This is a genomic window from Streptomyces sp. NPDC007088 (genome assembly GCF_042869355.1).
Taxonomy (GTDB): domain Bacteria; phylum Actinomycetota; class Actinomycetes; order Streptomycetales; family Streptomycetaceae; genus Streptomyces.
This window is the reverse complement of the sequence record NZ_JBIAFO010000005.1, coordinates 94,646-320,614: the sequence shown is the minus strand read 5'-3', so window position 1 is coordinate 320,614 and position 225,969 is coordinate 94,646. Positions and strand designations below refer to the sequence as shown.

206 protein-coding genes and 7 tRNA genes (1 of these 213 running past the window's edge) are annotated in these 225,969 nt (G+C 72.7%); 53 read left to right on the top strand and 160 right to left on the bottom strand.

The window, feature by feature from the left end; all coding sequences use genetic code 11:
• Positions 1–360, bottom strand: the beginning of a protein-coding gene (gene fmt / locus ACFYMP_RS11115) for a methionyl-tRNA formyltransferase (protein WP_388854071.1). It extends 570 nt beyond the left edge of the window; only the first 360 of its 930 coding nucleotides appear in the window; its start codon is at positions 358–360; the stop codon falls past the left edge of the window.
• A 431-nt stretch (positions 361–791) separates the two neighbouring features.
• Between fmt and ACFYMP_RS11110 the strand changes: the two genes are divergently transcribed.
• The gene (locus ACFYMP_RS11110) at positions 792–1,355 is read left to right on the top strand and encodes a hypothetical protein (RefSeq protein ID WP_388854069.1); all 564 of its coding nucleotides are present in this window, start codon (positions 792–794) and stop codon (positions 1,353–1,355) included.
• 152 nt (positions 1,356–1,507) lie between these two features.
• Here ACFYMP_RS11110 and ACFYMP_RS11105 read toward each other — a convergent pair whose 3' ends face one another.
• The 15 genes from ACFYMP_RS11105 to pyrR form a co-directional block, all read right to left on the bottom strand.
• A complete protein-coding gene (locus ACFYMP_RS11105) occupies positions 1,508–3,697 on the bottom strand; it encodes a primosomal protein N' (protein ID WP_388854066.1) in 2,190 nt (729 codons plus the stop codon).
• Between the two features lie 48 nt (positions 3,698–3,745).
• Positions 3,746–4,129 carry a VOC family protein gene (locus ACFYMP_RS11100; protein ID WP_388854063.1) on the bottom strand — a complete coding sequence of 128 codons (384 nt, stop codon included), beginning with the start codon at positions 4,127–4,129 and terminating at the stop codon, positions 3,746–3,748.
• A gap of 109 nt (positions 4,130–4,238) precedes the next feature.
• Complete coding sequence (metK, locus tag ACFYMP_RS11095; protein ID WP_388854060.1) at positions 4,239–5,462, bottom strand: methionine adenosyltransferase; 1,224 nt, start codon at positions 5,460–5,462, stop codon at positions 4,239–4,241.
• A 275-nt stretch (positions 5,463–5,737) separates the two neighbouring features.
• The gene (gene coaBC / locus ACFYMP_RS11090; protein ID WP_388854057.1) at positions 5,738–6,949 is read right to left on the bottom strand and encodes a bifunctional phosphopantothenoylcysteine decarboxylase/phosphopantothenate--cysteine ligase CoaBC; all 1,212 of its coding nucleotides are present in this window, start codon (positions 6,947–6,949) and stop codon (positions 5,738–5,740) included.
• A gap of 173 nt (positions 6,950–7,122) precedes the next feature.
• Positions 7,123–7,395, bottom strand: a complete 273-nt coding sequence (gene rpoZ / locus ACFYMP_RS11085) for a DNA-directed RNA polymerase subunit omega (protein WP_030610454.1) — start codon at positions 7,393–7,395, stop codon at positions 7,123–7,125.
• Between the two features lie 29 nt (positions 7,396–7,424).
• The gene (gene gmk, locus ACFYMP_RS11080; RefSeq protein WP_388854053.1) at positions 7,425–8,018 is read right to left on the bottom strand and encodes a guanylate kinase; all 594 of its coding nucleotides are present in this window, start codon (positions 8,016–8,018) and stop codon (positions 7,425–7,427) included.
• A 61-nt stretch (positions 8,019–8,079) separates the two neighbouring features.
• A complete protein-coding gene (locus ACFYMP_RS11075) occupies positions 8,080–8,403 on the bottom strand; it encodes an integration host factor (RefSeq protein ID WP_119288626.1) in 324 nt (107 codons plus the stop codon).
• Between the two features lie 347 nt (positions 8,404–8,750).
• Positions 8,751–9,617, bottom strand: coding sequence for an orotidine-5'-phosphate decarboxylase (pyrF, locus tag ACFYMP_RS11070; protein ID WP_388854050.1), 867 nt, complete (start codon positions 9,615–9,617; stop codon positions 8,751–8,753).
• Complete coding sequence (locus ACFYMP_RS11065; RefSeq protein ID WP_388854047.1) at positions 9,614–10,723, bottom strand: quinone-dependent dihydroorotate dehydrogenase; 1,110 nt, start codon at positions 10,721–10,723, stop codon at positions 9,614–9,616. The genes pyrF and ACFYMP_RS11065 overlap by 4 nt, the downstream gene beginning before the upstream one ends.
• 129 nt (positions 10,724–10,852) lie before the next feature.
• The gene (gene carB, locus ACFYMP_RS11060) at positions 10,853–14,167 is read right to left on the bottom strand and encodes a carbamoyl-phosphate synthase large subunit (protein ID WP_388854044.1); all 3,315 of its coding nucleotides are present in this window, start codon (positions 14,165–14,167) and stop codon (positions 10,853–10,855) included.
• Complete coding sequence (gene carA / locus ACFYMP_RS11055) at positions 14,160–15,305, bottom strand: glutamine-hydrolyzing carbamoyl-phosphate synthase small subunit (RefSeq protein WP_388854041.1); 1,146 nt, start codon at positions 15,303–15,305, stop codon at positions 14,160–14,162. Before carA ends, carB begins: the two co-directional genes overlap by 8 nt.
• On the bottom strand, positions 15,302–15,889 hold the full coding sequence (locus ACFYMP_RS11050) for a hypothetical protein (protein ID WP_388854038.1): 588 nt from the start codon (positions 15,887–15,889) through the stop codon (positions 15,302–15,304). Before ACFYMP_RS11050 ends, carA begins: the two co-directional genes overlap by 4 nt.
• Positions 15,886–17,172, bottom strand: coding sequence for a dihydroorotase (locus ACFYMP_RS11045; RefSeq protein WP_388854035.1), 1,287 nt, complete (start codon positions 17,170–17,172; stop codon positions 15,886–15,888). Before ACFYMP_RS11045 ends, ACFYMP_RS11050 begins: the two co-directional genes overlap by 4 nt.
• A 5-nt stretch (positions 17,173–17,177) precedes the next feature.
• Positions 17,178–18,188, bottom strand: coding sequence for an aspartate carbamoyltransferase catalytic subunit (locus ACFYMP_RS11040; protein WP_388854032.1), 1,011 nt, complete (start codon positions 18,186–18,188; stop codon positions 17,178–17,180).
• Positions 18,189–18,316: 128 nt separating this feature from the next.
• Positions 18,317–18,931 (bottom strand): bifunctional pyr operon transcriptional regulator/uracil phosphoribosyltransferase PyrR, encoded by a 615-nt coding sequence (pyrR, locus tag ACFYMP_RS11035; RefSeq protein WP_388854029.1) that lies wholly within the window; start codon positions 18,929–18,931, stop codon positions 18,317–18,319.
• 222 nt (positions 18,932–19,153) lie between these two features.
• On the opposite strand from pyrR, the gene bldD reads away from it, so the two are divergent.
• On the top strand, positions 19,154–19,654 hold the full coding sequence (gene bldD, locus ACFYMP_RS11030; protein ID WP_046907471.1) for a transcriptional regulator BldD: 501 nt from the start codon (positions 19,154–19,156) through the stop codon (positions 19,652–19,654).
• A gap of 125 nt (positions 19,655–19,779) precedes the next feature.
• On the opposite strand, the gene ACFYMP_RS11025 is transcribed toward bldD, so the two are convergent.
• The 15 genes from ACFYMP_RS11025 to rpsD form a co-directional block, all read right to left on the bottom strand.
• Positions 19,780–21,285: a pyridoxal phosphate-dependent decarboxylase family protein gene (locus ACFYMP_RS11025; RefSeq protein ID WP_388854025.1), complete on the bottom strand. Its 1,506-nt coding sequence runs from the start codon at positions 21,283–21,285 to the stop codon at positions 19,780–19,782.
• Positions 21,286–21,425: 140 nt separating this feature from the next.
• Positions 21,426–21,860, bottom strand: coding sequence for a transcription antitermination factor NusB (gene nusB / locus ACFYMP_RS11020; RefSeq protein ID WP_388854022.1), 435 nt, complete (start codon positions 21,858–21,860; stop codon positions 21,426–21,428).
• A 2-nt stretch (positions 21,861–21,862) separates the two neighbouring features.
• Positions 21,863–22,429 (bottom strand): elongation factor P, encoded by a 567-nt coding sequence (gene efp / locus ACFYMP_RS11015; RefSeq protein ID WP_363148040.1) that lies wholly within the window; start codon positions 22,427–22,429, stop codon positions 21,863–21,865.
• A gap of 89 nt (positions 22,430–22,518) precedes the next feature.
• A complete protein-coding gene (locus tag ACFYMP_RS11010) occupies positions 22,519–23,634 on the bottom strand; it encodes a M24 family metallopeptidase (protein ID WP_388854018.1) in 1,116 nt (371 codons plus the stop codon).
• Between the two features lie 113 nt (positions 23,635–23,747).
• On the bottom strand, positions 23,748–24,611 hold the full coding sequence (locus ACFYMP_RS11005) for an AAA family ATPase (protein WP_388854015.1): 864 nt from the start codon (positions 24,609–24,611) through the stop codon (positions 23,748–23,750).
• 166 nt (positions 24,612–24,777) lie between these two features.
• Positions 24,778–25,905: a 3-dehydroquinate synthase gene (aroB, locus tag ACFYMP_RS11000; RefSeq protein ID WP_388854012.1), complete on the bottom strand. Its 1,128-nt coding sequence runs from the start codon at positions 25,903–25,905 to the stop codon at positions 24,778–24,780.
• Positions 25,902–26,417 (bottom strand): shikimate kinase, encoded by a 516-nt coding sequence (locus ACFYMP_RS10995; protein ID WP_388854009.1) that lies wholly within the window; start codon positions 26,415–26,417, stop codon positions 25,902–25,904. The genes aroB and ACFYMP_RS10995 overlap by 4 nt, the downstream gene beginning before the upstream one ends.
• Positions 26,414–27,598 (bottom strand): chorismate synthase, encoded by a 1,185-nt coding sequence (gene aroC / locus ACFYMP_RS10990; RefSeq protein WP_388854006.1) that lies wholly within the window; start codon positions 27,596–27,598, stop codon positions 26,414–26,416. Before aroC ends, ACFYMP_RS10995 begins: the two co-directional genes overlap by 4 nt.
• Before the next feature lie 185 nt (positions 27,599–27,783).
• A complete protein-coding gene (locus tag ACFYMP_RS10985; protein ID WP_388854003.1) occupies positions 27,784–28,611 on the bottom strand; it encodes a shikimate dehydrogenase in 828 nt (275 codons plus the stop codon).
• Positions 28,612–28,693: 82 nt separating this feature from the next.
• Positions 28,694–30,532, bottom strand: coding sequence for an endolytic transglycosylase MltG (mltG, locus tag ACFYMP_RS10980; protein ID WP_388854000.1), 1,839 nt, complete (start codon positions 30,530–30,532; stop codon positions 28,694–28,696).
• A 127-nt stretch (positions 30,533–30,659) separates the two neighbouring features.
• Positions 30,660–31,124, bottom strand: coding sequence for a Holliday junction resolvase RuvX (gene ruvX / locus ACFYMP_RS10975; protein ID WP_388853997.1), 465 nt, complete (start codon positions 31,122–31,124; stop codon positions 30,660–30,662).
• A gap of 5 nt (positions 31,125–31,129) precedes the next feature.
• The gene (gene alaS / locus ACFYMP_RS10970) at positions 31,130–33,799 is read right to left on the bottom strand and encodes an alanine--tRNA ligase (protein ID WP_388853994.1); all 2,670 of its coding nucleotides are present in this window, start codon (positions 33,797–33,799) and stop codon (positions 31,130–31,132) included.
• Positions 33,799–34,146 (bottom strand): DUF6167 family protein, encoded by a 348-nt coding sequence (locus ACFYMP_RS10965; RefSeq protein WP_388853991.1) that lies wholly within the window; start codon positions 34,144–34,146, stop codon positions 33,799–33,801. The genes alaS and ACFYMP_RS10965 overlap by 1 nt, the downstream gene beginning before the upstream one ends.
• Positions 34,147–34,190: 44 nt before the next feature.
• Positions 34,191–34,625: a DUF948 domain-containing protein gene (locus ACFYMP_RS10960; RefSeq protein WP_388853988.1), complete on the bottom strand. Its 435-nt coding sequence runs from the start codon at positions 34,623–34,625 to the stop codon at positions 34,191–34,193.
• 243 nt (positions 34,626–34,868) lie between these two features.
• Positions 34,869–35,483 (bottom strand): 30S ribosomal protein S4, encoded by a 615-nt coding sequence (rpsD, locus tag ACFYMP_RS10955; protein ID WP_363148051.1) that lies wholly within the window; start codon positions 35,481–35,483, stop codon positions 34,869–34,871.
• Positions 35,484–35,713: 230 nt separating this feature from the next.
• Here rpsD and ACFYMP_RS10950 point away from each other — a divergent pair, with 230 nt between their 5' ends.
• Positions 35,714–36,442 (top strand): DUF2470 domain-containing protein, encoded by a 729-nt coding sequence (locus tag ACFYMP_RS10950; RefSeq protein ID WP_388853984.1) that lies wholly within the window; start codon positions 35,714–35,716, stop codon positions 36,440–36,442.
• Between the two features lie 132 nt (positions 36,443–36,574).
• Here ACFYMP_RS10950 and ACFYMP_RS10945 read toward each other — a convergent pair whose 3' ends face one another.
• The 4 genes from ACFYMP_RS10945 to ACFYMP_RS10930 form a co-directional block, all read right to left on the bottom strand.
• The gene (locus ACFYMP_RS10945; protein ID WP_388853981.1) at positions 36,575–37,930 is read right to left on the bottom strand and encodes a replication-associated recombination protein A; all 1,356 of its coding nucleotides are present in this window, start codon (positions 37,928–37,930) and stop codon (positions 36,575–36,577) included.
• Positions 37,931–37,998: 68 nt separating this feature from the next.
• Positions 37,999–38,655 carry a vitamin K epoxide reductase family protein gene (locus ACFYMP_RS10940; protein WP_388853978.1) on the bottom strand — a complete coding sequence of 219 codons (657 nt, stop codon included), beginning with the start codon at positions 38,653–38,655 and terminating at the stop codon, positions 37,999–38,001.
• Positions 38,656–38,931: 276 nt separating this feature from the next.
• A complete protein-coding gene (gene hisS, locus ACFYMP_RS10935; RefSeq protein WP_388853975.1) occupies positions 38,932–40,194 on the bottom strand; it encodes a histidine--tRNA ligase in 1,263 nt (420 codons plus the stop codon).
• Positions 40,195–40,205: 11 nt separating this feature from the next.
• Complete coding sequence (locus tag ACFYMP_RS10930; RefSeq protein ID WP_388853972.1) at positions 40,206–40,919, bottom strand: MBL fold metallo-hydrolase; 714 nt, start codon at positions 40,917–40,919, stop codon at positions 40,206–40,208.
• Positions 40,920–41,095: 176 nt separating this feature from the next.
• On the opposite strand from ACFYMP_RS10930, the gene ACFYMP_RS10925 reads away from it, so the two are divergent.
• Both ACFYMP_RS10925 and ACFYMP_RS10920 read left to right on the top strand, forming a co-directional pair.
• On the top strand, positions 41,096–41,944 hold the full coding sequence (locus ACFYMP_RS10925; protein ID WP_388853970.1) for a peptidylprolyl isomerase: 849 nt from the start codon (positions 41,096–41,098) through the stop codon (positions 41,942–41,944).
• A 132-nt stretch (positions 41,945–42,076) separates the two neighbouring features.
• On the top strand, positions 42,077–43,306 hold the full coding sequence (locus tag ACFYMP_RS10920) for a DUF349 domain-containing protein (protein ID WP_388853967.1): 1,230 nt from the start codon (positions 42,077–42,079) through the stop codon (positions 43,304–43,306).
• 108 nt (positions 43,307–43,414) lie between these two features.
• Here ACFYMP_RS10920 and ACFYMP_RS10915 read toward each other — a convergent pair whose 3' ends face one another.
• The 15 genes from ACFYMP_RS10915 to pgsA form a co-directional block, all read right to left on the bottom strand.
• Entirely contained in the window at positions 43,415–45,934 is a 2,520-nt protein-coding gene (locus tag ACFYMP_RS10915) for a RelA/SpoT family protein (protein WP_388853964.1), read from the bottom strand.
• Between the two features lie 404 nt (positions 45,935–46,338).
• On the bottom strand, positions 46,339–46,878 hold the full coding sequence (locus ACFYMP_RS10910) for an adenine phosphoribosyltransferase (protein ID WP_388853961.1): 540 nt from the start codon (positions 46,876–46,878) through the stop codon (positions 46,339–46,341).
• Positions 46,875–48,008 carry a protein translocase subunit SecF gene (secF, locus tag ACFYMP_RS10905; RefSeq protein ID WP_388853958.1) on the bottom strand — a complete coding sequence of 378 codons (1,134 nt, stop codon included), beginning with the start codon at positions 48,006–48,008 and terminating at the stop codon, positions 46,875–46,877. The genes ACFYMP_RS10910 and secF overlap by 4 nt, the downstream gene beginning before the upstream one ends.
• A 1-nt stretch (position 48,009) precedes the next feature.
• The gene (secD, locus tag ACFYMP_RS10900) at positions 48,010–49,821 is read right to left on the bottom strand and encodes a protein translocase subunit SecD (RefSeq protein ID WP_388853955.1); all 1,812 of its coding nucleotides are present in this window, start codon (positions 49,819–49,821) and stop codon (positions 48,010–48,012) included.
• Positions 49,822–49,968: 147 nt separating this feature from the next.
• On the bottom strand, positions 49,969–50,442 hold the full coding sequence (gene yajC / locus ACFYMP_RS10895) for a preprotein translocase subunit YajC (RefSeq protein ID WP_388853952.1): 474 nt from the start codon (positions 50,440–50,442) through the stop codon (positions 49,969–49,971).
• A gap of 165 nt (positions 50,443–50,607) precedes the next feature.
• Positions 50,608–51,693 carry a Holliday junction branch migration DNA helicase RuvB gene (ruvB, locus tag ACFYMP_RS10890; RefSeq protein WP_388853949.1) on the bottom strand — a complete coding sequence of 362 codons (1,086 nt, stop codon included), beginning with the start codon at positions 51,691–51,693 and terminating at the stop codon, positions 50,608–50,610.
• 42 nt (positions 51,694–51,735) lie between these two features.
• Positions 51,736–52,353, bottom strand: coding sequence for a Holliday junction branch migration protein RuvA (gene ruvA / locus ACFYMP_RS10885; RefSeq protein WP_388853946.1), 618 nt, complete (start codon positions 52,351–52,353; stop codon positions 51,736–51,738).
• Positions 52,350–52,904: a crossover junction endodeoxyribonuclease RuvC gene (gene ruvC / locus ACFYMP_RS10880; RefSeq protein WP_388853943.1), complete on the bottom strand. Its 555-nt coding sequence runs from the start codon at positions 52,902–52,904 to the stop codon at positions 52,350–52,352. Before ruvC ends, ruvA begins: the two co-directional genes overlap by 4 nt.
• Positions 52,905–53,023: 119 nt before the next feature.
• Positions 53,024–53,785 carry a YebC/PmpR family DNA-binding transcriptional regulator gene (locus tag ACFYMP_RS10875; protein WP_388853940.1) on the bottom strand — a complete coding sequence of 254 codons (762 nt, stop codon included), beginning with the start codon at positions 53,783–53,785 and terminating at the stop codon, positions 53,024–53,026.
• Between the two features lie 48 nt (positions 53,786–53,833).
• Complete coding sequence (gene pdxT / locus ACFYMP_RS10870; protein WP_388853937.1) at positions 53,834–54,442, bottom strand: pyridoxal 5'-phosphate synthase glutaminase subunit PdxT; 609 nt, start codon at positions 54,440–54,442, stop codon at positions 53,834–53,836.
• Positions 54,432–55,325, bottom strand: a complete 894-nt coding sequence (gene pdxS / locus ACFYMP_RS10865) for a pyridoxal 5'-phosphate synthase lyase subunit PdxS (RefSeq protein WP_388853933.1) — start codon at positions 55,323–55,325, stop codon at positions 54,432–54,434. The genes pdxT and pdxS overlap by 11 nt, the downstream gene beginning before the upstream one ends.
• Positions 55,326–55,435: 110 nt before the next feature.
• Positions 55,436–55,978, bottom strand: coding sequence for a hypothetical protein (locus ACFYMP_RS10860; protein WP_388853930.1), 543 nt, complete (start codon positions 55,976–55,978; stop codon positions 55,436–55,438).
• A gap of 178 nt (positions 55,979–56,156) precedes the next feature.
• Positions 56,157–57,317 (bottom strand): glycosyltransferase family 4 protein, encoded by a 1,161-nt coding sequence (locus ACFYMP_RS10855; RefSeq protein ID WP_388853927.1) that lies wholly within the window; start codon positions 57,315–57,317, stop codon positions 56,157–56,159.
• Positions 57,314–58,231 (bottom strand): phosphatidylinositol mannoside acyltransferase, encoded by a 918-nt coding sequence (locus tag ACFYMP_RS10850; RefSeq protein ID WP_388854306.1) that lies wholly within the window; start codon positions 58,229–58,231, stop codon positions 57,314–57,316. Before ACFYMP_RS10850 ends, ACFYMP_RS10855 begins: the two co-directional genes overlap by 4 nt.
• Before the next feature lie 5 nt (positions 58,232–58,236).
• Positions 58,237–58,908 carry a phosphatidylinositol phosphate synthase gene (pgsA, locus tag ACFYMP_RS10845; protein WP_388853924.1) on the bottom strand — a complete coding sequence of 224 codons (672 nt, stop codon included), beginning with the start codon at positions 58,906–58,908 and terminating at the stop codon, positions 58,237–58,239.
• A 485-nt stretch (positions 58,909–59,393) separates the two neighbouring features.
• On the opposite strand from pgsA, the gene ACFYMP_RS10840 reads away from it, so the two are divergent.
• On the top strand, positions 59,394–61,046 hold the full coding sequence (locus ACFYMP_RS10840; RefSeq protein ID WP_388853921.1) for a hypothetical protein: 1,653 nt from the start codon (positions 59,394–59,396) through the stop codon (positions 61,044–61,046).
• Positions 61,047–61,130: 84 nt separating this feature from the next.
• Here the strand turns inward: ACFYMP_RS10840 and ACFYMP_RS10835 are convergent, their stop codons facing one another.
• Positions 61,131–61,694 (bottom strand): HIT family protein, encoded by a 564-nt coding sequence (locus ACFYMP_RS10835; protein ID WP_388853918.1) that lies wholly within the window; start codon positions 61,692–61,694, stop codon positions 61,131–61,133.
• 67 nt (positions 61,695–61,761) lie between these two features.
• Here ACFYMP_RS10835 and ACFYMP_RS10830 point away from each other — a divergent pair, with 67 nt between their 5' ends.
• Positions 61,762–62,457: a potassium channel family protein gene (locus ACFYMP_RS10830; RefSeq protein WP_388853915.1), complete on the top strand. Its 696-nt coding sequence runs from the start codon at positions 61,762–61,764 to the stop codon at positions 62,455–62,457.
• A gap of 48 nt (positions 62,458–62,505) precedes the next feature.
• Here ACFYMP_RS10830 and thrS read toward each other — a convergent pair whose 3' ends face one another.
• On the bottom strand, positions 62,506–64,482 hold the full coding sequence (gene thrS, locus ACFYMP_RS10825; RefSeq protein WP_388853912.1) for a threonine--tRNA ligase: 1,977 nt from the start codon (positions 64,480–64,482) through the stop codon (positions 62,506–62,508).
• A 319-nt stretch (positions 64,483–64,801) separates the two neighbouring features.
• Between thrS and ACFYMP_RS10820 the strand changes: the two genes are divergently transcribed.
• A complete protein-coding gene (locus tag ACFYMP_RS10820) occupies positions 64,802–65,533 on the top strand; it encodes an exonuclease domain-containing protein (protein WP_388854303.1) in 732 nt (243 codons plus the stop codon).
• 68 nt (positions 65,534–65,601) lie between these two features.
• Here the strand turns inward: ACFYMP_RS10820 and ACFYMP_RS10815 are convergent.
• From ACFYMP_RS10815 to ACFYMP_RS10800, 4 genes are all read right to left on the bottom strand, one after another.
• Positions 65,602–65,673 (bottom strand) — tRNA-Val (locus ACFYMP_RS10815).
• Positions 65,674–65,712: 39 nt separating this feature from the next.
• Positions 65,713–66,183: an SRPBCC family protein gene (locus ACFYMP_RS10810; protein ID WP_388853909.1), complete on the bottom strand. Its 471-nt coding sequence runs from the start codon at positions 66,181–66,183 to the stop codon at positions 65,713–65,715.
• A 77-nt stretch (positions 66,184–66,260) separates the two neighbouring features.
• Positions 66,261–66,332, bottom strand: a tRNA-Val gene (locus tag ACFYMP_RS10805).
• 63 nt (positions 66,333–66,395) lie between these two features.
• Positions 66,396–66,854, bottom strand: a complete 459-nt coding sequence (locus ACFYMP_RS10800) for a TIGR02611 family protein (protein WP_388854300.1) — start codon at positions 66,852–66,854, stop codon at positions 66,396–66,398.
• A 343-nt stretch (positions 66,855–67,197) separates the two neighbouring features.
• On the opposite strand from ACFYMP_RS10800, the gene ACFYMP_RS10795 reads away from it, so the two are divergent.
• Positions 67,198–67,611, top strand: coding sequence for an SsgA family sporulation/cell division regulator (locus ACFYMP_RS10795; RefSeq protein WP_003959770.1), 414 nt, complete (start codon positions 67,198–67,200; stop codon positions 67,609–67,611).
• Positions 67,612–67,840: 229 nt separating this feature from the next.
• Complete coding sequence (locus ACFYMP_RS10790) at positions 67,841–68,401, top strand: CGNR zinc finger domain-containing protein (protein ID WP_388853906.1); 561 nt, start codon at positions 67,841–67,843, stop codon at positions 68,399–68,401.
• Positions 68,402–68,519: 118 nt separating this feature from the next.
• Here the strand turns inward: ACFYMP_RS10790 and ACFYMP_RS10785 are convergent, their stop codons facing one another.
• Positions 68,520–68,936, bottom strand: coding sequence for a hypothetical protein (locus tag ACFYMP_RS10785; RefSeq protein WP_388854324.1), 417 nt, complete (start codon positions 68,934–68,936; stop codon positions 68,520–68,522).
• A 265-nt stretch (positions 68,937–69,201) separates the two neighbouring features.
• Positions 69,202–69,660 carry a hypothetical protein gene (locus ACFYMP_RS10780; RefSeq protein ID WP_388853903.1) on the bottom strand — a complete coding sequence of 153 codons (459 nt, stop codon included), beginning with the start codon at positions 69,658–69,660 and terminating at the stop codon, positions 69,202–69,204.
• Positions 69,661–69,881: 221 nt separating this feature from the next.
• On the opposite strand from ACFYMP_RS10780, the gene ACFYMP_RS10775 reads away from it, so the two are divergent.
• Positions 69,882–70,415 carry a DsbA family protein gene (locus tag ACFYMP_RS10775; RefSeq protein ID WP_388853900.1) on the top strand — a complete coding sequence of 178 codons (534 nt, stop codon included), beginning with the start codon at positions 69,882–69,884 and terminating at the stop codon, positions 70,413–70,415.
• A gap of 17 nt (positions 70,416–70,432) precedes the next feature.
• Here the strand turns inward: ACFYMP_RS10775 and ACFYMP_RS10770 are convergent, their stop codons facing one another.
• The 3 genes from ACFYMP_RS10770 to ACFYMP_RS10760 are packed head-to-tail and all read right to left on the bottom strand — an operon-like array spanning position 70,433 to position 73,191.
• The gene (locus tag ACFYMP_RS10770; RefSeq protein ID WP_388853897.1) at positions 70,433–71,257 is read right to left on the bottom strand and encodes a GNAT family N-acetyltransferase; all 825 of its coding nucleotides are present in this window, start codon (positions 71,255–71,257) and stop codon (positions 70,433–70,435) included.
• A 45-nt stretch (positions 71,258–71,302) separates the two neighbouring features.
• Entirely contained in the window at positions 71,303–72,136 is an 834-nt protein-coding gene (locus ACFYMP_RS10765) for an aminotransferase class IV (RefSeq protein ID WP_388853894.1), read from the bottom strand.
• The gene (locus ACFYMP_RS10760; RefSeq protein WP_388853891.1) at positions 72,133–73,191 is read right to left on the bottom strand and encodes a chorismate-binding protein; all 1,059 of its coding nucleotides are present in this window, start codon (positions 73,189–73,191) and stop codon (positions 72,133–72,135) included. The genes ACFYMP_RS10765 and ACFYMP_RS10760 overlap by 4 nt, the downstream gene beginning before the upstream one ends.
• A gap of 145 nt (positions 73,192–73,336) precedes the next feature.
• Between ACFYMP_RS10760 and ACFYMP_RS10755 the strand changes: the two genes are divergently transcribed.
• The 5 genes from ACFYMP_RS10755 to ACFYMP_RS10735 all read left to right on the top strand — a co-directional run bounded on the left by ACFYMP_RS10755 (position 73,337) and on the right by ACFYMP_RS10735 (position 73,813).
• Positions 73,337–73,409, top strand: a tRNA-Gly gene (locus ACFYMP_RS10755).
• Between the two features lie 38 nt (positions 73,410–73,447).
• A tRNA-Cys gene (locus tag ACFYMP_RS10750) sits at positions 73,448–73,521 on the top strand.
• A gap of 1 nt (position 73,522) precedes the next feature.
• Positions 73,523–73,594 (top strand) — tRNA-Val (locus ACFYMP_RS10745).
• A gap of 44 nt (positions 73,595–73,638) precedes the next feature.
• Positions 73,639–73,710: transfer RNA gene (locus tag ACFYMP_RS10740), tRNA-Val, on the top strand.
• 31 nt (positions 73,711–73,741) lie between these two features.
• Positions 73,742–73,813 (top strand) — tRNA-Val (locus tag ACFYMP_RS10735).
• Positions 73,814–73,873: 60 nt separating this feature from the next.
• On the opposite strand, the gene ACFYMP_RS10730 is transcribed toward ACFYMP_RS10735, so the two are convergent.
• From ACFYMP_RS10730 to ACFYMP_RS10720, 3 genes are all read right to left on the bottom strand, one after another.
• Positions 73,874–74,149, bottom strand: coding sequence for a zf-TFIIB domain-containing protein (locus ACFYMP_RS10730; protein ID WP_388853888.1), 276 nt, complete (start codon positions 74,147–74,149; stop codon positions 73,874–73,876).
• Positions 74,150–74,258: 109 nt separating this feature from the next.
• Positions 74,259–75,275 (bottom strand): phosphotransferase, encoded by a 1,017-nt coding sequence (locus ACFYMP_RS10725; RefSeq protein WP_388854297.1) that lies wholly within the window; start codon positions 75,273–75,275, stop codon positions 74,259–74,261.
• A 684-nt stretch (positions 75,276–75,959) separates the two neighbouring features.
• Positions 75,960–76,145: a hypothetical protein gene (locus ACFYMP_RS10720; RefSeq protein ID WP_388853885.1), complete on the bottom strand. Its 186-nt coding sequence runs from the start codon at positions 76,143–76,145 to the stop codon at positions 75,960–75,962.
• Positions 76,146–76,648: 503 nt separating this feature from the next.
• On the opposite strand from ACFYMP_RS10720, the gene ACFYMP_RS10715 reads away from it, so the two are divergent.
• Positions 76,649–78,001, top strand: a complete 1,353-nt coding sequence (locus ACFYMP_RS10715; protein WP_388854294.1) for a protein kinase — start codon at positions 76,649–76,651, stop codon at positions 77,999–78,001.
• Positions 78,002–78,013: 12 nt separating this feature from the next.
• On the opposite strand, the gene ACFYMP_RS10710 is transcribed toward ACFYMP_RS10715, so the two are convergent.
• The 12 genes from ACFYMP_RS10710 to ACFYMP_RS10655 form a co-directional block, all read right to left on the bottom strand.
• Positions 78,014–78,826, bottom strand: coding sequence for a TrmH family RNA methyltransferase (locus tag ACFYMP_RS10710; RefSeq protein WP_388853882.1), 813 nt, complete (start codon positions 78,824–78,826; stop codon positions 78,014–78,016).
• Positions 78,827–78,869: 43 nt separating this feature from the next.
• Positions 78,870–80,108, bottom strand: coding sequence for a uroporphyrinogen-III C-methyltransferase (cobA, locus tag ACFYMP_RS10705; protein WP_388853879.1), 1,239 nt, complete (start codon positions 80,106–80,108; stop codon positions 78,870–78,872).
• Positions 80,109–80,311: 203 nt separating this feature from the next.
• Positions 80,312–80,929, bottom strand: a complete 618-nt coding sequence (locus tag ACFYMP_RS10700; RefSeq protein WP_388853876.1) for a dihydrofolate reductase family protein — start codon at positions 80,927–80,929, stop codon at positions 80,312–80,314.
• Between the two features lie 99 nt (positions 80,930–81,028).
• On the bottom strand, positions 81,029–81,307 hold the full coding sequence (locus ACFYMP_RS10695; protein WP_388853874.1) for a helix-turn-helix domain-containing protein: 279 nt from the start codon (positions 81,305–81,307) through the stop codon (positions 81,029–81,031).
• Positions 81,307–81,936: a hypothetical protein gene (locus ACFYMP_RS10690; RefSeq protein ID WP_388853871.1), complete on the bottom strand. Its 630-nt coding sequence runs from the start codon at positions 81,934–81,936 to the stop codon at positions 81,307–81,309. Before ACFYMP_RS10690 ends, ACFYMP_RS10695 begins: the two co-directional genes overlap by 1 nt.
• Before the next feature lie 158 nt (positions 81,937–82,094).
• Positions 82,095–85,673, bottom strand: coding sequence for a nicotinate-nucleotide--dimethylbenzimidazole phosphoribosyltransferase (cobT, locus tag ACFYMP_RS10685; RefSeq protein ID WP_388853868.1), 3,579 nt, complete (start codon positions 85,671–85,673; stop codon positions 82,095–82,097).
• Positions 85,674–86,039: 366 nt separating this feature from the next.
• Complete coding sequence (gene cbiE, locus ACFYMP_RS10680; protein ID WP_388853866.1) at positions 86,040–87,275, bottom strand: precorrin-6y C5,15-methyltransferase (decarboxylating) subunit CbiE; 1,236 nt, start codon at positions 87,273–87,275, stop codon at positions 86,040–86,042.
• A gap of 146 nt (positions 87,276–87,421) precedes the next feature.
• The gene (locus ACFYMP_RS10675) at positions 87,422–88,060 is read right to left on the bottom strand and encodes a GNAT family N-acetyltransferase (RefSeq protein ID WP_388853863.1); all 639 of its coding nucleotides are present in this window, start codon (positions 88,058–88,060) and stop codon (positions 87,422–87,424) included.
• Positions 88,061–88,274: 214 nt separating this feature from the next.
• Entirely contained in the window at positions 88,275–89,117 is an 843-nt protein-coding gene (locus ACFYMP_RS10670; protein ID WP_388853860.1) for a MetQ/NlpA family ABC transporter substrate-binding protein, read from the bottom strand.
• A 153-nt stretch (positions 89,118–89,270) separates the two neighbouring features.
• Positions 89,271–90,065, bottom strand: a complete 795-nt coding sequence (locus tag ACFYMP_RS10665; RefSeq protein ID WP_388853857.1) for a methionine ABC transporter permease — start codon at positions 90,063–90,065, stop codon at positions 89,271–89,273.
• Positions 90,062–91,114 carry a methionine ABC transporter ATP-binding protein gene (locus ACFYMP_RS10660; RefSeq protein WP_388853854.1) on the bottom strand — a complete coding sequence of 351 codons (1,053 nt, stop codon included), beginning with the start codon at positions 91,112–91,114 and terminating at the stop codon, positions 90,062–90,064. The genes ACFYMP_RS10665 and ACFYMP_RS10660 overlap by 4 nt, the downstream gene beginning before the upstream one ends.
• Before the next feature lie 382 nt (positions 91,115–91,496).
• Entirely contained in the window at positions 91,497–92,168 is a 672-nt protein-coding gene (locus ACFYMP_RS10655) for an HAD-IA family hydrolase (RefSeq protein ID WP_388853851.1), read from the bottom strand.
• A 120-nt stretch (positions 92,169–92,288) separates the two neighbouring features.
• Here ACFYMP_RS10655 and ACFYMP_RS10650 point away from each other — a divergent pair, with 120 nt between their 5' ends.
• Together ACFYMP_RS10650 and ACFYMP_RS10645 are read left to right on the top strand one after the other, a co-directional pair.
• Complete coding sequence (locus ACFYMP_RS10650; protein WP_388853848.1) at positions 92,289–92,648, top strand: hypothetical protein; 360 nt, start codon at positions 92,289–92,291, stop codon at positions 92,646–92,648.
• 1 nt (position 92,649) lies between these two features.
• Entirely contained in the window at positions 92,650–93,141 is a 492-nt protein-coding gene (locus ACFYMP_RS10645) for a hypothetical protein (RefSeq protein WP_388854291.1), read from the top strand.
• A 171-nt stretch (positions 93,142–93,312) separates the two neighbouring features.
• On the opposite strand, the gene ACFYMP_RS10640 is transcribed toward ACFYMP_RS10645, so the two are convergent.
• The 3 genes from ACFYMP_RS10640 to ACFYMP_RS10630 all read right to left on the bottom strand — a co-directional run bounded on the left by ACFYMP_RS10640 (position 93,313) and on the right by ACFYMP_RS10630 (position 95,740).
• Entirely contained in the window at positions 93,313–93,813 is a 501-nt protein-coding gene (locus ACFYMP_RS10640) for a GNAT family N-acetyltransferase (protein WP_388853845.1), read from the bottom strand.
• Positions 93,814–93,830: 17 nt separating this feature from the next.
• Positions 93,831–94,430 carry an RNA polymerase sigma factor gene (locus tag ACFYMP_RS10635; protein ID WP_388853842.1) on the bottom strand — a complete coding sequence of 200 codons (600 nt, stop codon included), beginning with the start codon at positions 94,428–94,430 and terminating at the stop codon, positions 93,831–93,833.
• A 116-nt stretch (positions 94,431–94,546) separates the two neighbouring features.
• Entirely contained in the window at positions 94,547–95,740 is a 1,194-nt protein-coding gene (locus tag ACFYMP_RS10630) for a glycerophosphodiester phosphodiesterase (RefSeq protein ID WP_388853839.1), read from the bottom strand.
• 328 nt (positions 95,741–96,068) lie between these two features.
• Here ACFYMP_RS10630 and ACFYMP_RS10625 point away from each other — a divergent pair, with 328 nt between their 5' ends.
• Positions 96,069–96,740 (top strand): lysophospholipid acyltransferase family protein, encoded by a 672-nt coding sequence (locus ACFYMP_RS10625; RefSeq protein WP_388853836.1) that lies wholly within the window; start codon positions 96,069–96,071, stop codon positions 96,738–96,740.
• A 336-nt stretch (positions 96,741–97,076) separates the two neighbouring features.
• Here ACFYMP_RS10625 and ACFYMP_RS10620 read toward each other — a convergent pair whose 3' ends face one another.
• Both ACFYMP_RS10620 and ACFYMP_RS10615 read right to left on the bottom strand, forming a co-directional pair.
• The gene (locus ACFYMP_RS10620; protein ID WP_388853833.1) at positions 97,077–98,654 is read right to left on the bottom strand and encodes an MFS transporter; all 1,578 of its coding nucleotides are present in this window, start codon (positions 98,652–98,654) and stop codon (positions 97,077–97,079) included.
• Positions 98,651–99,199 (bottom strand): TetR/AcrR family transcriptional regulator, encoded by a 549-nt coding sequence (locus ACFYMP_RS10615; protein ID WP_388853830.1) that lies wholly within the window; start codon positions 99,197–99,199, stop codon positions 98,651–98,653. Before ACFYMP_RS10615 ends, ACFYMP_RS10620 begins: the two co-directional genes overlap by 4 nt.
• Positions 99,200–99,340: 141 nt before the next feature.
• On the opposite strand from ACFYMP_RS10615, the gene ACFYMP_RS10610 reads away from it, so the two are divergent.
• Positions 99,341–99,877 (top strand): HAD domain-containing protein, encoded by a 537-nt coding sequence (locus ACFYMP_RS10610; RefSeq protein ID WP_388853827.1) that lies wholly within the window; start codon positions 99,341–99,343, stop codon positions 99,875–99,877.
• Between the two features lie 4 nt (positions 99,878–99,881).
• Here ACFYMP_RS10610 and ACFYMP_RS10605 read toward each other — a convergent pair whose 3' ends face one another.
• From ACFYMP_RS10605 to ACFYMP_RS10595, 3 genes are all read right to left on the bottom strand, one after another.
• On the bottom strand, positions 99,882–100,853 hold the full coding sequence (locus ACFYMP_RS10605; protein ID WP_388853824.1) for an aldo/keto reductase: 972 nt from the start codon (positions 100,851–100,853) through the stop codon (positions 99,882–99,884).
• Positions 100,854–101,001: 148 nt separating this feature from the next.
• On the bottom strand, positions 101,002–102,438 hold the full coding sequence (gene argH, locus ACFYMP_RS10600; protein ID WP_388853821.1) for an argininosuccinate lyase: 1,437 nt from the start codon (positions 102,436–102,438) through the stop codon (positions 101,002–101,004).
• 162 nt (positions 102,439–102,600) lie between these two features.
• Entirely contained in the window at positions 102,601–102,999 is a 399-nt protein-coding gene (locus ACFYMP_RS10595) for a DUF488 domain-containing protein (RefSeq protein WP_388853818.1), read from the bottom strand.
• Between the two features lie 176 nt (positions 103,000–103,175).
• Here ACFYMP_RS10595 and ACFYMP_RS10590 point away from each other — a divergent pair, with 176 nt between their 5' ends.
• From ACFYMP_RS10590 to ACFYMP_RS10565, 6 genes are all read left to right on the top strand, one after another.
• Complete coding sequence (locus ACFYMP_RS10590; RefSeq protein WP_388853815.1) at positions 103,176–103,763, top strand: pyridoxamine 5'-phosphate oxidase family protein; 588 nt, start codon at positions 103,176–103,178, stop codon at positions 103,761–103,763.
• Positions 103,764–103,778: 15 nt separating this feature from the next.
• Complete coding sequence (locus ACFYMP_RS10585) at positions 103,779–104,483, top strand: L,D-transpeptidase (RefSeq protein WP_388854288.1); 705 nt, start codon at positions 103,779–103,781, stop codon at positions 104,481–104,483.
• Between the two features lie 61 nt (positions 104,484–104,544).
• Positions 104,545–109,536, top strand: coding sequence for a caspase family protein (locus tag ACFYMP_RS10580; protein WP_388853812.1), 4,992 nt, complete (start codon positions 104,545–104,547; stop codon positions 109,534–109,536).
• Positions 109,529–109,915 carry a hypothetical protein gene (locus ACFYMP_RS10575; protein ID WP_388853809.1) on the top strand — a complete coding sequence of 129 codons (387 nt, stop codon included), beginning with the start codon at positions 109,529–109,531 and terminating at the stop codon, positions 109,913–109,915. The genes ACFYMP_RS10580 and ACFYMP_RS10575 overlap by 8 nt, the downstream gene beginning before the upstream one ends.
• Positions 109,912–110,517 (top strand): hypothetical protein, encoded by a 606-nt coding sequence (locus ACFYMP_RS10570; protein WP_388853806.1) that lies wholly within the window; start codon positions 109,912–109,914, stop codon positions 110,515–110,517. Before ACFYMP_RS10575 ends, ACFYMP_RS10570 begins: the two co-directional genes overlap by 4 nt.
• A gap of 263 nt (positions 110,518–110,780) precedes the next feature.
• Complete coding sequence (locus ACFYMP_RS10565) at positions 110,781–111,827, top strand: bile acid:sodium symporter family protein (protein WP_388853803.1); 1,047 nt, start codon at positions 110,781–110,783, stop codon at positions 111,825–111,827.
• 31 nt (positions 111,828–111,858) lie between these two features.
• On the opposite strand, the gene ACFYMP_RS10560 is transcribed toward ACFYMP_RS10565, so the two are convergent.
• The gene (locus ACFYMP_RS10560) at positions 111,859–112,305 is read right to left on the bottom strand and encodes a DUF1772 domain-containing protein (protein ID WP_388853800.1); all 447 of its coding nucleotides are present in this window, start codon (positions 112,303–112,305) and stop codon (positions 111,859–111,861) included.
• Between the two features lie 94 nt (positions 112,306–112,399).
• Between ACFYMP_RS10560 and ACFYMP_RS10555 the strand changes: the two genes are divergently transcribed.
• From ACFYMP_RS10555 to ACFYMP_RS10540, 4 genes are all read left to right on the top strand, one after another.
• Positions 112,400–113,014, top strand: coding sequence for a TetR/AcrR family transcriptional regulator (locus ACFYMP_RS10555; protein ID WP_388853797.1), 615 nt, complete (start codon positions 112,400–112,402; stop codon positions 113,012–113,014).
• 90 nt (positions 113,015–113,104) lie between these two features.
• Entirely contained in the window at positions 113,105–113,701 is a 597-nt protein-coding gene (locus ACFYMP_RS10550; protein WP_388853794.1) for a GNAT family N-acetyltransferase, read from the top strand.
• 122 nt (positions 113,702–113,823) lie between these two features.
• Complete coding sequence (locus ACFYMP_RS10545) at positions 113,824–113,916, top strand: putative leader peptide (RefSeq protein WP_388853791.1); 93 nt, start codon at positions 113,824–113,826, stop codon at positions 113,914–113,916.
• A 297-nt stretch (positions 113,917–114,213) separates the two neighbouring features.
• Positions 114,214–115,017 (top strand): formylglycine-generating enzyme family protein, encoded by an 804-nt coding sequence (locus ACFYMP_RS10540; RefSeq protein WP_388854285.1) that lies wholly within the window; start codon positions 114,214–114,216, stop codon positions 115,015–115,017.
• 115 nt (positions 115,018–115,132) lie between these two features.
• Here the strand turns inward: ACFYMP_RS10540 and ACFYMP_RS10535 are convergent, their stop codons facing one another.
• The 12 genes from ACFYMP_RS10535 to argC form a co-directional block, all read right to left on the bottom strand.
• On the bottom strand, positions 115,133–116,611 hold the full coding sequence (locus ACFYMP_RS10535; protein ID WP_388853788.1) for a sulfatase-like hydrolase/transferase: 1,479 nt from the start codon (positions 116,609–116,611) through the stop codon (positions 115,133–115,135).
• 67 nt (positions 116,612–116,678) lie between these two features.
• Complete coding sequence (locus tag ACFYMP_RS10530; RefSeq protein WP_388853785.1) at positions 116,679–117,692, bottom strand: aliphatic sulfonate ABC transporter substrate-binding protein; 1,014 nt, start codon at positions 117,690–117,692, stop codon at positions 116,679–116,681.
• 106 nt (positions 117,693–117,798) lie between these two features.
• A complete protein-coding gene (locus ACFYMP_RS10525) occupies positions 117,799–118,578 on the bottom strand; it encodes an ABC transporter ATP-binding protein (protein ID WP_388853782.1) in 780 nt (259 codons plus the stop codon).
• Positions 118,575–119,441 (bottom strand): ABC transporter permease, encoded by an 867-nt coding sequence (locus ACFYMP_RS10520; RefSeq protein WP_388853779.1) that lies wholly within the window; start codon positions 119,439–119,441, stop codon positions 118,575–118,577. Before ACFYMP_RS10520 ends, ACFYMP_RS10525 begins: the two co-directional genes overlap by 4 nt.
• Positions 119,438–120,748 (bottom strand): ROK family protein, encoded by a 1,311-nt coding sequence (locus ACFYMP_RS10515; protein ID WP_388853776.1) that lies wholly within the window; start codon positions 120,746–120,748, stop codon positions 119,438–119,440. The genes ACFYMP_RS10520 and ACFYMP_RS10515 overlap by 4 nt, the downstream gene beginning before the upstream one ends.
• A 98-nt stretch (positions 120,749–120,846) precedes the next feature.
• A complete protein-coding gene (locus ACFYMP_RS10510) occupies positions 120,847–121,659 on the bottom strand; it encodes a restriction endonuclease (RefSeq protein WP_388853773.1) in 813 nt (270 codons plus the stop codon).
• A gap of 148 nt (positions 121,660–121,807) precedes the next feature.
• Entirely contained in the window at positions 121,808–122,347 is a 540-nt protein-coding gene (locus ACFYMP_RS10505; RefSeq protein WP_388853770.1) for an arginine repressor, read from the bottom strand.
• 22 nt (positions 122,348–122,369) lie between these two features.
• Positions 122,370–123,572, bottom strand: a complete 1,203-nt coding sequence (locus ACFYMP_RS10500) for an acetylornithine transaminase (protein ID WP_388854282.1) — start codon at positions 123,570–123,572, stop codon at positions 122,370–122,372.
• 41 nt (positions 123,573–123,613) lie between these two features.
• A complete protein-coding gene (gene argB, locus ACFYMP_RS10495; protein ID WP_388853767.1) occupies positions 123,614–124,597 on the bottom strand; it encodes an acetylglutamate kinase in 984 nt (327 codons plus the stop codon).
• On the bottom strand, positions 124,594–125,745 hold the full coding sequence (argJ, locus tag ACFYMP_RS10490) for a bifunctional glutamate N-acetyltransferase/amino-acid acetyltransferase ArgJ (protein WP_388853764.1): 1,152 nt from the start codon (positions 125,743–125,745) through the stop codon (positions 124,594–124,596). The genes argB and argJ overlap by 4 nt, the downstream gene beginning before the upstream one ends.
• Positions 125,742–125,867: a hypothetical protein gene (locus tag ACFYMP_RS10485; protein ID WP_388853761.1), complete on the bottom strand. Its 126-nt coding sequence runs from the start codon at positions 125,865–125,867 to the stop codon at positions 125,742–125,744. The genes argJ and ACFYMP_RS10485 overlap by 4 nt, the downstream gene beginning before the upstream one ends.
• Complete coding sequence (argC, locus tag ACFYMP_RS10480; RefSeq protein WP_388853758.1) at positions 125,864–126,892, bottom strand: N-acetyl-gamma-glutamyl-phosphate reductase; 1,029 nt, start codon at positions 126,890–126,892, stop codon at positions 125,864–125,866. Before argC ends, ACFYMP_RS10485 begins: the two co-directional genes overlap by 4 nt.
• A gap of 154 nt (positions 126,893–127,046) precedes the next feature.
• Between argC and ACFYMP_RS10475 the strand changes: the two genes are divergently transcribed.
• On the top strand, positions 127,047–127,586 hold the full coding sequence (locus tag ACFYMP_RS10475; protein ID WP_388853755.1) for a hypothetical protein: 540 nt from the start codon (positions 127,047–127,049) through the stop codon (positions 127,584–127,586).
• A gap of 140 nt (positions 127,587–127,726) precedes the next feature.
• On the opposite strand, the gene ACFYMP_RS10470 is transcribed toward ACFYMP_RS10475, so the two are convergent.
• Positions 127,727–128,221: a hypothetical protein gene (locus ACFYMP_RS10470; RefSeq protein WP_388853752.1), complete on the bottom strand. Its 495-nt coding sequence runs from the start codon at positions 128,219–128,221 to the stop codon at positions 127,727–127,729.
• Between the two features lie 181 nt (positions 128,222–128,402).
• Here ACFYMP_RS10470 and ACFYMP_RS10465 point away from each other — a divergent pair, with 181 nt between their 5' ends.
• The gene (locus ACFYMP_RS10465; RefSeq protein ID WP_388853749.1) at positions 128,403–129,494 is read left to right on the top strand and encodes a PP2C family protein-serine/threonine phosphatase; all 1,092 of its coding nucleotides are present in this window, start codon (positions 128,403–128,405) and stop codon (positions 129,492–129,494) included.
• 75 nt (positions 129,495–129,569) lie between these two features.
• Here the strand turns inward: ACFYMP_RS10465 and ACFYMP_RS10460 are convergent, their stop codons facing one another.
• Together ACFYMP_RS10460 and ACFYMP_RS10455 are read right to left on the bottom strand one after the other, a co-directional pair.
• The gene (locus ACFYMP_RS10460) at positions 129,570–130,310 is read right to left on the bottom strand and encodes an SDR family NAD(P)-dependent oxidoreductase (RefSeq protein ID WP_388853745.1); all 741 of its coding nucleotides are present in this window, start codon (positions 130,308–130,310) and stop codon (positions 129,570–129,572) included.
• 79 nt (positions 130,311–130,389) lie between these two features.
• Positions 130,390–131,487, bottom strand: a complete 1,098-nt coding sequence (locus tag ACFYMP_RS10455; RefSeq protein WP_388853742.1) for a hypothetical protein — start codon at positions 131,485–131,487, stop codon at positions 130,390–130,392.
• A 400-nt stretch (positions 131,488–131,887) separates the two neighbouring features.
• Between ACFYMP_RS10455 and ACFYMP_RS10450 the strand changes: the two genes are divergently transcribed.
• Positions 131,888–132,586 carry a TetR/AcrR family transcriptional regulator gene (locus tag ACFYMP_RS10450; protein ID WP_388853739.1) on the top strand — a complete coding sequence of 233 codons (699 nt, stop codon included), beginning with the start codon at positions 131,888–131,890 and terminating at the stop codon, positions 132,584–132,586.
• Between the two features lie 168 nt (positions 132,587–132,754).
• Here ACFYMP_RS10450 and ACFYMP_RS10445 read toward each other — a convergent pair whose 3' ends face one another.
• Complete coding sequence (locus ACFYMP_RS10445; protein WP_388853736.1) at positions 132,755–133,270, bottom strand: Lrp/AsnC family transcriptional regulator; 516 nt, start codon at positions 133,268–133,270, stop codon at positions 132,755–132,757.
• Between the two features lie 73 nt (positions 133,271–133,343).
• Between ACFYMP_RS10445 and ACFYMP_RS10440 the strand changes: the two genes are divergently transcribed.
• Positions 133,344–133,877 (top strand): DUF2000 domain-containing protein, encoded by a 534-nt coding sequence (locus ACFYMP_RS10440; RefSeq protein ID WP_388853733.1) that lies wholly within the window; start codon positions 133,344–133,346, stop codon positions 133,875–133,877.
• Positions 133,878–133,928: 51 nt separating this feature from the next.
• Positions 133,929–134,417, top strand: a complete 489-nt coding sequence (locus tag ACFYMP_RS10435; protein ID WP_388853730.1) for a DUF6314 family protein — start codon at positions 133,929–133,931, stop codon at positions 134,415–134,417.
• 275 nt (positions 134,418–134,692) lie between these two features.
• Here the strand turns inward: ACFYMP_RS10435 and ACFYMP_RS10430 are convergent, their stop codons facing one another.
• A complete protein-coding gene (locus tag ACFYMP_RS10430) occupies positions 134,693–136,570 on the bottom strand; it encodes an ABC transporter ATP-binding protein (protein WP_388854279.1) in 1,878 nt (625 codons plus the stop codon).
• Positions 136,571–136,947: 377 nt separating this feature from the next.
• The gene (locus ACFYMP_RS10425; RefSeq protein WP_388853727.1) at positions 136,948–137,415 is read right to left on the bottom strand and encodes a GNAT family N-acetyltransferase; all 468 of its coding nucleotides are present in this window, start codon (positions 137,413–137,415) and stop codon (positions 136,948–136,950) included.
• Positions 137,416–138,047: 632 nt separating this feature from the next.
• Between ACFYMP_RS10425 and ACFYMP_RS10420 the strand changes: the two genes are divergently transcribed.
• Positions 138,048–138,920, top strand: coding sequence for a 3-hydroxybutyryl-CoA dehydrogenase (locus ACFYMP_RS10420; protein ID WP_388853724.1), 873 nt, complete (start codon positions 138,048–138,050; stop codon positions 138,918–138,920).
• Between the two features lie 119 nt (positions 138,921–139,039).
• Here the strand turns inward: ACFYMP_RS10420 and ACFYMP_RS10415 are convergent, their stop codons facing one another.
• The 11 genes from ACFYMP_RS10415 to infC all read right to left on the bottom strand — a co-directional run bounded on the left by ACFYMP_RS10415 (position 139,040) and on the right by infC (position 151,060).
• Positions 139,040–139,264, bottom strand: coding sequence for a DUF6480 family protein (locus ACFYMP_RS10415; protein WP_388853721.1), 225 nt, complete (start codon positions 139,262–139,264; stop codon positions 139,040–139,042).
• A 223-nt stretch (positions 139,265–139,487) separates the two neighbouring features.
• Entirely contained in the window at positions 139,488–140,384 is an 897-nt protein-coding gene (locus ACFYMP_RS10410; protein WP_388853718.1) for a DUF2382 domain-containing protein, read from the bottom strand.
• 645 nt (positions 140,385–141,029) lie between these two features.
• The gene (locus ACFYMP_RS10405) at positions 141,030–141,560 is read right to left on the bottom strand and encodes an NUDIX hydrolase (RefSeq protein ID WP_388853715.1); all 531 of its coding nucleotides are present in this window, start codon (positions 141,558–141,560) and stop codon (positions 141,030–141,032) included.
• A gap of 153 nt (positions 141,561–141,713) precedes the next feature.
• Positions 141,714–143,051: a tetratricopeptide repeat protein gene (locus ACFYMP_RS10400; protein ID WP_388853713.1), complete on the bottom strand. Its 1,338-nt coding sequence runs from the start codon at positions 143,049–143,051 to the stop codon at positions 141,714–141,716.
• A 345-nt stretch (positions 143,052–143,396) separates the two neighbouring features.
• Positions 143,397–145,979 (bottom strand): phenylalanine--tRNA ligase subunit beta, encoded by a 2,583-nt coding sequence (pheT, locus tag ACFYMP_RS10395; protein ID WP_388853710.1) that lies wholly within the window; start codon positions 145,977–145,979, stop codon positions 143,397–143,399.
• A complete protein-coding gene (gene pheS / locus ACFYMP_RS10390) occupies positions 145,979–147,106 on the bottom strand; it encodes a phenylalanine--tRNA ligase subunit alpha (protein ID WP_388853707.1) in 1,128 nt (375 codons plus the stop codon). The genes pheT and pheS overlap by 1 nt, the downstream gene beginning before the upstream one ends.
• Positions 147,107–147,237: 131 nt before the next feature.
• Complete coding sequence (locus tag ACFYMP_RS10385; protein ID WP_388853704.1) at positions 147,238–148,470, bottom strand: ATP-binding protein; 1,233 nt, start codon at positions 148,468–148,470, stop codon at positions 147,238–147,240.
• Between the two features lie 143 nt (positions 148,471–148,613).
• Positions 148,614–149,420: a TrmH family RNA methyltransferase gene (locus tag ACFYMP_RS10380; protein ID WP_388853701.1), complete on the bottom strand. Its 807-nt coding sequence runs from the start codon at positions 149,418–149,420 to the stop codon at positions 148,614–148,616.
• Positions 149,421–149,583: 163 nt separating this feature from the next.
• Positions 149,584–149,967 carry a 50S ribosomal protein L20 gene (rplT, locus tag ACFYMP_RS10375; RefSeq protein ID WP_363148179.1) on the bottom strand — a complete coding sequence of 128 codons (384 nt, stop codon included), beginning with the start codon at positions 149,965–149,967 and terminating at the stop codon, positions 149,584–149,586.
• Between the two features lie 102 nt (positions 149,968–150,069).
• Positions 150,070–150,264 carry a 50S ribosomal protein L35 gene (gene rpmI, locus ACFYMP_RS10370; RefSeq protein WP_019065473.1) on the bottom strand — a complete coding sequence of 65 codons (195 nt, stop codon included), beginning with the start codon at positions 150,262–150,264 and terminating at the stop codon, positions 150,070–150,072.
• Between the two features lie 109 nt (positions 150,265–150,373).
• Positions 150,374–151,060, bottom strand: coding sequence for a translation initiation factor IF-3 (gene infC / locus ACFYMP_RS10365; RefSeq protein ID WP_388854276.1), 687 nt, complete (start codon positions 151,058–151,060; stop codon positions 150,374–150,376).
• Between the two features lie 439 nt (positions 151,061–151,499).
• Here infC and ACFYMP_RS10360 point away from each other — a divergent pair, with 439 nt between their 5' ends.
• Positions 151,500–151,862, top strand: a complete 363-nt coding sequence (locus ACFYMP_RS10360) for a DUF1844 domain-containing protein (RefSeq protein ID WP_363148180.1) — start codon at positions 151,500–151,502, stop codon at positions 151,860–151,862.
• Positions 151,863–151,944: 82 nt separating this feature from the next.
• On the opposite strand, the gene ACFYMP_RS10355 is transcribed toward ACFYMP_RS10360, so the two are convergent.
• The 3 genes from ACFYMP_RS10355 to ACFYMP_RS10345 all read right to left on the bottom strand — a co-directional run bounded on the left by ACFYMP_RS10355 (position 151,945) and on the right by ACFYMP_RS10345 (position 154,919).
• Positions 151,945–152,682: an SseB family protein gene (locus tag ACFYMP_RS10355; protein ID WP_388853697.1), complete on the bottom strand. Its 738-nt coding sequence runs from the start codon at positions 152,680–152,682 to the stop codon at positions 151,945–151,947.
• Positions 152,683–152,775: 93 nt separating this feature from the next.
• Complete coding sequence (gene mycP, locus ACFYMP_RS10350) at positions 152,776–153,969, bottom strand: type VII secretion-associated serine protease mycosin (RefSeq protein ID WP_388853694.1); 1,194 nt, start codon at positions 153,967–153,969, stop codon at positions 152,776–152,778.
• Complete coding sequence (locus ACFYMP_RS10345) at positions 153,966–154,919, bottom strand: hypothetical protein (protein ID WP_388853691.1); 954 nt, start codon at positions 154,917–154,919, stop codon at positions 153,966–153,968. The genes mycP and ACFYMP_RS10345 overlap by 4 nt, the downstream gene beginning before the upstream one ends.
• A gap of 533 nt (positions 154,920–155,452) precedes the next feature.
• Here ACFYMP_RS10345 and ACFYMP_RS10340 point away from each other — a divergent pair.
• Positions 155,453–156,655, top strand: coding sequence for an amino acid deaminase/aldolase (locus ACFYMP_RS10340; protein WP_388853688.1), 1,203 nt, complete (start codon positions 155,453–155,455; stop codon positions 156,653–156,655).
• Between the two features lie 39 nt (positions 156,656–156,694).
• Here the strand turns inward: ACFYMP_RS10340 and ACFYMP_RS10335 are convergent, their stop codons facing one another.
• From ACFYMP_RS10335 to ACFYMP_RS10315, 5 genes are all read right to left on the bottom strand, one after another.
• Positions 156,695–157,621, bottom strand: coding sequence for a DUF2510 domain-containing protein (locus tag ACFYMP_RS10335; protein ID WP_388853685.1), 927 nt, complete (start codon positions 157,619–157,621; stop codon positions 156,695–156,697).
• Between the two features lie 9 nt (positions 157,622–157,630).
• A complete protein-coding gene (locus tag ACFYMP_RS10330; RefSeq protein ID WP_388853682.1) occupies positions 157,631–158,947 on the bottom strand; it encodes a haloacid dehalogenase-like hydrolase in 1,317 nt (438 codons plus the stop codon).
• Between the two features lie 107 nt (positions 158,948–159,054).
• Positions 159,055–159,867 carry a 3-oxoacyl-ACP reductase gene (locus ACFYMP_RS10325; protein WP_388853679.1) on the bottom strand — a complete coding sequence of 271 codons (813 nt, stop codon included), beginning with the start codon at positions 159,865–159,867 and terminating at the stop codon, positions 159,055–159,057.
• Between the two features lie 6 nt (positions 159,868–159,873).
• The gene (locus ACFYMP_RS10320) at positions 159,874–161,256 is read right to left on the bottom strand and encodes an aldehyde dehydrogenase family protein (RefSeq protein WP_388854273.1); all 1,383 of its coding nucleotides are present in this window, start codon (positions 161,254–161,256) and stop codon (positions 159,874–159,876) included.
• Positions 161,257–161,350: 94 nt separating this feature from the next.
• Complete coding sequence (locus ACFYMP_RS10315; RefSeq protein ID WP_388853676.1) at positions 161,351–162,715, bottom strand: glutamine synthetase family protein; 1,365 nt, start codon at positions 162,713–162,715, stop codon at positions 161,351–161,353.
• Positions 162,716–162,890: 175 nt separating this feature from the next.
• Between ACFYMP_RS10315 and ACFYMP_RS10310 the strand changes: the two genes are divergently transcribed.
• Complete coding sequence (locus ACFYMP_RS10310; protein WP_388853673.1) at positions 162,891–163,682, top strand: FadR/GntR family transcriptional regulator; 792 nt, start codon at positions 162,891–162,893, stop codon at positions 163,680–163,682.
• Between the two features lie 276 nt (positions 163,683–163,958).
• Positions 163,959–164,693, top strand: coding sequence for a gamma-glutamyl-gamma-aminobutyrate hydrolase family protein (locus ACFYMP_RS10305; protein WP_388853670.1), 735 nt, complete (start codon positions 163,959–163,961; stop codon positions 164,691–164,693).
• A gap of 246 nt (positions 164,694–164,939) precedes the next feature.
• On the opposite strand, the gene ACFYMP_RS10300 is transcribed toward ACFYMP_RS10305, so the two are convergent.
• From ACFYMP_RS10300 to ACFYMP_RS10285, 4 genes are all read right to left on the bottom strand, one after another.
• Positions 164,940–165,494 carry a hypothetical protein gene (locus ACFYMP_RS10300; RefSeq protein WP_388853667.1) on the bottom strand — a complete coding sequence of 185 codons (555 nt, stop codon included), beginning with the start codon at positions 165,492–165,494 and terminating at the stop codon, positions 164,940–164,942.
• The gene (locus tag ACFYMP_RS10295) at positions 165,451–167,523 is read right to left on the bottom strand and encodes a hypothetical protein (RefSeq protein ID WP_388853664.1); all 2,073 of its coding nucleotides are present in this window, start codon (positions 167,521–167,523) and stop codon (positions 165,451–165,453) included. Before ACFYMP_RS10295 ends, ACFYMP_RS10300 begins: the two co-directional genes overlap by 44 nt.
• Positions 167,524–168,053: 530 nt before the next feature.
• Positions 168,054–168,839: an SDR family oxidoreductase gene (locus tag ACFYMP_RS10290; RefSeq protein WP_388853661.1), complete on the bottom strand. Its 786-nt coding sequence runs from the start codon at positions 168,837–168,839 to the stop codon at positions 168,054–168,056.
• 150 nt (positions 168,840–168,989) lie between these two features.
• Entirely contained in the window at positions 168,990–170,003 is a 1,014-nt protein-coding gene (locus ACFYMP_RS10285; RefSeq protein WP_388853658.1) for a LysR family transcriptional regulator, read from the bottom strand.
• Positions 170,004–170,074: 71 nt separating this feature from the next.
• On the opposite strand from ACFYMP_RS10285, the gene ACFYMP_RS10280 reads away from it, so the two are divergent.
• Positions 170,075–171,232 (top strand): C4-dicarboxylate ABC transporter, encoded by a 1,158-nt coding sequence (locus ACFYMP_RS10280; protein WP_388853655.1) that lies wholly within the window; start codon positions 170,075–170,077, stop codon positions 171,230–171,232.
• On the opposite strand, the gene ACFYMP_RS10275 is transcribed toward ACFYMP_RS10280, so the two are convergent.
• From ACFYMP_RS10275 to ACFYMP_RS10260, 4 genes are all read right to left on the bottom strand, one after another.
• Entirely contained in the window at positions 171,150–171,899 is a 750-nt protein-coding gene (locus tag ACFYMP_RS10275) for a helical backbone metal receptor (RefSeq protein WP_388853652.1), read from the bottom strand. The genes ACFYMP_RS10280 and ACFYMP_RS10275 overlap by 83 nt on opposite strands.
• The gene (locus ACFYMP_RS10270) at positions 171,896–172,462 is read right to left on the bottom strand and encodes a helix-turn-helix domain-containing protein (protein WP_388853649.1); all 567 of its coding nucleotides are present in this window, start codon (positions 172,460–172,462) and stop codon (positions 171,896–171,898) included. The genes ACFYMP_RS10275 and ACFYMP_RS10270 overlap by 4 nt, the downstream gene beginning before the upstream one ends.
• A gap of 278 nt (positions 172,463–172,740) precedes the next feature.
• Positions 172,741–176,184 (bottom strand): ABC transporter permease/substrate binding protein, encoded by a 3,444-nt coding sequence (locus tag ACFYMP_RS10265; RefSeq protein WP_388853646.1) that lies wholly within the window; start codon positions 176,182–176,184, stop codon positions 172,741–172,743.
• Positions 176,177–177,328 (bottom strand): glycine betaine/L-proline ABC transporter ATP-binding protein, encoded by a 1,152-nt coding sequence (locus ACFYMP_RS10260; protein ID WP_388853643.1) that lies wholly within the window; start codon positions 177,326–177,328, stop codon positions 176,177–176,179. Before ACFYMP_RS10260 ends, ACFYMP_RS10265 begins: the two co-directional genes overlap by 8 nt.
• Positions 177,329–177,681: 353 nt before the next feature.
• Between ACFYMP_RS10260 and ACFYMP_RS10255 the strand changes: the two genes are divergently transcribed.
• The 3 genes from ACFYMP_RS10255 to ACFYMP_RS10245 all read left to right on the top strand — a co-directional run bounded on the left by ACFYMP_RS10255 (position 177,682) and on the right by ACFYMP_RS10245 (position 180,612).
• Positions 177,682–178,590 (top strand): 5'-3' exonuclease H3TH domain-containing protein, encoded by a 909-nt coding sequence (locus ACFYMP_RS10255; protein ID WP_388854270.1) that lies wholly within the window; start codon positions 177,682–177,684, stop codon positions 178,588–178,590.
• A 54-nt stretch (positions 178,591–178,644) separates the two neighbouring features.
• Positions 178,645–179,493 carry a siderophore-interacting protein gene (locus tag ACFYMP_RS10250; RefSeq protein WP_388853640.1) on the top strand — a complete coding sequence of 283 codons (849 nt, stop codon included), beginning with the start codon at positions 178,645–178,647 and terminating at the stop codon, positions 179,491–179,493.
• 63 nt (positions 179,494–179,556) lie between these two features.
• Positions 179,557–180,612, top strand: a complete 1,056-nt coding sequence (locus tag ACFYMP_RS10245) for a pseudouridine synthase (protein ID WP_388853637.1) — start codon at positions 179,557–179,559, stop codon at positions 180,610–180,612.
• A 6-nt stretch (positions 180,613–180,618) separates the two neighbouring features.
• Here ACFYMP_RS10245 and ACFYMP_RS10240 read toward each other — a convergent pair whose 3' ends face one another.
• The 17 genes from ACFYMP_RS10240 to ACFYMP_RS10160 form a co-directional block, all read right to left on the bottom strand.
• The gene (locus tag ACFYMP_RS10240; protein WP_388853633.1) at positions 180,619–182,289 is read right to left on the bottom strand and encodes a cytochrome P450; all 1,671 of its coding nucleotides are present in this window, start codon (positions 182,287–182,289) and stop codon (positions 180,619–180,621) included.
• A gap of 55 nt (positions 182,290–182,344) precedes the next feature.
• Complete coding sequence (locus tag ACFYMP_RS10235) at positions 182,345–182,965, bottom strand: ATP/GTP-binding protein (RefSeq protein WP_388853630.1); 621 nt, start codon at positions 182,963–182,965, stop codon at positions 182,345–182,347.
• Positions 182,946–183,353, bottom strand: a complete 408-nt coding sequence (locus ACFYMP_RS10230; protein ID WP_388853627.1) for a DUF742 domain-containing protein — start codon at positions 183,351–183,353, stop codon at positions 182,946–182,948. The genes ACFYMP_RS10235 and ACFYMP_RS10230 overlap by 20 nt, the downstream gene beginning before the upstream one ends.
• Positions 183,350–183,730: a roadblock/LC7 domain-containing protein gene (locus ACFYMP_RS10225; protein WP_388854267.1), complete on the bottom strand. Its 381-nt coding sequence runs from the start codon at positions 183,728–183,730 to the stop codon at positions 183,350–183,352. Before ACFYMP_RS10225 ends, ACFYMP_RS10230 begins: the two co-directional genes overlap by 4 nt.
• Positions 183,731–183,750: 20 nt before the next feature.
• Positions 183,751–185,316 carry an ATP-binding protein gene (locus tag ACFYMP_RS10220; RefSeq protein ID WP_388853624.1) on the bottom strand — a complete coding sequence of 522 codons (1,566 nt, stop codon included), beginning with the start codon at positions 185,314–185,316 and terminating at the stop codon, positions 183,751–183,753.
• Between the two features lie 536 nt (positions 185,317–185,852).
• A complete protein-coding gene (locus ACFYMP_RS10215) occupies positions 185,853–188,663 on the bottom strand; it encodes a DEAD/DEAH box helicase (RefSeq protein WP_388853621.1) in 2,811 nt (936 codons plus the stop codon).
• A 76-nt stretch (positions 188,664–188,739) separates the two neighbouring features.
• On the bottom strand, positions 188,740–189,630 hold the full coding sequence (locus ACFYMP_RS10210) for a diacylglycerol kinase (RefSeq protein ID WP_388853618.1): 891 nt from the start codon (positions 189,628–189,630) through the stop codon (positions 188,740–188,742).
• Positions 189,631–189,659: 29 nt separating this feature from the next.
• A complete protein-coding gene (gene tatC, locus ACFYMP_RS10205; RefSeq protein WP_388853615.1) occupies positions 189,660–190,613 on the bottom strand; it encodes a twin-arginine translocase subunit TatC in 954 nt (317 codons plus the stop codon).
• Positions 190,614–190,661: 48 nt separating this feature from the next.
• Complete coding sequence (gene tatA / locus ACFYMP_RS10200) at positions 190,662–190,943, bottom strand: Sec-independent protein translocase subunit TatA (protein WP_388853612.1); 282 nt, start codon at positions 190,941–190,943, stop codon at positions 190,662–190,664.
• A 207-nt stretch (positions 190,944–191,150) separates the two neighbouring features.
• Positions 191,151–191,375: a hypothetical protein gene (locus ACFYMP_RS10195; RefSeq protein ID WP_388854264.1), complete on the bottom strand. Its 225-nt coding sequence runs from the start codon at positions 191,373–191,375 to the stop codon at positions 191,151–191,153.
• Between the two features lie 71 nt (positions 191,376–191,446).
• The gene (locus ACFYMP_RS10190) at positions 191,447–191,659 is read right to left on the bottom strand and encodes a hypothetical protein (RefSeq protein ID WP_388854261.1); all 213 of its coding nucleotides are present in this window, start codon (positions 191,657–191,659) and stop codon (positions 191,447–191,449) included.
• A gap of 136 nt (positions 191,660–191,795) precedes the next feature.
• Positions 191,796–192,752, bottom strand: a complete 957-nt coding sequence (locus ACFYMP_RS10185; RefSeq protein ID WP_388853608.1) for a helix-turn-helix transcriptional regulator — start codon at positions 192,750–192,752, stop codon at positions 191,796–191,798.
• Between the two features lie 15 nt (positions 192,753–192,767).
• Entirely contained in the window at positions 192,768–193,721 is a 954-nt protein-coding gene (locus ACFYMP_RS10180; protein WP_388853605.1) for a helix-turn-helix transcriptional regulator, read from the bottom strand.
• A 147-nt stretch (positions 193,722–193,868) separates the two neighbouring features.
• A complete protein-coding gene (locus ACFYMP_RS10175) occupies positions 193,869–194,240 on the bottom strand; it encodes an FKBP-type peptidyl-prolyl cis-trans isomerase (RefSeq protein WP_388854258.1) in 372 nt (123 codons plus the stop codon).
• Positions 194,241–194,313: 73 nt separating this feature from the next.
• Complete coding sequence (locus ACFYMP_RS10170) at positions 194,314–195,333, bottom strand: FKBP-type peptidyl-prolyl cis-trans isomerase (protein ID WP_388853602.1); 1,020 nt, start codon at positions 195,331–195,333, stop codon at positions 194,314–194,316.
• A 278-nt stretch (positions 195,334–195,611) separates the two neighbouring features.
• The gene (gene pafA / locus ACFYMP_RS10165) at positions 195,612–196,973 is read right to left on the bottom strand and encodes a Pup--protein ligase (protein WP_388853599.1); all 1,362 of its coding nucleotides are present in this window, start codon (positions 196,971–196,973) and stop codon (positions 195,612–195,614) included.
• A 158-nt stretch (positions 196,974–197,131) separates the two neighbouring features.
• Positions 197,132–198,370, bottom strand: a complete 1,239-nt coding sequence (locus ACFYMP_RS10160; RefSeq protein ID WP_388854255.1) for an MFS transporter — start codon at positions 198,368–198,370, stop codon at positions 197,132–197,134.
• Between the two features lie 134 nt (positions 198,371–198,504).
• Here ACFYMP_RS10160 and ACFYMP_RS10155 point away from each other — a divergent pair, with 134 nt between their 5' ends.
• Positions 198,505–199,530, top strand: a complete 1,026-nt coding sequence (locus tag ACFYMP_RS10155; RefSeq protein WP_388853596.1) for a LacI family DNA-binding transcriptional regulator — start codon at positions 198,505–198,507, stop codon at positions 199,528–199,530.
• Between the two features lie 78 nt (positions 199,531–199,608).
• Here the strand turns inward: ACFYMP_RS10155 and prcA are convergent, their stop codons facing one another.
• From prcA to arc, 6 genes are all read right to left on the bottom strand, one after another.
• Entirely contained in the window at positions 199,609–200,385 is a 777-nt protein-coding gene (gene prcA, locus ACFYMP_RS10150; RefSeq protein ID WP_388853593.1) for a proteasome subunit alpha, read from the bottom strand.
• 44 nt (positions 200,386–200,429) lie between these two features.
• Positions 200,430–201,275 (bottom strand): proteasome subunit beta, encoded by an 846-nt coding sequence (prcB, locus tag ACFYMP_RS10145; protein ID WP_388853590.1) that lies wholly within the window; start codon positions 201,273–201,275, stop codon positions 200,430–200,432.
• Complete coding sequence (locus tag ACFYMP_RS10140; RefSeq protein WP_388853587.1) at positions 201,227–201,814, bottom strand: endonuclease domain-containing protein; 588 nt, start codon at positions 201,812–201,814, stop codon at positions 201,227–201,229. The genes prcB and ACFYMP_RS10140 overlap by 49 nt, the downstream gene beginning before the upstream one ends.
• Before the next feature lie 7 nt (positions 201,815–201,821).
• On the bottom strand, positions 201,822–202,040 hold the full coding sequence (locus ACFYMP_RS10135; RefSeq protein ID WP_388853584.1) for a ubiquitin-like protein Pup: 219 nt from the start codon (positions 202,038–202,040) through the stop codon (positions 201,822–201,824).
• 132 nt (positions 202,041–202,172) lie between these two features.
• Entirely contained in the window at positions 202,173–203,684 is a 1,512-nt protein-coding gene (dop, locus tag ACFYMP_RS10130; RefSeq protein ID WP_388853581.1) for a depupylase/deamidase Dop, read from the bottom strand.
• A 235-nt stretch (positions 203,685–203,919) separates the two neighbouring features.
• Positions 203,920–205,686 (bottom strand): proteasome ATPase, encoded by a 1,767-nt coding sequence (gene arc / locus ACFYMP_RS10125; RefSeq protein WP_388853578.1) that lies wholly within the window; start codon positions 205,684–205,686, stop codon positions 203,920–203,922.
• 274 nt (positions 205,687–205,960) lie between these two features.
• On the opposite strand from arc, the gene ACFYMP_RS10120 reads away from it, so the two are divergent.
• Entirely contained in the window at positions 205,961–206,281 is a 321-nt protein-coding gene (locus ACFYMP_RS10120) for a ferredoxin (protein WP_388853576.1), read from the top strand.
• Between the two features lie 109 nt (positions 206,282–206,390).
• Here ACFYMP_RS10120 and ACFYMP_RS10115 read toward each other — a convergent pair whose 3' ends face one another.
• The 3 genes from ACFYMP_RS10115 to ACFYMP_RS10105 form a co-directional block, all read right to left on the bottom strand.
• On the bottom strand, positions 206,391–207,005 hold the full coding sequence (locus ACFYMP_RS10115) for a hypothetical protein (RefSeq protein ID WP_388853574.1): 615 nt from the start codon (positions 207,003–207,005) through the stop codon (positions 206,391–206,393).
• 196 nt (positions 207,006–207,201) lie between these two features.
• Positions 207,202–208,113, bottom strand: a complete 912-nt coding sequence (locus ACFYMP_RS10110) for a tRNA (adenine-N1)-methyltransferase (RefSeq protein WP_388853571.1) — start codon at positions 208,111–208,113, stop codon at positions 207,202–207,204.
• A 74-nt stretch (positions 208,114–208,187) separates the two neighbouring features.
• Positions 208,188–209,462: a site-2 protease family protein gene (locus ACFYMP_RS10105; protein ID WP_388853569.1), complete on the bottom strand. Its 1,275-nt coding sequence runs from the start codon at positions 209,460–209,462 to the stop codon at positions 208,188–208,190.
• Between the two features lie 145 nt (positions 209,463–209,607).
• Here ACFYMP_RS10105 and ACFYMP_RS10100 point away from each other — a divergent pair, with 145 nt between their 5' ends.
• Positions 209,608–210,600 carry a RecB family exonuclease gene (locus ACFYMP_RS10100; protein ID WP_388853565.1) on the top strand — a complete coding sequence of 331 codons (993 nt, stop codon included), beginning with the start codon at positions 209,608–209,610 and terminating at the stop codon, positions 210,598–210,600.
• Between the two features lie 80 nt (positions 210,601–210,680).
• A complete protein-coding gene (locus ACFYMP_RS10095; protein ID WP_388853562.1) occupies positions 210,681–211,352 on the top strand; it encodes a response regulator in 672 nt (223 codons plus the stop codon).
• A 90-nt stretch (positions 211,353–211,442) separates the two neighbouring features.
• On the opposite strand, the gene ACFYMP_RS10090 is transcribed toward ACFYMP_RS10095, so the two are convergent.
• From ACFYMP_RS10090 to metH, 4 genes are all read right to left on the bottom strand, one after another.
• Complete coding sequence (locus ACFYMP_RS10090) at positions 211,443–213,047, bottom strand: ABC transporter substrate-binding protein (protein ID WP_388853559.1); 1,605 nt, start codon at positions 213,045–213,047, stop codon at positions 211,443–211,445.
• A 428-nt stretch (positions 213,048–213,475) separates the two neighbouring features.
• Entirely contained in the window at positions 213,476–215,080 is a 1,605-nt protein-coding gene (locus ACFYMP_RS10085) for an ABC transporter substrate-binding protein (protein ID WP_388853556.1), read from the bottom strand.
• Between the two features lie 537 nt (positions 215,081–215,617).
• On the bottom strand, positions 215,618–216,316 hold the full coding sequence (locus tag ACFYMP_RS10080) for an HAD family hydrolase (protein WP_388853553.1): 699 nt from the start codon (positions 216,314–216,316) through the stop codon (positions 215,618–215,620).
• 243 nt (positions 216,317–216,559) lie between these two features.
• Entirely contained in the window at positions 216,560–220,072 is a 3,513-nt protein-coding gene (gene metH, locus ACFYMP_RS10075; protein WP_388853550.1) for a methionine synthase, read from the bottom strand.
• Between the two features lie 480 nt (positions 220,073–220,552).
• On the opposite strand from metH, the gene ACFYMP_RS10070 reads away from it, so the two are divergent.
• From ACFYMP_RS10070 to ACFYMP_RS10055, 4 genes are all read left to right on the top strand, one after another.
• Complete coding sequence (locus ACFYMP_RS10070) at positions 220,553–221,317, top strand: IclR family transcriptional regulator (protein ID WP_388853547.1); 765 nt, start codon at positions 220,553–220,555, stop codon at positions 221,315–221,317.
• A gap of 476 nt (positions 221,318–221,793) precedes the next feature.
• Positions 221,794–222,600, top strand: a complete 807-nt coding sequence (locus tag ACFYMP_RS10065; RefSeq protein ID WP_388853544.1) for an MIP/aquaporin family protein — start codon at positions 221,794–221,796, stop codon at positions 222,598–222,600.
• 82 nt (positions 222,601–222,682) lie between these two features.
• Entirely contained in the window at positions 222,683–224,227 is a 1,545-nt protein-coding gene (gene glpK, locus ACFYMP_RS10060; protein WP_388853541.1) for a glycerol kinase GlpK, read from the top strand.
• A gap of 34 nt (positions 224,228–224,261) precedes the next feature.
• Entirely contained in the window at positions 224,262–225,875 is a 1,614-nt protein-coding gene (locus ACFYMP_RS10055) for an FAD-dependent oxidoreductase (protein WP_388853538.1), read from the top strand.
• The last annotated feature ends 94 nt before the right edge of the window (positions 225,876–225,969 follow it).

The following is a 225,969-nucleotide window of genomic DNA, read 5'->3' as shown; positions in this document are numbered from 1 at the left end:
GGGGGCCGCGCCGCGCCAGGCGGGCAGCAGCGAGAAGTGCAGGTTGACCCAGCCGTGCGCCGGGATGTCCAGGGCGACGCGCGGGAGCAGCGCGCCGTAGGCGACGACGGGGCAGCAGTCGGGCGCGATCTCGCGCAGCCGGGCCAGGAAGCCCTCCTCGCGGGGTTTCGCGGGCTTCAGCACCTCGATCCCCGCCTCCTCGGCCCGCTCGGCCACGGGGCTCGCGACGAGCCTGCGCCCCCGGCCGGCCGGGGCGTCGGGGCGCGTGACGACGGCGGCCACCTCGTGCCGTCCGGAGGCGAGCAGGGCGTCCAGTGCGGGAACGGCTACCTCGGGGGTACCGGCGAAGACGAGCTTCATAAGGGGCGTTCGGCCTCTCGGGCGGGGGAAGGCGGGCCGTTCATTCTAGGCTCCGCCGGGCCGTCGGCGGGGGCCGGCCGCCCGCAGAGGGCCGGCCGGGCGCGGGCTGTGCGGCAGGTCTGCCGCAGGTCTGTCTCAGGGGGGCGTACGCGCCCTTGTGCGCCCTGCGCGTGGGCGCTCACGCCCCTCCCCCGTGACTACTCAAGGGGCGGCGCGTTGTCAAAGCAGCGTTGACCGAGGGCGGGCAGCAGCACCCACCCGCCACGGCGGCGTTCCGTTCCACCACCCCGTCCCTTCAGCCGACCTCCACCCCCTCCCACCCGGGGCGACTCGCACCCGGGCCCCGCTTCCACTCCTCGTCTCGTCCTTCGCCCCGTCCTTCATCTCGTCACCCACCCATCCTCATCTTCGCCGGTTCGAGAGGCTTGTTCATGGCCGACCACGCAACCCACGACGCCCAGGCTCGGGCCAGCCTGCATCTGCTGGTGCGGGACATCGAGCGGGTGCGTCGGCAGGTGGACGCACTGCGTACCCTGACCGCCCAGCTGGGCAACGTCTACCGCCCCCGCCGTTCCGGGCCTTCCACCGGATTCGTGGTGTACGGGCGTGCCCCCGCACCCACCGTCCGGCTCGCCCAGGAGCTCCGGGAGAGCGTAGAGACGCTCGTCACCGCCGCCGTGGACTTCGACCGCTCCCTCGGTTTCTCGTGGGACGCGGTGGGCTCCGCCCTCGGTGTCACCAAGCAGGCGGTGCACCGCCGTTACGGGGCTCGCCGGGCCACCGCGCAGGCGGCGGCCGAGGCCGAGCGCTCGGGCGATCCGCAGGCCGGCAGGGTTCTGCCGGCCGCGGCCCCGCTCTCCTCGCTCCCGCCGGGGGCCGGGGCACTGCCCACGGTGCCCGCCGCTCGGGCCATGCCGGCGCAGCCGACGGCCACGGGCACGGCCCTGCGCGAGGACTCCCGGCAGGGCGCCCTGCCGGGCCCCCGCCAGGGCTGACGGCCCGTCGCGCGGCACGCTTTCCGCACCGCCCGCAGCGCTTCTGAGCTTCCGCAGTCGAGCAGCGCGCACGAGCGCCTCCCTTCCGGTACGCGACAGTGCCGGCCGGGGGGCGCTCGTGCGTGAGGGGCGGGCCCCGCCGGGCGTACGCCTCAGCCGATGTCCGGCGGATCGATGCGCACCACGACCGGTTCGGCCGCCTTGCTCCGGGCCATGCGGGCGGCCTGAGCCGTCTTCAGCACCCGGGCCAGCTCGGCGCCGCCGCCGCGCTCGACCCGGATCAGGGCGCGCTGCCACTGCTCCCCGGGCGGCGGCCCCCCGGGGCGGCGCGGCCGGCCCGTACCGGTCACCGGCAGCGGTACCGGTCCCAGCACCTCGGCGCCCGCCGGGAGCGTGGTCCCTTCGAGGAAGTCGGCGACGGCGGCTGCGGGCCCGGAGACGGCCGCCATCCGGGAGACCGGGGGGAAGCCGAGATCGGCCCGCTCCCCCAGTTCGCGTACGGCGTGGCCCACCGGGTCCCAGCGCACCAGCGCCTGCACGGGGCGCAGGGTCGGCTCCGCGACCACCACGACGGTGCCGCCCGCCTCCTGCCCGCGCACCAGCGCGGCCGCGTCCAGCCAGCGGCGCAAAGCCTCCTCCTCGGCCCGCAGGTCGGGGCGGCCGAGCATCGCCCAGCCGTCGAGCAGGAGAGCCGCCGCGTACCCGCCCTCGGCGACCGGCTCGGCGCCCGGCGTGGAGACGACGAGCGCCGGTGAGCCCGGGACCGTGTCCAGGACCTGCTCGCGGCCCGAGGTGCGGACCGGGACGGCGGGGAAGGCCCGGCCCAGCTCCTCGGCGGTGCGCCGGGCCCCGACGATCTGGGCGCGCAGCCGGGTACCGCCGCAGGTCGCGCACGCCCAGTCGGCCTCGGTGCGCCCGCACCAGCCGCAGCGCAGCCGCTGCGCGTCGGGCGCCTCCAGCGGCCCGGCGCAGTGCCGGCAGCGGGCCGGGGCGCGGCACTGGGCGCACGCGAGCCGGGGCGCGTATCCCCGGCGCGGGACCTGGACGAGGACGGGACCGTGTGCGAGCCCCTCCCGGACGGCCTGCCAGGCGAGGCTCGGCAGCCGGGCGGCGCGGGCCGCCTCGTCCCTGGCCAGGTCGTGGTCGCCGACGGTGCGTACGAGCGGGGCGGCGGCCCTCGTCGTCTCGCGGCCGGCCGCGAGGGGGTGCGCCCAGCCGCTCTGCACGAGCTGGGCGGCCTCCACGGTGCAGCCGACCGCGCCCAGCAGGAACGCGCAGCGGCGCGCGGCTCCGGCCGGCGCCGAACGGCTCTCCAGGGTGGCGCGCAGCATCAGCACCTCGCGCGCGTGCGGCTGCGGGGCGTGGTCCTCGCTGTGGCTGCTGTCCCCGTCCTCCCAGATCACGACGAGGCCGAGGTCCCGGACGGGGGCGAACATCGCGGCGCGGGTGCCGACGACGGCGCGCACCGAGCCCCGGTGCACGGCGAGCCATTCGCGGTAGCGCTTCTCGGGCCCGGCGTCGGCGGTGAGCACCGCGTGCCGTCCGGGGCCGAGCACCTCGGTGAGCGCCGCGTCGACGCGCCCGGTGGTCCGTCCGTCGGGAACGACGACGAGGGCTCCGCGTCCGGAGGCGAGGGTCGCGGCCACCGCCCGCGCGATCTCCTCGGCCCACCGCGGACCGGGCAGGGCGGTCCACACGGCGCGCGGTGACTGCCCGCGGGCGAGGGCGTCGAGGAACGCGGGCCCCTGCGGGTAGCGCTCCCAGCTCCCGGGGGCGGGGGCGGGCGGGGGCGGCAGCGGCTCGGGCGAGGGCCGGGCCTCCGCGCGCCCGTTGCGTGGCGGCACGGCGAGTTGCAGTACGTCGGCGAGACTGCCCGCGTACCGGTCGGCGACGGCGCGGGCCAGGGCGAGCAGGTCCGGGGAGAGCACCGCCTCGGTGGACACCACCTGGGCGAGCGCGGCGAGCGGGCCCGTGTACTCGGAGGCGGCGACCCGCTCCACGAGGAACCCGTCGATGAGGCCGCCGCCCTCGCGGCGTCCGTCGCGCACCTGATGCCGGCCGGCCCCGAACCGCACCCGCACCCGCACTCCGGGCTGCGCTCGGGCGTCGAGCTCCTCGGGCACGGCGTAGTCGAAGTACCGGTCGAGGTGGAGCACCCCCTTGTTCACGAGGACCCGCGCCACGGGCAGGGACTCGGCGAGCGGCGCACCGCGCCAGGTGCGTGGTTTCGCCTTCGGCGCCCTGGCCTTGCGCACGCTCTCCCGGATGAGGGCCAACTGCTGTGGCCCGCCACCCCGCTCGCCCGGCTCCCCGCCCGTGTCCTCGCTGCTCACACCCCACATCTACCAGACGGCTCGGACAGCGCGCCCGGCCGTGGGGCCGCCTTCGGATCAGGTGGACGAGGCGGCGTGGTCGTACGCACCGCGCAGAACGCAGAACTCGTTGCCCTCCGGGTCCGCGAGGACGGCCCAGCCGGTGCCGTCGCGCTCCCGCCGGTCGGCGACGAGGGTGGCGCCCAGCCCCAGCAGTCGCCCGACCTCCTCCTCGCGGGAGGTCTCCGGGCGCAGACACAGGTGGACCCGGTTCTTGACGATCTTCGCCTCGGGCACCTGATTGAAGTGCAGCACGGGCCCCTCGGGCAGCAGCACCTGCGTCTCCCGGTCCCCCGGCCCGCTCTCCGGATGCAGGGGCGCCCCGGTCGCCGCACTCCAGAACCGCGCCAGTCCATAGGCGTCCGCACAGTCGACCGCGATGTTCCGCACCACCGAAACCATGTGCCCCACCCTGCATGACCCCCCTCTGCCGCGCCACCGCCTTGGTGCCGACAACGCCCCGGGCCCGCCCCTCCCGAAGGAGGGGCGGGCCCGGGGAGCGGGGCCGGGCCTACAGGCCGGCGGCCTTGCGCAGGGCGTCGACGCGGTCGGTCCTCTCCCAGGTGAAGTCCGGCAGCGCGCGGCCGAAGTGGCCGTACGCGGCGGTCTGGGAGTAGATCGGGCGCAGCAGGTCGAGGTCGCGGATGATCGCGGCCGGACGGAGGTCGAAGACCTCGGCGATGGCCTGCTCGATCTTCTCGACGTCGGTCTTGGCGGTGCCGAAGGTCTCGACGAAGAGGCCCACCGGCTCGGCCTTGCCGATCGCGTAGGCGACCTGGACCTCGCAGCGCGAGGCGAGACCGGCGGCCACCACGTTCTTCGCGACCCAGCGCATCGCGTACGCGGCGGACCGGTCGACCTTGGAGGGGTCCTTGCCGGAGAAGGCGCCCCCGCCGTGGCGGGCCATACCGCCGTAGGTGTCGATGATGATCTTGCGGCCGGTCAGGCCGGCGTCGCCCATCGGGCCGCCGATCTCGAAGCGGCCGGTCGGGTTGACGAGCAGGCGGTAGCCCTCGGTCTCCAGCTTGATGCCGTCGTCGAGCAGCGCCTTGAGCTCCGGCTCCACGACGAACTCGCGGATGTCGGGGGCCAGCAGCGAGTCGAGGTCGATGTCGCTCGCGTGCTGCGAGGAGACGACGACGGTGTCGAGGCGGACGGCCTTGTCCCCGTCGTACTCGATGGTGACCTGCGTCTTGCCGTCGGGGCGCAGGTAGGGGATGGTGCCGTTCTTGCGGACCTCGGACAGCCGCCGGGACAGGCGGTGCGCGAGGTGGATGGGGAGCGGCATCAGCTCGGGCGTCTCGTCGCAGGCGTAGCCGAACATCAGGCCCTGGTCGCCGGCGCCCTGCTTGTCGAGTTCGTCCCCGTCGTCGCCGCGGGAGGCACCCTCGACGCGCTTCTCGTACGCGGAGTCGACGCCCTGCGCGATGTCGGGCGACTGCGAGCCGATCGAGACGGAGACGCCGCAGGAGGCGCCGTCGAAGCCCTTCTTCGAGGAGTCGTAGCCGATGTCGAGGATCTTCTCGCGCACGAGCTGCGCGATCGGCGCGTACGCCTTGGTGGTCACCTCGCCGGCCACGTGGACCAGGCCGGTGGTGATCAGAGTCTCGACGGCGACGCGCGAGGTGGGGTCCTCGCGCAGCAGCGCGTCGAGAATGGTGTCGCTGATCTGGTCAGCGATCTTGTCGGGGTGACCCTCGGTCACAGACTCCGAAGTGAACAGACGGCGGGACACATCGCTCCCTGGGGTTGCAGCGGCTGCTGGCTGATCATGGGCGAACCTTGCCGGGAGCTGCACCCGGCGCGGGTTCCCCGCCAGTTTATCGGTCACTCTGTGCCGTCGACCCAGGTGTCTCGCCCCTTGGGAGCCCTGTGATCAGCGGCACTGCATTCTCGGACAGGGTCCGAAGCGGCGCCAGAGGCCGCGCCGGATATCCGAACGGTTTTGCGTGACCGCAACACGGCGCGGTTCACGGACCGTTCGGGACCGCTCCGGTACGGCGGCGCCGGTTACGGCAGACGGGCGACGACCAGATCCCAGACCGTGTCGGCGAGCGTCTCCTTGGGCCCGTACGGCACCGGGGTCTCGCTGCCGTCGGCGCCGAGCACCACGGCCTCGCTCTCCTCGGCGCCGAAGGTCTTCGTCTCCCCGACCTCGTTGACGACGAGCAGGTCGCAGCCCTTGCGCCGGAGCTTGTCGCGGCCGTGCGCGAGGACCTCGTCGGTCTCGGCGGCGAATCCCACGATCAGCTGACCGGGGCGCGGCCGAGTGGCGGAGATCTCGGCGAGGATGTCGGGGTTGCGGACCAGGGCCAGCGGCTGCGGCTCCTGGTCCTCCTTCTTCTTGATCTTCCCGGTGGCGTACTGGGCGGGCCGGAAGTCGGCGACCGCCGCCGCCATCACCACGGCGTCCGCGTCCTCGGCCGCGCGCAGGACGGCTGCGCGCAGTTCGGCGGTCGTGCCGACGGACACCAGATCGACGCCGGCCGGGCTCGGCAGCGTCGTGTTGGCGGCGATCAGGGTGACCTCGGCGCCCCGGGCGGCCGCCGTGCGGGCGAGGGCGTAGCCCTGTTTCCCGGAGGAGCGGTTGCCGAGGAAGCGCACCGGGTCGAGCGGTTCCCGCGTGCCCCCCGCGCTGATCACGAGCCGCCGCCCCTTGAGATCGGCCGCCTTCTCGCCCCGGGCACCGCGCGCGAGCACCTGGCGGCAGTACGCGAAGATCTCGTCCGGGTCGGGGAAGCGGCCCTTTCCGGTGTCGGCGCCGGTGAGGCGGCCCACGCTCGGCTCGATGACCAGGGCGCCGCGGCGGCGCAGGGTCGCCACGTTCTCCTGGGTGGCCGGGTGCTCCCACATCTCGGTGTGCATGGCGGGGGCGAACACGACCGGGCAGCGGGCGGTCAGCAGGGTGTTGGTGAGCAGGTCGTCGGCGAGGCCGTGCGCGGCCTTGGCCAGCAGGTCGGTGGTCGCCGGTGCGACGACGACGAGGTCGGCCCGCTGCCCGAGGCGGACGTGCGGTACCTCGTGGACGTCCTCCCAGACCTCGGTGGAGACGGGGTGGCCGGAGAGGGCCGACCAAGTGGCGGCGCCCACGAAGTGCAGGGCGGCCTCGGTGGGGACGACCCGGACCTCGTGGCCGGACTCGGTCAGCCGGCGCAGCAGTTCGCACGCCTTGTAGGCGGCGATGCCGCCGCTGACCCCCAGCACTACCTTCGGCTTGTCCACCACTGGCTCCCGGCTCGGGCCGCGGGCGGCGGGCCCGCTCGCGGCGATCTCTGGTGTCCATCACACACCACGGACCCGGCAGCGGTGCTGCCGGGTCCGTGGGGGAGAACGATGACGCCGTGCCGACGGCCGTACCGCCGGTGACTGACTGCGCGGACTGCCCACGCGGGGCCTTACTGCGCGGGGCCCTCGACGGCCTCGGAGGTCAGCAGACCCGCGTTGATCTCGCGCAGCGCGATCGAGAGCGGCTTCTCGTGGACGTGGGTGTCCACAAGCGGCCCGACGTACTCGAGGAGGCCCTCGCCGAGCTGCGAGTAGTACGCGTTGATCTGGCGCGCACGCTTGGCCGCGTAGATGACAAGGCTGTACTTCGAGTCGGTGGCTTCGAGCAGCTCGTCGATCGGCGGGTTGATGATGCCCTCGGGCGTGGTGATGGAAGAGGACACGCTCTACCTTCCGAAAGGGGGAAAAGAAATCATGAGACTGATGTCAAGGCTAGCAGCTCGCGGGCCACGTCCTCGACGGCGGTGTTGACCAGGGTCACGTCGAACTCGGACTCGGCCGCGAGTTCGGTCTTCGCCGCCTCCAGCCGCCGCTCGATGACCTCGGGCGGTTCGGTGCCGCGGCCGGTGAGCCGGCGCACCAGTTCCTCCCAGCTCGGCGGGGCGAGGAAGACCAGCCGGGCCTCCGGCATGGACTCGCGCACCAGCCGGGCCCCCTGGAGGTCGATCTCCAGCAGCACGGGTTCGCCGTTCTCCAGCCGCTCGGCGACGGCGTGGCGGGGGGTGCCGTAGCGGTTGCCCGCGAACTCGGCCCACTCCAGCAGCTCGCCGTTGGCGATCAGTTTGTCGAACTCCTCGTCGGAGACGAAGAAGTACTGCACTCCGTGCCGCTCACCGGGGCGGGGCCTGCGGGTCGTCGCCGACACGGAGAGCCAGACCTCGGGGTGTTCCTTGCGCATATGAGCGACGACCGTGCTCTTGCCGACCCCGGAGGGGCCGGAGAGCACGGTCAGCCGCGGACGTACGACCGGGGGTACGGGGGACGTCCCCCGGGATGAAGCAGCCATGTGGAGATTATCCAGCCTCCGCGGGGTGCCGGGGAACCTGATCCCCCGGCACCGCGCGGTGTCAGGCCGCGGTACTGCCGAACTCGCGCTCCAGCGACGCGATCTGGTTGGAGCCGAGCCCCCGCACACGGCGGCTCTCGGAGATGCCGAGGCGCTCCATGATCTGCTTGGCGCGGACCTTGCCGACGCCGGGCAGCGACTCCAGCAGGGCGGAGACCTTCATCTTGCCGATGACGTCGTTCTCCTGACCCTGCTTGATGACCTCGTGGAGGGAGGCACCTGAGTGCTTGAGTCGATTCTTGACCTCGGCCCGCTCCCGGCGAGCCGCGGCGGCCTTTTCGAGCGCGGCTGCGCGCTGTTCAGGGGTAAGGGGCGGAAGAGCCACGCCTACGTCACCTCGGATGTCGAACTTGTCGGATACGGACCGGTGAGGAAGCTGGGTGCCCCACCACCAGGCGAGCGGCGAACCAGATACCGCGCTCGTCCGCTCTCGTCGGAGACTAGCGGCCCGGAGGGCTCCAGTCAGCGAGAACAGCGGAAAAGTCCTGGTCAGCACTTGTTGACAGGGGCATTTAGGACAAAACAGTCGGGTTTTCGCTCAGAACTGCTGTACGAAGGTGCGTACGACACCCGGTACCCCCCTTCTGCCCTTGCCCGCCTCGGCGTTCCCCGGGTGCCCCCTGCCACGGCCCGTACACCCTCGGTGTCCGAGACGTCCGGGAAGTCCGCCCGTTACCGGGGAGCCCGGTCGACAACCGCGCGGATCTCCTCGGTCAGCCCGGCGGCGGCGGCGCGCAGAGCGTCCACGGAGGGGCCGTGGCGCAGGACACCCCGGCTGACGCTCGGCACCACCTGATGCACCGAGGGGCCGAAGACGCCGGGCAGGTCCGCGGGGCTCGCGCCCTGGGCGCCGATGCCTGGGGCGAGCAGGGGCCCGTTGATCGCGAGGTCGGCGCCCGCCTGTCCCAGGGTCGCGCCGACGACGGCACCGACCGAGCCGAGCGGCCGGGCGCCCGCGTTCTCGGCCGCCATGTGGTCGAGCATGACCTGGGCGAGGCTGCGGCCGTCGGCGGCGGTGGCGCGCTGGACCTCGGCGCCCTCCGGGTTGGAGGTGAGGGCGAGGACGAAGACACCGGCCCCGGACGCGGCCGCCGCGTCCAGGGCGGGGCGCAACGAGCCGAAGCCGAGGTAGGGGGAGACGGTCACCGCGTCGCTGAACAGCGGGGAGTCCTGGTCCAGGTAGGTCGCGGCGTACGCGGCCATGGTCGAGCCGATGTCGCCGCGTTTGGCGTCCATCAGGACGAGGGCGCCGGCCGCGCGTGCCTCTTCGACGGCCTTCTCCAGGACCGCGACGCCGCGCGAGCCGAAGCGCTCGAAGAACGCGGACTGGGGCTTGAGGACGGCGACGCGGTCGGCGAGCGCCTCCACGCAGGTGCGCGTGAAGGTCTCCAGGCCCCTGACGTCGTCGTTCAGCCCCCAGGAGTGCAGGAGGGCGGCGTGCGGGTCGATCCCGGCGCACAGGGGCCCCCGGGTGTCCATGGCGCGGCGCAGGCGGGTGCCGAAGGGCTCGGGGCCGCCCGCGGTCGTCGGCTCGCTCATGCGTGGGCCTTCCTGGTGTCGGCGCCGGTCGCCTCGGCGAGGCTCGCGTAGGGGCTGGTGGCCAGCCGGGCGGCGAGGCCCTTGTGGAGGCCGCGGGCCCAGAAGGGGCCCTGGTAGATGAAGGCGCTGTAGCCCTGGACGAGGGTGGCCCCGGCCAGGATGCGCTGCCACGCGTCCTCGGCGTCCTCGATCCCGCCGACGCCGACGAGGGTGATGCGGTCGCCGACGCGGGCGTACAGGCGGCGCAGCACTTCGAGGGAGCGTTCCTTGAGGGGAGCGCCGGACAGTCCGCCGGTCTCCTGGACGAGAGCCGGGCCGGAGCGCAGGCCGAGCCCCTGGCGGGCCACGGTCGTGTTGGTCGCGATGATCCCGTCGAGCCCGAGGTCCACGGCGAGGTCGGCGACGGCGTCCACGTCCTCGTCGAGGAGGTCGGGGGCGATCTTGACCAGGAGCGGCACGTGGCGGCCGGGCACCGTGCGGTCGGCGGCCTCACGGACGGCGGTCAGCAGGGGGCGCAGCGCCTCGGTGGCCTGGAGGGCGCGCAGGCCGGGGGTGTTGGGCGAGGAGACGTTGACGACGAGGTAGTCGGCGTGGGCGGCCAGCCGTTCGGTGGAGGTCACGTAGTCGGCGACGGCCTCGGACTCCGGGACCACCTTGGTCTTGCCGATGTTGACGCCGACGACCGTGCGGAAGACCGGCCTGCGGGCGGCGAGGCGGGCGGCGACGGCCGCGGAGCCCTCGTTGTTGAAGCCCATGCGGTTGATCAGGGCGCGGTCCGCGACGAGGCGGAACAGCCGCTTCTTCGGGTTGCCCGGCTGCGGCCGCGCCGTGACCGTGCCGATCTCCACGTGGTCGAAGCCGAGCATGGCCATGCCGTCGATCCCGACGGCGTTCTTGTCGAAGCCCGCGGCGAGGCCGAAGGGGCTGTGCATCCGCAGCCCGAGGGCCTCGGTGCGCAGCGTCTTGTCGCGCGGGGCGAGGACGGCGGCGAGGAAGGTGCGCAGAACGGGAACGCGGGCGGCGAGGCGGATCCAGCGGAAGGCGAGGTGGTGGGCCTGCTCGGGGTCCAGGCGCCGGAAGAGGAGGCGGAACAGGAGTGCGTACACGGGGGTCGTCCGTACGGTCCGGGGGCCGGGCGGGCCCGGGGGCGGGAGGTCACGGGGCGGGCGGGTCCGCCCCGGAGGTGGTGGGCTCATGGAGAGGGGGACACCGTTTCCGGTGTCCCCCTCGTCGGATCAGGCGTCCTGTCGGGCGGCTGTCAGCCGCTGCGCGTGTTCTTGCAGCGAACAGACCCCGGTCTCGCCCCGGTTCAGGGCGTCGATGCCCTGGACGGCGGCGGCCAGTGCCTGGACCGTGGTCAGGCAGGGCACGGCGCGGGCGACGGCGGCGGTGCGGATCTCGTAGCCGTCGAGCCGGCCGCCGGTGCCGTACGGGGTGTTGACGATGAGGTCGACCTCGCCGTCGTGGATGAGCTGGACGATGGTCTTCTCGCCGTTCGGCCCCTCCCCCTCGTACAGCTTGCGGACGGGGGTGGCGTTGATGCCGTTGCGCTTGAGGACCTCGGCGGTCCCGGAGGTCGCGAGCAGTTCGAAGCCGTGGGCGACGAGTTCGCGGGCGGGGAAGATCATCGAGCGCTTGTCGCGGTTGGCGACGGAGATGAACGCGCGGCCCTTGGTAGGCAGCGGCCCGTAGGCCCCGGCCTGGGACTTGGCGTAGGCGGTGCCGAACTGGGCGTCGATGCCCATGACCTCACCGGTCGAACGCATCTCCGGGCCGAGCACCGTGTCGACGCCGCGCCCCGAGGTGTCCCGGAACCGGGACCAGGGCATGACGGCCTCCTTGACGGAGATCGGCGCGTCCATCGGGAGGGTGCCGCCGTCGCCGGTACGCGGCAGCAGGCCCTCGGCGCGCAGTTCGGCGACGGTGGCCCCGAGCGAGATGCGGGCGGCGGCCTTCGCGAGCGGGACCGCGGTGGCCTTCGAGGTGAAGGGCACGGTGCGCGAGGCGCGGGGGTTGGCCTCCAGGACGTAGAGGATGTCGCCGGACAGCGCGAACTGGATGTTGATGAGCCCGCGGACGCCGACCCCCTTGGCGATGGCCTCGGTGGAGGCGCGCAGCCGCTTGATGTCGTGGCCGCCGAGGGTGATGGGCGGCAGGGCGCAGGCCGAGTCGCCCGAGTGGATGCCGGCCTCCTCGATGTGCTCCATGACGCCGCCGAGGTACAGCTCCTCGCCGTCGTAGAGCGCGTCCACGTCGATCTCGATGGTGTCGTCGAGGAAGCGGTCGACCAGGACGGGCCTGCTCGGGCTGATCTCGGTGGACTCCTCGATGTAGGAGGACAGGCGGGTCTCGTCGTAGACGATCTCCATGCCGCGTCCGCCCAGGACGTACGAGGGGCGTACGAGGACGGGGTAGCCGATCTCGTCGGCGATGGCCTTGGCCTCGGTGAAGGTCGTGGCGGTGCCGTGCTTGGGCGCGGGCAGCCCGGCCTCGGCGAGGACCCGGCCGAAGGCGCCGCGGTCCTCGGCGGCGTCGATGGCCTCGGGCGGGGTGCCGACGATCGGTACGCCGTTGTCCTTGAGCGCCTGGGCCAGGCCCAGCGGGGTCTGGCCGCCGAGCTGGACGATGACGCCCGCGACCGGTCCGGCCTGCCGCTCGGCGTGCACGATCTCCAGGACGTCCTCCAGGGTGAGCGGCTCGAAGTAGAGCCGGTCGGAGGTGTCGTAGTCGGTGGAGACGGTCTCGGGGTTGCAGTTGACCATGACGGTCTCGTAGCCCGCGTCGCTGAGCGCGAAGGAGGCGTGGACGCACGAGTAGTCGAACTCGATGCCCTGGCCGATGCGGTTGGGCCCGGAGCCGAGGATGATCACGGCGGGCTTCTCGCGCGGGGCGACCTCGCTCTCCTCGTCGTAGGAGGAGTAGAAGTACGGGGTCTTCGCGGCGAACTCGGCGGCGCAGGTGTCGACCGTCTTGTAGACCGGGCGCACCCCGAGGGCGTGCCGCACCTCGCGCACGACGTCCTCGCGCAGTCCGCGGACGCCGCCGATCTGCTGGTCCGAGAAGCCGTGCCGCTTGGCCTCGGCGAGCAGCGCGGGGGTCAGCTCGGGGGCGGCGGCGAGTTCGTCGGCGATCTCCTTGAGGAGGAAGAGCTGGTCGACGAACCAGGGGTCGATCTTGGTGGACTCGAAGACCTCGTCGGGGGTGGCCCCGGCGCGGATCGCGGCCATGACCGTGTTGATCCGGCCGTCGGTGGGCCGCGCCGCGAGGCGCAGCAGCTCGGCTTTGTCACCGGTGGGCCCGGCGAAGTCGAACTGGCTGCCCTTCTTCTCCAGGGAGCGCAGCGCCTTCTGGAAGGCCTCGGTGAAGTTGCGGCCGATCGCCATGGCCTCGCCGACCGACTTCATCGTGGTGGTGAGGGTGGAGTCGGCGGAGGGGAACTTCTCGAAGGCGAAGCGCGGGGCCTTGACGACGACGTAGTCGAGGGTCGGCTCGAAGGAGGCCGGGGTCTTCTCGGTGATGTCGTTGGGGATCTCGTCCAGGGTGTAGCCCACGGCGAGCTTCGCGGCGATCTTGGCGATCGGGAAGCCGGTGGCCTTGGAGGCGAGGGCGGAGGAGCGGGAGACGCGCGGGTTCATCTCGATGACGATGATCCGGCCGTCCTCGGGGTTGACCGCGAACTGGATGTTGCAGCCGCCGGTGTCGACGCCGACCTCGCGGATCACGGCGATGCCGATGTCGCGCAGCCGCTGGTACTCGCGGTCGGTGAGGGTCATCGCGGGGGCGACGGTGATGGAGTCGCCGGTGTGCACGCCCATCGGGTCGAAGTTCTCGATGGAGCACACGACCACGACGTTGTCGTTGCGGTCGCGCATCAGCTCCAGCTCGTACTCCTTCCAGCCGAGGATGGACTCCTCCAGGAGCACCTCGGTGGTCGGGGAGAGCGTGAGGCCCTGTCCGGCGATGCGGCGCAGCTCCTCCTCGTCGTGGGCGAAGCCGGAGCCGGCGCCGCCCATGGTGAAGGAGGGGCGTACGACGACGGGGTAGCCGCCGAGCGTGTCGACGCCCGCGACGACCTCGTCCATCGTGTGGCAGATGACGGAGCGGGCGGACTCGCCGTGGCCGATCTTCTGCCGGACGGCCTCCACGACGTGCTTGAACAGGTCGCGGTCCTCGCCCTTGTTGATCGCCTCGACGTTGGCGCCGATCAGCTCGACGCCGTACTTGTCGAGGGTGCCCGCGTCGTGCAGGGAGATCGCGGTGTTGAGCGCGGTCTGGCCGCCGAGGGTGGGCAGCAGCGCGTCGGGGCGCTCCTTGGCGATGATCTTCTCGACGAACTCGGGGGTGATCGGCTCGACGTAGGTGGCGTCGGCGATCTCCGGGTCGGTCATGATCGTCGCGGGGTTGGAGTTCACGAGGATCACCCGCAGGCCCTCGGCCCGCAGGACGCGGCACGCCTGGGTGCCGGAGTAGTCGAACTCCGCGGCCTGGCCGATGACGATCGGGCCGGAGCCGATGACCAGGACGGACTGGATATCGGTGCGCTTAGGCACGCTGGCCCTCCATCAGGGAAACGAAGCGGTCGAACAGGTACGCGGCGTCGTGCGGGCCCGCGGCCGCCTCGGGGTGGTACTGGACGCTGAAGGCCGGCCGGTCCAGGAGCCGCAGCCCCTCGACCACCTGATCGTTGAGGCACACGTGGGAGACCTCGGCGCGGCCGTAGGGGGTGTCGGAGACGGCGTCGAGGGGCGCGTCGACGGCGAAGCCGTGGTTGTGCGCGGTGACCTCGACCTTGCCGGTGGAGCGGTCCTGGACGGGCTGGTTGATGCCCCGGTGGCCGTACTTGAGCTTGTACGTGCCGAAGCCGAGGGCGCGGCCCAGGATCTGGTTGCCGAAGCAGATGCCGAACAGCGGGGTGGAGCGCTCCAGGACGGCGCGCATCAGCGCGACCGGGTGCTCGGCGGTGGCGGGGTCGCCGGGGCCGTTGGAGAAGAACACGCCGTCGGGCCGGACCGCGTAGACGTCCTCGACGCTCGCGGTGGCGGGCAGGACGTGCACCTCGATGCCGCGTTCGGCCATGCGGTGCGGGGTCATGCCCTTGATGCCGAGGTCCACGGCGGCGACGGTGAAACGCTTCTCCCCGAGGGCGGGTACGACGTACGCCTGCTCGGTGGCGACCTCGGCGGAGAGGTCGGCGCCCTTCATCCCGGGGGCCTCGCGGACCTTGGCGAGCAGGCCCGCCTCGTCGGCGAGAAAGGCGCCGGAGAAGATCCCGACCCGCATCGCCCCGCGCTCACGCAGGTGGCGGGTGAGGGCGCGGGTGTCGACCCCGGAGATGCCGACGACGCCCTGGGCTTCGAGTTCCTCGTCGAGGGAGCGCCGCGCGCGCCAGTTGGAGACGCGGCGCGCGGGGTCGCGCACGACGTAGCCGGAGACCCAGATCCGCCGGGACTCGGCGTCCTCGTCGTTGACTCCGGTGTTGCCGATGTGCGGGGCCGTCATGACGACGACCTGCTGGTGGTAGGAGGGGTCGGTCAGCGTCTCCTGGTAGCCGGTCATCCCGGTGGAGAAGACGGCCTCGCCGAAGGTCTCCCCCACGGCTCCGTAGGCACGGCCCCGGAAGATCCTGCCGTCCTCCAGGACGAGTACGGCATCGGGCGTCTGGTGGCGCCCCTGAGTGGAGGTCGTCATCGTGCGGCGCCTTCCGTCGTGGTGGTCGGGTGGTTCTGGTGGTCGGGGCCGCTCACGGCGTTGAGCGCGGCGACCCACTCGGGGTGCTCGGCGCTGCGGTCGGAGCGGAACCCGGAGTCGATGAGCCGGTCGCCCAGGGCCCAGGTGACGACGAGCAGTCCGCCTTCGGCGAGGACCTTGCCCGCGATGCCCTTGTCGAGGCGGGCCTCGCGCAGCGCGGCGGTGGGCACGAAGAAGTCCCGCGCCCCGGGCCGCTCGACGAGGAGCCCGGCGGGGGTCAGGCTCAGCTCGGCGCGGCTGCGGGTGCCCAGACCGTGCGCGACGATCCGGTCGAGCCACTGCCCGGCGGTCGTGGAGCCGTGGTAGCGGCCGCTCAGCGTGCGGCTCGGCTCACCGGGCTCGGCCGGGGGTCCGGGCGGGGCGGGCAGGTCGGACTGGAGGGTGCCGCGCCACTTCCAGCCCTGGCGCATGAGCCAGTACACCAGGGTGATCACGAGCAGCAGGCCGACGACCCAGCCGATCCGTCCCGACCAGTCCGTCACGTCCGCGGACTTCTGCTCCGCGGCCAGTTCGAAGAGTGTCACGCCAGTTTCCCGTCCACGACCGTCGCCCGGCCCCGCAGGAAGGTGTGGGTGACGCGTCCCGGCAGTTCCCGGCCCCGGTAGGGGCTGTTGCGGCTGCGGGAGGCGAACCCTGCGGGGTCCACGCTTCCACGGTAGTCGGGATCGACCAGGGTCAGGTTCGCGGGCTCACCGGCGGCGACCGGCCGGCCGTGGCCCGCCAGGCGGCCGATGTGCGCCGGGCGCGCGGACATCCGGTCGGCGACCTGGGCCCAGTCGAGCAGCCCGGTGTCCACCATCGTGTGCTGGACGACGGACAGCGCGGTCTCCAGGCCGACCATGCCCATGGCGGCGGCGGCCCACTCGCAGTCCTTGTCCTCGTGCGGGTGCGGGGCGTGGTCGGTGGCGACGCAGTCGATCGTGCCGTCGGCGAGCGCCGCGCGCAGCGCCAGGACGTCGGCCTCGGTGCGCAGCGGGGGGTTGACCTTGTAGACCGGGTCCCAGGTGCGGACGAGTTCGTCGGTGAGCAGGAGGTGGTGGGGGGTGACCTCGGCGGTGACGTCCCAGCCCTTGGACTTGGCCCAGCGCACGATCTCGACGGAGCCGGCCGTGGAGAGGTGGCAGATGTGCACGCGGGAGCCGACGTGCGCGGCCAGCAGCACGTCCCGGGCGATGACCGACTCCTCGGCGACGGCGGGCCAGCCGCCGAGCCCGAGGTCGGCGGAGACGGTGCCCTCGTTCATCTGGGCGCCCGCGGTGAGCCTGGGCTCCTGCGCGTGCTGGGCGACGACTCCGCCGAAGGCCTTCACGTACTCCAGGGCGCGGCGCATGATCACGGCGTCGTCCACGCACTTGCCGTCGTCGGAGAAGACCTTCACGGAGGCGGCCGAGTCGTGCATCGCGCCGAGTTCGGCGAGCTGCTTGCCCTCCAGGCCGACGGTGACGGCGCCGACGGGCTGCACGTCGCAGTATCCGGACTCGCGGCCCAGGCGCCACACCTGCTCGACCACGCCGGCGGTGTCGGCGACCGGGAAGGTGTTGGCCATGGCGTGCACGGCGGTGTAGCCGCCGGCGGCGGCGGCGCGGGTCCCGGTGAGGACGGTCTCGGAGTCCTCGCGGCCGGGCTCGCGCAGGTGGGTGTGGAGGTCCACGAGTCCGGGCAGCAGGACCCGGCCCGCGGCCTCGACGACGGTGGCGCCCTCGGCGCTCAGGCCGGTGCCGACCGCCTCGATGGTCTCTCCGTCGATCAGGACGTCCTGCGGCTCGCCGCCCAGGACCCGGGCACCTCGGATCAGGGTCTTGCTCATGTCGTTCACTTCTCCTCGGCGGGGGCGGCGGGTACGGGGCTGGCGGGCGCGGGGCGCTCGTGGGTGGGGGCCGGTTCCTGGCCGCCGAGCAGCAGGTACAGCACGGCCATCCGGACGGACACGCCGTTGGCGACCTGCTCGACCACGGTGCAGCGCGGGGAGTCGGCGACCTCGGCGGTGATCTCCATGCCGCGGACCATCGGCCCGGGGTGCATCACGATGGCCTCGCCCGGCATCCGCGCCATGCGGGCCGCGTCCAGCCCGTAGCGCCGGGAGTACTCGCGCTCGGTCGGGAAGAAGGCCGCGTTCATGCGCTCGCGCTGGACGCGCAGCATCATCACCGCGTCGGAGGCGGGCAGCACCGCGTCGAGGTCGTAGGAGACCTCGCAGGGCCAGTTCCCGGCGCCGACCGGCAGCAGGGTGGGCGGGGCGACGAGGGTGACGTGCGCGCCGAGGGTGTGCAGCAGGTCGACGTTGGAGCGCGCGACCCGGCTGTGCAGGATGTCGCCGACGATCGTGATCCGCTTGCCGGCCAGGTCCTGGCCGAGTCCGGCGTCCCTGCCGATGAGGCGGCGGCGCATCGTGAAGGCGTCCAGAAGCGCCTGTGTGGGGTGCTGGTGGGTGCCGTCGCCCGCGTTGATCACGGCGGCGTCGATCCAGTCGGAGGTCGCCAGCCGGTAGGGCGCCCCGGAGGCCCCGTGCCGGATGACGACGGCGTCGACGCCCATCGCCTCCAGGGTCTGCGCGGTGTCCTTGAGGGACTCGCCCTTGGAGACGCTGGAGCCTTTGGCGCTGAAGTTGATGACGTCGGCGGACAGGCGCTTCTCGGCCGCCTCGAAGGAGATCCGGGTCCGGGTCGAGTCCTCGAAGAAGAGGTTGACCACGGTGCGGCCCCGCAGGGTCGGCAGTTTCTTGATGGGCCGGTCGGCCACCCGCGCCATTTCCTCGGCGGTGTCGAGGATCAGTACGGCGTCTTGGCGGGAGAGGTCGGCGGCCGAGATGAGGTGTCGCATCATCTGGGACTCCAGGAGGGTACGGCTGGGGGCGGTGGGGCGCGTCGCGGCGGGGGCGCGGGCGGCGCGAGGGGAGGCGTGCGGGCACACGGGCTCACCCGTACGGACCAGAGGGGCCGGACGGGTGTGCGTCAGAGGGCGCCGGGGACCTGCCCGGTCTCGGGGCGGGCGGGGACGCCCAGCAGCACGGCGTCCCTGCCGTCCTCCTCGGCGAGCTGGACGCGGACCGTCTCGCGCAGCGAGGTCGGCAGGTTCTTGCCCACGTAGTCGGCGCGGATCGGCAGCTCCCGGTGGCCCCGGTCGACGAGGACGGCGAGCTGGACGGCGCGCGGGCGGCCGATGTCGCCGAGGGCGTCGAGGGCGGCGCGGATGGTGCGTCCGGAGAACAGGACGTCGTCCACGAGGACGACGAGGCGGCCGTCGATCCCGTCGGCGGGGATCTCGGTGCGGCCGAGGGCGCGGGCGGGCTTCATCCGCAGGTCGTCGCGGTACATCGTGATGTCCAGCGATCCGGCGGGGATGGCGCGGCCCGTGACGTCCTCCAGCTTCGCGGCGAGGCGCCGGGCGAGGTGGACACCCCGGGTGGGGATGCCGAGCAGCACCACGTCGTCGGCGCCCTTGGCGCGTTCGACGATCTCGTGGGCGATGCGGGTGAGCGCCCGCGCGATGTCGGGGCCTTCGAGCACGGGGCGGGCCTCGGCCGGTCCGGCGCTCGGGGAGTCGGGGGTGGGTGAAGAGCTGTCCATCGGAAACGGACCTCCTTCTCCGCCTCACGGGACGGTTCTTAAAGGACGTCGGAATTGCGCCACCCACGCTACCAGGAGGAAGAATGAACCCGGACCACCCCCTCCTCCGGGAGACCGGTCCACCTGTTCCGCTTGACGCAGCCAAGTCACGCTGCGTAACCTCACAGTGAGTGACCAGCCTCGCGGCTGGGCCGCACCATGTCACAGTGTCCGGGGAGCTATATGTCCAGCGAATACGCCAAACAGCTCGGGGCCAAGCTCCGGGCCATCCGCACCCAGCAGGGCCTCTCCCTCCACGGAGTCGAGGAGAAGTCGCAGGGCCGGTGGAAGGCGGTCGTGGTCGGTTCGTACGAGCGCGGAGACCGTGCCGTCACCGTGCAGCGCCTTGCCGAGCTGGCCGATTTCTACGGGGTTCCGGTCCAGGAGCTGCTGCCCGGCACGACGCCCGGGGGCGCCGCCGAGCCGCCGCCGAAGCTCGTTCTCGACCTGGAGCGCCTCGCGCACGTCCCGGCCGAGAAGGCGGGCCCGCTCCAGCGTTACGCGGCCACCATCCAGTCCCAGCGCGGGGACTACAACGGCAAGGTGCTGTCGATCCGCCAGGACGACCTGCGCACCCTCGCCGTGATCTACGACCAGTCCCCCTCGGTCCTGACCGAGCAGCTCATCAGCTGGGGCGTCCTCGACGCGGACGCCCGCCGCGCGGTGGCTCACGAGGACAACTGAGCGACCCCCACCGGGCCCCGCGGCCCGTAGGGGAAACGTCCCGCCCGGTGGGGCGGACGGCCGGTGGGCCGTCCGCCCCACCGGGCGGTGCCGTCTCCGCGCCCCTTCAGGCGGCTTGCGGCCCCTCAGACGGCCCGGTACCGCCGTCCGATCACCTCGGGCAGCAGCCGCTCCGCGAGCCGGGGCGGCAGGGCCTGGAGTACCGCGAGCACGGGCGCCATGCGCTCGGGCAGCGCCCCGTCGGGGCCCACCCCGGCGAGTCCGAGGGCCTGCTCCACCTCCTGCGGGCCGAGCCGCTCCGGGTCGAGGGCCCCGGCGGCCGCGACCAGCGCGGGGTCGACGCGCACCGGTCCGTGGGCGCGGGCCCGCACCACCGCGCGCGCGAGGTCGTCCAGCAGCGCGCGCACGGTGCCGGCTCCCGCCGCGGCCGCGGTGACCGTCAGATGCAGGTTGGCGGGGGAACCCGCGGCGGCCGGCTGGGGCTGGAGGTACCAGCCCGCGGCGCGCATCTCGTCGGCCACCACGAAGGGGTCCACGTCCTCGTCCTCGGCCGCCACGGCGATCAGCGAGGCGGCCGGCCCGCCCAGGACGCGCAGCCCGTCGATCTCCTCGATGCCCGCGCACAGGGCGCGGTGGGCGTGGTGCACCCGCAGGGCGAGTTCCGTGTACCCCTCAGTGCCGACGCGTTCCAGCACCGCCCAGGCCGCCGCGAGCGGGCCCGCCGACTTGGTGCCCTGGAGGGTCGCGTTGACCACCGGGTAGCCGGGCCAGGAGGCGTGCGCGAACCAGCCGTGGCGGCGCAGCCCGGCGTCCCGGAACAGCAGCACCGAGGCGCCCTTCGGGGTGTAGCCGTACTTGTGGAGGTCGACGGACAGGGAGGTGACCCCGGGCACCGACAGGTCGAAGGCGGGCAGCCCGGCGCCCTCCCCGGTCCGCCGCAGGTGCCCGAGGTACCAGCCGCCGATGCACGCGTCGACATGGCAGAGCACGCCCGCTTCCGCCGCCGCCGCGGCGATCTCCGCGACCGGGTCGAGCACCCCGTGGGCGTACGAGGGCGCCGAGGCCACCACGAGGGCGGTGCGCGGGCCGAGCGCGGCGCGGACGGCCGCCGGGTCCGGGGTGAAGCTCACGGGGTCCACGGGGACGCTCACGACGTCGAGGCCGAAGAGGTGCGCGGCCTTGTGGAAGGCCGCGTGGGCGGTGACCGGCAGGACGAGCTGGGGGCGCGTCACCCCCCGGACGACGCGGGCGTGTTCGCGTGCCGTGAGGACGGCCAGGAGGCAGGACTCGGTACCGCCGCTCGTGAAGGTGCCGGCCGTCGTGGCGTCCCCGCCCAGCAGCCGGGCGGCGCGGCCCACGATGTCGTTCTCCAGCACCACGACGCTCGGGAAGACGGTCATGTCCAGGCCGTTGACCCCGGCGTAGGCGGCGTGCGCGGCGGCGGCCAGCTCGTCGAGTCCGGCAAGCCCCGGATCGTAGACGTAGGCCATCGTCCGGCCGCCCTTGACGGGCAGGTCGCCGGCGCGCAGCGCGCGCAGCCGGGCGAGTATCCGGTCTTCTCCGGTGTCCGCCTCCCCGTCCTGCGGCTCCTGCGGCCCGGACGCCGGGGGCGGCTGTGTGCTGCGGATCATTGGGCGCGCTCCTTCGCTCTCGTCGCTCGGCTTCACATGGTGGACCGGGCGGGAGCCGACGGGAACGGGCCCGCGGAGACAGAACGGGCCCGCCGCACCCGTGGGGGTGCGGCGGGCCCGTTCACAGGCCGGTGCGCGGGTCAGTCGTCCTCGCGGCGCAGCCCCGGCTTGAGGTCCTTGAAACGGCCCAGCAGGCCGTTCACGAAGGCCGGGGACTCGTCGGTGGAGAACTCCTTGGCGAGTTCCACCGCCTCGTCCAGGACGACGGCGTCGGGGGTGCCGTCCACCCAGACCAGTTCGTGGGCCCCGAGCCGCAGGATGTTGCGGTCGACGACCGGCATGCGGTCCAGCGACCAGTCGACGGCGTACTGCGAGATCAGCTCGTCGATGCGGCGCGCGTGCCGCGCGTACCCCTCGACCAGCTCCATCGTGTACTCGCTGACCGGAGGCTGTCGGGTGTCGGAGCGGGAGTGCCGGACCCAGTCGGCGAGGACCGTGAGCACGTCGGCTCCGCGCTGGTCGGCCTCGAAGAGGATCTGGAAAGCTCGTTTCCGGGCCGTGTTGCGGGCAGCCACGGTTAGCTGTTCACCCGGCCGAGGTAGTCGCCGGTGCGGGTGTCGACCTTGATCTTCTCGCCGGTCGTGATGAACAGCGGGACGGCGATCGAGTAACCGGTCTCCAGCTCGGCGGGCTTGGTGCCACCGGTGGAGCGGTCGCCCTGGACACCGGGCTCGGTGTTGGCGATGACCAGCTCGACGGCGGCGGGCAGCTCGACGTAGAGGGGGTTGCCCTCGTACATCGCGACGACGGCCTCGAAGCCCTCAAGCAGGTAGTTGGCGGCGTCGCCGACGACCTTCGGGTCGATGTGCACCTGATCGTAGGTGTCCATGTCCATGAAGACGAAGTACTCGCCGTCCTTGTACGAGTACTGCATCCCGCGCTTGTCGACGTTGGCCGTCTCGACCTTGACGCCGGCGTTGAAGGTCTTGTCGACGACCTTGCCGGAGAGCACGTTCTTGAGCTTGGTGCGCACGAAGGCGGGGCCCTTGCCGGGCTTGACGTGCTGGAACTCGACGACGGACCAGAGCTGGCCGTTGTCGAGCTTCAGCACCAGGCCGTTCTTGAGGTCGTTCGTGGAAGCCACGGTTGCGGAATCTCCTGGACGATGGGGCCTCTCCCCCCGGCCGAGGCCCGGGGAAGAGCTGGTGGACGACCGAGGAGAAGGCAGGCGCGCTAGAGCGCGAGCAGTTCCTTGGTCGTGATGGTGAGTAGCTCGGGCCCGCCGTCCGCCTCGGGGCGGACAACGAGTGTGTCATCGATCCGGACCCCGCCCCGGCCCGGGAGGTGGACCCCCGGTTCGACGGTGACCGGCACACAAGCGTCCAGTTTACCCATGGCCGCCGGGGCGATCTGCGGGTCCTCGTCGTTTTCGAGCCCCACCCCGTGCCCGGTGGACGCGGGAAGGCCCTCCGCGTAGCCGGCGGACTCCAGCACCTGGCGCACCGCGCGGTCCACGTCGCGGCAGGCCCTGCCCGGGGTCAGGGCCTCGCGGCCGGCCCGCTGAGCGGCGAACACGAGGTCGTACAGCTCGATCTGCCACTCCTCGGGGGCGGTGCCGATGACGAACGTCCGGCCGATCTCGCTGCGGTAGCCCCGGTAGCCGGCGCCCAGGCACACGGAGAGGAAGTCGCCCTCCTCGACGCGGCGGTCGGTGGGCCGGTGTCGGCCGAGGCCGGCGTTCGGGCCGGTGGCGACCGAGGTGGGGAAGGCGGGCCCGTCCGCGCCGTGGTCGATGAGCCGGCGCTCCAGCTCCAGCGCGAGATGCCGTTCGGTGCGGCCCACGAGGATGGATTCGAGCAGTTCGCCCAGGGCCTGGTCGGCGATCTCGGCGGCGATCCGCAGGGCGCCGATCTCCTCCTCGTCCTTGACCAGCCGCAGCTGCTCCACGGCCCGGCCCAGGTCGGTCAGCCGCAGTCGCGGCGCGGTCTCGGCGAGGGCGCGGTGGCGGGCCACCGTCAGGTCGTGCTCCTCGACGGCGAGCGCCTCGGCCCCGCTCGCGGCGGCCATCTCGGCGGCGGCCACGGCCGGGTCTGCGGTGGGACAGGCCATGACGTGCACCCGCAGGGCCTCGTCGGGCCGGCCCTCGGAGGCGAGGCCGGTGGGCAGCCGGGGGCTGAGCAGGATGTCCTCGCCACCGCGTTCGGCGGCCAGCAGCAGGACGGCGTCCTGCGGGGCCGCTCCGCTCAGATACCGGACGTTGGCCGGGCGGGAGACGACGGCGGCCGCTTGGCCGCCGCCCGTGTAGCGCTCCCTGAGCCGGTCCCTGCGTGCCGCGTACGCCTCTGCCATGGGGCGAGCCTAAGTTCGGCTCGCGGTGGCGGCCGGTTCTGCGCGTCCGACCGGGTGCGGGCGCCGCGAGAGGGGTGCGCGGGCCCGCGCGAGGGGCTGCCCGCGCGGGACGCTCACCACGGGGGCGGGCTGGCTATCGCGCGGGCCAGCACCTCGTCGAGGCACTGGGCGGTCGCGGCGACGTCGAGCTGGGAGTTGTCGATGATGGGCAGCCCCGATCCGTACCATCCGGCCATCCGGCCGTGGATGCGGGCGACCTCCTCGTCGCCGAGGCGCCGGTTGCCGCTGCGGGCCGCGTTGCGCTCCAGCACGATCTCCAGCCCCGGGAGCAGGACCACGGGCAGCAGCCCCGGCCCCACGTGCCGTTTCCAGCCGCCGAGCCCGACCACGGGGCGGTCCGGGAAGACGGCGTCGTCCAGGATGCAGGAGATGCCGTTGGCCAGGAAGTTGCGCGCGGCGAAGCCGCAGGTGCGCCGGGCCAGCCGGTACTGCGCCTCGGAGTGGTCGTTCCAGCCGCTCTGCGGGTCGGCGAAACCCGAGTGCACCCACTCGCGTACGTCGTCGAGGCTGATGTGCGCGGTGGGCACGGGGCGGCGCGCGGCCCAGTACTTGGCGACGGTCGTCTTCCCCGCCCCGGCGGGCCCGATGAGCAGGACCGCGAGGGTCGTGCTCCCGGTACCGGCGAGCGGCCCGTGCGGCGGGGGCGGCACGGCGACGGGTGTCCCGGCCGGGAGCGGCACGTGGCCGGTGGCCTCGGACGGGAAGGCGGCGGCCTGCGCGGGCGGGGCGGCCGGCGGGGGCGGTCCCTGCGGGGGGCGCGGCGGCTGCGGTACGGCGCCGGGCGGGGGGCCCTGGCCGGCGCGCAGCGGCAGGGTCGGCGGGCCTGAGCCCGCGGGGGCCGACGGGCCCGGCGCGAAGGGGTGGGAGGGCGGCGGCCAGGGCCCCGGTGCCGACGCCGATCCCGCTGACTGCTGCATCCCGTGCCACTCCGTCTCGTACCGGCTCGTACAGGCGTTGGACGCGAGGGGGTGAAGGAGCGGTTCCCCCGGGCGTCCAGCGAACGGTACCGTCCCCGGCCGTCGTTGTGTGAACGGCCGGGGAGCCGGTGACGTGCCCGCCCGCTCGGGCGGCGGGCCGGGGTGTTCAGGCGCGGTCGCCGTGTCCGGGGCCGTCCGAGACCTCTCCGTACGCGGCGAGCAGGACGGCCGGGTCGGGGCCCTCCAGCACGGACGGCTTGGCGAGCCCGTCCAGGACGATGAAGCGCAGCAGGTTGCCCCGGGACTTCTTGTCGAGCTTCATGTTCTCCAGGAGCCTGGGCCACTGGTCGCCGCGGTAGGTGAGCGGCAGTCCGACCGACTCCAGGACGGCGCGGTGCCGGTCGGCGGTCGCGTCGTCGAGGCGGCCGGCGAGCCGGCCGAGTTCGGCGGCGAAGACCATGCCGACGGAGACGGCGGCGCCGTGCCGCCACGTGTAGCGCTCGTTCTTCTCGATCGCGTGGGCCAGGGTGTGCCCGTAGTTGAGGATCTCGCGCCGGCCCGCCTCCTTGAGGTCGCCGGAGACGACCTCCGCCTTGACGCGGACGGACCGCTCGATCAGTTCGGCCGTGTGCGCTCCCGCCGGGGTGCGGGCGGCGACCGGGTCCTGCTCGATCAGGTCGAGGATGACCGGGTCGGCGATGAAACCGGCCTTGATGATCTCGGCGAGCCCGCTGACGAAGTCGTTGACCGGCAGCGAGTCCAGGGCGGCGAGGTCGCACAGCACCCCGGCGGGCGGGTGGAAGGCACCGACGAGGTTCTTGCCCTCGGCGGTGTTGATCCCGGTCTTGCCGCCGACGGCCGCGTCCACCATGCCGAGCACGGTCGTGGGCACCGCGACCCAGCGCACCCCGCGCAGCCAGCTCGCCGCGACGAAGCCCGCGAGGTCGGTGGTGGCGCCGCCGCCGACGCCGACGACGACGTCCGTGCGGGTGAAGCCGGACTGGCCGAGCGCGGTCCAGCAGTAGGCGGCGACCTCGGCGGTCTTGGCCTCCTCGGCGTTGGGCACCTGGATCGCGATGGCCTCGTAGCCCTGGTCGGCGAGGTCGGCACGGAGGGCCTCGCCGGTCTCGGCGAGCGCCTCCGGGTGGATGACGGCGACGCGCTGGGCCTTCTCGCCGATCAGGCCGGGCAGTTCGCCCAGGAGCTGACGGCCGACCAGCACCTCGTAGGGCTCGGTGCCCGGGGTGCCGCCCACCTGGATACGGGTGGGTGCCCCGACGGTGTTCTCGCTCACGCTTTCTTCAGCTCCAGTGCGTCCAGGACCGCCGCGGCGACCTCTTCGGGGGTGCGGCCGTCGGTGGCGACGACCACCCGGGCGACCTCGGTGTACAGGTGACGGCGGGCGTCCATCAGCTCGCGCCACTGGCGGCGGGGGTTGACCGCGAGCAGCGGGCGGGCCGTGGCGAGCCCGGTGCGGCGCACGGCCTCCTCGATGTCCATCGAGAGGTAGACGACGGGCAGTTCCCGCAGCAGGGCCCGGGTCGTGGCGTCGAGGACGGCGCCGCCGCCCAGCGCGAGGACCCCGTCGTGTCCGGCGACGGCGGCGCGTACGGCCTCCCGCTCCAGGGCGCGGAAGTGCTCCTCCCCCTCGTCCACGAAGATGTCGGAGATCTCGCGGCCCTGGGCGGCGACGATGTCGGCGTCGGTGTCCCGGTAGGTGGTGCCCAGCCGTTCGGCGAGCAGTTCGCCCACCGTGGACTTGCCGACGCCCATCGGGCCGACCAGGACGAGCAGCGGCCCGGTCACCGGATCTGGAGGTGGTCGAGGTACGAGCGGACGTTGCGCCGGGTCTCGGGCACCGAGTCGCCGCCGAACTTCTCGGCCACGGCGTCGGCGAGGACGAGGGCGACCATCGCCTCGGCGACGATCCCGGCGGCCGGTACGGCGCACACGTCGGAGCGCTGGTGGTGGGCCTTGGTGGCCTCGCCGGTCGCGACGTCGACGGTGGCCAGGGCCTTCGGGACGGTCGCGATCGGCTTCATCGCGGCGCGCACCCGGAGCAGTTCGCCGGTGGACAGACCGCCCTCGGTGCCGCCGGAGCGGCCGGTGGAGCGCCGGATGCCGTCCTCGGTGCCGACGATCTCGTCGTGCGCCTGGGAGCCGGGGACCCGGGCGAGGCCGAAGCCGTCGCCGACCTCGACGCCCTTGATGGCCTGGATGCCCATGAGGGCGGCGGCGAGGCGGGCGTCGAGCCTGCGGTCCCAGTGGACGTGCGAGCCCAGGCCGACAGGCACGTCGTAGGCCAGGACCTCGACGACGCCTCCGAGGGTGTCGCCGTCCTTGTGGGCCTGGTCGATCTCGGCGACCATCGCCTCGCTCGCGGCGGCGTCGAGGCAGCGCACCGGGTCGGCGTCGAGCCGTTCGACGTCGGAGGGGGTCGGCAGCACCCCGTAGGGCGCCTTCGCGGTGGCCAGCTCGACGACGTGGCTGACGACCTCGATCCCGGCCGTCTCCCTCAGGTACGAGCGGGCCACGGCGCCGAGGGCGACGCGGGCGGCGGTCTCGCGCGCGGAGGCGCGCTCCAGGATCGGGCGGGCCTCGTCGAAGCCGTACTTCTGCATCCCGGCGAGGTCGGCGTGGCCGGGGCGCGGCCGGGTGAGCGGTGCGTTGCGGGCGGACTCGGCCAGGAGGGCCGGGTCGACCGGGTCCGCGGCCATGACCTGTTCCCACTTGGGCCACTCGGTGTTGCCGACCATGACGGCGACCGGGGAGCCGAGGGTGAGTCCGTGGCGCACGCCGCCGAGGAAGGTGACCTCGTCGCGCTCGAACTTCATCCGGGCACCGCGTCCGTAGCCGAGGCGGCGCCGGGCGAGGTGGTCGGCCACCATGTCGGTGGTGATGGGCACGCCGGCGGGAAGTCCCTCCAGCGTCGCCACGAGTGCGGGTCCGTGCGACTCCCCCGCGGTCAGCCAACGCAGCCTGCTCAACGGTGCTCCTCCTCCTGCTCGCGCCTGGAACTGCGACGGCGCGGCCGGTGCGCGGCCCGGCCCCGCCGCCCCCGATCCTCCCACGAGGGTGCGGGGGAATCGGCACGGGTCCATCTGCCGGGACGGGCGCGGGTGGCCACCGGGGTGCGTCACGGGCCGCTTGCGCCGCCCGGCGGCCCGCGCCCTCAGCGCGCCGCGAGGGCCTTCTCGCCCGCCGCGCGCATCGCCGCGAGCGGGGCCTGGTGGTGTCCGGTCATCTGCTCGACCTGGAGCACCGCCTGGTGGACCAGGAGGTCGAGCCCCCCGACGACGGCTCCGCCGCGCGCGGACCAGCGCGCGGCGAGCGGGGTGGGCCACGGCTCGTAGAGCACGTCGAAGAGCGTCCCGGCCGCGGCGGGGACCTCCGCGGCGAGCGCGTCGGTACTGCCCGCGGGGGTGGTGGCCACGACGAGCGGGGCCCGCAGGGCCTCGGCGGCCTGCTCCCAGCTCTCGGTGCGCACGGGAACGCCGAGGCGCTCCCCCCAGCCGCGCATCTCGGCGGCGCGGGCGGCGCTGCGCACGTACACGACGACCTCTCCGGAGCAGATGTGGGAGAGCGCGGCGAGAGCGGAGGAGGCGGTGGCGCCGGCCCCGAGGATCGCGGCGGACTCGACGCTCGTGACGCCGCGTTCGGCGAGCGCGGCGATCATCCCGGGGATGTCGGTGTTGTCCCCGGTACGCCGGCCGTCCGGCCCGAACACGACGGTGTTGACGGCCTCGACGGAGGCGGCGGCGTCGCTGACGGAGTCGAGCAGCGGCAGCACGGCACGTTTGAGCGGCATGGTGAGGGAGAGCCCCGCCCACTGCGGTCCGAGTCCGTCGAGGAAGCCGGGCAGGGCCGCCTCGTCCGTCTCGAAGCGCTCGTACGTCCATCCGGTCAGGCCCAGCGCCTCGTAGGCCGCCCGGTGCAGGACCGGGGAGAGCGAGTGCGCGATGGGGGAACCGAGGACGGCGGCCTTGTGTTCGCCGGTCACTCCCACTCCCTGTCTGTCGCGGTGCGGTCCCCGGCCCGTCCGGGGAAAACGGCCCGGCCGGGACGTCCGGCCTTGCGTCGCATTACTGGTTCTGCAGCTTTCCGACCTCGTCGGCGATTTTCTCGTGTTCCTTGTACGTCTTGGTGAATGTCGTCTTGTCGCCGATCGCCGCGAAATAGTACCAACCGTCCTTGGACGGTTTCATCGCGCCGGAAAGGGCGTCCGCTCCGGGATTTCCGATCGGGCCCGGCGGAAGTCCCTTGTAGAAGTACGTGTTGTACGGATGATCCGTTTTCCGCAGTTGCGCCTGCGTCATGTCGAGTTTGCTCTGGTTCATCGCGTAGTTGTACGTGGAGTCGAACTCCAGCATCCCGTTGGTCTCGGTGTTCCCGGGTTTCAGGCGGTTGTAGACGACCTCCGCCATCTTCTCGAAGTCGGAGTGGTTCAGGCCCTCCGCGTTCACCAGGCTGGCCACGGTGACGAGCTGGAGCGGGCTCTTCAGGTCGAGTTTCTTCGACTGGCCCACGATGTCGAGCCGCTCGTACTGCTTGTCCGCCTGGGCGACCATGCGCTTGAGCACGTCCTGCGGCTTCTGGCCCTTGGACACGGAGTAGGCCGAGGGGAAGAGGAAGCCTTCCAGCGGGTCCTTGATGTCCTTGTCGGAATTGGCCCACTTCGGCAGGCCGAGGCTCTTCCAGTCGTCCTTGGCGGTCCTGGCCGTCGTGCCCTTCGCGAGGCCGAGCCGGTCGTCGATCTGCGCGTACACCCAGGAGTTGCGGTAGCCCTCGGGCACGATCAGGGTGTTGCGGCTCTTCGGGCTGAGCATGAGGTCGACCGCGCTCTTGGCCGACATGCCCTTGCGCAGGGTGTAGAACCCGGGCTGGACCGTCTTGCCCTGGGGGACGCTGCCCTGCGCCTCGGTGAACGCGTCGACGCTCTTGACGACGCCCTTCTCCTTGAGGCGGTTGCCCATGACGATGCCGGTCGCGCCGTCCGGGATCTCGACCACGACGGTGCCGCTGCCCTCGCCCGCGTAGTCGGGGGCCGGGCCGAAGCGGTCCTGGTAGAGGTGGTAGCCGTAGTAGGCGGCGCCGCCGCCCCCGCCGACCAGGACCACCGCGACGACCAGGCAGGCGCAGCCGCTGCGGCGCTTCTTGGGCTTGCCGCCGCCGCGCCGGCCGTGCCGGTCCGCCGCCCCGCCCCCGTCCTCGTCGTTCTCGTCGTCGCGCTCGCGTTCCCGGCCGCCGCGGGCGCGGCCCGCGTCCCCGTCGCTCGCGAAGAAGGGGTGTTCGGGTTCGCCCCGCTCGGGGTCCCAGTCGCCGTCAGCCGGCTCCGCCGGGGCGGCGGGCGGCTGCGGCTCCTGGTACCCGTGCGCGGGGCCGGTGGCCGGGTAACCCTGGCCGTAGGGGTCGCCCTGGCCGTCCTGGCCGTAGGGGTCGCCCTGGCCGTACCCGTCCTGCCCCGCGCCGTACTGACCGCTCTGCTCACCGCCGTAGGGCGTCTGCGGCCGGCCGGTGTCCCAGCCGTTGCCGTACTGCTGGGGGGCCGGGGGCTGCTGCTGGCCGCCGTACTGCTGAGGGGCCTGCTGCCCGCCGTACTGCTGGGGCTGCTGCGGCTGCTGGTACGAGGGGTACTGCGGGCCCGCCTCCCCCGGGTAGCCCTGCCGGCCGTGCCCGGGGTCGTGTCCGCCGCCCTGCCCGGAGGGGTCGGCGCCGTACGCCTGCTGCTGCCCCTGGGGGTAACCGTGCTGGTCGTAGACCACCGGGTTGCCCCAGGCGTCGTACTGCTGCTGGGGGTAGGGCTGCTGCTGGTCCTGCTGTCCGCGGTACGGGTCCTCGCCCTGCACCCATCCCTGGTCCCCGTAAAGGGGGTCCTCGGGGTGCCACGGTCCGGGGCCCTGGCCCCGCCCATACTCAGTCATCAGTCCCCTAGCGCCGCGGGACGGAACGCTGTGTCCTGTTGGGTTCGCACAGCCATGGCTCCGTCTCTCTGCTGTGCGGCGGCTGTTCGAATGCCACCGCATCGCGCGGAACGTTACCGTACCGCGATCAGGGGGCCACTTGGACGCCCTCCCCAGGGGCCTGACCGGTCCGCCGCTCGGATTCCAGAGCGGATTGGAGAATGATCACAGCGGCGGCCTGATCAATGACCGACCTGCCCTTTTTCGATTTCACCCCGGAGGCCCGCAGACCCTGACTCGCCGTCACGGTGGTCATTCTCTCGTCCACCAGCCTCACCGGAACGGGCGCGACCAGCAGGGCCAGTTCCCGGGTGAAAGCGCGGACCTTCGCGGCGGCCGGCCCCTCTCCCCCGTTGAGGGAGCGGGGCAGGCCCACCACGATCTCGATCGGCTCGTACTCCTCGGCCAGCGCCCCGAGCCGGCGCTGGGCGGCCGGGACGTCACGTCCCGGCACGGTCTCGACCGGGGTCGCGAGGACCCCGTCGGGGTCGCAGGAGGCGACCCCGATCCGGGCGTCCCCGACGTCGATCGCGAGGCGGCGTCCTCTGCGCACGGGCGTCAGGCCGTCTCGGCGACGAGGCGCTCGACGGCGGCCACCGCCTCGGGCACGGCCTGCGGGTTCTGGCCACCGCCCTGGGCGACGTCCGGCTTGCCGCCACCGCCGCCCCCGAGGGTCTTGGCGGCCGCGCGCACCAGATCACCGGCCTTGAGACCCCGCTGACGGGCGGCCTCGTTGGTGGCGATGACGGTGAGCGGCCGGCCGCCCGCCACGGTGAACAGGGCGACGACGACGGGCCGGTCCCCGGGGATGCGGCCCCGCACGTCCAGGACGAGGCGGCGCAGGTCGTCGGCGCCGGTGCCGTCCGGGACCTGGCCGGTCACCAGGGCGGTGCCGTGCACGTCACGGGCGTTCTCGGCGAGACCGGCGGCGGCCTGGAGCACCTTCTCCGCGCGGAACTTGTCGATCTCCTTCTCGGCGTCCTTGAGCTTGCCGAGCATGCCCGCGATCTTCTCGGGCAGTTCCTCGGGCCGGCCCTTGACCAGCTCCTGGAGCTGGGCGACCACCGTGTGCTCCCGGGCCAGGAAGTTGTACGCGTCGACGCCGACCAGGGCCTCGATGCGGCGTACCCCGGAACCGATGGAGGACTCGCCGAGCAGCTTCACGAGGCCGAGCTGGGCGGTGTTGTGCACGTGGGTGCCGCCGCACAGCTCCTTGGAGAAGTCCCCGATGGTGACGACCCGGACCCGCTCCCCGTACTTCTCGCCGAACTCGGCGATGGCGCCCTGCTTCCTCGCCTCGTCCAGGGACATGACCTCGGCCTGGACGTCCATCTCGCGGGCCAGGACCTCGTTGATCTTCTGCTCGACGTCGCTCATGACGGTCGTGGGCACGGCGGCCGGCGAACCGAAGTCGAAGCGGAAGCGGCCCGGCTGGTTCTCGGAACCGGCCTGGGCGGCCGTCGGGCCGAGCGCGTCGCGCAGGGCCTGGTGGGTGAGGTGGGTGGCGGAGTGGGCGCGGGCGATGGCGCGGCGGCGCACCTGATCGATCGAGGCCCAGACCGGGGAGTCCACGGTGACCTCGCCGACCTGGACGCGGCCCTTGTGGACGTGCACCCCGGGGACCGGCTTCTGCACGTCGTGGACCTCGATGACGGCGCCGGAGTCGAGCCGGATGCGCCCGGTGTCGCCGATCTGGCCGCCGCCCTCGGCGTAGAAGGGGGTGCGGTCGAGGACGACCTCCACCTCGTCGCCCTCGGTGGCGGCGGGCGAGGGCACCCCGTCGACGAGCAGGCCCACGATGCGGGCCTCGCCCTCCAGGTGCTGGTAGCCGGTGAAGTCGGTGGCCCCGGCGGCGTCGGCGATCTCCCGGTAGGCGTGCAGGTCGGCGTGGCCGGTCTTCTTGGCGCGGGCGTCGGCCTTGGCGCGCTCGCGCTGCTCCTTCATGAGGCGCCGGAAGCCGTCCTCGTCCACCGCGAGGCCCTGTTCCCCGGCCATCTCCAGCGTGAGGTCGATCGGGAAGCCCCACGTGTCGTGCAGCAGGAACGCCTTGTCGCCGGAGAGCGTGGAGCCGCCAGACCGCTTGGTCTCCGTGACGGCGGTGTCGAGGATGTTGGTGCCGGCCCGCAGCGTCTTGAGGAAGGCGGCCTCCTCGGCGAGCGCGACCGTCTCGATCCGCTTGCGGTCGGTGATCAGCTCGGGGTACTGCTCCCCCATCGTGTCGATGACGACGTCGAGCAGCTCCTTGACGACCGGACCCTCGGCGCCGAGCAGACGCATGTTGCGCACGGCGCGGCGCATGATGCGGCGCAGCACGTAGCCGCGGCCCTCGTTGCCGGGGCTGACGCCGTCGCCGATCAGCATGACGGAGGTGCGCATGTGGTCCGAGACCACGCGCAGCGACACGTCCGAGCTGTGGCCCGACCCGTACCGGACGCCGGTCAGCTCGGTGGCCTTGTCGATCACGACGCGCGAGGTGTCGATCTCGTACATGTTCTGGACGCCCTGGAGGATCATCGCGAGGCGTTCGAGGCCGAGGCCGGTGTCGATGTTCTGGCTGGGCAGGTCGCCGAGGATCTCGAAGTCGTCCTTGCCGAAGCCGGCGCCCCGCTCGAACTGCATGAAGACCAGATTCCAGATCTCCACGTAGCGCTCGTCGTTGACGGCCGGGCCGCCCTCGACGCCGAACTCCGGGCCCCGGTCGTAGTTGATCTCGGAGCAGGGGCCGCAGGGGCCGGGGACGCCCATGGACCAGAAGTTGTCGGCCTTGCCCAGGCGCTGGATGCGCTCGGCGGGCACGCCGATCTTCTCGCGCCAGATCTGCTCGGCCTCGTCGTCGTCCAGGTAGACGGTGATCCACAGCCGCTCGGGCTCCAGGCCGAAGCCGCCGTCCTCGACGGAGGAGGTCAGCAGCTCCCAGGCATAGGTGATCGCCTGTTCCTTGAAGTAGTCCCCGAAGGAGAAGTTGCCGCACATCTGGAAGAAGGTGCCGTGCCGGGTGGTCTTGCCGACCTCTTCGATGTCCGGGGTGCGCACGCACTTCTGCACGCTCGTGGCGCGCGGGGCGGGCGGCTTGACCTCACCGAGGAAGTAGGGCTTGAAGGGGACCATGCCCGCGGGGACGAGCAGCAGCGTGGGGTCGTCCGCGATCAGCGACGCCGACGGCACGACCTTGTGCCCGCGCTCCTCGAAGAAGCGCAGCCAGCGGCGGCGGATTTCAGCCGACTCCATCAGTGGTCCTCATTCCGGTTGTTCGGGTGCTTCAGGTGGTCTTCGGCGGCGGTGTACACCGTGGTGGTGCCGCGCTCCAGGGCTGCGAGCCGCCGCTGGGTGGGGAGTTCGGGGGGCGCGGGCTGGTTGCGGCCGAGCGCCGCGTCGAGTTCGGCCTCGCGTTCGGACATGGACTCGCGGACGTCGAGCGCGAACTCCCTGAGCCGGTGGCCCGTCTCGACGGCCTTGTTCGCTGCCTGTGCCGCGAGGCTCTCCGGGCTCAGCGCGCGGATCTTGGCGTTCACCTTGGTGGTGGCCCAGACCCCCGCGGCTGCTCCTGCGGTGAACCAGAACGTACGACGGAACATGGCGGACTCAGTCCTTCCGGGTGTCGTGCATCGCGTACGGGCCGTCAGCCGCGCTTGCGGCGGGAGCGGCGCGCCCCGGGGACGGCGCGGCCCACGATCACCGTACGGCGGGTGGGCGCGGGTGCCTCGGGGGCGGCCTTGCGGCTCAGTGCCTGCCGTACGCCGTAGCCAAAGGCGGCGACCTTGACGAGCGGTCCGCCGAAGGTGGAGGCGACGGTGGTGGAGAGCGCGGAGGCGTTGGAGGTGACTTCCTGGACGTCGGAGGCGATCGCGTCGACGCGGTCCAGCTGGGTCTGCGCGGAGCGCACCGTCGCGGAGGCGTCCGCGAGCAGCGGGACCGCCTGTTCCGTCACTTCGGCGACCATGGCGGTCGTGGCCTTGAGCGTCTGTGCCAGCCTCACCAGGGCGACGGAGAGGAAGGAGACGAGAATCGCCCAGAACACGGCCACCAGGATGCCGGCCACCTCTCCACCGGACACTGTGCACCGCTCCTTGTGCTTCGGGTTTCTGGCCGGCTCGCGCCGGCCGGGTCGTACGGCGCCCGCGCCGGGCCGCTGGGGCGCCGCGGGCGACGGAGGTCGTGCCCCGAGCCTATCGCGGCCCCGGGGTGGGCCCGTACCGCATTTCGCCCGTGGGCACCACCGGGGAAAAACACCCGGCCCCCACGTCACGAGGACGGTGGGGGCCGGGTGGGAGTGTGCGGCGCGCGGATCAGCGGGTGATCAGCGGGCGTAGTACTCGACGACCAGCTGCTCGTCGCAGATGACCGGGATTTCCTTGCGGTTCGGGTCGCGGTCCAGGCGGAAGGCCAGGGCCTTCAGGTTCACCTGGAGGTAGCGCGGGGTCTCGCCGTCGGTGTCGTAACCACCCTCGCGCGCCACCTGGAAGGGGTGCTTGGAGCGGCTGCGCTCGCGGACCATCACGACGTCGTCGGGACGGACGCGGAAGGAGGGCTTGTCGACCTTCTGGCCGTTGACCTCGATGTGGCCGTGGACGACCATCTGGCGGGCCTGGTAGATGGTGCGGGCGATGCCCGAACGCAGGACCAGGGCGTCGAGGCGACGCTCCAGCTCGATGACCAGGGCCTCACCGGTCTTGCCCTCGGCCTTGCGGGCGCGGTCGTAGGCGCGGGCCATCTGGCGCTCGCTGATGTCGTACTGGGCGCGCAGACGCTGCTTCTCCAGCAGACGGACCTTGTAGTCGCTGTTCTGCTTGCGGCCACGGCCGTGCTCACCCGGCGGGTAGGGACGGGCCTCGAAGTACTTGACAGCCTTGGGCGTCAGCGCGATACCGAGCGCACGCGACTTCTTGACCTTGGGACGCGACTGGTTAGGCACGTTCTCCAGACCTCCGAAATAGGTTAGGTTAGGCTCACCTTACTCAAGGAGATCGCATGTCTCGCCCTGGGAACACCACGCGCATCACGAACAGCCGCGGCGCACAGAACGGCGACGCATCGACGGAGGTCCGATCAGCTCATGGTCAGCCGCGTCCCCGCCATGAAACTCATGACGTCCACGAGGGTTCCGGAGAACCTCAGGAGGAGTGGGGGCCAGAAACCGCCCGGATGCCGTCAGCAGCCGAACGCACACGAACTCTCGTACAGAGTACATGCTCGGCGGTGCTGCTCGTCCCGGGCCTGGAGTCGGCCCTTCCGCACCAGTTGACGCCCGAGGTGCGGGAGGTCGGCGACGACGGGGAGGTCCTGCTCGTCTTCCCCGCGGACTCCCCCGTGGTCCGGGCGGCCTCGCGCGCGCAGGACGACGAGCTGGCGGTGGTCCTGGAGCTGACCGACGTCGCGCCGGTCTCGGTGCCCCACCGTATCCGGGGCCGGGCCTGGGTCTCGGGCTGGCTGACCCGGCTGCCCGAGGAGGCGCCCGAGGCCCGCGCGATCACCGGCCCGCCCGGGATCGCCGGCCCCCCGGCCTGGGCGACGCTGCGCCTGGAGACCGGCGAGATCCACGTGGACGACCTGTGGGGCGCCGAGGCGGTCGACGCCGAGGACTTCGCCGCGGCCGCGCCCGATCCGCTCGTCGCCTACGAGGCCGAACTGCTCCAGCACCTGCACGCGGCGCACGCCCCGCAGGTGCGGCGGTTGCGCGAACTGATCGGGGAGCGTGCCCAGGGGGCCGGCTGCCCGGCGGCCGTCCCGGTGGCCCTGGACCGCTTCGGCCTGCGGGTCCGCTTCACCGGGGTGCGGTGCTTCGACGCGCGCTTCGACTTCCCCGAGCCGGTCGCGGACGTGCACGGGCTGCGGCGGGCGATGCACGCGCTCTTCGAGGCCGCGGGGAACTGAGACCCGCTCGCGCCGGTGCGTCCCGCTCGTGCGTTTCGCTCGGTGGGTCCTGCTCGGTGGGTCCTGCTCCGTGCGGGTCGAGGGCCTCGGGGAGAGGCCGGGGGGCCCGTCGGTACGGGCCGGGGCCGGGGATCAGTCCTGCGCGCCGCGCAGCCGCTCGCGCACCTTCTCCACCACGTCCGCGTACCGCGCCTCGGCGCCGTAGCGGGTCGGCTCGTAGTAGCGGCGGTCCTTGACCGCGTCCGGCGCGTACTGCTGGGCGGCGATCGCGCCGGGGACGTCGTGGGGATACACGTACCCCTGGGCGTGGCCGAGTTTCGCGGCCCCCTTGTAGTGACCGTCCCGCAGGTGCGGCGGCACGGTGCCGGCGAGACCCTTGCGCACGTCCTCCAGCGCCGCCCCGATCGCCAGGGTGGCGGCGTTGGACTTGGGGGCGAGGGCGAGGGCGATGGTCGCGTGGCTCAGGGTCAGCGCCGCCTCGGGGAAACCGATCATGGCGACGGCCTGGGCGGCGGCCACGGCGGTGGGCAGGGCGGTGGGATCGGCCAGGCCGATGTCCTCGCTCGCCGAGATCATCAGTCGCCGGGCGATGAACCGGGGGTCCTCCCCCGCCTCGATCATCCGGGCCAGGTAGTGCAGGGCGGCGTCCACGTCCGAGCCCCTGATGGACTTGATCAGGGCGCTCGCCACGTCGTAGTGCTGGTCGCCGTCCCGGTCGTACTTCAGGGCGGCCTTGTTGACCGTCTCCTCCAGGGTCTGGAGGGTCAGCTCGCCCTCCTTCTTGGCGAGGGCCGCCCCCGCGCCCGCCTCCAGGGCGGTCAGGGCGCGGCGCGCGTCTCCGCCGGCGACCCGCAGCAGGTGCTCCTCGGCCTCCGCGGGGAGGGTGAGCGCACCCTTCAGGCCGCGCTCCTCGGTGAGCGCGCGGTGCAGGAGCCCGCGCAGGTCCGCGTCGGTGAGCGGCTCCAGGGTCAGCAGGAGCGAGCGGGACAGCAGCGGCGAGATCACCGAGAAGTACGGGTTCTCCGTGGTCGCCGCGATGAGGGTGACCCAGCGGTTCTCCACGGCGGGCAGCAGCGAGTCCTGCTGCGCCTTGCTGAAGCGGTGGATCTCGTCGAGGAAGAGGACGGTCTCCTTGCCGAAGCCACCGGTGGCGCGACGGGCGCCCTCGATGACGGAGCGCACCTCCTTGACCCCGGCGGTGATCGCCGAGAGCTCCACGAAGCGCGCGTTGGTCGCCTTGCTCACGACGTGGGCGAGCGTGGTCTTCCCGGTGCCGGGCGGCCCCCACAGGATGACGGAGGAAGAACCCGCGGGCCCCGGGCCGCCCTCGCCGACGAGCCGGCGCAGCGGGGAGCCCGGTCTGAGCAGGTGCTGCTGGCCCACCACCTCGTCGAGGGTGCGGGGGCGCATCCGGACGGCCAGCGGGCTGCTGCTCGGGTCCTTCTCCTGGCGCTCTTCTGCTGCGGCGGTGAACAAGTCGGGTTCCACGTCTCGCAGCCTATGTCACGTCACTGACAGCGCCCCGGGGCCGGGGCGCTGAGCTGCGGGGACGGGGCTCAGCTGGTCCAGAAGTCCCACCACCGGGTCAGGATCAGCATGCCGATCACCCCGATGTGCAGGACGGGCAGGACCCAGGGGAACTCGCCCACGAAACCGCGCACGGCGGCCGGGGCGGGCAGGAAGCCGTTGCGGACGTTGTGCGCCGTGACGTACCAGAACATGATGATCGTCGCGACCCAGGCCAGGGAGCACCACAGGCACAGGGCGTTGATGTTGTAGAGCGACTGGTACTGCAGCCAGGTGCAGAAGCCGACACCGAAGAGCGTGCCGAAGTTGAAGGTGAGCCAGTACCAGCGCGGCATCCGGGCCCCGGCGAGCAGGGTCATGCCCACGCAGACGACCACGGCGTAGGCGGCGAGGCCCAGCATCGGGTTGGGGAAGCCGAAGGCGGCGGCCTGCTCGCTCTTCATGACGCTGCCGCAGGACACGACCGGGTTGAGACTGCATCCCGGGCTGAAGTTGGGGTCCTCCAGCAGCTTGAACTTGTCGAGCGTGATGACCCAGGCCGCGAGCAGCCCCGCGGCTCCCGTCAGGACGAGCATGATCGCGAAGGCCCGCGAGGCGCCGAGACGGGACACCGGCGCGCCCCCGGCCCGGTCGTCGTCCGCGTACTCGCTGGAGACGTCGTCGTTCACCACAGTCGTATCGCTCATCACGCCGTTCCGTCACAGAGGGGGTCCGGGGGTTTCGGGGCCCCTGACATTGTGCCCCAGGCACCTGTGTCCGCCAGGGGGCCGCAAGGCCCTTCCGGACCGCCAAAGGCCGCGGGACCGGCCCGGACACCGGGCGGGGCGCCCGGTGCGCGCCATCGGAAACCGCCCGGAGGTGTGAGAAGACCCCCGCGGGGTTGACGGCCGGTGGGGCTCCCTCTCCCCCACCGGCCGCCGTCGGAGCGCCCCGTCCGCCGCCCGCGCGGGGCGGCGGCCGGCTCAGCCCAGCAGGCGGCGGATCTCGGCGACCACCTCGGTCAGCGCGAGGGCGCTCTGCTCCCCGGACTCCAGGTCCTTGAGCTGGACCTGGCCCTCGGCGAGGTCGCGCTCCCCGGCGATCAGCGCGAGCCGGGCGCCGGAGCGGTTGGCGCTCTTCATGGCGCCCTTCAGACCGCGCCCGCCGAAGGCGAAGTCGGTGGCGATCCCGGAACGGCGCAGTTCGCCCGCCATCTGGAACAGCACCTTGCGGGCCTGCTCACCGAGCGGCACGGCGTAGACGCTCGTGGTGGCCGGCAGGTCCAGGGTGACGGACTCGGCCTCCAGGGCGAGCACGGTGCGGTCGACGCCGAGCGCCCAGCCGACGGAGGGCAGCGCGGGACCGCCGATCATCTCGGACAGCCCGTCGTAGCGCCCGCCGCCGCCGACCGCGGACTGCGAGCCGAGGCCGTCGTGGACGAACTCGAAGGTCGTGCGGGTGTAGTAGTCGAGTCCGCGCACGAGCTTCGGGTCGTCCTCGAAGGCGACGCCCTCGGCGGTCAGCAGTTCCCGGACCTCCTCGTGGTAGGCCCGGCACGCCTCGCACAGGTAGTCGCGCAGCAGGGGCGCCCCGACCAGCTGCTTCTGGACGTCCTCGCGCTTGTCGTCGAGCACCCGCAGCGGGTTGATCTCGATGCGGCGCCGCGTCTCCTCGTCGAGGTCGAGTCCGCGCAGGAAGTCCTGGAGGGCGGCGCGGTAGACCGGGCGGCAGGTCCGGTCACCGAGCGAGTTGAGCAGGATGCGGTGCTGGCGCAGGCCGAGCGAGCGGTAGGCCTGGTCGGCGAGGATGATCAACTCGGCGTCGAGCAGCGGGTCCTCGGCCCCGATCGCCTCGGCCCCGACCTGCGAGAAGTGACGGTAGCGGCCCTTCTGGGGGCGCTCGTAGCGGTACTGCGAGCCGGAGTACCAGACCTTGACGGGCAGGTTGCCGCCCTTGTGCAGGTTGGACTCCAGGACGGCGCGCAGCACGGAGGCGGTGCTCTCCGGGCGCAGCGCGAGCTGGTCGCCGCCCTTGGTGGTGAAGACGTACATCTCCTTGCTGACGATGTCGGTGGACTCGCCGACCCCGCGCGCGAAGAGCTGGACGTCCTCGAAGCCGGGCGTCTCGATGTAGCCGTATCCCGCGTCGCGCAGGGGCGCGGCGATCGCCTCGCGGACGGCGAGGAAACGCGCGGAGTCCGGCGGGAGGAGGTCGTAGGTGCCCTTGGGGGCCTTGAAGGTGCTCACGTCTGTGGGTGTCACATTCCTCGTCGGGCGGCGGCGTCGGGGGCCGCTGCCGTGCCGGTGGCCACCTGCCGCAGATACGGGTTGGTGGCGCGCTCCCGGCCGATGGTCGTCTGGGGGCCGTGGCCGGACAGCACCACGGTCGAGTCGTCGAGCGGCAGGCACACACGGGCCAGCGAGTCGAGGATCTCGGCGTGGTCGCCGCCGGGCAGGTCGGTGCGTCCGACGGAGCCGGCGAACAGCAGGTCGCCCGAGAACAGGACGGACGGAAGGTCCGCGCCCTCGGGGGTCCTGAAGGTCACCGACCCCTTGGTATGGCCGGGCGCGTGCGCGACGGAGAAGTCGAGCCCGGCCAGCCGCAGCCGCGCGCCGTCGGTCAGCTCCTCGACCTCGGCGGGCTCCCCGACGGTCAGCTCGCCCATGAGCGGCATGCCGATGGAGCGGCCGAGGGCCTTCTCCGGGTCGCTCATCATGAAGCGGTCCGCCGGGTGGATCCAGGCGGGCACGTCGTGGGCGCCGCACACGGGGACGACGGAGGCCACGTGGTCGATGTGGCCGTGGGTGAGGACGACGGCGACGGGCTTGAGCCGATGCTCCGCGAGCGTCTCCTCGACACCGGGGGCCGCCTGGTGGCCCGGGTCGATGATGACGCATTCCTCACCGGCGGCCGGGGCGACCACGTAGCAGTTGGTCCCCCAGGCTCCGGCGGCGAAACCGGCAATGAGCACGATCGTCCTTTGTGTCTGGTCTGTCCTGCGGCGGCGGGTGCCGCTTCGGGCCGGGAAGGCGCACGGCGGCACCCAGGAGCCTACCGGCGGTGCCGATTCCACAGCGAACCCATATACGGTACGGGGCACACAACAGGCCCCGTCCACGACGGACAACGGACACGAGGAGACACCCGGTGGTCAGCAACGATCAGCGCCGGCGCCAGCTCGCCCGGGAGAAGTTCCTGCGACAGCAGGAGCGTCGGGAGGCGGCTCGCCGCCGGTCCCGCCGGCGCAACGCGGTCATCGCGTCCGCCGTCGTCGTGGTGCTCGCGGCGGGCGGCGGGGCCTGGGCGGGCGGGGCGTTCAGCAAGGACGACGGCGACAGCAAGGCCAAGAACGACGCGGCCGCGGCGCCCACGCCCTCGGCGAGCCCCAGCAAGGCCGCGGACCCGTGCGCGAAGCCGGCGCCCGGCAAGGTCAGGAACCTGTCGTTCAAGAAGGAGCCGGCGATGAGCGTCGACACCTCCGCCGACTACACGATGAACCTCGCCACGACCTGCGGCGACATCCCGCTGGACCTGTCGGCGAAGAAAGCCCCGCACACGGTGAACTCCTTCAAGTTCCTCGCGGACAAGGGCTACTTCGACCACACGAAGTGCCACCGGCTGACCACCGCGGGCATCTACGTCCTGCAGTGCGGCTCCCAGACGGGCAACGGCGCCGGCGGGCCGGGCTACACCCTCCCGGACGAGAACCTGAAGGACAAGAGCCTCAAGGGCAAGGTGTACCCGGCGGGTACGGTCGCGATGGCCAACCAGTACAACGCGCAGGACAAGTCCGGTCGTAACACGGGAGGCAGCCAGTTCTTCCTCGTCTACCAGGACAGCCCGCTGCCGCCCGACTACACGCCGTTCGGCACCATCTCGAAGGCCGGCGCCAAGGTCCTCAAGAAGATCGCGAACGCCGGGGAGAGCAGTGGCCAGGGTGACGGGGCGCCGAACGCGACCGTGGTGATCAACAAGGCGACCGTGACGAAATCCTGACCCGGGGGCGGTCAAGTTCGCTTGCCGGGGATGCGGACAGCCGCCCCGCAGGTCGCCTATGTTGGCCGTGACGAAACTGTGGACGATGCCGGGGCCCCAGGGGGGCGCGCGGCATCATGTGGAGGAGGCGCTGTGAGCAGCGACCCGTGGGGCCGTGTCGACGAGACCGGGACCGTGTACGTGCGTACCGCCGAGGGCGAGCGGGAGGTCGGTTCCTGGCAGGCCGGATCCCCCGCCGAGGCCCTCGCGTACTTCGAGCGCAAGTACGAGGGACTGGTCGTCGAGATCGGGCTGTTGGAGCGCCGGGTGCGGACGACGGACCTGTCCGCGAAGGACGCGCAGACCGCCATCGACCACCTGCGCGGGCAGGTGCGCGAGGCACACGCGGTGGGCGACCTCGCGGCGCTCGACCAGCGGCTGGACAAGCTGGTCGAGACGGTGCAGTCGCGGCGGGAGGAGCGCAAGGCCGAGCGCGCGAAGCAGACCGACGAGGCCAAGAAGGCCAAGGAGGAGCTGGTCGCCGAGGCCGAGCAGCTGGCCGAGAGCGAGCAGTGGCGCTCGGCCGGTGAGCGGCTGCGCGCGCTCGTGGACATCTGGAAGGGGCTGCCCCGGCTCGACCGCAAGTCGGACGACGAACTGTGGCACCGCTTCTCGCATGCCCGTTCGGCGTTCTCGAAGCGGCGCAAGGCGCACTTCGCGGCGCTGGACGCGCAGCGCGAGGAGGCCAGGAAGACGAAGGAACGGCTGGTCACCGAGGCCGAGTCGTTGTCCACGTCCACGGACTGGGCGCCGACGGCGGCCCGTTACCGGGATCTGATGACGCAGTGGAAGGCCGCGGGCCGCGCTCAGCGCGAGTTCGAGGACGACCTGTGGAATCGCTTCCGGGGCGCCCAGGACGTGTTCTTCGCGGCGCGCTCCGAGCTGTTCGCGGAGCGCGACGCCGAACAGGGCGAGAACCTGAAGCTGAAGGAGGCGCTGGCCGAGGAGGCCGAGCGGCTGCTTCCGGTGAAGGACCTCAAGGCCGCCCGCGCGGCCTTCCGCGCGCTCAACGAGCGCTGGGAGGCCGTCGGCCACGTCCCGCGGGACGCGCGGCCGAGGGTCGAGGGCCGTATGCAGGCCGTCGAGCGGGCGATCCAGACGGCCGAGGAGGCCGAGTGGCGGCGCACCAACCCGGAGGCCCGCGCCCGCGCCGCCGGGCTGACCGGCCAGCTCCAGGCGGCCGTCGACAAGCTGCACGGCCAGATCGACGCGGCCCGCGCGGCGGGCAACGAGGCGAAGGCCGCGAAGCTCGGACGTGAGCTGGAGGGCCGCCAGGCCCTGCTCGACCAGGCGCTCAAGGGCCTGGAGGAGTTCGGGGGCTGAACGACGGCCCGGTGACACGGAGCGGGGCCCCGTCCTGGGCGGACGGGGCCCCGCTCCCTTTGCCGCGTGCGGCTGGCCCCGTTTCCCGGGGCCGCGGGTCCGGACCGGTCAGGGCCTGCGCGCCGAGGTCACCCGGTACACGTCGTAGACGCCCTCCACCCCGCGTACGGCCTTCAGGACGTGCCCCAGGTGTTTGGGGTCGCCCATCTCGAAGGTGAACCGGGAGGTCGCCACCCGGTCGCGGGAGGTCTGGACGGCCGCCGACAGGATGTTGACGTGCTGGTCCGAGAGGACCCGGGTGACGTCGGACAGGAGCCGGGAGCGGTCGAGCGCCTCGACCTGGATGGCGACCAGGAAGACCGAGGACTGCGTGGGCGCCCACTCGACGTCGAGCATCCGTTCGGGCTGCTTGGACAGCGAGTCCACGTTGACGCAGTCCTTGCGGTGCACCGAGACACCGTTGCCTCGGGTCACGAAACCGATGATGGGGTCGCCCGGGACCGGGGTGCAGCAGCGGGCGAGCTTGACCCACACGTCCTCGACACCCTTGACGATGACGCCGGGGTCCGACTTCGCGCGGCGTTTGCGGCGGCTGCGCGAGGGCGGGCTGGACTCGGCGATGTCCTCGCTCGCGGCCTCCTCGCCGCCCAGGGCCTGGACGAGTTTCTGCACGACGCCCTGCGCGGGCACATGGTTCTCGCCGATCGCCGCGTAGAGCGAGGAGATGTCGGGGTAGCGCATCTCGTGGGCGAGGGTCACGAGGGAGTCACCGGTGAGGATGCGGTGGATGGGCAGGTTCTGCTTGCGCATCGCCCGGACGATGGCGTCCTTGCCCTGCTCGATCGCCTCCTCGCGGCGCTCCTTGGAGAAGTGCGCGCGGATCTTGTTGCGGGCGCGCGGCGACTTGACGAAGCCGAGCCAGTCCCGGGAGGGCCCGGCCCCGGCCGCCTTCGAGGTGAAGACCTCGACCAGATCGCCGTTGTCCAGGGTCGACTCCAGCGGGACCAGCCGCCCGTTGACCCGTGCCCCGATCGTGCGGTGCCCGACCTCGGTGTGCACGGCGTACGCGAAGTCGACCGGGGTGGCCCCGGCCGGAAGCGCTATGACGTCGCCCTTCGGCGTGAAGACGAAGACCTCGTTGCGCGACAGGTCGAAGCGCAGCGACTCCAGGAACTCCCCGGGGTCCTCGGTCTCCTTCTGCCAGTCGAGCAGCTGCCGCAGCCACGCCATGTCGTTGATGGCGTCGTCCTTGCCGGCCCGCTTGGGTACGTCGGTGCGCACCTTCGAGGCCCCGGCGACGGCCTCCTGCTTGTACTTCCAGTGCGCTGCGATCCCGTACTCGGCGCGGCGGTGCATGTCGAAGGTGCGGATCTGGAGTTCGACGGGCTTGCCGTTGGGGCCGATCACCGTGGTGTGCAGCGACTGGTACATGTTGAACTTGGGCATCGCGATGTAGTCCTTGAACCGGCCGGGGACCGGGTTCCATCGCGCGTGGACCGTGCCGAGGGCCGCGTAGCAGTCGCGGACCGTGTCGACCAGGACCCGGATGCCCACCAGATCGTAGATCTCCGCGAAGTCCCGGCCGCGGACGATCATCTTCTGGTAGACGCTGTAGTAGTGCTTGGGCCGTCCGGTGACGGTGGCCTTGATGCGGGCGGCGCGCAGGTCGGACTGGACCTCGTCGGTCACTATCGCCAGGTACTCGTCGCGCTTGGGGGCGCGCTCGGCGACCAGGCGGACGATCTCGTCGTACATCTTGGGGTAGAGGATCGCGAAGGCGAGGTCCTCCAGCTCCCACTTGATGGTGTTCATGCCCAGCCGGTGTGCGAGCGGGGCGTAGATCTCCAGGGTCTCGCGGGCCTTCTTCTCCTGCTTCTCGCGCTTGAGGTAGCGCATCGTGCGCATGTTGTGCAGCCGGTCGGCGAGCTTGATGACGAGGACACGCGGGTCCTTGGCCATCGCGACGACCATCTTGCGCACGGTCTCGGCCTGGGCGGCCTCGCCGAACTTGACCTTGTCGAGCTTGGTGACGCCGTCCACGAGGAGGGCGACGGTGTCGCCGAAGTCCTGGCGGAGCGTGTCGAGCCCGTACTCGGTGTCCTCGACGGTGTCGTGCAGGAGCCCGGCCATGAGCGTCGCCGGGTCCATGCCCAGTTCGGCGAGGATCGTGGTGACGGCGAGCGGGTGCGTGATGTACGGGTCGCCGCTCTTGCGCTTCTGGCCCCGGTGCCAGCGCTCGGCGACCTGATACGCCTGCTCGATCTGGCGCAGCACCGAGGTCTCGATCTTGGGGTCGTTGCCCCGGACGGTACGCAGGAGCGGTTCGAGCACCGGGTTGTACGGGTTGGTGCGCTGCACGCCGAGCCGCGCCAGACGGGCCCGTACGCGGTTGGAGGAGCCGCTGCGGCCGTTCTGGGGGGCGGTGGGACGCGGCTGCGCGCTCGTGCGCTCGGGAGCCGGGCGGGGGCGCTCCGCGGGGGTGCCGGGACGTGCGCCGGCCCGGCCGCCGTTGCTCGCCGGGGCCCCGGGCTGCCCGGCGGCCGGGGGCGTGGCGGAAGGCGCCTGCGTCGGCTTGGCCTGCGACCCCTGGTCGCCCGCGGCGGTGAGTGGCTGGGCCTCGTCTGGCAAGAGCGCTCCTCCTGTAGGCCCCCCTCCCGCCGGACGGCGGGACGGCGAGGACCGTGTGGCCCCCCGGGTGTCGAACCGGAGGAAGCCCATGGTAGCGAGATCGAGCCACGCCTTCGCCTGCGGGAGGCGGGCACGGCTCACCGGGGTCCCGGTTCGCTTTACCTGACTGCGGGAACTGAACCCCCACAGCCCGTCTTGTCCGTTTTGCTCATTTCGCAGACTTCCCGGGAACGTCCGGAGCGCCCCGGGATATTTCCGCCTGGCCCTCGCCGGGGGGCGGGGACTGGCCGAAACGCGTTGCTGCTCCGGTCCCCGCACGCAGGAGGGCCGACCCCGGGCGGGGCCGGCCCTCCTGCGCTGTACGGCCGCTGTCGCGGGGTCGTTCCCGACCCGGCGGGGGCGGCTCAGACCTGGATGAGCGCCTCCAGCGGCGCGCCGTCCAGCACGCCGGACAGCCGCGCCCGGCCGCCGAGGAAGCCCAGCTCCATCAGGACCGAGACGCCGACTACCTGGGCACCGGCCCGGCGGATCAGCTCGACGGATGCCTCGGCGGTGCCTCCGGTCGCCAGGACGTCGTCGATGACCATGACGCGGTCCTCGGCGCTCAGGTCCTCTGCGTGCACCTCTATCTCGGCGGTGCCGTACTCCAGCTCGTACCCCTGGCTGAGGGTCGCTCCGGGGAGTTTGCCGGCCTTGCGCACGGGGACGAAGCCGAGACCCGCGCGCACGGCGGCGGGGGCGCCGAGGATGAACCCCCGCGCCTCCAGCCCGACCACCTTCGTGGCCTTGTGCACCAGGCACAGGTCCGCGAGGGACTGGGTGAGCGCCGCGAAGGCCGTCGGGTCCGCCAGGAGCGGGGTGATGTCCTTGAACACCACTCCGGGCTCCGGGTAGTCCGGTACGTCCCTGATACGGCTGAGCAGCAGCTCCTTGATGTCGGTCATCGGCGCTTTCCGGTCGTACGTCCGCCCCGGCCGGAGCGGCCGCGGGCGGGGGGCTCACCGTTGCGGACGGCGGAGGTCGCTCCGGCGGCCGCGGCGGCGGTCTGCGGGGTCTCGTCGTCCGGTCCGGGCGTCGCGGAGGCCGGCAGGGGCTCGCCCTGGGCGGCCGCGGCGGCGCGCTTAGCGAGCACCCGCTTCTTGAGGGCCTTCATCTGCGGGTCGCGCTCCTTGAGGTCGGCGACCAGGGGCGTGGCGATGAAGATCGAGGAGTAGGCGCCGGCCGCGAGGCCCACGAACAGCGACAGCGAGATGTCGTTGAGCATGCCGGCGCCGAGGAAGCCGCCCCCGATGAACAGCAGTCCGGCGACCGGGAGGAGCGCGACCACCGTGGTGTTGATGGAGCGCACCAGGGTGCCGTTGATGCTCTGGTTGGCGACTTCGCTGTAGGTGTTGCGGGTCTGCTTCGTGATGCCCTTCGACTGCTCCTTGAGGCTGTCGAACACCACGACGGTGTCGTACAGCGAGTAGCCGAGGATGGTGAGCAGACCGATCACGGTGCCCGGGGTGACCTCGAAGCCGACGAGGGCGTAGATCCCGACCGTGATGGTGATGTCGTGGATCAGCGCGACGAAGGCCGCGATGGCCATGCGCCACTCGAAGGCGATGGCCAGGTAGATCACCACGAGGACCAGGAAGATCCCGAGGCCCAGCCACGCCTTGTTGGCGATCTGCTCGCCCCAGCTCGGGCCGACCAGATCCGCGTTGATGTCGTCGGCCTTGACGTCGAGGTCCTTGGCCAGCTGTTCCTTGATCGGGTCCGAGGCGTCGGTGTCGATCCCGCTGATCTGGATGCGCATGCCGCCGTTGCCCAGCTCCTGCACGATCGCGTCGTGCCCGGAGGACTGCTCGGCGGACTCCTCGGCGCGGGCGGCGGAGACGCTCGTCTTCGGGGTCGTGAAGACGGCCCCGCCCTCGAACTCGATCCCCATGTGCAGACCGCGTACCCCGAGGCCCACGATCGCGGTGATCGTGATCAGGATCGAGATGCCGTACCAGATCTTGCGCTTGCCGATGAAGTCGTAGCCGACCTCACCGCGGTAGAGCCGGGCGCCGAAATTGCCGAGTCGCGACATCTCACGCCTCCTTCGGGTCGACGGGGGCGGAGACACGGCTTGCGCGGGAGCGCCGCAGCGGCGGCTTGGCACCGAGCCGCTTCGGGTCGAGACCGGACCACTTGTGGCCGCCGCCGAAGAACTTGCCGCGGGCCAGGATCGTCATGAGCGGCTTGGTGAACAGGAAGACGACGACCACGTCGAGCAGGGTCGTCAGCCCCAGCGTGAACGCGAAGCCCTGCACCTTGCCGACGGTGACCAGGAACAGCACGGCGGCGGCGAGGAAGGACACGAAGTCGGAGACCAGGATGGTGCGCCGCGCTCGCGGCCAGCCCCGTTCCACGGCGGGACGCAGCGTGCGCCCCTCGCGGACCTCGTCCCGGATGCGTTCGAAGAACACGATGAAGGAGTCCGCGGTGATACCGATGGCCACGATGGCCCCGCAGACGGCCGGCAGGTTCAGCGCGAACCCGATACCCGGGCCCAGGAGCGTCATGATCGTGTACGTCAGGACGCCGGAGGCGACGAGGCTCGCGATGGCGATGAGCGACAGGCCCCGGTAGTACACGACGAGGTAGAGGATGACGAGCGCGAGACCGACACCGCCGGCGATGAGGCCCGCCTTGAGCTGCTCGCCGCCGAGCGCGGCCGTCACGGTGGTGACGGTGTCCTCGTGGAAGGTCAGCGGCAGGGCGCCGTAGGACAGCACGTTCGCCAGTTCCTTGGAGGACTCCTGGGTGAAGCTGCCGTAGATCTCGGCGCTGGAGTTGAGCGTGGTGTTGACGCTCGGGGCGGAGACCACGTCACCGTCGAGGACGATGGCGAACTGGTTCATCGGCGGCTGCTGCTTGGACAGCTTGCCGGTGATCGCGGCGAACTTGTTGGAGCCCGTCTTGTTGAACTCCATCTGCACGATCCAGGAGCCCCGGTTGGGGTCGAGGACGGCCTTGGCGCTCTTGACGTTCTTCCCCTCGACCTCGGCCGGGCCCAGGAGGTACTTGGCCCACTGGCCGCCCTCCTTGCCGCAGGCCACGGTGGGGTCCGAGGACTTGACGCCCTTGGTGGCCTTGACCCGCTGGGACTGGTTGGTGCAGTCCAGGGCGGAGAACTGCCCCATCAGCTTCTCGGTGGCGGGGTCGCTGCTGGGCGCGGGGGTGGCGGCCGGACTGGAGGGGTCGGCCTTCCCGCTCGCCGGGGCGCTGGGCGTGGGCGTCGCGTCGGCCTTGAGGGCCTGGGGCAGCGCGCGGCCCTGTGGGGAGTTGCTCGGCTCGGCGCCGCCGGAGGCGGTGGAACCCGCGGAGGACGAGGTGCCCGGGGAGGCGCTGGAGCCGCCCGCCTTGTCACCGGAACCGGCGCTGGGGGCGGGGCTCTTGCTGCCCGAGCCGCTGGCCGAGGGGTCCGCCGAGGGGTCCGCGGCGGGGGCGCCACCCGCGACCTGGAGCACCGGACGGAAGTAGAGCTGCGCGGTCGTGCCGACCTGTTCGCGCGCCTGCTTCTGGTTGGTGCCCTTGGGGATGTTGACCACGATGTGGTCGCTGCCCTCGGTCTGGACCTCGGCCTCGGACACGCCGAGACCGTTGACACGGCGGTTGATGATGTCGACCGCGGTGTTCATGTTGGTCGGGTTGACCGCGTTCTTCTGACCGGGCTCGTTCTGCGCCTTGAGCGTGATGCTCGTACCGCCGGCGAGGTCGATGCCGAGCCGGGGCGTCGTGTGCCCGGAGAGGAACATCCCGCCCGTGAGCGCCACCATGGCGACCAGGATCAGAGCGAGGGAGCGGCCCGGCTTGCTCTGGCCACCGCTACGCCCTCTGCCCTTATTGGGTGCTGCCACCTTCTCGTTTCTCCCTGTCCAACCGCTCAGCACGGTGAGAACCGGCGAGCGGCCCTTAAGTGAATTGGGGAATCCGCGTACAACGGCATGCCCCGGGGCCGCGACCGCCCGCCCCTGAGGAGCGGCTGCCACGGACCTCGGTTCTGCTTACTTGGCTTCGGGGTCGCCTTCGGCCTTCTTCGGCGCGGCGTCCTCGGTCTCGGGCGCGACGGCCTCGGCGGGGGCGACGTCCTTCTTGCCGAGGTCGATGCGCTCGGCGCCGTCCTCGGTGTGGTCGGCGGACTCGTCGGCCTCGGTCAGGGAGGAGGCGTCGTCGGGGACCACGGCGTCGAAGTCGGTGTTGCCGTTGATGATGCGGTCGTACTCCTCGTCGCCGAGGACGGCTCCGATGGCGTTCTTCGCGTACTTGGCGTGGACGCCAGGAGCCACCTCAAGGAGGACCGTGTCCTCGTTGACCTCCTTGACGGTGGCGTACATGCCCCCGATCGTGCGGACGCCGGAACCGGGCTGCATCTCGTTGCGCATGCTCACCGCGGCCTGCTGCTTCCGCTTCGCGGAGCGGGTCATCAGGAACATGGCCCCGATAAGCACGATGAAGGGGAGGAGGGTCACGATACTCACGGTACGGAGTCCTTCGCACGACCGCGCGGATGCTGGCGGCCTGTTGGGATTGGGGGTGGGCGCCGACCGCAAGGGACGGCATCGGCGGAGTCTAGGCGAGTCCCCGCCGAGGGAACAACGCTCAGCATCGCACCGCAGTTCCTGGCGTGGCCATAACCGTGACGGTCACGTCCGGAACAAGCTGGGTTGTCCTGGGGCTCCCGGACCGCCCTGGGGCGGGGTGAGCCCGAGGTGGGCCCAGGCTGCCGGGGTGGCCACCCGGCCACGCGGAGTGCGTGCCAGGAGTCCCTCTCGGACGAGGAACGGCTCGGCCACTTCCTCAACAGTCTCACGTTCCTCCCCCACGGCGACAGACAGAGTGGAAAGACCCACAGGCCCGCCGCCGAACAGTTTGAGGAGCGCTTCGAGGACCGCGCGGTCGAGGCGGTCGAGTCCGCGCTCGTCCACCTCGTACACCCCGAGGGCCGCGGAGGCGATCTCCTCGGTGATCACCCCGTCCGCCTTGACCTGCGCGTAGTCGCGTACGCGGCGCAGCAGGCGGTTGGCGATGCGGGGGGTGCCGCGGGAGCGTCCGGCGATCTCGGCGGCGCCCCTCTCCTCGATGTCGAGGTCGAGCAGGCGGGCCGAGCGCTGGATCACCCGTTCCAGTTCGGTGGGGGCGTAGAACTCCATGTGCGCGGTGAAGCCGAAGCGGTCGCGCAGTGGGGGCGGCAGCAGTCCGGCCCTGGTCGTGGCGCCGACCAGGGTGAAGGGCGGCAGTTCCAGCGGGATGGCGGTCGCCCCGGGGCCCTTGCCGACGATGACGTCGACGCGGAAGTCCTCCATCGCCATGTACAGCATCTCCTCGGCGGGCCGGGACATCCGGTGGATCTCGTCGAGGAAGAGGACCTCGCCCTCCTGGAGCGAGGAGAGGATCGCGGCGAGGTCTCCGGCGTGCTGGATCGCGGGGCCGGAGGTGATCCTGATGGGGGCGCCCATCTCCGCCGCGATGATCATGGAGAGGGTCGTCTTGCCGAGGCCCGGGGCTCCGGAGAGCAGGACGTGGTCGGCGGTGGCGCCCCGGGCGCGGGCCGCCTTCAGCACGAGGTCGAGCTGTTCACGGACCTTGTGCTGGCCGATGAACTCGTCGAGGTCCTTGGGGCGCAGCGCCGCCTCGACGGCGGTGTCCTCCCCGTCGGCCACGGAGTCGACGAGCCGGGGGTCGGCGGCGCCGGGGGGCGCGCTGTCCACTGCCTCGTCGTCCCAGTTCACGGTGGTGGCCTCTGTTCTCTCGCGGGTGGGTGGGGGTGCGTGTCAGCGGGTCTTGTTGAGGGTCTGGAGGGCGGCCTTCAGGAGCGTGCCGACCTGCGGACTCGTGCCCTGCGCCTCGGCCTGCGGCGTGACGGCGACCACGGCCTCCTCGGCCTCGCGCGGCTGGTAGCCGAGTCCGACGAGGGCGTTGTGCAGCTGTTCGGTCCAGGGCGCCGGGCCGCTCGCGGCGCGCTGGGCGCCGAGCCGCCCGGTGCCCAGCGGTTCGCCGAGCCTGTCCTTCAGTTCGAGGAGCAGTTTCTGGGCGCCCTTCTTGCCGATGCCGGGGACGGCGGTCAGCGCCTTCTCGTCGCCGGTGGAGACGGCGAGGCGCAGGGCGTCCGGGGAGTGCACGGCGAGCATGGCCTGGGCGAGGCGGGGGCCGACGCCGCTCGCGGTCTGGAGCAGTTCGAAGGTCTGCCGTTCGTCGTCGTCGGCGAATCCGTACAGCGTCAGCGAGTCCTCGCGCACGACGAGCGAGGTGGACAGCCGGGCGTCCTGCCCGATCCGCAGCCCGGCGAGGGTGTTCGGGGTGCACTGGAGCGCCATCCCGATCCCGCCGACCTCGACGACCGCGCTGCCGGGGCCGAGGGCGGCGACGGGGCCGCTGACGAAGGCGATCATCGGGGGACCTTTCGTACGGTTGCCGTGCGGGCGGACGCCGTGCGGGCCCGCTCGTGGGCCTGCTGGAGGCGGTTGGTGGCGGGGGCCCGCCAGATGTGACAGATCGCGAGGGCCAGGGCGTCGGCGGCGTCGGCCGGTTTCGGCGCCTCGGAGAGCCGCAGCAGCCTGGTCACCATCGCGCCGACCTGGGCCTTGTCGGCGCGGCCGCTGCCGGTGACGGCGGCCTTGACCTCGCTGGGGGTGTGCAGGGCGACGGGCAGGCCGCGCCGGGCGGCGCACAGGGTGGCGACGGCGCTGGCCTGGGCGGTGCCCATGACGGTGCGCACGTTGTGCTGGCTGAAGACGCGTTCGACGGCGACGCATTCGGGCCGGTGCTCGTCGAGCCACGCCTCGATGCCGCGCTCGATCGCGACGAGCCGGTCGCCGAGTTCGGCGTCGGCCGGGGTGCGCACGACGCCGACACCGATCAGGGTCAGCGGCCGGCCGGGCACCCCTTCCACCACGCCGATCCCGCACCGGGTCAGACCGGGGTCGACCCCCAGTACGCGCATGCGCCCCACCCCCGTCCCTCGCGTTCGCTCACGTGTTTGTGCAGGCTACCGGCTGCCACCGACAACGGACGGCGGGCCGGGGGACGTGTCCCGTCCCCCGGCCCGCCGTGGGTGGCCGCTCAGGCGTCGACCGCGTCGAGCTTCTCCATGACCTCGTCGGAGACGTCGAAGTTGGCGAAGACGTTCTGCACGTCGTCGCTGTCCTCCAGCGCGTCGATCAGACGGAAGATCTTGCGGGCGCCGTCCTCGTCCAGCTCCACCTGCATGGTCGGGACGAAGTTGGCGTCGGCGGAGTCGTAGTCGATACCGGCCTCCTGGAGCGCGGTGCGCACCGCGACCAGATCGGTGGCCTCGCTCAGCACCTCGAAGGTGTCACCGAGGTCGTTGACCTCCTCGGCGCCGGCGTCGAGGACCGCGCCGAGCACGTCGTCCTCGCCCAGCTCACCCTTGGGGACGATGACGACACCCTTGCGGTTGAACAGGTACGACACGGAGCCGGGGTCGGCCATCGAACCGCCGTTGCGGGTCATCGCGACCCGTACGTCCGAGGCGGCGCGGTTGCGGTTGTCGGTGAGGCACTCGATCAGCACCGCGACGCCGTTGGGGCCGTACCCCTCGTACATGATCGTCTCGTAGTCGGCGCCGCCGGCCTCAAGACCGGCGCCGCGCTTGAGCGCGGAGTCGATGTTCTTGTTGGGGACCGACTGCTTCTTCGCCTTCTGGATGGCGTCGAACAGGGTCGGGTTCCCCTCGACGTCGGCGCCGCCCATCCGCGCCGCGACCTCGATGTTCTTGATCAGCTTCGCGAAGAGCTTGCCGCGCTTGGCGTCGATCACGGCCTTCTTGTGCTTCGTCGTCGCCCATTTAGAGTGGCCGGACATCTGCCTGTCTCCTTCGCGTTACCCATCTCCGTACGAACGCAAGAGATCCTACCGGGAGGAGCCGCCGGGCCTCTCCCGCACCATCTCGGTGAACAGGGCGTGGACCCGGTGGTCGCCGGTCAGCTCGGGGTGGAAGGACGTCGCGAGGGCGGAGCCCTGCCGTACGGCGACGACGTGCCCGTCGTAGGTCGCCAGGACCTCGGCCCCGGCGCCCACGGACTCCACCCAGGGGGCGCGGATGAAGACCCCGTCCACGGGGGCGCCGGGCACCCCCGTCATGGCGAAGGACGCCTCGAAGGACTCGTTCTGCCGGCCGAAGGCGTTGCGGCGCACGATCATGTCGATGCCGCCGAAGGTCTCCTGCCCCGAGCGGGGGTCGAGGATCTTGTCGGCCAGCATGATCATCCCGGCGCAGCTCCCGTAGACCGGCAGTCCGTCGGCGACGGCCTCGCGCAGCGGCTCCAGCAGGCCGAAGAGCCGGGCCAGCTTGAAGATCGTGGTGGACTCGCCGCCGGGCAGGACGAGTCCGTCCACGGCCGCGAGTTCCCCGACGCGCCGCACCGGGACGGCCCGCGCCCCGGCCGCGCCGAGCGCGGCCAGGTGCTCGCGGACGTCGCCCTGGAGGGCGAGGACGCCGACGGTGGGTTCACCAGCCACGGCTTGCGTACCGCTCGGACTCGGGGAGGGTGTCGCAGTTGATGCCGACCATGGCCTCACCGAGGTTGCGGGAGGCGTCGGCGACCACCTTGGGGTCGTCGTAGAAGGTCGTCGCCTTGACGATGGCGGCGGCCCGCTTCGCCGGGTCACCGGACTTGAAGATGCCGGAGCCGACGAAGACGCCCTCGGCGCCGAGCTGCCGCATCAGGGCCGCGTCAGCCGGGGTGGCGACGCCACCGGCCGAGAAGAGCACGACGGGCAGCTTGCCCAGTTCGGCGACCTCCTTGACCAGCTCGTAGGGGGCGCGCAGCTCCTTCGCGGCGGCGTACAGCTCGTTGTTGTCGCAGCCGCGCAGCTTGGCGATCTCGCCCTTGATCTGCCGCAGGTGGCGCACCGCCTCGACGACGTTGCCGGTGCCGGCCTCGCCCTTGGAGCGGATCATCGCGGCGCCCTCGGCGATGCGGCGCAGCGCCTCCCCCAGGTTGGTCGCGCCGCAGACGAACGGCGTGGTGAAGGCGAACTTGTCGGAGTGGTTGACCTCGTCGGCCGGGGTGAGGACCTCGGACTCGTCGATGTAGTCCACGCCGAGGGCCTGGAGCACCTGGGCCTCGACGAAGTGGCCGATGCGGGACTTGGCCATGACCGGGATGGAGACGGCCTCGATGATGCCCTCGATCATGTCCGGGTCGGACATGCGCGCGACCCCGCCGTCCTTGCGGATGTCGGCCGGCACCCGCTCCAGGGCCATGACGGCGACGGCCCCCGCGTCCTCGGCGATCTTGGCCTGCTCGGGGGTCACGACGTCCATGATCACGCCGCCCTTGAGCTGTTCGGCCATTCCGCGCTTCACACGGGCGGTACCGGTCGTGGGGTTACTGGACACAGAGGACCTCGCAAAGGTGAGCAATCGGCTTGCTCCCCGAGCAAACGCCGCCGCGGGGTCCACAACAAGGGCCAATGTGCGGGCAGTGGCTCTTTTCGGTCCCGGGGTTCTCAGGCGTGCACGCGGTCGGCGAGGGCCCCGGGGGGCTCGTCGTCCATCTCGAAGGCCAGGGGGAACGGCGCGTGTCCGGCGAGCCGGAACCAGCGGACCGAACGGTGCCTGCGCAGGGAACGGGCCGCGCGCACGGCGTCGTTGTGGAACCGCCTGGCCATGGGGACCCGGCGCACCGCCTCGATCAGTTCGTCGGCGGCGGCGTCCCCGCCGGGGGCCTCGCGGACGGCGGCGACCTGCTCCGGCTCGCCGAACACGGCCCGCAACGCCTGGCTCAGCTCGCTCTCCACGACCTCCCGATGCTCCTCCTCCGCCTGCCGGGCCGCGTGCGCGGCCTCGTACAGCACGATGGAGGCGGCCGGGTCGAGCAGCCCGGACGTCGCCAGTTCCTGCGCCACCGAGACGCGGCGCAGCAGTTGCGCGTCCAGCGCGGCGCGCGCGGCGTCGATCCGCGCGTGCAGGCGGTCGAGACGGCCGGCCGTCCAGCTCAGGTACAGCCCGATCGCGACGAGGGCGACGACGATCCACACGAGTGTTGTCACGGGCCCGAGCCTAGTGTCCTGCGGACGGGCTCACGGGGGTGGTGCGCCTGCGGCCGCACCTTTGTCCTCAAGCGCCGGACGGGCTGGTTGGGTCGCCCACCGGGTTCACTCACCGAGCCCGTCCGGCGATTGAGGACTGAAGGAGGACCGCCGGGCCGGCCCCGGGTCCCGCCGGAGGCTATTCGCGGGCCAGGCCGAAGCGCTGACGCAGCCCCGGTCTCTCGTCGGTCGCCACCGAGGCCGCGCCGTCGGCCACCGTCTCGTACACCGCCAGGATGTCCGCGCCCACCGTCGACCAGTCGAAGCGGCGTACGTGTTCGCGGCCCCGGGCCCGCAGCGCGTCACGGCGGGCGGGGTCCTCCAGGAGGCGCAGGGCGGAGCGCGCGAGCGCCCCCGCGTCCTCGTTGGCGAAGAGTTCGCCGGCCGCGCCCTGGTCGAGGACCTGGGCGAAGGCGTCGAGGTCGCTGGCGAGGACGGCCGCCCCCGCGGACATCGCCTCGACGAGGATGATGCCGAAGCTCTCCCCGCCGGTGTTCGGCGCGACGTACAGGTCGACGCTGCGCAGCAGCCTGGCCTTGTCCTCGTCGCTGACCATGCCGAGGAACTCGACGCGGTCGCGCAGGGCCTCGGGGAGGGACTCCACGGCCTCCTCCTCGTCCCCGCGTCCGGCGACCAGCAGGCGGGTGCGCGGGCGGGCGGCCAGGATCTCCGGGAGGGCCCTCATGAGGACCGGCAGTCCCTTGCGGGGCTCGTCGATGCGCCCTATGAAGCCGATCGTGTCGCCCTGCCACTCGGCCTTGGGCTCGGCGTTCGCGAAGAAGGAGACGTCGACCCCGTTGGGGATGACGACGGCGTCGCCGCCGAGGTGTTCGACGAGCGTGCGCCGCGCGTACTCGCTGACCGCGATACGGGCGCTGATCTTCTCCAGGGCCGCCTGCAGGATGGGGTAGGCCGCGATCATCGCCCGGGAGCGCGGGTTGGAGGTGTGGAAGGTCGCGACGATCGGTCCGCGCGCCGCCCAGCAGGTCAGCAGCCCCAGCGAGGGCGAGGACGGCTCGTGGATGTGGATGACGTCGAAGTGTCCCTGCTGGAGCCAGCGGCGTACTCGCGCGGCGGACAGGAACCCGAAGTTGAGCCGGGCCACCGAGCCGTTGTACGGCACCGGGACGGCGCGACCGGCCGAGACGACGTACGGCGGCAGCGGGGTGTCCTCGTCGGCCGGGGCGAGGACGGACACCTCGTGGCCGAGGCGGATCAGGTGCTCGGCGAGGTCACGGATGTGGAACTGGACGCCGCCCGGTACGTCCCAGGAGTACGGGCAGACGATGCCGATCCTCATGGCGACTCCTGGCGCGGCGAAGCCCCGTCGAGATCGGCGAGCCAGAACTTCTGGAGCATGTGCCAGTCCTCCGGGTGGGCGGCCACCCCGGAGGCGAAGGCGTCGGCGAGCGCCTGGGTCATGAGCGCGGTCTTCTCTGCCCTGCTCCCGGCTGCGGGGACCGCGACCTCGGGGTGGACCCGGCCCCGCATGACCGGCGTGCGGTCGTACCACAGGGTGACCGGCAGGAGGGCCGCCCCGGTGTGCTGGGCGAGCATCGCGGGCCCGGCGGGCATACGGGTGGCCTCGCCGAAGAAGTCGACCTGGACGCCGGAGGCGGACAGGTCGCGGTCGGCGACCAGGCACACCATGCCGCCCGCGCGCAGCCGGCGGGCGAGCGTCCCGAAGGCGGCGCCCCCGGTGTGCGGGAGCACCTCCATACCGAGGCCCTCGCGGTAGGCGACGAACCGGTCGTAGAGCGACTCGGGCTTGAGGCGTTCGGCGACCGTCGTGAAGGGGATGCCGAGTTCGGTGGTGACCCAGGCGCCGGCGAGGTCCCAGTTGGCGAGGTGCGGGAGGGCGAGTATCACGCCGCGCCCCGCGTCCATGGCCTTCTCCAGGTTCTCCAGGCCCTCGGGGGTGAATCCGGCGCGTACCCGCTTCTCGCTCCAGGCCGGGAGCCGGAAGGACTCCATCCAGTACCGCAGGTAGGAGCGCATCCCGGCGCGGGAGAGTTCGGCGAGCCGCTGCTCCCCGGCGCCCGGGACCACCCGTTTGAGGTTGGCCTCCAGCCGCAGTACGCCCTTGCCGCGCCGTTTCCAGGTCTGGTCGGCGATGGTACGGCCGAGCGCCCTCGCGGCCGGTTCGGGCAGCGTCTTGACGGTGCTCCAGCCCAGTCCGTAGAGCCGGTCGGTCAGTTCGTCCCTGCTCGGCAGACCGGTCACGAGGTGGCCTCACTCCCCCGCGCGGACGCCTGGGCCGCCGCGTCGGCCTCGGCCGACTCCCGGCGCACGGTGACGACGCGCTGCACGATGGTGACGAGGGAACCGGCCGCGACGACCCACAGGGCGATCGGCAGCAGGATCTGGATGCCCGGCACGCCGAAGTTGTGGAAGCCCGCGAGTCCGGCGAGCACGAGGGTGATCACGAGCCGCTCGGCGCGCTCGACGAGCCCGTTGACGGCGACCGGCAGCCCGATCGCCTCGCCCCGGGCCTTGGTGTAGGACACGACCTGTCCGCTCGCCAGGCAGAAGACGGCGACGGCGGCCAGCAGGTTGTTGTCGCCCTCGCCCGCGTACCAGAGCGTGAAGCCGCCGAAGATCGCCGCGTCCGCGACCCGGTCGAGCGTCGAGTCGAGGAAGGCTCCCCAGCGGCTGGAGATGCCCGCCTGGCGGGCCATGTTGCCGTCCACGAGGTCCGAGAACACGAACAGCGTGATGACGATCGTGCCCCAGAAGAACTCGCCGCGCGGGAAGAACACGAGGGCGCCGGCGACGACTCCCGCCGTCCCGGTCAGGGTGACCGCGTCGGGGCTCACCCCCCGCCGGAGCAGAAACGCGGCGAACGGCGTGAGGACACGCGTGAAGAACGCACGCGCGTACTTGTTCAGCATGGCCTTCCCAGAGGTTTCGGGTGCCTTGCGGCCCCTACGGCCACCGGCTGGCCCATCGTAGTCACGCGCGCCGCCGCCCGGATGCCGGGCACCCGGGCCCGGCCGTCCCCGCGCCCCGCGGCCGGGCGCCCGTGCCACCCGGCCGCGGGGCGGCGGTCGGCGTGTCACGTACCGGGGGGCGCGTCCCCGGCCGCGGACCCGGGCCGCCGTGGCGGGCGGCCCGGATGCTTCGGGCACCTCGGACGAACGACACGTTTCGGCCGTTCCCGGACGGCCCCCGTCGGTGCCCTGAGGGCCGCGAGGCCCGGGAACAAGCGGACGGGCTCCTTCCGTGCCGCTGTCCGCCCCGTGTGCGCGCGGCCGGTCTTGCCTCGGCCCGGTGACGGAAGGAGCCCGGCCCGATACGCTGATGAACTGATCAACAGGTGTGCGGGACGCGGGAGTCGGGAACGTCAGCGGAAGCGGACGCCGGTGATGGGGGCAGGATGAGCAGTAGCTTCGACTTCAGTCCGGGGGCGCAGGTGCCGCTCTCGGGGACCGCCGGGCAGACGGCGGCGACCCAGGCCCTCGCCTCCGCCGCGTACCGCGACGGCCCGGTCGACGAGATCCTCAAGGCCAACAGCGAGTGGCACGAGTGCAAGGTGTCCGCGCCGAGGATCAAGATGCTGCGCCCCGACCTCGGCGAGGCCTTCTCGCACGCCGTCCAGACGCGCATGCTGGGCGCCGGCCGCAGCCCGCTGATCCAGTCCTTCGGCACCGAACCGCAGGTCGTCGTCGAGCACTGTCTCGCCGCGAACCGTATCCGCCGCGAGCGCGACAAGCGGCTGACCCTCGTCATGCTCGTGTTCGGCGTGGTGTTCCTGCCCGGACTGCTGCTGTGGCTGGCGGGGTTCGCGATCCGGCGCAGTGTCGCGGAGAGTTCCAACCGGCGCGCCTCGCTGCTCGTGATGCCGCTGATGCTCGCGCTCGGCGTGCTGGCCCTGCTGTTCCTGCTCAAGCTGCCCTTCGGCGGTTTCTGGGCCTGGTACCTACGGGCCTGTGTGGTGGCCCCGGCCGTCGGCTGGTACTTCGCCAAGCAGGTGTGCGAGCGCACCGCCCGTGACCTGCGCACCCGCTGGGAGAGCCTGCTCTCGGGCGGCGGCCTCGGCGCGAAGATCCCGGAGGCGGTGCCCACCCACCCGAACGAGACGGCGGCCGAGCGGCTGCGCCAGAGCCTGGCCCGGCTGACCGCCGAGCAGCGCTCCAACTCGGTCTTCTACGCCGGCCCCAAGGGGATTCTCGGCATGGGGACGCGGTGGGGCAGCTGGCAGCTCGCGGAGGAACTGGTGTCGCGCGACCCCGCGGCGGAGATCCACCCCTTCCGCAGTTACGACGTGATCCGGGGCATCCACGACCAGCTCAAGCTGCTGGCCCGGGGCCCGCTGCACACGGGTGGTTTCCCCGAGCCCAGCGTCCGGCACTGGATCGTGACGCCGATCGGCGAGAACGCGGGAGCGGTGGCGCGGCCCGAGGGCACCGATGTGGACGCCTTCCAGATCCGTGACCACGAGGTCCAGCGGATCTGCAACGAGCAGCAGTTCGGCGCGGGCGACCGGCATTACCTGGGCGCCCAGTTCGTGCTCTGGGACGGCCAGTTGGTCATCACCATGCTCATCACGGTGACCGTGCTGCACGAGACGCTGCGCATCGAGGTCACCGGCCACGCGCTGGGCCCGGTGCACTCGCTGTTCATGACGAAGCCCGCACCGAAGACGGTCACCAAGCCGAAGTCCGTGCGCTTCTGGGAGACCAAGACGAGCACGCTGCCGCTGGTCGACGCGGGCGAGGTGGTGCGCATAGCGGCACGCGCGCCGCTCAGCTGGTACCCGCCGGTCCTGGAACACCTCGGCGGCAAGCTCTCGCTGCCCGAGCCCTTCGGCCTGCGGCACGCCTGGGCGGCGAAGCCGTGGCGCCACCGCTTCATGGCGGACGACGCGCTGCGCGCCGCCACCCCGGTGCTGCGGGTCGTGCACGCGGCCGCGATCAAGGTGCTGGACGAGCACGGCGTGGACACGAGCAACTTCGGCAGCCGCGCCGGTTCCCTGAGCGGGGCCGTACAGGACCCCTCCCCCCGCAAGGCCGACCTCTACGACGCCTGAGCCACGGCGCGGGAGGAGTGAACCCAGCAGCCGGCCGCCCACGGGGCGGCCGGCTGCGGCGCGCCGACGGGACGAGGGGAGGCCCTACCGCTCGTCCGGCCAGGCCGCCGCGATCATCGCGCGGGTCTCGCCGAGCAGTTGCGGCAGCACCTGGGTCTGGCCGATCACCGGCATGAAGTTGGTGTCCCCGCCCCAGCGCGGTACGACGTGCTGGTGCAGGTGGGCGGCGATCCCCGCGCCGGCCACCGTGCCCTGGTTCATGCCGATGTTGAAGCCGTGCGCCCCGGAGGCGGTGCGCAGGGCGGCCATGGCCTGCTTGGTCAGCGCGGCGAGTTCGGCGGTCTCCGGACCGGTCAGCTCGGTGTAGTCGGCCACGTGCCGGTAGGGGACGACCATGAGGTGCCCGCCGTTGTACGGGTACAGGTTGAGAACCCCGTAGACGTGCTCGCCGCGGCGCACGACGAGACCGGCCTCGTCGGTCGCGGAGGGGATCGCGCAGAACGGGCAGCCGTCACCGGCCTCCGGGCCGGTCGGCTTGTTCTCCCCCTGGATGTAGGCCATCCGGTGGGGCGTCCACAGACGCTGGAACGCGTCCGGCGTCCCCACTCCGATCTGCTGTTCCGGCTCACTCGTCATGGGATGCAGCATATGGCTTCGCTGTTCGGGAGCGTGTCGTCGGTCCCCTCCGGCCGGGCCCCTGGTCCAAGCTGGGCCGGTGCACGAGGAGAACAGACCGCGCAGCGGACCCCACCGCGAGGCCCCGCTCAGCCTCGCCGCGCTCGTCTTCCTCGTCGCGTACTCGGTCCGGGTCCTGGTGCGGGATCTCCCGGACTGGGGGCTCGACCTGTGCCTGGCCGCGATCGCCCTGGCCTGGGCGATCGCGGCCCTGGACTACGCGGTGCGCTGGCGAGGGTCCGGGGACGGCCGCCGCTTTCCGCGCCGCCACCCGCTGACCGCCCTGATCGTGGTGCTGCCGCTGCTGCGCCCGCTGGCCTTCGTACCGGTCTACGAGGCGGTGCAACGCCGCCGCGGCGGGCCCAGCCTCTCGGTCCCGGCCCGGGTCATCACGTACACCGGGATCGCCGTCCTGGTGCTGGGTTACACCTGCGCGCTCACGGTGTACGCCCTGGAACGCGACGCCCCGGGGGCCTCGATCCGCTCCTTCGGGCAGGCGGTGTGGTGGGCCTGCGCGACGCTCGCCACGGTCGGCTACGGCGACGCCGTCCCCGTCACCGGCTGGGGCCGCACCGTCGCGGTCTGCCTGATGGCCTGCGGAATCGCGCTGCTGGGCGCGGTGACCGGGGCCTTCTCGACGTGGCTGCTCGGGGTGTTCGGGGCGCGGGACCCGAGGGCGGCGAGGCGCGACGAGGACGCCGTGGCGCGGGACGCGGACCGGCCCCCGCGGGACTGAGCCCGCGGGGGCCGGCCAATGTACGTCGCCCGGACGTCGCCGGGCCCGTCAGACCTGGGCGCGCCGCTCCACGACGTCGAGCAGCTTGGCGATCGCCTCTTCCCTGGCCACGCCGTTCTCCTGGGAGCCGTCGCGGTAGCGGAAGGAGACGGTGCCCGCGTTCATGTCCTCGTCACCGACGATGATCATGAAGGGGACCTTCTGCTTCTGCTGGTTGCGGATCTTCTTCTGCATCCGGTCCGAGGAGGCGTCCACGTCGACGCGCAGGCCCTTCCCGCGGGCCTGCGCGGCGAACTCCTGGAGGTAGGGGACGTGCGCGTCGCCGACCGGGATGCCGACGGCCTGCACGGGGGCGAGCCAGGGCGGCATGGCGCCCGCGTAGTGCTCCAGCAGGACGGCGAAGAAGCGCTCGATCGAACCGAACAGCGCGCGGTGGATCATGACCGGCCGCTGCTTGGAGCCGTCGGCCGCGGTGTACTCCAGGTCGAAGCGCTCGGGCAGGTTGAAGTCGAGCTGCACGGTGGACATCTGCCAGGTGCGGCCGATCGCGTCGCGGGCCTGCACGGAGATCTTCGGCCCGTAGAACGCGGCCCCGCCCGGGTCGGGGACGAGGGGCAGGCCCTGCTTCTCGGCGACCTGCTGGAGCGTCGCGGTCGCCTCCTCCCACGCCTCGTCGGTGCCGACGAACTTCTCCGGGTCCTTGGTGGACAGCTCCAGATAGAAGTCGTCGAGGCCGTAGTCGCGCAGCAGGTTCAGCACGAAGGTGAGCGTCCGGTCGAGTTCCTCGGCCATCTGCTCGCGGGTGCAGTAGATGTGCGCGTCGTCCTGCGTGAAGCCGCGCGAGCGGGTCAGGCCGTGCACGACCCCGGACTTCTCGTAGCGGTAGACCGTGCCGAACTCGAACAGCCGCAGCGGCAGCTCACGGTAGGAACGGCCCCGGGCGTCGAAGACGAGGTTGTGCATGGGGCAGTTCATCGGCTTGAGGTAGTAGTCCACCCCGTCGTCGAGCTGCATGGGGGGGTACATGCCGTCGGCGTACCAGTCCAGGTGCCCGCTCTTCTGGAAGAGGGCGCCCTTGGTGGCGTGCGGGGTGTAGACGAACTCGTACCCCTCCTCCTCGTGCCGGCGGCGCGAGTAGTCCTCCATGGCGCGGCGGATGATGCCGCCCTTGGGGTGGAAGACGGCGAGGCCGGGGCCGACCTCCTCCGGGAAGGAGAAGAGGTCGAGTTCGTTGCCGAGCTTGCGGTGGTCGCGCTTCTCGGCCTCGGCGAGGAATTCCAGGTGGGCCTTCAGCTCGTCCTTGGAGGGCCAGGCGGTCCCGTAGATGCGCTGGAGCATCGGGTTCTTCTCGCTGCCGCGCCAGTAGGCGGCGGCGTTGCGCATGAGCTTGAACGCGGGGATGTTCCTGGTCGTGGGCAGGTGCGGGCCCCGGCAGAGGTCCTTCCAGCACAGCTCGCCGCTCTTGGGGTCGAGGTTGTCGTAGATGGTCAGCTCGCCGCCGCCCACCTCGACGTTCGAACCGTCCTCACTGGAGGCGCCGCCCTTGAGGCCGATCAGCTCCAGCTTGTAGGGCTCCCCGGCCAGCTCCGCGCGGGCCTCCTCGTCGCTGACGACCCGGCGCGAGAAACGCTGACCGCGCTTCTGGATCTCCTGCATCTTCTTCTCGACGGCCTTGAGGTCCTCGGGCGTGAACGGCTTCTCGACGTCGAAGTCGTAGTAGAAGCCGTCCTTGACCGGCGGGCCGATGCCGAGCTTGGCCTCGGGGAACAGCTCCTGCACGGCCTGGGCCATGACGTGCGCGGTGGAGTGGCGCAGGATGCCGAGACCGTCCTCGGAGGAGATCTCCACGGGCTCGACCCGCTCGCCGTCCTGGACGGCGTACGCGAGGTCCTTCAGCTCGCCATCCACGCGGGCGGCGATCACGGTGCGCTCGCCCGGGAAGAGCTCGGCGGCCGTAGTGCCCGTCGTCACCACGCGCTCGTCCCGCTCGGAATCGCGTTGGATGATCACACGGACGTCTGACACCGGTCTCTCCTGACTGGGATGGGGCACGCGCCTACAGCACGGCACGTGTACCCGAATGCTACCGAGCCCGGGGGGCCCGGCGCGAAAGGGCCGTCCCGCCCCCTCGCCGGGAGCGCCGCGGCGCCCTTCACCGGGCCTGCTCGCGTCGCGGGCACGGCCGCACCACGGCGCGGGGACCGGTCCGCCACGCGACCGTCACGCGCACCGCCCGCTCACCGCCCGGACGCGCGCTCCCCGCGTACCGGCACCGGCTCGCGGGTATCACCTGCTCGACGGAGTTCACGCCATCTGCCCTGCGTGGGCGAGGAGTTGGATGGACATGACGTGCTGGTACGAGGGGCCGCTCGCCGCTTTCGGCATCGAGACGACCGGGCTGGACGCGGAGCGTGACCGGATCGTCTCGGCCGCCGTCGTCGTGCAGGACTTCCCCGGCGCGCGGCCCCGCACCGACCGGTGGCTGGTGTCCCCGGGAGTTCCGCTGTCGGCGGCGGCCACGGCCGTGCACGGGCTGACCGACGCGTACGTGCAGCGCAACGGGCGCTGGCCGGCCCCGGCGGTGGACGAGATGGCGCGCGGTCTGCGGGAGCAGGCGCTCACGGCGCGCCCCCTGGTGGTCCTGGACGCACCGTTCGCGCTGACCCTGCTGGACCGCGAGCTGCGCAGGCACCGGGCGAGCCGGCTCTCCGAGCGGCTCGCGGGGAAGCCGCTGTGGGTGCTGGACCCGAAGGTCCTGGACGGCCATCTCGACCGCTACCGCAAGGGGACCAGGGGGGTGGCCGACCTGTGCGCGCTCTACGGGGTGGAGCGGGGGCAGCCCCACGACCCGGCGTCCGAGGCGCTCGCGGCGCTGGAGGTGGTGCGTGCGGTGGGCCGGCGCTTCTCCGCCCGGCTGGAGCGGCTGTCGCCGATGGAGCTGCACTCCTTGCAAGGGGCGTGGCACGCGGGCCAGACGCGCGGCCAGCCCTGGTTCGGGCGCACGGCGCCGGACCGGCCGGAGGGTCCTTCGTGGCCCCTGCGTCCGGGGCTGCGCGTGGTGACCGAGGACGCCTAGGAAGCGGGGGCGGGGGCCGGGGAGAACAAAGAAGCCGGTCCGTCAACTCGACGGACCGGCTTTCCCGGTGGGCGATACTGGGTTCGAACCAGTGACCTCTTCGGTGTGAACGAAGCGCTCTCCCACTGAGCTAATCGCCCGGGAACGCACTGAACCATACAGGGCTCGGCGCCCTTCGTTCAAACCGCCTTTTCGGTGGTCGGCCGTTCGGCGAGGGCCCGGCACAGACCCCGCTCCCCGGAGCGCATCATCAGCCGGTGGTTGAGCCGGAACAGGGGGCGCCCCGGCAGCACGAGGCGGCGCAGCAGGGGGCTGCGCACCTCGACCTCCTGGAGGTAGTCGGCGCGGGTGCCGCCTCCCCGGGCGCTCAGCGTCCAGCGCAGGAACCCTTTGAGATCACCGGTCACCTCGGCGGACAGGAGTCCGGCTCCGGCGTCGCGCTCGCGTTCGCGCAGGGTGATCCGGAGGTCGTACGGCAGGAAGGCGCGCACCCGGGCGCTGCCGCCGAGGCCGTCGGGGCTCCGGTGGGCCTCCCTGACCTGGGGCCACCAGCGCGGGTACTCCTCGGCGCGGGCGAGGAACCCGTACACGGCGGCGGGCGGCGCGGGCAGGTCCCAGCGGGCACGGAAGCGGTAGTGGTGGAGGTTCATGCCGGAAGCCTTCCGCGCACGGGCCCGGACACACCTGCGGCCCGGAGGCTTGAAGCCTCCGGGCCGCGGGTCCGGGGTGGGCGATACTGGGTTCGAACCAGTGACCTCTTCGGTGTGAACGAAGCGCTCTCCCACTGAGCTAATCGCCCGGACGCAGGAAGAACATTACCGCATGTCAGCGGGTGCTCCGTCCGCCCCGCGCGGGGCCGCGCTCACCGGTCGATGTTCCAGGGCAGCTCCAGGCCGAACTTCACGACGTAGACCAGGATCACGGCCGCGACGATCACCAGACCGGTCACGGTCAGGATGATGTTGCGGCGGCGCACCGCGGGGTCGAGCGCGCGCCTGGCGGCCTCGGTGACCTTGCGTTTGGTCCACCGCAGGACGAGCTGCGCCCAGACGAACTCGGTGGCCCAGATGGCCATGCCGCCGAAGATCACGACCCAGCCCGGTCCGGGCAGGACGAGCATCAGGGCCCCCGCGACGACCACGGCGAGACCGATCACGAAGACGCCGACCTGCCAGCTGAGGTGGAGGGTGCGGCGCCGCTGGACGAATTGCGGGGCGCGGGAGCCGAGCGCGGGTTCCCCGCCCTTTCCGGATTCCGCCGCGTTTCCGCCCTCCGTCCGGGATCTCCTCGCGGATTCAGTCCCGGCCTCACCGGTCGCCACCGATTCCCGTCCGCCCGCCGCCCCGGCGGATTCTCCGGCCGGGGCCGGGTGGCTCGCGGCGGGCCCTTTTCCTTCGAGGCCACCGACCGTGCCGGCACGCTCGCCGCGCGCGACCGAGGGCCGCGCGGACTGCTCGTCACTCCCCGTATTCATGGGTCCGGACTTTACCCGAACCGTCTCCGTGACCGGAATGGCGGTATCGGGATAATTCCGACCCTCCGTACGAGCTACCCAAACCAGACGAAATCCCTCAGAGGGGTTTACAACGGCACCGTAGGTGGCATGTCGATTTCGCCGACGTGCGAATCCCCGAGCGCACACTGAGCGAAAGGCCCTGGCGCTTATGAACACCACGGTCAGCTGCGAGCTGCACCTGCGCCTCGTTGTGTCGAGCGAGTCGTCCCTGCCCGTCCCGGCGGGGCTGCGGTATGACACGGCCGATCCCTACGCCGTGCACGCCACCTTCCACACCGGAGCCGAGGAGACCGTCGAGTGGGTCTTCGCCCGTGATCTCCTCGCCGAGGGCCTGCACCGGCCCACGGGCACCGGCGACGTCCGCGTCTGGCCGTCCCGCAGCCACGGTCAGGGCGTCGTCTGCATCGCGCTCAGCTCTCCGGAGGGAGAAGCCCTGCTGGAGGCCCCCGCGAGGGCCCTGGAGTCCTTCCTCAAGCGCACCGACGCCGCCGTGCCGCCCGGCACGGAGCATCGTCACTTCGATCTCGACACGGAGCTTTCGCACATCCTGGCGGAGAGCTGAACGCAGCTGAGACCAGGAGGCGAGAGCGCCGCCCGCACCGCCCGACTCGGGGCGGCGGTGCGGGTCCCGACCAGTGGGTGAGGCGACGCGCCCGCCCGGCCGGCACGCACCACGTGCCGGCCGGGCGGGCGTGTTCGCGTTCCCGTCGCCCCCGGCCTCGGCCGGGGAGGCACTAGCATCTGCCGTCAACCGGCGGGCAGCGGCCCGCCTCGGGGGCAGGGAGTGCAAGGTGCTGATCACCCACGACACCCGGTGCGCGCTGGAGGCGGCGGTGGATCTGGTGAACACCGCCCCGAACGGCGAGCGGCCGGACCGGCTCTCCGGACTCGGGGAGCTGGAGGAGTTCGTCCGCTCCCACGACATCAGCGACACGGGCCTGCTGGGGGCCGCGGACCTCCGGGCCACGCGGGAGGTCCGCGACCGGTTCGCCAAGGTCTTCTCGGCTCCGGACACGCCCACCGCCGTGCGGATCATCAATGAACTCGTGGCGCAGGCCGGGACCACACCACGGCTGACCGACCACGACGGCTACGAATGGCACGTGCACTACTTCGCCCCGGGCGCCTCGATCGCGGACCACCTGTCGGCCGACTGCGGAATGGCTCTCGCCTTCCTCGTGGTCGCCGACGAGCGGGAACGACTGCGGCGCTGTGAGGCACCGGACTGCGGACGGGCTTTCGTCGACCTCTCGCGCAACCGCTCGCGCCGCTACTGCGACAGCCGCACCTGCGGGAACCGCCTCCATGTCGCGGCGTACCGGGCCCGCCGCAAGGAGGCGGCCACGGGGTGAGCGCGTCGTTGCCGAGCGTCACGGAACGCTCTTCTCAGGAGCGCGCAGGACCACTCAGGACCACACAGCCGCGACGGCGGATCCCGGGCCCGCTCACAGGCGCCCGGCCGCGTGGCCCTCAGGCGATGAAGAGGTCGTGCACCGCGCCCATCAGCAACAGCAGCCCCACCACGGTCAGGAAGATCATGAGAGGCGGCTGGGACAGCGCGAACAGGCACCCCTTCTCCTGTCCGGTGAGCGATACCCCGTGCCCGGTCTCGGGTGGGGTCGCCGGGACGAGGGGCGCCGCGGCGGACGGCTCCGCGACCCGGGCGGCCGGCCCCGGGGCGGCAACTTCCCGCTCGGGGGCGCGGGGAGGCCGGATCTCGACGGTCTCCGGGCACGGCGTGGCCCCGCGGCTCGGCCGGGCGGCGAGGCCGCCGACGGGGACACACGGGGGCCGGGGGGCGACCGGCTGCGGGCGGGGCGGGGGAACGGTGGGGCCGACGGCTGCCGCCCCGGGGGCGTGGGCCTCGGTCAGGGATGTCTCGGGCATGACGCAGCGATCATGACGCACCGGAAGGGCGCCGGGTGATCAAAACAGCCCCGCGCGGGCGTCATTCACCGTTCCACGACGCGAGTTCGATTTCACTCGGCGTGACCGGGGCGGGCGAGCTGCCCGGATACCCGCCGCCGTTCGAACAGACGGGTCTCACATGGCGGGACGATCACCCAGAGGTCCGCCCGCCCCCTTCTGCGAAGAGGCCCGCCCGTCGCGCACAGGCCCCGCCCGACAGGGTGCGGGCCGTCGGGGCCGCCGCTCAGATGCCGTGCTTCTTGAGGATGGCCTCGATGTCGCTGAAGTCGTCCTCCGGCGCCTTCGGCCGACCGCTACCGGCCCTGGGCGGGGCGGCCGTGGGCCGCGTGGGCGAGGAACCGCCGAGGGACGGGGCCGAGGCGGCCGGTTCGACCGCCCCCTGCCGGGCCGCGCGGGCCGCCGCCCTGCGTTCCTTGCGGGTGCCGCCCCGCCGCCGCTCCACGGACCGGGTGGCCAGGAACAGCAGCCAGGCCGCGCCGAGCACCCCGAAGCCCGCCCAGGCCACCGGGCTGAAGGCGGTGTCGGCGGCCCACTGCACGGCGCCCGTCATCACGAGGCCCAGCGGGACGAGGGAGTAGGCCGCGACGCGCGCGGCGGACAGGAAACGCTTGCGGTACGCCGTGACCGCGGCGATCCCCAGACCGGCCGCCGCCACGGCGGAACAGATCGTCTCGGCTATCATCCGGGCCCTCCAGGCGTCGGTGTACGGCGGCGGTCCACGTGGGCGCGCCCGCCGCCCCCTGTGTGCGTCTCTTGTCGCGTCCGTCTCCATCGTGCACCGCCCGAAGGGGGCAGGCCATGGTGCCAGCCCCACCTTCGTCGGATCTCCGGGTCTTTTCCGGGTCGCTCCTCCTGCTCAGGTCCCGGTTGGGCGGGTGGCGGGCCTGCTGGAAGACTGGACGGATGAGCGATCCGAAGCCCGTGGCGGACTCTGCCGCCCCCTCCCCCGTCGTACTGGACGTCTGGTGCGAACTCCAGTGTCCCGACTGCCGCAGCGCGCTCGACGACCTGCGCGCGCTGCGTGAGCGCTACGGCGACCGGCTGGAGATCCGGCTGCGCCACTTCCCGCTGGACAAGCACAAGTACGCGTACGCCGGTGCCCAGGCCGCCGAGGAGGCGGCGGCCCAGGGGAAGGGCTGGCCCTACGTCGAGTGGGTGCTGTCCCGGGTCGGGCAGTTCTCGAAGCGCGGGGAGCCCTTCCTGATCGAGGCGGCGCGGGAGCTGGGCCTCGACGCCGAGGAGTTCGACACGGCCCTGGTGGACGGGCGGCACCTGCTGGTGGTCGACGCCGACCAGGCCGAGGGCCGGGCGATCGGTGTGACCGGCACCCCGACGTACGAGATCGGCGGCGAACGGCTCGACGGCGGCAAGTCCCAGGAGGGGTTGCGTGAACGCGTCGAGGCCCTCGCCGACGGGCTGCTCGCCGAGCGGGGCTGAGACGCCTCCGCGGCCCCTCAGCGGAGGTCCTTGGTGAAGCGCCGGGTCTCCTGGCGGTAGCCGAGGGACTCGTAGAGCCGCAGCGCCGGGGTGTTGGCGCACACCACGTTCAGTTCCACGGCCCGGTGTCCCTCGCTCAGCCCGTCGATCTCGGCGAGCCGCATGAGGGACCTGCCGTGGCCCCGGCCCCGGTGCTCCGGCAGCGTCTCGACGTCCATGACGTAGACGTCCGTCTCACGGTCGGCGAGCCAGAGGGTGCCGACGACGGTGCCCTCGTGCTCCAGCACCCACAGGCGGTGTCCCCGGGTGCGCGGCCCGTCGGTGAAGGCGTGGGCGTGGTCGTGTTCGCAGACGGCACGCGCCCGCTCCGGGGAGAGCCCCCGCTCGGTCCAGGAGCGCGTGTACGTCTCCTTCTCGTGCGCGAGCCAGGGGCCGAACTCGGCCTCGGTCATGCGCCGGGCGGTGGTGCCCGGCGGCAGGGCGGGCCGCGTCGCGGGCAGGCACTTGCGCAGCCGGCGACTGGTCTCGGTGTAGCCGAGCGCCTCCGCCAGCCGCAGCCCGGCCGCCGAGTCCGCGGGCACGGTCACCTCGACGCGGCGGCACCGCCAGTCGCGGAATATCTCCTCGGCGGCGAGCAGCGCCACGGTCCCCCGGCCCCGGGAACGGTCCTGCTCGTCGATGCGCAGGCCGACCACCTCCCCCACCTCGGAGCCGAGACGGGGGTCGGTGCGCAGCGCCAGTTGGCCGACCGGGCGGCTGTTCACGCAGATCCGGTACGCGCGCGAGAGGGCGCCGTCGGCGGAGTGCTGAAGCGGCTCGGTGGGCCGCAGGGTCGTGGTCATCACCGACGTTCTACCCAGGCGGCCCCGCGTGCACCAGGGCTTTTCTCAGACCGGGTCGGGGTCGGCGGCCGAGCGCTCGGCGAAGACCCGCATGGCCTTGGCGGTCACCGGGCCCAGACCGGGGGCCAGTTCGCGCGCGTCGACGCGGTGGACGGCCTGGACGTCGCGCGTCGTCGAGGTAAGGAAGATCTCCTCGGCCCGCTGAAGGACGTCCAGGGGCAGGTCGCTCTCCTGGGCGCCGGTCCAGTCGACGGTCAGGGCCCGGGTGATGCCCGCGAGGCAGCCGGAGGCGAGCGGCGGGGTGTACGTCTGCCCGTCGAGCACGACGAACACGTTGGAGCCGGTGCCCTCGCACAACTGGCCCACGGTGTTGGCGAACAGGGCCTCGGAGGCGCCGTCCTCCCGGGCCCGAGCCAGGGCCAGCACGTTCTCCCCGTACGAGGTGGTCTTGAGGCCGCTCAGCGCCCCGCGCTCGTTGCGCACCCACGGCACGGTCACGACGGCGGTGGTGTCCGGGCGGGGCGCGATGGCGCCGACGGCGACGATCAGCGTGGGCGGCTGGTCGCCCCGGTCCGAACTGAGCGGCGAGACGCCCCCGGTGTAGGTGATGCGCAGCCGGCCGAGCGCGACGGGCTGCTCCGCGAGGACGGCGGCGCAGGCGCGGCGCACCTCGTCGAGGTCGGGCTCGGGCAGCCCGAGGCCCCGGGCCGACCGGGCCAGCCGGTCGAGGTGCCGGGTGAGCGCGAAGGGCGCCCCTTCGACGGCCTTCACGGTCTCGAACACCCCGTCGCCCACGGTGATCCCGTGGTCGAGGGCGGAGACCCGCGCCTCCCCGGCCTCGCGCAGCCGGCCGTTCACCCAGATCGTCGTCGCGCTCATAGGACGCTTCCCTCGCTTTCCTCGTACGTACCCGATGCCACGGCCAGCAGCCGGGCGGCTTTCAGTTCGGTCTCGCGCCACTCGCGCTCGGGGTCCGATCCCCAGGTGATGCCCGCCCCGGTGCCGAACTTCAGGACCGGCCCGGCCGCGTGGCCCCGCTCGATCCAGAACGTGCGGATGGCGACGGCGAGTTCGCCCGTCCCGCGGTCGGCGTCGATCCAGCCGGCGCCCCCGCAGTACGGGCCGCGCGGCGTGGGCTCCAGGTCCGCGAGCAGGCGCAGGGCGCTGGACTTGGGGGCGCCGGTGACGGAGCCGGGCGGGAAGGTGGCGGCGAGCAGTTCGGGCCAGCCCGCGCCCTCGGCGAGTTCGCCGCGCACGGTGGAGACGAGGTGGACCAGCCCGGGATGCCGTTCGACGGCGCACAGGGCCGGCACGCTCACACTGCCGCTCGCGCAGATTCGTCCGAGGTCGTTGCGGACCAGATCGACGATCATCACGTTCTCCGCGTGGTCCTTCTCCAGGAGGTCGGCCTCGGTGCGGCCGGTGCCCTTGATGGGCCCCGAGGTGAGGACGCGGCCCTCCCTGCGCAGGAAGAGTTCGGGCGAGGCGGTGGCGATCTCCACCCCGTGCGCCGGCAGGCGGATCACCCCCGCGTACGGGGCGGGGTTGCCGCGTGCGAGCAGGGCGGCGAGCGCTTCGGGGTCGGCCGCCTCCGGATCGGGCAGCGGTGCGCTCAGGACCCGGCAGAGATTGGCCTGGTACACCTCACCGCGCGCTATCGCCGCGCGTATCCGGCGCACCCCCTCGACGTACGCCGCGCGCCCGAGCGAGGAGGTCCACGTTCCGGCGGCGGGGCCGCGCCAGGCGTGCGGGCGGGGCGCGGGTACCGGGTCGGGGCGGACGTCGCCGAAGCGGGCGCAGGTGAGCCGGCCCTCGAAGTCGGCGGCCACGGCCCAGAAGCCCCTGCTCTCCAGCGCCGCGGGGTCGGAGGTCACGTCCCGCAGGTCGGTCGCGAGCAGGCCGCCGAAGCGGGCCAGAGGAGGGAGGTGGTGCACGTCGGCGAGTGTAGGCGCGGCACGCGGCCTCACGCCCGGCCGGCGGTGTCCGCGCACGCTGCGCAAACGCGTTTTTGTGCTGGCCCGGGAATCCGCTAGAGTTCACCACGTCGCCGGGACGCGAAAACGCCCCGGACACCGACAAGCGGACGTAGCTCAGTTGGTAGAGCGCAACCTTGCCAAGGTTGAGGTCGCCAGTTCGAACCTGGTCGTCCGCTCGGCAGTGAGGGGATCTTCCCGAACCCCTCACGATCGGGGTGGAGTGGCCGAGAGGCGAGGCAACGGCCTGCAAAGCCGTCTACACGGGTTCAAATCCCGTCTCCACCTCCATGGACGATTAGCTCAGCGGGAGAGCGCTTCCCTGACACGGAAGAGGTCACTGGTTCAATCCCAGTATCGTCCACTGAAGCCCCTGACCGGGCCTGGTTCCGGTCCGACGGTTTCCCCGCGCGATTAGCTCAGCGGGAGAGCGCTTCCCTGACACGGAAGAGGTCACTGGTTCAATCCCAGTATCGCGCACGCAGTGTTCACGGCCCCCGGCCGTGACCCCGGACGATTAGCTCAGCGGGAGAGCGCTTCCCTGACACGGAAGAGGTCACTGGTTCAATCCCAGTATCGTCCACCGCGCACAGAGCCCCCGGCCCTCGGCCGGGGGCTCTGTCGTGCCCCCGGCCGCCGGTTCTCAGGAGGAGAACAGCATGCGGCCGAAGCCGCGGTTGCGGTGCCCGTGGTGGCCGCCGCCGTGGTGGCCGTGGGCCGGGGCGCCCCAGGCGGGGGCCGGGGCGGCGGGGTACGCCTGCGGAGGGGGTGCCGGCTGGGACCACTGGGACTCCAGGCGGGTCAGCGACTCCAGCTCGCCGTAGTCGAGGAATATCCCCCGGCAGCCGCTGCACTGCTCGATCTGGACTCCGCTGCGGTTGTACGTGTGCATGGGCGCACCGCACTTGGGACACTGCATCGTGGGCTCAACTCCTCGCCACTCGGGACGGCTTCGCCGGTATCCCTGACCGGCCGCCGTCGCTCACACCCCAAGGGACGCGGACGCGCCCCGTGGAGTTCCCCGCACCCTACTGCGGGTCGGGCGGGCCGTTTCCGGCCGGGAGGGCCGCGATCCGTGAGCAGGCGTCGACGACGGCCACCTCTGCCTCGTCCAGGGCCCGGCCTGCCTCGGCGGCCTTGGCGAGGGCGAGGGCGGCGGTCTGCACGGTGAGGGCGCGGGCCGGGACGTCGAGCGCCGTCCACGGGTCGTCCGTCGCGGGTACGGCGGGGCCGCCGGCCGCGCGGTAGGCACCCAGGAACCGGGCCCAGTCCTCGGGGGCGAGCAGACCGCAGCCGTGCCAGGCGGCCGGACGGGCGAGGTCCCACGCGGGGTCGCCGAGGCCGAGGTCGTCGATGTCGATGAGCAGCCAGTGGCCGTCCGGAGCGGGATGGCGCACGAGTTGACCGAGGTGCAGGTCCCCGTGGCACAGCGCGAGGGGCGCCACGGGCTCCTCGGCGCGGGCCCAGGGCGGCAGGGTCGCCCAGGCCCGCAGGACCGCGGCGGCGCCCCGGGCGGGGGCGGCGGCGCGCATGCGGGCGACGGCGCGGGCCGCTTTGAGCGGACCGCGCGTCGCCGGGAGCGGGCCGGGCAGGACGGCGGGCGGCACGGTGTGCAGGCGGGCGAGCAGGACCGCGGCCTGCTCCCAGGGCGCGTCCTCGGGGGTGTGCGGGTCGACGGGGGTGCCGTGCGGCCAGCAGCTGACGGGCCGTCCCCCGGCGGTGGTCCCGGCCGGTTCGACGGGGGGGAGCAGGATGCCGGCGAGGGCGGGGTGGGCGGCCACGGCCAGCCGGGCGCGCAGCGCCTCGGGGTCGCAGTCGGGGGCGTGGGCCTTGGCGACGGCGCGGCCGTGGCGGACCACGGTGCCGTCGGGGCGGTCCGCGAGCACGGGTTCGGCGACGGCGGGCGAGCGGGGAATCTCGGCGCCGCCGGCCGCGACGGTCCGTTCACACGGACAGGTGCCGCCGATCCGGTGTGCGGCGCCCCTGGCGTGCCGGCGCAGGACGGTGAGCAGGCCCGGGTCGCCCGAGGGCGCGGGACGGGGCATGAGCCCGGCGGGGGGCGAGGCGGGGGCGTGCGGCCGGCTGTGCGCGGCCGGGCCGGCCCGGCGTGCTTCCGCGGTGTCCCCGGACCGGTCCGGGTGCCCTTCGGTACGCCGGCTGGGCAGCCGGTCTCCCGGCCACGGATCGGCGGGCGGGGGTTCGGCCGGCGGAGTGGCGGGGGAACGGGGCTCCGGGGAGCGGGGGGCGGGTGAGGCGTCCGCCCGGGGCTCGTCGGGCAGGGGCTGCGCCGGCCGGGGTTCGGTCATCGCGCCACCGCCGTGACGGGGGGCGCGGGGCGGGGCGGTCTGTCGTCCACCCTGGGGAGGAGACCGGGAGGGGCGTACGGCGTCCGCAGTAGGGCGCGCGGGAGGCTGTGGGGCCCCGCCGGCGCAGGGACGCCCCCGCGCGCGGGCCCGGACCGGGCGGCCGGGGGCGCGGTGGTGGCCCGGGGATCGGGAGCGGGCGTCGGCGAGGTCGGGATCGGGGCGGCCCTACGGGCCCGGAACTGCTGTTTCCTGGTCGCACGCACGTCGGTGAGCCTAACCGCAGGCCGCGGTCCGGGCAGGGTAATGCCCGCGCAGCTCCCCAGCTGCGCGGGCATTGGTGCCGTCCGCCGCACCCCCGTCCCCACGGGGTTTCCTGGCCTCGATGTCCCCGCCCGGACCGCTCTTCCGGGCCCGGGGCGCCGTTCAGCGCCCCAGCATCACGCCTACGGACGACGCTTGTGTGACCACTGCCTCCCAGCCGCCGAAGACGACTACGAGGAGGGCCGCCAGGGGAAGGACCATGGCAGTGGCCACCAGGGGGTGGCGGGTGCCGGCCCGGGGCGTGTGCCCCGGGCGGCCCTCCCGGTTGCCCGGTACCGTCGCGGCCATGGTTCCTCTCCTGTCAGTGGGAGGAGCGACGGGTGCGTGACCTCGGGGGACGAGTGCTCCCGCCGCTCTGCATTTCAATCTAGGGGCGGCGGGGAACGGGCACGTCATGCCGTCGTACCGATTGGGCCGCCTACGTCAGGAGGACCGTCCGCCCGCCTCCTACTCCCCTGGGTGGAGAGCCCCCTGAGACATCCCTGAAGGGGGTGACTTCGATCACGTGGGGCGAGGTCGCCTCGCGGTCCGTGGGCCGGGCCGGGCGGCGGGGTGGCGGGACCCGGGGCGAGGGGGTGGAGGCTGGGGGCGGGCCGGGGCCAATCCCTGCCGCCCGGTGCGGGATTGGCCCGCGCCCGGCCGGTGCGCAGGGTGACGGGACATCACGCGAACGGTCTTTCAAGTAGGGCGCGGGGCAACGACAATCGTTCGGTCCGGGAGGGCGCGGCCTCAGCGCACACCCGGCCGGGGAAACGTAAGCTGTGGCTCGTCAGCAGGACCGGGCAGCGGGGATGGACATGACGATGATGCGGCTCCGGCGCGAGGACCCGCGTGTCGTCGGCTCGTTCAGGCTTCACCGGCGGCTCGGCGCGGGTGGTATGGGTGTCGTCTATCTGGGCTCCGACCGGCGAGGTCAGCGGGTGGCGCTCAAGGTGATCCGGCCCGATCTGGCGGAGGATCAGGAGTTCCGCTCGCGTTTCGCCCGTGAGGTCTCGGCGGCCCGGCGCATTCGCGGAGGGTGTACGGCGCGGCTGGTGGCCGCCGACCTGGAGGCCGAGCGGCCCTGGTTCGCGACCCAGTACGTGCCGGGCCCCTCGCTGCACGACAAGGTCGCCGAGGACGGGCCGCTGGCCGCCTCGGACGTCGCCGCCGTCGGCGCGGCGCTCTCGGAGGGCCTGGTGGCGGTGCACGAGGCGGGGGTCGTCCACCGTGACCTCAAGCCGTCGAACATCCTGCTCTCGCCGAAGGGCCCGCGCATCATCGACTTCGGGATCGCCTGGGCGACGGGGGCGAGCACGCTCACCCACGTCGGTACGGCGGTGGGCTCCCCCGGTTTCCTCGCGCCCGAGCAGGTGCGGGGGGCCGCGGTGACCCCGTCGACGGACGTGTTCGCGCTGGGGGCGACCCTCGCGTACGCGGCGACCGGCGACTCGCCCTTCGGGCACGGCAGTTCCGAGGTCATGCTCTACCGCGTGGTGCACGAGGAGGCGCATCTGCGGGGGGTGCCCGACTCGTTGGCGCCGCTCGTGCGGGCCTGCCTGGCGAAGGACCCGGAGGAGCGGCCGAGCACCTTGCAGTTGTCGCTGCGGCTCAAGGAGATCGCCGCGCGGGAGGCGCAGGGCCTCGGCGAGAGCCGCCCGCCCGCTCCCCGGGGGGAGCCGGACCGGCCGACGGGGCGGCTCGCCGAGCAGTACGCGGAGCAGCAGACGCAGCGCCGGGCGGCCACTCCCCCGCCGCGTTCCAACCAGCGTCCCGAGCCGTCCGCCGGCCGTCCCGAGCGTCCGGGCGGTCCGCGGTCGGTCCGTGGTGAGCGGCCGGGGCCCGCGCGGCAGGAGCGGACGGGGCGGCGCGGCGCCAGCGCGCAGCCGGGTCCCGCCACGCATCCTTCGGGGCGCTCGGCCGGGCCGCGTGGTCCGGTGGCGGGGCAGTCCTCGCGTGCGGGCGCTCCCCGGGGCGGGGCACGGTCGCAGCAAGCCGGTCCGGCCCGGCCGGGCTCGCGCGCGGGAAGCCGTCCGGGCGGCAGACCGACGGGCTCGGGGCGGCGTCCCGCCAATCCGCGCCTGCTGCGTCAGCGTCTCGTGGTCTTCTTCCTGGTGACGCTGATCGTGGCGCTCGGCATCACCGTGGTGCAGGCGCTCACCTGAGTGCCCCGCCGGTCAGGTCCGGGGCCGGCGGGTCGCGTAGAAGACGACGGCCGAGGTGGCGGCGACGTTGAGGGAGTCGACGCCCGCGTCCATGGGGATGCGTACGTGCACGTCGGCCGCCGCGAGCGCCCCGGGGGTCAGCCCCGGCCCCTCGCTGCCGAACAGCAGGGCGAGGGCGGGGTCCTGCCTGGCCACGAGGGCGTCCAGGGTGATGGAGCGCTCCGAGAGGCACAGGGCGGCGAGGGTGAATCCGGCGTCGCGTACGAGCCGGGCGTCCGCGGGCCAGGACTCCAGGCGGGCGTAGGGCACGGAGAAGACGGCGCCCATGGAGACCTTCACGGCCCGCCGGTAGAGGGGGTCGGCGCAGCGCGGGGTGAGCAGGACGGCGTCCACCCCGAGGGCCGCGGCGTTGCGGAAGGCGGCGCCGAGGTTGGCGTGGTCGACCATGTCCTCGAAGACCGCCACCCGGCGGGCCCCGGCCAGTACCTCGGGGACCTCGGGCAGCGGAGTGCGCTGCATGGAGGCGAGCGCGCCGCGGTGCACGTGGTAGCCGGTGACCTGTTCGGCGAGGGCGGGCTCCACGAGGTGGACGGGCGCGTCGGCCGCCTCGACGACGTCCCGCATGACGGGCAGCCACTTCTCGGTGAGCAGCATGGAGCGCATCGGGTAGCCGGCGTCGAGGGCGCGCCGGATGACCTTCTCGCCCTCGGCGATGAACAGCCCCTCCTCCGGTTCGCGGCGGCGGCGCAGTTGTACGTCGGTGAGCCCGGTGTAGTCGCGCAGGCGCGGGTCTTCGGGGTCGTGCAGGGGGAGGGCTTCGGCCACGGGGTGCTGCCGCCTTGTCGTACGGGTGGGGACGGAGGGTGGGTCAGAGGGCGGCGGGGCCGACGGTGACGACCTCGCCGACGACGATCACGGCGGGCGGCCGTACGTCCTCGGCGCGGGCGGTGTCCTCGGCCGTCGCGAGGGTCGCGTCGACGCGGCGCTGGGCGGCGGTGGTGCCTTCCTGGACGAGGGCGACGGGTGTCCGGGGGTCGCGGCCCGCGGCGATCAGCGCCCGCGCTATCGCGCCGAGTTTGTCGACACCCATGAGGATCACGAGGGTGCCGCGCAGCCGCCCGAGGGCGTCCCAGTCCACGAGGGAGCGCGGGTCTCCGGGGGCCACGTGGCCGCTGACGACGGTGAACTCGTGGGCGACACCCCGGTGGGTGACGGGGATACCGGCGGCGGCGGGCACGCTCACGGAGCTGGAGATGCCGGGGACGACGGTGCACGGGATACCGGCCTCGGCGAGGGCCTGGGCCTCCTCCATGCCCCGGCCGAAGACGAAGGGGTCCCCGCCCTTGAGCCGCACGACCCGCTTCCCTGCCTTGGCGTGCTCGACGAGGGCCTGGTTGATGGCCTCCTGCGCCATGTACCGGCCGTAGGGGATCTTGGCGGCGTCGACGACCTCGACGTGCGGAGGCAGTTCGGCGAGCAGGTCACGGGGGCCGAGCCGGTCGGCGATGACGACGTCGGCCTCCGCGAGCAGGCGGCGGCCGCGCACGGTGATGAGGTCGGGGTCGCCGGGGCCGCCGCCGACCAGGGCGACCGAGGGGGTGCGCTCCCGGTGGCGCGGGGCGAGGAGGCTGCCCTCCCGCAGGCCCTCGACGACGGCGTCGCGGATGGCGGCGGTGCGGCGCGGGTCGCGGCTCTGGGCGCCGGTGGTGAGGACGGCGACGGTGACGCCTTCGCTGTGGCCGGTGGCCGGGGTCCAGGCCGTCGCGGCGTCGGCGTCGTCGCTGCGTACGCACCACACGCGGCGCTGCTCGGCCTCGGTGGAGGCGGCCTCGTTGGCGGCGGGATCGTCCGTGGCGATCAGCGCGTACCAGGCCCCTTCGAGGTCGCCGGGCGCGTACGGGCGCCGCTCCCAGCGCAGTTCACCGGCGGTGGCCATGGCCTCGACGGAGGGGGTCGCGGCGGGGGCGACGAGCAGGACGTCGGCGCCCGCGCCGAGCAGCGCGGGCAGCCGCCGCTGGGCGACCTGTCCCCCGCCGAGGACGAGGACCCGCCGTCCGGCGAGCCGCAGACCGACGGGGTAGGCGGGGTGGTCGGCGGGGACGGCCATGGCGGAGCGGCTCCTAGGGCGGGGTGGCGAGGACGATCTGCCGCTGCCGCGGTCAGCGGCTCGGGCGGTGATCCCTGGGCCGGTGCCCGCTCGGGCGCCGGCCAGGGGCGGCGGCGTCCACGATACGGGGAGCGGGCCGGGGCTCGCTGTGCGCCCCGTCACCTGGGAGCTTCCGCGTCATCGGCCCTCGGCGGGGGCCCGGTTCACTCGTCCTCCAGGGCGTAGCTGCCGAATACGGGCTCGCCCTCGCGCTCGTAGGTGCTGATGACGACGCCCCTGGAGGTGGGGCGGGTGGAGGTGAGGCGGAAGGCGGTGGGCCGCGTCCCGTCGCCGAACAGGCGCTTGCCGCGGCCGAGGGCCACCGGGAAGGTCAGGAGGTGGAGCGTGTCGACGAGCCCGGCGGCCAGCAGGGTCCGGAGGAGTGCGCCGCTGCCGTGCACCTGCAGTTCGCGGCCGGGGCGCTCCTTGAGGGCCCGGACCGCGGCCGGGACGTCCTCGCCGAGCCGCTCGGCGCCGTTCCAGTCCGGCACCTCTCCGTGGGCCGCGACGTACTTGGGGAGGCTGTTGAGGCGGCTCGCGACCAGATTGGCGGGGTCGGTGACCCTGGGCCAGTACGCGGCGAAGATCTCGTAGGTGCGGCGGCCGAGGAGGAAGGCGTCGACCCGCTCGAAGACGGAGCCGACGAAGGCGCCGAAGTCCTCGTCGCCGTAGGGCACGGACCAGCCGCCCGCGGTGAACCCGCCGCTGGTGTCCTCGTCGGGCCCGCCCGGCCCCTGGTAGACGCCGTCGAGGGTGAGGAAGGTGGTGGCGGTGAGCTTCATGGCGCGTGTCCTTCGCGGGTACGAGGGGAACTGCTGTCATGAGGGAGACCGGCCGGGCCGCCGGTTCTCGTCGGTGCGGCCCTTCCCCGGCTCATCCTGTCAGCGGGCGGGCTGTGGCGCCTGTCCGGAGGCGGTGCCGCCCGCACCGTGCGGGCCGCGGTGGCTGAGCAGGTCGCCCGGCTGGCAGTCCAGCACCTCGCAGATCCGGGCGAGGGTCGTGAAGCGGATCGCCTTGGCGCGCCCGTTCTTCAGGACGGACAGGTTGACGTTGGTGACGCCGACCTGCTCCGCGAGGTGCGCGAGGGTCATGCCCCGGTCCGCGAGGAGGCGGTCGAGGTGCACTTCGATGGCGTGCGCGCCCTCGGCGTCGGCGGGCATCAGACGGTTCCCTCCAGGTCCTCGCGCATGACGGCCCCGGCGCGCACGATCCGGGCGAAGGTGAGCAGCCCGAGACCGGTCAGGAACAGCAGGTACGGGGCGTCCCACAGGTTCAGCCAGGCACCTACTGTAAACGGCTGGTCCTCGGTGAGGGTGCCCAGCAGCGCGGCTCGCGCGTTGGCGCGGACGAACTCCGCGAGGAGGCTTCCCGCGAGCAGCCACCAGCCGAGCAGACGCAGCCCGGCCGCCGCCCGCTCGGTGTGGACGCCCTCCCGCTCGGCCGTGCGCAGGGTCCGGTGGAGCAGGTAGAGGCCGCCGAGGACCAGGAGGTGGGCGGGCCGGGCCGCGAGGGCGGTGAGGAACTGCTGGTAGCCGCTGGGGGATTCGGCGCAGTACTCCGGGTGCCATCCGACGGCGGCCCCGGGACGCAGTTGCTGCCACGGGACGTCGTCGAAACCCGTGGTCGTCGAGGAGACGGTGACGCAGGCCTGGCCGCCGGTCCAGTTGAGGTGCACCTCGCTGTCGAAGAGGCCGAGGACGGCGAAGAGGACGGGCAGGCCTATGAGCAGGCGCAGCACTCCCCCGACCACCGTCGAGAGCGGTTCGAGCAGCTTCGGTTCCCTGGACATGGTTCCCCCGGTTAATTATCGACCATCGATATTATCGAGAAACGATAAGTGATGGGGTGGGGTGGCGCAAGGGGCCGCCGGAACGACGAAGCCGCCGCCGCACCGGCCCGGAGGCTGGTGCGGCGGCGGCTCGTCTGACGGCGCGCCCGCGAGGGCGGTTACTTCTCGGTGACCCCCGCCGAGTCGAAGGTCGCCACCTCGTGCATCGCGCGGGCCGCACTCTGGACCAGGGGCAGGGCCAGGAGCGCGCCGGTGCCCTCACCGAGGCGCAGGTCGAGGTCCACGAGGGGACGCAGGCCGAGACTGTTCAGGGCGGCGACGTGTCCCGGTTCCGCGCTGCGGTGCCCGGCGATGCAGGCGGCGAGCACCTCGGGGGCGATCGCCCTGGCCACGAGAGCCGCCGCCCCGGCGCTGACGCCGTCCAGGATGACGGGTGTGCGCAGCGAGGCACCGCCGAGCAACAGCCCCGCCATCGCGGCGTGTTCGAGACCGCCGATCGCCGCGAGCACGCCGATGGGGTCGGCCGGGTCGGGGCGGTGCAGGTCGAGGGCGCGCCGGATCACGTCGATCTTGTGGGCGTGCATCTCGTCGTTGATGCCGGTGCCGCGACCGGTGACCTCGGCCGGGTCGGCGTCGGTGAAGACGGAGATGAGGGCCGCCGAGGCGGTCGTGTTGGCGATGCCCATCTCACCGGTGATGAGGGCCTTGTTCCCGGCCGCGACGAGGTCCCTGGCCGTCTCGATACCGACCTCGACGGCGGCCTTGACCTCCTCGCGGGTGAGGGCGGGCCCGGTCGTCATGTCGGCGGTGCCGGCCCGGACCTTGCGGGGCAGCAGTCCGGGGCTCGCGGGCAGGTCGGCGGCGACTCCGACGTCCACGACGCACACCTCGGCGCCGACCTGCGTGGCGAAGGCGTTGCACACGGCTCCGCCGCCCAGGAAGTTGGCGACCATCTGCGCGGTGACCTCCTGCGGCCACGCGGTGACGCCCTGGGCGTGCACCCCGTGGTCCCCGGCGAAGATCGCGACGGCGGCCGGTTCCGGCACCGGCGGCGGGCAGATCCGGGAGAGCCCGCTGAGCTGCGCGGAGATGATCTCCAGCATGCCGAGCGCCCCGGCCGGCTTGGTCATGCGCTTCTGCCGCTCCCACGCCTCGCCGAGCGCCTTCGCGTCGAGCGGCCGGATGTGGGCGACGGTCTCGGAGAGCAGGTCGGCGGGGGCGGCACCGGGCAGGGCCCGGCGGCCGTAGGTCTCCTCGTGGACCACCCAGGACAGCGGGCGGCGCTTGGACCAGCCGGACTGCATCAGCTCGGGCTCTTCGGGGAACGCGTCGACGTAGCCGAGGCACAGGTACGCGACGACCTCCAGGTGCTCGGGGAGGCCGAGGGCGCGGACCATCTCGCGCTCGTCGAAGAAGCTGACCCAGCCCACGCCGAGCCCCTCCGCGCGGGCGGCGAGCCACAGGTTCTCCACGGCGAGGGCCGAGGAGTAGGGCGCCATCTGGGGCTGGGTGTGCCGGCCCAGCGTGTGCCGGCCGCCACGGGTCGGGTCCGCGGTGACCACGATGTTCACCGGGGTGTCGAGTATGGCCTCGATCTTGAGTTCCCGGAACTGCTTGGCCCGCCCCTTGGGCAGCGAGGCGGCGTACGCCTCGCGCTGGCGCTCGGCCAGTTCGTGCATCGAGCGGCGGGTGTCCTCGGAGCGGATGACGACGAAGTCCCAGGGCTGCGAGTGGCCGACGCTGGGCGCGGTGTGCGCGGCCTCCAGCACGCGCAACAGCACGTCGTGCGGTACGGGGTCGGGCCGGAAGCCGTTGCGGATGTCGCGACGTTCCCGCATGACCCGCATGACCGCCTCGCGTTCGGCGTCCCCGTACCCGGGGGCGGGCGGGCCCGCGGGGGCCTCGGGCGCGGCCTCCCGCGGTGCGGGCGTCGCCTCCGGTACGGGGGTGCTCTGCGCCGGGGTCGCGGTGGCCTGTTCCTGCGGGTCCCAAACGGCCTCGGGGACCGGTGCGGGGGCCACCTCGGGGGCCGTGGTGACCGCCTCGGCGGGACCGGCGAGCCGGTCGGCCAGCGGGTCGGCCAGCGGGTCGGCGGACGGCTCGACGGGGGCCCCGGTTTCCGCGTCGGTCCGGGTCTCCGTCTCGGCCCGGGGCCCGGTCTCGGCCGGCGGCTCGACGACGTCGGACCGGACGGGGGTCTCGGCCGGCGGGACGGCCGTCGCGGGCTGCGGACCGGTGGGGACCGGGCCGTCCACCGCGACGAACTCACCGAGCGGGCCCTGGGCCTCCTCGGGGCTGCCGGGCAGGTACGGCAGCGGCGCCGGGGGGGTCACCGCGCGTTCCGGGGCCGCGTCCGACGCGTCCGGGACGACGTCCGGCGCGACCGGTTCGGCGACCGGCGCGTCCGGTTCGGCGACCGGGGCGGCGGGTTCGGCGACCGGGGCGGCAGGTTCGGCGGCGGACTCCGTCTGCGCCGGGGCCAGCTCCTGTGCCACGGCCGGGGCCGGCTCCTCACTCACCGCCTCCTCGGGGGCGGGCCCGGGGACGGTCAGCGGCTCGGACGCGGCGGCGACGGGCTCCTCGACTGCCGGTACGGGCAGTTCCGCCGGTTCGCCCGCGGGCGGCTCCTCCACCGTCACGGCCGGGGCGCCGGGCGGTTCCTCCACGGGAACGGCCGCGGTCGTCTCGGGAGTCGGCGCTTCGGCAACCGGCGTCTCGGAGGGTGCCGCCTCGGAGGCCGGCGCCTCGGGCGCCGTCGGTTCGGCGGGGGGCTCGGACGCCGGCTCGGGCTCCGTGACGGCCTCGGCGGGCTCCGCCGTGCCGTACTCGGCGGCCGGGCCTGCGGGCTCCACCCCGGCCCGGTCCTGCTCGGGCACGGTGCCGGTGGCCCCGGCCGGCGCCGGGTCCGCCGCGGAACCCTGCGCGGGGACGGTGCCGCGGCCCGTCGCGGGCCGGGTGCCCGCCTCGGCGGCAGGTGCCGCGGGGGCGAGGGTGTCGACGTATCCCGTCCCGCCGGTCCGCACCGCCTGAGGGGCGCTCACCGGGTTGGGGGCACCGGCGGGTCCGCGGTCGGCCAGGGACCGCACGGGGCTGTTGCTGGTGTCGGGCAGCGGCGGGCCCATGTGCAGCGGGCGCCGCACGGGCTGCGCGGGGGTGCGCGCGGCGGCCGGGTTGCGCACGGCGCTCAGGTCCACGGCTCCGCTGTCCCTGCCGTCCGTCTCGTGCGGGCCCGGCAGGTGCGCGGCTTCGGGCTCGGGCGCCGGCACGGCCTCGGGCGCGGGCTCGGCGCTTGGGGGCGCCTCCCCGGCGGGCACGTCGAGGGGCTCCGGGGACGGCTGCCCGCCGTCCGGGGTCTCCGGGTCCGCCACCGGTTCGGTCACGGGAGTGTGCGCGGCCTCCGGCCACGGCTGCCGCTCCGTCGCCTGCGGGGCCGGGGCCGGGGCCGCGTAGCCCTCGGCGGCGGGAACGTAGGTGTGGCCGGTGCCCTGCGAGGCGTCCGCGCCCACGTGCGCGTAGTCCACCTGCGGCTCGGGCTGCTCCTGGGCCGCCTCGTAGGCCGCGTTCGCGGGCAGTACGGGCTGCGCCTCGGTCCAGGCGCCCTGGGCGCCCGGCATGAACAGGAGGTCGTCGTCCTCGGCGGGAGCCGCGACGCCGTACCCCGGGTAGGGGTACGTGCCCGGCTGCTGTGCCGCGCCCTCCGGCTGCCCCTCCGCCGGGACCTTGCCGGTGTCCGTCATGCGTACCCCTCGCCCATGTGTCAGCAGTTTCGCGTTCTTCGGTTGTCGCCGGCCCTCGTGAGGGCCCGGCCCTCCCGCACGGCCCCGCGCGCACCTCCCGTCGAGAGCAACGAGCGTGCCCGCCGGGCGGCACGAGGCGGCCGAAACCCCGTCGTCCCGCGACATTCTCCCCGCCCACCCGCGACCGTGTCGGCCACTTCGGGCACGACGCGCTGTGGACTGCGCCACGTCGCGCGCCCACCGGCCCGGTCGTACCGCGAAACACCCGGTGAAGCAGGGGTTTTCGGACCTGATGGCGGATACCACCGTGGTCCGGGACGCAGTACAACGATCGGCCAGCCTACCGCGCACCCCGTGGCCGTGGCTTCACGGGGCGCGATCGAGGAGCGTGCCGGAGAGAAGGAAGACGACCGTGCGTTCGGTTTCGGTCCAGACCCGGGTGTCGAGGGCCACGGACTGCAGGAGCGCGCACTCGACGGCGTAGCCGTGCTCGCTCAGGTCACGGCCGATCAGCTCGGCCTCGTCGCGGGTCCCGGCGTGGGTGACGATCCGCTGCGGCCTGCGGTCGGCGACGGCCGAGACGACCGGGGCGCCGCCCCCTCCGACGCGTACGACGTCGGGCTCGGGGAGGTCCTCCAGTATGTGCGGGGCGCTGCCGTGCACGATCTGGGCCTGGACACCGAAGCGGCGCAGGGCGGCGGCCGTCCTGCCGCAGGCGTCGGCCTCGCGGTCGACGGCGAGCACGGCCGCGCCGAAGCGCGCGGCCTCGGCGGCGAAGGCGCCGGTGCCCGAGCCGATGTCCCACACGAGGTCGCCGGTGCGCGGTCCGAGCCGGGCGAGCTGGGCGGCGCGCAGCTGCGGGGTCTCCCCCTCCAGCCCCTTCCGGCCCGCGGGTTCGCCGCCGTACTCCTCGGCGGGCAGGGCCCAGCCGCGTACGCCCGGTCCGGGTTCGAGACCGGCGAGCCAGCCGCTCTCGCCGGCGGTGGGCGGCGGTGTGCCGCTGCCTCCGATGACGACGACGACGTTGGGATCGCGCCAGGTGTGGTCGGCGGCGCGGTCGGAGGTGAGGACGGTGGTGCGCTCGCGATCGGTGCCCAGCTCCTCGCAGATGACGAAGGTGCGGTGGACACCTTCGAGGAGCAGCCCCAGTTCGGCCGGCCCGGCGCCCGGGGAGGTGAGGACGGCGACCTTGGGGTGGGCCCGGCACACGTTGACGGCGCGGCGCAGGGTACGGGGGTGGGCGACGACGATCCGCGCGTCGTCCCAGGGCATTCCGGCGCGGGCGAAGGCGGCGGCCACCGAGGAGACGGCGGGCACCACTTCGACTTCGAGGCCGTGTTCGGGGGCGCGCAGGGCGCGGACCACGCCGAAGAAGCCGGGGTCACCGTCGGCGAGGACGACGGCGCTGCCGCGGTGGCCCGCGATGCGACGGGCGGCGAGGTGGACGCTGCCGAGGCGGACGCGTTCGGCGTGCGGGGGTACTTCGGGCAGCGCGAGCTGGTGCGCCGTGCCGGCCACGAGGGTGGCGGCGCCGAGGGCGGAGCGCGCCGCTTCGGTCAGCGGCGAACCGTCCCAGCCGATCACCGTGACGCGGTCGGCCATCGTCGTGTGTCTCCTGCTGTCTGCTCGGGGGCGGGCGTACGGCGGCGTAGATGGGGAGAAAAGGGGGCGCTGCGCCGGCCACGCTGACGGCAGGCTGAGGGTACCCGGTGGCGGGGGCCGCCGGGCAGGGGTGCGGGGGGGCGGGCTCAGTGCCAGTCGGCGAAGGCGGTCTCGCGGCCGCTCTCGGCGTCCAGGTCGCGCAGGTCGTCGAGGTCCTCGGGCAGCAGGCTCCACACGATGAGGTCGGTGCGGTGGCTGGACCAGCTGCCGTCCTCGTCGCGGTGGCGGGCTATCCAGGCGCCGCGCAGTACGCCTTCGCTGATGCCGCCGATCTTCTGGGCGACCTGCTGGGCGGCGGTGTTGTCGGCGGCGGTGCGCAGTTCGATGCGTTCGAACCCCTGGTCCTGGAACAGCCATTGGGCGACGGCGAGGGAGGCCTCACTCGCGTAGCCCTCGCCGCGCGCCCAGGGGGCGACGACGTAGGAGAGTTCGGTCGCGCGCAACCGCCAGTCGGTCGAGGAGAGCTGGACGACGCCGACCAGGCGCTGGGTGAGGAACTCGGTGACGGCGAGGACCACGCCCTGGCCGTCGAGCCGGCGGGCCGGGGCGTCCCTGGTGATCCAGTCGCGGGCCAGTTCCTCGGTGAAGGGCTGCGGGGTGGTGGTCCAGGCCGTGACCATCTCGTCGTTCATCATCTCGGCGCAGGCGGCGGTGTCGTCCTCTTCGAGGGAGCGCAGGACCAGCCGGTCGGTGCTGATGGAGATGTCCGGGAAGAGGGAAGTCATGCGCCGCTCCGTCATGGTCGGGCCTGGTTTGGGACCTTTCGGCGGCCGGGGGGCCGGTGTGCCGGATGGTCCAGCATGCAGCATGGCCCGCGGCGGGCGCACCACCGGGGCGGCCGGGCGCGGATGTGTCAGGTACCCGGAAAGCCCCGGCCCGTGGCGGCTTCCACGGACCGGGGCCTTCGGGGTGATCAGAAGGCGGGGAGGTTCGGGGTGATCAGAAGGCGGGGAGGACCGAACCGTCGTAGCGGTCCTCGATGAACTTCCTGACCTCCGGCGAGTGCAGGAGCTTCGCGAGCTTCTTGACCCGCGGGTCGTTCTGCTCGCCGTCCTTCACTACGAGGAGGTTGCCGTAGGGGTTGCCCTTGGCCTTCTCCTGGACGAGGGAGTCCTTGGCGGGGCTGAGCTTGGCCTGCACGGCGTAGTTGCCGTTGATGACGGCGGCGTCCACGTCGTCGAGGGAACGCGGCACCTGCGGGGCCTCCAGCTCCTTGAACTTGAGGTCCTTGGGGTTCTTCGCGATGTCCGAGGGGGTCGCGTCCTCGCCGGCGCCGGACTTGAGCCGGATGACGCCGTTGGCCTCCAGCAGCTTGAGGGCGCGGGCCTCGTTGGTCGCGTCGTTGGGCACGGCGACGGTCGCGCCCTTCTTCAGGTCGCCGACGCTCTTGACCTTGTGGGAGTACAGGCCGAGCGGCTCCAGGTGGACCGTGCCGACGGGCACGAGGTGGGTGCCGTTCTTCTTGTTGTAGTCGTCGAGGTACGGCTTGTGCTGGAAGTAGTTGGCGTCGACGGAGCCGTCCTGGGTGGCGGTGTTGGGGGTCACGTAGTCCGTGAACTCCTTGACCCGCAGGTCGAGTCCGGCCTTCTTCGCGAGGTGGTCCCTGACGTAGTCGAGGATCTCGGCGTGCGGGGTCGGGCTCGCGGCGACGACGAGGGCCTTGTCCTGGTCGGCCTGGGAGCCGGACGCGCTGTCGGAGTCCTTGGACCCGCAGGCGGCGAGGCCGAGGGTGAGGGCCCCCGCGGCGAGGACGGAGGCGGTGATCCTGGCGGTGTTACGCACGAAAAGTGCCTTTCTCGGGTAGTGCTGCCCCGCGGCCGCGGGGAGTGGTGCGAGGTGTGGTTCTGGGGGCCGGCGACGGGGCGCCGGCGGACGGGGGGCGCCGGTGGACGGGGGCGCCGGTGGACGGGGGCGCCGGTGGACGGGGCGTCTCGCCTACGCGGCGGGCACCGTCTCCTCCGCGTCCTTTGCGTCTCCCGCGGGCGGCGCGGTCTCCTTCCCGGCGCCGTCCTCGCGGCCACCGCTCCTCGCGGCGCGCAGCAGGCGCAGGCGCGGGGCGGGTCCGCCGCGGCCGCCGCGTGCGTGGAGGGCGCGGGCGGCGAGGTCGCCGAGGAACTGGATGACGGAGATGACGACGGCGAGGATCGCGACGGTGACCCACATGAGTCCCGTCTCGAAGCGCTGGAAGCCCTCGCGGACGGCGATGTCCCCGAGGCCGCCGGCGCCGACGGTGCCGGCCATCGCGGAGTAGCCGATGAGCGTGACGATCGTGGTCGTGGCGCTGGAGACGAGCGAGGGCAGCGACTCGGGGACGAGCACCTTGCGTACGACGGCCCAGGTGGTGCCGCCCATCGACTGGACGGCCTCGACGAGTCCGCCGTCCACCTCGCGCACCGAGGTCTCCACGAGACGGGCGTAGAAGGGGATGGCGCCGATCGCGAGCGGGACGACGGCGGCCTCGCGGCCGATGGTGGTCCCGGTGATCCAGCGGGTGAAGCCCATGAGGGCGACCATGAGGATGATGAAGGGCATCGAACGGGCGATGTTGACGAGCTGCCCGAGGAGTTTGTTCACCACGGTGTTGTGCAGCAGACCGCCCCGGTCGGTGAGGACCAGCAGCACGCCGAGCGGGAGCCCGACGACCACGGCTATGAGGGTGGACCAGCCCACCATGTAGAGGGTGTCCCAGCTCGCCTGGCTGAGCAGGGGCCGCATCTCGGACCAAGTCACTTCGCCACCTCCCCGGCGAGCGCGGCGGGGCCGGCCCGGAAGCCCTCGGGCCGGGCGGACTCGACCTGGAGGCCCTGTTCGCGCAGGAAGCCGATGGGGACGACGTTGTCCTCGTAGCGTCCGGGCAGTTCGATGCGCATCCGGCCGACCTGGCGTCCGGCGACGGTGTCCATCGCGGCGCCCAGGATCGAGATGTCGATGTTGTAGGTGCGCGACAGCTGCGAGATGACCGGGCGGGTGGCGCTGTCCCCGTGGAAGGTGACGTCGATGACGGTGCGGTGGCTGTCGCCGCTCTCCCCGCTGACCGGGAAGAGGGCGGCGGCGAGCGCGGAGCCGGGGGTGGCGAGCAATTCGTTCACGGTGCCGGACTCGACGATCTTTCCGTTCTCCATGAGGGAGGCCGCGTCGCAGACCTGCTTGACGACCTCCATCTCGTGCGTGATGAGCAGGACGGTGAGGCCGAGCCTGCGGTTGAGGTCGCGCAGCAGGTGCAGGATCGAGCGGGTGGTCTCGGGGTCGAGGGCGCTGGTGGCCTCGTCGGACAGCAGGACCTTGGGGTCGCCGGCCAGGGCGCGGGCGATGCCGACGCGCTGCTTCTGCCCGCCGGAGAGCTGCGCGGGGTAGGCGCCGGCCTTGTCGGCGAGGCCGACGAGTTCGAGGAGTTCGGCGGCCTTGAGGGCGCGGGAGCGGCGGCTGTGCCCGAGGATCTCCAGCGGGAGTTCGACGTTGTCCTGCACGGTGCGCGAGGACAGCAGGTTGAAGTGCTGGAAGACCATGCCGATGCGGCCGCGCGCGGCGCGCAGTTCACGGCCCGCGCGGCTGCCCCGGCCCAGCAGGGCGGTCAGTTCGGTGCCGTCCACGGTGACGCTGCCGGAGGTGGGGCGCTCCAGCAGGTTGACGCAGCGGATCAGGGAGGACTTGCCGGCGCCGCTCTGCCCGACGACTCCGTGGACGTCGCCTTCGTTCACGTGCAGATCGACGCCGTCCAGGGCGGTGATCTCACGCCCTCGGGAGCGGTAGACCTTGGTGAGGCCCGTAGTGGTGATCACAGGGGTTCCGTAGCTGTCGAGTGCGCGGCGGGGGTGGGCCGGCACGGGGTGCGTGGGGGAGGCGGGACCCGTCGGAAAGCGGCGGTCGGCGGCCAGGGGCCACGGACGGCGGGCAGGACGGGTTCCGGGGCACGCCGGGTCCGTACGACGGGAGTTCCTGAGTTCCTCAGGTGCGTACGGTCAGGGCGCGGCCGGGCTCGCTTCGGGGCGCGAGACGCGGGGCGGGGACCCTCAGACGGCGCACATTCGACACATGCGACGAGCACCGGGCATGGATTTCGCCTCGGTCGCAGGGCTGCGGTAGCTCGTCGTGGTCATGACGCCAGTTAACCAGACGGGCCGCCGGCACACGCCCCGCCGTCCGCTGTCCGGACGGTTCCGTTCAGTGGGTGGACGGCGCGCCGGGGTCGGCGTCCTCCAGGAGAACTTCCAGGCCGGCGTCGCTGACCTGCACGGACACCTGGGAGAGGTCGGTGACGACGGCGTCCGCGTGCAGGCGTTCACGCGGATACGTTGTGGTCAAGGCCACGGACCTCATCCCCGCGGCGCGGGCCGAGCGCAGACCGACCGGGGCGTCCTCGAACACGAGGCAGCGCGCCGGGTCGACGCCGAGCCGCGCGGCGGCCAGCAGGAAGGGCTCGGGGTCGGGCTTGCCGCGCGTGATGTCGTCGGCGGCCACGAGGGTGCCGGGGCGCACCCCGACCCCGGCGAGCCGGGCGAGGGCCAGGCGCCGGGTGGCGGAGGTCACCACCGCCCAGCGCGCGGCGGGCAGGGAGTCCAGGAGCCGTACGGTGCCGGGCAGCGCCTCGGTGCCGGCGGCGTCGGCGATCTCCAGCTCCTCGATGCGGGTGTTGGCCTCGGTGACCCGTCCGGGAGGTACGAGGTCGGCGACGATCTCGACGGAGGGCCGGCCGTGCAGCTCGATCCGGGCGAAGTCCTCGGCGCCCACCCCGTACTCGACGGCCCACTGCCTCCAGCAGCGCTCGACGGAGCGCAGCGAGGAGATGAGGGTGCCGTCATTGTCGAAGAGCAGGGCGTCGGCGGAGAGCTTCATGATCCCCGACCCTACCCAGGGGTGGGCGGCGAGGTGGGCGGGAGGGCGGGTGACGCATGCCTCCTCGCGGTGGCCGGGGTCGCGCGCGGGCGCGGTTTTTGCCCGTAATAGGCTCACGCCATGCTTGTTGCCCTGACGATCGCGACCGCTGTCGCCGCGCTCGTGCTCGCCGCGTGGTGCGGCCTGGCCTTCTCCCGGGACCAGTCGACCAAGGACTGGCACTTCATCGGGATGGCCGTCGTCACGCTGCTGGCGCTCGTGCAGCTCGTCGTGGGCGTCGTGCGGCTCGCGCGGGGCGAGAAACCCGAGCAGGGCACGGTCATCTTCGTCGCCTACCTCCTGGGGGCCGCGCTGTGCGTCCCGGCGGCCGGGCTGATGTCGCTGACCGAGCGGACCCGCTGGGGATCGATGACGGTGGTGGCCGGGGGCGTCGTCCTCGCGGTGCTCGAAGTGCGGCTCTACGACATCTGGGGTGGCTGACATGCGGCGGGAAACGGTGCGGGACGCGGAGGCGAAGGTGCCGGGTCGGGACGGGGAGCGCGGGGCGGGCGCGGCCCCGGACGGGAAGCGGGTCAGGCTGATCAGCGGGCCGGGCATCCTGCTGTTGTGGCTCTACGGCGTCATGGTGGTCGGCGCCCTGTCGCGCTCGGTGTACCAGCTCGCCACGGAGTTCGACCGGGCCCCGCTGGCCTACGTCCTGTCGGCGGTCGCGGGCGTCGTCTACTGCTTCATCACCTGGACGCTGGTGCGCGGCGGGGAGACGGCGCGGCGGGCGGCTCAGGTCTGCTGCGGCCTGGAGCTGGTGGGTGTCCTGACGGTCGGCACCTGGACGCTCGCCGATCCCTCGGCCTTCCCCGACGCGACGGTGTGGTCGGACTACGGCATGGGCTACCTGTTCATCCCGGTGATCCTCCCGGTCACCGCGCTGATGTGGCTGCGCACGTCCCGGCGGCAGGCGCTCGGCGCGGCCTGAGGGGCCCGCGGAAAGCGGGACGGACCGGCCCCCGCGAGGCGCGCCGAACCCGGCGGGGCCACCGTCCCGGTACCCCCGGCGTGGGTACCGGGGCGGTGGGCCTTCGCGCCGACGGCCGCCGCTGACACCGGTCCGGGGCGCGGCTCGTACGCACGGCCCCGGACCGCCCGGTCAGGCGGCGGCGTAGGCTCCGGCGCCCGCCTCCTTCGCGAGGGTCACCACGCTGAGGCGCTCGTCGACCTGCTCGGTGCCCACCGGTACGTAGCCGTGCTTGCGGTACAGACGCAGGTTGCTCTCGCTGCGGTGTCCGGTGAACAACTCGAAGCGGCGCGCGAGCCCCTCGCGCAGGAGCTGCGTCTCGATCGCGGTGAGCAGCCGTCCGCCCAGGCCGTGTCGCTGCATGCGCGGGTGGACGACGAGTTTGCCGATACGCGCGGTGCCGTCCGCTTCGAGGACCGCGCGCACCGAGGCGACGACCTCGGTGCCGAGCCGGGCCACCAGGACCCGGCCGGAGCGCAGTTCGGCACGGACGCTGTCGAGGCTCTGGGTGAGCGGCTCGATGCCCCAGTCCCCGTAGAGTCGCGCCTCGCTCTGGTAGCAGAGGTACTGGAGTTTGAGGATGTGCTCGGCGTCGTCCTCGGTCGCCGCAGAGATGGTCACGCTCATGCCCATGTGTGCATGCCTCCCGCTCACTTGCTCGCCCGTGGTGTCTGTCGCAGCTTTCCCCACTCCGGACCGTCCGTGAAACCTGGGGAGCCGGTCCGGTTCCGGGCGCCGGGGGCCACCAGGAGCCTCCGCAGGCAGTCCAGGCAGCGGGAACGCTCCGGGCCGAGGCTGCCCTGTGACATTCCCAACTCCGCCGCGATCTCCCGGTAGGTGAGATCGCGGGGCGACAGCAGGGCGTGTACGAGGCGACGGCAGCGGACCGGCAGGGCGCGCGCGGCACCGCGTACGGCGTGGGCGTGTTCGGCGTCGAGGTGACGCTGTTCCGGGCCCGCGCCGGGATCGGCGGTGTGCTGGTCGGCGTAGGGGCGCTCGCGGCGCAGGGTGCGGCGGGAGCGGCGGGCCTCGGCGCGTACCGTGCGGCGCAGCCATCCGGCCCAGTCCTCGGGGGCGGGGCCCTGACCGGCGAGGCGTTCGAACAGCCGCAGCCACACGGTCTGTTCGAGGTCGGCGGGATCACAGCCGAGGGCGTGGGCCTCGGCGGTCACCTCGGCGTGCAGCAGGGGGCGCAGCCCGTGGAGCAGCGCGTCGTGCGGGGCGGCGGGGACGGCCGGTGTGGGGGTCATGTCGGGCGGGACGCACCGGCCCGCCGTACCGGTTTCGCCGGGACCGCCGCCTCACCCGGACGGCGGGCACGCCGGGGGGAGGCCCTGAGGCGGTCCGCCTCCCCCGGCGCCCCGGCTCAGCGGCCCCGGCGGGCCAGGTAGCTCTCGCGGGCGAGCAGCGCGGTGTCGCCGTTGTCGGAGAAGAGGCCGTCGATGCCGGTCGCGAAGTAGGCGTGGAAGGCGCCGAAGGCGTCGCCGTAGGCGTTGGGGTCGCTGCCCCTGCGGAAGTCGGCGGGCAGGAAGGTGTTCTCGTTGCGCATCGTGTACGGGTGCAGGAGCAGCCCCTTGGCGTGGGCGTCCTTGACGAGGCGGGTGGGCCTGCCGAGCGCGCCGTCCTTGTCGCGCGGGATGATCAGGCTCAGGTCGGGGCCGATGCCCTGGGCGAAGCCGGAGATCCACTTCAGCCCGGCGGGGGTCACGAGGTCGTCGGTGGTGCGCGGGTCGCCGGTGGCCTGGAAGTCGTAGGGCTTGGTGCCGGCGGTGGAGAGCAGCACGATGCCGGGGGTGTCGACGAGCCGGGACAGTCGCTGGATGCTGGTCGGTTCGAAGGACTGGAGGATGAGCGCGGCGTTGGCGGTGTGCCGGCCGTGGCGGCGCAGCAGCGTGGCGAGACGTTCCTCCAGGGGCAGCCCGATGCCGCGGAAGTAGGTGGGGTGCTTGGTCTCGACGTAGAGCCAGATCCTCCGGCCCCGGGCGCGCCCCTCCTTCTCGGCCCAGCGCAACACCTCCTCGAAGGTCGGCACCTGCCACAGCCCGTCGTAGAGGGTGTTGTGCTGACGGGTGCCGGGGATGCGCTCGACGGCGCGCAGGGTTCTGAGTTCGGCGAGGGTGAAGTCCTCGGTGAACCAGCCGGTCAGCTCGGCGCCGTCCACCGTCTTCGCGGTCCTGCGGCTCGCGAACTCGGGGTGCCGGGAGACGTCGGTGGTCGCCGTGATGTCGTTCTCGTGACGGCACACGAGATGGCCGTCCTTGGTGGGCACGAGGTCCTGCTCGATGATGTGCACGCCCATGTCGAGGGCGAGTTGGTAGGAGCCGAGGGTGTGCTCGGGGCGGTAGCCGGAGGTGCCGCGGTGGCCGATGACGGTGACCTCGGGGAGGTCGCGCAGGGCGCCGCCGCCGCTGCCGTGCCCCGCGGGTGCGGCGGCCTGCCCGCCCTGGGCGAAGGCGGCGCCGGGGGCGATCACGGCGGCCGAGGCGCCGGCGACGGCCGCGCCGAGCAGGGCGCGGCGTCCGGTGCCCGCCTTCGTGTCCCCGGGTCCCTGTGTCGTCATGGGTCAACTCCTCGTGCGCTGGTGGGCCTGCGGTGTCCCTGAGGCGCTCGGTGGGTGCCGGGCCGCTCGTGGCGGAGGCCCCGGGCCGGTCGAGCGGTGCCGATGCTAGGGCTGGGGGCGAGTGGGGCGGGAGAACCCGGGCCGAACGCCGGATGAAAACCGGCCTTTGGGACGGGGAACGGGAGGACGCGGCCGGGCCGCGCCGGGTCAACACTCCGTTTCGTGTGCGTGAACCCGGTGTGCGATCGGGTCGCGCCCGCGAGTATCGTCCTCACCTGCGGGCTCCCCGCAGTGTCCGCCGTCGTCGTCGACCGCTCCGGAGGGTCAGTTGTCCCGCTTCGCGTTCCTCAAGGGTGTGCTCGGCCCCGTCATGCGCCTGATGTTCCGTCCGCAGGTCGAGGGCGCGGAGAACATTCCGGCCGAGGGACCGGTGATCGTGGCCGGAAACCATCTGACCTTCATCGACTCGATGATCCTGCCGCTGGTGTGCGACCGGCAGGTGGTGTTCATCGGCAAGAACGAGTACGTCACCGGCAAGGGACTCAAGGGCCGGGCCATGGCCTGGTTCTTCACGGGCGTCGGCATGATCCCGGTGGACCGCGACGGCGCGAACGGCGGGGTCGCGGCGCTCATGACGGGGCGCCGGGTGCTGGAGGAGGGCCGTGTGTTCGGCATCTACCCCGAGGGCACCCGCTCCCCCGACGGGCGGCTGTACCGGGGCCGTACGGGGATCGCCCGGCTGACCCTGATGACGGGCGCCCCGGTCGTCCCGTTCGCGATGATCGGCACCGACAAGCTCCAGCCCGGCGGCAAGGGGCTCCCCCGTCCCGGCAAGGTCACCGTGCGCTTCGGCGAACCCCTGGAGTTCTCCCGCTACGAGGGCATGGACCGCGACCGCTACGTCCTGCGCGCCGTCACCGACTCGGTGATGACCGAGGTCATGCGGCTGTCCGGCCAGGAGTACGTGGACATGTACGCGACGAAGGCGAAGGCGGCCTGAACCCCGCCGCACACGGCCTCACGGGAGGCGTCCAGGGCCTGGCCCGGACGCCTCCCGTCCCGTTTCCCCCGCCTTTCCCTCTTTCGACCCGAATTCCCTCGGATTTCCCTTGATTCCCCTTGACGTCCCGCCGCGCGACGGTGGACCGCCCCCGGTCGCAGCGTCGGCAGTCTCCGCGCGGCCTTGTGGCAGGGTGACTAGGGCTCGGCTCGTAGCTCGTCCGGGTGATCGTCGGACGGGGGCGGCCCGCTCGTGTCGCCGGACGGGGGCGGCTGACCGCACGACTCGGCCCAGACGGTGACCGGACACGCCGCGGCCCGGCCGGGGAGGACAGGCTCAGGGGCGGGGCGGCGCTCCCCGGCCTCCGGCCGGCACCTTCTTCGGGTCCGCTTCCCTCGCTCCGCCCTCCAGCCGCTGGCCCTTGAGCAGGAACCACGCGGCGACGGCGGTCGCGAGCAGGACGACGGCGCCGGCGACGGCCGCGTAGTGCAGCCCCTGGACGAAGGAGTCCTGTGCGGCCGAGACCATGGTGCGCGCCAGTGGCGCCGGCAGGTCTTTGGCCGCCTCGACGGCCCCGCCCAGTGACTGGTGGGCCGCGTCGGCGAGGGGGGCGGGGACGCCGGGCGGGGCGCTGAAGTCGCGGTAGACGCCGGTCACGATGGAGCCGAGCAGGGCGATCCCGAGGGCGGCGCCCAGTTCGTAGGCGGTCTCGGACACGGCCGAGGCCGCCCCCGCCTGTTCCTTCGGTACGGCGGAGAGGATCACGTCGGCGGTGACGGTGAAGGAGAACCCGGCGCCGACGCCGACCACCAGCAGCACCGCGCCGAGCAGCGGGTAGCCCGTGTGCTGGCCGACGAACGCGACGGCGCCCAGGGCGACCCCGATCGCGGCGAGGCCCCCGGAGACGACGGCGCGCACCGAGAAGCGGCGGGCCACGACGCCCGCGACGAGACCGGCCGCCACCGCGCCGACGGCGGAGGGCAGTTCGGCGAGCCCGGCCTCGAACGGCGGCCTGTCCTGCACGAGTTGCAGGAACTGGGAGAGGAAGAAGACCAGCCCGGACAGGCCGAGGATGGTGAGCAGGTCGGCGAGGACGGCCGCGCTGAAGCCCCGGTTGCGGAAGAGCCGCATGTCGAGCAGGGGCGCCCTCAGGGTCTGCTGGCGCCGGACGAACCAGACGAGCAGCGCGATCCCGAGGACGCCGGTGACCGCGGCCTCCGCGTGGAAGCCGTGCGCGGCGGCCTCCTTGACGGCGTAGACCACGCCGATCATCCCGACCAGGGAGAGCGCGACGCTCGGCAGGTCCCACGGCCCCGGCGCGGGGTTCTTCGACTCCGGCAGGAGCTTGAGGCCGACCACGACGAGGATCGCCATGACGGGCAGGTTGATGAGGAAGACCGAGCCCCACCAGAAGTGCTCCAGCAGGAAGCCGCCGACGATCGGGCCGACCGCCATACCGGCCGAGGAGGCCGCGCCCCACACGCCGATCGCGAAACTGCGTTCGCGCGGGTCGTGGAAGATGTTGCGGATCAGGGCCAGCGTCGAGGGCATGAGGGTGGCTCCGGCGACGCCGAGCAGCGCGCGGGCCACGATCAGCACCCCGGGGGTGTGCGCGTAGGCGGTGAGCACCGAGACGCCGCCGAAGGCGACCGCGCCGAGCAGAAGGAGCTTCTTGCGGCCGATGCGGTCACCGAGACTGCCCATGGAGACGAGGAGCCCGGCGATGACGAAGGAGTAGACGTCGCCGATCCACAGCAGCTGGGTGCCCGAGGGGTGCAGGTCCTCGCTGATGAACGGGGTGGCCAGGCCCAGCACGGTGGCGTCCACGGCCACCAGCAGGACCGCGAGGACCAGTACCGCGAGGGCCAGCCAGCGGCCGAGCCTGCGCTCGGCGAGCGGGGTGGTGGTCGTCATGGTGTGTTCCTCCGGGCTCCGCCGAGCATCAGCTCGGTGACCATGTGGGTGTAGTCCTGCGCGGCGACCCGGCCGTCCACGACGCACCAGCCGCACGAGCCGATCAGCGCGTACAGGGCCTCGGTGAGCCAGACCGGGGTGAGATCGATGCGGAACTCCCCGGCGAGCTGACCACGGGTGAACAGCTCGCCGAAGCGCCGGTCGAGCCGGGCCCAGCCCTCGTTGACCTCATCGCCCTGGAAGAGCTGGTTCTCGGTGATGAGGAAGGACAGCAGCGGGGCGGCCGACTGGAGTTCGGCGACCAGGCGGCGTACGGCCTCCTCGGCGGAGCCCTCGGTGATCCGGGCCGCCTCGACGGCCGCCTCGCACTCGCGCAGCCCCAGCTCCTCCAGGGCGCGGACGAGCGCGTCGCGCCCCGCGAAGTGCCGGTGCAGGGTGGCCCGGCTGATGCCGGCGGCTCTGGCCACCTCGTCCATGGTCGCGCCCGAGGACCGCACCAGCAGGGTGGCGGCGGCACGCAGGACCTGTTCCCGGTCGAAAGACATGAAACGAGACTACTCCAAATGAGACGTACGCGTCTCATTCGACATGTCCATGTCTCGCCTGAAGCCGAGCCGACGGCGAGCCCGCCACCGGTGTCCCCCGGCTTCCGGGCGCCGGCGGCGGGCCTGGGTGATGCTGGCAGGGTGCCTTCGTCCTCCACCGGCCGTGTCCGCCGGGAGCCGCCGCTGCTCTTCCTCGACGTCGACGGCCCGCTCAATCCGTACGCGGCGCCCGGCCGGCGCCCGCCGCGCGGCTACACGGCGTACGCGATGCGCCCGGCGGGCTGGGCCTACCCGCGGCCGCTCCGGGTGCTGCTGAACGCGGAGCACGGGGAGCGGCTGCGGGTCCTGTCGCACCGCTACACGCTCGTATGGGCCACGACGTGGAAGGCGGCGGCGAACGAGTGGATCGGTCCGCGGCTGGGCCTGCCGGACCTGCCGTACGTCGACTGGCCGCCGCTCAGCCCCGGACCGGCGGGCACCTTCTGGAAGACGCGCACCGTGGTGGAGTACGCGGGGCACCGGCCCTTCGCGTGGGTGGACGACGAGATCGGTACGGCCGACCGGGAGTGGGCCGGGCTCCACCACCGCGCACCCGCGTCCCTGATGCGGATCGACCCGGCGCGCGGGCTGGTGGACGACGACTTCACGGCCCTGGAGGAGTGGGCGGAGAGCCTGTGACCGGCTACTGCCAGGGCAGTTCCGCGCGGCGCCGCCAGTACGCGCGCGGATCCTCGGCCAGCCGGGACAGGCGTTCCACGCGGTCCTCGTCGAGATCGGCGAGCGGGGCGTGCAGGTGGGAGGCGAGCTGGGCGGTGGTCGCCGCTCCGGAGAGGACCACCGAGACCCAGGGGGCGCGCAGGACGAAGGCGAGGGCGACCGCGTCGGCGCCGAGGCCGAGTTCGCCGGCGACCGCGCGCAGCGCCTCGGGCGCCGCGTCCCCGGCCAGCCGGCCGTTGGCGAGGGCCTCCTTGACGATGACGGTGCGCCCGGCGGAGTGCGCCTCGGCGAGAGCGGGGCCCGCCGCGTGGTCCAGGGCGTTGTAGGTGGCCTGGACGGTGCGGAACAGGGGCTGGCCGGCGACCTCCACGGCGAGCGCGGCGCGGATCGCCTCGGCCTGTTCGGGGCCGCTCACGGACAGGCCGACGGTGACGCCCTCGGAGCCGAGCGCGGCGAGGCGTTCGTGCAGGTCCTTGTCGGTGAGGGCCGGGCTGTCGGGGGTGACGGAGTGGATCTGGTAGAGGTCCAGCCGGTCGCCGAGCAGTTCGCGGCTCTCGGCGCGCTGCCGCTCGAAGGTGGCGGCCGTGTGGTCCTTCGTCTCGTGCGACGGTGCCTGGGTGCGCCATCCGGCGGTGTAGGTGTAGCCCCATTTGCTGCCGACGACGACATCGGTGGCCTCGGGCCGGGCGGCCAGCCAGTCCGCGAGGAACTCCTCGGCGCGCCCGTAGGACCGCGCCACGTCGACGTAGCGCACCCCCTGCGCGTAGGCCGCGTCGAGCAGTTCGTGGGAGCGGGCCCGCAGTTCCTCGACGGTGCGGTCCCCGGGCAGGTCGCGGTCCCGGCCGAGGTTGATGTAGCCGGGGCGGCCGACGGCGGCGAGGCCCAGTCCGATGCGGGCGGTCGGGGTGGTGACGGCGGCCAGGCGGGCGAAGGACATGCGGCTCCCTCGGCGGTACGGGACGGACGGCTCTGCCCCGGTCGGGGCGGGGACCGGCCGGTCGGTCGACCGGCCCCCGCTCCAACCTAACGGCTCGCGCCGCCCCCTGAACGTACCCCCCGGCGGGAGGGCACCACGCCGGCGCGGCTCAGACCACGCGGTCCTTGGCGTGCGCCCACTCGCGCTGGCGCGCCAGGTCGGCCTTGACCTCGGCGAGCTGGACGGCGACGGCGGAGGGCGCGGTGCCGCCGCGTCCGTCACGGGCGGCGAGGGCGCCGGGGACGTTGAGGACGCCGCGCACCTCGGGGGTCAGGTGCGGGGAGATCTTCGCGAACTGCTCGTCGCTGAGCTGGTCGAGTTCGATGCCCTGGGCCTCGCACTCCTTGACGCACTCGCCGGCCACCTCGTGGGCGACGCGGAAGGGCACGCCCTGCTTGACCAGCCATTCGGCGATGTCGGTGGCCAGCGAGAACCCGGCCGGGGCCAGCTCCTCCAGGCGCTCGCGGTGCACGGTGAGCGTCGCCATCATGCCGGTGAAGGCGGGGAGCAGGACCTCCAGCTGGTCGCAGGAGTCGAAGACCGGCTCCTTGTCCTCCTGGAGGTCGCGGTTGTACGCGAGGGGGAGGGCCTTGAGGGTGGCGAGCAGCCCGCTGAGGTTGCCGATGAGCCGGCCGGACTTTCCGCGCGCCAGCTCGGCGATGTCCGGGTTCTTCTTCTGCGGCATGATCGAGGAGCCGGTCGAGAAGGCGTCGTGCAGGGTGACGAAGGAGAACTCCTTCGTGTTCCAGAGAATGACCTCCTCCGCGATGCGCGACAGGTTGACGCCGATCATCGCGGTGATGAAGGCGAACTCGGCGACGAAGTCGCGCGCGGCGGTGCCGTCGATGGAGTTGGCGACCGAACCGTGCTCGAAGCCGAGGTCGGCGGCGACGGCCCGCGGGTCGAGGCCGAGCGAGGAGCCGGCCAGCGCGCCCGAGCCGTACGGGGAGACGGCGGTGCGCTCGTCCCACTGGCGCAGCCGCTCGGCGTCCCGGGACAGCGGCTGGACGTGCGCGAGGACGTGGTGGGCGAACAGCACGGGCTGGGCGTGCTGGAGGTGGGTGCGTCCGGGCATGGCGACGTCCGGGTGCGCCTCGGCGAGGCCGACGAGGGCCTCCTGGAGCTCCGCGATCAGGCCGCCGATGATCCGGGCGTGGTCGCGCAGGTACATCCGGAACAGCGTGGCGACCTGATCGTTGCGGGAGCGTCCGGCGCGCAGTTTGCCGCCGAGGTCGGCGCCGAGGCGCTCCAGCAGACCGCGTTCCAGGGCGGTGTGCACGTCCTCGTCGGCGACGGTCCCGGTGAAGGAGCCGTCCGCGACGTCGGCCTCCAGGCGGTCGAGCCCTTCGAGCATGCGTCCGAGTTCGTCCTCGGTGAGCAGCCCGGCGGAGTGCAGGACGCGGGCGTGCGCGCGGGAGCCGGCGATGTCGTAGGGGGCCAGCCGCCAGTCGAAGTGCACGGAGGCGGACAGCCTGGCCAGCGCCTCGGCGGGGCCGTCCGCGAACCGGCCGCCCCAGAGCCGGACGTCACCGTTGTTGCTGCTCACTGCTTCTCCTCGCCGGGTGGATGTGCGAGCGCCCCTCCACGCCGGGTGAAGGGGCGGTCCTCGGACTGTGCGCCGCCGGTGGCGCGTGGTCCGGGCCGCGCGCTTCTCCCCAGGGGGCACAACCCTGTTCCTGCATGAGTATGCAGTGTCCTGCATGATTCGTCAATCGCGGCCGGGGGCGCCCATCCCCGCGCGCACCACGTCGGCGAGGACCTGGGCATGCGAGTGCGCGAGGTCCTTCGTACCGGTGAGCAGGGTGAGCGGACGGCGGGCGGCGAGGTCCCCGAGGTGCTCCACGGCCTCGGCGCGCCCGGGGTCGGTGAGCTCCGCGCGGTAGCGCCCGGCGAAGGCCTCGTACCGCGCGGGATCGTGCCCGTACCAAGTGCGCAGTTCGGTGGAGGGCGCGGCGGCCCTGACCCACTCGTCGAAGTGCGCGCGGTCCTTGGAGAGTCCGCGCGGCCACAGCCGGTCGACGAGGACCCGCGTCCCGTCCCGCGCCTCGGGCTCCTCGTAGGCCCGCCTGACGCGGATCTCGCGCACGAAGCCCTCGTCCGCCGCCATGAACGACCCCTTCCGTCCGCCCCGCCCGCGATCGCGCGAGGACCGCGGTGCGGGGAGCACCTCCACTCATGGTGCGACGGGCGGCGCGCCCGCGCCTCACCGGCGAGGAGCCGGGCGCCCGAACGCGCACGCGGGGGCCTTCCCGCCGGGGGACGGGAGGGGAAGAATGGCCGGACATGGGAAAAACCTACGAACGCGTCGACGGCAGGCTCCGCACCTTCATCGAGGAGCAACCGGTCTTCTTCACCGCGACCGCGCCCCTGTCGGGCGAGGGCACGGTCAACCTCTCCCCCAAGGGCCTGCGCGGTTCCCTCGCGGTGCTCGACCCGCACACCCTGGCCTATCTGGACTTCGCCGGCAGCAACGCCGAGACCATCGCCCATCTGCGGGAGAACGGCCGCATCACCCTCATGTGGTGCGCCTTCCAGGGGCCGCCGAACATCGTGCGGGTGCACGGCAGGGGCGAGCCGGTCTTCCGCGACGACCTGCGCTTCCCCGCGCTGCTGGACCACTTCCCGGACATCGACCCGCGTCGGCACGGGCTGCGCGCGGTGATCCTCGTCCACGCCGAGCTGATCAGGGACACCTGCGGGTACGCGGTCCCCTTCATGACGTACGACGAGGACCGCGACCTGCACGCCAGGCGCTTCGCCCGTGAGGACGACGACTCGCTGGACGCGTACTTCACCAAGAAGGAGCACGTCGCCGAGAGCATCGACGGACTTCCCGGGCTGCCGCTCCCGCTGCCTCCCGCTACGTTCTGAAGGGTGACGAACGCCCTGCGCACCGGCGCCGCCCCGCTCGCCGCCGCCCTCGCCCTCACCGCCCTGCTCCCGCTGCCCGCGCACGCGAACGCGCCCCGCCCGCTGCCGTCCCGGATGGCGGACACGGGCGGGGCCCGGCAGCTGATCACCGCCGTCGCGGACCGCACCACCTCGACGACGGGCACGCTTCGCTGGTGGCAGCGCGAGGGTTCGGGCCGGTGGCGTGAGCGCGGCAGGGCGCCCGCCCGCTTCGGCTCCGGCGGCCTCGCCGAGGGCCGCGCCCGCGTGCAGGGCACGAACACCACCCCGACGGGCCTGTACGGACTGCCGTACGCCTTCGGCACCGAACAGGCCCCGCCCGGCACCCGGATCGCGTACCGCCCGGTCACCGGCCGCTCGTGGTGGTGCCAGGACAACGGCTCGCGCGCCTACAACCGCTGGAGCGAGCCGCGCGCCGCCGACTGCCGCGCGAGCGAGGCCGAACATCTCGCGGACTACGCCCGGCAGTACGCCCACGCCCTCGTGACGGACTTCAACTACCGCCGTCCGGTGCGCGGCCGCGGCGCGGGCGTCTTCCTGCACGTCAACGGGGCCGGGGCGACGGCCGGTTGCGTGTCGGTACCGAAGGACACGATGCGCCGCCTGCTGCGCTGGGTACGGCCCGGGGCGCGGATCGCGGTGGGGACGGAAGGCGGCCGGACGGGGATCGAGCGGTACTGAGGCAGCTCACGGAGGTGCCATCATGTACTCCCGTAATTCCGGGTCCCCGGGGGGTGGACGGATGGCACAACAGCAGCGCCGGGCCTTGCTGATGGGCGTCGGGGAGACGCCCAGGACGACAAGGTTCGCCCCGCTCGCCGAGGTGGTGCGCCAGGATCTCGCCGCGATGCACGAGGCGCTGCGCAACACGGGTTTCACCGTGTCCGATCCGCTGCTGAACCGCGACCGTGACTCGATGAACCGGGCCGTCGAGGAGGCCACGGCGGAGCTGCCCGAGGGCGGCATCCTGCTGCTGTACTTCACCGGCCACGGCATCCGGATCGAGGGCAGGGACTATCTGGTCCCGGCGAGCGCGCTCGGCCCCGAGGAGGGCGGGCGGTGGACGCGGTCCGCCCGCTCCTCCCTCTTTCCCGTGGACATCCAGCCGTGGCTGGAGGGACCGGGGCGGGCCCGCAAGACGGTCCTGTGGGTGCTCGACGCCTGCCGGGACCCGGACGAGGCGGAGGAGTTCGGCAGCGGGGTGCGGGGCGAGGAGACCGGCGCCGACGTGACCCTCCTGGGCTGCGAGGCGGGGCAGAAGAGCCGGTACGACGACAACGGCAGCTTCTTCACCCGGGGCCTGGCCGAGGCGCTGGGCCGGCTGGACGAGGCGCGGACCCTCGACGAGGTCTTCCTCTCGGCCCGGACCCGGACCGCGAGACTGGCCGGCGGGGGCCACCGGCAGCGGCCCAGGATCGCCTACGACCCCAACCGCGGCGCCGAGCTGAGGAAGCTGGTGGTCTGCGAGGGGCGGCCGCTGCTCACGCCCTGGCGCGAAGCGGTCCGCGACACCGGACTGTGGCAGCGCGTGGAGCCGGACACGGATGTCGACCTCGACCGCCTGAGGGCCGCGCTCGACGATCTCGTGACCAGGGTGGCGACGGCCCGCGACCAGGCCGAGCGCGTCCTCGCGCGACAGGCAGGCGACCAGGACACCGATCCGTGGTCCGATCCGCTGTACCCGGTGCGTCTCCTGGAGGACACGCTGCCCCTGCTGCTCCCGGCCGGGCGGTGCGAGCTGTCCGCCCTGGAGGTGGCGGCGCTGATCGCCGCGCCCTTCCTGTACGAGGCCGCGTACGCGCACCGCCTCAACACGAGCCGGGACGTGGAGCCGCACCGGAGGGAACTGGCCCCGTCCGGGGACCACTCCCCGGACGTGGGGAACCGGCGCGAGGAGTACGACCACGTCCTCGCGGAGCACGCGGGCCTCGCGGACCGCATGTGGCGGCTCGGGGAGGCGGGGCGGCTCGCGGAGGCGACCAGCATCCGGATGTGGCTGCTGCACCGGTACGTCGCGGACTCCTTCGCCACCGAGGACCGGCCCTTCCAGCACGAGCTGGAGACCATGCCGGGTGAGGTCGGCGCGCTGGTGGACGGGCTGCACGGCGCCCCGGAGAAGCTCTCGCCGGAACGCCGGAAGGAGTTCGTGGCGCCTCTCTACCGGATCGCGGGCGGCCTGGTGGCGGGCGGGACCCTCGACACGAGCGTGGGGGACGCGCCGGCCGAGGAAGGCGTCTTCCTGCGCGAGGGGCGCAAGCAGCGGCTGCGGGCGGACCGCCTCGCCCGTCTGCTGCGGGTCGCGGCGACGCTCGCGGTCGACGTCCGTGCCCTTCCCGACGTGCTCTCCGAGCATCTGGGCGTGACCGACGAGGTGACCCCGGCCCAGGTGTGCGACACCGTGCGCGACCTGCGCTGGGAGCCGGACGCCGAGGCCCGGGTACTGAGCGTCAACGCCAGGTGCCCGCACCCGGCGCTGCACGCGGCGCTGGACGAGATCAGGGGGCGGGCCGACCGGCTGGTGTCCACGACCGGGGCCTCGGCGGAGCCGCCCGCGCTCGGCGTCCTGCCGCAGCGCGTCACGGACCTGGGCAACCTGCGCGCCGTGTCCGACGTCGAGCACCGGCCGGTCTACACGCTGCCCCTGGCCCGTTTCCACCTCGCCCACACCGAGGTGCGCGAACTCCTCATGGGCGAGGCGCTGTACGGCGAACCGGAACTCGCCCTGCGCGAGCTCTACCAGAACGCGATGGACGCCTGCCGCTACCAGGCGAAGCGGCTGGAGTTCACGGGCGCCCTCGGCTCCTGGAAGGGGCTCATCGAGTTCGAGGAGGGGGTGGACGAGCGCACCGGCCGGCGGTACGTGGAGTGCCGGGACAACGGCGTCGGCATGAGCGCCGAACAGCTGGAGCACACCTTCGCACGGGCCGGCAGCCGCTTCGAGAACAGCCGGGAGTTCCGCCGGGAGCAGAAGCGGTGGGCCCGGCGGAAACTGGCGAAGCTGTATCCCAACAGCCGCTTCGGCATCGGGGTGTTCAGCTACTTCATGCTGGCCGACTCGATGACCATCGTGACCCGGCGCACCGACACCCAGGGGGTGCCTTCGGGACAGGCGCTGTCCGTGGAGATCCCGAGCAGCGGAAGTCTCCTGCGCATCCGGCCGGTGGAGCCGGGCAGCACGGAGGACAAGCGGATCGAGGGCGGCACCCGTATCCGGCTCTATCTGCGCGAGGACGACAGGATCCGGGCGCTGTCCTGCGTGGACGCGCTGCGGTCCCTGGTCGCGGTGAGCGAGTTCCGTCTCCGGGCCCGGGACGCGAGCGGGGAGGAACTGGACTTCGAGGAGGGGAGCTTGCAGAGCAGCCAGGACCTGGACGCCTCCGGGGCGCTGCCCGTGCCGGGCACCCCGCTGTGGTGGGTGAAGGGCCGGGGCGCGCTGCTGTGCGACGGCATCCGCACCGATGAGACCCCGTTCGGCTACGTCGTCGACCTGCGGTCCGAGCACGCGGGGCGGCTCAGCGTGAGCCGGAAGGAACTCCAGGGCTGGGACAGGGACTGGGTGGCGGAGCTGTGGTCGCAGGGCGCGGCGGCCCTGCGCGACTGGCCGGAGCTGACGCTGGGGTGGTTGTGGGACCTGGAGGCCGAGGAGATCCGGGCCGCCCGGACCCTGTGGGACCAGTGGAAGGACGAGGAACTGCACGTCCGCGCGTGGCGCGGGTCGGTCCGTTCTCTGCACTCCGTCGGATGGTTCGAGCAGGACCGGGAACTGATCCGTGACGAACACCGGAACCGGAGATCCCCCTACTTGCCGTGGCGGGCGGCTGTCCACGGTTTCGAGTCCACGCGCAAGCTGGCCTCTCCGCGCCGGCTGGACCATCTGCCGCTGGCCATACCGGGGTACGCGCAGTTGCTGGACGGCCGGACCCGGGACTGGCGCAGCGTGCAGGCCGGCGCCCGGACGCAGCAAGTCACCTACTCCTGGGCGATCCGCTCCCTGCGCCGGCTGCGGCCCCTGGGCCCCCGCGCCGCGCCCCCTCCGGTACGGCCAGGTCCGTCACTGGACTGGGTACCCACGGTGGAGGACGTCCGCCTGTCGACGACCCTGGCCGGCGGCTGGGGGCGCCTCGGCTTCGACACCCCCATGGGGCCGGACGACCCGCAGGACGTGCGGGGGCTCGTGGTGATGTCCCGTCGGCTGAACCTTCCTCTGGACACGCTGTGGGAAGGGTGTACGCGGATCGCGCAGGTTCTCAGTCCTCCGGCGGTCCCCGCCCACCACCGCGGCCACGTCGTCACCCCGCGCGAGATCCGGGCTCTCTCCGAGACGGGGAGCGCCTTCTTCCAGAGCGCCGACATCAGGGGGCGCTCCGACCACCGCACGCACACACCGTGGTCCTTGCACGCCCACAGCGTGGCCACCGGCATCCCGGTCGCGGAACTCCTCCGGACGCTCGCCGACTACGCGTGGCTCGGATGGCGGGCGCCCGGCGCCGAGGCCATGGAGCGCTGGGACGCCCTTCCGGCGGACGGGCGCGCGGTCCTCGGCGAGGGGATCTTCGCCCAGAGTGGGCGCGACACGGAGGGGGGCTGGCGCGTCGGCTGGAACGTGGTGGTGAGTCTCGCGGCCGACCGGCAGCTGACCCTGAAGAGCGCCGAGGACACCGTGGCGGCGTGGGCACGCGGCGCCGGGCTCTCCTTCCGCCCGCTCTGTTCGTCCGCGCCGGGCTCCCCCCGGCCGGACGCCGTGCCCACCTCGTTGGCCGGCCGGCTCATGGACGCGCTGCCCCCGTGGGAGCCGGGCTCCCGCTGGTCGGTGCACGACGACTTCCGCGCCCAGAAGAGCAGCCTGTCACCGGGCGAACTCTCCGAGGCGGTGCGGTCTCTGCTCGCCTGCGGCATCGACGTGGGTCCTCACTCGGCGTACCGCGAAGCCTGGGAACGCGGCGACGTACCCGCCACTGTGCGCATCCACGAAGTCCCCGGCATCGGCAGGGGGCCGAGGCTGCCCACGGCCTACCGGCTGATCCAGGCCAGTGCCCGGTCCGGGCACCCCTTGTCCCAGGTCTGGGCCGACGGGCTGGCCGTGGTGGAGCGGTACGGGCTCCCCGAGTTGCCCTCCCTGCCCGCCGCCTTGCGGGACCGGCGCGCCGAACTGACCGACGCCGCGGCGCTCTTTTCGGAACGCGGGTCCCGCTCCCTCTCGGCCGAGTCGCTCGCTCGCGCCGCCCACGGCAACCACCGGTCCGTCAGGCGGCAGTGGGAGCACTTCCTCCCGTACCGCGAACTGGGTGCCGACATCCCGGAGATCTCGGACGAGGAGCTCGAACAGCTCCCCGGGACCGTTCCGGACCCCTGGGATCTGGTGGCACTGTCCGCCGAGGCACGGGCCGGCGAGCAGCGCGCCAACAGCACCGCCCTGCGCCCTCTCGATCTGGTCAGCATCGCCGCCCGCATCGGCGAGACGACGCGGGAGACCTGGGAGCGTATCCGGCCCTACCGTCCGCTGCTGCCGGCCGAGCCCCTCGTCGGCGAGGTGCTCGACGTCCTTCCCCTGTGGCAGGACCTCGCCGTCCTCTCCCAGCACCTCGACGGGCTGGAGCCGGCCCTGGAGCGGGTCACCGCCGAGCACCTCGCGTTCGCGGCGGAGGGAGTGGAGGAGACCGAGGACTGGGTCCGCGAGCGGCTGCGCCTGTACACCGGCATGTTCTCTCTGCGATGGGACGACGACCTTGACTGACCCACACCCTCTCCCGCACGAAACGTCCCTGCCCTACGCGGAGGAGGACTGCGGCACCGTGTCCGCGGTGTTCACCCGGAGCGAGGAGGACGGGGTGGCCGTGGTGTCCGGCCGTTGTCCGCGCTGCCAGGGCCGGACGCGCAGCGAACGGCCTCTGCGTACGCCGGGAACGGGAGCCAAGGGGCTCAGGAGCCTGTTCCTCGGCGGCCGGGGACCGGACGAGGAGGTGAGCGAGGCCACTCTGCTCGCCCAGACCTACTTGTGCGCCTGCGGCTACCCGCACTTCGGGTTGCCGGCCGGGGGGCTGGGCGACGAGACGGGATGCGGGGCCGAGTGGCGGATCGGCGTCCTGCGGACGCAAGGGCAGTCCGCGCCGTGAGCCCGCGCTACGGGGGACGTCCGTGGGAACGGCTCTACCGGGAACTGGAGTTCACCACGCTTCCCGAGCTGCGCCGGCAGGCCGAGGGCTGGCGCAACGGCCTCGGCGGGCTGACGGCTCTGGTCGGGCTGCTGGCCGTGCTCAAGGGGCGGGACGATCTCGCGAAACTGCCGGAGGCATTGCAGTGGGCGACGCTCGGGATGACCGGGGGTGCCTTCCTGCTGCTTGTCCTCGGCTCCGTCCTCGCCATCCAGGCCGCGCACGGCACCCCGGACACCTCCGGGGTCGCGGGCGGCACGGACCTGCACCGGTGGACCGAGAAGGAGACGAGGACGGCGCGCGGGCGGCTGCGCGGCGCCGCGCGGTGCTGTCTGGCCGGAGTCCTGCTCGTCTTCGCGGCGGTCGTCGTCGGCTGGGTGGGGAGCGAATCGCCCGACACGCATCTGGTCAGGGTCTCCACCGACACCGGGGAGCGCTGCGGCGAGTTCCTCGGCGCCGGTGCGCGGGGGCTGCGCCTGGAGACGGGCGAGGGCGACGAGAAGAAGGAAGTGGTGCTGGCGCTTTCGCACGTGCGCGAAGTGGTGCCGGTCCAGCAGTGCTGAGCCCGACGGCCGGGGCGGATGGGCCGAGGACGACCGGGTGAAGGCGCCGGGCGGGCTCGGCACCGCGCGTGGACGGGCCCTCCCCCGGCCCCCACGTGCGTGAGTGCGGCCCCTGCGTGCGTGAGTGGGCTCCAGAACCGCTTCGCGGGGCGGGCGGGGGCCCGGCCCGACACCACCTCCCCCGGACCCGCCCCGAACGATGTAGTGACCACATAACGAGACGCGCTTGCGCGGATATGAGACGGCGGCGTTCATTTGTGGCCATGCAGTCCGAATCCGCGTCCCCCTCCCCGCAGCCCACGACCGACTCCTCAGGAGCGCACGACAAGGCGGCCAGGCGTGCCGTCACCGTGTTCCCGCTTCTGGTCCTTCTCGCGGGCGCGGCCGGGCTCGTGGCGCCGGGGGCCTTCGACGGGTGGTCGGCGAACGTGCCGTACCTGCTGGGTGTGGTCATGTTCTGCATGGGGCTGACGATGACGCCGCTGGACTTCCGGGGGGTCGTACGGCGTCCGTGGGCGGTGGCGATCGGGCTGGTCGCGCACTATGTGATCATGCCGGGGCTCGGCTGGGTCATCGCCCATGTCCTGGGGCTGTCACCGCAGTTGGCGGCCGGGGTGATTCTGGTGGGCTGCGCGCCGAGCGGGACCGCCTCCAATGTGGTGACCTTCCTCGCCCGGGGCGACGTGGCCCTGTCGGTCTCGGTGGCCACCGTCTCGACGGTGCTCGCTCCCCTCGTGACGCCTCCGCTGACGCTGCTGCTGGCGGGCGAGTACCTGTCGGTCGACGCCGGGTCGATGATGGGCGACATCCTCAAGACGGTGCTGCTTCCGGTGCTGGGCGGGCTGCTCGTACGGCTCGTGGCGGGCCGGCTCGTCGAGCGGGTGCTGGGCGTCATGCCGTGGCTGTCCTCGGTGGCGATCGCCGCGATCGTCGCGGCCGTGGTCTCCGCGAGCGCCGAGTCGATCAAGTCCGCCGCCGTGACCGTCCTGGTCGCCGTCGTCCTGCACAACGGCCTCGGACTCGCGCTGGGGTACGGCGCCGGCAAGGCCACCGGCCTGGGCGCGCCCGCCAGTCGCGCGATGGCCTTCGAGGTCGGCATGCAGAACTCGGGTCTCGCCGCCTCCCTCGCGACCGCCCACTTCAGTCCGCTCGCCGCGCTGCCGGCCGCCGTGTTCTCCGTCTGGCACAACATCTCCGGTGCCCTGGTGGCGGCGTTCATGGCCCGCCGGTCGCGGCGGCGCGAGGAGGGCGGGGCAGGCGTGGCGCAGGGCGGGGCGGGTGGCGTGGCGGTCGCGGGGGATTCCGTCTGAGGGGCCCGGACCCCGGCCGTGGCGGTAGCCGCTACACCAGGGCGACGACGAAGAGCGCGAAGGCGAGCACGATGACGGCGACGCGGAGGTAGTGGTAGCGGTCCCAGCGGCCCAGCTGCTCACGCCAGTCCTCCGGCGGACCCTCGGCCGACCACTTCGCGGAACGCGAGTTGGTCGGCACGAGCAGCAGGACCGACAGCACGATGCTCGACACGAGCAGCGCGGCGCCCGCGACGACGTACCCGGCTCCGTCCTCGCCCCAGGACACCCCGGCCCACACCGCGCCGAGCACGAGCGAGGAGAAGTACCAGACCGGCATGGCCCGGCCGAGGACCCGCGCCCCGTCACTGCGGGCGTTCAGTCCGCCGTTGTCCGGGAGCCGGTCGAGGATCGGGTTGACGAACACCGCCACCGCGAACTCCACCCCCACCATGACACCGGTCACCACGATCGTGACGACGGCCAGTATGTCCTGCATGTCCCCTCCCAGGGATTTCCCCTAGCGGCGCTAGGTAGTGATGCGATGCTAGACATACCAGCGCTCCATTGTCTAGCGGTGCTAGGATCTCCGCATGTCCGTACACGAACGCAAGGAACGCGAGCGGGCCGACCGCCACCGGCTGATCGTCCGCACGGCCCGCGAGCTCGCCGAGTCCCAGGGGTGGGCCGCGGTGACCACCCGCCGGCTCGCCGAGCGGATCGAGTACAGCCAGCCGGTGCTGTACAGCCATTTCCGGGGCAAGAGGGAGATCGTCGGCGCGGTCGCCGTGGAGGGCTCGGCCGAACTGGCGGCCACCTTGCGCGCAGCGGTGGCGGGAGCCCCCACCGCTCACGCGGCGGTCGGCGCCCTGGCCCGCGCCTATGTCGACTTCGCCGAACGCAACCCCGCCCTGTACGACGCGATCTTCCTCCTCGACAACGGCCTCCGTTACGCCGACGCCGACACCCCGGCCGCCTTGCGCGAGGCGTTCGCGGCCCTGGGGGAACCCTTCACGGGCCACGGCGGGGCCGACACGGCGGGGCTGGCCATCGAGACCTTCTGGGCCTCGCTGCACGGCCTGGTCACCCTCACGCGGGCCGGCCGGCTGCCCGCCGCGCAGGGCGCCGAGCGCCTGGCCCTGCTGGCCGACCGCTTCGCCCCACGCCCCGAGGAGCCCGGCCCGGCCGTCACGGGAAACACCGCCTGAAACGGCCCCCACGCCGTCGCGCACAGGGGAGTTGACGTTGTCCGGGCGCACTCGCCGCGGACGCGTGAGCGTCGGCCCTACTGTGTCGCGGTGAGCCCAGACCTCCTCCTCGGTCGCACGGTCCGTCTCGTGCCGCTGTCCACCGAGCACGCCGAAGCCCTCTTCCCCTCCGCCTCGGACCCGGAGGTGTGGCGCTGGATACCGCGGCCGCGCCCCGAGTCCGTGGCCCAGACACGCGCCTTGCTGAGCCGGTTGATCGCGGACCCGGCGCGGCGCTCCTTCGCGGTGCTGCGCCTGTCCGACGACACGGTGATCGGCACGACCAGCCTGTACGACCTCGACCTCGACGAGGGCCGCACGGAGGCCGGCACGACTTGGTTCGACCGGTCGTGCTGGGGCGGCCCCTACAACACCGAGTCCAAGCTGCTGCTGTTCGGCCACGCCTTCGAGGAACTGGGTCTCGTCCGGCTCGCGCTGCGCACCGACCACCTCAACGTGCGCTCGCAACACGCCCTGAGCGCCCTCGGCCTCGTGCGCGAGGGGACCTTGCGCAGCCATATGAGGCGCGGGGACGGCACGCGCCGCGACTCCGTCTACTACAGCGTCCTCGCGGAGGAGTGGCCCGCTCTGCGGGAGCGGCTGCGGGCCAGAGTCGAAGCGAAGGCCGGTTCCCCCGAAGTGAATTGAGCGTCGCACGGGCTCGTGACGGGCCTCCCGCCGCCTCGCGCGCGGTGGCCGGGTCCCGGGCGTGCCCCGGGGGCCGCACCACTTGATCGTTGACCCGCCGGTGGCCTCGCTGGGATAGTGCGGTGGTGTATCCGCAGCCGCACCTGACCCGGCGCCGGCACGTCGACCTGTGCCGGCAGTCCGCCGGGCTGTGTCGCGGGCGCGCGCCCCGCTGACAGCCGGGTCCCGACGCCGGGTCGCCTGTCGCGGCAAAGGAACCTCTCCCTCTCCGAGCCGCACGAGCTCTGAGCCTCACGAGCGCGCCGGCCGTCCGCCGACGCGTGAACCGTCCGGAGTCCCCCATGCCCTCGCCGTACTCCCCCGCAGACCCCGAAGCGTCCGAGGAGCCGCGCTCCTGCTGCGCTCCCGGGCGGTCCCACCCGGGTGAAGGGCACGAAGGGGCGGCCGGGGGGCCGGTGTTCGTGCCACTGGGTGGTTCGGCCGGAGCGGTCGCGCGGTCCGGGCCGCACACCATGGCGGAGCTGGAGGGCGGGACCTTCCTGATGGGCGACGCGTTCGGGGAGGGGTACTGGTCGGACCGCGAGGGGATGGCGCGGCCTGTGACGGTGGCGCCGTTCGCGATCGACACGACGGCTGTCACCAACGCGCGCTTCGCCGCCTTCGTGGCGGCGACCGGCTACCGCACGGACGCCGAACGGATCGGTAACTCCTTCGTGTTCCACCTGCTCGTCCACCCGCGGGCCGAGGCCCACGTCGTGGGGTCGGTACCGGCCGCCCCGTGGTGGCTCGGGGTGGAGGGCGCCTGCTGGCGCCACCCCGAGGGGCCCGGTTCCGGCGTCGAGGGGCGGGAGACGCACCCCGTGGTGCACGTCTCGCACCGGGACGCCCTCGCGTACTGCGCGTGGGCGGGGCTGCGGCTGCCGACCGAGGCGGAGTGGGAGTACGCGGCGCGCGGCGGCCTGGTGGGGGCGCGGTATCCGTGGGGGGACGAGCTGACGCCGGACGGTCAGGAGCGCTGCAACATCTGGCAGGGCGAGTTCCCGCACCGCTCGACGCGGCCGGGGGGCCGTACCGGCACCGTCCCCGTCACCGCCTACCCGCCCAACGGGTACGGGCTGTTCAACATGTCGGGCAACGTGTGGGAGTGGTGCGCGGACCTGTTCGCGCCGGGCCGGCCGTTGATCCGGGGCGGTTCGTACCTGTGCCACGCCTCGTACTGCAACCGCTACCGGGTCGCGGCCCGGTCCCACAACACGGCGGACTCCTCCACCGGCCACGGCGGTTTCCGCTGTGCGCGGGACCTGCCGGGCCGGTGAGGGAGTCCGGCGCCGCAGGTGCGCCGCCGGGCCGCCCGTGCCGGTACGAGGTCGGGCCCGGACCCGACGGTGTGGTCACCGTCCGGGGCGTAGGCGCGCCCGGCGGTCGTACGTCTCATGGGCTCTCCCGGTTCGCGGGTTCCTTTTCGAAACTGCTGAGGGTCAGATCGAGATCGAGGTCCCCGATGTCGTACATCGAGGCCATCCAGTGGTGGAAGTTGTCGCCGCGTTCGCGCAGCAGCGTGTACAGGCGGGTGGTGAGCCTGCGCCGGGTCTCGGCGAACTCGGGGTGCTCGTAGCGGTTGTGGAGTTCGTCGGAGTCGGCGACGAGGTCGTACAGCTCGTTGACCGACTCGGGGTTGACGACGAGTTTGTGGCGTTCGTCGCGGATCATGCGCTGCGGGTACGGGAAGTGGTGCCCGTGGTACTCGGCGAGGATCTCGCCGGGCCAGTCGGGCCGTTCGCCGCGTACCAGGCCGAGCAGGCTGCGGCTGTCGACGGCCGGGGAGGGGTCGCAGCCCGCGAGTTCCAGCAGCGTCGCCGTGCAGTCGGTGAGGTTGACGAGTTCCTCGCGCACCTGCGGCGGGGCGCCGGGGACGCGGATGATGCCGGGGATGCGGTAGATGTCCTCGTACATCGCGGGGCCCTTGTCGTGCAGCCGGTGGGCGCCGGTGAACTCGCCGTGGTCGGCGGTGAAGAAGACGGAGGTGGTGTCCTGAAGGCCGAGTTCGTCGAGGCGGGTGAGGATGCGGCCGATCTGCTCGTCGATGAGGGTGACGTAGCCCCAGTACACGGCGATGAGCTTGCGCGAGACCTCGGCGGGCATCGTGTCGTAGGCCCAGTGCGCGCTGTAGTTGTGCTGCACGGGCGGTTTGCCGGCGAAGGTCTCGGCGGTCGAGGCGGGCAGTTCGACGAGCGCCGGGTCGTACCGGTCGTAGTACTCCTCGGGCAGCAGGTAGGGCAGGTGCGGGCCGAAGAAGTGGGTGGCGAGGAAGAAGGGGCGCCCGTCGGCCGCGTACCGCTCCAGGTGCTCGATGGCGCGGGTGGCGAGGTAGTACTCGAAGGTGGCCTCGACGGGCTGGTGCAGCCGGGCCGCCATCAGGTTGCCCGGGTTGCCGTTGGGCAGGGTGCCGCGCACCGGTTCGGAGATGCGGTACGGGGGCAGCCCGTTGTCCGCCAGGTAGGCGAGGTAGTCGGGGTGGTCGACGGGGTTGTGCCAGCCGGGCAGGTCGGGCCCCTCGAAGCCGTAGGAGGCCGCGTTGCGGTGGGTGCCGCCGTGCCATTTGCCGATCAGGCCGAGCTGGTAGTCGCGGGCGGCGAGGGCCGAGGAGAAGGTGAAGGCGTCGTCGCGCAGGTCCTCCAGGTAGCCCACGTTGCGCTCGTAGTTGGCGAGCAGGCGGTGGCGGAAGGGGGCCTGGCCGGTGAGGAGGCTCGCGCGGGCCGGGGTGCAGATCGCGGTGGGGGTGTAGAAGCGCTCGAAGCGGGTGCCGGTGGCGGCCAGCCGGTCGAGGTGCGGGGTCGCGACGTGCGGGTTGCCGTAGGCGCCCAGGGTGTCGACGCGGTGCTGGTCGGTCATGAGGAACAGGAGGTTCACCGGGTGCCTTCGGCCTTCGTGTCGGGGGCTCGACCGCTCTGCGGGGCCGTGCCGGGGGGAGGCGGGGTCACCGGGCGTGGGCCCTGGTGTAGAGGTCGCCGTCGTAGAACTCCTTCGGGTCCTTCGCGGCGGGGAGCTGGCCGGTGGAGACGAAGAAGTCCTCCAGGCCCTTGAACCAGCCCGCGACGGTGCCGTCCCCGGTCTTGGCGACGAGGTCCTTCGTGGAGAGCGTCCTGACGTGCGAGGCGTCCTTCTCGACCTGGGAGACGTCGGCCTTGAGCAGCTTCGCCGCCGAGGCGACGGACTCCTTCGGGTGCGCGAACCGCCAGTCGTTGGCCTCCTGGAGGACCTTGACGACCTTCTCGCGCAGCGCGGGCTTGACGGAGGTGCCGGCGACGAAGGCGGTGGGGAAGGCGCGGTCGGTGAACTGCTCGGTGCTGGCGATCTCCTTCGTGTCCGGCTTCTTCGCCTTGATGGTGTCGATGGCCGGGTACCAGAAGCCGGCCGCGTCGATCTTCCCCGCGACGAAGGCCGAGACGACGGTCGTCGCGTCGAGCGGTACCTTCTGGATGTCCTTCTCGCTCAGTCCGGCCTTCTGGAGCGCGAGGTTGAGCACCATCTCGCCGGAGGTGCCCTCGGGGACGCCGACCTTCTTGCCCTTGAGGTCCTTGACGGAGTCGATTCCGGGCCGGGCGATGACCCGGTCGGCGTAGGTGAGGGTGTCGACGGCGAGGATGTCGGCCTTGCCGGTGGCCGGGAGCCACACGGCACCGGGGCCGATGTAGCCGAAGTCGAGGTCGCCGGCGCCGAGCGCCTGGATCTGGATCGGCCCGTTGGTGAAGGTCTTGTAGTCGGCGGACAGACCCTGCTTCTTCCACAGCCCGCGCTCGTCGGCGATCGCGAGGAGGCTCGCGCCGTTGTAGTCGCCGATGTAGCCGAAGCGGACCTTCTGTGTGCCCTTGCCGTCCCCGCCTTCACCGCCGGAGCCACCGGAGTCGCCGGAGCACGCGCTCAGGCCGAGGGTCAGCGCGAGCACGGGGGCGAGGACGAGGGCCTTCAGGGCAGGCCGGGATGAACGCATGGCGGTCCTTCGTGACGGGGAGGGGTGGTTGCGGAGGTGGTGCGGGAGCCGGAACAGGGGGTGGTGGTGCGGGAGCCGGAACAGGGGGTGGTGGGGGCCTCGCGGATCAGGCGGAGGTGGTGGCCGCCGGCTGGTGGTAGACGGCGTGCCACACCTCGTTGCGGATGCGGGCGAACTCGGGCGAGAGCCGGATCTCCTCGGTACGCGGGTAGGGCAGGCCGACGTCGACGATCCGGTCGACGCGGCCGGGCCGCGCGGCCATCACGACGACCCGCCGGGCGAGGTAGACGGCCTCGTCGACGTCGTGGGTGATGAACAGGACGGTGCGGCGCTGTTCGCTCCAGGTGGCGAGCAGCCGGTCCTGGAGCTGGACCCGGGTGAGCGCGTCCAGCGCGCCGAACGGCTCGTCCATGAGCAGGACCTGGGGGTCGACGGCGTAGGCGCGGGCGATGGCGCAGCGCTGCTTCATCCCGCCGGAGAGGGTCTTGGGCAGGGCGTCCGCGAAGTCGCCGAGGCCCACGAGGTCGATGGCCCGCGTCGCGCGTTCCCGCCGTTCGCGGGCGGGTACGGAGGCGAGCCTGAGCCCGAACTCGACGTTGCCGCGCACGGTGAGCCACGGGAAGAGGGCGTACTGCTGGAAGATGACGCCCCGTTCGGGGCCCGGCCCGGTCACGGGCCGCCCGTCCACCAGGACCTCTCCGGAGGTGGGCCGGGTCAGTCCGGCCGCGAGGTTGAGCAGGGTGGACTTGCCGCAGCCGGAGGGGCCGACGACGGTGACGAACTCCTCGTCGGCGATGTCGAGCGACACCTTCTCCAGCGCGGTGAGGACGCCGTCCTTGACCGGGAAGGTCCGGCCGGCCTCGCGGAAGGAGATCTTGGCGGTCATCGGCGCTCCTGCCAGCGGGTGACGCGTCGTTCGGCGATCAGCAGCAGCCGGTCCATGAGCAGACCGAGCACGCCGATGCTGATGAGCCCGACGAAGATGGTGGGAAGGTCGTAGTAGAGCTGCGCGTGCTGCATCCGGTAGCCCAGTCCGGCGGGGGCGGCGAGGAGTTCGGCGGCGACGAGGGTCGACCAGGACGCGCCGAGCCCGATGCGCATGCCGACCATGAGGAAGGGCGCCGAGGCGGGCACCACGACGCGCAGGAAGATCTGCCGGTCCCGGGCGCCCAGGACGCGCGCCGCGTCGAGGAGCGTGCGCTCCACCGAGATCACGCCCTGGAAGGCGGCGACGACGCTCGACAGGAAGGCGGCCAGGAAGATCACGAAGACCTTCGGGACCTCGCCGAGACCGAACACCACGATGACCAGCGGCAGCAGCGCGAGCGGCGGGATGGTGCGGAAGAACTGCACGTACGGTTCGAGCAGCCCGCGCGCCACCGGGTACCAGCCCATCAGGAAGCCCACCGGCACGGCGGCGAGGGTGCCGAGGGCGAAGCCGAGCACGACGCGGCGCAGGCTCGCGAACACGTCCTCGGCGAGGGTCCCGTCCGCCGCGAGTTCCCCGCCCTTGCGGGCGACCGACACGGGTCCGGGCAGCCCCTGGACGTCGAGGGCGGCGAGCAGCGCCCACACGCCGAGCCCCGCCGCGAGGGCGAGGAGGTTGAGGACGGGGCCGGGTACCCGGGGGCCGCGTCGCTCCGCCCCGGGGTCTTGGTCCGGCGCGCCGCCGGGGGCCGGGCGGCCGGGGCCCGCGGGCGCGGCGGCCGGCGGGGAGGAGGCGTCGTGCGGCGCCTTGGAGAGGCTCATACGTCCACCGGTGGTCTCAGAAGGGGGCTGCCGGCGCGGGTCGCGGGCTCGCGGTCCGGCGGGCCGGGTACGGGGGCGGGTGGCGCGGCGGGCGCGGCCGGTGTCCCGGGCGGGACGGGGGGTGAGGGCGCGGAGTGCAGGGCGAGCGCGATCCCGCCGAGGGCCCCGCCGCGCTCCCCGAGTGCGGCGCCGACCACCCGTACCCGGCTGCGGGCGGCGGGCAGCAGGTGCCGGTCCAGGGCCGCCCGCAGCGGTCCGGTCAACGCCTCATCGGCTGCGAGGAGTTCGCCGCCGAGGACGACGGTGCCCGGTCCGACGGCGTTGCACACGGCGGCGAGGACCTGCCCGGTGAGCCGCCCGGCGCGTTCGAGTACGGCCAGGGCCCGGGGGTCGGCGCGGTGTACGGCCGCGATCAGCTCACCGAGCCCGTCGGCGCTCCCGCCCCGTTCGCGGTACGCGTCCAGGACGGCGCCGACGGAGGCGACCGTCTCCAGGCAGCCGGCGCCGCCGCAGCCGCAGGGCCGGCCGTCCTCCTCGACGGTGATGTGCCCGAACTCGCCCGAGAGGCCGCCGAGGCCGCGGTGCAGCGCCCCGCCCAGCAGCAGGCCGCCGCCGACCCCGTGCGACAGGCGCAGGTACAGCGTGTCGGCGCTGCCCACGGCCGCGCCCCAGGTGGCCTCGGCGAGCGCGGCCAGCCGCGTGTTGTTGTCGGCCAGGACGGGGGCGCCGAAGCGTTCGCCGAGCAGGCGTACGGGTTCCTCGTGCTCGGGGAACCGGGGCTCGGCGGCGGGCACGTCCGGGTCGGGGTCGGCGACGGGGACGGGGCCGACCAGGCCCACGCCGATGGCGCCGACCACCCCCAGCGCGGACAGGCGCAGCGATCCGGCGTCGATCGAGCCGACGAGCCGCTCGGCCAGCGCCACCCGGCGCGGCCAGGGCAGTTGGGGGGCGTGCTCGGCTCCCGCCGTCCCGATGATCTCGTGGGCGACGTTGGCGACCGCCACGTGGACCGCGCGCCGCGCGAAGTCGATGCCCACGGCCTGTCCCGTGGCCGGGTTGAGCCGCAGCCGCTCCACGGGGCGGCCCCGTCTGCGCGGGGCCGGGTTGGCGGGCTCCCCCACCACGGCGCCGCTGGAGACGAGGGTGGCCACGATGTCGTGGAGCGTGGTGCGGGACAGCCCGGCCCGGTGGCCGAGTTCGGCCCGGCTCTGCGGACCGTGCCGGCGCAGCAGTCCGAGGACCAGTTCCTCGTGCCCGCGCCGCAGCCGGGTCAGGGGGCCGTCTTGGGGGTGCATGAAAGCCAGCATGATGACTGGCGGATTTTTTGGTCAACGTCCCGGAAAAATGTTCTTGTTGCCGCAACATTGCGCCACACGGCCGCCACGAGGGGCCTCGCGGGCACTCGTCAGCGCTGCTCCCCCACCATGGCGGGCCCCCACGGCGCGGGCCCCGAGGCCTCGGCCCACGCGGCCAGCGCCGTACCGTCCACGCAGCGTATGCCGCAGGACTCGGCGTACTCCTGGGCCGGGGCGGTGAACTCACTGGTCGTCACGACGGCGGCGAGCTGCGCGCCGTGCACGCTCCAGCAGGTGCCGCCGAAGCGCTGGAGGTCCTGGGAGCCGACCTTGTTGCCCTCGCCGTAGTACTTGCACTGGACGACGACGCGACGTCCGTCCGGGGCGGTGGCGAGGACGTCGGCGCCGAGGTCCCCGGCGCCGCCCACGACCTCGACGTCCCGGCAGCCGTCCCGTTCGCACAGCGCCGCGACGGCCGCCTCGAAGGCGTCGGGGTCGAGGGCGGTGAAGTCGGGTGCGGGCGGCGGGAGTACGGCGGTCAAACCGTCCTGGGACGAGTCGCCGGCGGTCAGCGGGACGGGCGCGGTGTCCCGCGCCCCCGGGGTCTCCCGCTCGGGTGCGGCCGGTGCCGGTACGGCCAGGGCGCGTTCGGCCTCGGCCTGTTCGGCGTCGGCCAGAGCCATCCCGGCGCGCGCCGCCCCGCGCAGTTCCCTGGCCCTGGGCATCGCGCGCAGCAGGACGTAGAGGACGGGCAGGGCGAGTACGGCGAGGAGTACGGCCGGTACCGGGTGGGCTCCGGCCCAGTGCGCGAAGCGGACGAAGAGCAGTGCCAGCGCGCAGGCCAGGGCACCGATCAGGCCGAGTGCCACAAGCAGGCCGCGCAGCGGTCCCGCCGGCCGGACGTCACCCGTCGTCTCCCGCATTGCCACTGGACCTCCCCGAGAACGCCGCGAACCCCGTCCCAGGACGTGTGCCCCGAAGGGCGCGCATCATGATCAACGGGGTCCGTGGGGACGGGGCGCGGGGTGGTGCGGGCGCGCGACGAAGCGGGCCCCCGCTCGCCCGGGGATTTCAGTGCACCTTCTGCGCGAGCCTCAGCAGGTGGTCGGCGAGCGCCTGCCCGCCGGCCGCCTCGCGGCTGATGAGCAGCAGCGTGTCGTCCCCGGCGATGGTGCCGAGGATGTCGTGCAGCTCCGCCTGGTCGATGGCGGAGGCCAGGAACTGGGCGGCACCGGGAGGGGTGCGCAGGACGACGAGGTTGGCGCTGGCCTCCGCGGAGATCAGCAGCTCCGAGGAGAGCCTGCGCATCCGCTCCTCCTTGGCCGACTCGCCGAGCGGGGCGCGCGGGGTGCGGAAACCGCCCTCGCTGGGCACCGCGTAGATGAGGTCGCCCTCGGCGTTGCGGATCTTCACCGCGTTCAGCTCGTCGAGGTCCCGGGAGAGGGTCGCCTGGGTGACCGTCAGGCCGTCGTCGGCGAGCAGCTTCGCCAGCATGCTCTGGGAGCGCACCGGCTGCCGGTTGAGGATGTCCACGATCCTGCGGTGGCGGGCGGTGCGGGTCTGCGGCACGGCGGGCCCGGCCACCTGCTCGTTGTCCTGCGCCTGACTCATCGTCGTCGCCTCATTCTCCGGCTCATCGCTGCGCGTTCGTCCCTTCTGCCGCCGCCGCCTGCCCGGCCCCGGTGCCGGCCCTCCCGTGCGCCTCGTACGCCTCGTCGAGGACGGCGGGCAGCGCGGCCAGGAGGGCGTCCGCCTCCGCCTCGCCGAAGATCAGCGGGGGCATGAGCCGTACGACGCCGGGGGCGGGTGCGTTGACCAGCAGTCCGGCGTCCTGGGCCGCCTGCTGCACCTGGGGGGCGAGCGGCTGTGTGAGCACGATACCCAGCAGCAGGCCCGCGCCGCGGACGTGGCCGACCAAGGGGTGTCCGAGCGCTTCGATTCCCTCGCGCAGCCGCTCGCCGACGCTCTTGGCCTGATCGAGGAGTCCTTCGGCCTCGATCGTGTCGAGTACGGCGAGTCCGGCGGCGCAGGCGACGGGGTTGCCCGCGAAGGTCGACCCGTGCCGGCCGGGGCTCAGCAGGTCGGCGGTGGGGCCGAAGGCGAGGACGGCGCCGATGGGCAGTCCCCCGCCGAGCGCCTTGGCGAGGGTGACGACGTCGGGGTCGACGCCCTCCTCGGCCTGGTGGGCGAACCAGTGGCCGGTACGGCCGATGCCGGTCTGTACCTCGTCGAGGACGAGCAGGGTGCCGGTGGCGCGGGTGATCTCGCGGGCGGCCCTCAGGTAGCCGGCGGGCGGGACGACGACGCCGTTCTCGCCCTGGACCGGCTCGACGATGACGAACGCGGTGTCGGTGGTGACGGCGGCCCGCAGCGCCTCGGCGTCTCCGTACGGCACGTGGGTGACGTCCCCGGGCAGCGGTCCGAAGCCGTCCTGCTTGCCGGGCTGCCCGGTGAGGGACAGGGCGCCCATGGTGCGGCCGTGGAAGGCGCCGGTGGTGGCGACCATGTGGGTGCGGCCGGTGAGCCGGCCGATCTTGAAGGCGGCCTCGTTGGCCTCGGCGCCGGAGTTGCAGAACATGACCCGCGCGGGACGGCCGGCGTACTGGACGAGCCGTTCGGCGAGGGCCACGGTGGGCTCGGCGACGAAGAAGTTGGAGACGTGGCCCAGCGAACCGATCTGCCGGGTGACGGCCTCGACGACGGCCGGGTGCGCGTGCCCGAGGGCGTTGACCGCGATCCCGCCGACGAGGTCGAGGTAGGCGGTGCCCTCGGCGTCCCACACGGTGCTGCCCTCGCCCCGTACGAGGGGCAGACGCGGGGTGCCGTAGTTGTTCATCAGGGCGCCCTGCCAGCGCTGGACGAGTTCCTGGTTGCCGGTCACTGTCCTGGCTCTCCCTCGTGGTGGTCGTGCGCGGGCGGCGGGGCGTCGTCGGGGACGACCATGGTGCCGATGCCCTCGTCGGTGAAGATCTCCAGCAGGATCGAGTGCGGGACCCGGCCGTCGATGACGCGGGCGGTGTGCACGCCGTTGCGCACGGCGTGCAGGCAGCCCTGCATCTTGGGGACCATGCCGCTGGCCAGCTCGGGCAGCAGCTCCTCCAGCTCGGAGGCGGTGAGCCGGCTGATGACGTCGTCGCTGTTCGGCCAGTCCTCGTAGAGGCCCTCGACGTCGGTGAGGACCATGAGCGTCTCGGCGTCGAGCGCGGCGGCCAGGGCCGCGGCGGCCGTGTCGGCGTTGACGTTGTAGACGTGGTCGTCGTCGGCGCTGCGCGCGATGGAGGACACGACGGGGATGCGGCCGTCGTCCAGGAGGGTCTCGATGGCACCGGTGTCGATGCCGGTGATCTGGCCGACTCGCCCGATGTCGACGAGTTCGCCCTCGATGCGCGGCTGGTGCTTGGTCGCGGTGATGGTGTGGGCGTCCTCGCCGGTGATGCCGACGGCGAGCGGCCCGTGCTGGTTGAGCAGTCCGACCAGTTCGCGCTGGACCTGTCCGGCGAGCACCATGCGGACGACGTCCATGGCCTCGGGGGTGGTGACACGCAGCCCCGCCCTGAATTCGCTGACCAGCCCCTGCTTGTCGAGCTGGGCGCTGATCTGGGGGCCGCCGCCGTGGACGACGACGGGGCGCAGCCCGGCGTGGCGCAGGAAGACGACGTCCTGGGCGAAGGCGGCCTTGAGCGCCTGGTCGACCATGGCGTTGCCGCCGAACTTGATGACGACGGTCTTGCCCTGGTGCCGGGTGATCCAGGGCAGGGCCTCGATGAGGATCTGCGCCTTGGGCAGCGCGGTGTGGCGGCGGGCCGTCGTCTTGGCGGCCGGGGTGCCGGGCGTGGCCGGGGCGGTGGTGTCGTCGCTCATGAGGAGTACGCGCTGTTCTCGTGGACGTAGTCGGCGGTGAGGTCGTTGGAGCGGATGACGGCGGACGCGGAGCCCGCGGCGAGGTCGGCGGTCACGGTCACCTCGCGGTAGCGCATGTCGACCTTGGTGCGGTCCTCGCCCACGGAGCCGTTCTTGCAGACCCAGACGCCGTTGATGGCGACGTTCAGGTCGTCGGGCTCGAAGCGCGCCGAGGTGGTGCCGATCGCGGAGAGCACCCGGCCCCAGTTGGGGTCCTCGCCGTGGATCGCGCACTTGAGGAGGTTGTTGCGGGCGATGGTGCGGCCCACGTCCACGGCCTCCTCCTCGGTCGCCGCGTTGATCACCTCGATGCGGATGTCCTTGCTGGCGCCCTCGGCGTCCCGGATCAGCTGCTCGGCGAGGTCGTCGCACACGCCGCGTACGGCTTCGGCGAACTCCTCGTACGCGGGGGTGGCGCCGCTCGCGCCGGAGGCGAGCAGGAGCACGGTGTCGTTGGTGGACATGCAGCCGTCGGAGTCGACCCGGTCGAAGGTGGTGCGGGTCGCGGCGCGCAGCGCCCGGTCGAGGTCCTCGTGGCCGAGGTCGGCGTCGGTGGTGAGGACGACGAGCATCGTGGCGAGCCCGGGGGCGAGCATGCCCGCGCCCTTGGCCATGCCGCCCACGCTCCAGCCGTCCCCCTGCACGAGGGCCGTCTTGTGCACGGTGTCGGTGGTCTTGATGGCGAGCGCGGCCTTCTCTCCGCCGTGCTCGCTCAGGGCCGCGGCGGCGGTCTCCACTCCGGGCAGCAGCTTGTCCATGGGCAGCAGCTCGCCGATGAGCCCGGTGGAGGCGACCGCCACGTCCCCGGAGCTGAGACCGAGTACCTCGGCGGCCTTCTCGGCGGTGGCGTGCGTGTCCTGGAAGCCCTGGGGCCCGGTGCAGGCGTTGGCGCCACCGGAGTTGAGGACGACGGCGGAGACCTGTCCGTCCTTGAGGACCTGCTCGGACCACAGGACGGGGGCGGCCTTGACGCGGTTGGAGGTGAAGACGCCGGCCGCCGCCAGCCGGGGCCCCTGGTTGACCACGAGGGCCAGGTCCGGGTTGCCGTTGCTCTTGATCCCGGCGGCGATGCCCGCCGCCGTGAATCCCTTGGGTGCGGTGACGCTCACGCTGTCTCCTTGGCTCTGGCCCGCGCCCGGTGGGACAGCAGGGCGGCGCGCAGCCGGTTCGTCAGTAGGGTGCGGAAGGGGGTGTCCGGGCCGGGGCCCGCGCGGTGGGACGCGGTGGTCACGGCGCGAGTCCGGTCGTGGGCAGTCCGGTGGTCTCCGGCAGTCCGAGCGCGAGGTTCATGCTCTGCACGGCGCCGCCCGCGGTGCCCTTGGTGAGGTTGTCGATGGCGCTCACCACGATCACCCGGCGCGCGCTCTCGTCGTACGCGACCTGGAGCAGCGCGTTGTTCGAGCCGTACACGGCGCCGGTCGCGGGCCACTGGCCCTCGGGCAGCAGGTGGACGAAGGGCTCGTCGGCGTACGCCTTCTCGTAGGCGGCCCGCAGAGTTCCGGCGTCGACGCCGGGGCGCGCCGTGGCGCTGGAGGTCGCGAGGATGCCGCGCGGCATGGGGGCGAGGGTCGGGGTGAAGGACACCGAGACGCGCTCGCCGGCCACCGCGCTGAGGTTCTGGATCATCTCGGGGGTGTGCCGGTGCCCGCCGCCCACGCCGTACGGCGACATGGAGCCCATGACCTCGCTGCCGAGCAGGTGCGGTTTGGGCGCCTTGCCCGCGCCCGAGGTGCCGGAGGCGGCGACGATCACCGCCTCCGGCTCGACGAGCCCGGCCGCGTACGCGGGGACGAGGGCCAGGGAGACGGCCGTGGGGTAGCAGCCCGGCACCGCGATCCGCCGGGTCCCGGCGAGAGCGGCCCGGCCGCCGGGCAGTTCGGGCAGGCCGTAGGGCCAGGTCCCGGCGTGCGCGGAGCCGTAGAACCTCTCCCAGTCCGCGGGGTCGGCGAGCCGGAAGTCGGCCCCCATGTCGATCACGAGGACCTCCTCGCCGAGCTGCTCGGCGACGGCCGCGGACTGCCCGTGCGGCAGCCCGAGGAAGACGACGTCGTGCCCGGCCAGGGCCTCGGCGCTCGTCTCGGCCAGCACCCGGTCGGCGAGCGGCGCCAGATGCGGTTGCAGGGCGCCGAGCCGCTGCCCCGCGTTCGAGTTCCCGGTCAGCGCGCCGATCTCCACCCCCGGGTGCCCGAGCAGGATGCGCAGCACCTCCCCGCCCGCGTATCCGCTCGCCCCTGCGACTGCCGCACGTACCACCATGGAATCCTCCTGCTCGATGGCATGACTATACGTGTCCATGCAGACCTATGCAAAGAATATGCGGGAGGAGCGAGGAACGCCCGGGTGGCACCGGTCTCCCGCCGGATGTGCCGTACCCCCGCGCACGTCACGTCTCCTTGGCTAGGGTGCGGCCATGGCCACCGCCCGCGCCGAGGAACCCGTCCTGCTCGACCCCAAGGGCCCGGGGATCACAGCGCTCGCTTGCACCGTGGGCGCGGTCCTGTTCCTCGGCGCGGGAGGGGCCTTCGTCTACGTCACCGTCCGCACCGTCGCCGACTTGGACGAGACGGGGGGTGGGTGGGTGTGGGCGGGTGCCGGCCTCGCCCTGGCCGCCGCGTTCGTCGCCGCCGTCGGGTTGTCCACCTTCCTCTCCGCCCGCGCGGAGAGGAAGGCCACGCTCCGGCTCGCCGCCCTCGGCGTCGACGCGAGTGCCCTGGTTCTGGCGGTCGCCTCCGCCCCGCCGGCCGACGACGAGCACCGCCGGGTCCGGCTCCTGATGCGGATCAGCGGCCCCGGTCTCGAACCCTTCGAGTGCGCCGAGGTGGTCCCGGGGTACCGGTTCGGCGGCGCCACGCGGGGGACGGTGCTGCCGGCCCGGGTCGATCCGGTCACCCGCGCGTTCACCCTCGAACGGCCGCCCGCGCCCCCGGCCCCCGGAGCCGGGGGCGCGTAGCGGGGACGTGCGTCGTCTCCCGTGTCCGTACGCACGTCTTCTCCCGCGCGGTGCTCACGCGGGACGCACGCACGCGGACGGTCGCACGGGCCGGTCGCACGGGCCGGCCACGGCGCTCAGCCCCCTCTGGGGAGTGCGCCTCATCCCTTCGTGCCGTCCTCCTCCTCGGAGCGCCTCGTGAGGGCGAGCAGGCTGCCGGCGACACCGATCACGAGAAGGGCGAGCCCGATGCTGATGCCTCCCTCGTCGTCCCAGTAGACGTCCTCCAGACTCAGCAGCAGCGCCGCCTCGTCGATGACGAGCGCCGCGCCGACGCCGTACGCGAGGCCGAGCCAGAGGCGTACGCGCGCGGACCGTTCCACCAGGCCGATCCCCCCGACGAGGAGAAGGAGCAGGATGCCCCACACGTAGTGGTGGATGTGGACCCCGCCGGCGCTGACGTCGCCGATCCCGCCGACGTCGATGTGGATCAGCCAGGTGAGCAGCCGCATGGCGCCGAAGGTGACGGTGAAGGCGAACCAGGCCAGCACGAGGCCGCGGCGGCCCGGTGTGACCTCGCGCAGGCGGCGGGGGCGGGTGGCGCGGGAACTTCCGGAGGTGCTGGTCGCGGGGCACATCGGCCCATCATTGGTCATCGGTTTCGTCTGCCCCGCGCGTGACACCTGTCACGGAGGACAAACCAGGCGAGTGACCGCCGGGGGCCGCGAGGTGGCCCCGACGGGCGCCCCCCTGTCCCCCTTCCCACGGCGGGGCCGTGGCCGGTCCGGCCTCGCGTCGCACCCGGGGCGCGGCGGGGAGATCCTGTACGAATAGCGCATGGCCTCTGCGGACCATGTCACCCGCCCTCGTGCCTCCCTGTACACCGCCGGGGGCCTCGTGGCGCTCGTCGTGTGCATCGTACTGGCCGATCTGCTGGTCCCCCGGTCCGTCCACCTCGGTCCGCTCCTGGTGATCGCCCCCGCCCTGACCGCGGCGGTGGCGACGCCGGGCGTGACGGTCGCGGCGGGGGTGCTGGCGGTCGGCTGCCAGCTGGCCCTCGGAGCGCTGCGCGAGGAGATCGGGACCGCCAACAGCGCGGTCCAGGTGGGCGCGCTGGCCGTGCTCTCGGTCGTGCTGGCCTTCTACAGCCGCGGCAGGCGTCGTCGTGAGACCAAGCTGGGGCGCGTGCAGTCGATGGCGGAGGCGGCCGGCCGGGCGCTGCTGAGGGAGCCACCGCAGAGCCTGGGCCCGCTGCGTCTGGCGACGGAGTACCGGGCGGCGGGCGAGGAGGCCCAGGTCGGCGGGGACTTCTACGGGGTCGTCCGGGTGCGGGAGGGGACCCGTCTCCTCATCGGCGATGTCCGGGGCAAGGGTCTGCGAGCCCTGGACGACACGGCCCTGGTCCTGGGCGCCTTCCGGGCCGCGGCCCACCTCGGCCTGAGCCTGCCGGACCTGGCGGCCCACCTGGACGCCGCGCTGGCCTGGAGCAACCGGGAACGGGAGACCGAGGAGGAGTTCGCCACCGCGCTCCTCGTGGACGTCCCGGACTCCGGCGACTCCCTCACCGCTCTTTGCTGCGGACACCCGGCGCCCTTCGTGCTGGGCGACGGCGGGGCGCGGGCCCTGGAATCGACGCGGCCGGCCCCGCCGCTGGGGCTGGGAAGTCTCACGCCCGGTGCCTGGACGGCGGAACGCCACGCTTTCGGCGCGGGCGAGACGCTGCTGCTGTACACCGACGGGGTCATCGAGGCCCGCGACCGGACCGGCGCCTTCTATCCGCTGTCCGAGCGACTCCCCCGCCTCGCACTGACCCACGCCACGGCCGACGAGGTGGTGCGCGACGTGGTCGCGGACCTGCTCCGGCACACCGGGGGCCAGTTGCACGACGACGCGGCACTGCTCACCGCACAGCGGGGCGGCGCCCGGTGACGAACCGTAAGGACCGGGCCCGCGACGGCGACCGCGGCCCACGCGGGAGGCGGTGGTGACGGCCCCCCGGCCGGTTCAGGTGAGGTTGAGTCCCCCGTCGAGCACGATCACCTCGCCGGTGAGGTAGGTACTGGCGATCACCGAGGCCACCAGATCGGCCACCTCGGCCGGGCGCGCCGGGCGGTGCATCGGCGCGCGGTCCCGCCACAGCTCCTGCGCGTGCGTCCAGTCCTTCGTCATCGGGGTGTCCACGAGTCCCGGCGCCACCGCGTTGACGCGCACCCCGGGCCCGAGCGCCGCGGCGAGCAGCCGCGTCACGTGGTTCAGCGCGGCCTTGCTCGCCGCGTACGGCACCGACGCGCCCTTGGGCCGCACCCCGGCGTGGCTGGTGATGTTCACGATGCTGCCGCCCTCCGGGGACCGGCGCAGGGCCGGCAGGGCCGCTGTGCACAGCACCCAGGGGGCGATCAGGTTGACCTCCAGGAGCGCGCGCCATTCCGCGGGCGTCGCCGCCGCCAGGTCCTCGTGCGGGATGGGCCGGCTGACGCCCGCGTTGTTCACCAGCACGTCGAGCCGTCCGAAGCGGCCGACGACCGCCTCGACCAGCCCCCGGGCCTCGTCCTCCACCGCCAGGTCGGCCCGCAGGTAGACCCCGCCCAGCTCCGCCGCCAGGGCTTCCCCGGCCGCCACGCTGCTCCGCGAGTGCACGACGACCCGCGTCCTCCCGGCGGCCAGCTTCCGCGCGACGGCTTCGCCGATACCGGAGGTGGACCCGGTGACCAGGGCGACGGGGCGGTCCGTGGATTCGCCGCTCATGCCGCGGGAGCCTGCCGGCACCTCCGGCCGCCCCGCCCGGCGGCACGGCGGCCACCGCGCTCCCGGGGCGCACGGCCGCTCACGACCGCGTGGCCTTCCCGCACTTGTCCTCCGAGGCGCCCTTCATGCGTTCGTCCATCGTCGTGGTGCGTTCGTACGGGTCGACCGCGTGGCCCTCTCCCGAGCCGCTGTCCGCACGGGCGGTACCGAACTCGGGCCTGAAGTAGCCGGTGTGGTCGAAGCAGCCGCCGTTGGTGCTGTCCACCCGGTCGGAGAGGAGGGAGAACGTGTTCGGCTCGATGTTCACCTTCGCGGGGTCGTCCCAGCTCATCACGGTCTCGCGGCGCACGATGGTGCGCGCGACCTCGTCGCTCTTCTCGGCCGCGCGGACGACCGGATAGACGTACGTGACGTCGGCGGTCACCTCGACCGCGCCCCGCTCTCCCTCCCGGTAGGTGAGGCGCCCGCGCGTTTTGACCACGTCCCCCACGAGCCGTACGTCGGTCCGGTCGAAACGGCTGAACAGCGTCAGCGGGTCGTTCTCCCGGCTGGGGGCGCTGAAGGCGGTCGCCAAGTAGTCCTTCATGCCCCGCTGTCGCGGGTTGATCATGGCGATGGCCCGCTTGGGCCGCTCCCCGCGCAGCACCCCCGGGTCCAGGCTCGACGCGACCAGGAAGTCCAGGCTCCGGTCGAGCGTCCGGGCGACCTGTTCCTCGCTCATCCAGCCGGTCGCGCGGGCCGGGGGCATATAGATCCCCGCCGTTCCGTCACCCCAGCGGGCGGCGGGCGAGCCGCGGAACGGCTGGTCCAGGGTGGGCCGCCGGACCGCGGCCTCGGTGGGCGGCGGCTCGTCCGGCCGTACCGACTCGGCGGCGAGCGGCCTGTTGTCACCGCCTCCACCGCCGAACCAGCCGGCCACCCGCCCCGGTGCGAGCGCCACGACCAGCAGCACCGCCGCGACCAGCAGACCGGCCACGTACCAGCCCTTGCCGCGCCGCCGCCGGACGGGCTGGTGCGTGCGCCACCCCACCGGCTGGGCGGGCTGTTCCCGCAGGCGCCGCGTCACCGCCCGCGCCCGCGCCGAGGGCTCCTTCGGCGCGTCCGGGGCCGCGACCCCGGCGTCCCGCAGAAAGCGCTCCCACTCCTCGTCCGGGATGGACACCCCGTCCTTGTCCACGTCTTGGCCCCGCCCCTCCTGCCACCCAAGCCCCTCCCCCGGGGCCTTTGTTGCCGTGCATCATCACACGGACGGGTACACCGGCGTGTCCCCTGCCCCCCGTTCCCGTGCGGTCCGACCGTGGGTGCGCCGCCCGGAGGAACGGGCCCTCAGCCCACGCTCCCGGCCACAGCGCCCCCCTCCGCTTCCGCCGGCTCCCCCGTTTCCCCGGCGCCGGGGGGCCGGGGGGCCGGGAGCAGGGGGCCGGGCGCCGGGGCTGGGGGCGGGGCTGAGAGCCGGGGCCGGCCCCGCAACGGGGTCTCCTTGACGCGCGGGACGCTCCTTTCGCACGCCGCACGCACTTCGAAGGTGTAATCACTACACTTCTTGAGTCGGGCAACCTCGCTTGTAGACTCCGGGTATGGGTGACAGCCAGCAGACGGGAACCGGACCGAGGGCCGAGGCCGGGGCCGCCGCACCCCGGGCGAGCGGGGTGTCCGGAGGCGGCGCGACGCCCGCGACGGGGCGGCGGGAGCGCAAGAAGGCGGCCACCCGCCGGGCCCTCGCCGACGCGGCCCTGCGGCTGTTCCTGGAGCGCGGTTACGATCAGGTGAGCGTCAAGGACGTCGCGGAGGAGGCCGACGTCTCCACGACGACCCTCTTCAAGCACTTCCCCGGCAAGGAGGCGCTGGTCTTCGACCGGGACTCGGAGGTCGAGGCCGTCCTCGTCTCCGGCGTCCGGGACCGGGCGCCGGGGCAGAGCGTGCTGGACGCGCTGCGCACACAGATGCTCAGGACGACGCTGCCCTTCCCGGAGAAGGGGGTCGACGCCGGTCGCTTCCTGGAGCTGGTGGAGAACACACCCGCGCTGCGCGAGTACGGGCGCCGGATGTGGATGCGGCACGAGACGGCCCTCGCGAGCGCCGTGGCCGAGGAGGCGGGCCTGCCCGAGGGCGACCCGCTCTGCGCGGCCCTCGCCCGGTTCGCCCTCCAGAGCCGGGACCTGGGCCGGGACGCGGGCACGGGCGCCGGACCCGCACCGGCCGTCGAGGCGGCCTTCGACCTCCTCGCCCACGGCTGGGACGGGGCCCGCGCACGGGCCGGCGTCCGGGAGGGGTAGCGGCGCGCGCCCTTCGCCCCCCGGGAGTTCCCGTGGGGCCAGCAACAGCTCGGTGCCCGCGCGCGGCCCGTACGCCCGCGCGGGTCCCGTACGCGCGGGCGGGCGTTGCGTCCGGGGCCGTGACGGCGGCGGCACGCCCCCGGCCGCGTCCGTGAGGTGCTCCCTTCCTCAGCCGCGTGTGGTGCGGCGCTCCGTCAGGGGCGGCCGGGTGCCCGGCGACGGGGAGGGGGCCGGTTCGATCCCGGGGGCGCGGACGTGCTCGTAGACCAGGGTGGTCTGTACGTCGGCGACCTCGCGGCGTTCGGTGAGGCGGTCGATGACGAAGGCGTACACGCCATTCACGTCGGACACCGCGATGTGCAGCAGGAAGTCGTGCGCTCCGGACACGACGAACAGCGCGATGGTCTCGGGCAGGGCCGCCGCCCACTCGCGGAAACCCTCGATCACCGGGCGGGCCGGCGGACGGATGCGGACCGAGATGAGGGCCTGGACCGGGCGGCCCACCGCCTGCAGGTCGAGTTCCGCGCGGTAGCCGGTGACGACCCCGCGCTCGCGCAGGCTCCGCACCCGCTCCAGGGAGGTGGAGGGCGAGACCCCGGTCCGGGCGGCGAGTTCGCGGTTGGTCTGCCGTGCATCGTTCTGCAGTTCCCGCAGAAGAGCCCGGTCCAGCGCATCAAGTTCCATCAATCGGCCGTCTTCCCGTACGAAGTTCAGCAGGCGTCGCACTGCCCCGGACTTATGCCTAACGTACCGGCCCATGGACACACAGAACGACGCAGGGACGATGACCAGGACGGCGACCGGGCCGGCGGCGCCGGGGGCCTCGCCGGCGGCCGCCGGCGACGTGCCGAGGGCGGACGTCCGTACGGATCTCTCGACGCGGCAGGCGCCCTCGAAGTGGGTGATCGTCGTGGACCGGGACCTGCCCGTGGGACGGCAGGTCAACGCGGCGGCCTGTATGGCGGCGGCCGTGGGCCGGGCGCTGCCGCACCTGATCGGGCCGGACGCCGTGGACGCCTCGGGTCAGACGCATCCGGGGCTTCCCTGGGCGGGGTGTTCGGTCCTGGCCACCGAGGCGGACGCACTCGCGGCGCTCCGGGCGAAGGCGGCCACGCGGCCGGACGTCCTCGTGGTGGACATGCCGCTGGCCGCCCAGCGAGCCCGCGTCTACGACGGCTACCGTGAGCAGGTCGCCCAGGAGGAGAGCAGTGCTCTCGGTTACTGCGCGGTCAGCCTCGTGGGGCCGCGCAACCGCGTCGACCGCCTGGTGGGCCGTCTCCCCCTGCTGTGAGGCCGTGCCCCGCCCGCGTGGCCCCTCGCGCCCTTGCGGTAGGAAGGAGGCATGTCCTGCCCCGATACCCGGCCGCCCCTCGCGCCCCCGCCCGATCTGTTCGCGTACCTGGCCGGGAGCTGGCACGTCGAGCGGAGCGCCGAGGACCGCGCCTTCGCGATGACGGGACGGTTTCGCGGGACGGCCGTCTTCGCCCCGCTCGGCGAGGGGGTGCCGGGTCTGCGGTACGAGGAGTCGGGGACGTTCGAGTGGGGCGGGGTGGAGCGTGCCGCCCGCCGGGTGCACCGCTGGCTTCCGGGCGGGCGCCCCGGCACGGCGCGCGTCGAGTTCGAGGACGGCCGCTTCTTCCACGACCTCGACCTGCGCACCGGGCGGGACACCGTGGACCACCCCTGCTCCCTCGACCTGTACCGGGGCGAGTTCACCGTGGTGGACGCCCGGAACTGGTCCACGGTGTGGCGCGTCGCCGGCCCCGCGAAGGACCTCGTACTGCGGACGTCGTACCGCAGGGCGGGTCAGGACGAGGGACCGCCGCCCTGACCCGGGCGCCACACCGTCCGCCACGGCCGGGACCCATGACACGAGGACGGAACGGACACGGCCCGGCCCGGCCCGGTGGTGGTACGGGCCGCGTGCGTCCGTGCCGTGAAGTGCCACGGCGTGTGGTGCGCGCGGGGCGGGAGCGGCGACGGGCGGGAACACGTCCACGAAGGCGGCCGCTGAGCGCGGACACCGCCTGCTGGACGGAGACCGCCTGCTGGACGGAGACCACCTGCCGAAGGGTGACCACCTGCCGGGGGGGGAAGACCGGCCGCTCACGCCGGGGACTCGTGCCGCCCGGCGTCGTCCCCGGACCCGCCGGTGGTGACCTGATACGACAGGAACTGCCGGAACAGGCCGTCCTGCCCGGCGAGTTCCTGGTAGGTGCCCTCCTGCACGATCCGGCCCTCGTCGAGGACCACGATCCGGTCGGCCACCGCGACGTTGGTGATGCGGTGGGTCACCAGCAGGACCACCCGGTCCTGGGCCAGGTCCCGCAGGCGCTGGAAGATCCGGTACTCGGCGCGGGGGTCGAGGTTGGCGGTCGGCTCGTCCAGGATCAGCAGGCCCGCCTCGCGGAAGAAGGCCCTGGCGAGGGCGACGCGCTGCCACTGGCCACCGCTCAGTTCCTCCCCGTTGAGCCATTCCCGGGCGAGGAGGGTGTCGAGTCCGGCGCCGAGTCCGTCGACGACCTCGTCGGCGCCCGCGGCCGCGCACGCCTCGCGCACCGCGGCGTCGCCGCGCGGCGAGGGCTGGCCCAGGTCGACGTTCTCGCGCACGGTCAGCGGCCACTGCGCGTAGTCCTGCGGCACCAGCGCCACTTGTCGCCACAGCGCCTGCGGATCGGCCTCGCCCGTGGGCGTGCCGTCCCACAGCACCTGTCCCCGCGTGGGCAGGTAGAGGCCGCCGACCAGCTTCGACAGGGTCGACTTGCCGGAGCCGTTGAAGCCGACCAGGGCGGTGACCTCGCCCCGGCGCAGCGTGAGCGAGACGTCGCGCAGCGCGGGCCGGTCCTTGCCGTCGTAGTGGTGCGTCAAATCCTTGATCTCGATGGTCCGCGGCGGGCCCGGCCGGTGCTCACCGCGGCGCATGCGGAAACCGCCCGCCTTGTCGAGGAACGCCGTCCAGTCGTCCATGTAGAGACCGGTACGCACGGCCCGCGCGCCGATGGCCACCAGTCCGCGTACCGACTGCCCCGCCGTCTGGAGGGCGAACACGGCCGTTCCCGCGTGGCCCACGCTGATCCGGCCGTTGCCGAGCAGCACCACGACGGCGCCCCACACCACGGCGGAGCCCACACCTCCGCACAGCGCGCCCGCCAGCGACATGCGCGCGCCCTTGTCGGCGGCGGCGCGGTCCTCGCGGTTGATCCGGGCGACGGTCCGGCTGTAGCGGCCGGAGAGGAAGCCCGCCATCGTGCCGGCCCGGATCTGGTCGGCGGCGTCCTTGGTGTAGATGTGCCAGCGCAGGACCGCCAGCATGTTCAGGTCCCCGTTGCTGCGCACGTTCGCGAGGTAACGCACCCGCGCGGCGCTGACCTGGGCCAGGGCCTGCGGAAGACTCGCCAGGACCAGCAGCGGGAGCAGCACCCAGTGCACTCCGGCCAGGACGACGGCCCCGGCGACGAAGGAGGCCGCGGAGGCGATCAGGTCCTGCCCCTCGTTGATGAGGTCCCCGGTGACCTGCGCCCCCCGGTCGGCGGCCTCCCGGTCGCGGTTGAACCCGGGGTCGTCGTAGGCGGACAGCTCTACCTCCGTGCAGCCCTTCAGCAGCAGTTGCTCGGCCTCGCGCGACATGAGCGGTCCGAGGCGGGTGGAGAGCCAGCTGACGGTGATCCCCAGCAGTGCCCGTACCCCGGCCGCGCCGGCCAGCAGGGCCACGGAGGGCCATGCCTCGCTCAGGCGCCGGTAGACGTCATCGTCCCCGCCGTTCAGGAGCGCGGTCAGGGTGCCGCTGATCGCGACCAGGCCCAGGGCCTGCGTCGTCCCGGAGAGCACCTGGCAGACCAGAAGGCCGATGGTCGCCGGACGGTCGACCTGCCAGGCGAGGGCGAGTGACCGGCGCACCAGCTGCGGCAGCCGCCTGGCCATGTCGGCCATCCGGATGGAGCGGCCCGCGGCCTCCCGGCTGCCGGTCACGTCGACATAGCGCATCTCGGACCCGGGAGCGGTCCGCGCCCCGTCCGGGGGCGGCGGCTCCGTGCGCGGTCCCGGAACCGTGCCGTCCGGGGCGTCGGTGGGCTCGTCGCTCACACCGTCCGCCTCACGTCGGCGCGTGCGGGTCCGGTTTCGCCGTCGAGCACGTGCGGGCTCGCGCCGATCCGCCGTTCGGTGCGGGAGAGTCGGTGCGTGGGAGCTGGATGCAAGGCGTCCTCCGTCAGAGCCGCTGAGGGGCACTGGTACTCAACGCGCCGGACCGTCTCGCGTCACGGCCCGCGCCCCGCTTTCTTCGTGAACAGGGCTGCGGAAGAGGGGAATTGGGCGGGCGGGCCCCGCACGCGGCCGGTGCTCCGGCCCGCCGCCCTCTCGTCTCAGCCGGTGGTGAGCACCATCCACTTCCCGGCGTCCGGCAGTTCGGTGAAACCGAGGCGCCGGTACACCTCGTGGGCGTCGTTCGTGGCGAGGACGAACCTGCGGACCCCGAATTGGGAGACGTGGTCGCGTACGGCTTTGACGAAGGCGGTGCCCAGGCCCTCTCCGCGTACGTCCGGGTCGACGTACACGTCGCACAGCCAGGCGAAGGTGGTCCGGTCCGTGACGACCCGGGCGTACGCCACCTGGGCCCCCGAAGAGCTGTCGTACGCACCGAAGTTGAGGGAGCCCTCGACGGCCCGCCGCTGCTTCTCAGGGCTGCGGCCGAGCGCCCAGTAGGCATCGGTGGACAGCCAGTGGTGCACCAGGCCGAGATCCAGCCGTGCCGGATCGGTGGACACGAGGTGCCCCGAGGGCAAGGAGGGCAGGGCCATGGGGGCGGGCTCCCCCGCCGGGTATGGGTTCATGCGGGGAAGAGTCGCAGGCCACCGGCCCCGCGGTCGAGGCGTTTTCGCGGCGCGACCGGCGCACCGCGGCGCTCATCCGCGTACCGCCTCGAAGGCCCGTGCCGTACGCCGTACGCCGTACGCCCTCGACGATCTCAGCCGAATCGGCGACGCCCGCGAAGCTGATCCTGACGTGACCGGCCCCGGGTTCGGCCGGGTGGTAGGGGCGGCCCGGGGCGAGCGCCAAGCCCCGGGGCGGTGACGCAGTGGCGGGGAGACCAGCCCGGCGTCGGCGCCCGGCTTCTCGTCCCCGGCGCCGAGGGGTGGCGGCGCGGGGCCCGGCCGTCCCGTCACGTGACGCACACCACTCGCGTTCCGCGCGTCGGTGAGTCGTGGACGGGCAGGGGAAGGAGTGTGCCTGGGCCTCGGCGCCCGGGACGCTCCGGTCCGCTCCCGCCTGTGAACGGGCCGGGCCGGTCGCGGCCCCGGGCCGTGACGTTCCCCGGACCGGGCCGGTGGCCGCCCGGTTCCTCGGCTGCCCCGGCGGGCCCCGCGTGCGCTCACCAGAGGTAACGTTCTGGCCGGGGCGGCGGCGTCGGGGGAGGCCGGGAGCCGCCCCGCGAGGGGTTCTTCGGATCTGCGAGAGGCACGAGGTGACGGACTTCAAGGCCGATGTGGCACGCGTCGGAGTGGTTGGCTGCGGCCAGATGGGAGCGGGTATCGCGGAGGTCTGCGCCCGCGCCGGTCTCGACGTCAAGGTGGCCGAGACCACCGGCGAGGCATTGGAACTGGGCCGTACCCGGCTGAACAACTCCCTCACGAAGGCCGCCGAGCGCGGGAAGATCAGCGCCGACGAACTCGCGGCGGCCCAGTCCCGGCTGACCTTCACGACCGACCTCGGCGAGTTCGCCGACCGCGATCTGGTGATCGAGGCCGTCGTGGAGAACGAGCAGGTCAAGACCGAGATCTTCCAGGTCCTCGATCAGGTCGTGACCCGGCAGGACGCGATCCTCGCCTCCAACACCTCCTCGATCCCGCTGGTGAAGCTGGCCGTGGCGACCTCCCGGCCCGACCACGTCATCGGCATCCACTTCTTCAACCCGGCGCCCGTGCAGAAGCTCGTGGAGCTGATCCCGGCGCTCACGACCTCGGAGGGCACGATCAGCCGCGCCCACGTGTGGGTCGAGAAGGTCCTCGGCAAGCACGCGATCCGCGCGCAGGACCGCTCGGGCTTCGTGGTGAACGCGCTCCTCGTCCCGTACCTCCTGTCGGCGGTGCGCATGTTCGAGTCGGGCATCGCGAGCCGTGAGGACATCGACAACGGCATGGAGCTCGGGTGCGCGCACCCGATGGGCCCGCTCAAACTGTCCGACCTCATCGGCCTGGACACGATCGTCTCCATCGCGGACGGGATGTACGCCGAGTACAAGGAGCCGCTGTACGCGGCCCCGCCGCTGCTCCAGCGCATGGTCGAGGCGGGGCGGCTCGGCCGGAAGTCCGGTTCCGGGTTCTACGCGTACCAGTGACCCCGGGGGTGCCTTCGGTGGCGGGGCGGGCGGCGCACCGCAGCCGGTGAGTCGCCCCGTGCCGACCCGGGCCCGCACGCCGGTGTCCCGCAGGTGACGCGCTCCGCGGAAGCGTGTTCTCAGACGATCGCGGCGACGCCGAAGACGATCAGGCACAGCAGGACGATCCCGAGGATGACCACGAGCGGGCCCCTGGCCCACCACACGGAGGGGATCGGCTGGTCCACGGGGCCACCCCACTCAGTGCTCCCTTCGGCCGGGGGCGTCTCGCCGGGCGGTACGCCGCCCCCGGGCTCCAGGCCGGTGGTGTCGCGCGGGTCGGGGTCCGGGCTCGCCTTGTCCATGACCGGGTTTCCTTTCTGCGGAGCGCTCGGCGCACCCGGGGTCCGCGTGCGTCCGCCGTCTCCCCGGGGGGCGCCTGCCGCCGGGGGCACGGCGCCCTCTCCCCATCGTCCTGTTTCCGCCGCGTCGCGCATCTTGTGAGGCGCGGGGCGCGGGTCGTGCCGAAGGGGGCGGCCCGGGTGGGGCCGCCCCTCAACGGCGGGAGAAGTCAGGGCCGGTGGGACGTCAGTGGCTCGGGCCCTTGCGGCCCCTGCCGCCCTCGACGTCTCCGCTGCCGTCGTCGTACTCGACCTGTTCCTTGCGGACGGTGTCGCTGACTTCCTCCTGTTCGGTGACCTTCTCCGACTCCAGGCGGACGCGTTCGACGGCGACGGCCTCCTTGCGGACCACGGGGTGCTCCGCGTGGAGGGTCACCTCGGCCACGGCGTCGCCGAAGTCGGGGCGCACGGTGTCACCCTCCCGGATGGGTTCCCGGACGAGCCGGGCCTCCTCGTGGCTCACGGGGACCGTCGTGGTGACGTTCTCGGTGACCACGACCTTGCGCAGCCGGGCCCTGCCGGACTCCTCCTCCTGGGTGCCGACGTGCAGCCGCTCCTCGGAGCGGATCAGCTCGTCGCGGTGGTCGCCGCCGTACTCGTGGTCGGTGATCCTGGCGTCGGCCGGACGGTCGTCGTCGGTGATCTCCGCGTCCACGGGCTGGGCGTCCGCCATACCGCCGGGAGCCGCGGCTCCCCCTGCGGCGGCCGCCGACTCCTGTCCGGCGGTCGGCCGGCCCATGCCGGTGCCCTCGTCGGTGGCGGTGCGGGTCTTGCCGTAGTGCGCGTACAGCTCCCGCTCCCCCTCCGCGTCGAGGTGCTGGTCCGCGTCCATGTGCGGCGCGTCCTTGATGGTGTTCTTGTCGTGCGCCAGGTGCAGGCCCTGGGCGTCGGAGCGCGCGCCGTCCAGCGGCACGAACGTCTCCTTCATACCGAAGAGCCCGGTCTTGACGGTCACCCATTCCGGTCGGCCGGACGCGTCGTCGCGGTACACCTGCTCGACGCTGCCGACCTTGGCCCCGTCCTGGTCGTAGGCGGTGAGGCCGACGAGCTGGTCGACGCTCAGGAAGCCCTCGTCTGAAGTCATGGATGCTCTCTCCCTGCGAGGGCGCGTGGCAGAGGGATCGGTCTGCCGCCTCCGCTCGGGACACGCGCCACGTCACCCATGCGGCGCCTGTTCCGGGCCGCGCGCAACCGGGGAGCGCGGGTACGGCTCGTACGCCGGGCCGGGGCGGGCGCCGGGGACCCGTGTGCCGCTTGCCCGACCGGCGGTCTCCCCCACCCGGCGGCGCTGGGCGAGGCACACGGAATTACTCCGTTCGGGTGACATCGAGGGGGGTGGCGGGTGCGGTGGCCGCACGGAACCGGTGCGCGACCCGGGTCCGTACCTGCCCCCTCGGGGACCGAGTCGTCCGAGGGGGGATGCGTGAGCGGCTGCGGGCCCTCCGGTTGCGGTACGCGGGGAACCGTGCCGCCGAGGCGCCGCGGCACAGCGTCCGGCCGAAGCGCGCGGCGAGCGAGAACTCGGAGCGAGGCGCGGCGGCGGGCGGCGGCCGGCCCCGCGGCGAAGGCGTCGCGGGGCCGGCGCCCGGAGTCGCACCGGTAGACACCGGTAGACACCGGTACGCGCGTACTCCAGGAGGGCGGCCGGAGGACAGGCCGGGACCGCCCGCCTCCAGGCCGCTCCCCCAGCCCCGGGCCGGGCCGGACCGGGCCGGGGCCGGACGCCGGGTCAGGCCTTGCGCTGGTGGTGCAGGAGCAGGAGCGCGGCCGCCATGCCCGCGCCCGGGACCTCTCCTCGGCCCACCATCTCCGGGACGAGCTTCAGCGGCACCCAGTCGCGGCGGTCGGACTCGAAGCCGTCCACGGGTTCACCGGTCCACTGCGCCCGGTCGCTCCAGTAGACGTGATGGCGCGCGTCACTGAGTCCGTTGGAGGGTTCGACGCTCAGCAGATGGCGCAGCGGCCCCGGGCGCCAGCCGGTCTCCTCCTCCAGCTCCCTGGCGGCCGCCCGCTCCACGTCCTCGCCGTCCTCCACGACCCCGGCGGGCAGTTCCCAGCCCCAGCTGTCCGTGATGAAGCGGTGCCGCCACAGGAGCAGGACCTCGTCGGCCGCGTTGACCACGGTGGCCACGGCGACCGGGCGCTGCCGTATGAGGTAGTGGTCGAGATGCCGGCCGTCGGGGAGTTCCACATCGGCGAGGTTGACGTGGAACCAGGGGTTCTCGTACACGGGGTGTTCGCTTTGTTTCGTCCACTGCATGTTTCTGTCACCTTTCCTGTGAGAGGTGACAACTTTCCTGGCGAGGCGGCAGGGGCGCAGCAGCCGCCCATGGAGCGGACGCCACGGTGGGCGCCGGACGGGCCGTCAGGACCGGTAACGCGCCGGGGTGAGCCCGCCCCCACCGGGAGGCGGTCAGAGCGGTACGAGCAGCGCCCCGTCGATCGCCTCGCAGGCGCTCGCGGTACCGGGCCCCTTGCGCCGGGCCAACTGCTCGCGGACGGCCCGCAGTCGGTCCCGTAGTCGCTGCGACTCCATTCCGGCGGCCTGTTCGGCCATCTCGACCGCGGTGGCGACCGCCGCCTCCGTCTCGCCCTGCCGCAGCTCGATGTGGCTGAGCATCGCGAGCCGGTGCACGCGCCCCCGGTCGTGCGCCGGGGTGCCCACGGCCGCGGTCGCGTGCTCCCGCGCGGCGGGCAGGTCCCCGAGACTCAACAGGGCCTCCGCGACCTGCACGTTGACGAGTCCGGGCTGGACGTAGCCGGTCTCGTCCGGTTCGTCGCCGGGACGGATGTGCCCGGCGGCGGTCTCGGCCCGCCGGATGCAGTCCAGGGCGGCCGGGCGGTCGCCGAGGTGGGCGTACGCCTTGGCCTGCATGGCGTGCAGGTCGCAGGCGAGCGCCGGGGTGATGCTGCGTCCGGCCGTACGCAGGGCCGCCTCGGCGAAGGCGACCGCCTGGCGGTGGTCCCCGAGGTGCAGGCACTGGTTGACGAGCAGGGCGATGGTGTACGCCCCGAGCCCCTGGTCGCCGCTGGCCTTGGCGAGCCGCAGCGCCTGGTGGAAGTAGCGCTGCGCGAGGCCGTGCGCGTCGGCGTCGTAGGCGCAGATGCCCGCGATGGCCACGAGCGCGCCGGTGGCCCGGTGCAGTTGCCGGCCGGTGGCGTCGGGGTAGGCGCCACGCAGCAGCGGCGCGGCCTCGGTGTTGAGGAAACCGACGACGCGCGGCCGGATCACGATGCCGCCCGCTCTGCGGTACATCTGCTCGTAGTGCCCGCGGGCCGCGCGCAGCATCTCGATGTCCGCCCTACCGACCCGGCGGCTGCCGCGCCGCGACACGTCGGCGTCGCCCGGCGGGTTCTCCCACTCCCAGACCGGCAGGACGGCGGGGGTGCCGGTGACGGCGGCCGCCCCGAGGACGTGCGGACGCTGCTGCTGATCGGAGCGCCACAGGGCGGTGGCCCGGTCGACGAAGCCGGAGAGCGTGCCGGGTCGTGGTTCGGCCGGGCCGACGGGGCCGAGCCCGACGTCGTCCAGGGTGACGGAGCGCCGCAGCCGCCCGGAGAGCACCTCGCAGATCAGGTCGGGGACCTGTCCGCGGGGGCGCTGCCCCTTGAGCCACCGGGCCACGGCGGTGTGTTCGTAGCGCAGCGCGAGCCCGCGGGCGCCGCCGGCCCGGTTGACGCGGGCGGCGAGGCCCGCGTGCGACATACCTGCCTCGTCGAGGACCGCGTCGAGCAAGGTGTTGGGCTGCATCGCTGCCTCCGGGTGATCAACCGGTGACCGGTTGTGGCACAGCGTAGTCGAGGCGGCTTCACACGGGGTGTGAACCCAGCACCCGGACCAGCGGCCCGCGCACGCTCCCGGACGCAGGGTGATCGGTTGTTCACTGAAGGCCCTCGAAAGAGGCCGGCCGGGTCGCCGGGCTCCCCCCTCGACAAGTGCGGCGACCCCGCCACGGCGCCGCCCGCCCGTCACAGCCGTTCGCCCCGGCGGACGGGCGGCGCACGCACGAGGGCCGGCGCGGCCCAGGAAAAGGGGCGGCGGCCGCCCGGGAAACCTCCTCCCGGGCGGCCGCCGCCCCCACCTGCTGCTCCTCGCTCAGGCTCCGCGCAGAACCGCGCCGAAGCGCTCGGCGGTCCTGGCGACCGCGAGGTCCCGGGCCGCGGTGACCTCCTCGGCCGTCAGGGTGCGGTCGGGGGCACGGAAGCGCAGCGCGTAGGCGAGGGACTTGCTTCCCCCGTCCACCTGATCACCGGTGTAGACGTCGAACAGCCGCAGGGACTCCAGCAGTTCGCCCGCGCCCTCGCGCAGCGCCGACTCGACCTCGGCGGCGGGCACCCCGGCCGGGACGACGAGCGCCACGTCCTGGGTAGCCACCGGGTAGGTGGAGATGCGCGGGGCCTGTACGGGACCGGCCCCGGCCCGCTCCAGCGCGTCGAGGTCCAGTTCCATGGCGCTGGTACGGGCGGGCAGCCCGAGCGCCTTGAGGACGCGCGGGTGCAGCTCGCCCGCGTGGCCGACGACGCGCTCGGCGCCGTCCACGAAGGCGAGGAGCTCGGCGCAGCGGCCCGGGTGCCACGGTCCGTACACGCCCTGGCGCACGACGAGTTCGGCTCCGGCCTCGGCGGCGGCGGTGCGGGCCGCCTCGACGGCGTCGGCCCAGTCCGCGGGGCGTCCCTCGCCCCACCAGCCGGCCCGCTCGCGGGCGCCGGCGAGGACGACGGCGAGGTGGCGGGGCTGGACGGGCAGCGCCTCGTCCAGGCTCGCGAGCTGCTCCTCGGCGGGCCGGTGGTCGACCGGGAGGCGCACGGACCTCGTGGAGTTCTCACGCGGCAGGAAGACGAGGCCGCTCTCGAAGAGCGCCAGGTCGTGGCTGCCGCGCCCGTCGTTGCGGCGCAGCGCGCCGAGCAGGCCCGGCAGCAGCGTCGTCCGCAGCGCGGGCTCCTCGTCGGACAGCGGGTTGACCAGACGCACGACGCGGCGGGCCGGGTCCCCGGCCTCCAGGCCGAGGTCGTCGAACACCTTCGGGTCGAGGAAGGGGTAGGTGAGCGCCTCGACGTATCCGGCCCCGGCGAGCGCGCGGCCCACCCGGCGGTGCAGGCGCTGGCGCTCGGTGAGGCCGCGCCCGGCGGGCGGCTTCGGCAGGGTCGAGGGCAGGTTCTCGTAGCCCTCCAGCCGGATGACCTCCTCGGCCAGGTCGTTCGGGTCGACGAGGTCGGGGCGCCACGAGGGCACCGTCACGAGCAGCTCGTCCTGCCCGCCCGCCTCCCGGCCACCGCCCCCCGCGGACGCGTTCCACGCGGCTGAGTTCCCGTAGACGTCGCAGCCCACCTGCTGGAGGCGGCGTACGACGGTCTCCCGGCCGTAGGCCATGCCGGCCACGCGGTCGGGGTGGTCGGCCGGCATCGTGAGGGTGCGCGGCGCGGAGGGCGCGATGACCTCGGTGACCCCGGGCTCGGCGGTGCCCCCGGCGAGCAGGACCAGGAGGTCCACGGTGCGCTGCGCCGCGGCGGAGGTGGCGAGCGGGTCCACGCCGCGCTCGAAGCGCCTGGACGCCTCGGAGGACAGCTTGTGCCGGCGCGAGGCGCGGGCGATCGCGAGCGGATCGAAGTGCGCGGCCTCCACGAGGACCTCGGTGGTGCCGAGGGCCTGTCCGCTCTCCGCGTCGGCGGACAGGTCCGCGATCTCGGTCTCGGCGCCGCCCATGACCCCGGCGAGGCCGATGGGGCCGCGCTCGTCGGTGATGACGAGGTCCTCGGGGTCCAGGACCCGCTTGGCGCCGTCGAGGGTGGTCAGGGTCTCGCCGGCCTCGGCGCGGCGCACCCCGACCGCGCCCCGGACCTGGGAGCGGTCGTAGGCGTGCAGCGGCTGGCCGATCTCCAGCATCACGTAGTTGGTGATGTCGACGGTCAGCGAGACGGGGCGCATGCCGGCCTTCTGGAGGCGGCGGCGCATCCAGATCGGGGACTGCGCCTCGGGGTCGAGGCCGGTGACGGTGCGGGCCGTGAAGCGGTCGCAGCCCATCGGGTCGGCGATCGACACGGCGTGGCCGTGCGCGTTGGGCGCGGGCACGTCGAGCAGGGCCGGGTCGCGCAGCGCCAGGCCGTAGGCGGTCGCGGTCTCGCGGGCGATGCCGCGCATCGACAGGCAGTAGCCCCGGTCGGGGGTCACGGCGATGTCGAGGACCTCGTCGACGAGTTCGAGCAGCTCGATCGCGTCGGTGCCCACCTCGTACTGCGGGGGCAGCACGATGATGCCGTGCGTCTTGTCATCGCCCATGCCGAGCTCGTCGGCGGAGCAGATCATGCCGTGCGAGACCTTGCCGTAGGTCTTGCGGGCGGCGATCGCGAAGTCGCCGGGCAGGACGGCGCCGGGCAGGACGACGACGACCTTGTCGCCGACCTGGAAGTTGCGGGCGCCGCAGACGATCTCCTGCAGCTCGCCGGTGCCGTTGGCGTCCCCGACGTCGACATGGCAGAAGCGGATGGGCTTCTTGAAGCCCTCCAGTTCCTCGATGGCGCGGACCTGGCCGACGACCAGGGGGCCCTTGAGGTCGTGGCCGAGGCGTTCGACGGTCTCGACCTCCAGACCGGCCGACACCAGTTTGGCCTGCACGTCACGACCGGTCTCGGTGGCGGGGAGGTCGACGTACTCCCGCAGCCAGGAAAGCGGGACCCGCATCAGATCTCCATCCCGAACGGCCGGGTGAACCGGATGTCACCCTCGACCATGTCTCGCATGTCTTCGACGTTGTGGCGGAACATCAGCATCCGTTCGATGCCGAACCCGAAGGCGAATCCGCTGTACTTCTCGGGGTCCACGCCGCACGCGGTGAGCACCCGCGGGTTGACCATCCCGCAGCCGCCCAGCTCGATCCAGCCCTCGCTGGAGCAGGTGCGGCAGGGCCGGTCCGGATTGCCCACGGACTCGCCCTTGCACACGTAGCAGAGCATGTCCATCTCGGCGGACGGCTCGGTGAAGGGGAAGTAGTTGGGCCGCAGCCGGGTCTTCATGTCCGGGCCGAACAAGGACCGCACCATGTGGTCGAGGGTGCCCTTGAGGTCGGCCATGGTCAGGCCCTCGTCGACGGCCAGCAGCTCGATCTGGTGGAAGACCGGGGTGTGCGTGGCGTCGAGTTCGTCGGTGCGGTAGACGCGGCCGGGGCACACGACGTACACCGGGGCGCCGCGCTCCAGGAGCGAGCGGGCCTGCACCGGTGAGGTGTGGGTGCGCAGCACGATGCCGGACTCGTCGCCCTTCTCGCCGTGGGCGCCCTCGACGAAGAAGGTGTCCTGCATCTGCCGGGCGGGGTGGTCCGGCTTGAAGTTCAGGGCGTCGAAGTTGAACCACTCGGCCTCGGCCTCGGGGCCCTCGGCGACCTCGTAGCCCATCGCGACGAAGACGTCGGCGACGCGCTCCATGAAGGTCGTCAGGGGGTGGCGGGCGCCCGCGGCGAACCGGTCGTAGGGGAGGGTGACGTCCACGGCCTCCTCGACCAGGACGCGGGCGTCCCGCTCGGCCTCCAGTTCGCTCTGGCGGGCGGCGAGGGCCTTGTTCACCGCTCCCCTGGCCTGGCCCACCCGCTTGCCCGCCTCGGCCTTGGCCTGCGGGGGCAGGGCGCCGATCTCGCGGTTGGCGAGGGCCAGCGGGGAGGTGCCGCCGGTGTGGGCGGTCTTGGCCTGGGCGAGCGCTTCGAGATCCGCGGCGGCGGCGAAGGCCGCGAGGGCCTCCTCGCGCATCCGGTCGATCTCTTCCGGTTTCAGCGCCTCGACCTCTACTGGGTCGTACGACTTGTTCGGTGCCGACATTTCTTCCCGTGCTTCCGACGTGGCTGGCTGGTGGTCCCGTCTCGGTCCTTGGACGCGTCGTCCACGAAAGGGGACGCAGACGTGCCAAAGGCCGAGTCTACCGGGGGGTGGGGCGGCGAGGGTGCCCGTGGTTACTGGCTCAGATACGCCGGAGCGGCCACGGGCAGCATAAATCGGAACTCCGCCCCGCCCGCCGGGGCCCGGCCCACCGTGATCCGCCCGCCGTGCACCTCGACGATGCCCTTGACGATGTAGAGGCCCAGACCGGTGCCACCGCGCGTGCTGCCGCGCCAGAAGCGGGTGAAGACGCGGTTCACCGATTCCTCGGGGATACCGGGGCCCTCGTCGCTCACCGTGATCATGGTCCCTTCGGGCGGTCCGTCCGCGTGCTCCGCCCGGCCGGGCGGGGTGCCCCCCCGCCGGGACCGGTCCTGCGGGCTCTGGTCCTTCGCCGGGGCGGGCGCGATCTCGATCGTGACAGTTCCCGCGCCGTGGCGCACGGCGTTTTCCAGCAGGTTGCTCAGCACTTGGTCGATCTTGTCGGGGTCGGCCCACAGTCCGGGCAGCGGCCGGTGCACCTTGACGACGAAACGGTCGGGGGCACGGCCGGCCGCGATGTGCGCCTGGATGTGGCGGGCGGCGGCGGCGGCGATGTCCACGGGCTGCCGGCGCAGCTCCATGCGGCCCGCGTCGATACGGGAGATGTCGAGCAGTTCCGTGATGAGGCGGGTCACCCGGTTCGCGTCGGCGTCGACGGTCTCCAGCATGAGCCGCTTCTGGTCGTCGGTGAACCTCTCCCACTTCGCGAGCAGGGTCGCGGTGAAGCCCTTCACGGAGGTGAGCGGGGAGCGCAGCTCGTGGGCGACGGTCGCGATGAGTTCGGCGTGGCTGCGTTCGGTACGGCGCCGGGCCTGGGTGTCGCGCAGACACACCACGACCCGGTCCACGGGGCCGAGCGGGCGGGCGCGCACGTACCGGGCGGAGACCAGGACCTCACGGCCCCCGGGCAGCAGGAGGTTGCGCTCGGGCTGCGCGGTGCGGGTGGCCAGGCCCCCGTAGGGATCGGTGAGCGCCCACCAGCGGCGGCCGTCGAGGTCCTCCAGCGGCAGGGCCGTCTCCAGCGGGCTGCCGAGCGCCCGCCGCGCGTTGATCGCGGTGATCCGGGCGGCGGCGCGGTTGAAGCACACGACGCGGCCGTGCGCGTCGGCGACGACGAGGCCGTCGGGCAGGTCGTCGGGGTCGAGCCCCGGGGAGGACGGGGAGGCGGCGACCCGGGCGCCCTCGCCGGCGCTCGCGGCGTCCTGCGCGGTGTCCGGCGGCCGCGCGCCCCCCACCGACGGCGCCCTGCTCGTACCGACAGCCATCCCCGTACCCCACCTCTCAAGCCGGTGCAGTGGGTCCCCGAGAGCGTCACCCTACTAGCCCTGGGTGAACGAGGGACAGCCCGGTGTGAACAAGGGCGCCGGACACCGGCGGGCGGTCGCCACGCGGTGGTGCCGGGAACGCCTCAGCGGCGGCGCTGTTCGCGGGCCGAGGCGTACAGGCACACGGCGGCGGCGGTCGCGAGGTTGAGGGACTCGGCCTTCCCGTGGATCGGGACGCGGACGACGGCGTCGGCGAGCTCCCGGGTCTCCTCGGGCAGGCCCCACGCCTCGTTGCCGAAGACCCAGGCGGTCGGCCCGCCCATCGAGCCCCGGTCCAGCTCCGTGTCCAGGTCGTCCCGCCCGGCCCCGTCCGCGGCCAGGACGCGCACCCCGGCGCCGCGCAGTCCGCCGACCGCGCGGTCGACGGGGACGCCCACGACGACCGGCAGGTGGAAGAGCGAACCGACGGAGGCGCGCACGCACTTGGGGTTGTAGACGTCGACGGAGGCGTCGGTGAGCACCACGGCGTCGGCGCCGGCCGCGTCGGCGCAGCGCAGCACCGTGCCCGCGTTGCCGGGATCGCGTACGTGCGCGAGGACGGCCACCAGCCGGGGCCTCGTCTCCAGGACCCGTTCGAAGGGGGTGTCGAGGAAGCGGCACAGGCCGACGAGCCCCTGCGGGGTGACCGTGTCGGACATCGCGGCCACCACCTCCTCGCTCGCGCTCAGCACCGGCACTCCGGCGACGCTCACCGTCTCCAGGAGGTCCGCGTGGCGTTCGGCGGCCTCCTCGGTGACGTACACCTCGATCAGGTGGTCCACGGCCTCCCGTACGGCCTGCGGGCCCTCGGCGAGGAAGCGGCGCTCCTTGCCGCGGAAGCTGCGCTTGGCCAGTCTCCGGGCGGCGACGACACGCGGCGAACGCAGGGAGGACAGCTCGGGGGCCGGCATGGGCTCACTCTCAGGGGGAGGCGGGGCGGCGGGGTTTCCAGAGGGGGCCCGCACACACAGGACCCGCAGACCGGTGGTGCGGTCTGCGGGTCCGGTGGAGCGGTCCTGCCGGGGCGTGGGCTGGGCCACCGCCCGACACGGCTCGAAGGGCTGAGCGCCTGGATCAGGCGGCCTTCGGGGCGTTGACGTCGCTCGGCAGAGCCTTCTGCGCGACCTCGACGAGCGTGGCGAACGCGCCGGCGTCGTTCACGGCCAGCTCGGCCAGGATCTTGCGGTCCACCTCGATGTTGGCGGCCTTCAGACCCTGGATGAAGCGGTTGTAGGTGATGCCGTTGGCGCGGGCGGCGGCGTTGATGCGCTGGATCCACAGCTGACGGAAGTCGCCCTTGCGCTTCTTGCGGTCGTTGTAGTTGTAGACGAGGGAGTGGGTGACCTGCTCCTTCGCCTTGCGGTACAGGCGCGAGCGCTGGCCGCGGTAGCCGCTGGCCTGCTCCAGGATCGCCCGGCGCTTCTTGTGGGCGTTGACTGACCGCTTGACGCGTGCCACGTGATTACTCCTTGTAGCGGGGCCGCGGGATGGTCACGCGGCCCGGTTCGATGGGGTCCCGGTCTCAGACGTCCAGTCCCCGGGTGCCCGGGGACCGCGACGTCACTTGCCGAGAAGCTTCTTGATCTTCTTGGCGTCGCCCGGGGCCATCTCGGCGTTGCCGGTCAGGCGCCGCGTCACGCGGGACGACTTGTGCTCCAGCAGGTGGCGCTTGCCGGCGCGCTCGCGCAGCACCTTGCCGGAGCCGGTGATCTTGAAGCGCTTGCTGGCACCGCTGTGCGACTTGTTCTTCGGCATGGCGCCGTTATCTCCTCGTCGGTGACGCCCCCACCCGGTCCTGGAACCGGGCGTGCGGGGACGTCAGTTGTGTCCGTTGTCATCCGGGACGAGAGTCCCGGACCGCGACCTAGGCGTGCTGCTCGTGCTGCTCGGCGGAGGAGTTCTCCTCCACGTCCGCCGCGACGTCCTCCGCCTCGTCCGCCTCGTCGGCGGAGCGGCCCAGACGCTCGGCCTTGCGGGCGGCCTGCGCCTCACGGGCCTCGGCCATCGCCTCGGTCTTCTTCTTGTGCGGGCCGAGAACCATGATCATGTTCCGGCCGTCCTGCTTCGGGTTCGACTCGATGAAGCCGAGGTCCTCCACGTCGTTCGCGAGGCGCTGCAGCAGCCGGAAGCCGAGTTCCGGCCGGGACTGCTCGCGACCACGGAACATGATCGTGATCTTGACCTTGTCGCCCTGCTTGAGGAACCGGACGACGTGACCCTTCTTGGTGTCATAGTCGTGCGGGTCGATCTTCGGCCGGAGCTTCATCTCCTTGATGACCGTGTGCGCCTGGTTCTTGCGCGCCTCACGGGCCTTCATGGCCGACTCGTACTTGAACTTCCCGTAGTCCATGAGCTTGCACACGGGCGGACGGGCGTTCGCCGCGACCTCGACCAGGTCCAGGTCGTACTCCTGCGCGAGCTCCAGGGCCTTGGCAAGCGGCACGATGCCGACCTGCTCGCCGCTGGGGCCGACAAGTCGCACCTCGGGAACGCGAATCCGGTCGTTGATGCGGGGCTCGGCGCTGATGGATCCTCCTCGGTAGCACCACACGGCCATCTGGCAGACAGCCGCGCAACGTCTGTTCACTGAGACCAACCGCGCCGGTACATGAAAAATGCCCCGGACGATCACGAGCGGGGCTCCTGGGGGTGAACCGGAGCACCGCCACGGTGGCCGCGGGGCGCATCATCGGACGGGACCGCCTCGGGTGCGGACCGTCTGACCGGTGACCCGCCGCCTGTGAGGGCGATCGGGTGGGAGTTCGGAGCCTCCACTTGTGGCCGGAGTCCTGCGGGTGTCCCGCTCTCACGAGCGTGGGACGCCACGGCGCACTCCGGCCGGTCGTCCTGCCAGCATACCAGGGCCCCGGCGGGGTGCGCCCCCACGTGCGCCGAGGGGGGGGCGGCGGCTGAGGGCCTAGGCTGAGGCGCGTTTCCCGCCCACGGGCCCGCGCGGTCCGTGCACGCCCATGAAAGTAGAGCACCCAGCGATGAGCGAAGCGACGCACTCCGGTGAGCCCACCGGCTTCGACGACATGACCCGCGACATCGCGGAGGTCCCGGCCGTCGAGGTCATCACCACGGTCGGGGTGCACCTGATGAGCGCCGCCGCCGTGAACCTGGGCCTGGCCGAGGGCGGGGAGGCCCACAAGGACCTCGACGAGGCCCGCAAGCTGATCCACGCCCTGGCCGGTCTGCTGGACGCGGGAGCGACCGAGATCAGCTCCTTCCACGCGGCCCCGCTGCGCGACGGCCTGAAGTCCCTCCAGCTCGCCTTCCGCGAGGCCAGCCTGGTCCCGGACGAGCCGGGCCAGGGGCCGGGCGAGAAGTACACGGGCCCGGTCTTCGGCTGAGCCCCGCTCCCCCGCCGGCTCCGGCCCCGCACGCCACGGCGGCGGGGCCGGAGCCGTCCGGGGCGGAGGGCCCCCGTGGTCCTCAGCGGATGAACAGCGGCTGCCCCGGCGGGTTGCCGTCCGGCGGCAGCAGCGCGATGTCGAGTCCGCGCCCCAGCCGCTCGCGCAGCACCGGGTGCTCGGCGAGCACCTCGGCGATCCGTCGCGCGAGGGGCTCGGCGGCGTTGCCCATGCCCTCCTCCAGTACGAGGACGAGGGTGCCGTCGGCGCTGCGGCTGGGCCCGAGGTGGGCGCGCAGCACGTCGGGCTCGGCGGCGACCGTGTCCCGGACGGCCTCGGTGACGTGCGGGTCGGCGAGCGGGTCGGTGCTCGTGCGTCCTTCGGCCAGGGCCCGCAGCGCCGGCCCGGTGATCTCGTAGGGGACGGGGCCCGCGAGGTCGAGGACGAGGGTGTCGGCCTGTTCGTGCGCGACGGCCTCCAGCGCCTGCCGCAGGGGGACGGCGACGGGGCGCGCGGCCGGGTCCCAGCGCGCGAGGCTCTCGGTCGAGGTGAAGGCGGGCAGCGCCTTGCGGTCTCCGGCCTTGAGCGTGGGGACCGCCATGTCGCTGGTCTTCTCGCGCCTGAGCCCGTTCTCGTCCTGTTCGGCCTCGCCGAGCACGGCGACGACCGGCACGAGCAGGCGGGCGCCGCGCAGCGCGCCGAGGACCGCCGCGTGCGCGGTGTGGTCCTCGGCCCACGCGGAGAGCGCGGCGCTCAGCGCGGGGTCGGCACGGCCGTCGTCGTCGGGAAATCCGGAGTCCGGGATGTTCTTGTTGGCCACGGCGTCGAGCCTATCGACGGGGGCGCGGCCGCGCGCGGCGGCCTCGGCGGCCGGCCGCGCGCCCGGAATCCTCGGGCGCGGCCCGCCCGGTCCTCAGGCGCGGCCCGCCCGTGCGCGGCCGGGCCGTCCGCGCCACAGCGCTCCGGCGGCGAGCAGCAGCAGACCGCCCGTGGCCGCGGCCACGGGTGCCGCCCAGTCGGGGCGGCGCCCGGGTGGGGCGGGTGGCGGGGTGGGGCCGCCGCCGAAGTACTTCTGGCCGTACACCGCCAGGTGCGTGTTCTGGGGCCGCACCCGGGCGGCCGCCTTGAGCGCGGCGGCCGGGTCGATGGTGCCGAAGCCGCGCGCGTCGTCCCTGCCGTTGCCCGGCGGGTCGGCGGCGGTGTCCTCCAGGAGGTCCTTGACCTGATCGGGCGGGAGTCCGGGGTGGGCGGAGCGCAGGAGGGCGACGGCCCCGGAGGCGAAGGCGGCGGCGGCGCTCGTGCCCCAGCCCTCGTAGTAGCGGCGGTCGGGGTTGAGGGTCACGACGTCGTCGCCGGGCGCGCTGACGGTCGCGTACCAGCGGCGGGTGGAGAAGGGGGCGCGCTCTCCGTAGCGGTCGACGGCGGTGACCGCGATGACCCCGGGATAGGCGGCCGGGTAGGACACGTGGTCGCCCTTCTCGCCGCCGTTCCCCGCGGAGGCGACGACCACGACGTTCTTCTTCAGGGCGTACTGGACGGCGGCGTCCTGCGCGGCCTGGGGGCGGGCGGAGGCGCTGTCGTCGCCGAGCGACAGGTTGATGACGTCGGCCCCGTGGTCGGCGGCCCAGCGGATGCCCTCGGCGAGCGCGCCGCCCCGGGTGCGTCCTGCCTCGGGGCGCTTGGGGTCCTCGTCCTCCAGGATCACCCGGACCGGGAGGATTCTGGCCTCGGGCGCGACGCCCATGACGCCGTCCGCGCTGCCGGGCCCGTGGCCGTGGGCGGCGATGATCCCGGCCATGGCGCTGCCGTGCTCGGCCCAGTGGTCCTGTCCCCGGGCGGCGCCGAAGCCGACGAGGTCCTTGCCTCTCAGGACGTTGCCCTCCAGGTCGGGGTGGCTGTCGTCCACCCCGGTGTCCAGGACGGCGACGGTGACGCCGCGCCCCTTGGTGGTGGGCCAGACCTGCTCGGTGTGCAGCGCTTCCAGGCCCCACTGCTGGGCTCTTATGCCGTCGGCCCGCGCGGCGGTCGCGGGCAGCAGGGCGAGGACGACGGCGGCGCCGGCGGCGAGCAGGGCGCGGGGCGCCCGCCGGGGTGGGCCGAGGATCATGGCGCGGGCTCCGAGCGGGTGGGGGCGGCGGCGCGGACGCCCCGGGCGAGGTGGTCGGCGAGGCCCTGGGCGTCGTGGCCGAGTCCGGCCTGGGCGACGGCGGAGCCTGCCCCGGCCCGGGTGGCGGCGGACGCGGGGACGGGGGTGGGGACGGGGCGCGCGTCGGCGAAGCCGGACACGGCGTAGACCACGAGGGGCAGGTCGGTGCGGACCGTGAGGGTCCAGCTCGCGCGCTGGGCCGGCCCGAAACCGGCCGCGGGGGTACCGGCGCGGGCGTACGGGAGGGGCAGCAGGTCGGTGCGGCGGTCCAGGCCCTCGCTGGTGAAGCGGGTGTGCAGGGCCTTCATCGCGGCGCTGTCGCCCTTGGTGAACAGCAGGCCGACGGTGGTGACGTGGCTGCGGGTCGCGTCGGTGTAGGTCGCGCGCAGCAGGCGCAGGCAGCCGACCGGGGCCAGCGCCTTGCGCAGCAGCGGGTCGAAGGCGTGGGCGCAGCCGCTGTCGGGGGCGACGGCGATCCGGTTCCAGGTGCGGTCGGCCCCGCCGGGCCCGGCGCCCCTGCCGTGGACGACGGGCGGGAAGAGGGTGTCGACGGGGGTGCTGTGCCACAGTCCGGCGGCCGCCTCGTAGGCGCTGGGCCGGGCCGGGGCCGCCTGCTCACCGCGTAGCCAACTGCCCGCGAGCGAACCGCTGATGAGCCCGAGTCCGAGAACGACGCCGGTCGCCGCGGCGAGGGTTCTGGGGCGCGGGCGGCGACCGACGGGGCGCAGCCGGGTGGTGGTGTCGTCGTAGTGCTCGGGCCGGTCGACGCGGACGAAGGGGGCCCCGGTGTGCGGTCCCGGGCGCAGGTCGACGGTGCCGGGCAACCGCCGGTCGGGCCGCGCGGCGGCGGTCTCCCGGCGCGGGTCCCGGGGGGCGGGCGGGGGTGCGGTGGGCCCGGGAGCGGGCGGCACGGGGGGTGCCTTGGGCGGGCTCAGCCGGGGCAGCGGCACCCGCGGGGGCCGCACGGGGCGCGGTGGCGCGGCGGGGCGCGGCGGGAGCGCCCCGGACGGGCCGGGGGCGGGAGGAGGCGCGGGAGGCGCGGGAGGCGCGGGCCGGTTGGTGGCCGGGGAGGGCGCGGACCGCGGGGTGGCCGGGGGGTGCCCACAGGCCGCCTCCCCGGACGTCCGCGCCGCCTCGGCCCCGTCGGCGGGGCGCGGGGGCCGCTGCGGCCGGGGCGGGGTCTGCGGGGCGGGTGGGCGCCGCGGCGGGGTCTGCGGGGCGGGGGGTGCGGCGGGTGGGCGGCGCGGCGCGTCCGTGCTCATGCGCTCCCCCGCTCCTTCCGTTCGCCGACGCCACCGGTCCCTCGGGGCAGGCGTGTTCGCGCTCCGGTGTGCCGACACTTTACGGGCTGCGGCGGGGCCGGGGGGACTGCTCGGGCAGCTCGCGGCCTTCTGCCCGGAACGTCCCCCTACCCATCGGTAGGACGGTCTGGCAGGCTGCGGACATGACTGCCCGCGCCGCCGACCGTGCCCGTTACGACCGGGCCACCGCCCAACTAGACGCCCCGCTCGCCCTGGTGGATCTCGACGCCTTCGACGCCAACGCCGCCGATCTGGTGCGGCGGGCCGGTGGCAAACCGGTCCGGGTGGCGAGCAAGTCCGTACGCTGCCGGGCGCTGCTGGAACGGGTCCTGTCGCGGGAGGGTTTCGCGGGGATCATGTCGTTCACGCTCGCGGAGTCCCTGTGGCTGGCCCGTTCCGGTTTCGAGGACGTGCTGCTGGCCTACCCCTCCGTGGACCGGGAGGGGTACGCGGAGCTGTCGGCCGACCCGAAGCTCGCGGCCGCCGTGACCGTGATGGTGGACGATCCGGCGCAGTTGCGCCTCATCGACGCCGCGCGGGACGGGGGCCGAGAGGAGATCCGGGTGTGCCTGGAGCTGGACACCTCGCTGCGTCTGCTGGGCGGCCGGGTGAGGTTCGGCGCGCGCCGCTCGCCGCTGCACTCCCCCGGTCAGGTCGCGGAGCTGGCGCGGGCCGTCGCGCGGACCCCGGGTTTCCGGCTGGTCGGCCTGATGGCGTACGAGGGCCATGTCGCGGGTGTGGGCGACAAGGTGGCGGGCAGTCCGCTGCGTTCCCGCGCGGTGCGGCTGATGCAGGCGACGGCGCGCAGGGAGCTGGTGGTTCGGCGCGCGGAGGTGGTGCGGGCGGTCCGCTCGGTCGCGCCGGACCTGGAGTTCGTCAACGGCGGCGGTACGGGCAGTGTGCAGCACACGGCGGCGGAGTCGGCGGTGACGGAGATCGCGGCGGGCTCGGGGCTGTACGTGCCGCGGCTGTTCGACAACTACACCTCGTTCACGGGCCGTCCGGCGGCGCTGTTCGCGATGCCGGTGGTGCGCAGGCCCGGGGTGGGCGTGGTGACGGTGCTGGGCGGCGGGTATCCCGCCTCCGGCGCGCCGGGCCCGGACCGGCTCCCGGTGCCGTACCTGCCGGAGGGGCTGGCCTATGACCCGCAGGAGGGTGCGGGCGAGGTGCAGACCCCGCTGCTGGGCGCGGTCGCCGACGATCTGCTGATCGGGGACCGGGTGTGGTTCCGGCACGCGAAGGCGGGCGAACTGTGCGAGCGTTTCGACCGCCTGCACCTCGTGACGGGTGACGAGGTGACGGCCACGGTGCCGACCTACCGGGGCGAGGGACGCACCTTCCTGTGACCTGCCGTGACGGCGGGAGGCGAGGGCGGGCGGGCCGGGTCAGCGGCTTTCGTCGAGCGTTCTGATACCGCGCGTCACGGTGTCCATGAGGGAGACGGGGGGCGCGCCGGGCCCGGTGTCGAGGGTGAAGCGGACCACGGCGACGGCGCCCGCCCCGGTCGGGGCGGGGAAGGCCAGGGACTGGGCCCAGCCGCCCGGCCCGGTCCTGGTGCTGACCCGCCAGCGGACGAACCAGCCCTGGCGTCCGGCCACTTCGACGGGCCCGGCGGCGACCTCGCGGTGTCCGGTCATGCCGTCGAAGGGGCGGCCGCCCGCCCCGTCCCGGTCGTAGGCGTGGGCGGCGGTGTCCTCGATGTCGGCCTCGGCCGCCGCGCGGGGGCTGTTGTCGCCCGCGCTGTCCTCGCGGGCGGTGGTGGTGCTGACGCGGCCCTGGTCGCAGTACGTGGTGGCGCCGGGGCACGGGTAGTGCTTCTCGGTGACCATGGTGGGCAGGCCGTCCAGGTCGCCGGTCTTCTTCCAGCCCGCGGGCACCGGTACGGAGATGTTGTTCAGTTCGTCGACGAGCAGGTGCGGGTCGCCGCTCGCGGAGGGGCCCGGCGCCGGGGCGCTCGTCGGCGGGTGCGGGGTGGTGGGGCCCGCGCCGGGGTCGGTGACCCTGATCTCCGGGTCGTCCCCGGTCCCGAGGGCGGCGATGCCGGTGACGATCGCGGCGGCGAGCACGGCGCCGACGAGGGTCACCGCCACGACGCGTCCGCGCACCGGCCGCCGCGCGGGCCCGGGGGAGGTGTCCCCGGAGCCCGGCGGCCCAAAGCCCGTGCCGTAGGCCGCCTCGACCGGGTCGGGCAGCTCGGGTACGCCGCCCGCCCGCCGCACCTGGGCGGTCCAGGCCGTGCCGTCCCACCAGCGCTCGGCGTGCGCCGCCCCGGGATCGGGGTACCAGCCGGGCGGTGCGGGAGGCGTGCTCATGCGGCAACCCTAGGACGTGGCCCCGGTGCCGTACACGGTGTCCCGCTGATCGGGGACGACGGAGCCGTCCTCGCGCCGCACCGGCCCCGCCGTGCCGTCCTCCTCGGTGCGGCCGGTCGTGGCGCAGGGGTAGACGCCCTCCTTTCGGGGCAGCGGCTCGATGAACATGGGGTTGACGAGCCAGCGGCCGTCGCGGTTGTCGTAGGCGCGGCACATGATCTCGTTCTTGTTCCGGTTCAGGACGAGGTGGGCGCCGGTGGCGTCGCCGACGAAGGTGACGTCGGTGTCCGCGTCCCCGCCGCCGATCGCGATGCGGTGTGCCGCGTCCTGCCGGTCCCAGGCGCGCTTGCCGTGGACACCGAAGATCTCCTGGTTGATCCAGCAGCGCTTGCCGTCGATGTAGGGGATGTCGCCGCCCCGGCTGTCGGGCCGGTCCCCGCAGCCCTCGTTCCAGGTGGTGATGCGGCCGCGGTGGTCCAGGAGGCTGCGGATGGCGATGGTGTGCTTCTTGTCGATGCCGACGCCCGCGGACCACACCTCGGTGACGGGTTCGGAGCCGGCCGAGACGATGTACACGTCGAAACCGGCACGCCGCAGGGTGCGGATCAGGTCGCGCTGCTGCGGGTAGTAGCGCACGTACGCGGGGACGGTGTGGGTGCCGACCTTCTGCTCGCTGCCCACGGGGGCGGCGAGGGCCTCGGCGCGTGCCCTGCGGGTGTAGTCGGTGAGTTCGGCGGGGGTGTGCCCGGCGAAGAGCTGCGGGACCCAGGCGTACTCGGGGACGGTCCTGCGGTGGTTCCACTCACCGGCGAAGGCCTCCTCGCCGCTCATGGTCCTCGCCGCGCTGCGGATCTCGAAGATCTCGTCGGCGCAGTCGGGCCGCGTCGAGGTGGGCAGCGGCGCGCCGACGGGCCGGTCGGTTCCGCAGGCCGCGGTCAGGGCGCGGTCGGCGGCGTCGGTGAGCCAGGCGCTGGTCGCCTTCCAGCTGCGCGGGCGCAGGATCTTGTCGTGCCGCAACGACCAGGCGATCGTCGCGTCGGTGATGTCGTTCTTGGAGACGGTGTTGTCCCAGTCGAAGGCGGCGACAGGACGGTCCTCGCCGTATCCGCCCAGGTGGGGGCGGGAGCAGGTGCCGCGTTCGTCGATGACCCGCTGGAGGGCCTCGCGGTTGTGGCCGTACCAGGGCAGTGCGCGGGAGAGCTGGGGGCAGTGGGTGCCGCGCGCGGGGGCCGCGGTCCCCGCGGCCTGGGCGGGGGCGGCGCCGACGAGGGCCGCGGCGGCGAGCCCGAGGGAGCACAGGGAGGCGAGCAACGGACGGGTGCGCATGGGGGGTCCGATCTGTCCGACGGCAGGCGGAGCCCGGGGTCCGGCGGCGCCCGCGGCACGTGCGCGGACGCCCCCGGCCTCGGTGTCATGCACCGTACATCCCGCGTTTACAGGGGGGTCACGTACGCGCCCGAGATTCCGCCGTCGACGAGGAAGTCGGTGGCGTTGACGAACGAGGAGTCGTCGCTCGCGAGGAAGGCGACGGCGGCGGCGATCTCGGTGGCCTCGGCGAAGCGGCCGAGCGGGATGTGCACGAGCCGGCGCGCGGCGCGCTCGGGATCCTTCGCGAACAGCTCCCGCAGCAGCGGGGTGTTGACGGGCCCCGGGCACAGGGCGTTGACCCGGATGCCCTCGCGGGCGAACTGCACGCCGAGTTCGCGGGACAGCGCGAGGACCCCGCCCTTGGAGGCGGTGTACGAGATCTGGCTGGTGGCCGCGCCCATCCGGGCGACGAAGGAGGCGGTGTTGATGACGGAGCCGCGCCGCTGCTGCCGCATGTAGGGCAGGGCCGCCTTGCAGCACAGGTAGACGGAGGTGAGGTTGACCTCCTGGACGCGGCGCCAGGCGTCGAGTCCGGTGTCGAGGATGGAGTCGTCCTCGGGTGGGGAGATACCGGCGTTGTTGAAGGCGATGTCGACGCTGCCGTAGGTGTCGAAGGCGGTCCGGAAGAGGGCGTCGACCTGCTCGGGGGCGGTCACGTCGACGCGGACGAAGGTGCCGTCGACCTCCTCGGCGGCCGCCTTCGCGCTGTCACCGTCGATGTCGGCGCACACGACGTGGGCGCCCTCGGAGGCGAGCCGGCGCACGCTCGCGAGGCCGATGCCACTGCCGGCGCCGGTGACGACGGCGGTACGGCCCACGAGGCGGCGGCAGACGGGCTGCTCCCCGTCGGGGGCGGGGGGCGGCGGGGTGCTGGTCATGGGGCGTCAGCCTTCCGTGGCGATGAAGACGTTCTTGGTCTCGGTGAACGCGGTGAGCGCGTCGGGGCCCAGTTCCCGGCCGAGGCCGGACTGCCGGTAGCCCCCGAAGGGGGTCGTGTAGCGCACGCTGCTGTGCGAGTTGACGGAGAGGTTCCCGGCCGCGATGCCCCGTGACACGCGCAGCGCGCGGCCGACGTCCCGGGTCCACACCGATCCGGAGAGCCCGTAGGGGGTGGCGTTGGCGAGCCGTACCGCCTCCTGTTCGTCCTCGAAGGGCAGGACGACGGCGACCGGCCCGAAGACCTCCTCGACGGCGACCGGGGCCTCGGGGGAGACGTCGGTGACCAGGGTCGGCGGGTACCAGAACCCGGGCCCCCCGGGGCAGGAGCCGCGTACCAGGCTCAGGTCCTCGCTCACGTACGAGCGCACCCGCTCGCGCTGGCGGGCGGAGACGAGCGGGCCCATCTGGGTGGCCTCGTCGGCCGGGTCGCCGACGACGACGGAGCGCAGCGCGGGCACGAGCAGGGACAGGAAGCGGTCGTAGGCGGAGCGCTGCACGAGGATGCGGGTGCGGGCGCAGCAGTCCTGGCCCGCGTTGTCGAGGAAGGACATCGGCGTACCGGCCGCGGCGGCCTCCAGGTCCGCGTCGGCGAACACCACGTTGGGGCTCTTCCCGCCGAGTTCGAGGGTGACGGGCTTGACCTGTTCGGCGCACAGGGCCATGACGCGCCGCCCGACGCGGCTGGACCCGGTGAACACGATCTTGGCGACGCCAAGGTGGCGTACGAGGGCCTCGCCCGCGACGGGGCCGGTGCCGGGCAGCACCTGGAAGAGGTCCTCGGGCAGCCCGGCCTCGCGGGCGAGTTCGGCCAGGCGCAGGGCGGTGAGCGGGGTGGTCTCGGCGGGTTTGAGCAGTACCGCGTTGCCGGCGGCGAGGGCGGGGGCGGTGCCCCAGCCGGCGATCGGCATCGGGAAGTTCCAGGGGGCGATGACGCCGACCACGCCGAGCGGTTCGAGGAAGGTCACGTCGACCCCGCCGGCCACCGGGATCTGCCGGCCGTTGAGGCGTTCCACTCCCCCGGCGCAGTACTCCAGCAGGTCCCGGACGTTGCCCGCCTCCCAGCGGGCGTTGCCGAGGGTGTGCCCGGCCTCGGAGACCTCCAGCCGGGCCAGTTCCTCGACGTGCGCGTCCACGACGGCGGCGAAGCGGCGCAGCAGCCGGGCCCGGTCGGCGGGGGCCAGCGCCGCCCAGCCGCTCTGGGCGCGGGCGGCACGGCGCACGGCCCGGTCGACGTCCTCGGCGCTCGCGGCGGGCACGGTGCTCAGCACCTTCTCGGTGGCGGGGTCGAGGACGGTCAGCGAGCCGGGGTCGTCCCCGTACGGCGCGATCTCGTTCAACGTGCCTGTCCTCCAGAGTGGTTGACGGACGGCGCGGTCCCGGCCGCGCGCGGGCGGGCCGGGAGCCGCTCGGTCACGGGCGGGCTCAGAGCCGTTCGAAGGAGCGGCGCAGCTCCCAGTCGGTGACCGCCGCGTCGAAGGCGTCGAGTTCGACGCGGGCCATGTTGGCGTAGTGGTCGACGACATCCTGCCCGAACGCCTCCCGGGCGAGCGGGCTCGCGGACCACAGCCCGGCGGCCTCCCGCAGGGTCCCCGGCACGTGCGCGTAGTCGCCCTCGTAGGCGTTTCCCCCGCAGGGGGCGGGGAGTTCGAGTTCGTGCTCCACTCCGTACAGTCCGGCCGCGACCAGCCCGGCGACGGCGAGATACGGGTTGACGTCCCCGCCCGGCAGACGGTTCTCGAAGCGCAGTGAGGGGCCGTGCCCGACGACCCGCAGGGCGCAGGTGCGGTTGTCGCGGCCCCAGGCGACGGCCGTCGGGGCGAAGGAGCCGGCGCGGAAGCGTTTGTAGGCGTTGACGGTGGGCGCGTACAGGAGCGCGAAGTCCCGCAGGGCGGCGAGCTGTCCGGCCAGGAAGTGCCGCATGAGCGGGGACATGCCGTCGGCCGCCTCCCCCGCCATGAGCGGGGTGCCCTCCAGGTCGGCGAGCGAGAGGTGGATGTGACAGGAGTTGCCCTCGCGCTCGTTGTACTTGGCCATGAAGGTGAGCGAGCAGCCCTCCTGCGCGGCGATCTCCTTGGCCCCGGTCTTGTAGAGGCTGTGGTGGTCGCAGGTGACGAGCGCCTCGTCGTAGCGGAAGACGATCTCGTGCTGGCCCGGGTTGCACTCGCCCTTCGCGGACTCGACGGTGAGTCCGGCGCCCGCCATGTCGTTGCGGATGCGGCGCAGCAGCGGTTCGACGCGGCCGGTGCCGAGGACCGAGTAGTCGACGTTGTACTGGTTGGCCGGGGTCAGGCCCCGGTAGCCGAGGTCCCAGGCCCGCTCGTAGGTGTCCTTGAAGACGATGAACTCCAGCTCGGTGCCCGCGCGGGCGGTCAGTCCGAGCCCCGCGAGCCGGTCGAGCTGACGGCGCAGGATCTGCCGGGGCGCGACGGGGACCGGTTCGCCGTCCGCGCTTTCGAGGTCGGCGAGCAGCAGCGCGGTGCCGGGGTGCCAGGGGACGCGGCGCAGGGTCGCGAGGTCGGGGCGCATCGCGAAGTCGCCGTAGCCCCGCTCCCAGGAGGAACTGGCGTATCCATCCACGGTGTTCATCTCGACGTCCACGGCGAGCAGGTAGTCGCAGCCCTCGCTGCCGTGCCGCAGCACCTCGTCGAGGAAGAAGCCGGCCGCGAACCGCTTGCCCTGGAGCCGGCCCTGCATGTCGGGGAAGGCGAGGACGACCGTGTCGATGTCCCCCGCGCGCACGAGCAGGTGCAGTTCGTCGACGCTCAAGGGGGGTGTGCGCTCCGCCACGGGAGGTGCTCCTTCGGTCAGCCGGAGGCTCTGGGGGTGGCCGCGACGTCTTGTGCGGTGCCCGCGGTGTCCGGTGCGGCGAGCGTGCGTGCCGGGCGCCGTGGGTGCTGTGCGGGACCTCGCGGACACGCCCTAAGGTATGGCGGGCGACCATTGAGGGGAAGGGGGCGCGACCGTGGGGGAGGAGACCGGGGACGCGAGGCCCGCCGCGCGCGACGGGGCGCCGGCGGAGCGGGCGCTCCGGCCGGCCGCGCGGGACCCGCTGCTGCTGCGCCCGGTGCGCGGCGGGAACGGCTTCGAGGAGGCGCTGGAGCAGATCCTCCAGGTCGTACGGCTCGGTCTCGTTCCCGCGGGGCGGCGGCTGCCTCCGGAACGGGAGCTGGCCGCGCGGCTGGGTGTCTCCCGGGCAACCCTGCGCGAGGTGCTGCGGGTGCTGCACGCGGAGGGCCTGGTGTGCTCGCGGCGCGGCCGGTACGGGGGCACCTTCGTGCTGCCGAGGCCGTACGCCGCGCAGGAGGCGGCCGGGCGCGCGGAGCTGCGGCGCCGTGTCGAGGGCGTGGATCTCGCGGACGTCCTCGACTTCCGCGAGGTCCTCGAGGTGGGCGCCGCCCGGTTGTGCGCCCGCGGGCAGCGGGCGGAGGGCCGCGACGGACGGCTGCGCGCGGCGCTGGAGGCCACGGCTGACGCGCCGCTGCCCGAGTACCGCAGGCAGGACACGCTGCTGCACCTGACGATCGCCGAATTGTCGGGCTCCCCGACGCTGGCCGCGCGGTACGCGGAGGTGCGGGCGACGGTCAACGAACTGCTCGACTGCATCCCGCTGCTGGTGCGCGGCCTGGAGCACGCCCAGCGGCAGCACGAGGCGCTGGTCGCGGCGCTGCTCGCGGGGGACGAGCGGGCGGCGGGCGAGACGATGCGGGAGCACTGCGCCGGTACGGCGGCGCTCCTGCGCGGTTTCCTGGCCTGAGCGACGGCCCGCCGCGAGGGCGCGCCGGCCGCCCGGGACGGGGATCGGCGAACCGTGCCTGCCCTACGGCAATGGTGTGGCAGCATGCCTTTGCGTCGTGCGGCGTTCTCGCGTCGTCCCGGTGGTGCCGCGTCCGTGTGGTGCCGAACCCTCGTGGTGCCGCGTCCGCGCGTCGCGTCCTCGTGGTGTCCCGCGCGTGTCCGGCGCCGGGTCGGAACGGCCGGCCGGTCCGGAGGAGCCCGGGTGGTGACGGCCCGTACGGAGAGGCGGTCCGCGGTGCCTGAGCCCTTCGTCCCGTTCGTCGGTATCAGTACGTACTGGGAGGCGGAGGCCGCGTGGGGCGAGTGGCGGCTGCCCGCGGCTCTGCTGCCGGCCGGCTACCCGGGCCTGCTGCGGTCGGCGGGCGCCCTCACGGCGCTGCTGCCGCCGGACGCACCACGGCGGGCGGCGCGCACGGTGGCGCGGCTGGACGGAGTGGTGATCGCGGGCGGGGCCGACGTGGACCCCGCGCGCTACGGCGCCGAGCGCCATCCGCGGTGCGGCCCGGCAGCCCCCGAGCGCGACGCGTGGGAACTCGCCCTGATCGAGGCGGCCCTGGACTCCGGCACCCCGCTGTTCGGCATCTGCCGGGGCATGCAGTTGCTCAACGTGGCGCTGGGCGGCACCCTGCACCAGCACATCGAGGGCCACGGCGGCGGACACGGCGTCTTCGGCACGCATCCGGTGACGCCGGCACCCGGAACGCGGTACGCCGCGCTCGTCCCGGAGTCCGTGGAGGTCCCGGTCCACCACCACCAGTCGGTCGACCGGCTCGGAGCGGGCCTGGTGACCGGCGCGCACGCGCTGGACGGCACCGTGGAGGCCCTGGAGCTGCCGGGCGATCCGTGGGTGCTCGGCGTCCAGTGGCACCCGGAGGTGGGTACGGACGTACGGGTGGCGCGCGGGTTCGTGGAGGCCGCGAGCGGGGCGGTGGCACGGGAGGCGGGTCCGCGACGGGCTCGGGCGCGCTGAGCCGGCGCCCGCTTCCACCGGTACGCCCGCCTCTCGCGGGACCTCGGCGGATGGCTGCCAGCGGACGGCGGCCCCGGCCGGAGCGCGTCTCCCACCGTCGTGGGGTGACCGGATCGCCTGGCGGGCCTGAGGCACGGCCCGGCTACGCGCGCCGGGCCACCGCGGCGCTCGCTTGCCGTCCGTCACGCCCTGCGCGTGTGCCCCCTCGGCCCTGTCGGCCGAGGGGGCACACGTGTCGCGCGGAGGCTAGCGCTCGACCTTGAGTTCCAGTTCGCAGTCAAGGGTCTGCGTGAACTCTTCGTTTCCCTGACGGTACTGGAACCGGCAGTGCTTGATGTTTTTCTCGGGTGGTGAGGTGATGCGGATTCTGGCCTGGAAGAATATGTCGCTGTCCTTCTTGGCCGGGACCTTCACCGGGGAGTCCGCGTAGTTCTTCAGGCGTGCGAAGTCGGGTGTGTCCGATTCCCCTTCGAGCGCCAGCAGGGGTAGTCCGTCGGTGTCGTTCACATTGTAGGCGGCGTAGCTGACCACCTTGAGCCCCTTGGGGGGATCGACGATACTCGCCCCGGTGATCTCGATGGGCCGGCTGCTCACATTGCGTGGCACGGGAAGTGCGAAGTACCACGTCTGCCCGGTTCTCGCGTGGGTGTTGCCGACCGTGCCGCTCGACTGTGTTCCTTCCGCGTCCAGCGCGTGGCCCTTGCTCTGCGCGTCGGAGCAGCCGGCGAGGAGAAGACAGATCAGCAGCGCCGCACCTCTAGTACGAGTAGAAGACGCCCGGCTTGCCCGAAGGGCTGTCATTCTTTCCCCAGATGTAGTGCTTGGAGTTCTTCCGGTCACCGGCGGTGATGCGCTGCCGGTGGTCACGGTCGTAACCGGTGGATCCGCCCAGGGAGACACCGAAGGCGCTGACCGCGCCGGACCACTTGACGCTGCGGTTCTTTCCCAGCTGGAAGTAGGAGCCCCGGGCCACGTAGGCGCGGTGGGACTTGGGAGAGTCGAGGTACTTCAAGCCGTCCTTGCTCCGGACGTCCTTACCGTACTTTCCGGTGGCGCCACCCGCGGGGATCGAGTACTTACCGGGCTTGATCACGTAGCGCGTGAAGGTGTTGTTGCCGCCGCACTTCCACGTCTCCTTGTACTTGGTGTACTTGATCGGCACCTTCCACTGCTTGGCGTAGTAGGGGCCCTTGTTGGTGTAGCCCGTGGTGACGCTCATGGACGATCCCAGGCTCGCGCTTCCCGTGATGGTCCAGTTGCTTCCCGTCTTGGCCGCGACGTCGACGGTGGAGGACAGCTTGCTGTCGTAGTCGACGGAGGCCTTCGCGTCCCAGTAGGCGTGGCCCTCGCCCACCGTGGTGTAGTAGACCTTCTTGTCGACGGTCTTGGTCTTCGTGCGGTCGCATCCCCCGTCCATGGGCACCACGGCGAGGGACTTGGTGTCCTGTCCGCCTACGAGGTAGGGGTTGAACCCGGTCGGCAGGTCCCCGGTCGCGTTCTGCCACTTGGGCAGCGGGCTGTCGCCCAGCGTGTCGGTGGGGCTCGACTCCTGCTTCTCGGCCCAGCTGTTGGCGTAGTCAGCCGTCAGCTGGGAACGCCTCGCCGGGTCCTGCGACTCGCTCAGGGCCGACACCTCGCCGTCGGCCTCGGAGGTGGCGCCCAGCGGCAGCAGTTCCGCGGGCTGTTCGCTCTCGTCGTCGGCGAGGGCCAGGCCGCGCGCCGACGCGGAGGCCGCGGCCGGTGCGGCCGTGAGGTGGGTGATGCCGCCCATGGGGACACCGGTCTTCGTGGTGCCCGTCGCGGTCGCCATCGCGTTGACGATCCCGCCGTTCTCGTCCGCGGCCTGGCGCACCTCGGCGGGCAGGGTCTTGGGAAGCTTCAGGGTCCAGCTTCCGTCGGCCGCGGTCACGGCCGTGCCGAGCGTGGGCAGGACGACCTCGGAGCCGTCCTCGGGCACGGTGTCGACGGCCTCGACGCTGACGGTCAGTCCGGCGGCGGGCGCGCCGTTGCCGAGGACGAACTTGCCCTTGAGTACCTCGGGTGCGCCGGGGGCGGGCGGTGTGCCGGGTTCCTCCGCCACGGCCGCGGGGGCGTCGGGGTCGTCCGCGGCCGCGCCCAGGGTGGGCTTCTCCTCGCCGGCGTCCGCCAGGCAGGTGGCCGTGTCCGCGAGCACCTCTCCGCTCAGCCCGGCCCCGTACTCGGGGTTGGTGGCGGTGAGGCCCTGAGCCGCCGTGTAGGCGCGCACCGTACCGTCGCTCGCGGTCGTCCGCACAGCGCCGGGGCCGGCCGCCCAGCCCTGGGTCTGCGAGGCGTCGACGGTGCCCACGACGGTCCCCTGAGCCGGGAAGCCCGGACGCGGGGTGGCCGTGTAGGCCCACGCGCGGATGACGCCGTTGGTGAGCGTGTACGTCGTCGATCCGACCGCCCACACGTCATCGGCCTTGGTGAACGCGACCACGGCGGGGTGGTCGAAGGCCAGAACCTCCGGGTCGAGCGACAGATCTCCCGCACCCGTGAGCGGAGCGCTCTGGTGGAAGAACTCCAGCTTTCCGCCGCCGTGGATGGAGAAGATCAGGTCTCCGTTGGACCAGACGCGGTTGTGGCGTGCCGTCCAGTTGACGTCGTACGTCTTCACCGGCGTCAGAAGATTTCCACCGGTGTCCGTGCGGTCCTGGTAGGTCTTCAGCCCCCCGGCCGCCGTCACCTCGTAGATGACGCCGTGCCCGCCGGAGAAATAGTAGCTGCCGCTGTTCAGCTTGGCCGTTTTCCCGGCGTCGATGAGATTGGAGTCGGTGGAGTTCGCCGGATTCCAGTCGACGTACTTCGTCAAAAGATTCCCGGCAGGATTAATGAGGTAGGCCGACGCCTTGGTCTGGCAAGCCGACGCAGCGAAAGCCTTGGCGGATTCCCCCGTGAACTGCGGAGCGACGACCGCACCCGCGGTCAAGGCTGCGACGAAAACACCGCTTGCCGCCGTACGGGAAAGTCTTCGCAGGTTCCTGTTTAACACGCAATTCCCCCCTGGTCCGAGAGACCGAAACTCTTCGGCCTCTCTTTGGAGGCAATGAAAGCACGACCGGAGATTCCTTCGAAGTATCTTCACGAAGACGGTGACCGGGTTGACACTTTTCAGGCCCGATGTCCGTTTCGTTTTCTCATTTTCTGAGATTCACCTGAGGTGAATTTGAGGAATCAACGCACCGGAGTTCTGTATTCCGCCGCGGCGGCGGCCGGAGTCCGCAGGGCGCAGACGGCGAGGCCGCGCCGGACCCGTCGCGCGGAGCGCGTATCGCCGGTCCGCACGCGCGAGGCGTCCTCGAACTCAAGCGCCGTTGACGGCCGGTCCGTCCCCGGCTCGGGTCACTGGGCGATCCCTCCGTTGCTCTTCAGCGACTGGCCGTTGACCCACTGTCCCTGCGGTGAGCACAGGAACTCGACGAGGTGGGCGGTGTCCTCGGGGGTGCCGAGCCGTCCCAGCGGGGTGTGGCGCACGAGCCGCCCGCGCAGTTCCCCGGACATCCAGCCGGTGTCCACCGGCCCGGGGTTGACCACGTTGGCGCTCACGCCCAGGTGGGCGAACTCGTGGGCCGCGGCGAGGGTGATGCGGTCCAGTGCCCCCTTGCTCGCCCCGTACGGCAGGTTGTGGACGGTGTGGTCGCTCGTGAGGGCGATGATCCGTCCGGTGCCGGGCGGACCGCCGAACCGCGAGCCGAACGCGCGGATCAGCAGCCAGGTGGCGCGCGCGTTGACCGCGAAGTGGCGGTCAAAGCTCTCGACGGTCGTGTCGAGCAGGCCGGAGTCGACCGATTCGGCGTGGCACATGACGAGAGCCGTGATTCCCCCGAGCCGGCGTGCGGCCTCGTCGAGGACGCGCTCGGGGACATCCGGGTCGGCGAGGTCCGCCTCGATCGCCGTGGTGGCGGCGCCGTGCCCGGCGAGTCCGGCGGCGATCTTCTCCGCCGCCCGTTCCTCGGCCCCCCAGGTCATGCGCGCGTCGTAGGGGCTCCAGTAGGTGAAGGCGATGTCCCAGCCCGCGGCGGCGAGCCGGTGCGCGACGCCCGCGCCGATCCCGGCGGTGCGGCCCACACCGGTGACCAGGGCGACCGGGCGGGGTGTCGCAGGTGTCGGGGTGTCAGAAGTGGTCATGCTTCCTCATGGTCCGGGCCGAGCCTCGGGCGGCGCAACCGGATTGCGGGCGCCCCGCGCCCCGTCAGCCCCGCCTCGCCGGCTCCACTGCCTTCGGCCTCTCCCCGTCAGCTCCACTGCCGTCAGCCCCGCCTCGCCGATCCCGCCTCGTCAGTCCCGTCTCGTCAGTCCCAGCAGGTCTCGTGCGGGTCCGGCCGGGCGGTGGCCCTTGGGCCACACGGCGCGCAGCGCGCGGTCCAGGGGGGTTCCGCGCACCGGCACGGGGACGAGCCGGCGGGCCACCAGCTCCTCGCCGACGGCCAGTTCGCTCAGGACGGCGGGGCCCGCCCCGCTGAGGGCCGCCGACTTCACGGCCGTGGTCGAGGAGAGTTCCAGCAAGGGCGCGGCGAGCCCGCCGTACGGCACGAGGGCCGCGTCCAGTACCTGGCGGGTGCCGGAGCCCTCCTCCCGCAGGATGAGCGGGGTGCGGGCGAGTTCGGCCGGGTCCAGGCCCTCCCGCAGCAGCGCCCAGGGGTGGCCGGGCGCGACGAGCAGGAGCAGCCGGTCGCGGGCGACGACGGCCGAGTCGACCCCGGCGGGCGCGGCGATCCCCTCCACGAACCCGAGGTCGGCCTCCCCGGCGAGGAGCCCTTCGACCACGGCACGGGAGTTGCCCGCGCGCAGCGACACGGCCGTGCCGGGGCGCAGCCGGCGCAGCGCCACGAGCCAGTCGGGCAGCAGGTACTCGCCGACCGTCATGCTCGCGGCGACCCGCAGGCGCGAGTCCCTGCGGGTGCGCAGCGCCTGCGCGCCCGCGTCGAAGGCCTCGGCGGCCTCGACGACGCGGCGGGCCCAGCCGGAGACGAGGACTCCGGTGTCGGTGAGCCGCGAGCCGCGCGGGGAGCGGTCCACGAGGTCGGCGCCGAGGCGCTGTTCGAGAGCGCGGACCCGGCCGCTCGCGGCGGGCTGGCTGATGCCGAGTTCGCGGGCGGCCCGGCCGAGGCTGCCGAGCCGGGCGACGGCCAGGAGCAGTTCGAGCGCTCCGAGGTCGGGGACGCGGTGCGAGAGGGGCTTCGCGGCGGGGGCCGTGCGGGGTGGCGCGGTGCCCTCGGCCGCCGGTCCCGCCCCGGCCCCACGCCGCACGTGCCCCGCCCCTTCCCCGGTCCTGCGCTGTGCCTCGGTCATCGGTCCACCTTATGCCCTCATAGCCGTATCGTCCCTGGTGGGAGGGGGGTGGGCCAGGAAAGGCTGGGGGTATGACCGTCCTCGCTCCGCCTCGTGCCGGTACCGTCCCGCCTCCGTCCGCTCCCGCGTCCCGGCTGGGGGAGCTGGGCCCGCACCACTACGCGGCGGTCATGGGGACGGCGATCCTGTCGACGGCCGGTGCCTCGCTGCCGGTCGGGGTGCCGGGGCTCGGCGGGCTGTGCGAGGGGCTGTGGGCGCTGTCGGTCCTGACGCTGCTCGTGCTGTTGGCCGCGCGCGCCCTGTTCTGGTCCCGGTACCCGGGCCGGGCACGGGAGGCGCTGCGGGACCCGGCGACGGCCCCGTTCTACGGGTGTCTGCCGATGGCCTTCCTCGCGGTGGGCGCGGCGACGCTGCACGCGGGCCGCGCGGTGCTCGGCGCGCAGGTGTCGACGGCGGTGGCCTGGGCGCTGTTCGTGGTGGGAACCGTACTCGGCCTGGTGGTCGCGGTGGGTGTTCCGCTGCTCATGGCGGTGGGCGGCACCGCGCGGATCGCCGACGTCTCCCCGGTGTGGCTGCTGCCGCTGGTGTGCCCGATGGTGTCCGCCTCACTGGGCCCGCAGCTCGCGCCGCACCTCTCCTCCGTCCCGGCGCGCGCCACCCTGCTGTACGGCTGTCTCGCGCTGTTCGGCATGTCGCTGCTGGCGACGCTCGCCCTGCTGCCGCTGATCGTGGGGCGGCTGCTGGCGGGCGGGCCCTGGCCGCTCGCGCTGACCCCCTCGCTGTTCCTGGTCCTCGGCCCGCTCGGGCAGTCCACGACGGCGGCGGGCGCGTTCGGCTCCGTGGCGCGCGGGGCGCTTCCGGCACCTTTCGCGGCCGGCTTCACGGCGTTCGGGGTGCTGTACGGCGTTCCGGTGCTCGGCTTCGCCCTGCTGTGGCTGGCGCTGGCGGGGGCGCTGGTGGCGCGGGCGCTGCGCCGGGGGCTGCGGCCCGCACCGACGTGGTGGGCCTTCACCTTCCCGGTGGGGACCTGTGTGACGGGGGCGACCGGCCTCGCCGGGCTCACCGGGCTGGAGGTCTACCGCTGGGGGGCGGCGGCCCTGTACGCGTTCCTCGTGGTGGCGTGGTGCGCGGCGGTCCTCGGCACGCTCAGGCCGCTGGTGCGCGGGGGTGGCGCAACGCCTGCCCCAGGCGGCGCGCGGCCGGACCGAGCGAGGGCCCGTACCACGTGAGGTCACGGCCGCTGACGAGGGCGGCGGGTACGGAGAAGGACTCGGGTCCGTCGCTCGTGGTGAAGCGGTAGGGCTCGTCGGGCAGGACGACGAGTTGCGGTGCGCCGCGCTCCAGCTCCCGCGGCGCGATCCGGGGGTAGCGCTCGGTGTGCCCGGCGTACACGTTGCGTACGCCGAGCCGGTCGAGGAGGTCACCGGCGAAGGTGTCCCGGCCGAGCACCATCCAGGGCCTGCGCCATACGGGGACGACGGCGCGCACCGGTTCGGGCAGGGCGGGCGGCGACTCCCACGCGGCCGCGGCCTCGTCGAGCCAGCGGGGCCGCCCGCTCCCGCAGGCGGCGAGGACACGGTCGAGTTCGGCGAGGGCCTGCGGGAGGTCGCGGACGTGCGTCACGAGGACCTCGGTACCGGCGGCGCGCAGGGCGTCGAGGTCGGCGGGCCGGTTCTCCTCCTCGTTGGCGAGGACCAGATCGGGCCGCAGGGCGGTGATCCGGGCGGTGTCCGGGTTCTTGGTCCCGCCGATGCGGGCGACGTCCAGTGCGGCCGGGTGGGTGCACCAGTCGGTGGCGGCGACGAGCAGTCCCGGCGCGGTCTCGGCCAGGGCCTCGGTGAGCGAGGGCACGAGGGAGACGACGCGCGGGGGCCGCGAGGTGCGCGCCGCACTCACTTGGGTGGCGCCTCGGTCGCCTCGATGTGGTCGCCGACCGCCACCACGAGCAGCCGGGTGTCGGGTTCGGTGGCCCGCCAGCGGTGCCGTACGCCGCCGCTCAGGTAGAGGGTGTCGCCGGCGCCGAGCTGGTGGACACGGCCCTCCGCCTCGGCCTCGGCGGCTCCGTCGGCGACGTAGAGCAGGGTGTCGTTGCGGTACTGGAACTCGCGGCCGGGGTCGTGGTCCCCGCAGTACTCCATGGCTTGCATCTGGTGCTGTCCGCGCACCAGGGGCCGCACGGCGGGGTCGGGGGCCATGAGGCCGGTGTCGTCCTCGGAGCGGACCACGTCCACGGTGTGGGCGGGGTCGGCGGCGGCGAGCAGTTCCCCGGTGGTGGTCTCCAGCGCCTCGGCGACCAGGCGCAGCGAGCGCAGCGAGGGGCGGGCGCGTTCGTTCTCGACCTGGCTGAGGAAGGGCACCGAGAGGCCGGAGCGGCGGGCGACGACGGCGAGGGTCAGGTCGAGGGCGCGCCGGCGGCGCCGTACGGCGTTGCCGACCCGTGGTGCTTCCTTCTCGTCCATCGCTGGTGCTCCCTCCTGCCCGCGGCTCCCCGAGGGGGATGAGTGAAGCCTACGCAGGTTCTGTGCCGCGTGGGGCCGGGGCGGGAAGTGCGGTGGGCGGGCGGACCGGCGCCCGTGACGCGTGGGGCCGGTGGTGCGCCGGGCGGCCGGCCCCGGCGACCAAGCACCGAGGAGCGGCCTGCGGCCACGCGAAAGGGGCGGGCTCCGGTCACGGAGTCCGCCCCTTTCCCGGGCAGGTGGGTCACCGGCGGCGGGTCACCGCCGCAGGGCCCGGCCGCTTACTGCGGGGCCATCTTGTCGACGGTGCCCGGGTGCTTCTTGACCCAGGCGTCGACGGCCTCCTCCTCGTGCCCGGTGCCGAACTTGTGCAGTTCGTTCTCCAGTCCGGACAGCTCGGTGTCGCTCATCTTGAAGTCCTTGAGCCACTCGTTGAGCTGCGGGTACTGCTTCGGGAACTTCTTGGAGGCGACGGTGGTGATGCGGTCGCCCTTGCCGAAGGAGCCCTTCGGGTCCTTGAGCTTGGTCAGGTCGTACTGGTTGTACGCCCAGTGCGGCGACCACAGCATGACCGCGATCGGCTCCTTCTTGGCGTACGCCCGCTTCAGCTCGGACAGCATGCCGGGGGTGGAGCCGTCGACGACCTTGTACTCCTTGTCGAGGCCGTAGGAGGGGAGCACCTTGTTCTTCAGGATGTCCATGGTCGCGGTGCCCGGCTCGATGCCGACCACCCGGCCCTTGAACTCCCCGCCCTTGCCCTTCAGGTCGGCCAGGGACTTGACGTCCTTGACGTAGGAGGGCACGGCGATCTCCAGGGAGGTGGGCGAGTACCACTCCCCCACCTTGGTGAGCTTGCTGCCGTACTTGTCCCAGTAGTTCTTCTGGGTGTAGGGCAGCCAGCCGTCGAACTGCGCGTCGAGCTGTCCGCGCGCCATGGCGGCGTACATCGGGCCGACCTCGAACTGCTTGAGGTTCATCTTGTAGCCGCGCTCCTCCAGGACGTGCTTCCAGAGGTAGGTGGCGGCGATGTCCTCTTCCCAGGGGAACCAGGCCACGTTCAGCGGCCGGGTGCGCTCGTCCTTGCCGTCGGAGTTCTTCGAGACGCTCTTCGCGGTGCTGCCGCCCTTGACGGGGGCGAGCTTGTCGACCAGGCCCGGGTTGTCCTTCAGCCAGGTGCGCACGGCCTCCTGCTGCTTGCCCTTGCCCGCGTCCTGGACGGCCGCCTCAAGACTCGTGAGCTGCTTCTCCGTCAGCTTGAAGTCCTTGAGCCACTTCGCGAGCTCGGGCTGGTCCTTGGAGAAGCCCTTGCGGGCGAGGGTGTGGACGGTGTCGCCCTTGCCCCAGCTGTTCTTCGTGTCCTTCAGCTTGGTCAGGTCGTACTTGTTGTACGCCCAGTGCGGCGACCACAGCGTGACCGCGATGGGCTCCTTCTTCTTGTACGCCCGGTCCAGCTCCGCCAGCATGCCCGGCGTCGAACCGTCCACGACCTTGTACTTCGACAGGCCGTAGTCCTTCACGACCTTGTCCTTCAGCAGCCCCATCTCACCGGCCGACGGCTCGATACCGACGATCCGGTTCTTGAACTGCGACTCCTTGCCCTTCAGGTCGTCCATGGACTTGACGCCCTTGACGTACGAGGGCACCGCGATCTCCAGAGACGTGGGCCCGTACCAGGAGCCGAGGTCCTCAAGTCTGTCGCCGTACTTCTTCCAGTAGTGCGCGTGCGTGGTCGGCAGCCAGGAGTCGGTCTCGAAGTCGACCTGCCCGTTGGCCATACCCGTGTACAGCGCCCCGGCCTCGTACTGCTTCGCGTCGACCTTGAACCCGCGGCGCTCCAGGATCTCCTTCCACAGGAAGGTGGAGGCCACGCCCTCGTCCCACGGGATGTAACCCATGCTCACGGTGTCGCCCTTGCCGACGTCCGCGGACTGGCTCTGCACGGGAGCGAACTTGTCGACCAGACCCGGGTTGTCCTTCAGCCAGGTGCGCACGGCCTCCTGCTGCTTGCCCTTGCCCGCGTCCTGGACGGCCGCCTCAAGACTCGTGAGCTGCTTCTCGTCGAGCTTGAAGTCCTTGAGCCACTGACCGACCTCGGGATTGTCCTTCGAGAAGCCCTTGCGGGCGAGGGTGTGGACGGTGTCGCCCTTGCCCCAGCTGTTCTTCGTGTCCTTCAGCTTGGTCAGGTCGTACTTGTTGTACGCCCAGTGCGGCGACCACAGCGTGACCGCGATGGGCTCCTTCTTCTTGTACGCCCGGTCCAGCTCCGCCAGCATGCCCGGCGTCGAACCGTCCACGACCTTGTACTTCGACAGGCCGTAGTCCTTCACGACCTTGTCCTTCAGCAGCCCCATCTCACCGGCCGACGGCTCGATACCGACGATCCGGTTCTTGAACTGCGACTCCTTGCCCTTCAGGTCGTCCATGGACTTGACGCCCTTGACGTAGGACGGGACCGCGATCTCCAGAGACGTGGGCCCGTACCAGGAGCCGAGGTCCTCCAGCTTGTCGCCGTACTTCTTCCAGTAGTGCGCGTGCGTGGTCGGCAGCCAGGAGTCGGTCTCGAAGTCGACCTGTCCGTTGGCCATACCCGTGTACAGCGCCCCGGCCTCGTACTGCTTCGCGTCGACCTTGAACCCGCGCTGCTCCAGGATCTCCTTCCACAGGAAGGTGGAGGCCACGCCCTCGTCCCACGGGATGTAACCCATGCTGATCGACTTGCCCTTGCCGACATTGGTCGCGTCGACGGTCTTACTGTCATCCGATCCGCCGAACACACCCATGCCGCCGGCGACGAGCGCGAGGACGACGACACCGACGACCGCGACGGTCGGCTGCGGACGGTACGTCCATATCTTCAGGCCCTGCATGGCGCGCAGGCGCGCGGCGGTGCGGCGGCCGATCGGGGAGATCTGCTCGCCGAGCGCGGCCACGATGCGGTCCAGGAAGATCGCGAGGACCACGATGGAGACGCCCGCCTCGGAACCGAGACCGATGTCGACGTTGCCGATGGCCTGGTAGACCGAGCCGCCGAGGCCGCCGGCGCCGACCATGCCCGCGATGACGACCATGGACAGGTTCAGCATGATGACCTGATTGACACCGGCCATGATGGTGGGCAGCGCCAGCGGCAGCTGGACCCGCAGCAGCGTGTTGCGCGGGGTGGTGCCGAAGGCGTCGGCCGCCTCGACCAGTTCCTTGTCGACCTGCCGGATGCCGAGTTCGGTCATCCGGACGGCCGGGGCGAACCCGAAGATGATCGTGGCCACGATGCCCGAGGGCACGCCGAGGCCGAAGAAGAAGATCGCCGGGATCAGGTAGACCATCGCCGGCATCGTCTGCGTGAAGTCCAGTACGGGCCGCACCGCGGCGCTGGCCCTGCCGGAGCGCGCCGTCCAGATTCCGAGCGGGACCCCGATCACCAGCGCGATCACGGTGGCGACGATGACCAGCGAGAAGCTGTTCATCGCCGGTTCCCACAGTTCCAGCGAGTCGATCAGCGCGAAGCCGACGAAGGAGAGCACCCCCGCCGTCAGCCCCCGCAGCCAGAAGGCGATGATCGCGAGGATGCCCGCGAGCAGCAGCGGTTCGGGCGCGGTGAGGACGGTGTTGACGCCGTCGTACATGCCCTTGGACACCGACGAGATGAAGTCGAAGAGCCAGGAGAGGTTGGTCTGGAGCCAGTCGACGATGCTGTCGACCCAGTCTCCGAGCGGAAGCCTAGGCACCGGCGATCACCTTCCCCACGCCGCTCTCGCCCCGGTCGGCGGTCGCGTCCTTCGGGGCCGGCTCGCTCTCGGCCGGGCTCATCGGCTCACCGAGCACGGCGAGCAGCCGGTCGCGCGGCACGACGCCGACGAGGTCCCCCGACTCGTCGGTGACCGCGACGGGGACCGGGCTGGTGGAGCTGGGCGAGAACAGGTCGATGATCGGCGTGGTGTCGCGCACCGTGGCGGGGGTGGCGGCCAGCAGGTCCTGCGCGGTGCGCAGCTCCCGGCCGTCGGGGGCCTTGCCGCCGAGCGCGGTGCCGACCTCGGCCATGATGGCTCCGGCCGTCAGCACCCGGGAGCGGTCCACGTCCTGGGTGAAGGCGGCCACGTAGTCGTTTGCGGGGGTGACGAGGATGTCCTCGGCGGTCCCGGTCTGCACGATCCGGCCGTCGCGCATGACGGCGATGCGGTCGCCCAGGCGCATGGCCTCGTTGAGGTCGTGCGTGATGAAGACGATGGTCTTCTTCAGCCGCTTCTGGAGCTCGACGAGCTGGTCCTGCATGTCGCGGCGGATCAGCGGGTCGAGGGCGCTGAAGGACTCGTCCATCAGGAGCAGGTCGGCGTCGGTGGCGAGCGCGCGGGCGAGCCCGACACGCTGCTGCATACCGCCGGACAGCTCGTCGGGCCAGGACTTCTCCCAGCCCTTGAGGCCGGCGAGTTCGAGCGCCTCGGTCGCCCGCTTCTCGCGCTCGGCGCGCGGCACGCCCTGAACCTCCAGCCCGTAGCCGGCGTTCTCCAGCACGCTGCGGTGCGGGAACAGGGCGAAGTGCTGGAAGACCATGCTGATCTTCTTGGCACGTACGTCCCGCATCCCGGCGGCGGACAGCTGGGTCAGGTCCTGTCCGTCGAAACGCACATGTCCGGCGGTCGGCTCCAGCAGCCCGTTGAGCATCCGCAGCAGCGTGGACTTACCGGAACCGGACAGCCCCATGACGACGAAGATCTGCCCCTCCTCCACGCTGAAGGAGGCGTCGATCACCGCGGCGGTGGTGCCCTCGGCACGAAGTTGCTCGCGGTCTGCGCCCTCGTTCAGGCGACGCACCGCGTCATCGGGTTGTCTGCCGAACACCTTGAACAGGTTCTCGGCTTGCAGCCTGGCCACATAAACCTCTCGGGTCGAACGGAAAATGGCCCGCCACCCCCGCGGGCGGGCCAGTGGAGCACTGCGGATTCATCCGCTCACCGAGGCTCATCAGGGAAATGACGCGCCGGGCCGGCTCCGGGTGCGCTGCTGCCCATGCTTAACCGAAGCAAACAGAAGAGTGACCCAGCTCACAATCCCATCATCGGCCAAAGTGCTTGCGCGGAGCCTTTTTGTGGTGTGTGCTGTGCCGCCACACCGGGCCCGCTTCCCGCACCGGGGCCTTTCGGCCACCGCGCCCCGAGGGGCGCTCCCGGGGCGCTGTCAGTGCCGTGGGGCATGATGCCGGTGTGACGCAGCGAACTTCCCGGCTCATGCTCCTGGACACCGCCTCGCTCTACTTCCGCGCCTACTTCGGCGTCCCGGAATCGGTGCGCGCCCCGGACGGGACTCCGGTCAACGCGGTGCGCGGGCTGCTCGACTTCATCGCCCGCCTGGTCCAGGACCACCGCCCAGACGCCCTCGTGGCCTGCATGGACGCGGACTGGCGGCCCCAGTGGCGGGTGGACCTGATCCCGACCTACAAGGCGCACCGGGTGGCCGAAACCACTCCATCCGGCCCGGACACCGAGGAGGTCCCCGACACCCTCAGCCCGCAGGTCCCGGTCATCGAGGCGGTGCTCGACGCCCTCGGCATCGCCCGGCTCGGCGTGCCGGAGTACGAGGCCGACGACGTGATCGGCACCCTCGCCACCCGGGCGGCGGGTCCGGTGGACATCGTGACGGGCGACCGGGACCTCTTCCAGCTGGTGGACGACGCCCGCGGGGTGCGGGTCCTGTATCCGCTGAAGGGCGTCGGCAGCCTCCAGGAGACGGACGAGGCGCTGCTGCGCGAGAAGTACGGCGTGGACGGCGCGGGGTACGCCGATCTCGCCGTCCTGCGCGGCGACCCGAGCGACGGGCTGCCGGGCGTGCCGGGCGTCGGGGAGAAGACGGCGACGAAACTGCTCGCCGCCCACGGGGACCTGGCCGGGATCATGGCGGCGGTGGACGATCCGCGCTCCGCGCTGACCCCGGCCCAGCGCCGCCGCCTGGACGAGGCCAGGCCCTATCTGTCGGTCGCGCCGGCCGTCGTCCACGTCGCCCGGGACCTGGAGGTGCCGGAGGGCTTCGACGCGGCCCTGCCCGGCGAGCCGCGCGACGCCGCACTGCTCATGGCGCTCGCCGACCGCTGGGGGCTGGGCGGCTCCCTGGACCGCTTGCTGCGCACCCTCGCGGCCTGAGCCCCGCATGGTGTTAACTTAGGGTTACCTAAGTACATCGAGCAGGGAGTCCGCATGGCTGAACGGCCGGTACGCAAGGCACCGACGACGCACTCCGCGCAGGTCCTGCGCACCGAACGGCTCACCCCGCACATGCAGCGGGTGGTGTTCGGCGGCGAGGGGCTGTCCGCCTTCTCCGCGGGCGAGTTCACGGATCACTACGTGAAACTGCTGTTCCCCGCCGAGGGCGCGGTCTACCCCGAGCCCTTCGACCTCGCGGCGATCCGCGCCGAGCTGCCCCGCGAGCAGTGGCCCGCCACCCGCACGTACTCGGTCCGGCACTGGGACGCCGGGACCGGGGAGCTGACGATCGACTTCGTGGTCCACGGCGACGAGGGCCTGGCCGGTCCCTGGGCGGCGCGGGCCCGCCCCGGCGACGTGCTGCACCTCGCCGGCCCCGGCGGCGGCTACCGGCCCCGCGCCGAGGCGGAGTGGCACCTGCTTGCGGGCGACGAGAGCGCGCTGCCCGCGATCGGCGCGGCGCTGGAGGCCATGCCGGCCGGGGCGCTCGTGCACGCCTTCGTGGAGGTCTCGGGCCCGCAGGAGGAGCAGAAGACCGAGGCGCCCGACGGGGTGGCGATCACCTGGCTGCACCGCGGCGCGCGACCGGTCGGCGAGGCCCTGGTGGAGGCGGTGCGCGGGCTCGACTTCCCCTCCTCGGACGTCGAGGTCTTCGTGCACGGTGAGGCCGGCTTCGTGAAGGAGCTGCGCCGCTGCCTGCGGGTCGAGCGCGGTATCCCGCGCGAGCGGCTGTCGATCTCCGGCTACTGGCGCCTGGGCCACAACGAGGACGGCTGGCAGGCGTCCAAGCGCGACTGGAACGCCCAGGTGGAGGCCGAGCAGGAACAGCAGCCGGCCGCCTGAGCGCCGGTGGCCCTGGGCGCCCGGCGTGCGGGACGGGGACGCGCGCGCCCGTACGCTGGCCCCATGAGCCGCAGGTCACGCCGAGCCCCCTCGCCCCTGCCCCAGCGCGAGGGCATCGACGCGGTACGGCTGCGCCTGCCCGTCGAGCGCCGCTGGCCCACCGTCCTGGACCACCTCGTGGAGCGCCTGCCGGTTCCGGCCGGGGAGGTCGAGGCCATGGTGCGCGACGGCGCGGTCGTCACGGCCGACGGCCGGCCGGTGAATCCGGGCACCGCCTACCTGCCGGGCGGCTCGGTGTGGTTCCACCGCGAGCGCGCCCCCGAGGCGGCCGTGCCCTTCGGGATCGAGGTGGTGCACCGCGACGCACACCTCGTCGTGGCCGACAAACCACACTTCCTCGCGACCACCCCGCGCGGCAGCCACATCACCGAGACGGCGCTGGCCCGGCTGCGCCGCCGCCTCGGCCTGCCCGGCCTCTCCCCCGCCCACCGGCTGGACCGGCTCACCGCCGGGCTGGTGCTGTTCACCGTGGTGCCGGGCGAACGCGGCGCGTACCAGAAGCTGTTCGCCGAGCGGCGGGTGCACAAGGAGTACGAGGCGATCGCCCCCTTCGATCCGGCGCTCGCGCTGCCGCGCACCGTGCGCAGCCGTATCGTCAAGGACCGCGGGGTGATCGCCGCGCGGGAGCAGCCGGGCGAGCCCAACGCCGTCACGGAGATCGAACTGCTGGAACACCGCCCGGTGGCCGCCCCGCCGGGTTCCGGCCCGGCCGGGACGCGTGACCTGGGCCGCTACCGTCTGCTGCCCCGCACCGGCCGCACACACCAGCTCCGGGTGCACATGAACGCCCTGGGGTTGCCCCTGCTCGGCGACCCCGTGTATCCCGAGGTGCGGGACCCGGCCCCGGACGACTACCGGCGCCCGCTCCAACTGCTCTCCCGCGTGCTGGAGTTCACCGATCCGGTGACGGGCGAGCCACGGGCCTTCGAGAGCCGGCGCACCCTGCTCGCCTGGACGGACCACGGGCGGTGGACGACCGACGGGCCGGCCACCGGCGAGGAGATCACCGGGGAAGGTGCCATCGACGGGGCGGCCGCCGGCGGAGGGGCCACCGGCTGAGGTCCGTCATCCGGCGCCGAACCAGTTCCTGACCCGGCCGAGCACTCCGCGCGGCCGGGTCCCCTCCGCCGGGACGGAAGGGTCGGCTCCACTCGGCGGGAGCACCGGCTCCCCCCGCGGCTCCTCGGGGCGCGACCGGGGCGAGGGCTCGTCCTCGGCCGCCAACAGCTCCGACACGGGCACGAACTCGCGCCCCGGTTCCCGGGTGGGTCCCGGCTCCAGCAGGCCGGGGCCCTGCGAGGGAAGCCCCCACGACGGCAAGGGCTCCGGGGCCGGTTCGGGCAGCACGCTGGGGCGGCTCACCGGCCGGAAGAGGGAGGCGCCGTCGTCGCTCAGCAGCCAGTCGATGTCGTCGGGCTGCCGAGGGGCGCCGCTCGCGTCCACCGTCCTCGGGTCCACCTGCGGTTTGGGGGCGAACCGGACCGGCACCTCGACCAGATGGCGCGAGAGGATCGAACCCGACCAGCGCAGTTCCTCGGGCTCCACGGCCAGTTGAGCGTCGGACAGCCGGGTGAACAGCTCGTCGATGCCGAGGTCGGCGATGGAGCGGCCGAGGTCCGCCCCGGGGCAGGCGTGCGGTCCGCCGCCGAAGGCGAGGTGCGCGCGGTTGCCCCGCAGGTTCGCCTTGAGGTCGGGCCGGATCGCGGGATCGGTGTTGGCGGCCGCGAACCCGAGCATCACCGCGTCCCCCTTGTGGATGCGCTGCCCGCCCAGCTCGATGTCCTCGACGGCGTAGCGGCCGAGCAGGGCGCTGAACGGCGGTTCGTCCCACAGCGCCTGTTCGGTGGCGTCCTGGAGCGTCATCTGCCCGGCCCCGAGCCGGGTCCGCACCCGCCGGTCGGTGAGCGCGATCCGGGCCGCGTTGGCGATGAGGTTGGCGGTGGTCTCGTAGGCGGCGATGAGCACGATGCGCAGGTGCTCGGCGACCTCCTGCGCGGTCAGCCCCGAGGGGTGGGCCAGCAGCCGGCCGGTGAAGTCCTCGGCGGGTTCGGCGATCCGGCGTTCCACGTGCCGGCGCAGGATCACCATGAGGTACTCGTTGCTCGCGTTGGCGGTCTCGGTGCCCTTGATCAGGTCCTGGGCGGCCTGGACCAGCCGGTCGTCGTACGCCTCGGGCAGACCGAGCAGGCCGAGCATCACCATCATCGGCAGGCGGGTGGCGAAGTCGGACACGATGTCCCCGTGCCCGTCCTCGCAGAACTCGTTGACCAGCAGGATCGTGGAGTCCTGGATGAGCCGGCGCACCCCCCGGCCGTCGGCGCCCACCAGACTGTCGGTGACCGCCCCGCGCAGCCGCTTGTGCTCGGGACCCTCGACGAAGGCGCAGACCGGCTGCCAGGTGAAGATCGGCGCCATGGGGTGGTCGGGCCGTACCCTGCCCTCCTTGAGCGGGAGCCAGTGCCGGGAGTCCACGGAGAACTCCTCGGGATGGGTGGCGACATAGACGTTCTCGGCGTGGCCGAGCACGAGCCAGGCCGGTACGTCGTCGTGCAGCAGGATCGGGGCGACGGGCCCGTGTTCGCGGCGCAGGGCCTCGTAGAAACCGCGCTGGTCCTTCTCGGCCTCGGGTCCGTGGATGCGGCGCAGTCCGCCGGGACCGAAGGAACCGTCGTGGGCGGGGCAGCCGGGGGGCGGTGCGCCGGCGCCCGCCGTACTGAAGGGGAGGTCGGTGGTCACGGTGGTTCGCTCCGGGTTCGTCGCTGCGGTTGGTGGTCGTCGGCGCCGGGCTCGCTCAGTGGGCGGCGCCGGCCATCGCGTACAGGTAGCGCATGAGGGTCAGCAGCACGTCCCGGCTGGAGCGGCGCTTGCGGGCGTCGCACATGATGATGGGGACGGCCGCGGGCAGGTCGAGGGCCGCCCGCAGGGTCTCCGCGGTGTACTCCGGGGCGCCGGGGAAGCAGTTGACGGCGACGACGAAGGGCACCCCGCTCTCCTCCAGCCGGCCCATGACGTCGAAGCTCGATTCGAGGCGCCGGGTGTCGACGAGGACGACGCCGCCGAGCGCCCCCTCGAACAGGCCGTTCCACAGGAACCAGAAGCGCTCCTGGCCGGGCGTGCCGAACAGGTAGAGGACCATCTGCTCGCTGACGCTGATGCGGCCGAAGTCCATCGCGACGGTCGTGTCCGTCTTGTTGGTGGACCGGCGCAGGCTGTCGACGCCGATGCTTGCCTGCGTCATCGTCTCCTCGGTGGTCAGCGGCCTGATCTCGCTGACCGAACCGACCATCGTGGTCTTGCCGACCCCGAAGCCCCCGACGATGACGATCTTCACGGCCGAGGTGGCCGTCTCGGGCAGGATGTCCTCGCTCCGGGGCCCGGGGAGGGTCTCGGTCTCAGAGCCGTTGAAGTCCATGCATCACCGCTTCGAGGAGGGAACGGTCGGGCTGGGCGGGCCGCACGGTGTGCTGCCGAGCCTGGACGAGCCCGAGCGAGTGGAGTTCGGTCAGGAGCACGGTCACGACGCTGAACGGGAGCTTCAGGTACGCCGACAGTTCGGCGACCGAGAGCGGGGCCCCGCACAGCCGCAGGACGGAGACGAGTTCCGGCTGTAGCGCGGGCGGCGGGGTGCCCCGGGCGACGATCAGGGTGACAAGGTCGAGTGCGCCGCGCCCGCCCTCGTGCCCGCCCGTGATGGCGTAGAGCCTGCCGGGCGTGGAGTCCTGCTCCTGATCGGGCGGCTGATCGTGCCGCTCGGCCGGGGCCTCGGGGGTGCGCCGCTTGCGCCGCGGGGGTGTGGTCATAGGCTCGGGGCCCCGCGCCTGCGGGGCGGGCTGGCGAGATGGGGGCCGATCCGGGCCACCAGATCGCGCATGTGGTGACCGACGAGACCGGCCTCGGCCCGTACGTCGGTGAGCACCGCGAGATAGGCCCCGGTGCCCGCCGACATGAGGTAGAAGTGCCCGCCGTCGACCTCGATCATCACCATGCGCATCGTGCCGTCGCTGCGCGGGATCTCCTGGCTGACCGCGCTGGCCAGGCTCTGCAGACCCGCGCAGGCGGCGGCGATGCGGTCGGCCGCGTCGGGTTCGCCCCCGTACCGCGCCACCCGTAGCCCGTCCGCGGAGAGCACCACGATCTGGTGCACCCCGGGCAGGCTGTCGGAGAGTTCTTTGAGCATCCAGTCGAAATCGCGCTGGATCACCGGTGATCCCCCTCGTCGATGTCGTCGCGGCCGGCATCGCTGCGGCCGGCCGTACCGGGCTGTCGCTCGGACTGCTCAGTCCCGTTCACTCCGGCCAGGAACGCCTCCAGGGCGAGGCCGGGGAGTTGCTGTTCCGGCTCCGGCTCGTCCCTGCCGAAGGGGTCCGGAGCGGTCTTCTTCTCCCAGGGCCCGCGCTGTGCCGGAGCGAAGGGGTCGATCTCGCTCGCGTCCTGGGGGACGAAGACGTGTTCGCTGCGGCGGCGGCGCTGCGGGAGCCCTTCCGCCGTCCGCTCGGTGAAGACGGGCATCTCGGCTTCCCTGATGGGCTCGCCGTCCGCGTCGCGCAGCGGGGGCCCGGCCAGTCGACGGCCCTCGGGCTTGCCCTTGCGACGGCGCTCCTTGATGAGCTGACCGTTCTCGTCGTAGCGCGGCACCGCGGTCGCGCCGATCCCGTGCGCCCGGCCGGGAGCGACGTAGTCGATGCCCTCGATCATGTGCTCGGGCACCATGAGGATCGCGCGCAGCCCCCCGTAGGCGGAGGAGCGCAGTTCCAGGGTCATGCGGTACAGCCGGCACAGCCGGCCGAGCACGGACATGCCGGTACGCGGCTCCCCCTTGTACTCGCCGAGGTCGCGGCCGGTCGCCGAGTGGGCGAAGACGCGCATGGCGCGCTGCTGGAGCTCCTCGTCGAAGGGCGCGCCCGCGTCCTCCACCGAGATGGCGATTCCGGCCCGCACCCGCAGCGCGGTGACGTGCACCTTGGCGGCGGGCGGCGAGTAGCGGGCGCCGTTGTCCATGAGTTCGGCCGCGGCCTGGAGGATCGGCTCGACCATGGTCCCCTTGATGGGGATGTCGGGGATGTTCTCCAGCTCGATCCTGGGGAAGTCGTTGATGCGCGACATCGATCCGCGCAACAGGCTGAACAGCGGCACGGGCTCGGCCCACTGACGGCTGGGACGGCCGCCGCCGATGGTCGCGAGGTTGTCGGCGTACCGGGTGATCAGCGAGTTGCAGTGGTCGATGCGCAGGAGGTCGTCGAAGACCTCGGGGTTGCGCCCGTGGTCCTCCTCCATCTCCCGCAGTTCGGCGGCCAGGGTGTGCGCGATGGCCTGGATGCGCCGGGTGGTGCTGATGAACGCGAACCGGATGCCGGAGCGTACGTTCTCGCCCTCGTCGATGGCGTCGAGGAACACGCGCAGCATGTGGCGCTGGGGGGTGGGCAGATTGGCGAAGCGCTTGGCGGCCAGCACCTTGTTCTCGGTGACGGTGGCGCGGTGGCCGCGCAGCGTCAGTTCCAGCGCGACCGGCATGACCTCGTTGGCCATCCGGTAGGTCTCGGCGTCGTACTCGGCGACCCGCCGCTCCAGCGCGGCCTTCTCCTGGGTGTGGGCGCGCGTCAGGTGCTCCTGCGCCCGGTGGCCGCGCAGCACCTCCGCGGTGAGGCTCAGCGCGATCAGGGCGGCGACGACGCCGCAGCAGATGACGGGCACCCGCGCGGGCTCGGTCACGCCCAGCGCGGCTGCCGCCGTGGCCGCCGCGAGGAGCAGGACGGTCAGCGACACGCGGAGCAGGGGGGCCGGCCGGCCCCGGGGGGGCGATTGAACACTCACCATGTAAGGCCCTCTGCACAGTTGACGGGGGTATGGCACGCCCTGGAGTCAGGTACGGACGTGGGGCGCGTCACGGCTTTCCTCAGCCGGCGCGATGCGGGCGAGCCTAGTGCGACGGAATGATCCCTGTGTCATATTCCGTAAGCGTCACCCTCGGGATTCCGGGGAGCCCTAGAATCGAGCCCATTTATACGCCACACAGAAATTCGAACAATCGCACGCCCACCGAAAACGAAGGCAACTGCGCAGGTCAGAACCGCCCCCGTCCCCCATTCGGTCCCCTTGGCGAACAGATAATCGACCCCTCCCGAAGCGCTCCTCAGGGGCGCCCGCGACCGGGGGCGCACGAAAATGGGAATGCGCCCCCCGGCTACCCGGAAGGGCGCATTCCCACTTTCTCCTGCTTTACCGCGTGCCTCTCCCTACGGTCGCCGCCGGCCGCTCGCGACGGCTACCGCCTTCCCGCCCGCCCGGCGCGTCCCCGCGCCTCAGCCCACGGAGGTGTAGGCGACGACCCCGCGCAGTACGGCGTCCACCGCCTTGCGCGCGTTCTTCGGGACGGTGCTGTCGCCGCCGCCGGGCGCGGCGGCGGCGATCTGGCCGAGCACGTCGATGACCTGCTTCGTCCACCGCACGAAGTCCCCGGCGGGCATCTCGGCCTCGCGCAGCACCTCGTCCAGCCCGGTGCCGGAGGCCCAGCGGTAGGCGGCCCAGGCGAAGCCGAGGTCGGGCTCGCGCTGGCCGACGCCCTCGGTCTGGCTGATGCCGAAGTCCTCCTCGACCGCGTCGAGCCGGCCCCAGATCCGCACCATCTCCTGGAGCGCGACGGTGGCCTTGCCGGAGGGCACCTTCGGGGTGACCGCCTCGTCCCCGGAGCGGGACTCGTAGACCAGGGCGGAGACGCAGGCGGCCAGTTCGGCCGGGCTCAGCCCCTCCCACACGCGTTCGCGCAGGCACTCCGCGGACAGCAGGTCCAGCTCCCCGTACAGCCGGGCCAGCCGGCGGCCGTGCTCGGTGACCTCGTTCCCGCGCAGGTAGTCCAGCTCGGTCAGCAGCGCCACGATCCGGTCGAAGGTGCGGGCGATGGTGTTGGTCCGGCCCTCGATGCGCCGCTCCAGCTGCCGGGTGTCGCGCAGCAGCCGGTGGTAGCGCTCGGCCCAGCGGGCGTGGTCCTCGCGCTCGGCGCAGCCGTGGCAGGGGTGGGCGCGGATCTCGGTGCGCAGCCGGGCGATCTCGCGGTCGTCGGCGGCCGCCGCGCGGCCCTTGCGGTGCCGCTCGGGCGCGAGGTGCCCGGCCTTGGTGCGCAGCGCGGAGGCGAGGTCCCTGCGGGACTGCGGGCTGCGCGCGTTGAAGGACTTGGGGACCCGCATCCGGTCCAGCGCCTCGACGGGCACCGGGAAGTCCATCCCGGCCAGCCGCTTGACCTGGCGCTCCGCGGTCAGCACGAGGGGACGGGGCCCGTCGAACTGGTCGAAACCGCGAGGGTGGCCGCCGGTGCGGCCGGCCGGCATCCCGGGGTCGAGGACCAGGGCGAGCCCCGCGTACTTGCCGGTGGGCACGTGGATGATGTCCCCGGGCCGCAGCTTCTCCAGCGAGGCGGCGGCAGCGGCCCGGCGCTGGGCCGCGCCCTGCTTGGCCAGTTCCGTCTCGCGGTCCTTGAGCTGCCGGCGCAGCCGCGAGTACTCCTCGAAGTCCCCGAGGTGGCAGGTCATCGACTCCTTGTAGCCCGCCAGTCCCTCCTCGTTGCGCTGCACCTCGCGCGAGATGCCGACGACGGAGCGGTCGGCCTGGAACTGCGCGAAGGAGGTCTCCAGGAGTTCCCGGGAGCGGTGCCTGCCGAACTGCTGGACCAGATTCACCGCCATGTTGTACGAGGGGCGGAAGCTGGAGCGCAGCGGGTAGGTACGGGTGCCGGCGAGGCCCGCGAGGTGGTCGGGGTTCATCCCGCGCTGCCACAGCACGACGGCGTGGCCCTCGATGTCGATGCCGCGCCGGCCGGCCCTCCCGGTGAGCTGGGTGTACTCGCCCGGGGTGATGTCGGCGTGCTGCTCGCCGTTCCACTTGACGAGTTTCTCCAGGACCACGGAGCGGGCGGGCATGTTGATGCCGAGCGCGAGGGTCTCGGTCGCGAAGACGGCCTTGACGAGGCCGCGCACGAACAGTTCCTCGACGACCTCCTTGAAGGTCGGCAGCATCCCCGCGTGGTGGGCGGCGATGCCGCGCTCCAGGCCCTCCAGCCACTCGAAGTAGCCGAGCACGTGCAGGTCCTCGGGCGGGATGGAGGAGGTGCGTTCCTCGACGATCTCGCGGACGGTGAGCCGGGCGGCCTCGTCGTTGAGCCGCAGCCCCGCGGCCAGGCACTGCTGGACGGCGGCCTCACAGGCGGCCCGGCTGAAGATGAAGGTGATCGCGGGCAGCAGTCCCTCGGCGTCGAGCCGGTCGATCACCTCGGGGCGGCCCGGGGTCCACACCCGGCTGCGCTGGCGCCGCTCCCGCTCCCGGTCGGCCTCCCGGCCCCGGCGCCTGCCTCCGCCGCCGTATCCGGGGCGGCTGGCCTCCATGCGGGCCATCCGGCTCAGGTCGGGGTTGACCGCCCGTTTGCGGCCGCCGCCCTCCTCGAACAGGTCGTAGATCCGCCGTCCGGCCAGGACGTGCTGGAAGAGGGGGACGGGCCGGTGCTCGGAGACGATCACCTGGGTGTCCCCGCGCACGGTGTCCAGCCAGTCGCCGAACTCCTCGGCGTTGGACACGGTCGCGGAGAGCGACACGAGGGTCACCGAGGGCGGGAGGTGGATGATCACCTCCTCCCACACCGCGCCCCGGAAGCGGTCGGAGAGATAGTGCACCTCGTCCATGACCACGTAGCCGAGACCCGAGAGGGCCTGTGACCCGGCGTACAGCATGTTGCGCAGCACCTCGGTCGTCATGACGACGATCGGGGCGTCCGCGTTGACGCTGTTGTCACCGGTGAGCAGCCCGACGCGGTCCGCGCCGTAGCGCTGGGCGAGGTCTCCGTACTTCTGGTTGGAGAGCGCCTTGATCGGGGTGGTGTAGAAACACTTCTTGCCCTGGAGCAGCGCGAGGTGGACGGCGAACTCGCCCACGATCGTCTTGCCCGATCCGGTGGGCGCCGCCACCAGGACGCCCTTGCCCGATTCCAGGGCCTGGCAGGCCTCGATCTGGAAGGGGTCGAGACCGAACTCGTACATCTCGCGGAAGGCACCGAGCGCGGTGGCCTGTTCCGCGGCGCGCCGACGGGCCGCCGCGTACCGCTCCGCCGGGGAGAGATCCTCTGTCATCGTGCGTTCGAGCCTACCGGCCGACACCGACAGAGCACGATCATTAATCATGATCGGCTGTCCGGCCGGGCACGCCTCAGGGGGCGAGCAGCCGTACGGCCGCGGGGACGCACCGCGCGGTCAGCGGCAGGGGTCCGAGCGGCTCGCCGTCGGCGTAGCCGGTGAGTCCGGGCGCGTCGAGTTCGACGCGGGCGGCGCGGTGGGTGGTGACCACGGGGTGGCCGAGGTGGGTGCCCCGGTAGACACGGGGGAAGACCTTCAGCAGGGTGGTGCGGCTGCACGGGCCGACGACGGTGATGTCGAAGAGACCGTCGTCGAGGCGGGCCTCGGCGCAGATCCGCATACCGCCGCCGTAGGAGGTGCTGTTGCCGACGGCTATGAGGGTCGCGTCCACCTCCTGGACGGGCCCGTCGTCCAGGCGCATGCGGTAGCGCACCGGTGCGAAGGCGGCGAGTTCGGCGAGGATCGCGAGATCGTAGCGGAAGCGGCCGAGCGGCAGGCGCATCCGGTTGCCCCGGTCGTTGACCCGGGAGTCGAAGCCGGTGGCCAGCACGGTGCCGTACCAGCGTTCACCGATCAGGCCGAGGTCCAGCTCCCGGTACCGGCGCTCCTCAAGGGCGTGCGCGACGATCCGGGCGGCCTCGGCGGGGGCGCGCACCGGCAGTCCCAGCGAGCGCCCGAAGTCGTTGCCGCTGCCGACCGCGACGACACCGAGCGGAGTGCTGGTACCGGCGACCGCCCGCAGCGCGAGGGCGGTGAGCCCGTCGCCGCCCACGGCGACCAGGGCGTCCGTCCCCTGGGCCACGGCCTGCCGGACGCGCCGCAACGCGTCCCCGGCGTCCGCGCCGACGATCGTACGGACCCGGAAGCCCGCGTCCCGGAACGCGGAAGCGGCCGGCTGCGCCGCGTGGGCGCCCCGGCCGCGGCCCGCGGTGGGGTTGACGAAGAGGGTGATCTCGCTGGTCACGGCCCGACCCTACTGGAGCGGGGGCCGCCTCAGGTCACGTCGTCGTATCCGTTGATCCGGTCCCGGTCGCCGCCGGACTGCTCGGGGAGAGCGCGCGGCGCGGCGACGGGTTCCATCTCCCCGATGTCCTCCGGCGTGAGGTCGAGTTCGGAGGCTTCGTCGTCGGCGGGCCCCTGTGCCTCACGGACGGCCTTGCGCCGGTCGTGGATCAGGGAGAAGGCGGTGGCACCGAAGTAGAGCACCCAGATCGGGGCGGCGAGGGTGAGCATGCTGACCGGGTCCGTGCTGGGAGTCGCCACCGCGGCGAAGACCGTGATGCCCATGATCATGGCCCGCCACCAGCTGAGCATCCTCCTGCCGGTGAGGATGCCGGTGAGGTTGAGCATCACCAGGAGCAGAGGCAGCTCGAACGAGATACCGAAGACCAGCACCATGCGGGTGATCAGGTTCAGCAGGTCGTCCAGCGGGAGCAGGTTCTCCGCGTTGGCGGGGGTCAGGCCGAGCAGGACGCGCGCCATGGTGGGCAGCATCCGGTAGGCGAGGAACGCGCCCAGCAGGAAGAGCGGGACCCCCACGCCGACGAAGGACCGGGCGTACTTCTTCTCGCTCCGGTGCAGCCCCGGCGCGACGAACCCCCACAGCTGGTAGAGCCAGATCGGTGAGGCGACGACCACGCCCACCGTGAGGGACACCTTGAGCGCCAGGGTGAACGGTGCGAGCAGCCCGCTCAGCACGATGTGGGCGCACGGGGTTTCCTTGGTCTTGGCCAGCTCGGAGAACGTGTCCCCGCAGCCGACGGACTTCAGGATCGGCCCGGTGAGGAAGTCGATGATGTCCGTGTAGAAGAAGGCAGCGAGGATCGCCACGGCCACGATCGCCAGGACGGCTTTCGCGAGCCGGTTGCGCAGCTCACGCAGGTGATCCACGAGCGGCATGCGCCCCTCGGGATCCTTCTCCTTTTTTGTGCGGGCAGGCTTTAGCAACCCACGTCCTCATCTCGTGCGGCGGGGCCGGCCGTCGCCGGCCCCGCGTCAGCGCTTGCTCGTGTCCGAAGGCTCGGCGACCGGTCGCGAGCTGGTCACGTCACCGGGAGAGGCCTGGATGGTGCGCTGCGAGAACTGGTCGGCGGGCGGGTCGGCGGGCGCGGCCTCGTCCTGCTTGCCCTCGGACTTCATCGCCTTGGCCTCGCTCTTGAGGATGCGGGCCGACTTGCCGAGCGAACGGGCCATGTCGGGAAGCTTCTTCGCGCCGAACAGCAGGACGACTACGACGAGAATGAGGATGATCTCGGGGGCGCCGATCTTTCCGAACATAGGCGTACTACCTTCTCACCGAGGCGGCGGGGATGGGGGGCTGCACCATGAGTAGGACAAATGTCCGCCTTCATGCTGCCGCGATCGTAGCGCTCAGGGGTAAAGGCTGGGCAATCCCTGGGTGTACTCCCGGTTCAGCGGCTCGCGCCTCGCTCCGGGCCGCGTCAAGCAGCGTACCTGGGGGACCCGGCAAATTGACAGGCTACGTCAGTCGACAGACGTCACACGGGGTCCGCCCGGGGTGTTCGCACCCGCGTGGGCCATCGCCGCGGCGGCCCGTTCCAGGTCCTGCGCGGCGGTGCTGATGCGCTGTGAGCTCCTCGCCACCTGGGCGCCCAGACGGCGCACCTCCAGGTGGACCCGGACGGCCAGCACACCGAGGACGGCCAGTCCGCAGAAGCCGAGCACGACGGCGGTCATGGCCCAGGACATCGTGGAGAGCGACGGCATGCCCCGAGCCTAGTGCCTCCGGAGCGACCCGGTCCGCCCCGGGACCGCGGTGATCAGACGGTGGAGTGCAGACGCAGGGTGCGTACGCCGCCGTCTGTGAGCAGTTCCACAATGCGCTCCCCCGCCGGCTTGCGGACCGCGCTGTCGCACTCGGGGCAGGTGAAGGAGTAGAAGGTGGTCTTCCTGCTGCCGCCGATCGCCAGCCGGATGGCGCTCGCGGCGAGTTCGAAGCGGGCGCGGCAGTCGGGGCATCCGGCCCGGAACATCACCCCTCCCGTGACCGTCGCCCCGCTCGCGGCACTCTGCGTGCCGGTCGCCGGTGCCTCTCGCGTCATGGTCCGGCTCTCCCCTCGCTGCCTGCCCAGACGATAGCGGTCCGTCCGCCCGGCCGGGCCCCCATCGTCAGTTCCGGTCGGCGTAGGCGGCGAGCGCCTCCTCGGCGGCCGCCCGCGCGCTCGACGCCAGCTCCCGCGGGGCGACGATCCGGCCCTCGGCGCCCAGTCGCAGCGCGAGGCGGCGCAGGGAGGCCGGGTCGGGGGTGCGCAGGGTGATGCGCAGTCCGCCACCGGGCAGCTCCACGGCGCTGTCGTGCGGGTAGTACTCGGCGACCCAGCGGCCACCCGGACCCACCTCGACCACCACTTCGGGGTCGTCCGCGGCGGGCTGCACCAGCCCTTCCGACAGATCGCGCAGCTCCATCTCGGGCGGGGCGGAGGGCTCGTCGAGGATCTTGATCTCGGCGACCCGGTCGAGCCGGAAGGTGCGCCGGTCCTCGGAGAGCCGGCACCACGCCTCCATATAGGTGTGGCCCACGGCGAACAGCCGGATCGGGTCGACCTCGCGCTCGGTCAGCTCGTCGCGTGCCGGGGAGTAGTAGCGCAGCCACAGCCGGCGCCGCTCGGAGATCGCCCGGTCCACCTCGGCGAACACCCCGCCCTCCGACTCGAAGGTCACCGACAGCCGGGAACTGGCGCCCGCGGTGTCTCCCGCGGCGGTCTCCAGCTTCGCGGTCGCCCGCAGCAGCGCCTGACGGTCGCTCTCCCGCAGTCCGGGCAGCGTGGTCACCGCCCGCGCCGCGACCAGCAGGGCGGTCGCCTCGTCGGCGGCCAGCCGCAGCGGGGCCGCCACGTCGTCGGGGTTGTGCCACCAGATGCGCTCGCCGTCGGTGTCGATGTCGAGCAGGTCGCCGCCCCGGAAACTCGTCCCGCACAGCGGCAGGACGTCGAGGTCGGAGATCAGCTCGTCCTCGGTGATCCCGAAGGCCCGCGCGACGTCCGTGACGTACGCGCCGGGACGTTCGCGCAGATACGTCACGAGGGACAGCATCCGGCGGGTCTGGTCGATGGCGTTCGTGGCCATGTGCTTGCCTCTCCCTCAGCCCTTGGCCACGGCGCGCAGCCGGTCGATGACGTCGGCCCGCAGCTCGGCGGGTTCCAGCACGACCACGTCGGGGCCGAACTCCACGAGCCAGGCGTCCAGTCCGTGCCCGTACGGGACCTCCAGCTCGTCCCAGCCGTCGCCGCCGTCCTGTACCGAGATCGCCTTGGCGCGCAGCGGGTAGCCGGCGCCGGAGCGCAGGCGGATGAACGCGCTGCGGTCGGCGCTCTCCCCGGCCCAGGCCGCGACCGTCTCCCGGACCGTCACCACCGAGGGGACCTCGGCGAGGAAGGGGCCCGAGCGGGCCCTGACCCGGCCGGTGATGCGCGAGAGACGGAACACGCGCTCGGCGCCCCGGTCCCGGTCGAAGCCCGCGAGGTACCAGTGGCCGCGCCAGCACTCCAGGGCCCAGGGCTCGACCTGCCGCGTCTCGGGCCGGGGCGCGGTGGACTTGCGGTAGTCGAAGACGACGGGACGCCGGTCCCGGCAGGCCAGCATGAGCGGTTCGAAGGCCGCCTCGTGCACCGGGATGCGGGGCTCCAGGGCGCTGTGCGTCTCGTACGGGTCGACGGTCTCCGGCAGACCCGCGGCGCGCAGCTTCTGGAGGGCGCCGCTGGCCGCTCCCGCGAGCCGCGCCTGCTGCCACACCTTCGCGGCCAGGCCCAGCGCGGCGGCCTCCTCGGCGTCGAGGGTGACGGGCGGCAGCCGGTTGCTGTCCCGGCCCGCCCGGTAGCCCGTCTCCCCGTCCAGGTTGTCGACCGTCTCGATGACCAGGCCCAGTTCCCGCAGATCGTCCTTGTCCCGCTCGAACATGCGGTTGAAGGCGTCCTCGGAGCTGGCCTCCAGGTACGCCTCGACCGACCCCCGCAGCTCCCGCTTGCTGAGCGGACGGCGCGTGCCCAGCAGGCACAGCGCGAGGTTCATCAGCCGCTCGGCCTTGGCAATCGCCATCGACGCCCTTTCCCGTTGTTCTCTAGGCCGTCGACCGTACCGCCCCCGGCCTGCCGGAAGAAAGCCGAGGGCCCGTGCCGTACGGCACGGGCCCTCCGCTGATCACTTCCGGTCACGCGCGGCCACGAGGGCCGCCGCTCCGGACGCTCAGACGCTCACCAGATCGCAGACGAAGATGAGGGTCTCGCCGGGCTTGATCCGGCCGCCCGCGCCACGGTCGCCGTAGGCGAGGTGCGCCGGGATGGTCAGCTGGCGACGGCCCCCGACCTTCATGCCCTGCACGCCCTTGTCCCAGCCCTCGATGACCTGGCCGACACCGAGCTGGAAGGCGAGCGGAGCGCCCCGGTTCCAGCTCGCGTCGAACTCCTCACCGGTGGAGAAAGCGACGCCCACGTAGTGGACGCGCACGGTGTCCCCGGCCTTGGCCACGGGTCCGTCGCCCTCCCAGATGTCCTTGATCTCCAGGTCCGCCGGGGGCTCGCCGCCGGGGAAGTCGATCTCGGGCTTCTCGATGCTCACGTAGTTGCTCCAGTGTTGGCGGTAGGCGGGGCGCTCCTCGGAGCGCCCCGCCCGTGAAGACAAGGTCCTAGTCTTACACCGCGCCGAGAATGTCCACGACGAAGACCAGGGTGGAGTTGGCGGGGAGCGCCTCGCCCTGCGCCTGGTCCTTGTACGCCTGCTCCGGCGGGATGACGAGCATGACGCGGTCGCCGACGTGCTTGCCGACCAGGCCCTTGTCCCAGCCCGGGATCACGGCGCCCTTGCCGATCGGGGTGACGAAGGGCTCGCCCCGGTTGGCCGCGGTGTCGAACAGGGTGGCCTTGGCCTTGCCCTCGTTGATCTTCCAGGCGGCGCCGCTGTAGTTCATGATCACGTTCTGGCCGGTCTTGATCTCCGGGCCCTTGCCGTTGATCAGCACCTTCTCGGTGAGCTTCTTCGGCGGGTCGTTCTTCGGCACCGAGATGTCGGCGCGGGTCGTCTTCTCGTCGACCTTGACTTGCGGCAGGTCCTTCGGGATCGACGCCTGGCTGCCCTCGACCTTCGTGGTGGGCACGATCTTGTTGATGTCGATCGCGAACACCAGGGTGTCGTCGGGGGCGACCCCCGCCTGCTGGTTGCCCTGGGCGCCGAAGGCGGCGGCCGGCGGGGCCACCACCAGGACCCGGCTGCCCTCCTTGTGACCGGCCAGCGCCTTCGAGAAGGCCGGGATGATCGACTTCGAGCCCGCCGCGATGACCTGCGGCTGGCCGCCCTGCTGGTAGGTCGAGCCGAAGTCCTTGGCGCCCTTCCAGATCTTGCCGGTGAAGTCGAAGGACACCATGTCGCCCTCGCGCACCGTCTTGCCGGTGCCCTCGGACTCGGTGTGCACCACGAACTTGTCGCTGGGGCTGCCCTTGGGCAGCGTGATCTTCGCCGCCTTCCCGTCCGCGCCCGACACCGTCGGCATCGGAGAGGCCGAGGTCACCGGCTGCGGCGTCTTGGGAGCGGCCTCCGCCGAGGGCGAGCTGCTGGCCTTGTCCGCCTTGTCCTTGGAGTCGTCGTCACCCCCGCAGGCGGTCGCGGCAAGCGCCAGGGCGGGCACGATGAGCAGGGCTGCGAGTCGGCGTTGCACAAGATCCCCAGAGTGTTATGGATACCGGTCCCGTCACTCTAGGCCCTTCGCCACCGCAGACCGCGAACCGCGTACCGCACTTTCCGCTTCGTTCCGGTTCCTGGGCCCGGGACCGCGCCCGTTCCGCTCCATCCCGCCCCGGTCCGCCCGTGTCCGCGCTCCGGTTAGCCCGGTTGACTCCGGTTAGCCCGGTTGAGGAGAACGCGCGGAAATGGCCCCGCGTGCGACACGCGGGGCCATTTCCGGTCGCCCTCTCCGGAGGAGCGGGCGACGCCCGGTCACATTCCGGCGATCAGCTTCTCCACCCGGTCGTCCACCGACCGGAAGGGGTCCTTGCACAGCACGGTGCGCTGCGCCTGGTCATTGAGCTTGAGGTGCACCCAGTCGACCGTGAAATCCCTGCGCTGCTCCTGCGCCCGCCGGATGAAATCGCCCCGCAAGCGGGCCCGCGTCGTCTGCGGCGGCACCGACTTTCCCTCGAAGATCCGCAGGTCATTGCAGATCCGGGTGGCCTGCCCCTTCTTCTCCAGCAGGTAGTAGAGCCCGCGCCGACGGTGGATGTCGTGATACGCGAGGTCTATCTGCGCCACCCGCGGATTCGACATGGTCATGTTGTGCTTCGCCCGGTACCGCTCGATCAGCTTGTACTTCATGACCCAGTCGATCTCGGTGCCGATCCGGTCGAGATCCTCCGACTCGATCGCGTCCAGCGCCCGGCCCCACAGCTCGAGTACCTGCTCGACCGTGCCGGTACGGATGCCGCGGCGCTCGCAGAAGTCCACGGCCTTCTCGTAGTACTCGCGCTGCACCTCCAGCGCCGAGGCCTCCCGGCCACTGGCCAGCCGCACCTTGCGCCGGCCCGTTATGTCGTGACTGACCTCGCGGATGGCCCGGATCGGGTTCTCCAGCGTCAGGTCCCGCATCACCGTGCCCGCCTCGATCATGCGCAGCACGAGGTCGGTGGCCCCGACCTTGAGCAGCATGGTCGTCTCCGACATGTTGGAGTCGCCCACGATCACGTGCAGCCGCCGGTACCGCTCGGCGTCCGCGTGCGGCTCGTCCCGGGTGTTGATGATCGGACGGGAACGCGTCGTCGCGGAGCTGACGCCCTCCCAGATGTGCTCGGCCCGCTGGCTCACACAGAACACCGCACCGCGCGGGGTCTGCAGCACCTTGCCCGCGCCGCACAGCAACTGCCGTGTGACCAGGAACGGGATGAGGATGTCGGCCAGCCGCGAGAACTCCCCGTGCCGCGCCACGAGATAGTTCTCGTGGCAGCCGTACGAGTTGCCCGCGGAGTCGGTGTTGTTCTTGAACAGATAGACGTCGCCTGCGATTCCCTCCTCGTGCAGACGGCGTTCCGCGTCGACGAGCAGCCCTTCCAGGATGCGCTCGCCCGCCTTGTCGTGCGTCACCAGTTCGGTGATGTTGTCGCATTCGGGAGTCGCGTATTCCGGATGCGAACCCACGTCGAGGTAGAGGCGGGCGCCGTTCCGCAGAAAGACGTTGCTACTGCGGCCCCATGACACAACACGGCGGAAGAGGTAACGCGCCACCTCGTCCGGCGACAGACGGCGCTGTCCCCGAAACGTGCACGTGACGCCGTACTCGTTCTCCAGCCCGAAAATGCGGCGGTCCATGACTGAACATTACGCCCGAACCCCCTCGCTGAAACCGGCTTGGCCCGGACCGTTTCGATCATTTTCCCCGGCCACCCCCGCCGGACCAGCCACGTCTTCCCCGCACGCCACCGGCCCAACCCTCTTTCCGCACCCGGCCGGGCACCACGACGGGCCCCTCAGAACCCGTCCTCCCCCGCCTCCCGGGCGCGCCCCGGCGCCCCCGGCGCACCCGCCGCCGCGCTCCCCGTCCCGAGCACCCGGCCCGCGGCGCACAGCACCAGCAGGGCCCCGATCCCCCCGCACCCCGCCACCGCGAAGCCCGCCCGCGTACCGCCCCACTCCAGAGCCGGGCCCGCCACCCCCGTGCCCAGCGCCGTGCCCACCCCGAACGCCGTCACCAGCCAGGAGAACGCCTCCGTCACCGTCCCCGAGGGCGCCTGACGGTCCACCACGACGAACACGCACGCGAGCGAGGGGGCCAGGAACACCCCGGCCAGCGCGGCGAGCCCCGTCATCGCCACCGGGCCGGGCACGGACACCAGCGGCAGATAGCCCAGCGCCAGCAGCCCCACCAGGACCCGCAACCGCCGCTCCGCGGCCCCCGGCCACTGCCGCGCCCCGTACACGGAGCCGCCCACCAGCGCCCCCAGCCCCAGCGCCGCCATCAGCCAGCCGTACACCGCCTGGCGGCCCTGGTCGTCCGCGTACGCCAGCGCCGCCACCGTGATCGAGCCCAGCGCGACCCCGACGAACAGGAAAGACCCGAGCAGGACGAGCAGGCCGCGCGAGCGCAGCGCGCCCAGCCAGTGGGCCTCCCGCGAAGCCCCGCGCCAGGCCCGGGAGGGCGCGGACACCACGACCGACAGGGCCCCCAGCACCCCGACGGCGTTCACCACCAGCAGCGCCGCCCCCGCCGACCACAGGGAGACCAGCAGCGTCACGAGCAGCGGCCCCACGGTGAACATGACCTCCTGCGCCACCGCGTCCATCGCGTACGCGACCTGCACCCGCTCCGGCCGCTTCAGCACGCTCGGCCACAGCGCCCGCAGCCCGCCCTCCAGCGGCGGAGTGCACACCCCCGCGAGGGCCACGAGCGGGTACGCCGCCCACGGGGTACCAGTCCCGGCCCCCACGAAGCCCGCCATGCCCAGCGCCGCGAGCACCGAGGCCGGAAGCTGCACGGCCGGCTGCCCGCGCAGGTCCACCGCCCGCCCCAGCAGCGGCTGCCCCACCGCGGTCGCCAGCCCGTACACCGCCGCCAGCGCACCGGCCAGGGCGTAGCCGCCGCCCTGTTCCCGCACGAACAGCACGATCGCGAGGTGCGCCGTCCCGTTCGGCAGCCGCCCGACCAGCGTCCCCACCAGGAGCCGGGCGGCGTACGGCGAACGCAGCACCCCCGCGTACCCACTCGCCATGACCGCCCGCCCTCTCAGCCCGCCCACGTGTTACGTATAACTTCGCGGGTCATACGTACCATGAGCCACGTCGGCCGGTCCACCCCGCCGACCCGGGCGCACCGCCCCCGCACCCCGCCCGCGAAGGGAACCCCGTGCCGACCGGCTCCACCCCCGCCCCCCGCCCCACCAGCAAGGACGTGGCCCGTGCCGCGGGGGTCTCGCAGGCCGCCGTCTCCCTCGTCCTCGGCGACAAGTGGCGCGGCAGAGTCGCCGAGGCCACCGCCGGCCGCATCCGCCGCGCCGCCGCCGATCTCGGCTACCGCCCCAACCTCGCCGCCCGCGACCTGCGTCTGGGCCGCACCCGCACCGCGCTCCTGGTCGTCCCCGCCCTCACCAACGAGTTCTTCGCCGGCGTCTACACCGGTGCCGCCCGCCTCGCCGCCCGGCACGGCTTCGGACTCGTCCTCTACCCCTCCCCCGAGGGCACCGGCCCCGCCCGCGACCCCTTCCCCTCCGCCCGCGCCGCCCTCGACGGCGTCATCGCCTCCTCCATGGCCGCCGACGTCCTCGGCGCCATCCACGGCGACGCGCTCCCCGTCGTCATGCTCGACTCGGACCCGGACACCGTCCCCGCGACCGCCACCGTCAACCTCGACCTCGACGACGGCATGCGCCAGGTCGCCGGCCATCTCCTGGGCCTCGGCCACCGCCGCTTCCTGCACCTCGCGGCCGACGTCGACTCCTGGACCTTCCGCCGCCGCGCCGTTGCCCTCGACGGCCTCCTGCGCGGCCGGCCCGGGACCACGCTCGCCACCGCCCGCGCCGCCCTGTCCGTCGAAGCCGCCCGCGCCGCCACCGAACAGGCCCTCGGCGGCCCGGCCGGCCACCGCCCCACCGCGATCGTGTGCGACGACGACATCATGGCCGCCGGAGCCTGCAAGGCCGCCCGGCGCCTGGGCCTTGCCGTCCCCCACGACCTGTCGGTCACCGGCTTCGACGACCTCACCCTGGCCACCGCCCTCGATCCTGAACTCACCACCGTGACCCTGCCCGCCGAGGACTTCGGCGCCCGCGGCATGGCCGCCCTCCTCTCGCTTCTCGACGGAGCCGTCCCCGACACCACCCCGCTCCCGGTCGCCCTCGTCGCCCGGGGCAGCACCGCCCCACCGGCCGCCTGAGCCCGTGCCGCCGCGCCGGGGCACGAGGAAGCCCCCGGCCTCCACCACGGGAGACCAGGGGCTGCACAGCACGTCGCGCTACTCCTTGGGGGAACCGGAGCCCTCCGCCTCGTCGCCGGCGTCCGGCGCGTCCTCCGCCTCCGCGCCCGAGGACGCCCCGCCCTCCAGCAGGCGCGCCAGATGTGTCCCGGTGATCCGCCGGAACTTCCGCTTCTGCGGCCGCGTGCGGTCCAGCACCGCGACTTCGAGCCGCTCCGCCGGGATCTCCCGCTCACTGCCGTTCGCATCCCGCGCGAGGGCCTGCACCGCGAGCTTGAGCGCCTCGGCCAGCGTCATCCCCTCCCGGTGCCGCTGATCGAGATAGGTACTGATCTGTTCGGAGCTGCCGCCCACCGCGACCGAACCGTGCTCGTCGACGATGGACCCGTCGTGCGGCAGCCGGTAGATCTGATCGCCCTCGGGGGTCTCACCGACCTCCGCGACCACCAGCTCCACCTCGTACGGCTTCTCCGCCGCGCTGGAGAAGATGGTGCCGAGCGTCTGCGCGTAGACGTTCGCCAGTCCACGCGCCGTCACATCGTCACGGTCATAGGTGTAACCCCGCAGATCCGCGTAACGGACCCCGCCGATCCGCAGGTTCTCGTACTCGTTGTACTTCCCGGCGGCGGCGAAGCCGATCCGGTCGTAGATCTCGCTGAACTTGTGCAGCGCACGGGACGGGTTCTCACCGACGAAGACGATGCCGTCGGCGAACTGGAGCACCACGAGGCTCCGGCCACGGGCGATGCCTTTGCGGGCGTACTCCGCCCGGTCGGCCATCGCCTGCTGGGGTGAGACGTAGAACGGCGTGGACACCGGCTAACCGTCCCTTTCTGTCGAGGAAAAGTGCATGGCGGGGCTCAGAGGATCTCGGCCCGCGGGCCGTCGGGCTGCTCCATACGGCGCTCGTGGATCTGCCGGACGATCTCCGAGGACTCCGTCTCGGCCAGCCGCCGGAAACCCTCGTCCGTGATGACCGTGACGATCGGGTAGATGCGGCGCGCCAGGTCCGGCCCGCCGGTCGCCGAGTCGTCGTCGGCCGCGTCGTACAGGGCCTGCACGACCAGGGTGGTCGCCTGCTGCTCCGTCAGGCCGCCGCGGTAGAGCTTCTTGAGCGCACCGCGCGCGAAGACCGAGCCGGAGCCGGTGGCCGCGTAGCCGTGCTCCTCGGAACGGCCGCCGGTGACGTCGTAGGAGAAGATGCGCCCCTTCGCGCGGTCCACGTCGAAGCCGGCGAACAGGGGGACGACGGCCAGGCCCTGCATGGCCATCCCCAGGTTGCCCCGGATCATCGTGGACAGTCGGTTGGCCTTGCCCTCCAGGGAGAGCTGCGCCCCCTCGACCTTCTCGAAGTGCTCCAGTTCGAGCTGGAAGAGCTTCACCATCTCCACGGCCAGACCCGCCGTGCCGGCGATACCGACCGCCGAGTACTCGTCGGCCGGGAACACCTTCTCGATGTCGCGCTGCGCGATGACGTTCCCCATCGTCGCCCGCCGGTCACCGGCGAGGACGACACCCCCCTCGAAGGTCAGCGCCACGATCGTGGTGCCGTGCGGCGCCTCGACCACGCCCTGGACCACCGGCAGCTGACGGTTGCCCGGCAGCAGCTCGGGCTGGTGGTCGGACAGGAAGTCCATGAACGAGGAGGAACCGGGGGTCAGGAAGGCAGCTGGTAGACGCCCGGTGCTACGAGTGTTGGCTTCCACGGGTTTCCCTCCAGATAAGCGGCTGCCCGACGAACGGTGTCGGGATCGTCTCCCAACGTGCCGATGGCCGAATTGCAGTTGAAGCACGGTACGTCACGGACCCTACCCGTCTTGTGGCGGTGATCCACGTGGACCGCGGGACGAGAGGGACGGATGCGGCGGGCACCGGCCGGGAGGCGGTCGCTCGCCCTGATCCCGGTCGGCGAAGGCCGCGTTCGGGGCGTGGACGGCCTTCCCGGCTCCGTCCCGCGGGGCACTCGCGCCGGCTCCCCGCCCGGCTGTCCGGGGAGGGAAGCCGCGGCCCGGAACGTGAGCGCCGCCTCCTCGCGCGGGAGGCGGCGCTCACGCCCGCGCGGTACGGGAAAACCTCTCCCGTACCGCGCGGCCCCCGGCGGCCCGGCGCCCGCGGCGGTGCCCGGCTGAGCACTCCCGGCAGTGCGCCTGTGGGCCGTCAGGGGGTGGCCTGTCGGCGGCGGATACCGCGTCGTCCAGGGCCCGCCTGCATCCGGGCGTCGTCTCACCTGATGCAGTGCGGACATTCCCGGATTACTCACCGCCCTTTTGGACGAATGACCGGACGAAGTCCTCCGCGTTCTCCTCCAGGACGTCGTCGATCTCGTCCAGGACCGAGTCGACGTCGTCGCTCAGTTTCTTCTGGCGCTCCTTGAGGTCCTCGGAAGCCTGGGCGTCCTGCGCCTGCTCCTCGACCTCCTCGGTGGAACGCGTTGCCTTCTGCTGTCCGCCGTCGGTGTCCTTGGTCGCCATCTACCTCACCCCGCTCGGTTCGCCCCGCTCGATGTGACTTACAAGATCAGACCCTACAAGCGGGACCGGGAATCGGCCCCGTGGTTCGTCAACGTAGGGGGACCCTCCGATGTTTCCCCTTCCCGGTCCCTTTCAGCCGCCGGAGAGCACACGAACCAGCTCCTCGGCCGTCCGGCACCGGTCCAGCAGGTCCTTCACATGGGCCCGGGTACCGCGCAGCGGCTCCAGGGTCGGCACCCGCTGGAGCGAGTCCTGGCCCGGCAGGTCGAAGATCACCGAGTCCCAGGAGGCGGCGGCCACATCGTCCGCGTACTGTTCGAGGCAGCGTCCGCGGAAGTACGCGCGGGTGTCCTCGGGCGGGCCCAGGACGGCCCGGGAGACCTCGTCCTCGGTCAGGACGCGCTGCATGCGCCCCCGCTCGACGAGCCGGTTGTAGAGGCCCTTGTCGGGCCGTACGTCGGCGTACTGCAGATCGACGAGGTGCAGCCGGGCGGCGTCCCAGTCCACCCCGTCGCGGCGCCGGTAGCCCTCCATGAGTTCCCGCTTCGCGACCCAGTCCAGTTCGCGCGAGAGACTCATGGGATCGCGCTCCAGCCGGTTGAGGGTGTCCTCCCAGCGCAGCAGCACGTCCTTGGTCTGTTCGTCGGCGTCACTGCCGTAGCGCTCGTCCACGTACTTGCGGGCCAGCTCGAAGTACTCCATCTGGAGCTGCACCGCGGTGAGGGTGCGGCCGCTGCGCAGGGTGACGAGGTACTGCAGGCCCGGGTCGTGCGAGACCTCGTGCAGGGTGCGCACCGGCTGGTCCACGGCGAGGTCGACGGCGATGAAGCCGTCCTCGATCATCGCGAGGACCAGGGAGGTGGTGCCGAGCTTGAGGTAGGTGGAGATCTCCGAGAGGTTGGCGTCCCCGATGATGACGTGCAGGCGCCGGTACTTCTCCGCGTCGGAGTGCGGTTCGTCGCGGGTGTTGATGATGGGCCGCTTGAGAGTCGTCTCCAGGCCGACCTCGACCTCGAAGTAGTCGGCCCGCTGGCTGAGCTGGAAGCCGTGCTCCCGGCCGTCCTGCCCGATGCCGACCCGGCCCGCGCCGGTGACGACCTGGCGGGAGACGAAGAACGGCGTGAGGTGGCGGACGATGTCCGAGAACGGCGTGTCCCGGCTCATCAGGTAGTTCTCGTGGGTGCCGTAGGAGGCGCCCTTGTTGTCGGTGTTGTTCTTGTACAGGTGGATGGGGTGGGAGCCGGGCACCTCGGCGGCGCGTTCGGCGGCCTCCGCCATGATGCGCTCGCCGGCCTTGTCCCACAGCACGGCGTCCCGGGGGTTGGTGATCTCCGGGGAGCTGTACTCGGGGTGCGCGTGATCCACGTAGAGACGGGCGCCGTTGGTGAGGATGACGTTGGCCAGGCCGATGTCCTCGTCGGTGAGCTGGCTGGAGTCGGCGCTCTCGCGGGCGAGGTCGAAGCCCCGCGCGTCCCGCAGCGGGTTCTCCTCCTCGAAGTCCCAGCGGGCCCGCCTGGCCCGGTGCATCGCCGCGGCGTAGGCGTTGACGATCTGGGACGAGGTGAGCATGGCATTGGCGTTCGGGTGGCCGGGGACGGAGATCCCGTACTCCGTCTCGATGCCCATTACTCGCCGTACGGTCATGCGGCCCTCCTTGCCCGGCGCCTTCCCCGGCCGGGGAGGGCGCTCAAGTACCGCTTGTGTTCCGGTGCGCGTGCGGTGCGCTTCCCCGCGCCGCGCCGCTCGGTGGTACCGCAGAGCCTAGAACGCCTTTGCGCTGGTGGGGAGATCATTACCGTCTTTGCTCCACTCGGGCTCTTTCCGGTAAAGCAGGAGGCTGCGGGGGCCCGTGTGGGAGCCCCGCAGCCTCCTGTGCGCTTTACAGGTACTGCCCGGTGTTCGCCACTGTGTCGATGGAGCGGCCGGTGTCCGCGCCCTGCTTTCCGGTGACGAGGGTGCGGATGTAGACGATCCGCTCGCCCTTCTTTCCGGAGATGCGGGCCCAGTCGTCCGGGTTGGTGGTGTTGGGCAGGTCCTCGTTCTCCTTGAACTCGTCCACGCAGGCCTGGAGGAGGTGGGAGACGCGCAGCCCCTTCTGGTTCTGCTCGAGGAATGCCTTGATGGCCATTTTCTTGGCGCGGCCGACGATGTTCTCGATCATGGCGCCGGAGTTGAAGTCCTTGAAGTAGAGGACTTCCTTGTCGCCGTTGGCGTACGTGACTTCGAGGAAGCGGTTCTCCTCGGACTCGGCGTACATCTGCTCGACGACGGACTGGATCATTCCGGAAACCGTGGCGGCGCGGTCGCTGCCGTGTTCCACGAGGTCGTCGCCGTGCAGGGGAAGGCGGGAGGTGAGGTATTTCGCGAAGATGTCCTTGGCCGCTTCGGCGTCGGGACGTTCGATCTTGATTTTCACGTCGAGCCGGCCGGGGCGCAGAATGGCCGGGTCGATCATGTCCTCGCGGTTGGAGGCGCCGATGACGATGACGTTCTCCAGGCCCTCCACACCGTCGATCTCGGCGAGCAGCTGGGGGACGATGGTGTTCTCCACGTCCGAGCTGACGCCGGAGCCACGTGTCCGGAAGAGGGATTCCATCTCGTCGAAGAAGACGATGACGGGGGTGCCCTCGCTCGCCTTCTCCCGGGCTCGCTGGAAGACCAGGCGGATGTGCCGCTCGGTCTCACCGACGTACTTGTTGAGGAGTTCGGGGCCCTTGATGTTGAGGAAGTAGCTCTTGCCGGCGGCCTGTCCGGTGACTTCCGCCACCTTCTTGGCCAGGGAGTTGGCCACGGCCTTGGCGATGAGCGTCTTTCCGCAGCCGGGGGGCCCGTAGAGCAGGACGCCCTTGGGCGGGCGCAGCTCGTGCTCCTTGAAGAGGTCCGGGTAGAGGTAGGGCAGTTCGACCGCGTCGCGGATCAGCTCGATCTGGTTGCCCAGTCCGCCGATCTGCTCGTAGCCGATGTCCGGGACCTCTTCGAGGACGAGTTCCTCGACCTCGCTCTTGGGGACGACTTCGTAGACGTACCCGGAGCGGGGTTCCAGGAGCAGTGCGTCGCCGGCCCGGATGGTGACGTCGAGGAGCGGTTCCGCGAGGCGGACCACTCGCTCTTCGTCGGTGTGCCCGACGACCAGGGCGCGTTCGCCGTCCTCAAGGATCTCCTTGAGGGTGACGATGTCCCCGGCGCGCTCGAACTGCATGGCCTCGACCACGTTGAGCGCTTCGTTGAGCATGACTTCCTGGCCGCGTTTCAGCTCGGCGGTGTCGATGCCGGGGCTGACGTTGACGCGGAGTTTGCGCCCGCCGGTGAAGATGTCGACGGTCTCGTCCTCGTTCGCCGCGAGGAAGACACCGAATCCGGCGGGGGGCTGTGCGAGGCGGTCCACTTCTTCTTTGAGGGCCACGATCTGGTCGCGGGCCTCGCGAAGGGTGTTCGCCAGTCGTTCGTTCTGTGCGGACACACCGGCCAAGTTGGTCTGAAGCTCGACGATCCGATCTTCGAGAATCCTCGTATGACGCGGAGAGTCGGCGAGCTTGCGCCGCAGGACGGCGATCTCCTGCTCGAAATAGGCGACCTGGGCGGCCGGGTCCTCGGACCCTCGGCCCGGTCGGATGCCGCGGTTCATGTCGTCGTCGTGGGCTGCCACGGTCCTCACCTCCTCCAAGGGGAGCTGGACGCTTCCAGACCCTACCTGGACGGGTGTCGATTGAAACCCCTAGATCAAAAAGACCGTGGGGTGTGTCCGATCTTCACCCTTGCGCTCTCCCTCTCCCGTGGGGAATACCCACCCATCATGATTCGAAAGCGGCCGGTTGTATCGTCGAGGTGTTCAACACCCGTCATCGCTGGCCGGACTTGCTTCCGGCGGCGGAGGTACCACTAGGTGGGCGGGCCGCTCGACGCAGGAACGGCAGGGAGAGATGACCGTGCGGCAGGAGGCCGGATCCGGCACCGGGGAGCACGATCCGCTGGAGGTCTGGATCGACCAGGATCTGTGTACGGGCGACGGGATCTGCGTGCAGTACGCGCCTGAGGTCTTCGAGCTGGACATCGACGGTCTGGCGTACGTGAAGAGCGCGGACGACGAGTTGTTGCAGGAGCCCGGGGCGGTGACGCGGGTGCCCCTGCCGTTGCTGCGGGACGTGGCGGACTCGGCGAAGGAGTGTCCGGGCGAGTGCATCCATGTGCGGCGGGTCGCGGACCGGGTGGAGGTGTTCGGTCCCCAGGCGGAGGCTTCCTGAGGGCCGCCTCGCGCGCGGGGAGCACGACGGAGGGCCGGATTCCGCCTCGGGGCGGGACCCGGCCCTCCGTCGTGCCGGCTTCCGGCCCGCTGTCCCGCGCGGCAGGGGGTCAGACGGTGTGGGTGGCGCCGGTGTCGCCCGCGGAGCGGAGGAAGGTCCCGCTCCGCCAGTTCCAGTGGGTCCTGTCCTTGACGTCCGGGCAGCAGCGCGGGATGTCGAGGGTGGAGTAGCCGAGGAGGGTGGCGGCGACGGTCCGGCCGTCGACGCGCAGGTTCTCGACGGTGCGCTGTTCCTCGGGGTCCAGGAGGGTCGCCACGACCCGGGGCGCGGCGTTGTGGGCGGAGGTGCGGGTGACGACGTAGACGCCGTCCGGGGGGCTGCCCGAGCCGGCCGGGCACTGGACGACGGCGACGGTCTCGGGGGTGCCGTCCCCGTCGAGGTCTCCTTCGGCGCGGTCGCTGACGCGGGGCTTCGCGGACCGCTCCCCGGGGGGCGCCGGGCAGTCGAGCGGGTAGTGGGCGCGATCCGGGTCGGGGGCGGGGACCGGGCGGGCGGCGGGTGCGTGCGAGGGGGCCGGGCGGGGGTGGCTCGCGGTGGCGCTCGCGGCGTCGGGCTGGAGGAACGAGGAGAGGGCGACGACGGCGGCGAGGGCCGCGGCGGTGGCCACCCAGTGCACGAGGCTGGTGCGGGTGTGGGCGAGTTCCGGGACGGAGGAGTGCTGCACGAGGGCGTTTCTCCCGTAAGGGCTGTGCCGGTGGAGTGGGTGGCATGGTGTCACATGTCACAGGCGCCGGGAACAGCGGGGTCCTCGCGGACGCGGCGACGGGGCGGACGCGACCGCGCCCGCTCCCCCGCGGCCGTGGAGACGGCGGGCCGGGGGTGCGGGCGCGGTGCGGTGTCGCGGGAGGGGACGGCGCGGCTCAGTCGCGGCCGGCGGGGGTGCCGCCGCCCGCGTTGGGGCCGTCGTAGTCCTCGCCGTAGGCGCCCTTGGCGGGGCGGCGGCGGCGCATGGGGGGTTCGACTCCGTCGGCGAGGCGGCGGGCGGTGACCAGGAATCCGGTGTGGCCGATCATGCGGTGGTCGGGGCGGACGGCGAGGCCCTCGACGTGCCAGTTGCGGATCATGGATTCCCAGGGCTGGGGTTCGGCGAAGCAGCCGATCTCGCGGATCGCCTCGACGGTGCGGCTGAGCTGCGTGGTGGTGGCCACGTAGCAGCACAGGATGCCGCCGGGGACGAGCGCCTTGGAGACGCCGTCGAGGCATTCCCAGGGGGCGAGCATGTCGAGGACGACGCGGTCGACGTCGGTGTCGCTGATGTTGTCCTGGAGGTCGCCGACGGTGAGCTGCCAGGCGGGGTGGGGGCCGCCGAAGTAGCGCTCCACGTTGCCGCGGGCGATCTCGGCGAAGTCCTCGCGGCGCTCGTAGCTGTGCAGCATGCCCTGGTCGCCGATGGCGCGCAGCAGGAAGGCGCTGAGCGAGCCGGAGCCGACCCCCGCCTCGACGACGCGGGCGCCGGCGAAGATGTCGGCGAAGGACAGGATCTGCCCCGCGTCCTTCGGGTAGACCACGGCGGCGCCGCGGGGCATGGACAGGACGTAGTCGGGGAGCAGGGGGCGCAGCGCCAGGTAGGCGACGTTTCCCGTGGTACGGACAACACTTCCCTCGGGGGCGCCGATCAGCTCGTCGTGCGGGAAGGAACCCTTGTGGGTGTGGAAGTTCTTCCCTGCTTCGAGCGTGAAGGTGTAGTGGCGGCCTTTGGGATCGGTGAGCTGGACCTGGTCCCCGACCTTGAAGGGCCCGCGTCGGCGGGCGGCACCGGTCGGTTCGGACATGGCGGCAAGCCTACCTGGCGTCCGGGGGGCCTCGGACCAGCGGTGGGCCGGGGGCGCGGGGGCGGGTGGCTCGGTCAGCTGGGGCGGGCCATGGCTTTGACGAAGGCGTGCTCGACGTCGGCGGCGGAGAGCACGCCGTAGATCTCCCCGGTCTCCTCGACCACGAGGTACTCGCTGGCGGGGGTGGCGCGGAGGGTGTCGAGGAGGGGCTCGCCGGCGAGGTCGGCGGGGACCCGCATGCCGTCGGTGAGGTCCTGGGTGAGGGTGCTGACGGCGACCCAGGGGCGGCGGTGCTCGGGGACGGTGACGATGCCGCTCTCGCGGACGATGCCCTGGGGGGTGCCGTGGGTGTCGACGACGACGAGGGCGCGGGCCCCCGCCTCGTTGGCGCGGCGCAGGGCCTCGGAGAGGGGGGTGGCGCCCTCGACGGGGACGGCGCGGCGGGTGAGGGTGCGGGCCCGCAGTTCGGGGAGGTGTTCGCGCAGCCGGGCCATGCGGAGGCTGTTGCCGGCGCCGGTCCAGATGATGGCGGCGAGGATGGCCGCGAGCAGGGCGTCGAAGACGGTGTCCATGCCGCCGGTGTTCTCGGGGGGCTCGCCGAGGACGTCGGTCTGGGTGAGCAGGGGCAGGCCGACGAGGACGGCGACGGCGAGGGCGCGGCCGACCCAGGCGGCGGCGACGGTGCCGCTCATGGGGGTGCCGGTGATCTTCCAGACGACGGCGCGGAGCATACGGCCGCCGTCGAGGGGGAGGCCGGGCAGGAGGTTGAAGACGGCGACGAGCAGGTTGGAGATCATGAGGCCGGCGAGGAGCACGCCGGGGACGGTGCCGGGTTCGACGAGGTAGAGGGTGCCGTAGAAGACGGCGGCGAGCACGAGGGAGAGGAGCGGGCCGACGAAGGCGAGGACGAATTCGCGGCCGGGGGTCTCGCTCTCCTTCTCGATCTCGGAGACGCCGCCGAAGAACTGGAGCTGGATGCGGCGTACGGGGAGGCCGAAGCGGAGGGCGGCGACGGTGTGGGCGAGTTCGTGGACGAGGACGGAGGCGTAGAAGGCGAGGGCGAAGAAGAGGGAGACGAGGTAGCGCACGGCGCCGAGTTCGGGCAGGACGCGGTCGAGCTGTCCGCCGAAGACCCAGGTGATGAGGGCGGCGACGAGGAACCAGCTGGGGGCGACGTAGACGGGGACGCCGAAGGGGCGGCCGACGAGGATGCCGCTTCCGGGTTCTCTGGGTTTGCGCGGTGGGCGGGCGCCGGGCGGGGCGGGGGGCCTCGCGTCTGCGGCACGCGGGGCTCCGTCGCGGGGGCCTTCGCCGGAGTGCGGCTGCCCGCTGTCGCCGCGTTCGTCCACGGTGCGTCGATCCCCTCGTTGGAGCGTTTCCTCGCGCTGGATGGGCCGTGGTGGCCGGGGCGCTGACCACGATCATGCAGGGCGAGGGGGTCTGCGTCGATGGTATGCGCCCTGTTGTCGGTGGCGGGTCGTAGGGTCTGGGGTCATGGACAGCAGTGCGGTGGAGTCGGTGGGCGGTACGGGGGCGGCGGTGGCCGGGGGGTCTTCGGGTGCGGTGGGGCCACAGGGTTCCCCGGTGCCGGGGGCGCGGCCGACGGCTCCGCCCGCGTCGTTGTCGCCCTCGCGGGCGAGTGACTTCATGCAGTGTCCTCTGCTGTACCGGTTCCGGGTGATCGACCGGTTGCCGGAGCGGCCGAGTGCGGCGGCGACGCGGGGGACGCTGGTGCACGCGGTGCTGGAGCGACTCTTCGACGTCCCGGCGGCGGAGCGGACGGCGCCGCGGGCGCGGGCGCTGGTGCCGGGCCAGTGGGAGCGGCTGCAGCAGGCGCGTCCGGAGCTGGCGGAGCTGTTCACGGACGCGGCCGCGGAGGACGGGCCGCGGGCGGAGGCGCCGGCGCCGGCGGGTTCCCGGGAGTCGTCCGCGGCTTCCGGAGCGGAGCGGCTGGAGCAGTGGCTGGGCGAGGCGGAGCGGCTGGTGGAGCGGTGGTTCTCGCTGGAGGACCCGACGCGTCTGGAGCCGGCCGAGCGGGAGCTGTTCGTGGAGGCGGAGCTGGAGTCGGGGCTGCGCCTTCGCGGGATCATCGACCGGGTGGACGTGGCGCCGACGGGTGAGGTGCGGATCGTCGACTACAAGACGGGGAAGGCGCCGCGTCCGCAGTTCGCGGAGGGCGCCCTGTTCCAGATGAAGTTCTACGCGCTGGTGGTGTGGCGTCTGAAGGGGGTCGTGCCGCGCCGGCTCCAGCTGGTGTACCTGGGCAGTGGTGAGGTGCGGACCTACGATCCGGTGGTCGAGGACCTGGAGCGGGTGGAGCGGAAGCTGCACGCCCTGTGGGCGGCGATCGAGGAGGCGACGGCCTCGGGCGACTGGCGGCCGCGGCCGACGAAGTTGTGCGGCTGGTGTGATCACCGCTCGGTCTGCCCGGAGTTCGGAGGCACTCCCCCGCCCTATCCGCTGCCGGTGCGGGTGCCCGCTTCCTGAAGCGGCGGGAGGCGGCGGGCGGCCGGGGCGGGCCGGGGGCCGCAGGGCAGAATGGCCCGGGACGAGCGAAGGAGACTCACGTGGCGATTCGTGTCCTACTGGTCGACGACCAGCCCCTGCTGCGCACCGGCTTCCGCATGATCCTGGAGGCGGAGCAGGACGTCGCGGTCGTGGGTGAGGCCGGTGACGGGGTGCAGGCGCTGGATCAGGTGCGGGCGCTACAGCCGGACGTGGTGCTGATGGACATCCGGATGCCCCGGATGGACGGGGTGGAGGCGACCCGGCAGATCACCGGGGAGGGCCGCGACGGTCCGGCGAAGGTGCTGGTGCTGACGACCTTCGATCTCGACGAGTACGTGGTGGAGGCGCTGCGGGCGGGGGCGAGCGGCTTCCTGCTGAAGGACGCCCCGGCGCACGAGCTGGTGCAGGCGATCCGGGTGGTGGCCGCGGGTGAGGCGATGCTGGCGCCGAGCATCACCCGGCGGCTGCTGGACAAGTACGCGGAGCATCTGCCCTCGGGCGAGGAGGCGGCGCCGGACACGCTGCACACGCTGACGGACCGCGAGATGGACGTGCTGAAGCTGGTGGCGCGGGGCCTGTCGAACGCGGAGATCGCGGCGGACCTGTTCGTGAGCGAGACGACGGTGAAGACGCACGTCGGTCATGTGCTGACGAAGCTGGGGCTGCGGGACCGGGTGCAGGCGGCGGTGTACGCGTACGAGAGCGGTCTGGTGCGGCCCGGGGCGCAGTGAGCCGGCCGGCTTCCGGTCCGACGGCGACGGCCGTCCGCCTCCCCCGGGTGGGGCATGGCGGACGGCCGTCGCGCGTGCGGGCGGGGCGGGTCAGCCGCCGACGCCTCGGCCCAGCTCCCAGAGCTGGAGGATCGAGGAGGTGCTGAGCGCCCATTCGCCGCCGGTGATGTCGTCGCGGGTGGCGACGTACTGCTTTCCCTGCCACAGCGGGAGGTAGGGCACGTCCTGGGCGACGAGGTCCTGGATCTTCTCCAGGCTCTCGGCGTTGGCGCCGAGGCGGTCGGCCTCGCGGCGGGAGTCGGGCAGCAGCTTCTTGACGATGGTGTCGTTGACGTAGGGCGAGTTGGGGAAGTTGGGGACGTCGAGGAAGGGCGCGACGAAGTTGTCGGGGTCGGGGAAGTCGGGGAACCAGCCCATCCCGTAGACCTTGTACTTGCCCGCGATCTCGTCGGTGCGGAAGACGTCCCAGGGGGCGCCCTTGACGTCGACCTTGAAGAGGCCGCTGTCGTTGAGCTGCTTCTCCAGGACGGCGAACTCGCCCTTGGTGCGCGGCCCGTAGTGGTCAGTCGTGTAGTGCAGGGTGAGCTTGACCGGGGTGCTGATCCCGGCGTCCGTGAGGATCTTGCGGGCCTTGTCGACGCTGGGAGCGCCGTAGAGGTTGAAGAAGGAGTTGGTGTGCCCCGCGATGCGGGCCGGCACGAGGGAGTACAGCGGCTCCGCGGAGGTCCCGTAGACCTGGGTGACTATCTGGCCGCGGTCGACGAGCTGGGCGACGGCCTTGCGCACGGGCTTGGTGACGGCGGCGTCGTCGGTGTCGAAGGCGAGGTAGCGGATCTCCAGGCCGGGCATCTCCGTGATCTGGACGTGCTCCGGCGGCTTGCTCTGGAGGTCCTCGGTCTGCTTGGTCGACAGGCCCTTGGCGATCACGTCGATGCTGCCGCTGGTGAGGGCGTCGCCCATCTCCTCGGGGTCCGTGAAGGGCCGCAGTTCGACCTTGTCGTTCTCCAGCTTCAGCCCGCCCTTGTAGTTCGGGTTGCGGCTGAAGACGGCCTTGGTGAGGACCTGGCCCTTGGTCTCCGCCTTGAGGGTGTAGGGGCCCGAACCGTCCAGCGCGAAGCCGGTGCGCAGCTTCTTGGGCGGGTACAGCTTGGGGTTGACGGCCGCCGCGGTGGGTGTGGCGAGCTTGTAGGGGAAGGTCGCGTCCGGGGCCTTCAGGAGGAAGACGATCTCGCGGGCGCTGGGGGTCTGGATGGTGTCGATGTTGGTCAGCAGACCCCGGACACCGCTGTCCGCCTTGATGTTGACGACGCGTTGGATCGAGTACTTGAACTCTTTGGACGTGATGGGGTCGCCGTCGGCGAACTTGAGCCCGTCGCGCAGCTTGCACACGTAGCGCTGCATTCCGGAGTCGGTGAACGAGCACTCCTGGGCGGCCTCGGGTTCGGGCTCACCACCGCCGCGCGGGATACGCATGAGGGACTGGACGGTCTGCCGCAACAGGTTCCAGGAGCCGATGTCGTAGGCGTAGGCGGGGTCGAAGGGGGCGGGCACCTTCTTGGTGACGGTGAACACGTCACCGGTCCCGACGACGATCGGCTTGTCGTCGCTGTCACCACTGCCGAGGCCACCGCAGCCTGCGAGCACGGGTGCGAGCAGGCCGATGACGGACGGCAGCACCCAAGTCTTGCGGTTCATGCTGGTAGTTCTCCAGAGCTGTCGATCCCGAGCGTCCGGCAGGCATGGGGGGAGGGGGCCGCCAGGAGCTGCGTTGAGAGGTCACGCCGTGGTCCTCGCGTCGAAGATTAGTGCGCGAGGTCACGGGGCCCTGGTCGAAGGGGAGTCGGCTGCTCATCACGGAGGGAGACCGGGGGGCGCCGGGGTGTCGCGGACCCGGGGGAAGGTTTCTGGCACCGCTTCATGAAACGGGACACATGGGCGTACCCGGGAACGCCGAAGTGGCGGTGCCTGCACAGGCACCGCCGACTGTCGACTCTGTGACGCGTGAGATTCTTCACACGAGGTACGGGTGTGCGGACCGGAAACCGCGACCGAGTGGCGCGATCCGGTGGGTCCGTGGGGCGCGGGGCCCACCGGCGCGTACGCGCGGCGGGCCGGGCCGTCCGTCAGCCGCTGACGCCCCGTCCCAGCTCCCACAGCTGGAGGTCGGTGGAGGTGCTGAGGGACCATTCGGCGCCGGTGATGTCGTCGCGGGCGCCGACGTACTGCTTGCCCTGCCACATCGGGACGACGGGGACGTCGTCGGCGACGAGGTCCTGGATCTTCTCCAGGTCGCCGGTGGCGTCCGCGCGGTCCGAGGCGCGGCGTGAGCGCGGGATCAGGGTGTTGCGGATCTCGCCGTTGCTGTACGGCGAGGAGAGGAAGTTGTCCTTGTCGAGGAAGGGCGCCACGTAGTTGTCGGCGTCGGGGAAGTCAGGGGCCCAGGCCATCGCGTAGGCCGGGTACTTGCCCTTCTGTCCGTCGGCGCGGTACTTCGTCCAGGAGGCGACGTCCTTGAGGGTCACGTCGAACAGCCCGCTGCTGTTGAGCTGCTTCTGGATCAGCTCGAACTCCTGCTTGTTGGCGGGGCCGTAGTGCTCCTCGGAGTAGTACATGTCGAACTTCACCGGGGTGCTGACGCCGGCCTTCTCCAGGATGTTCCTGGCCTTGGCCACGTCGGGGTCGCCGTACTTGTTGAAGAAGGAGTTGGTGTGCCCGGAGATGGAGGCCGGCACGAGGGAGTACAGCGGCTCGGCGGTGGGGGCGTACACCTTGCTGGCTATCTCGCCCCGGTCGATGAGCTGGGAGACGGCCTGGCGCACCGGCTTGTTCGTGGCCGGGTTGGCGGTGTCGAAGATGATGTAGTGCGTCTCCAGGCCCTGCATCTCCAGGAACTGCACGTGCTCGGGCGGGTCGTCGGTGAACTCCTGGACCTGCTGGGGGTCGAACTTCCCGTTGATGACGTCGACGTCGCCCCGCACCAGGGCCTTGCCCATGGCCTGCGCGGAGGCGTAGGGCTTGAGCTCGACCTTGTCGTTCTTGACGGTGAGGCTGCCCTTGTACTTCGGGTTGTGCGTGAAGACGACCTTGGTCATCGCGTCGCCCTTGGCCTCGGCCTTCATGGTGTAGGGGCCGGAGCCGTCCAGCACGAAGCCGTTGCGCAGCTTCTTCGGGGCGTAGAGCTTGCGTTCGACGATGCCGGCGGCGGGCGTGGCCAGCTTGTACGGCAGGGTCGCGTCGGCGCTGCTGAGGCGGAAGGTGATCGTCTTGTCGTTGGGCGTCTCCATCGACTTGATCCCGGCGAGCAGACCGACCACCCCGCTGTCGCTCTCGATGTCGAGGGAGCGCTGGATCGAGTACTCGACGTCCTTCGAGGTGATCGCGGTGCCGTCGGGGAACTGGAGTCCGTCGCGCATCTGGCAGGTGTAGACGAGTCCGCCGGTGCCTTCGAACTTGCAGCTCTTGGCCGCGTCCGGCTCGGGTTCGCCGCCCCCCTTGGGGACGCGCACGAGGGACTGCACGGTCTGGCGCAGGACGTTCCACAGTGAGGCGTCGTAGGCGTAGGCCGGGTCGAGAGGGGCCGGAGCGTCGGCGTTCTTCTCGTAGGTGTCGGTCGTCCCGACGACGATCGGCTTCCCGCCGCCGTCACCGCTGTCGGAGCCGCCGCAACCGGCGAGCACGGGAGCGAGTATGCCGACGGTCACCGGCAGTACCCAGGTCTTGCGGTTCATGCTCGTAGTTCTCCAGAGCTGTCGATCCCGGCCACCCGGCAGGCGGAGGGTGGGCCGGCCCGGTTGTGCGAGAAGTAACGCCAAAGTTTCCCGCGTTGAGATTAATGGGCCGCGCACCTTGTCCCACCGGGTGCCCTGGGGCGCCGGGGCTGAGGGAACATCACGCAGAGACACGGAACGTGAGCGGATCGGTTCGCGGGGGCGGTGCGTTTTCGGTCAATGGATCAGCAAATCGGGATACAAGGGTGCCGGGTTGCGCGCCGATTATCGGACAGAGGCACAGAGCGTATCGGCTGTCGAGTCGGAGCCGGGGTGATAAAGCTCACCTCATAGCGGTCGAATCAGGGCAATGCACGAAGCCTTTCGGCCTCTGCCTGCCGCACTCCGGAAGGATCACGGCGCACGGAGCGTATGCGTCCGCATTCCGGTACCCCGTCCCGGAGTGCGGACTCGGGACCCGGCCGTCACACCGAAGCCGCGGCGCAAGGGCCGCGGCACGGGGTGGTCGAGGGTCGGCCAGGGGCCGGTCAAGGGCTGTCAGGCCGTCAGGAGTCCCCGCAGGAAGCGCAGGTCGACCTGTTCGAGGGTGGGGACGACGGTGCGGCGCGGGGCCACCTCGATGGGCGCGACCGAGGGCACCGCGACGACCAGGCAGCCGGCCGCCTCCGCGGAGGCCACCCCGGTCGCGGTGTCCTCGATGACCGCGCAGCGTGCGGGGTCCACGCCGAGCCGGGCCGCCGCGAGCAGGTAGGGGTCGGGGTGCGGCTTGGTGCGCTCGACCTCGTCCCCGGCGATCGTGTGGGCGAAGTGGTGAGCACCGAGCGAGGTCAGCGCGCGGTCGATGATGCGCCGGTGGGAGGCCGACACGAGGGCCGTGGGGACCGCCTGGGCGTGCAGCTCGGCGAGCAGCCGGGCGGCCCCGGGCATGAGCGGCAGCCGGTCGGCGATCCGCTCCTCGAAGGCGTCGTTGAGCAGGACGCTCAGCTCGGCCATCTCGATCGCCGCCCCGGTGGCCCGGATGAGGTAACCGGCGCTGCGGCTCATCGGCCCGCCGACCACGATGTCGCGCCACGCCTCGTCGAGGCGGTGCCCGAGCCGCTCGAAGACCCGCACCTCGGCCTCCCACCAGAAGCCCTCGGTGTCGAGCAGGGTGCCGTCCATGTCCAGCAGGACGGCCTGCAGGCCGGGGGCGGATTCGCGCGTGAGGGTGCCGGGCGGGGGAACGGTGCTGGTCATCCGGCGTACCTCCGGTATCGGCGGTCAGGGCCGATCAGTGTACGTCGGGAAATGGTGCGATGCCTGCCCAAGAGGACAGAAACGGTGGCGCTGTGTGCCCGCGCGGGCACGCCGCGCGCCGGGGGATCTCGACGCGCGGCGGGGGCCCGCGGGCCTCGGACGCGGGGCCTGGGACGCGCGGCGGCCCGGTCGGGGAACGACCGGACCGCCGCGCGTCCGCCGCCTTCGCGTTCCTGCCGCTTGCTACCGCGCGTTGAAGTACTTCGCCTCGGGGTGGTGGATGACGATGGCGTCGGTGGACTGCTCGGGGTGGAGCTGGAACTCCTCGGACAGCTCGACGCCGATGCGCTCGGGACGCAGCAGGTCCGCGATCTTGGCGCGGTCCTCAAGGTTGGGGCAGGCGCCGTAGCCCAGGGAGAAACGGGCTCCGCGGTACTTGAGGGCGAACATGTCCTCGACGTCGGCGGGGTCCTCCCCCGCGAAGCCGAGTTCCAAGCGGACCCGGGCGTGCCAGTACTCGGCGAGGGCCTCGGCGAGCTGGACGGACAGTCCGTGCAGTTCGAGGTAGTCGCGGTAGGCGTCGGCCTCGAAGAGCTCAGCGGTCGCCCCGCCGATGCGGGAGCCGACGGTGACGACCTGGAGGCCGACGACGTCGGTCTCCCCGGACTCCTCGGGGCGGAAGTAGTCGGCCAGGCACAGGCGCCGCCCGCGGCGCTGGCGCGGGAAGGTGAAGCGGGTGCGTTCGGAGCCGTCCTCGCCGAGGATGATGAGGTCGTCGCCCTTGGAGACGCAGGGGAAGTAGCCGTAGACGACGGCGGCTTCCAGGAGGTTGTCGCGCTGGAGCCGGTCGAGCCAGCCGCGCAGCCTGGGGCGGCCCTCGCTCTCCACCAGCGCCTCGTAGTCGGGTCCTTCGCCGGTGCGCGCCTGCTTGAGGCCCCACTGGCCCTTGAACAGGGCGCCCTCGTCCAGCCAGGAGGCGTACTCCTTCTGCTGGATGCCCTTGATGACGCGGGTGCCCCAGAACGGCGGGGTGGGTACGGGGTTGTCGACGGCGACGTCGGAGCGGGCCGGCAGGTCCTCCTCGACCGGTTCGGCGAGGACGCCCGCGGCGGGCCGCACCCGGCGCTGCTTGAGTTCGGGCAGCGCGGCCCCGGGGACTCCGCGCTTGACGCCGATGAGGGCGTCCATGAGGCGCAGCCCCTCGAAGGCGTCACGGGCGTAGCGCACCTCGCCCTCGTAGATCTCGTGGAGGTCCTGCTCGACGTAGGCGCGGGTGAGGGCCGCGCCCCCGAGGATGACGGGGTAGTCGGCGGCCATCTTGCGCTGGTTGAGCTCCTCCAGGTTCTCCTTCATGATCACGGTGGACTTGACGAGGAGTCCGGACATGCCGATGACGTCGGCCCGGTGTTCCTTGGCGGCGTCCAGGATCGCGGAGACGGGCTGCTTGATGCCGAGGTTGACGACGTTGTAGCCGTTGTTCGACAGGATGATGTCGACGAGGTTCTTGCCGATGTCGTGGACGTCGCCGCGCACCGTGGCGAGCACGATGGTGCCCTTGCCCTCGGCGTCCGACTTCTCCATGTGCGGCTCCAGGTAGGCGACCGCGGTCTTCATGACCTCGGCGGACTGGAGGACGAAGGGCAGCTGCATCTGCCCGGAGCCGAACAGCTCACCGACGACCTTCATGCCCTCCAGGAGGGTCTCGTTGACGATCTCCAGGGCGGAGCGCTCCCGGAGCGCGGCGTCGAGGTCGGCCTCCAGGCCGTTCTTCTCACCGTCGACGATGCGGCGCTCCAGCCGCTCGTTCAGCGGGAGGGCGGCCAGCTCCTCGGCCTTGCCCGCCTTGAGGGACTTGGTGGTGGCGCCCTCGAACAGCTCCATGAGCTTCTGGAGCGGGTCGTAGCCCTCGGAGCGGCGGTCGTGGATGAGGTCGAGGGCGGTGGTGACCTGTTCCTCCTCCAGGCGGGCGATCGGCAGGATCTTGCTGGCGTGCACGATCGCCGAGTCCAGACCGGCCTTGACGCACTCGTCCAGGAACACCGAGTTGAGGACGACGCGGGCGGCCGGGTTGAGACCGAAGGAGATGTTGGACAGGCCCAGGGTGGTCTGCACGTCCGGGTGGCGGCGCTTGAGTTCCCTGATCGCCTCGATCGTGGCGATGCCGTCCTTGCGGGACTCCTCCTGGCCCGTGCAGATGGTGAAGGTCAGGCAGTCGATGAGGATGTCGCTCTCGTGGATGCCCCAGGTGCCGGTGAGGTCGGCGATCAGGCGCTCGGCGACGGCGACCTTGTGCTCGACGGTGCGGGCCTGGCCCTCCTCGTCGATGGTGAGCGCGATGAGCGCGGCGCCGTGCTCGGCGGCCAGCCGGGTGACCTTGGTGAAGCGGGACTCGGGGCCGTCGCCGTCCTCGTAGTTGACCGAGTTGATGACCGCGCGGCCGCCCAGGTGCTCAAGGCCGGCCTCCAGGACGGGCAGCTCGGTGGAGTCCAGGACGATCGGCAGGGTCGAGGCCGTGGCGAAACGCCCGGCCAGTTCCCTCATGTCGGCGACCCCGTCGCGTCCCACGTAGTCGACGCACAGGTCGAGCATGTGGGCGCCCTCGCGGATCTGCTCGCGGGCCATCTCGACACAGTCGTCCCAGCGCCCCTCCAGCATGGCCTCGCGGAACTTCTTCGAGCCGTTGGCGTTGGTGCGCTCGCCGATCGCCAGGTACGCGGTGTCCTGACGGAAGGGGACGGTCTGGTACAGGGAGGAGGCGCCGGGCTCGGGGTGCGGGGTGCGCTCGGGCGGGGTCATGTCGCGCACGCGCTCGACGACCTGGCGCAGGTGCTCGGGGGTGGAGCCGCAGCAGCCGCCGACCAGGGACAGCCCGTAGTCGCGGACGAAGTTCTCCTGCGCGTCGGCCATCTCGGGCGCGGTGAGCGGAAAGTGGGCGCCGTCCTTCGTCAGGACGGGCAGACCGGCGTTGGGCATGCACATCAGCGGGACGCGGGAGTGCCGGGCGAGGTAGCGCAGGTGCTCGTTCATCTCGGCGGGCCCGGTCGAGCAGTTGAGGCCGATGAGGTCGATGCCGAGGGGTTCGAGGGCGGTGAGCGCGGCGCCGATCTCGGAACCGAGCAGCATGGTGCCGGTGGTCTCGAAGGCGAGGGAGCAGATCAGGGGCACCTCGGCGCCCAGGGCCTCCATCGCGCGGTGGGCGCCGAGCAGGGCGGCCTTGGTCTGCAGCAGGTCCTGGGTGGTCTCGACGATCAGCGCGTCGGCGCCGCCGGAGATCAGGCCCTCGGCGTTGCGCTGGAAGCCGTCGCGCAGCGGGGCGTAGGGGAGGTGGCCGAGGGTGGGGAGCTTGGTCCCGGGGCCCATCGAGCCGAGCACCCAGCGCTGGCGGCCGTCGGCGGCGCCGAACTCGTCGGCGACCTCGCGGGCGATACGTGCTCCGGCCTCGGACAGTTCGTGGATGCGCTCGGGGATGTCGTACTCGCCCAGGGCCGAGTGGTTGGCCCCGAAGGTGTTGGTCTCCACGCAGTCCACGCCGACTGAGAAGTACTCCTCGTGCACGGAGCGCACGATGTCGGGCCGGGTGACGTTCAGGATCTCGTTGCAGCCCTCAAGATCCTGGAAGTCCTCCAGGGTGGGGTCCTGGGCCTGGAGCATCGTGCCCATCGCCCCGTCGGCCACCACCACCCGGGAGGCGAGGGCCTCGCGCAGGGCGGCGATTCGGGTGCGGCTGTCAGCGGAAGGGGTAGGCGACGAGGCCATGGATCTGCTCCCTGGAGTGCGACGGCTGTCGGCTTTGCGCCGCCCGTCCGGGCGGCGCACCGGGCCAGCGTAACCGGGAGGCGTGCCGCGACGCCGTAGCGTCCCAGCGTGCGGACGCCCGCGACCGCTCGCGTGGCGTCCGCGCGCCCTCCTGGAATGAGGCGGCGCGGGGGCGGGCGTCCGGTCGCCGCCGGGGCGGGCGCCCGGTCGCGGCGAGGGTGAGGCCGGGCGCGGCGGCCCCGTATTTTTGCCCTCGGGCCGGCCGGGTGGGGCTGAGCCACCCGGGCGCGGCTTTCGGCCCGAATGCTCGCGGCGGGGTGACATGTCCTTCGGCATTGACCAATACTGTTCAGCATTGCCGAACAGGTGAAGGGCCTGACTCCGGTTCGGCGGCCGGCCCCGGGGAACAGTCCGTGCGGGATCATGGGCGCGGGCGGGCCGAGGGCGGCACGGCTCACTCACACGAAGAAAGGCCGGGCGATGGCGAAGAACATCCAGTCGCTGGAACGGGCCGCGGCCATGCTGCGGCTCCTGGCGGGCGGGGAACGGCGGCTGGGGCTGTCGGACATCGCGGCGACGCTCGGGCTGGCCAAGGGCACCGCGCACGGCATCCTGCGCACCCTCCAGTCCGAGGGCTTCGTCGAGCAGGACCCCGCCTCCGGCCGCTACCAGCTCGGCGCGGAGCTGCTGCGGCTGGGCAACAGCTACCTGGACGTGCACGAGCTGCGGGCGCGGGCCCTGGTGTGGACCGACGACCTGGCCCGGTCCAGCGGGGAGAGCGTGCATCTGGGCGTGCTGCACCAGCGCGGAGTGCTGATCGTCCACCACGTCTTCCGGCCCGACGACAGCCGTCAGGTGCTGGAGGTGGGGGCGATGCAGCCGCTGCACTCGACGGGCCTGGGCAAGGTGCTGTGCGCGTACGACCCGGTGGCGCACAGCGAGGCGCTGGAGGGCGAGCGCAAGCAGTTCACCCCGCGCACCGTGGTCGGGGCGGCCGCGTTCGAGGAGGTGCTCGATCTGGTGCGGGCGCGCGGCTGGGCCGCCGACCTGGAGGAGACATGGGAGGGCGTGACCTCGGTGGCCGCCCCGATCCACGACCGCAGGGGGCTGCCGGTGGGGGCGATAGCCGTGACCGGCGCGGTGGAGCGGCTGTGCCCGTCCGGTGAGCTGCGCCCCGAGCTGGTCGCCGCCGTCCGGGACTGCGCGCGGGCGGTCTCGCGCGACCTGGGGGCCAGCCGGTTCTAGCGGTGCGGGGCGCCCGGCACCGCGGGCGCCGGCGGGAAGAGGGCGTGGACGCGGCCGCGCCCTCTTCTCGCGCGCACGCGGTCCTGTGCCCGCTTTTCGCGCGTGCGCGCGACCGCGCGAGCGCGCGGATTCGTGCCCGGCCGCGGACCGCCAGGCGTGCGCACTGGTTCCGGGGGAACCGTTTCGACCTGCGGCTTCGTACGGTCGGCGGCGCCCGGGTCGCGGGGTGTTGTGCGGGGAAACACACTGAGGGGGTCGCGGCGTCCGTGATCCGCTCCGCCAAAGGCTTGACGGGCACTGCCAGGAGGAGAAAACTTCCGGTCAACGGTCGACATTGTCGAACGCTTAACGAAAATCAGCGTTAGGGTGGCGACAGTGCCACGGGCCGGCAAGTCGCCCCCTCTCATTGGAGGCTGCGAGCCGCCGGGGGGCAAGGGTGGTTCGTCATCCCCTGGACGAAGGACAAAGGAGTCGCGGTGTCCAGCTCCGATATTTTCTTCGGCGAGACCATAGGTACCGCCGTACTGATCCTCCTCGGTGGCGGTGTGTGCGCCGCCATCACTTTCAAGCGTTCCAAGGCCTTCGAGGCCGGCTGGGTCGCCATCTCGTTCGGCTGGGGCTTCGCGGTCCTCACCGGCGCCTATCTGGCGTCCGGGCCCTCGGGCGCGCACCTCAACCCCGCCGTGACCCTCGGTCTCGCCATCCAGGGCGGCACCAAGTGGAGCGACGTACCGCTCTACATGGGCTCGCAGCTACTGGGCGCGATGATCGGTGCGGTCCTCGTGTGGCTCACCTATTACGGGCAGTTCAAGGACCACCTGTCCGACCCGGAGATCGTCGGCCCGCCCCACCCCGGCAAGGACCTCGGCGACGAGGGGCTGGTCGACGTGGACGAGGCCCCGAAGGCCGGTCCCGTGCTCGGCGTGTTCTCGACCGGCCCGGAGATCCGGAACATGGTCCAGAACGTCATGACGGAGATCATCGCCACCTTCGTCCTGGTCATCGCGATCCTCACGCAGGGCCTCAACGACGACGGCAACGGCCTGGGCACGCTGGGCGTGCTCATCACGGCCCTCGTCGTGGTCGGCATCGGCCTGTCGCTCGGCGGGCCCACGGGCTACGCGATCAACCCGGTACGTGACCTCGGTCCCCGCATCATCCACGCGGTGCTGCCGCTGAAGAACAAGGGCGGCTCCGACTGGGCCTACGCCTGGGTGCCGATCGTCGGCCCGCTGATCGGCGCGGCCGCCGCCGGCGGCCTGTACCGGCTCTGCTTCGCCTGAGCGGGCGGCCGCCCCACCGGCGGCAGCCTCCCGGGACCGGGCCGACGGGACCCGGCCGTCACGACTTTTTCAGGAGCGCACAGTGAGCAACACGACCAGCAGCCACGGCAGCGGACCCTTCATCGCCGCGATCGACCAGGGCACGACCTCCAGCCGCTGCATCGTCTTCGACCGCGACGGTCGCATCGTCGCGGTCGACCAGAAGGAGCACGAGCAGTTCTTCCCGAAGCCCGGCTGGGTCGAGCACGACGCCGCCGAGATCTGGACCAACGTCCAGGAGGTGGTGGCCGGCGCCATCCGCAAGGCCGGCATCACGAAGGACGACGTCAAGGCGATCGGCATCACCAACCAGCGCGAGACGACGCTGGTGTGGGACAAGGCGACCGGCGAGCCCGTGCACCACGCCATCGTCTGGCAGGACACCCGGACCGACGCGCTCTGCAAGGAGCTGGGTCGCAACGTCGGCCAGGACCGCTTCCGCCGCGAGACGGGGCTGCCGCTGTCCTCGTACTTCGCCGGCCCCAAGGTCCGCTGGCTGCTCGACAACGTCGACGGTCTCCAGGAGCGTGCCGACCGCGGCGAGCTGCTGTTCGGCACGATGGACTCGTGGGTCATCTGGAACCTGACCGGCGGGGCGCGGGGCGGCGTGCACGTCACCGACGTGACCAACGCGTCCCGGACCCTGCTGATGAACCTGCGCGAGCTGACGTGGAACGAGAAGATCTGCGCCTCCATCGGCGTGCCGACGAACATGCTGCCGGAGATCCGTTCCTCCGCCGAGGTGTACGGCGAGGTGAGCGGCGGCCCGCTCGGCGACCTGCTCGGCGGGGTCCCGGTGGCCTCGGCGCTGGGTGACCAGCAGGCCGCGCTGTTCGGGCAGACCTGCTTCGCCGAGGGTGAGGCCAAGTCCACGTACGGCACGGGCACCTTCATGCTGATCAACACCGGCGAGAAGGCGATCAACTCCTACAGCGGTCTGCTGACCACGGTCGGCTACCGCATCGGCGACAAGCCCCCGGTGTTCGCGCTGGAGGGCTCGATCGCCGTGACCGGTTCCCTCGTGCAGTGGATGCGCGACCAGATGGGGATCATCAACTCGGCCGCCGAGATCGAGACGCTGGCCTCCTCTGTCGACGACAACGGGGGCGCCTACTTCGTCCCGGCCTTCTCCGGCCTGTTCGCGCCCTACTGGCGGCCCGACGCGCGCGGTGTCATCACCGGGCTCACCCGGTACGTCACCAAGGCGCACATCGCCCGCGCCGTCCTGGAGGCCACCGCGTGGCAGACCCGGGAGATCGCGGACGCCATGACCAAGGACTCCGGGGTCGAGCTGACCGCCCTCAAGGTGGACGGCGGCATGACCTCGAACAACCTGCTCATGCAGACCCTCGCGGACGTCCTCGACGCACCCGTGGTGCGGCCGATGGTCGCCGAGACGACCTGTCTGGGGGCCGCGTACGCCGCGGGCCTCGCGGTCGGCTTCTGGCCCGACACCGAGGCGCTGCGCGCCAACTGGCGCCGCGCCGCCGAGTGGACGCCGCACATGGACGACGAGGTCCGTGACCGTGAGTACAAGAACTGGCTGAAGGCCGTTCAGCGCACCATGGGCTGGCTGGACGAGAGCTGAGCCACCGGCCTCAACAGTTGACGAGGAGCACGACATGACCACCCTCCAGCACGTCCCGAGTCTCGGGACCCATCCGGCCGTCGGCTCGGACCCGAGCCGCGCCGAAACCCGGGAACAGCTCAACAGGGCGACGTACGACCTCCTGGTGATCGGCGGCGGCATCCTGGGCATCTCCACCGCCTGGCACGCCGCGCAGACCGGGCTGCGGGTGGCCCTGGTGGACGCCGGCGACTTCGCCGGCGCCACCTCCTCGGCCTCCTCCAAGCTGCTGCACGGAGGACTGCGCTACCTGCAGACCGGCGCGGTCAAGCTCGTCGCGGAGAACCACTTCGAGCGGCGCGCCGTCTCCCGCCAGGTCGCCCCGCACCTCGCGAACCCGCTCACCTTCTATCTCCCGGTGTACAAGGGCGGGCCGCACGGCGCGGCCAAGCTGGGGGCCGGTGTCTTCGCGTACTCGGCGCTCTCCGCGTTCGGGGACGGCGTCGGCCACCTGCTGAGCCCCGCCAAGGCGGTGCAGGACGTGCCGGAGCTGCGCACCGAGAACCTGAAGGCCGTCGCGGTCTACGGCGACGACCAGATGAACGACTCACGGATGGCGATCATGACGGTGCGCGCGGCCGTCGAGTCGGGCGCCGTCGTCCTCAACCACGCGAAGGTCACCGGGCTGCGCTTCACCGGCACCCGGGTGACCGGGGCCGAACTGCGCGACGGCCTCGACGGCACCGAGTTCGGCGTGAACGCGCGCCTGGTGCTGAACGCGACCGGCCCGTGGGTGGACCACCTGCGGCGGATGGAGAACCCGCACGCGGCGCCCTCCATCCGGCTGTCCAAGGGCGCGCACCTCGTCCTCAAGCGCAACGCCCCGTGGAAGGCGGCCCTCGCGACGCCCATCGACAAGTACCGCATCACCTTCGCCCTGCCCTGGGAGGACATGCTGGTGCTGGGGACCACCGACGAGGAGTACGAGGGCGATCCGGCCGATGTCGCGGTCAACGAGAAGGACGTCACCCAGATCCTCGACGAGGCCGCCTTCTCGGTCCGCGACGAACAGCTCTCGCGCGACCTGATCACCTACTCCTACGCGGGCCTGCGGGTGCTGCCCGGCGGCCCCGGCGACACCTCCAAGGCCAAGCGGGAGACGGTGGTCTCCGAGGGCAGCGGCGGGATGCTGTCGGTGGCGGGCGGCAAGTGGACGACGTTCCGGCACATCGGGCGCACCGTCATGAACAAGCTCGCCGCGCTGCCGGGCCACCCGCTGGGCGAGGGCATCGAGCCGGTCTCGGACCTGCCGAGCAAGCTGCCGCTGCCCGGTGTCGCCAACCCGCACGCCGTCGAGCACCGGCTGCTGATGGACGGGGACGCGAACGGGCCGCGCATGGCCCAGGACACCGCGCACCACCTCGCGACGCACTACGGCTCGCTGGCCTTCGACATCGCGCGGCTCGCCAACGAGAACCCGGAGCTGGCCGAACGGCTCAGCCCCGAGGCGCCCGAGATCTGGGCGCAGGTCGTCTACGCCCGTGACCGCGAGTGGGCGCAGACCCCCGACGACGTACTGCGCCGCCGGACCACGCTCACCATCCGCGGCCTGTCCGACGACGCGCTGCGCGAGCGGGTCGCGAAGGTCCTGTCGGAGCGGAGGAACTGACCGTCACCGGGGAGGGGTGGGGGGGGGGGGGCCGGGCGGGGGCGGCGCCCCCCCCCCCCCCCCCGCCCCCGCCGGCCCCGCCCCCCCCCCCCCG

What these genes read in the sequence shown, in the direction of transcription:
- ACFYMP_RS10620 (WP_388853833.1), bottom strand. Translation starts at nt 98,654, where the DNA reads ATGACGACCACCACCCCGCTCGCCGAGCGCAGGCTCGGCCGCTGGCTG.
- ACFYMP_RS10070 (WP_388853547.1), top strand. Translation starts at nt 220,553, where the DNA reads ATGGCGAAGAACATCCAGTCGCTGGAACGGGCCGCGGCCATGCTGCGG.
- ACFYMP_RS10100 (WP_388853565.1), top strand. Translation starts at nt 209,608, where the DNA reads ATGGACAGCAGTGCGGTGGAGTCGGTGGGCGGTACGGGGGCGGCGGTG.
- ACFYMP_RS11045 (WP_388854035.1), bottom strand. Translation starts at nt 17,172, where the DNA reads ATGAGCAAGACCCTGATCCGAGGTGCCCGGGTCCTGGGCGGCGAGCCG.
- ACFYMP_RS10520 (WP_388853779.1), bottom strand. Translation starts at nt 119,441, where the DNA reads ATGAGCCTCTCCAAGGCGCCGCACGACGCCTCCTCCCCGCCGGCCGCC.
- ACFYMP_RS10475 (WP_388853755.1), top strand. Translation starts at nt 127,047, where the DNA reads ATGGCCACCGCCCGCGCCGAGGAACCCGTCCTGCTCGACCCCAAGGGC.
- argB (WP_388853767.1), bottom strand. Translation starts at nt 124,597, where the DNA reads ATGAGCGACGACACCACCGCCCCGGCCACGCCCGGCACCCCGGCCGCC.
- ACFYMP_RS10360 (WP_363148180.1), top strand. Translation starts at nt 151,500, where the DNA reads ATGAGCGAAGCGACGCACTCCGGTGAGCCCACCGGCTTCGACGACATG.
- bldD (WP_046907471.1), top strand. Translation starts at nt 19,154, where the DNA reads ATGTCCAGCGAATACGCCAAACAGCTCGGGGCCAAGCTCCGGGCCATC.
- ACFYMP_RS10470 (WP_388853752.1), bottom strand. Translation starts at nt 128,221, where the DNA reads ATGACCAATGATGGGCCGATGTGCCCCGCGACCAGCACCTCCGGAAGT.
- metH (WP_388853550.1), bottom strand. Translation starts at nt 220,072, where the DNA reads ATGGCCTCGTCGCCTACCCCTTCCGCTGACAGCCGCACCCGAATCGCC.
- ACFYMP_RS10460 (WP_388853745.1), bottom strand. Translation starts at nt 130,310, where the DNA reads ATGAGCGGCGAATCCACGGACCGCCCCGTCGCCCTGGTCACCGGGTCC.
- argC (WP_388853758.1), bottom strand. Translation starts at nt 126,892, where the DNA reads ATGGTGGTACGTGCGGCAGTCGCAGGGGCGAGCGGATACGCGGGCGGG.
- gmk (WP_388854053.1), bottom strand. Translation starts at nt 8,018, where the DNA reads ATGGCTGCTTCATCCCGGGGGACGTCCCCCGTACCCCCGGTCGTACGT.
- ACFYMP_RS10385 (WP_388853704.1), bottom strand. Translation starts at nt 148,470, where the DNA reads ATGGCTGTCGGTACGAGCAGGGCGCCGTCGGTGGGGGGCGCGCGGCCG.
- ACFYMP_RS10615 (WP_388853830.1), bottom strand. Translation starts at nt 99,199, where the DNA reads ATGTCTTTCGACCGGGAACAGGTCCTGCGTGCCGCCGCCACCCTGCTG.
- ACFYMP_RS10530 (WP_388853785.1), bottom strand. Translation starts at nt 117,692, where the DNA reads ATGCGTTCATCCCGGCCTGCCCTGAAGGCCCTCGTCCTCGCCCCCGTG.
- rpmI (WP_019065473.1), bottom strand. Translation starts at nt 150,264, where the DNA reads ATGCCGAAGAACAAGTCGCACAGCGGTGCCAGCAAGCGCTTCAAGATC.
- ACFYMP_RS10280 (WP_388853655.1), top strand. Translation starts at nt 170,075, where the DNA reads ATGACCGTCCTCGCTCCGCCTCGTGCCGGTACCGTCCCGCCTCCGTCC.
- ACFYMP_RS10700 (WP_388853876.1), bottom strand. Translation starts at nt 80,929, where the DNA reads ATGAAGCTCACCGCCACCACCTTCCTCACCCTCGACGGCGTCTACCAG.
- ACFYMP_RS10450 (WP_388853739.1), top strand. Translation starts at nt 131,888, where the DNA reads ATGGGTGACAGCCAGCAGACGGGAACCGGACCGAGGGCCGAGGCCGGG.
- ACFYMP_RS10285 (WP_388853658.1), bottom strand. Translation starts at nt 170,003, where the DNA reads ATGACCGAGGCACAGCGCAGGACCGGGGAAGGGGCGGGGCACGTGCGG.
- ACFYMP_RS10910 (WP_388853961.1), bottom strand. Translation starts at nt 46,878, where the DNA reads ATGACCGACATCAAGGAGCTGCTGCTCAGCCGTATCAGGGACGTACCG.
- ACFYMP_RS10590 (WP_388853815.1), top strand. Translation starts at nt 103,176, where the DNA reads ATGGGAAAAACCTACGAACGCGTCGACGGCAGGCTCCGCACCTTCATC.
- ACFYMP_RS10950 (WP_388853984.1), top strand. Translation starts at nt 35,714, where the DNA reads ATGCCGTCAGCAGCCGAACGCACACGAACTCTCGTACAGAGTACATGC.
- ACFYMP_RS10335 (WP_388853685.1), bottom strand. Translation starts at nt 157,621, where the DNA reads ATGAGCACGCCTCCCGCACCGCCCGGCTGGTACCCCGATCCCGGGGCG.
- ACFYMP_RS10185 (WP_388853608.1), bottom strand. Translation starts at nt 192,752, where the DNA reads ATGGCCACGAACGCCATCGACCAGACCCGCCGGATGCTGTCCCTCGTG.
- ACFYMP_RS10565 (WP_388853803.1), top strand. Translation starts at nt 110,781, where the DNA reads ATGCAGTCCGAATCCGCGTCCCCCTCCCCGCAGCCCACGACCGACTCC.
- ACFYMP_RS10810 (WP_388853909.1), bottom strand. Translation starts at nt 66,183, where the DNA reads ATGAACCTCCACCACTACCGCTTCCGTGCCCGCTGGGACCTGCCCGCG.
- tatA (WP_388853612.1), bottom strand. Translation starts at nt 190,943, where the DNA reads ATGTTCGGAAAGATCGGCGCCCCCGAGATCATCCTCATTCTCGTCGTA.
- pgsA (WP_388853924.1), bottom strand. Translation starts at nt 58,908, where the DNA reads ATGCTGAACAAGTACGCGCGTGCGTTCTTCACGCGTGTCCTCACGCCG.
- ACFYMP_RS10690 (WP_388853871.1), bottom strand. Translation starts at nt 81,936, where the DNA reads ATGTCCAGGGAACCGAAGCTGCTCGAACCGCTCTCGACGGTGGTCGGG.
- cbiE (WP_388853866.1), bottom strand. Translation starts at nt 87,275, where the DNA reads ATGGCCGACCGCGTCACGGTGATCGGCTGGGACGGTTCGCCGCTGACC.
- pheT (WP_388853710.1), bottom strand. Translation starts at nt 145,979, where the DNA reads ATGCGGGTCCCGCTTTCCTGGCTGCGGGAGTACGTCGACCTCCCCGCC.
- ACFYMP_RS10190 (WP_388854261.1), bottom strand. Translation starts at nt 191,659, where the DNA reads ATGTTCCGGGCCGGATGCCCCGACTGCCGCGCCCGCTTCGAACTCGCC.
- ACFYMP_RS10330 (WP_388853682.1), bottom strand. Translation starts at nt 158,947, where the DNA reads ATGCGCACCCGTCCGTTGCTCGCCTCCCTGTGCTCCCTCGGGCTCGCC.
- ACFYMP_RS11025 (WP_388854025.1), bottom strand. Translation starts at nt 21,285, where the DNA reads ATGATCCGCAGCACACAGCCGCCCCCGGCGTCCGGGCCGCAGGAGCCG.
- ACFYMP_RS10120 (WP_388853576.1), top strand. Translation starts at nt 205,961, where the DNA reads ATGACCGTGCGGCAGGAGGCCGGATCCGGCACCGGGGAGCACGATCCG.
- ACFYMP_RS10780 (WP_388853903.1), bottom strand. Translation starts at nt 69,660, where the DNA reads ATGATAGCCGAGACGATCTGTTCCGCCGTGGCGGCGGCCGGTCTGGGG.
- pafA (WP_388853599.1), bottom strand. Translation starts at nt 196,973, where the DNA reads ATGGACCGCCGCATTTTCGGGCTGGAGAACGAGTACGGCGTCACGTGC.
- ACFYMP_RS10560 (WP_388853800.1), bottom strand. Translation starts at nt 112,305, where the DNA reads ATGCAGGACATACTGGCCGTCGTCACGATCGTGGTGACCGGTGTCATG.
- ACFYMP_RS10140 (WP_388853587.1), bottom strand. Translation starts at nt 201,814, where the DNA reads ATGTCCGCACTGCATCAGGTGAGACGACGCCCGGATGCAGGCGGGCCC.
- ACFYMP_RS10940 (WP_388853978.1), bottom strand. Translation starts at nt 38,655, where the DNA reads ATGAGCGATACGACTGTGGTGAACGACGACGTCTCCAGCGAGTACGCG.
- ACFYMP_RS10640 (WP_388853845.1), bottom strand. Translation starts at nt 93,813, where the DNA reads ATGGGCATGAGCGTGACCATCTCTGCGGCGACCGAGGACGACGCCGAG.
- ACFYMP_RS10730 (WP_388853888.1), bottom strand. Translation starts at nt 74,149, where the DNA reads ATGCAGTGTCCCAAGTGCGGTGCGCCCATGCACACGTACAACCGCAGC.
- ACFYMP_RS10595 (WP_388853818.1), bottom strand. Translation starts at nt 102,999, where the DNA reads ATGGCGGCGGACGAGGGCTTCGTGCGCGAGATCCGCGTCAGGCGGGCC.
- ACFYMP_RS10340 (WP_388853688.1), top strand. Translation starts at nt 155,453, where the DNA reads ATGACTGCCCGCGCCGCCGACCGTGCCCGTTACGACCGGGCCACCGCC.
- ACFYMP_RS10645 (WP_388854291.1), top strand. Translation starts at nt 92,650, where the DNA reads ATGCGGCGGGAAACGGTGCGGGACGCGGAGGCGAAGGTGCCGGGTCGG.
- ACFYMP_RS10725 (WP_388854297.1), bottom strand. Translation starts at nt 75,275, where the DNA reads ATGCCCCGTCCCGCGCCCTCGGGCGACCCGGGCCTGCTCACCGTCCTG.
- pyrF (WP_388854050.1), bottom strand. Translation starts at nt 9,617, where the DNA reads ATGAGCGAGCCGACGACCGCGGGCGGCCCCGAGCCCTTCGGCACCCGC.
- ACFYMP_RS10875 (WP_388853940.1), bottom strand. Translation starts at nt 53,785, where the DNA reads ATGTCCGGCCACTCTAAATGGGCGACGACGAAGCACAAGAAGGCCGTG.
- ACFYMP_RS10410 (WP_388853718.1), bottom strand. Translation starts at nt 140,384, where the DNA reads ATGACTTCAGACGAGGGCTTCCTGAGCGTCGACCAGCTCGTCGGCCTC.
- ACFYMP_RS10270 (WP_388853649.1), bottom strand. Translation starts at nt 172,462, where the DNA reads ATGGACGAGAAGGAAGCACCACGGGTCGGCAACGCCGTACGGCGCCGC.
- alaS (WP_388853994.1), bottom strand. Translation starts at nt 33,799, where the DNA reads ATGGAGTCGGCTGAAATCCGCCGCCGCTGGCTGCGCTTCTTCGAGGAG.
- ACFYMP_RS10415 (WP_388853721.1), bottom strand. Translation starts at nt 139,264, where the DNA reads ATGGACAAGGCGAGCCCGGACCCCGACCCGCGCGACACCACCGGCCTG.
- ACFYMP_RS10775 (WP_388853900.1), top strand. Translation starts at nt 69,882, where the DNA reads ATGAGCGATCCGAAGCCCGTGGCGGACTCTGCCGCCCCCTCCCCCGTC.
- ACFYMP_RS10770 (WP_388853897.1), bottom strand. Translation starts at nt 71,257, where the DNA reads ATGACCACGACCCTGCGGCCCACCGAGCCGCTTCAGCACTCCGCCGAC.
- ACFYMP_RS10655 (WP_388853851.1), bottom strand. Translation starts at nt 92,168, where the DNA reads ATGAAGCTCTCCGCCGACGCCCTGCTCTTCGACAATGACGGCACCCTC.
- secF (WP_388853958.1), bottom strand. Translation starts at nt 48,008, where the DNA reads ATGTCGCGACTCGGCAATTTCGGCGCCCGGCTCTACCGCGGTGAGGTC.
- ACFYMP_RS10785 (WP_388854324.1), bottom strand. Translation starts at nt 68,936, where the DNA reads ATGCCCGAGACATCCCTGACCGAGGCCCACGCCCCCGGGGCGGCAGCC.
- ACFYMP_RS10215 (WP_388853621.1), bottom strand. Translation starts at nt 188,663, where the DNA reads ATGACAGAGGATCTCTCCCCGGCGGAGCGGTACGCGGCGGCCCGTCGG.
- carA (WP_388854041.1), bottom strand. Translation starts at nt 15,305, where the DNA reads ATGACGACCTCCACTCAGGGGCGCCACCAGACGCCCGATGCCGTACTC.
- ACFYMP_RS10820 (WP_388854303.1), top strand. Translation starts at nt 64,802, where the DNA reads ATGACGTGCTGGTACGAGGGGCCGCTCGCCGCTTTCGGCATCGAGACG.
- ACFYMP_RS10675 (WP_388853863.1), bottom strand. Translation starts at nt 88,060, where the DNA reads ATGACTTCCCTCTTCCCGGACATCTCCATCAGCACCGACCGGCTGGTC.
- ACFYMP_RS10465 (WP_388853749.1), top strand. Translation starts at nt 128,403, where the DNA reads ATGGCCTCTGCGGACCATGTCACCCGCCCTCGTGCCTCCCTGTACACC.
- cobT (WP_388853868.1), bottom strand. Translation starts at nt 85,673, where the DNA reads ATGACGGACACCGGCAAGGTCCCGGCGGAGGGGCAGCCGGAGGGCGCG.
- ACFYMP_RS11010 (WP_388854018.1), bottom strand. Translation starts at nt 23,634, where the DNA reads ATGGCAGAGGCGTACGCGGCACGCAGGGACCGGCTCAGGGAGCGCTAC.
- ACFYMP_RS10085 (WP_388853556.1), bottom strand. Translation starts at nt 215,080, where the DNA reads ATGAACCGCAAGACCTGGGTACTGCCGGTGACCGTCGGCATACTCGCT.
- ACFYMP_RS10715 (WP_388854294.1), top strand. Translation starts at nt 76,649, where the DNA reads ATGGACATGACGATGATGCGGCTCCGGCGCGAGGACCCGCGTGTCGTC.
- ACFYMP_RS10720 (WP_388853885.1), bottom strand. Translation starts at nt 76,145, where the DNA reads ATGGCCGCGACGGTACCGGGCAACCGGGAGGGCCGCCCGGGGCACACG.
- ACFYMP_RS10110 (WP_388853571.1), bottom strand. Translation starts at nt 208,113, where the DNA reads ATGTCCGAACCGACCGGTGCCGCCCGCCGACGCGGGCCCTTCAAGGTC.
- mycP (WP_388853694.1), bottom strand. Translation starts at nt 153,969, where the DNA reads ATGATCCTCGGCCCACCCCGGCGGGCGCCCCGCGCCCTGCTCGCCGCC.
- ACFYMP_RS10255 (WP_388854270.1), top strand. Translation starts at nt 177,682, where the DNA reads ATGCTCCTGGACACCGCCTCGCTCTACTTCCGCGCCTACTTCGGCGTC.
- ACFYMP_RS10290 (WP_388853661.1), bottom strand. Translation starts at nt 168,839, where the DNA reads ATGACCACTTCTGACACCCCGACACCTGCGACACCCCGCCCGGTCGCC.
- ACFYMP_RS11105 (WP_388854066.1), bottom strand. Translation starts at nt 3,697, where the DNA reads ATGTGGGGTGTGAGCAGCGAGGACACGGGCGGGGAGCCGGGCGAGCGG.
- cobA (WP_388853879.1), bottom strand. Translation starts at nt 80,108, where the DNA reads ATGGCCGTCCCCGCCGACCACCCCGCCTACCCCGTCGGTCTGCGGCTC.
- ACFYMP_RS10525 (WP_388853782.1), bottom strand. Translation starts at nt 118,578, where the DNA reads ATGACCGCCAAGATCTCCTTCCGCGAGGCCGGCCGGACCTTCCCGGTC.
- ACFYMP_RS10160 (WP_388854255.1), bottom strand. Translation starts at nt 198,370, where the DNA reads ATGGCGAGTGGGTACGCGGGGGTGCTGCGTTCGCCGTACGCCGCCCGG.
- ACFYMP_RS10090 (WP_388853559.1), bottom strand. Translation starts at nt 213,047, where the DNA reads ATGAACCGCAAGACTTGGGTGCTGCCGTCCGTCATCGGCCTGCTCGCA.
- ACFYMP_RS10300 (WP_388853667.1), bottom strand. Translation starts at nt 165,494, where the DNA reads ATGACAGCCCTTCGGGCAAGCCGGGCGTCTTCTACTCGTACTAGAGGT.
- ACFYMP_RS10400 (WP_388853713.1), bottom strand. Translation starts at nt 143,051, where the DNA reads ATGCAGCCCAACACCTTGCTCGACGCGGTCCTCGACGAGGCAGGTATG.
- ACFYMP_RS10515 (WP_388853776.1), bottom strand. Translation starts at nt 120,748, where the DNA reads ATGCTGGCTTTCATGCACCCCCAAGACGGCCCCCTGACCCGGCTGCGG.
- ACFYMP_RS10965 (WP_388853991.1), bottom strand. Translation starts at nt 34,146, where the DNA reads ATGTTCCGTCGTACGTTCTGGTTCACCGCAGGAGCAGCCGCGGGGGTC.
- ACFYMP_RS10180 (WP_388853605.1), bottom strand. Translation starts at nt 193,721, where the DNA reads ATGGCGATTGCCAAGGCCGAGCGGCTGATGAACCTCGCGCTGTGCCTG.
- ACFYMP_RS10500 (WP_388854282.1), bottom strand. Translation starts at nt 123,572, where the DNA reads ATGAACAACTACGGCACCCCGCGTCTGCCCCTCGTACGGGGCGAGGGC.
- ACFYMP_RS10225 (WP_388854267.1), bottom strand. Translation starts at nt 183,730, where the DNA reads ATGCTCAAAGAACTCTCCGACAGCCTGCCCGGGGTGCACCAGATCGTG.
- ACFYMP_RS10055 (WP_388853538.1), top strand. Translation starts at nt 224,262, where the DNA reads ATGACCACCCTCCAGCACGTCCCGAGTCTCGGGACCCATCCGGCCGTC.
- pheS (WP_388853707.1), bottom strand. Translation starts at nt 147,106, where the DNA reads ATGTCGGCACCGAACAAGTCGTACGACCCAGTAGAGGTCGAGGCGCTG.
- ACFYMP_RS10555 (WP_388853797.1), top strand. Translation starts at nt 112,400, where the DNA reads ATGTCCGTACACGAACGCAAGGAACGCGAGCGGGCCGACCGCCACCGG.
- ACFYMP_RS11040 (WP_388854032.1), bottom strand. Translation starts at nt 18,188, where the DNA reads ATGATGCGACACCTCATCTCGGCCGCCGACCTCTCCCGCCAAGACGCC.
- ACFYMP_RS11005 (WP_388854015.1), bottom strand. Translation starts at nt 24,611, where the DNA reads ATGCAGCAGTCAGCGGGATCGGCGTCGGCACCGGGGCCCTGGCCGCCG.
- ACFYMP_RS10835 (WP_388853918.1), bottom strand. Translation starts at nt 61,694, where the DNA reads ATGCTGCATCCCATGACGAGTGAGCCGGAACAGCAGATCGGAGTGGGG.
- ACFYMP_RS10650 (WP_388853848.1), top strand. Translation starts at nt 92,289, where the DNA reads ATGCTTGTTGCCCTGACGATCGCGACCGCTGTCGCCGCGCTCGTGCTC.
- ACFYMP_RS10635 (WP_388853842.1), bottom strand. Translation starts at nt 94,430, where the DNA reads ATGACCCCCACACCGGCCGTCCCCGCCGCCCCGCACGACGCGCTGCTC.
- ACFYMP_RS10435 (WP_388853730.1), top strand. Translation starts at nt 133,929, where the DNA reads ATGTCCTGCCCCGATACCCGGCCGCCCCTCGCGCCCCCGCCCGATCTG.
- ACFYMP_RS10325 (WP_388853679.1), bottom strand. Translation starts at nt 159,867, where the DNA reads ATGACCAGCACCCCGCCGCCCCCCGCCCCCGACGGGGAGCAGCCCGTC.
- ACFYMP_RS10380 (WP_388853701.1), bottom strand. Translation starts at nt 149,420, where the DNA reads ATGCCGGCCCCCGAGCTGTCCTCCCTGCGTTCGCCGCGTGTCGTCGCC.
- ACFYMP_RS10440 (WP_388853733.1), top strand. Translation starts at nt 133,344, where the DNA reads ATGGACACACAGAACGACGCAGGGACGATGACCAGGACGGCGACCGGG.
- ACFYMP_RS10795 (WP_003959770.1), top strand. Translation starts at nt 67,198, where the DNA reads ATGAACACCACGGTCAGCTGCGAGCTGCACCTGCGCCTCGTTGTGTCG.
- ACFYMP_RS10605 (WP_388853824.1), bottom strand. Translation starts at nt 100,853, where the DNA reads ATGTCCTTCGCCCGCCTGGCCGCCGTCACCACCCCGACCGCCCGCATC.
- ACFYMP_RS10855 (WP_388853927.1), bottom strand. Translation starts at nt 57,317, where the DNA reads ATGAGGATCGGCATCGTCTGCCCGTACTCCTGGGACGTACCGGGCGGC.
- ACFYMP_RS10235 (WP_388853630.1), bottom strand. Translation starts at nt 182,965, where the DNA reads ATGGACTTCAACGGCTCTGAGACCGAGACCCTCCCCGGGCCCCGGAGC.
- ruvC (WP_388853943.1), bottom strand. Translation starts at nt 52,904, where the DNA reads ATGCGCGTACTGGGGGTCGACCCCGGTCTGACCCGGTGCGGGATCGGC.
- ACFYMP_RS10765 (WP_388853894.1), bottom strand. Translation starts at nt 72,136, where the DNA reads ATGAGCGCGACGACGATCTGGGTGAACGGCCGGCTGCGCGAGGCCGGG.
- ACFYMP_RS10540 (WP_388854285.1), top strand. Translation starts at nt 114,214, where the DNA reads ATGGCGGAGCTGGAGGGCGGGACCTTCCTGATGGGCGACGCGTTCGGG.
- ACFYMP_RS10630 (WP_388853839.1), bottom strand. Translation starts at nt 95,740, where the DNA reads ATGACGACACAGGGACCCGGGGACACGAAGGCGGGCACCGGACGCCGC.
- ACFYMP_RS10250 (WP_388853640.1), top strand. Translation starts at nt 178,645, where the DNA reads ATGGCTGAACGGCCGGTACGCAAGGCACCGACGACGCACTCCGCGCAG.
- ACFYMP_RS10230 (WP_388853627.1), bottom strand. Translation starts at nt 183,353, where the DNA reads ATGACCACACCCCCGCGGCGCAAGCGGCGCACCCCCGAGGCCCCGGCC.
- dop (WP_388853581.1), bottom strand. Translation starts at nt 203,684, where the DNA reads ATGACCGTACGGCGAGTAATGGGCATCGAGACGGAGTACGGGATCTCC.
- ruvA (WP_388853946.1), bottom strand. Translation starts at nt 52,353, where the DNA reads ATGATCGCCTTCGTCAGCGGCCCCGTCGCCGCCCTCGGCCCCGGCAGC.
- ACFYMP_RS10425 (WP_388853727.1), bottom strand. Translation starts at nt 137,415, where the DNA reads ATGAACCCATACCCGGCGGGGGAGCCCGCCCCCATGGCCCTGCCCTCC.
- ACFYMP_RS11100 (WP_388854063.1), bottom strand. Translation starts at nt 4,129, where the DNA reads ATGGTTTCGGTGGTGCGGAACATCGCGGTCGACTGTGCGGACGCCTAT.
- mltG (WP_388854000.1), bottom strand. Translation starts at nt 30,532, where the DNA reads ATGACTGAGTATGGGCGGGGCCAGGGCCCCGGACCGTGGCACCCCGAG.
- ACFYMP_RS10195 (WP_388854264.1), bottom strand. Translation starts at nt 191,375, where the DNA reads ATGTCCTGGGCCATGACCGCCGTCGTGCTCGGCTTCTGCGGACTGGCC.
- ACFYMP_RS10135 (WP_388853584.1), bottom strand. Translation starts at nt 202,040, where the DNA reads ATGGCGACCAAGGACACCGACGGCGGACAGCAGAAGGCAACGCGTTCC.
- ACFYMP_RS10405 (WP_388853715.1), bottom strand. Translation starts at nt 141,560, where the DNA reads ATGCAGTGGACGAAACAAAGCGAACACCCCGTGTACGAGAACCCCTGG.
- ACFYMP_RS10505 (WP_388853770.1), bottom strand. Translation starts at nt 122,347, where the DNA reads ATGAGTCAGGCGCAGGACAACGAGCAGGTGGCCGGGCCCGCCGTGCCG.
- ACFYMP_RS10445 (WP_388853736.1), bottom strand. Translation starts at nt 133,270, where the DNA reads ATGGAACTTGATGCGCTGGACCGGGCTCTTCTGCGGGAACTGCAGAAC.
- ACFYMP_RS10580 (WP_388853812.1), top strand. Translation starts at nt 104,545, where the DNA reads ATGGCACAACAGCAGCGCCGGGCCTTGCTGATGGGCGTCGGGGAGACG.
- pyrR (WP_388854029.1), bottom strand. Translation starts at nt 18,931, where the DNA reads ATGGACAGCTCTTCACCCACCCCCGACTCCCCGAGCGCCGGACCGGCC.
- ACFYMP_RS10245 (WP_388853637.1), top strand. Translation starts at nt 179,557, where the DNA reads ATGAGCCGCAGGTCACGCCGAGCCCCCTCGCCCCTGCCCCAGCGCGAG.
- ACFYMP_RS11110 (WP_388854069.1), top strand. Translation starts at nt 792, where the DNA reads ATGGCCGACCACGCAACCCACGACGCCCAGGCTCGGGCCAGCCTGCAT.
- ACFYMP_RS10840 (WP_388853921.1), top strand. Translation starts at nt 59,394, where the DNA reads ATGAGCAGTAGCTTCGACTTCAGTCCGGGGGCGCAGGTGCCGCTCTCG.
- ACFYMP_RS10430 (WP_388854279.1), bottom strand. Translation starts at nt 136,570, where the DNA reads ATGCGCTATGTCGACGTGACCGGCAGCCGGGAGGCCGCGGGCCGCTCC.
- ACFYMP_RS10695 (WP_388853874.1), bottom strand. Translation starts at nt 81,307, where the DNA reads ATGCCCGCCGACGCCGAGGGCGCGCACGCCATCGAAGTGCACCTCGAC.
- ACFYMP_RS10080 (WP_388853553.1), bottom strand. Translation starts at nt 216,316, where the DNA reads ATGACCAGCACCGTTCCCCCGCCCGGCACCCTCACGCGCGAATCCGCC.
- ACFYMP_RS10510 (WP_388853773.1), bottom strand. Translation starts at nt 121,659, where the DNA reads ATGCGGGAGACGACGGGTGACGTCCGGCCGGCGGGACCGCTGCGCGGC.